The organism is Micrococcaceae bacterium Sec5.8 (assembly GCA_039636775.1).
Classification (GTDB): domain Bacteria; phylum Actinomycetota; class Actinomycetes; order Actinomycetales; family Micrococcaceae; genus Arthrobacter.
Window position 1 is genome coordinate 230,687 of the sequence record CP143429.1, and the last position, 226,364, is coordinate 457,050.

The window sequence follows — 226,364 nt, forward strand, 5'->3', positions numbered from 1 at the left end:
AGCCGGCAACGGCACCCACCGCCTCCACGCACTCCCTGCTCAAAGCTTCCCCGCTCTTCACACCTTCAGACTAAACCGGGGCACCGACAATCCTGATCCCACCCGCGGCGGCCTCGCATCCGGGAAGAGGCGTGGACACCTGGCCAGGATGCGGATTAGTGCAGAGCGTCAACATGCGCAATTTACCGGTCTAGGCTTCGAGGTCCCGGCGCCGCCAGCCAACATAGCCCAGCGCCGCAAGAGCGGCTGCGGCCACGGTGAGAACCATCAGCACCGCAGCATCGCCGGTGCCCACCGGGAGCAACGGGGAATGCCTGAACGGAGAGAGGTCCATCAGCCATTGCGGCGCATTCCACAGGACGCCGAACTCTCCGAGGGCGACGAAGGCCAGGAGGATACCCCAAACTGCCCCAGCCAACCGGGGTGCCCAGCCGAACACCACCAAAGCCAGGCTGGTCACCACCCACGCAGCCGGAACCTGGGCAAGAGCGGCCGTGGTGCTGCGCCCCACCGCATCAGGGTCGCTAACGGCGACGGCGGCGCCAACTCCGATCGAGACTCCCGCCAGCAGAAGCAACAGGGCGACCCCGCCCAAGGCGAGGGTGAAGTGGCTGCTGGCCCAGCGGATCCGCGTGGTGGCCGTGCCCAGCAACGCCTCCGTGTGTCCGGCCGTCTCTTCGCTACGCAAATGGTTGGCGGCGGACACCCCATAGCCCGCTGCCAGCAGCCCCATCACGCTGATCTCCGCAGCCAGGAAGGCGTCCCTCAGGGCCTGAGGTCCACCGAGCAGCTTGATCACGTCCTGGGCGTTCGGTGAACTCAGCAGCTCCGCTACGTTGCTGACCAGGGAACCGATCACGACGCCGAATACCAGGAACGCCACGGCCCACGCCACGAGCACCCGGTACTGCAGCCGCACCGCAAGGTCCCAGGCGCTCGAGAGGGAACCGATTGCCGGCCCGGGACGTTCGGCACGGAGACCGGACCCGAGATCGCGCCGGGCGCGAAGCGCGAACGCGGCCGGGATCAGCGCCAAGGACAAGCAGACAGGCAGCACGAGCACCCACCACTGATCTCCGGCAAACGCCCGGATCTGCTGGTTCCAGCCGATGGGCGACACCCACGAGAGCGCGGAGGGTCCAGGCTCAGCGAGGTCTCCGACGGCGCGCAGCGCGTAGGTGATGGCCACAAAGCCGATACTGATCCCCGTCGCCGCCCGCGCACTGGCCGTCAGCTGTGCTGCGAGACCGGCGACGGCACTGAAGGCCATTCCCGTGGCAGCCCATCCCAGGCCGAAAGCCACGGATCCGGCGGCCGGCAATCCGCCGGCGGCCAGCGCTGCTGCGCAGAGCAGCCCGAGCAGGACGTTGGCGGCGAGACCGATGGTGAGGGCGGCTGCCAGCGGCGCGTCACGGCCCAGCCGCCCGCCGCCGAGCAGTTCCAGGCGTCCGCTTTCCTCGTCGCCGCGGGTGTGCCGGATGACGAGGATGGCCATGAGGACGGCAAGGATCGCGGTCATGAAAGCGGTGTATTTGATCAGCGACAAGGCCCCGATCGAGGAGGGATCGTAGATTCGTCCGAACATGGCCACCATCGAGGCAGTCGCGTTGAGGGCGGTGGACGCCTCGACCCGGCTCGTTACATCCGGGTAGAGCTCGGTGCCGGCCAGCGCCGTCGAGTAGGTGACCAGGGCAAAGCCGACGATCCAGACCGGCAGCATCCAGCGGTCCCGCCGCAGTCCGAGCCGGATCAGGACGCCGGTTCCCGCGAAAGTCTCAGGCATGGCCGGCCCGCCGCCGGCCCGGCTCCCGGTCGGTGGTCCGGGACTCCGGCCCGCCGGAGGAAGCGCCGATGGCCGCAGCCGGAGTCCCGGCGGTGACATCTCCGTAGTGACGCAGGAAGAGGTCCTCGAGCGTCGGCGGCTGGCTGGTGAGCGAGGTCAGTCCCGCCGCTGCCAGTGCCTGCATCAGGTGGGTCAGCCCGGCGGGCTCCACCTGGGCGCTCACCCGGTGGTTGGAGACTACGACGTCGTGGACGCCGGGCAGGAGGTCCAGGCCCGCAGGCACCACGACGATGTCCGCGGTCACCGACGTACGGGTCAGATGCCGGAGCTGCTCCAACGGGCCGGTCTCCACGACCCGCCCGGCGCGGATGATGCTGACCCGGTCCGACAGCGCCTCGGCTTCACTGAGGATATGGCTGCTCAGGATCACTGTGCGGCCCTGCCCGCGCAGTTCGCGGATGCAGCCGCGGAACGCGTCCTCCATCAGCGGGTCCAGCCCGCTGGTTGGCTCGTCCAGCAGGAAGAGTTCGGCGTCGGTGGCCAGCGCGGCAACCAGGGCAACTTTCTGCCGGTTTCCCTTGGAATACGTGCGGGCCTTCTTCCTGGGATCCAGCTCGAACAACTCCAGGAGCCGCTCCCTGCGTGCGCGGTCCTGGCCGCCCTGCAGCCGGCCCAGCAGGTCGATCACTTCGCCGCCCGTCAGGTTGGGCCAAAGAGCCACATCGCCCGGGACGTAGGCCAGCCGGCGGTGCAGCCGCGCGACGTCGTGCCAAGGGTCCATCCCGAGTACCCGGATGCTACCCCCGTCGGAGCGCAGGAGCCCCAGAAGGAGCCGCAATGTGGTGGACTTGCCCGACCCGTTGGGGCCAAGGAAACCGTGCACCTCGCCGGCATTCACCTCGAAATCCAGTCCGTCCAAGGCCGTCACTGTTCCGAAGCGCTTCACGACGCCGGTCATTTCCACCACGCTGCCCATAGACAACAAGGTACGCCGGAAAGACGGACGCGGCCCCCTGCGGAAAGTCCCGATTCAGGGGCCGCCCATTCCGGTTAGCGGCCAATCGTTGGCTGTGATTGAGTTGTTCCATGCCATTTCGCTGGTCCGGCCGGGACACCCAGACGCTTTCCGCTGTGGCGATGAGCGCCCTTCTTCTCACCAGCGCCGCCAAGCACTTCGACGATCCGGCGTTCTTCGGCCCCGTTGTTCCGGAGTACCTGTGCCGGGATGACACCGCAGAACAAAACAACAGCCCCTTCGCCGTGCTCTCCCGGGAGGAATGGGTGGCGCTCAGCGGGCTGCTGGAGGCGGCCGCCGCCGTCGGCCTCTTGATTCCCGCCACCCGCCGGGCCACGGCAGGTGGCGTCACGGCGATGTTCGCCCTTTTTCTCGCCGGCCACCTCGATGCCCTGCGCAAGGCGTACGGGCCGGCGGGGACGCCCGGGCAGCGTCGCGTCCACACGCTGAGGCTCCCGCTGCAGGCCCCGCTCATCGCCTGGGCCTGGAGTCTGCGGCGTCCGACGCCGGCCCCGCCATTCCGGCGGAAATCCGCCCGGTAGTGCGGCTTCTGACGTCCCCGGCAGTGCGGGTGGGACTCTCCATCAGCATCGCCACGGGACTTTACGGTGTGTCCTTCGGTGCGCTGTCCGTCACCTCCGGGCTCGACTTCTGGCAGACCATGGCGCTGAGCCTGCTGCTGTTTAGTGGCGGATCGCAGTTCGCGTTCATTGGCGTGGTGGCCGGGGGCGGTTCCGGCATTGCGGCGATGGGGGCCGCCACTTTGCTTGGGATGCGCAACGGGATTTACGGAATGCAGATCAACGCCCTGCTGCAGCCCCGGGGCTGGCTGCGGTTCGCGGCCGCCCACGTCACCATTGACGAGTCAACGGCGACAAGCACCGGGCAGACGGATCCGCTTGAGCAGAAACGCGGCTTCTGGACCGCGGGCCTGGGCATCTTCATTCTGTGGAACTTGTTCACCGCTGTGGGTGCTCTGGCCGGAGAGGCCCTGGGGGACCCCAAGCAGTGGGGTCTCGACGGCGCCGCCGTGGCCGCGTTCCTGGGCTTGCTCTGGCCGCGGCTCAAGGGCCGCGAACCCGTGGCGATCGCGGTGGTCTGCGCCGTGGCTACCGTGCTGGCCGTGCCCTTCGTACCCGCCGGCGTGCCGATCCTGGTCGCCGCGGTGGTGGCGGCGGCAATCGGCTGGTTCAGCCGGGGCCGCAGCGACGAAGGATTGGAGCCGGACGTCGACCCGTACGCCGAACACCCCCACGCGCGTCCGGCCGGGGATGCGTCGTGAACCTCTGGATATGGCTGCTGCTCTCCTGCCTGCTGGCATACGCCTGGAAGCTGCTGGGCTACCTGGTCCCGGCCAGCGTGCTCCGGGACCCCCGGATGTCCCGGATCGCCGGGACCATGACCATTGGCTTGCTCGCGTCCCTGACGATCGTAAATACGGTGGCCTCGGGCCAGGTGCTTGCCCTGGATGCCCGGCTGGGGGCGCTGGCCGCGGCCGGCGTTGCCTTGGCGTTCCGGGCGCCGTTCCTTGTGGTGGTCCTCGCGGGAGCCGGCGCGGCAGCCGTCCTCAGGCTGCTCGGCTGGAGCTAGCGGCCCTGCCGCGGGCAGGCGGTTCCAGCCGGAGGGGCGGCTGTTCTAGCCCAGTACGGAGTCGAACGCTGTGCCCGGCAGGGGCGCCTGCGGAGGCAGGGGCCGGTGCGGACGCTCCGTGCGGATCGCATCCTCGACCAGAGCCACCGGGCGGCGCCAGGCATCCGAACCCGCTTCCATCGTGTCCACCACGCCGATCAGCATGGCCAGCAGGCGGATCAGGTCGGTCATGGAAATGTCGCTGCGCAGGGTCCCCTGACCCTGACCGCGACCCAGGAGGACGGCCACGGATTCGATTAAGTCACCCGTGATGCCGGTAAGCAGGCCGCGCCGGCCGGCGACGGCCCCCAAAAGATTGGCTTCCTCGCTGGCCACGCCCATCAAAGCGTCAATGACGAGGAAAAGTCCGTCTGCAGCATCGGGCCCGGCCAGCGCCTCTGCGATGACGGGATCAACCAGCAGCCCGAGCTGGCGGTGCAGTGCCGCGAGGACAAGTTCTTCCTTGTCGGCGAAGTTTCGAAACAACGTGGCGGGGCCGACTCCTGCCGTCTCCGCGATGGTCTGCAGCGGGACATCCGGCCCTCGCTCCCGGAAGCACAGACGGGCGGCGGTAATGATTTTGTCCACATTCCGCGCGGCATCGGCGCGGAGCGGCCTGCGGTCTGCTACCCGGTTCATTCGCTTAGGGTAGCAACGCTGAGGCAGGGTGGGGAGGTTACTTACGGGTAGTGATTAATGTGACAGATTCCAGGCCCCTTCCGGCGGCCTTCCGGAAGGGAGGCGGGAAGGTTCCGGGCCCGGTTCCCCGTTGCGGCGCCCGTCGCACGTGAAAGACTGGGGCCATGTTGCTAGCATTTTCAGTTGCCCCTTCCGGCCGGCCAACGCGCCCCACCGATGGCCCATCCGCCGAAGACGTATCTGCCGGCTCCGCCGCGATTCCGGCGGACGAGGCTTCCGTCCACGACGCTGTTGCCGAGGCAGTGCGGATCGTCCGGGAGTCCGGCCTGCCAAACCACACCGACTCCATGTTCACCACCATCGAGGGGGAGTGGGATGAAGTCTTCGCCGTAGTGAAGCGGGCAACTGAGGCTGTGGGCCGCTACGGCAGCAGGGTCTCATTGGTGATCAAAGCGGACATCCGGCCTGGTTTCGCCGGGGAACTTACCGGAAAGCTGGACCGGCTGGAACAGGCGCTCGGAAACCGCGCGGATCCGGCAACAGGCTAGGACCCCGCCGCCCGGACGTCCCACGCCCTACCGCCCGGATGGCCCAGGGGCTGCCCGACGGCGGCCGGAGATCCGGGTGGGGGCGGCGCTGGAGACCCTGCAGGCACTTGCTGCCGAAGATGCGGAGCCCTTCGACGTTGTCTTCATCGACGCGGATAAGGAAAACAACCCGTACTACCTCAAATGGGCCATCCGCCTCGGCAGGCCCGGCACCGCCGTTGTGATGGACAACGTGGTCCGGGAGGGCGCCGTCCTGGATCCGAGTATGGATTCCCTCAACGCCCCGGGCATCATCAGCGCGCTGCACATGCTCGGAGAGGACCCGAGGCTGGATGGCACCGTTATCCAGACCGTGGGGTCCAAGGGCTAGGACGGCTTCGCGCTGGCGCGGGTCCTGTAGCTCCGGCCGGCGCCGCTCCGCACCCGCCGCCCGGCCCCGTCGACAGCCGGAATGCTTCAGGTGCTAAGTGTGCTTTGATTTAGGGAACGGCCCGCACGTACTGCGCAGTAACCCAGCCCGCAGGGGTGGACGCCCGCAGGACCAAGACCCTTCGAAAAGAACAGGCCCCCATGAACCGGACCCCCGAGTCGCCACGGCCCGCCGCCGTGAGGATCAGTTCAGCGCCGGAACAACTGGCCGGCCTCACCCCCCTGCTGGAGACAGCCCGCGCCGCCGTCGGCGATGTACCGGCGTTGTTGGAGCTGGCCAAAACCGCGGCGGAGGAAGCGCCGAAGCCGGGTCAGGGCCGGACAGCTTATCTGTGGGAGATTCTGGCATCCGTGACGGCCGTCGATGTCGCTGCCGGCCGTGCCATCGAACCCCATCTTGACGCTGCAGCGATCCTCGCCCAGGCCGCCCAGGCCGCCCAGGCAGTGCCGAACGTCCCGGACCTCCCCACCTTTAACGGGCACACCTTCGCCGGAGCCTGGGGAGTGTTCGCAGCCGAAGCCGCGGGCCTTCGGCTCCACGCCACGACGGCGGACGGTTCGTTCCTGCTGCACGGCGCCAAGCCCTGGTGCTCCCTGGCACCCGAGCTGGACCACGCGGTGGTGACAGCCCATCTGGACGACGGCGGCCGGGCTGCCTTTGCCGTCGACCTCCACGCCCCCGGGGTCAGCTTCGACGACCCCCTGTGGACCAGCCACGGGATGCGGGAAATTCCCAGCGGTACGGTGCACTTCGACGCCGTGCCGGCCGTCCCGTTGGGCGACGCCGGCTGGTATTACCGCAGGCCCGGCTTCGCGTGGGGCGGCATGGGCGTGGCGGCCTGCTGGCTGGGCGGGGCGGTGGCTGTGGCCCGAGGATTCAAGGCTGCCCTGCTCACGGCTGCCGCCGGCGGCCGGGACCCGGACCAGCTCGCGCTGGCCTCCCTCGGCGAGATCGACCGCACTCTCACGGCCCTGGGCGGGTACCTGGCCTGGACCGCCGGCAGAATCGATGCCGGCGAACTTTCCGATACCGGCGCCTGGAGCGAGGCGCTCCGCATCCGCGGGAACGTGGCGTCCGCCGTCGAACGCATTCAGGCCCTGGTCAGCCAAAACCTCGGGCCGGCCCCGCTCGCTTTCGACCCCGTCTACGGGAAGCGCATGGCCGACCTGTCGCTGTACATCCGCCAGCACCATGGGATGCGCGACGACGCGCAGCTCGGTGCCCTTACGCTCAAGGGAGACCACCCGTGGTGAAGTTCACCCATCAGGACACGGGAACCGGTGAGGATGCCTGGGCAGCCAGCCCACTGGCCGCGCTTCCGGAGCTGCCGCTTGATCCGGGGGAGCTCGCCGGCCAGGCCTTCATCGTCCTGGCCGCGCATCCGGACGATGAATCCCTGGGAGCCGGCGGGCTGATGGCCCGGTTGCGGGGACTGGGCGCCCGGGTCACGGTGCTGTTGTGCACAGCCGGGGAGGCCTCCCACCCGGATTCACCCACCACAACGCCGGGACAGCTCGCCGGCGTGCGGCTCCAGGAATTTGACGGCGCACTCGGACACCTGCTGGCGGATCCGGGGTGGCGTTTCCTCTCCCTGCCGGACGGCAGACTCGCCGAACACCTGCCCGCGGTCCGCGACGCACTCCAGCACGCCCTCGCCGACGCGGCTGCCGGCTCCGGGCTTCCAGCGGAACGCATCACCCTCGTGGCCCCTTACCGGCACGACGGCCACACCGACCACGAGGCGCTGGGAGCCGCTGCCGCCGAGGCGGCCGCCGCCGGCGGCCACGGACTGCTCGAATATCCCATCTGGTACTGGCTCTGGGCGGACGCCGCGGACCCGGCCTGGCAGTCCTGGCTGCGGCTGCCGCTGGACCCGGCGGAACAGCGGGCCAAGGCAGCAGCGATGGCCGAACACACCTCCCAAGTCCGACCCCTGTCCGGGCAGCCGGGGGACGAAGTGCTGCTCCCACCAGATTTCCTGGCACATTTCGACCGGTCGTTTGAGACGTTCGCCTGGCAGCGACCCGCCGCTGGCGGCAGTTCCTACGCGGCCGCCGACGCGGAGCGCGTCTTCGACGCCGTCCACGCCGGAACCGACGACCCCTGGCAGTACACCACCAGCTGGTACGAGCAGCGCAAACGCACCTTGACCCTCGCGGCCCTGCCCCGCGAGAGCTACGCGGCAGGACTGGAGATCGGCTGCTCCATCGGGACGCTCAGCGCGGACCTCGCACCACGCTGCACCACTTTCCTGGCCGTCGATGCGAGCAGCGAGGCGCTGGCCCGCGCCGACCGGCGCCTCGAGCACCTGCCTGCCGCCCGGACACGCCACCTGACCGTGCCGCGGGACTGGCCGGACGGGCGTTTCGACCTGATTGTCATCTCCGAGGTGGGCTACTACCTTGCGCCAGATGAGCTCGCCGAACTGCTCGCAAGGGTTGAAGCCGCCCTCCTGCCCGGCGGGACCCTGGCACTGTGCCACTGGCGCCATCCCGTCACCGGGTGGGAGCTCGACGGCGACGCCGTGCACGCCGCCGCACGCCGCCAACTCGGCTGGGCCGACGCTGGACTGTACCGGGAACGCGACTTCATCCTCGAGATCCTGACGGCGCCGGAGTCCGTCAACCCTCGCCCGGGTGCGGGCGCTGTTCCGGTCCCGGGAAAGTAAGCGTATGTCCGCCGCCGTCCTGCCCCTGCCGCGCGGGCACGCCATCGAGCGGGTCGCCGTCGTCATGCCCGCCCACAACGAGGACGAGCACCTCGGCCGCGCCCTGCTGGCTGTCCAGCGCGCCGCCGACGCACTGCACCGGCCCCGCCCCGACGTGGAGGTCGAGGTGATCGTGGTCCTGGACAGCTGCACCGACGGATCCGCGGGCATCACGGCCGGCTACACAGCGGCGGACCGGCGCTTCAGGGCCCTCGAGGTGCGCTTCCGCAACGCCGGTGCCAGCCGCGCCGCCGGCATCCGGGCCGCAGGGATCGGAACGTCCCGGCGTCGGCCGCCCGGCAAACGGTGGACGCCGCCGCCGTGGGCAGGACGCACATGGCTGGCCAATACCGACGCCGATTCGCAGGTCCCGGACAACTGGCTTGTCCGCCAACTGGAATTTGCAGAGGCTGGAGCCGACGCCGTCCTGGGCTCGGTGGAACCGGACCCTGCCGGTATGGATCCGGAGCTGCTGCGGCGCTGGCTGGAACGCCACCCCTTTGAGGAGGACCACCCGCACATTTACGGCGCCAACTTCGGGGTCCGGGCCTCCGCTTACCTCGCCGCCGGGGGCTTCCCAAAACTTGCCTCGCACGAGGACCGGACCCTGGTGCAAAGCCTTCGAAGCCGGGCGTTCACCGTGACAGCCACCGACAGCGTGCGCGTGCTGACCTCGGGCCGGATCCAGGCCAGGGCACCGCACGGTTTCGGCTCCTACCTCCGGACGCTGGGACGGCACCCCCGCCCGCGGCCGACTGATGCAGATTCTCCTTGACGCCGGTGGTACTGCCCGCCACCAGCATCTACGAGTCCATGCCGACTCTAGGTCTCGCCCAGGCGACCGGGACGGTGCCCGTCGGGCCAGGAAACCGGCACGCGCGGGACCGGCTGTCAGGCCCGGGCTGACACGCGCCCAGATGACGCAGCGGCGTCCCCAGCCCGGCGTGACCTTTGGCCCTAACCACCCGGCACGGCAGGGGCGCACCCTCGATCCATGAGCTACCTGACCCGGGCTGGTCGGTCTACAGCAGTGCGCTTATCCGGCCCCGGGAAACCATGACGCCGGAGGCTCCGGCCGAAGGGGCCGGCGCCGGGACGTTGCCGGGCGTGGCCGGGCTGAGCTCCTCCGAGGCGGCCCGCAGACTCGCTCAGGCCGGGGCGAACAAGCTGCCGGAGGGTGGCGCAGTACCCGCCTGGCGGAGGCTGCTGGCGGAATTGACCCACTTCTTCGCCGTGCTGCTGTGGTGTGCCTCAGTGCTGGCCTACGTGGCCGGCATGCCGCAGTTGGCCGTCGCAATCGCCGTCGTAATCCTGGTGAACGGGGTGTTCGCCTACATCCAGCAGGAGCGGGCGCAGCATGCCGCCGCAAAACTCCGTGAGTTGCTCCCTGCGATGGTTTCGGTCCGCCGGGACGGCCGGATTCTCAAGGTCCACACCACCGAGCTGGTGCCGGGCGACGCCGTGGTTCTGGTTGCCGGCGACCGGGTCCCGGCGGATCTTCGGCTGGCGGTGGTAGCGGGTTGTTCGGTGGACGAATCGATGCTCACCGGCGAAAGCGAGGCGCTCGCCAAGGTGCCGGGGGACACTGTTTTTGGTGGGACCTTCCTGGTCAACGGCCAGGCGGAGGGCGTGGTCGCAAGCACAGGCGCGAACACCCGGCTCGCCGAAATTGCGGCCCTGACGGGAAAGGTCGAGGCGCCCCCGAGCCCGCTGGCCCGGGAACTGCAGCGAATCGTCCGCATCACCGCGGTGATGGCGTTGAGCATCGGCGCCCTGTTCTTTGTGCTTTCCCTACTGGTCGGGATCTCCTGGCGGGACGCCTTCCTGTTTGCCATCGGTGTCATGGTGGCGCTGGTGCCGGAGGGCCTGCTGCCCACAGTCACGCTGTCCCTGGCCGTCGGGGCGCAGCGCATGGCGCAGCGCAACGCGCTGGTCCGGAACCTGGAAGCGGTAGAAACACTGGGCTCCACCACGTTTATCTGCACGGACAAGACCGGCACGCTCACCCAGAACCGGATGAACGCCGTCGAGGTGTGGACTCCGGCTGGGGTGCTGAGCGTCATCGGGTCCGGGTACGGGCCGGAGGCCGAGGTCACCGGGACGGGCGCCGGGGAGGCGCGCCATCTCAGCATCGCCGCGCTGGCAGCGTCCGTGGGCCGCGCGGTGCTCCGCCACGGGCAGTGGGAGGCCGAGGGGGACCCAATGGAAGCCGCCATCGATGCTCTCGCCACCCGGCTGGCAGCCCCCGGGCCGCACCGCGATGAACCCGCGGTATCGCACCGCTTCGCCTTCGATCCCCGGCGGCTGCGGGAATCAGCGATCGTCGGGACCACGCTGTACGTCAAAGGCGCTCCGGAGTCAGTCATTCCACTGTGCGGAGACGGCGCCGGCCCCGCCTTGCGGATGGTCGATCAGATGGCCTCGCGCGGGCTCAGGGTTTTGGCTGTGGCACAGCGGGGCCTGCCCGGCCTGCCCGGCGCCAACTTCGAACTGGAAGAGGCGGAGCGCGGGTTGGCGCTGCTGGGGCTGATCGGCCTGCATGATCCGCCCCGCGCCGAGGTCCGCGTCGCGCTTGAGGCGGCCCGCGAAGCCGGCATCAAAGTGGCCATGGTCACCGGCGACCATGCCTTCACCGCTGCTGCCATCGCCCGGGAAACCGGGCTGATCGGAACGCCGGAGCTGGTCCTGGAAGGACACAACCTGCCCGAGGACGACGCCGTCCTGACCGCGTTGCTGGACCGCGACGGTGTGGTGGTCAGCCGGGTCACTCCGGAACAAAAACTGCGGGTGGCCCGTCTGCTCCAGCGCCGGGGCCACGTGGTGGCGATGACCGGCGACGGCGTCAACGACGGCCCCGCCCTCCAACAGGCCGACATCGGCGTTGCGATGGGGCGCAGCGGCACGGACGTGGCCCGCGAAGCGGCGGACCTGGTGCTGCTCGACGACGACTTCGCGACCATCATCGCCGCCGTGGAACAAGGCCGCGCCACCTACGCGAACATCCGGCGCTTCCTGACCTACCACCTGACGGACAACGTCGCCGAGCTCACCCCGTTCGTGATCTGGGCACTCTCCGGTGGCCGCTTCCCACTGGCACTGAGCGTGCTGCAGATTCTGGCCCTCGACATCGGCACCGATCTGCTCCCAGCCCTGGCACTCGGCAGCGAGGCGCCGAGCAAGGGAACACTCAAACGTCCGCCGGAGCGCAGGCACCTGATGGACCGGGCCCTGCTCTTGCGCGTGTTTGGCCTGCTGGGTCCGGTGGAGGCCGTGTTTGAGATGACGGCGTACACGGCCGTGCTGCTCGGCGCCGGCTGGGCGCCGGGCGCGGAGCTGCCGGCGGCTGATGTGTTGATGGCCGCCTCCGGTGCCGCGTTCACCACCGTGGTCCTGGCCCAGCTCGCCAACGCGTTCGCCTGCCGCAGTGCCACCACGCCGCCGTGGCGGCTTGGCTGGTTCAGCAACCGGCTGCTGATCTGGGCTGTGCTGGCAGAGCTGGGGCTTCTGGCGGTCTTCCTGTTCCTCGGACCGCTGGCCGCCCTGCTGGGCCACGCCCCGCCGTCGCCCGGTGGCTTGGCCGTGGCGCTCGCCGCCATACCGGGCGTGCTCCTGGCGGATTGGCTCTACAAAACTGTCCGCCAGTACCGGGCAGGAAAGGCCATCCCGGCCACCGGGGTCGAAAGCCTCTGACACCGGACCGGCCTGCCATCACACGATGGGTCCATGGCTGAATCCCCGGTGCTGTGGTTTGAAGAAATTGGTATGGACGATGTCCCTCAGGTGGGCGGCAAGAACGCCTCCCTCGGCGAACTCATCCAGTCGCTCAAAACCAAGGGTGTGCGCGTTCCGGACGGGTTCGCCACCACCGCTGATGCTTACCGAAGGTTCATCGACGCCAACGGGATCGAACCAGCGATGCGCGCCCGGATCCTGGCCTACCGCGACGGCGAAGCCTCCCTGCGGGCCACGGGGGAAGCCATCCGGGAACTGTTCCTGGACAGTGCGTTTCCCGAGGACATCGCTGAATCCATCCGCTCGCACTACCGGGATCTGGGCACGCGCGCCGGACTGGACCGGCTCTCCGTTGCGGTCCGCAGCAGCGCCACCGCCGAGGACCTGCCGGACGCAAGCTTCGCCGGGCAGCAGGAAACGTTCCTCAACATTGCCGGCGAACGGGAACTCCTGGACGCCTGCCGGCGGTGTTACGCCTCGCTGTTCACCGACCGGGCCATCAGCTACCGCGAGGTCAAAGGCTTTGACCACCTCGACGTTGCGCTCTCGATCGGCGTGCAGCGCATGGTGCGCTCCGACGTCGGCGCCTCCGGCGTGATGTTCTCCATCGACACGGATTCAGGCTTCCCGCGCGTGGCCGTAGTCAGCGCAGCCTGGGGGCTCGGCGAAACCGTGGTCCAGGGCACCATCAACCCGGACAAATACGTGGTGTTCAAACCTCTCCTGGCGGAGGCGGGGTTCGCTCCCATCATCGAAAAGACCCTCGGTTCCAAAGACCGGAAAATGGTCTACAGCCTGGGCGGCCACGCACGCACCAAAATGGTGGACACCTCGGACGCGGAACGCCGCGCATTCGTCCTGTCCGACGCCGAGATCCTCGCCCTGGCCCGCTGGGCCGTGACCGTTGAGGAACACTACGCCCGGCCCATGGACATGGAGTGGGCCCGGGACGGCGTTTCCGGCGAGCTGTTCATGGTCCAAGCGCGGCCGGAGACCGTCCAGTCGCAAAAGACCGGCTCCCGGTTCACCCTCCATCATCTCCTCGAAACGGGGACGGTACTGGCGCGTGGAGCCGCGATCGGCGACTCCATCGCCCAAGGTACGGCGTGCGTGATCCGGAGCGCCGCGGACATCGAAAAATTCCGCGACGGCGCCATCCTGGTCACCGAAATGACGGACCCCGACTGGGTACCGATCATGAAACGGGCGGCCGGCATCGTGACGGACCGCGGCGGACCGACGAGCCACGCCGCGATCGTGAGCCGCGAACTCGGCGTGCCCGCCGTCGTGGGCACCGGCAACGCAACCACCGTCCTGGCCGAAGACGTGCCCGTGACCATCTCCTGCGCCGAGGGCGACGAAGGCCGGGTGTACGCGGGCAGCCTCGCCTACAAAACCGAGGACGTGGACTTGGGGGAACTGCCGGAGACGCGCACCAAAGTCATGGTCAACATCGCCAGCCCCGCGGCCGCGTTCCAATGGTGGCGGCTGCCGGCCGACGGCGTCGGGCTGGCCCGGATGGAGTTCATCATCAGTGCCTTGATCCGGGTCCACCCGATGGCACTGGTTCATCCCGGGAAGGTCACCGACCCGCAGGAAGCGGCGCAAATCCGTGCCCTGACCAGCGGCTTCGAGGACCCGAAGGACTACTTCGTGGACGCGCTCGCCCTCGGCATCGCCAAGATCGCCGCGCCGCACCATCCTCGGCCCGTAATCGTCCGGCTCAGTGACTTCAAAACCAACGAGTACGCGCATCTGATCGGCGGTTCCGCCTTCGAAGAACCGGAGGAAAACCCCATGCTCGGCTTCCGCGGCGCGTCCCGCTACTACGACGAGCGGTACCGCGAGGGATTCGCGCTGGAGTGCGCGGCCCTCAAGCGCGTCCGGGAAAAGATCGGGTTTGGGAACATCATCGTGATGGTTCCGTTCTGCCGCACTCCCAAGGAGGCGGACAAAGTGCTGGCCGTCATGGCAGCAAACGGCCTGGTCCGGGGCCAGAACGGTCTGCAAATCTACATGATGTGTGAGATTCCCTCCAACGTGGTCCTCGCCGAAAAGTTTGCCACCCGCTTCGACGGCTTCTCGATCGGCTCCAACGACCTCACCCAGCTGGTCCTGGGCGTGGACCGGGATTCGGCGCAGCTGGCGGCGCTGTTCGACGAACGCGACGAGGCTGTCGAAGTGATGATCAGCGAAGCGATCTCCAAAGCCCACGCCGCCGGGATCAAGATCGGCATCTGCGGCCAGGGCCCCAGCAACCATCCGGAGTTCGCCGCGTTCCTGGTCAGCGAGGGCATCGATTCGATCTCCCTGAACCCGGACAGCTACCTCAGGACCGTTCCGCGGATCGCGGAAGCCGAGAAACTGGCGGCTTCCCCGTAGATCCGCCTGGTTCCTGCCCCGGTGCCGTGGGGGCGGAGCTGTACGTGCCGGCGCTGTTCCTGCCGGCGCTGAGCGCCCGCAGCGCATTGAGGATCGTGGCCAGGTCCACCAGCTCCTGGGACAGGGCGCCGGCGATGGCGGGGACGTAACCCGCCGCGGCCGCAACCATCAGCGCCACGCTCAGCGCGATGCCGATCCAGATGCTTTGCAGAGCAACCTTGATGGTGCGCTGGCCGATCCGCACGGCGGCAGCCACTTTGGACAAGTCATCGAGGATGATGACGACGTCGGCCGACTCGCCCGCCGCCGTCGAGCCGCGCGCGCCCATCGCAATGCCGACGTCGGCGACGGCCAGGACGGGGGCGTCGTTAACGCCGTCGCCGACCATCAGGACGGGACGGAGCGGCAGCGAACGGACAGCTTCGACCTTGTCAGCCGGCATGCACTCGGCACGGACATCGGTCAGCCCGGCTTCGGCCGCGATGTGCTCTGCAGTGGCAAGCGCGTCGCCCGTCAGCATGACCGTCTCGGTGACGCCAAGGTCCTGGAGTTCGGCCAAGGTGCGGCGGGTCTCCCTGCGGATGGGGTCGCTCATCACCAGGGCGCCGGCGAATTCCCCGGCCACGCCGACGTAGATGGCGAGTTCGCCGCTGGCAAGCTCCATCTCCACCACGCCGGGGGCTGATTCCGCCACGAAGTTGGGCTTGCCGACCACCACGTCGCGGCCATCGAAGCGCGCCCGGACGCCGTGGGTGGCGAACTCGGTGGCTTCCGTCGCAGCCTCGAAGACCAGCCCGCGGCTCCGCGCGGCGTCCATGACGGACGCGGCGAGCACATGGGAGGAATACTGCTCAGCTGAGGCTGCCAGCCCCAGCACACCGTCCTCGGTGAAGGACCCCGCCGTGCGGACGGCCACCAGGGCCGGGCGGCCATAGGTCAGGGTGCCGGTCTTGTCGAAGGCGGCGGTCTTGATCCGGCTCAGTTGCTCCAGGACGCCGGCATACTTGACGATGATGCCACCCCGCGCGGCGCGGCTCATGCCGCCCAGGAATGCCACCGGGGCGGCAATCAGCAGCGGGCACGGTGTGGCCACCACCAGCACTTCGGCGAACCGCGCCGGGCTGCCGCTGACGATCCAGCCGATCGCACCGAGGAGGTAGGCGAGGGCGGTGAACGGCACGGCATACCGGTCCGCGAGCCGCACCATGGGTGCCTTGCTGTCCGCCGCCTCCTTGACCAGGGCAACGATACGGCTGTACTGCGAATCCTCCATCCGGGCTGTGACCTGCATCCGGACTGCGGCTTCGCCGTTGAGGGAGCCGCTCATGAGCCCGTCGCCGGCCACCCGTTCCACCGGAAGGCTCTCGCCGGTGAGGGAGGACTCATCGAAGCTGCCCGCATTCGACAGCAGGATCCCGTCCAGCGGCACCACTTCACCGGGCCTGACCAACAGGATGTCACCAATCTGGACGTCAGTGGCGGCAACATCCTCGTGCTGGCCACCAGTGTGGTTGTCGCCGTCGGCGGTATCGGCTGGACTGGTTCCGGCTGCGGCGGTTCCGTTGCGCTCCCGGTGCGCCGTCTGTGGGACGCGCTCCAGCAGGGAAGTCAGTTCCTTCTTGGCGCGGCCGGCGGCGTAGTCCTCGAGGGCCGTGCCCCCGGCCAGCATCAGGACGATGATCATGGAGGCAATGAACTCGCCCACCAGAACAGTACTGACGATAGCGGTCACGGCCAGGATGTCGATGCCCCACTGGCCGCCCATCAGCCGGCGAACCATGCCCACCGCCAGATAGGCCGCCACAGCAAGGGCATAGATGCTGGCCGTTATCTGCGCAATCAGCGGCTGCCCGGACAGGAGCAGCAGGAGTACCGCGAGCAGGGCACCGACAGTGCCGGCAACAAGCGGATACCGGAGCAAAGTTTTCACGGGTGTCCTGCCTCAGTATTCGCGTTGGAATTAGGCGTCATCCTCTTTGCATCCTACTGCCCACCCCTCCGGCGAGGCGCTGTGCAGACCTAGATTACGCAGCGCCTGATTAGGCAGTGCCTAGATTACGCAGCGCCGGGAGCCGTCATCTGCCAAGGCATGAAAGGCTGGAGCGGGGCAAAGCCGTGACCACCCAACCGGCCCAGGGCGGACCAGGCCCCGCGCACCGGGAGCGCTCCGCGCAGCCGGACAGTACCAGGAGGAAATGCCATGAAAAGCAGTGCAGAGAACGTCGAGACCAGAACTGCCCTGGTGGTGGGAGCCAGCGGAATTGCCGGATCCGCCCTGGTTGAGAAGTTGGCGGACGCGGGTTGGGACGTGCTTGCGCTGTCCCGCAGCGGCGTCCGGCGCAGCGACGTCCGCCATGTGGGTGCCGACCTCAATTCCGTCGAGAGCCTGCGTTCAGCCCTGGCGGGCGAGCGGCCGAGCCACGTGTTCTACACCGCGTGGTCACGGATGAACACGGAACAGGAAAACATCGACACCAACGCGGCTATGCTGCGGAACCTGCTCGTCAGCCTCAGCGGCCATCCGGTGCGACACGTCGCCCTCATGACCGGGCTCAAGCACTACCTCGGCCCGTTCGAAGCCTATGCGGCAGGGGAGATGCCCGATACCCCTTTCCGGGAAAGCGAACCGAGGCTGCCGACGCCCAACTTCTATTACGCCCAGGAAGACGAGTTGTGGGCTGCCGCCGAGAAGCAGGGCTTCGGCTGGTCCGTGCACCGTGCACACACGGTGATCGGACATGCCGTTGGCAACGCCATGAATATGGGCCTCACACTCGCCGTCCAGGCATCCATTTGCCGGGAACTCGGTCAGCCGTTTATCTTCCCCGGCTCCGAGACGCAGTGGAACCGCCTGACGGACATGACCGACAGCGGGCTGCTGGCCGAACACATGATCTGGGCGGCCACCGCCGACGGAGTGGCCGGCCAGGCCTACAACATCGTCAACGGCGACGTTTTCCGCTGGCGGCGCATGTGGCCCGCGCTGGCCGCCTATTTTGGGGTGGAAGCCGTGGGATACGAAGGCCGGCCGCGCCCACTGGAACAGCAGATGCTCGGCAAGGAGGGCCTCTGGGCAGACCTCGCCGCCCGCCACGGGCTGACCGAACCCGATCTGGCGCGGGTGGCCTCCTGGTGGCACACGGACGGCGACCTTGGGCGGAACCTCGAAGTGGTCACGGACATGAGCAAGAGCCGCCTCGCGGGCTTCACCGGATACCGGCGGACGGAAGACGCCTTCCTGCGGTTGTTCGACCGTTTTCAGGCCGACCGCCTGATTCCGGCCGCACCCCAGGCCCCGCGGGCCCTTCAGCCCTAGCCTGGCGGCGGCGGGTGGTGCCACAGTGAAGCATGCGGTCCCTCTTCTCAAGCCGGCGCCGATGGCTGGCGGCCGCGATTGCCGTCCTGCTGCTGGCCGCCGCCGTGGTGCTGGCCGTCGTGCTGACGGCGGTGCCGCCGTCGGCCGTTCCTGCACCGTCACCATCATCTTCGGCCCCGTCCGGCGCGACGGCCAGCGCGACTCCCAGCCCGTCCGAGAGTCCGACGCCGGGTTCCACGCCATCGGACAGTACCGTCCCCAGCCCCAGCGCCACGGTTCCTGCCGTGCCGGCTCCCGTGCCCACTGTCCCGGCGCCTCAACCCCCGGCGCCTCAACCCCCGGCGCCTCAACCCCCGGCGCCGTTCCCCGCCGCGCTCGCCGGCCGTGACCTCGAGGTAATCCCGGGGGCAGGTCCGGTGGTGGCGCTGACGTTCGACGCCGGAGCCAATTCGGCGGGGTTGCCGAGCATCCTCCAAACCCTGGCGGCCGCTGGTGTCCGCGGCACGTTTTTCCTCACCGGCAACTGGGCCGTCGCCAACCCGGCAGGAGCGGCGGCCATCATGGCTGGCGGCCATCGGGTGGGGAACCACTCGATGACCCACCCGGGCTTCACCGGACTCTCCGACGCCGCCATCGGAGACCAACTGGCCCGGGCGCAGCAGGCCATTCAAGCCGGCGGAGTGGATCCTCGGCCCTTATTCCGCTTTCCCCTCGGCGACCGTGACGCCCGGACCATCGCCACGGTCAATGCCAACGGTTACCTGCCCGTCCGCTGGACCGTGGACACCCTCGGCTGGAAGGGCAGCAGTGGCGGGATCACGGCGCAAATCGTGGCAGACCGTGCGCTCGCCCGGCTCCAGCCAGGGGAGATCGTGCTGATGCATATCGGCTCCAACCCCGACGACGGGACCACCCTTGATGCCGATGCCCTGCCGGGGATGATCCAACGGATCCGCCAGGCCGGTTACGGCTTCACCACCCTCAACGCGCTGCTGCGCTGATGGCCGGCAGGGAAGTCCGGGACTAACCAGACATTGCGGTGGGCGGACACTGTCGCGGTGGCCGGATGCCTGATACGACTAAGGCATGACGGAGTCGCCCACCCTTGCCGCAGCCCTGGCACCTGTGGATGCCGTGATCTTTGACCTTGACGGCGTGGTCACGGACACGGTGGAGCTTCGCGCCGCGGCCTGGCAGCAGGTCTTCGACGAAGCCCTCCAGGACCCGAGGCTTCCCGCCGGGACCCGCCGGGAACCGTTCAGCACGGACGATTACCGGAACCTGGTTGCGGGCCGGACCTGGGAGGATGCGGTCACCACCTTTCTCGGCTCCCGCGGCGGAGCCATTCCCGTGGGCTCACCGGCGGACGGCTCCGGGGACTGGACCGCGTTCGGCCTCGCGGCCCGCCACAACGACGCGTTCGAAAAACTCCTGAGCAACAACCCGGTCCGGGCTTTTCCCGGCACCGCTGACCTCCTCGGCCGGCTGAAAGCAGGCGGGATACCGGTGGTTCTTGCCACTTCGGCCCGTAATGCCGGCGCACTGCTGTCCGCCGCGGGACTCGGGGACGCTTTCGACCACATCATCGACGGGCAGACGGCCCTGGACCGCAACGTCGCCGGAAAACCGGCCCCCGCCCTGCCGCTGGAAGCGGTGCGCCGGCTGGAGATCCCGCCGGCCCGGGCGATGGTCATCGAGGAATCGGTAACCGGCGTGCAGGCGGGCCGGCGAGGCGGCTTCGGGCTGGTCGTCGGAATTGACCGGGCCGGCCGCAGGGACCAGCTGGAAGGCGCGGGTGCCAGCATCATCGTCGAGGACGTCAGCCAGCTGGACATCGGGCTCGTCCTCACCCACCCGTGGCTGCTGGTCTATGAGGGCTTCGACCCGGCGCACGAGGGACACCGCGAGGCCCTCACCACCCTCGGCAACGGGTACCTCGCCACCCGCGGCGCCGCCCCCGAGCACCGCGCCGGGGCGGTGCATTACCCCGGCAGCTATCTCGCCGGGGTCTACAACAGCCTGCGCAGCGAGGTGGCCGGCCAGGAAACTGTCGACGAGCACATGGTCAACATCCCTGACTGGCTGCCCTTGGACCTCCGGATCGGTGATGGTGCGTGGTGGTCCGAGGGCGGGCTCACCTTGCGCAGCGAGCGGCGCACCCTCGACCTCAAATGCGCAGTGCTCACCCGCGAAGCGCTGCTGGAGGACGCCGTCGGCCGGCAACTCCGGCTGGTGCAGCGCCGCCTCGTGTCCATGGCCACGCCAAACCTCGCCGCACTGGAAACGGTCATCACAGCTGTCGGCTGGGAGGGCGGCGTCAGCGTCCGCAGCGGCTGCGACACTGACGTCACCAACTCCAATGTCCCCGAGGACGCGGCGCTGTCCAACCGGCACTTGGGATCCGTCAGGGTGGCCGCAGCCGGGCCCGGCCCCGGGACCGCCACCCTCACCGTGGAAGCCAGGACTGTAACCAGCGGAATCGGGATTGCCCTGGCGCTCCGGACCGACGTTTCCGGTGGCACCGGACCGGCCGGGGCCGCGGTCTCCGAAGAGCTGGGCGGGCTGCACACGCACCGCTTCGAGCTTTCCGTCGCTGCCGGGGAGCCGGTGACGATTCTTAAGACGGTGGCCGTGGCATCCTCCCGCGACCACGCCATCGCCGCGCCGCTGACCGCAGCCAGGGATATTCTTGCCCGCGCGCCGGAGGGTTTTGCCGCGATGCAGTCCGAGCACGAGGCCGCCTGGGCGGTCCTGCTCGCCCCCTTCGTCATCGAGCTCGACGACGGCTCGCAGGCGCAACTCATCCTGAACCTGCACGTATTTCATCTGCTGCAGACGCTCACCACGCACACCGCAGAATTGGATGCGGGCGTACCGGCCCGCGGATTGCACGGCGAGGGATACCGGGGACACGTTTTCTGGGACGAACTCTTCGTTCTCCCGCTGCTGAACTCCAGGCTGCCTTCCGTCGCGCGGGAGCTGGTCGACTACCGGTGGCGGCGGCTCGGCGCGGCGCGCGCGGCGGCCCGGGCCGTGGGCCTGAAAGGGGCGATGTTCCCATGGCAAAGCGGCAGCGACGGCACCGAACAGACGCCCGGGCTGCTGTTCAACAGTCGGTCCGGGCACTGGATGCAGGACCATTCCCGGCTCCAGCGGCATGTTGGACTGGCTGTCGCCTACAACGCGTGGCAGTACTTCGAGGCCACCCAGGACCGCGGGTGGTTGACCGAGCACGGTGCCGAAATCATTGTCGACGTCGCCCGGTTCTTCGCGTCGATGGCGGAGCTGGACCAGGCCGATGACCGTTTCCACCTCCGCGGCGTCATGGGCCCGGACGAGTACCACACCGGTGACCCGGGCGACCCTGGCGGCGGCCTGGACGACAACGCGTACACCAACGTGATGGCGGCCTGGGTGTTCGATCAGGCCGTGTGGATCATGCATTCCGTCCGGGGGTTCGACATGGACGAACTGCGTGTCCGGCTGCTGGTCACGGTCGATGAGATCAAGGTCTGGGAACACCTCAGCCGCCGCATGTACGTTCCCTTCCACGACGATGGCGTCATCAGCCAGTTCGAAGGTTACAGTGCGCTGCGGGAGCTTGACTGGAAGCACTACCGCCGCACCTACGGGCTTATCGAACGGCTGGATCTGATCTTGGAGGCGGAAGGGGACAGCACCAACCACTACCGGCTCGCCAAACAGGCTGACGTCCTGATGCTGCTGTACGTTTTGGGCGAGGACCAACTCATCGAATTCCTGGCCCGGATGGGCTACGCCGTCACGCCCGCCCAGATGGCCGCCACGGTGGATTTCTATCTGGCCAGGACAGCGCACGGCTCAACGCTCAGCCGGGTGGCGCACGCGTCGGTTCTGGCGCAGCGGGATCCCGAGCGGGCGTGGGCGGTGTTTCGTGAAGCCCTGGACGCGGATCTGGACGACACCCAGGGCGGAACCACCAGTGCCGGCATCCATTTGGGCGCCATGGCCGGGACAATCGACGTGGTCCAGCGCAGCTTTGCCGGGTTGCGGATTACCCGCGATGCCCTCGACTTCGCGCCACGGTTGCCCGTCGAACTCAGCCGCGTGCATTTCCAGGTCCGCTACCGGGATCAGATGCTCGCCGTCCATCTGGAACGCGACCGTCTGTCGGTATCGGCCGCGCCCGGCGACGCCGCCCCCGTCCTGGTGCGCGTTGGAACCAAGCGGGTGCTGCTCCGGGCCGGCGAAGACCACGTATTCCTGCGGGAGAACACCTGACTCCGGTGTGCCAAGCTGCAGCTACAGCGCCTCCATCCGGAGAACGGCTGCGCCGGTCACCCGGTCCTCTGCCAAGTCCACCAGGGCCTGGTCTGCGGCGGCGAACGGATAGGACACCGTGGTGGGATGCAACGGGATCTCCGCCGCGATGCGGAAAAACTCTTCGCCATCGGCCCGGGTGTTGGCGGTGACACTGCGCAGCTGGCGTTCCTGGAACAGCTCCGTAGCGTAGTTCAGCGGCGGGATCTCACTCAAGTGAATGCCGGCCACCGCCAGGATGCCGCCCCGGTCCAGGGCGCGCAAGGCGACGGGGACCAGGCCGCCGGCCGGAGCGAAGAGGATTGCCGAGTCCAGCGGGTCCGGCGGTGATTCCTCGGCGCCTCCGGCGAAAGTCGCTCCCAGCTCAAGGGCCAGGCGGCGTGCTTCCTCTGACCGGGTCATCACGTAGACGCGCGCACCCTGGAAAAGGGCCATCTGCGCCGCCAGGTGCGCGGAGCCGCCGAAGCCGTAGATGCCCAGCCGGCCGCCGATGGGCAGCCCGGCACGGCAGAGCGCCCGGTAGCCGATGATCCCCGCGCATAGCAGGGGTGCGGCTTCCTCGTCCGAGAAGCGGGTGGGGAGCCGGTAGGCGAAGGCCTCGGCCACGGTGACGAGTTCGGCATAGCCGCCGTCGCGGTCCCAGCCGGTGAACACGGGGGAGAGACAAAGGTTCTCCTCTCCCCGCAGGCAAAAGCGGCAGAGTCCGCAGGTCCCGCCGAGCCAGGCTACGCCGACCCGGTCGCCCGGGGAGAACCGCGTGGCGCGGTCCCCGCAGCGGAGAACTTCGCCCACGACTTCGTGGCCGGGAATCACTCCGGGGCGCCGCGGAGCGAGGTCGCCCTCCGCCAGGTGCAGGTCTGTGCGGCAGACTCCGCAGACCCGGACCCGAAGCAGTACCTCCGTGGGGCCGGGGAGGGGATCGGGACACTCGGCCGCCACCAGGGGGCCGCCTCTGATCGGCCCCGGCTGTTCTACCCGCCAGGCTCGCACGGGCGTCCTCCTCTGCTAGAACCTCCAGCTCCCCTCTGAAGGCGGTGTCGGGTGGAGCGCGGTCAGCGCGTAATCAGGACGTTGCAGCGCGCTTTGTTGAGGACGGCTGTGACCGTATTTCCTGGTCCGTCCTCTCGATGGTGGGTTCCGATCACCAGAACCTCCGCGTCGGCGGCGGCCGCCAGCAACTCCTTGGATGCCGAGTGGCCCGCCCGCAGGATGCCGGAGACCGGCAGCTCCGGCGCCAGGGCTTGAACCTCCTCCAGTGCGTGGTCCAGCAGTTCCTGTCCGTGCAATGGCGCATGCCGACCGTGCCTTGCCCGGGACGTCCCGCGGGTCTGATCAATGTGGATGAGCCGCAAAGGTCTTCCCAGCACTCCGGCGAGCCGGGCGGCACCGGCCAGTGCGGCCGGGGTCCGGGAAGTCCCGTCGATGCCGACGACCACCGGTGCCCCGGCGTCGCCGGAATTCCGCGGGCGGCGGATGACCATCAACGGGCACGGGGACGAGCCAGCCAGATCGAGGCAGACCGAACCCGCGAGCTGCCCTAGTACGCCGCCGATCCCACGGCTGCTGACCACCAGGAGACGGGCATCCCGGGCGGCTTCCCGCAGGACGGGAGCCGGAAGTCCTGCTTCCAGGACGCTCTCGACGCCGGGACCGCCCGAACCGCGGGCACTTGAATAGGAACGGCGGGCCAGGTCCACACCGTCCGCGAGGATTGCCTCGGCCGAGTGCCGCAGGCCGCTGCCCTCGACGCCTTTGACGGGGCCCAGGTTTTTGGTGAACACAGGCCACACCCAGGCGTGGACCACGCGGAGCCGGTACTGCGCGGCCACCGCGTACTCAGCGGCCCACTGGACGGCCTCGTGGGCTGCCTCAGACCCGTCGTATCCCACGGCGACCGTGGTGGGCGCGTGCCCTGCGGCGGGTGCCGTCATGCGTCCTCCCCGTCAGCCGTGTCCGCCCCGGGCGGTTGCTTCGCCCCAGTAGAACTCCATCGGCCGGGAACGGCTAGGGGCTTTGGTCCCGCGGGGTGGAACGGTCCGCCGCGTTCGCTGCGTCTGTGGTGGTGTGGTGTTCGCGGAGTTCGCGGCCTTGGGTGATGTCTTGTTCTTCTTTTTCCTGGAGTTTGTCGCTTTTTTTGGTGTCGCGGGGTGGGAGTTGGATGGTTTCTTCGGCTTTGATGCCGGCTTGGAGTTGGCGGCCGCGTTCGGTTTCGGCGTCGAATTCGGCGCCGAAGAGCAGTGACATGTTCAGGATCCAGAGCCAGAGCAGGGAGATGATGACTCCGCCGATCGCGCCGTAGGTCTGGTTGTAGCTGCTGAAGTTCCCGACGTAGAACCCGAAGGCCAGGGACGCGAGGAGGAAAATGCCGAGCGCGATCAGGGATCCCAGGCTCATCCAGCGGAACTTGGGTTGTTTAACGTTCGGGGTGGCGTAGTACAGGACCGCGATCGCGATGACGATCAGGGCGATCATGACCGGCCACTTCAGGATGTTCCAGCCCGTGAGGAACGCGGTGCCCAGCCCGATGGTGTTCCCGACCGATTCCGCGACGGGCCCGGTCAGGACCAGCATCGCGGCGAGGACCAGGACGATGAGCAGGTTCACCAGCGTCACGGCCAGGATCGTGCCGCGGAGTTTCACAAAGCCCCGGCCCTCATCGATTTCATAGACCCGGTTCATGGCCCGGGAGAACGCCCCGACATACCCGGACGCGGACCAGAGCGCGGTCAGCAGGCCCAGGACCAGGGTGAACCCGGCGGCCTGAGAGGAACTGAGTTGTTCGATCGGGCCCCGGAGCGCGGTGACCGTCTCACCGGGAGCGAAGCCCTGAACGATGTCCAGCAGCGCGGAGGTGGTCTTCGCGGAATCCCCCACGATGCCCAGCAGCGATACCAGGGCCAGCAGGGCCGGGAAAATTGAGAGGACCGCGTAGTACGTCAGGGCCGCGGCGAGGTCCGGGCACTGGTCCTTGGTGAACTCCCGCAGCGTTTTTCGCGCAATGAATTTCCACGAGGGTTTGGAGAGCTCCGCGGGGCTCTCCACTTTCCGGGAGTCCTCCGGTGCCGGGGCCTGCCGGGCCTTGGCGGTGCTGCTCTCCGGGGTTTCAGCGTCAGCGCCGGGCGCTGCGGGGGCGGGATTCTTAGCCATCGACAAAGTCCTTCTCTCAAAAATTCACGAACACCCCCCCGGGTGGTGTCAGGGGCCCGGCCCGGTCAGGGCCGGTCTTAAGTGCCGCCGGCCGGCTGCCCGGCGCGTCAGCGCAGGAGAACCGGCCGGAAACAACCAACGACAACACCCGGAACGCCTCAGCCGGAGCAACGAGTGACACAGGCACACCAGGTGGTGCCGGGGCGGGTCAGGGCTGGCGGACGGTGTCCTTGGCCTGGGCCGTGCGGTCCTTGACGTCCGCGACCGCGTCCTGGCCCTCGGCCTTGACGTTCCCGGCCGCGTCGGCCGCGGTGGCCTTAACGTTCTCCATCGCTTCCTGGGCCGGTTCCTTCAAGCCCTCCGCGACGTGCTTCGCGGCGTCGGTCAGTTCCGTCGTCAACGGCCCGGCCGCGGTCTTCAACGCATCAGCGGCTTCGCGTTCCTTCTCGCTCGCCGGGATCAGCGAGGACACCAACAACCCGGCGCCGAACGCGATCAGGCCCGCCGCCAACGGATTGCCCCGGGCCCTGGTCTTCAGCTGCGCGGGCGCGTCCCCGAGAGCGGACCCGGCCGTGCCCGACGCGGACCCGGCCGTGCCGGGTCCGTCCTCTGCTGCTCCCATGACTTTCTCCTTCACACCAAAAACCGCGTCCTTGACGCCTTCTTTGACCTTGTCCGTTTGCCGGGCAACGATATGGGACGGGGTGACCTTATCGGCCACAGCGTCCACGTTCGTGCCCAACCGGGCACGGGTAGCTTCAATATCTGCACGGATAGCATCCGGGTTTTCACTCATCGTGGAATTCCTCACAGGTCTTAGATAGTGGGTTTAAGCGTGGGCGGAATAGCCTGCAACGTCTCCGCGGTCTGGGGCAAACCCTTAACCGCGTTCAGCTCCTTGCGGCCCTTCGCAGCCAAAACCGCCGCGACAACACCCCACAGAACAGCAACAACAACACCGGACCAACCCAGGCCCATCAAATTCCCCAACGCCCACCAGAGCGCCAAGGACAAAAACAACAACACAAAATGACCCGCCACACCCGCACCGGCCAACATCCCGCCGCCCTTACCCGCACGGGAAACGGACTGCTTCAACTCAACCTTCGCGAGCTCAACTTCCTGCCGCATCAACATCGACATATCCCGGGTCACATCACCCAACAAATCACCCAACGACGACGACTCAGCCTTCGCCTGCGCCGGCGTCAACGGCAGTTCGCTGCTCATCGACGGCCGCCGTCAAAGGGATCGTTGCGGAGCGGATCCGTAAGCGGGTCGGTCACGACGGGCTCGGTGCCCCAGGCGCCCTGTCCGCTGCGTCCGGCCAACGGTTCGGTCTCGAGGGCGCTGGGCGGATAGGTGTCGGCGAAGCCCGCCGTCGTGGTTGCCGGGGCCGGCATCTGGACCGGCGGCGGCGGAACGGCCATGCCGGTGTCCTGAATCCTGATGCCTGTGCCTGTGCCTGTGCCTGTGCCTGTGCCTGTGCTGGCGTTGGCCGTGTCCGGCGCACCAGCGCTGAGGCTGCGGCTGAGCCGGCCAGCGAGAACACCGGCTCCGGCTGCGATCATCAAAAAGGTGCCGGGACGCTGACGGGCAAATGACTTGACCTCGGTCAGCAACGATCCGGGATCGCGGCCCTCGAGCCAGACGGCGACGGCGGACGACCGCTCGGCGACCTGGCGCACGAGGTCTGCGGCGACCCCGGGCTGCTCGGATGCGTCGGCCATGGTGTTCAGTTCCGTGGATACAGAGCGCAGGCCCTCGGCGACCTTCTGCTGCTGCGTGCCGGCCTGATCCGTCAGGTCCGACTTCGCCTGGTTCAGGAGATCCTTGGCGTTGGTCTTCACCTCGGTCGCGACGTTGGCGGCTTCGGTCTTTGCCGTCGAGGCCACTGACTGGGCTGAATCGGTGGCCTGGCGCTTGACGTCGGCAGCCTCGTCCTTGACGGCGTCAGTCCTGGACGTCCCGTCGGTGGTTGAGGTAGCTTCCGCGGTGTAGCCGCCGTTAGCTGCCGGCGGGAACGTGGTCTCCGCCCGAAGGGGATTCTGCTGCGTGGCGGTGGGGTTGCCGAAGCTACCGTCCTGGGGCCATTGGTTCTCTGTCATCTTCGCTCTCTTTTCAAGATCGGCTGCTGATCACGAACCAGCAATATCTGGAGAGACAATAGTAAGCATGATTACTAACAAATAGTAAGTACCCTTTCCTTTGTTTTTTGAAACGGCGGATTCGGGCTTCGCGCGCATGCGGCCGCAAGAAGGGTCCTCCCTGGGGAGCGTGGCTCTGCCCGGGGTCCGGCTGCCGCGGCGAAGCCCGTTCCGGCCGGTGAACTAGGCTGGAAACATGAGCGAAACGGTAGGCGACTAGTGGCCAAGCGGGGCAGGGCCGCCGGCCGTAACACCGCCGAGAGGATCGCCGGAGTGGTGGATTTGCCGAAGGGCGGTCGCCCCGAGGGCCCGGTGGAAGGTGTCTACTATATCGACACCGGTGACTGCGAACTGATCGCTGACCAGGACAACTCCACGGGCTGGCTGCTGCGGATCAATGGCGTCATGAGTTCCCACATCGACCTGGCCGATCCGCTGTTCCTCGACTTCGAGTACATGCGCTGGATCGCGGCCCTGGTGGAATCGCGGTGGCCACGGGAAGCCCGGACCAGGCTGCGGGCTCTGCATCTTGGCGGCGGGGCGTGCTCATTGGCGCGCTATTTTCACGCAGCCTATCCGGAAGCCCGCCAGGTGGTGGTGGAACTGGACGGGAAGCTCGCCGAGTTCGTCCGTGGCTGGTTCGACCTGCCGAAGGCGCCGCTGATGCGCCTGCGGGTGGGGGAGGCCCGCGAGGTCACTGAGAGCCTGACTCCACAAACCCGGGACCTGATCATCCGGGATGTCTTTGCCGGTTCAGTGACGCCGCGTCCGCTCACCACACGGGAATTCAACGAACACGCGCAGCGAATCCTGGCGCCCGGCGGGATCTACATAGTGAACTCCGGTGACGCGCCGGACCTCAGGAACGCCCGCGAAGACGCCGCGACCATCGCGGACACCTTCAAACACACCATGATCATCGCCGACCCGGCCATGCTCAAGGGCCGGCGTTACGGGAATATGATCATGGCCGGCAGTGACGTTCCGTTCGACGGCGACCCCGGACTGGCGCGGCGGCTGCTGGGCGGCGCGGTGCCCGCCCACATCTGGGACGACGCCAAGGTGAGGGCATTCGCCGCCGGCTCCCCGGTGCGGCGCGACCCCGACTCGGTGGGCCCGCCGTCGGCTGCTGTTTAGCCGCCGGTCAGCGGCCGGAGAATGCCTGCGGAGCGCGCTGCGTGTACTCAGCTAGGAGGCGGGGCCGCCCCGGCCGAGCAGTGCCTTCCGGTGCGCCTTCGTTTGTTCGCGCAGCGCGTGCACCACGGCGGCGACGGCGGGCCGGCGCATGGAGTCGGGCCGGAGCACCATCCAGTACGGCAGCAGTTCGGCAAACTCCTCCGGCAGCAGCCGGACCAGGTCCGGATGCAGGTCCGCCGCGAAACACGGCAGGAATCCGATCCCCGCGCCGGCGCGGGTCGCTTCGACATGAACGAATACGTTGGTGGAACTGAGGCCGTCGCGCATGGTGGGGACAAGCCGGCGCGGGGCATCAAGATCATCCACCTGAAGCATGGAATCCACGAAGTACACGAGAGAATGTTTGGTCACTTCCTCGACGGTGGTGGGGGTGCCGTACTCGGCGAGGTAGTCCCGGGAAGCGTACATGCCGAGCATGTACTCGCCGAGCCGGGCCGCCGCGGCCCGGTGGACCTGGGGTTCGCCCACCACCACTTCAATGTCCAGTCCTGAGCGCTGCTGGAGTGCCCGGCGGGTCACCGTGATGATCTCGACACTGAGGCCGGGATGGTCCCGGCGCAGCCTCGCCACCGCCGGCGCCGCAATGTAGGCGCTGAAGCCGTCCGTGGCAGTCATCCGGACCACGCCGGTGATCGGGTCCGGGACCCGGCCGGGCAGTTCGAGGGTCCGGATCGCAGCTTCCACGCGCTCCGCCACCTTCACGGCTTCTGCACCCAGATCCGTCAGCTCCCAGCCGCCGGAGGCACGCGAGAGCACCCGGCCGCCCAGAGCCTTCTCCAGCGCCGCGATCCGTCGCGACACTGTGGTGTGGTTCAGTCCCAGGGACTGCGCTGCCGTCGTGAACTTTGCGGAGCGGGATACTGCCAGGAGCACGAGCAGGTCATCGGGGTTCGCGTTCATATCTGCAATTTTGCACACAAGGGGTGCTGGTTTGACCATTGAATCACCCACTTTGTGCGGCAATACTCAGTAAAGCTGCTCAGCGCTGTGCGTTGCACCTCCTCTGGGCTGTGGAAGACCGCCGAGAAGAGGAGTGCAGACATGGAGAGCAGCTTGAACGGGCGCAAGGCCCTGGTGACCGGCGGAGCCGGCGGGATCGGCGCCGCAAGCGTCCGTGCCCTCGCCGCACGGGGTGCCAAGGTGGTCATCGCGGATGTCGATGAGGCCGCCGCAGCAGCCCTCGCCGATGAGGTCGGCGGCACCTCCTGGGCGGTTAACCTGCTGGACGTGGCAGCTCTTGAGACCCTGAGCCTGGACTGTGACATCCTGGTCAACAACGCGGGCATCCAGCGGATCAGTCCGATCGAGGACTTCGACCCCGCGGATTTCCGCCGCATCCATACCCTGATGCTGGAAGCACCATTTCTGCTCATCCGCGCCGCACTGCCGCACATGTATGCGAACAACTACGGCCGGATCGTGAACCTGTCCTCGGTGCACGGACTGCGTGCCTCGCCCTTCAAGAGTGCCTACGTCTCCGCCAAGCATGGCCTGGAGGGCCTGAGCAAGGTCACAGCCTTGGAAGGCGGAGCGCACGGCGTCACGTCAAACTGCATCAACCCGGGCTACGTCCGCACGCCGCTTGTCGAATCCCAGATTGCCGACCAGGCCAAGGTGCATGGGATCCCGGAGTCAGAAGTCCTCGCCAAGATCATGCTGACCGAGTCCGCCGTGAAGCGGCTCGTCGAGCCGGCGGAAGTCGCCTCGCTCGTGGCCTGGCTGGCATCCGACGACGCCGGCATGGTCACCGGCGCCAGCTACACGATGGACGGCGGCTGGTCGGCCCGGTAGCCGGCCGGTCCCGGACCGGATCTTCTCAGTCCGTTGTTTTCTCGTCCTCGTCCGGGATGGCGGGTTCGGTGGACCGGCGGATGTAGTCGTTGACGGCGTCCTCGGGAACCCGGAACGACCGGCCCACCCGGACTGCGGCGATGGCGTGGGCCTTCACCAGCCGGTATACGGTCATCTTGGAAACCCGCATGGCGGCCGCAACTTCCGCGATAGTCAGGAAATGCGAAGAGACGTTTGCTGAGCTCATTTCCTCTGGCCTGTCCACTAGTCGGGGTACCGGAGTTGCCGGAAGTCATAGAACACGACATCGCACGGCGCGCCGCCGGCGGTCCGCAGCCCGACATAGGGGGCATCGATAGCTACCACGGTGCCCAGGTGCCGGCCGTTAAATGGATCGTCGCCGATCACCACCTGGCCTGCCCGGAACGGCACCCGCGGTGTCCGTGCCCGGCCCACCCTTTCAGCCAGGAAACTGGCCATGCGGCCCCGTTCGCGCTGGACCTGCGGAGAAGCTGAAGACTCCATCGGAACCACTCCCTCGAAAGGCGGGCCCGCCGGATTTCCAGCGTGCCCGGGCCGGTTGCGAATTGGCCCCCCGCTGGCTCTCCAGCCGGTCCGCTCCGCCGTGAAGCAACTGTAGCTCCTAAGCGCTTGCGCCACACGAGTAACTTCCACCGCTTACGGACCGGCCACCACTTGGGCCGCAGAGGTAACTACTTGCTTCCACCTTCTCAGCCGTCGCTGCGCAGGGGCGATCCCCATGATGGCGGCGGTCGTGACCAAACCCGGTGCCGGACCGTCGAGCATTGTCCGGTATTCCAGACAGCGGGCCCGGCTCGGGACGGCTCGCCGCAGCCCTCAGGGCGCATGCTTAAGTACGGGATACCGGACACCGCGCAGCAGAAGAGGATCCATGCCAAGCATCAGCGTCACCCCGGGGACCACCGAGACGGGACCCCGGACCGCCCGGGCGAAGGTTGCCTCCAAGGTTCCGGCCGCCGAAAACACCCTGCGCATCCTTAAGCTTCTCGCCTCAAAACGGGGGCCGATGGCGGCATCGAACATTGCCACGGCGCTGGCGCTGCCGCGCTCCAGCGTCTATCACTTGCTGGGTGTGATGGAGGCCAACGGCTTCGTCCTGCATCTGCACGAGGAGCAGCGCTACGGGCTTGGGATCAGCGCCTTCGAGCTCAGTTCGGCGTATTCGCGGCAGGAGCCGTTGTCGCGCCTGGGCAGGCCGCTGCTGGCGGCTCTGGTGGACGTCATCGGCGAGAGCGCGCATCTCGCCGTGTTGCACGGCCGCGACGTTCTCTACATCGTCGAGGAGCGGGCTAAGAACCGCCCCTCGCTGGTGACCGACGTCGGTGTGCGGCTGCCGAGCCACCTCACCGCGAGCGGGCGGGCCATCCTCGCTGCCTTGCCGAAGTCGCAGGTCCGGGCCCTGTACCCCAACGCCGCAGCGTTCACAGCCCGGCACCAGAGCGAGTCGCCCATTCTGAAGTATTCGGCGCTGTCCACCCACCTGGACCAGGTCCGGCTGCGCGGCTACGCCACCGAACACGGGGAGGTCACGCCGGGCTTTGGTTCGATCGCAGCCGCCGTCACGGACCACGTGGGCTGGCCCACCGCCGCTGTTGCGGTGACCTTCCTCGAAGACAAGCTGCCGCCCGGGGAGTGGCCGGCCCTCGCCGCCCGGGTGCGGAAGGCCGCGGACGATCTCTCCGTCAGGATCCACGGCCGCCCCTCCGCTTGAGCCGTTGCGCTATCACTTACGGTTCCTATCCGCGTGTTTTAAGGACCGGGAGTGATAGCGCAACGTACGGTGGCGGCGGCCCGGCGTCGGGGTCTGGAATCCCGGACAGAGCCCGCCCGCACCCACTGTTTCCGGGGCTGGGCACAGGCTTTAGTTGATACAGAACCCCCTACCCCGAGAACTATCAAGACAACGAGGAGTCCTCATGGCACCCGCCGATTTCACAACCGGTGCCCGCCCGGTCAAAGCAGCCCGCGGCACCGAGCTCACCGCCAAGAGCTGGCAAACCGAAGCGCCGCTGCGCATGCTGATGAACAACCTCGACCCCGAGGTCGCCGAGCGACCCGATGACCTGGTGGTCTACGGCGGCACCGGCCGCGCCGTCCGGTCCTGGGCGGCGTTCGACGCGGTCACCCGCACCCTGGAAACCCTGGAAAAGGACGAGACCCTGCTGGTCCAGTCCGGCAAGCCCGTCGGAGTCTTCCGCACCAATGAGTGGGCCCCGCGCGTGTTGCTGGCCAACTCCAACCTCGTCGGGGACTGGGCGACGTGGCCTGAATTCCGCCGGCTCGAGGCCGAGGGCCTGATGATGTATGGCCAGATGACCGCCGGGTCCTGGATCTACATCGGCACCCAGGGCATCCTGCAGGGCACCTTCGAAACGTTCGCCGCGATTGCCCGCAAGCTCACCGGGGACGAGGACGGCACGCTCGCCGGCACGCTGACCCTCACCGGCGGCTGCGGCGGCATGGGCGGCGCCCAACCCCTCGCCGTGACGCTGAACGAGGGCGCCTGCCTGATTGTCGACGTCGACGAAAGCCATTTGCGCCGCCGGGCCGGCAAGCGCTACCTCGACGAGGTGGAAACCGACCTCGACGCCGCCATCGCCAAGGTCATGGCGGCCAAGGCCGAGCGCCGCGGCTGGTCCGTGGGCTACGTCGGCAACGCTGCCGAGGTCTTCCCGGAGCTCCTGCGCCGCCACAACGCCGGCGAGCTCACGGTCGACATCGTCACGGACCAGACGTCCGCGCACGACCCCCTGAGCTACCTCCCCGAAGGCATCACGGTTCAGGAGTGGCACCGCGAGGCTGCTGCTGACCCCGAGGGCTTCACCAAGAAGGCCCAGGCCTCCATGGCCAGGCACGTGGCGGCCATGGTCGAGTTCCAGGACGCCGGTGCTGAGGTGTTCGACTACGGCAACTCCATCCGCGACGAGGCCCGCAAGGGCGGCTATAACCGTGCCTTCGAGTTCCCCGGCTTCGTCCCGGCCTACATCCGCCCGCTGTTCTGCGAAGGCCTGGGCCCGTTCCGCTGGGTGGCACTCTCCGGCGACCCGGAGGACATTGCCGTCACGGACGCGGCCATTAAAGACCTCTTCCCGGAGAACAAGCACCTGCACCGCTGGATCGACGCGGCGCAGGAGCGGGTTGAGTTCGAAGGCCTCCCGGCCCGGATCTGCTGGCTGGGCTACGGCGACCGCGCCAAGGCCGGGCTGCTGTTCAATTCACTCGTCAAGGAGGGCAAGGTCAAGGCGCCGATCGTGATCGGCCGCGACCACCTCGACTCCGGCTCCGTGGCGTCCCCGTACCGCGAAACCGAAGCCATGGCCGACGGCTCCGACGCCGTCGCCGACTGGCCGCTGCTCAACGCCCTGCTCAACACCGCCTCCGGCGCCACCTGGGTCTCCATCCACCACGGCGGCGGCGTCGGCATCGGCCGCTCCATCCACGCCGGCCAGGTCTCGGTCGCCGACGGAACCGACCTCGCCGCGCAGAAGCTCGAACGCCTGCTCACCAATGACCCCGGCATGGGCGTCATCCGCCACGTCGACGCCGGCTACGACCGCGCCGTCGACGTCGCCAAGGAACGCGGCGTCCGCATCCCGATGCAAGAAAAGAACTAGGAACACCCCATGACTCTCACCACCCATGAATCACTCACCGTCACCCTCGGCTCCAGCGGCGTAACCGCGGAGGACGTCGTCGCCGTCGCCCGCCACGACGCCCGGGTGGCCATTTCGCCGGACGCGCTGGCGACCGTGGCCAAGGTCCGCGCCCACATCGACAGCCTTGCCTCCAGCGATGTGCCGGCCTACGGCATCTCCACCGGATTCGGGGCGCTGGCCAACCGGCACATTCCCAACGAGCTGCGCACCCAGCTGCAGAAGTCCCTGATCCGCAGCCATGCCGCGGGCATGGGCCCCGCCGTGGAGCGCGAGGTGGTCCGCGGCATCATGTTCCTGCGCGCCAAGACGCTCGCCTCCGGGCGGACCGGCGTCCGCCCCGTGGTGCTCCAGACCATGGTGGATGTGCTCAACGCCGGCATCACCCCGGTGGTCCGCGAATTCGGTTCCCTCGGCTGCTCGGGTGACCTCGCGCCGCTGTCCCACTGCGCCCTGGTCCTGATGGGCGAAGGCGAAGCCACCGGCCCGGACGGAGAAGAGTACGGCGCCAAGGGTGGGCGGCCGGTCGCTGAACTCCTCGCCGAGCACGGGATCGAGCCCGTGATCCTGGCCGAAAAAGAGGGCCTGGCCCTGGTCAACGGCACTGAGGGCATGCTGGGCATGCTGCTGATGGCCATTGCGGACCTCCGGCAGCTGCTCACGACGGCGGACATCACCGCCGCGCTCAGCGTCGAGGCGCTGCTCGGCACGGACCAGGTGTTCCTGCCCGAGCTGCACGCGGCCCTCCGGCCGCACCCGGGCCAGGCCGCCGCCGCGGACAACATGCTCCGCGTCCTGTCCAACTCCCCGATCGTGGCCTCGCATCGGATCAACGACACCAAGGTCCAGGACGCCTACTCGCTGCGTTGCGCACCCCAGGTGGCCGGCGCCGTCCGCGACACCGTGGACCACGCAGCCCTGGTCGCCTCCCGGGAGCTGGCCGCCGCGATCGACAACCCGGTGGTCCTGCCGGACGGCCGGGTCAGCTCCAACGGCAACTTCCACGGCGCCCCGGTGGCCTACGTGCTGGACTTCCTGGCCATCGCCGTCGCGGACCTAAGTTCCATTGCCGAGCGCCGGACCGACCGGATGCTGGATCCGGCCCGCTCGCATGGACTGCCGGCGTTCCTGGCCGCGGATCCCGGCGTCGACTCCGGGCTGATGATTGCCCAGTACACCCAGGCGGGGCTGGTCTCGGACAACAAGAGGCTGGCCGTCCCGGCGTCGGTGGATTCGATCCCGAGCTCCGCGATGCAGGAGGACCACGTGTCGATGGGCTGGCATGCGGCGCGCAAGCTCCGCCGCGGTGTGGAGAACCTGCGCCGGGTTCTTGCGATCGAACTCGTGACGGCGGCACGTGCACTGGACATCCGAACACAGCTTTCCGGTGGCGAACTCACGCCGGGACCAGCGGGGACCGCCGTGGTCGCCGCCCTGCGCGAGGTGGTCGAGGGCCCGGGCACGGACCGGTTCCTCTCTCCTGAGCTGGAAGCGGCGGACCTTCTGCTTGCCTCGGGCAAGGTGCGGGCGGCGGCCGAATCCGCCGTCGGAAATCTCGCCTGACGGAAAAGAATATGCGGCTGGAGCCACGATCTTTCGCTGCCACCGAAATAGTGCCCGCGCCGCAAGCAGGGTTCTGCGAACTGTAGTAGGAATGAAGAATCACACCAATGAAGTTGTGAGAAAGAACATATACAAAGGGGTAGAAGTTCATGAAAGCACGCGGGACGGTCCTGTCCAAGCGCACGGCGTCGGCCAACACCGTCTTCGACTGGCGGGGCCTCGTGGCCGGTGACCGGGTCGAAATCCTCAAGCACGCCCAGGTTTTGGCTGCCGGTTCGGTCGAGGAGGTCTCAATCAGCGGCAATGTTCTCTGGCTCGTCCCGACGGACCCGTCGGTTCCACCAGCACCCGCCGAGACCCGGCTGTTCCTGAAATCCGACGGGGTGGAGGTGCGGCGCAGCTAGCCGCAATCGGTATCGGCGCAGTACGCGCGTATCTTGGTGAGGGGGCGCCGTTCCACAGGGACGGCGCCCCTGTCATCCCCGGGCATCCGGGCCTAACCAGGAGGATTACGCCGTGTTTGAGGCCCCCAGCATCATCTTTACGGTGGCCGGCCTGGCCGTTTTTGCGGCCGCGCTTCTGCCCAAGCTGCTGAACAAAGCGCCGCTGTCCATGCCGATGGTGTTTCTGGGCGCCGGAATGTTGGCCTTCACGTTCATGCCGGACCTGCCGAACCCGGATCCCCTGCAGCACCGGGAGTTCACCGCCCATCTGACGGAAATCTGCGTCATCATCTCGCTGATGGGAGCCGGCCTCGCCCTGGACCGCCCCGTGAGCAAACGCGGCTGGTCCACCACCTGGCGGATGCTTGGCATTGCCATGCCGCTCTGCATTGTTGGCCTCACCCTGCTGGGACTCGGGGTGCTGGGCCTCGGGCTTGGAGCCGCGCTGCTGGTCGCGGCGGCGCTCGCGCCGACCGACCCTGTGCTGGCCTCGGAGGTCCAAGTGGGCGAACCCGCCGACGACGAGGATGAATCCGCCCGCGGCGAGGACGAAATCCGCTTCGGCCTCACCTCCGAGGCAGGCCTGAATGACGGACTGGCGTTCCCGTTTGTGTATCTGGCCATCGCCATCAGCCTGGTGGGCCCGTCGCCGTCTCAGTGGTTTGTTTCCTGGTTTGCCACCGACGTCCTCTGGCGGATCGGCATGGGGCTTTTCCTCGGCTGGCTCGCCGGAAAGGCGTTGAGCCTGCTGTTCTTCTCCGCCCGCGACAGCATCCGGCTGTCCAACCACTCCGAGGGCTTCGTGGCGCTCGCGGCGACCTTCCTGGCCTACGGCGTGACGGAAATGCTCTCAGGTTACGGATTCATCGCCGTCTTTATTTGTGCGGTGACCATCCGGGCCGCCGAACGGACGCATGGATTCCACCGCGTGATGCACTCCTACGTGGAACAGATCGAACGGCTGCTCACAGTGGTCATCCTGGTGCTTCTGGGCGGCGCGATAGCCCGGGGCCTGCTGGCCGGCATCGGTTGGGTAGAGATCCTGGTGGCGCTGGCGTTCCTGCTCGTGGTCCGTCCACTCGCCGGTTGGATCGGCCTGGCGCGGGGAAAGACGGGGCCGCGGGAACGGATCGCCATCGCCTTCTTCGGCATCCGCGGCATCGGCTCGCTCTATTACCTGGCCTACGCGCTGGGCAAGGGCGACTTCGACGCGCAGGCCCAGCAACTGTGGGCGTTCATCGGCCTGGTGGTGGCCATGTCCATCGTGCTGCACGGCGCCACCACGGCGCCGGTCATGAACCGGCTCGACCGGCTCCGTGAAAAGCGGGCCGTGCAGCAGCATGGCGACGACGGCAAGGCGCAGGTCACGCCCATCTGAACGGCCCTCCGGTTACCCCAGCAGCGTGGTGATCAATCGTGCGGCCACCTTGGCCGTACGGTTGTCCACGTCGAATTCGGGGTTCAGCTCGGCGACGTCCAGATGGAGGAGTTTCCCGCTGGCGGCCACCTGACGGCACACTGCGTTAATGACCGGCAGCGGCACTCCGTACGCTGCCGGCGCGCTCACGCCGGGCGCCACCGAGGCCGGCAGCACGTCCAGATCAATCGTCAGATACACGGCGTCCACCTGAGCCAGGAACGCCGCCACGAACACGTGCGTGGCCTCGGCTGAGCAGTCCTCATCCAGCAGGAAACCGACCCGCAACTCTTCCGCGGTCCGGAAAAGTGCCCTGGTGTTGTTCGGTTCGGAAATCCCGACGACGGCATACTTCAGTTCGCGGCCCGCGGCGGCTTCGGCCCGGGCCATTTGGAGGAACGGAGTGCCGGAACTCGGCACTGCCTCATCCCGGAGGTCGAAGTGGGCGTCCAAATTCAGGACACCCACGCGCTGTCCCTGCCGCACCGCCGCCGAGCGTGCCACGCCCAGGTAGCTCGCGAACGCGGTCTCGTGCCCGCCGCCCAACACCACGGGAAGCTGCCCGGCGTCGAGCAGGCCGGTGATGGCGAGTCCGGCCCGCGCCTGCCCCGCCTCCAGGGCATCGCCGGCCACGGTCACGTCGCCGGCGTCGTGCACCTCACGGCCCAAGTGGAAGGCAAGCGGCGCGAGTGCGGCGCGGATCGCGGCCGGGGCAGCGGCCGCACCGGTGCGGCCCTTATTCCGGCGGACCCCCGCATCGCTGCCGAAGCCCAGGAGCACCGCGGGGCGCGGCGCGGCGGCCGGGGCCGGATCGCGGTGCGGGGCGTACGGCGTGACGGCCTGCCACCAGCGGCAGTGCTGGGGGCCGTCGCCGTCGAACCGTCCGGTCCAGGGCTGCGGCGGGGCATCGACGGCGGGTGCAGGAGAAACCATGCCCCAAGCTCACCGCAGGCAGGGCGGGAAAACCAGCCGCGCCGCCGTCGTGCTGTCCGAAATCCCGGAACCTGCCGTTAAACGCCGCCGAGTTGGCCGTTCACGGCAATGTTTATCGAAAACAGTGCCGCGAAAGGCCAACTCGACGGAACGGGCGGGGAAAGCTGCGGAGTTAGTGCAGTCCCAGCGCGGCCTCGATCGGGCCGATCCCGAAGAACAGCAGGAAGGCGGCGGCCACGGCCCACATCAGCGGGTGGACCTCGCGGGCGCGGCCCTGGAAGGTGCGGATCAGGACGAAGGAGATGAAGCCCGCGCCGAGGCCGTTGGCGATCGAGTAGGTGAACGGCATCAGGGTGAAGGTCAGGAACGCCGGAATCGCGATGCCCCAGTCCTGCCAGTCGATCTTGCCCACCTGGGACACCATCATGAACCCGACGACCACCAGCGCCGGGGCCACGGCCTCGAACGGTACGAGGTTGATGAGCGGGGTGAAGAACATGGCGACGAGGAACAGCAGTCCGGTGACGATCGAGGCCAGGCCGGTCCGGGCACCTTCGCCGATGCCGGCGCCGGATTCAACGTAGATCTGGTTCGAGGAGACCGAGGCGCCGCCGCCGATGATCGCACCCAGCGCGTCCACCTGCAGGACCCGGTCCACGTTGGGGATGTTGCCGTCCTTGTCGATGGTGCCGGCCTCGGTGGCCAGGCCAACCATGGTGCCCATGGCATCGAAGAAGATGCTCAGCAGGATCACGAACGCCAGCAGAGTCGCCGCGACGAAGCCGAGGTGCTCAAAGGCGCCGAACGGGTTGGCCTTGCCGATCAGGGACAGGTCCGGCGCTGCCCATTCAGTGAACTTCGGCGCCACGAGGGACCAGCCCTGGGGGTTGGAGGTCTTGCCGTCGAAGCTGGGGCCGATGTGCAGGGTGAATTCCAGAATCACGGCCAGGATGGTTGAGGCGATGATTCCGATCAGGATCGCGCCTTTGACCTTGCGGACCACGAGGGCGATGGTGAGGATCAGGCCGAATACGAAGACCAGCGTGGGCCAGCCCAGCAGCTTGCCGTCAAAGCCCAGCCCCACCGGAACGGTGGTGCCGGCGACGTCCGGGATACGGCGCACGAAGCCGGCATTGACCAGGCCGATCAGGGCGATGAACAGGCCGATGCCCACCACAATGGCCGTCTTCAGGCCTTCCGGAACCGCCTTGAAGACTGCCGTCCGGAAACCGGTGAGGACCAGGATCAGCATGGTGACGCCGGAGAGCACCACCAGCCCCATCATGTCCGGCCACGTCAGTCCCGGGTTGGTGGCCACGGTGACGGCGACGAAGGCGTTGACGCCGAGGCCGGTCGCCAGCGCGAAGGGGTGCTTGGCCCACGCGCCCATCAGGATGGTCAGGATGCCGGCAGCGAAGGCCGTGACGGCCGCGACGGCGGGGAAACCGAGGGTTGCACCGGAGGAATCGGGGCCCGAGAGGATCAGCGGGTTCAGCACCACGATGTAGCTCATCGCGAAGAACGTGGCGAAGCCGCCACGGATCTCCCGCGAGAAGTCGGACCCCCGCTCGGATATCTTGAAGTACCGGTCGAGTGCAGAGCCCTGCTTAAGCATTAGTCCTCCGGGGGGTGGGGATGGTTACTTGAATCCTATTAGGCGTGCGAGCAGCGTCCGGCCGATTTCGCCTAGTCTGTAAGGAAGCCAACACTAGGAGCAGCCCTTCCATGCGCCTCATCCGTCTGCTCGTCAGTGCCCTGCTGGGCGCTGCGATCTTCTCCGCTGCCCTTCTGGGAGCCATTGCACCGGCTTCGGCCCACGACGCCGCCGAGTCCACCAGCCCGGCGTCGGGCGCCACGGTGGCCACGACGCCGGAGAAGGTCTCTGTCACCTTCAATAACAAGCCGCTCGGATTGGGTTCGCAGATTGCCGTGAACCACACGGACGGAGCCAACTGGGCCGACGGCGGCGTGGAGATCGTGGACAACGTCGCCTCGCAGAAGCTCAAGCCCGGCGCCCCTGCCGGGCTCTATACGGTCGCGTGGCGGGTGGCCAGCGCCGATGGCCACCCCATCGAAGGCACGTTCACGTTCACTGCCACCGCCGGAGCGGCAGGCACGACGGCGGCTGCCGCGGTTCCCACGATGGGCACCGCCCAGCCGGGAACGGCGCCGGCGCCGTCGACGCCGGCCAGCTCAGCGGAACCGTTCCCGTGGAGCATTGTAATCTTCGTCGGAACGGCGGTCGGCATCGTGGTCGCCCTGGGCCTGATGGCCAAGAGCCGGCTCAAGACGGATTCGGGCAAAGACGCCGACAGCTGACCGGAAGCAACGCGGGGCACGTGCGATCCGGGCGCCTTAGCCCCGAGCTGCCAGGGAGACGCCGGCTGGCCCTGCGGCGGGAACGCCGCCCGGGTGGACCTTGGCGGAGATCGCCTGGCCCACCACCTTCGCCTGGCGCAGCACTTCTTTCGGCGACGGCGTGATGAGCTCTCCCACTCCCACGAGGTACATCCCGAGCTCGTGCATGGCCGACATCAGGCTTTGCCCCGCGGCCACACCGAGCTCGGAGAGCATCCGGCGCAGCTGGCTGTGGGCGCAGCGCGTCAGCACGAGGTGGTCCGCGAGCAGGATGCCGCCGGGAGTGCGCACGGCCCACGGCTGGGTGTACCCGGTGGCGCCGGCGTCCACGTGATCCAGCTGCAGGGCGCGGATGTTGGTCCGGACGTCCAGCTGGTGGTTGGCGGCGTAATTCCGCAAGTGGCGGAGGATTTCGTTGCGTTCCTGCAGGCTCCCGGCGTCAGCCGCATCGCAGCGCTGCAGGGAGGAGGTGTTGGCCGGATGGCCGGCGCCCAGCAGATCCAGCCCGTCCACGATGATGGAGTCAACCCCGCGCCGTTGGAGCTCGCTGGCCACCGCAAGTCCGGACAGGCCGGTGCCAATGACGACGGCTGTGGTCCGTTCGATGTTCCCGGACATTGGCATGCTCAACACAGCAGGGTCCTTCCTCGAATGGTGCCACTTGCGGGAACAACGCCCCGGCGCGTTCCGCCGCCCGCCCGGAACGCCAGGACTTCAGCCGGCGTTCTGAAAGACGAGTCTCGGTTCAGCAACGCCTCGAACACTACCTAAGATTTGACGCCTTGGATAGGGCGGGCGAAACGACGGCCGGACCCCGAAATGTCCGTGGTTTTCGGGGCTGACCGGGCGGTCAGCTCAGGCAGAGGCACAAGGGATGGCCGGCCGGGTCAAGGAAGACCCGGAAGGTAGTACCGGGCTGGTGTCCGTGTTTCGTCGCGCCAAGTTCGAGCACGGCTGCCTCGGCGGCATCGAGGTCATCAACCACGACGTCGAGGTGCATCTGCTGCGGTACCTCCTGGCCGGGCCACTGCGGCGGCGTGAACGGCTCGACCTTCTGGAAGCTCAACGAATCCCCGTAATCGGCGCGCACGGAGCACCAGTCGTCGTCACTTTGCTCGACCTTCCAACCGAGCAGGGCGCCGTAGAACTCTGCCAGCGTCCTGGGGTCGGGACAATCGAGGACGACGACGGGGAAGCGTGCGATAGCCATGGCCACACTCTAGGACCATCTCCCGCGAACCGCACCCGTTCGGAGCCCTGAATCAGCCGCTTGCCAGTTGCCGGTTAACCGAGAATAGTGAGGAGAACCAGGGGTCCAGCCCGCAGAATCTTCGGGCGGACCGCCCTTGGACGCCGTACGCGGGCACGTCTGGCAGAATAGCCGCAACATCAGGCAAGAATCGCGAGGAGGCGGACCCCATGGGCCGAGAACAGGTGCATCCGGATCCGGCCGGGGATTCCCCCAAAGGGTCCGCGGCTTCCGGCGGGATCGTGGTGGGCGTCGACGGTTCGGACCACAGCAAGTGCGCGTTGGTGTGGGCGGCCCGTGAAGCAGAGCGCCGGAACCGCCCGCTCCACATCATCACCGCCTACTCCGTTCCGATCTTCGCCGCGTCGGGGCTCGACGGCGGATACGCCACGGTTGATGACTCGGTCATCCGCGAAGGTGCGGAGGCCATCCTTAAGCAGGCTGTCGACAAGGTGGCCGGCTACCTGATCGACGTCGACGCAACCGTCGAAAACGGCGACGCCTCCGGTGTCCTGCTGGAGATGTCCGAAACCGCCGAGCTCCTCGTCTTCGGCACCCGCGGCCGGGGCGGCTTTGTGGGCCGGCTGCTCGGCTCCGTGAGCAGCGCCCTCCCCGCGCACGCTAAATGTCCCACAGTCACTGTGCCCCTGATCTGCGCGGACCGTCTGGGCGAAATCACCGACGACAAGCGCATCCTCGCGGAACGGGCCAAATCCGGCCACGTCCCGGTCGAAAATGTTGTGGTGGTGGGCGTCGACGGCTCGGAACAGGCCCGCGTGGCCGTGCTGGAGGCGGCGGCGCAGGCCGAACGGCTGGCTGCCCCGCTGCGGGTGGTCTGCGCTGTCCCGCAGTACAACGGCTCGCTGGCGTGGGTGCCTGCGCCGATGGACCGTGAGGCGCTCTTCGCCGACATCAGGACCCAGCTCGACGCCGGGACTGCCTGGATCAGAAGCCACTTCCCCCACCTCACCGTAGAGAACCAGCTGGTGGACGGCTCGCCGGTGGAAATTCTTGTCGAGGCCAGCCGGCACGTGGAACTGGTGGTGGTTGGCACCCGCGGCCGCGGCGGTTTCGCCGGGATGCTGCTGGGGTCCACCTCCGACGGGATTCTGCATCATGCGAAAGGCCCGGTCATGGTGGTCCCGGACCGGGATGACCCCCGGCTTGCTGACCGGGTGAACTTCGGAGCTGTGCCCGGGAATTCGTAGCCCGGACCGGGCCCCTGGGCCCAGGCCGGGGACCTGGGTGCTCGCGTTCCTGCTCGGGGCAGTCGAGCTGACCCTCAATGTGCTCGCCTGGGGGAACCTCCGAGCCGGCGCCGCCGGACCAGCGCCGCAGCGCCCGGACCTTCACCGCCGCCAGCGGTGGCAATCGAACTAATCTGCCGGCAAAAGGTGAAGCGGGACACCCTGGGGCGTATTGTTAATCCATGAACTGCAAGGTTGGAGCGTTGTCGCTATGACGCGCAAGTGGCTGCGTTGGCTGCCCGCTGTTGCGGTGCCTGCCGCCATTGCCGCGGGCATCCTTTCCGGATCCGTGCCCGCGAATGCCGGAGACCCGCTGCCGGAGAAGACCCCGCAGCAGATTCTCCTCATGATCGCCCAGCACGGCGAAAAGTCTTTGTCCGGAACCCTGGAACAGAGCTCGGCGATCGGTCTGCCCGACCTGCCCAAGTCGGGGTCCGGCGCGGGATCGCCGGAGACGGCGTGGCTGGAGCTCCTGACAGGACCCCACACGGCCCGTGTCTACCTGGATGGACCCAGCAATGCCCGGGTCCAGGTCATGGACCCGATGGCGGAGCGGGATGCCGTACGGAACGGCAATGATCTATGGTTCTATAACTCCAAGGACAACACCGCCGCGCACGCCCAGCTTCCTGCCGATGCAGCCAGCCGGCACGCGGCAGGACCCGGCGCGGCGGCGACCCCGGAGGACCTGGCCGGCCGGCTGCTCGCCACAATGGATGCGACCACAAAGGTGTCCGTCGGCCCTGACGTCCAGGTGGCAGGCCGGGCGGCCTACAACCTGGTACTGACCCCGAAGTCCCAAGTCACGCTGGTGGATTCCATTGCCATAGCCGTCGACGGAGACACGGGACTCCCGCTCGGCGTCGAACTCAAGGCACGCGGGCAGGCGGAGCCGGCTTTTAGCGTTGCCTTCACCAGCCTTGCGCTTGAGGCGCCGGATTCCGCCATCTTCAACTTCACCCCTCCGGCCGGGGCAACCGTGAAGGAAATCCCGCTGCCAGCCCATAAATCCGGTGCCGCCACAGCGCCGCCGGACGCCGCCAAGCCGGACGCTGCAAAGCGGCCCACCGTATCCGGCACGGGCTGGGAATCCGTGCTTGAATTCCCGGCCGGGTCCGTGGCCTTGCCAGCCAGGAACCAGGCGCAGAACGGAACACCGGACTCCGGCACGGCGAATCCACTTCGCAACGGGACTTCCCCGGCTGCCGGATCCGGCGCGGCTGCCCTGTTCGAACAAGCTGCCGTGGCCGTCCCGGGCGGACGGCTCGTATCGACATCGCTGGTGAACGTTCTGATCCTCGACGACGGGCGGATCCTCGCCGGTTCCGTCCCGTTGGAGCGGCTGCAGGCCGCCGCGGCGTCCGGTAGATAACCCGGTGCGCGGCCCGGTGACCGAGGCGTGAGTGCCGCCGCGCCAGGGGCTGGCCTGAGCATCGAGACCACCGGTCTCAGCAAGCGTTTTGGCCGGCAGCTTGCTGTTGACAGCGTAAACCTGGCCGTACCCAAGGGCTCGGTCTTCGGCTTCCTCGGCCCCAACGGCTCCGGGAAGACCACCACCATCCGGCTGATGCTCGGACTCGCCTCCGCCACTTCCGGCTCGGTCCGGCTCCTGGGCCAGGAGATGCCGGGCCAGCAACACAGGGTGTTGCCCCGCGTGGGAGCCTTGGTGGAGGGGCCGGCGTTTTACCCGTTCCTCTCCGGCGCGGCCAACCTGCACCGCTTCGACGCCGCGGACCCGCGCGTTCCCGCCGCCACCCGCACAGCCCGCGTTCAGTCGGCGCTGGAGCGGGTGGGCCTGACGCACGCCGCGGATAAGAAGGTCCGGGCGTACTCGCTGGGCATGAAGCAGAGGCTCGGCATCGCCAATGCCCTGCTGGCTCCCCGTGAACTCCTGATTTTGGACGAACCGACCAACGGACTCGATCCGCAAGGCACCCGGGAGGTCCGCAGCTTGGTCCGCTCGCTGGCTGCCGACGGCGCCACAGTGTTTGTCTCCAGCCACCTTCTGGCCGAGGTGGAACAAATCTGCACCCACGCGGCCATCATGAGTGCGGGCCGGCTCGTGGCGCAGGGCACCCTTGCCGAACTGCGGGGCGGCGGCCAGGCCCGCATCCGGGTCCTGACGCCCGACACCGGGACTGCGGCCCGGGTGCTGACAGGGCTGGGCCTGGGCGCACCCGTCAGCGGTGCCGGTGATGTGATCTTCGCGCCGGTCCCTTCCCCCGCGGGGCCCGCGGCCGTGGCACCGGAGGCTGTGGTTGCCGCGCTGGTGGCTGCGGGCGTCCGGGTGCGGGGCTTCGCCACCGAACAGGTGAGCCTTGAGGAACGTTTCGTGGCGCTGACCGGGGAAGGGTTTGACGTTGCCCAGTAAGGAGCCCGGCGCCGCCACGCCTGCCCGGGGAAGCACCTGGGGCCGCGGGCTGCTGGCATCGGAGCTGGGCGTCCTATTCCGACGCCGCCGCACCTGGGCCATGCTGTGTGCGCTGGCCGCCATCCCCATCCTGATCGCCGTGGCGGTCCGGGTATCCTCCGCTGTCCCGGCCGGAAGGGGCCCGGCCTTTTTGGACCGGATCTCCCAGAACGGTCTGTTCGTCGGGGTGACCGCCATGCTCGTCTCGGTGCCGTTGTTCCTGCCCCTGACTGTAGGGGTGGTGGCAGGGGACACCGTAGCCGGTGAGGCCGGGCAAGGAACCTTGCGCTATTTGCTGGTGGCCCCCGCCGGCCGGGTCCGGTTGCTGCTGGTGAAATACGCGGGGGCGGTGGTGTTCGCCGTCGCGGCGCCGCTGGTGGTGGCGCTGGCGGGGGCCGCGATCGGCGCTGCGCTTTTTCCGGTGGGGCCGGTCACGCTGCTGTCCGGAACCACGATCGAACCGCCCGAGGCGCTGCTGCGGCTGGCGCTGATCGCCGGGTATCTTGCCGTCTCGCTCATGGGACTCTCGGCGATCGGGCTCTTTGTTTCGACGCTGACCGACGTGCCGGTCGGGGCGATGGCGTCCACCGTGGTGCTCTCGGTGGTTTCGCAGGTCCTGGATGCCCTGCCGCAGTTGGAGTGGCTGCACCCGTGGCTGTTCAGCCACTATTGGCTGGATTTCGCTGACCTGCTGCGCCAGCCTGTCGCCTGGGACTCTTTCCTGGCCAATGCGCTGTTGCAGGGCGGCTACGTCGCTGTGTTCGGCGCCCTGGCCTACGGCAGATTCGTGACCAAAGACGTGCTGTCTTAGACGTTCAGCACCCGGACGCTCAGTACCGGGCTGCGACAGGGTAAAGCTGCATGCCGGCCATGGAGGCGAGGTCCGTCACGGTGATTCCGGCGTCCTCGTTCAGCGCCTGGACAACGCGGCCGCCGCCCAGGTAGATCGCCACATGGTAGAAACCCGGGGCCGAGCCCCATACCAGCAAGTCCCCGGCCCTGGCCTGGGCCAGCGGAATATGCGCGGGGGCCTGGGCGAACTGCTGGGACGCGGTCCGGGGCAGGTACTTTCCGGCGGCGGCGAAGGCGTTCTGCACCAAGCCCGAGCAGTCGAATCCGTGCGACCCGGTTCCGCCGTACTGGTAGAAGTAGGGCGAGCCGACCTTGCCCAGCGCCACGGAGATGGCGGTCTGGTTGGATCCGCCCGGTGCCGGTGCCGGTGCCGGTGCCGGTGCCGGTGGGGGAGCGGGCGGGGCAGCGGGCCGGGGAACCGGGGCGGAACTGGCGCCGGCCGGCGGAGCGGGGGCCGGGAGAACCGGCGCCGGCCGGACGGGGCCCGCCGGAACTGCGGTTGCCGGCTGTGCCGGTGCGGGCTGTGCCGGTGCGGGCGGTGCGGGGGCCGGGGACTGTGGAGTCTGGTTTCCGCCGGCGGGAGCGGCCGAAGAGGCGTTTCCGGCGTCGGTCCGCGGCGCAGCGGCCTGGGCTGGAACCTGGTTCTGTGACGGGTCCTGGGCCGCGGCTGCGGTGACAGCCGCCAGTTGGTCCTCCCGTCGCTGCCGGTCCAGGGCATCGATGCGGGATGATTCCAGGGCCACGGTGGTGTTTTTGAGGGTGGCGAGCTGTTCGACAAGCAGTGTCCGCTGCGCCTTGGCTTCGGACACGGCCTGGCGCTGGGCGTCGTTGGCCTGCTCGGCGTCGCGCTTCCGCGATTCTGCTGTCCGTGCCGCCTCGTCGGCGGCCCGGTTGGCATCAGCGGCGGCGGCGGTCAGGGATTCGGCGGCCACTGCGGCGGTCTCGGCCGACTGGAAGGCGCGGGTCCGGCCGGCCGTGACGGCCTCCAGCGTGGCGGCCTGCTGCAGGGCGTTGCCGGTGCCGCTGACAAAGCTGCTCAAAGCCGGGTTCAGTCCGCCGTGGCGGTAAAGATCGCCGGCGAGCTGACCGATCTGCTGGCGCGTTTTCTGGTGCTCTGCTCCGGCGGCGGCAGCTTTGGCCGCGGCAACCTCGGCGGCGTCGCGCCGGCTTTGCAGTTCCACGAGCGCTTCGCCGTAGGCGTTGTTGGCCTGCAGGGAGGCGGAAAGACCGGCGTCCTGGGCCGCGGAAGCATCCGCCAGGAGCTGATCAATCGTGGTGACCTGGGCCGCCGTCGCGCCTTCGCTGGACTTGGCGGCGGCAATCTGGTCCGGTGATGGAAGGTCCGGCGCCGCGGGAACTCGTGCTGCCGGGACCTGGCGGGCCGGCGGGAGCGGAGCCGCGTTCGCCGGGACGGCCAGCGCTCCCAGAAGGAGAACGGCGGCGCCGAGCACAGCCGTTTTTCGGCCGGAACCGGTCCAAGTCATGGGCAAACCTCGCTGCAGGGTCGGGCTGGAGCGGGTGAACGTGGCTTCCGGCGCGGAGAAACTCCGCGGCTGAACCCCCAGCACGGTCGAGGCTACGTGTCAGATGTCACTTTGGCAACATAAGTCACATCAGTAACATAAACAACAACAGTGTCATTTGCGCACATTCCGTCGGGTGTGTCTGACTGGCCAGGGGCGTTCGTGCGGGGCTTTGGTGTTGCTGCCCGGGAACCGGGCTCAGGCGTGCTGGTGCGATTCGTGCTCGGCGTGCGAGGCAGGCTCCAGCTGGAAGGTGCAGTGCTCGGTGTCAAAGTGCGAGCCCAAGCAGGTGACCAGTGTGTCCAGGACCTGGTCCGCGCCGCGGGCGCCGAGAGCGGCGTCCTCCACCACCACGTGGGCGGAGAACACGGGGACGCCGGAGGTGATGGTCCAGATGTGGATATCGTGCACCGACACCACGCCCTCCACAGCCAGGATGTGCTCGCGGATGAGCTGGACGTCCACGCCCTTCGGAGTGGCTTCGAGCAGCACATCCACCACGTCCCGGAGCAGGTGCCAGGCACGGGGCAGGATCATCAGGGCAATGACGATCGAGGCGATGGTGTCCGCCGCCTGGTAGCCGGTGACCATGATCAGCACTGCGGCAGCAATCACGGCGAAGGAGCCGAGCAGGTCGCCGAGTACTTCTAGGTAGGCGCCGCGGACGTTGAGGCTTTCTTTCTGGGCGCCCCGGAGGATCAGGAGGGACACGAGGTTGGCTGTGGCGCCCAGAACCGCCGCGTAAAGCATGACGTCGGTCTGGACCTCCGTGGCGGTGCCGAACCGGCGGATGGCTTCCGTGAAGATGACTACCGAGATGACGATCAGCACCAGTGCGTTGGCCAGGGCGGCCAGCACCTCCGCACGCTGATAGCCATAGGTCCGCTGGTCGCTGGCCGGCCGCGCGCCGATCCACGCGGCGAGCAAAGCGATGAAGACACCCGCGGCGTCCGAAAGCATGTGGCCCGCGTCCGCCAGCAAGGCCAGGGAGCCGGATACCAGTGCGCCGGCGATCTGGATCAGGACGACGCCGAGGGTGATGCCCAGGACGGCAACCAGGCGTTTCCGATGCCTGGCAGTGCCGGTGAGGCCGTGTGTGTGGCTGTGGTCGTGTCCCATGCTTACAAGGCTAGCCCCAGCCCAGCTCATGCAGGCGATCGTCGCTGATGCCGAAGTGGTGCGCGATCTCGTGGACCACGGTGACCGTCACTTCCTCGATCACGTCCTCGCGCGTTTCGCAGATGTCCAGGATCGGCTGGCGGTAGATGGTGATGCGGTCCGGCAGCGAGCCGGCGTCCCACCAGGAGTCCCGTTCGGTCAGCGGCACGCCCTCGTAGAGCCCCAGCAGCACGGTGTCCGGATCGTCGCCGGGCTGGGGTGTGTAGGCGTCCTCGATGAAGATGGCCACGTTGTTCATGGTCTTGGCGAGGTCCGGCGGGATCCGGTCCAGGGCGTCGTTCACTGCGGCCTCGAAATCGGTCTCGGACATCGGGAACGGCGGGTGGTCCGGGCCGGCGCCGTTCCCGTCGTCGTCCGGGCCGTCCGGGCCGGTCGGAATGATCGGGAGGCCTGGCGGCAGGGAGGCGGGCATGGCTGAAACTCTAGCGCCGAATCAGCGGGACCTGCGCCGGGTCAGCCCTACCCCGACCAGGCAGATCGCGCCGCCCACCAGGCCCCAGACGGTGGGGATTTCGCCGAGCACCAGCCAGGAGATCAGGATCGTGGTGCCGGGCACCAGGTAGGTGGTGGCGGCGAGCCGGCCCGCGTCGATCAGCGACAGCGCGTAAGCCCAGGTGGTGAACGCGATCGCGGTGGGGAAGATGCCGAGGTAGACCAGTCCCAGTGTGGCGGGCAGCGGCGCTGCCTGCAGTTCGGCCACGAGCTGGCCGCTGAAGGGCAGGCAGCAGAAGGCGCCGACCAGGATGCCGAACCAGGTGGCCTGGGCGGCGGGGAACTTCCGGAGCACCGGCTTTTGCACGATGACGCTGACTGCGGCGAGAGCGGCCGCCAGCAGGCAGAGCAGCACGCCGGCGACATCGGCCGTCGAGCGCTGGCCGGAACCGAGGGCGATGACCGCCACGCCGCTAAACGCGACGAGGCTGCCGATGATCAGCCAGCGCGGGAAGCCTTCTTTCAGGATGATCCCGGCCATCACGGCGACCAGGATGGGGTTGACGTTGATCAGCAGGGCGGCCGTGCCGGCGTCGAGGAGATGCTCTGCGGCGTTCAGGGCGACGTTGTAGCCGCCGAACCACATTACGCCGTAGGCCAGGATGGGCCACCACTCGCGGCCTTGGGGGAGGGCCTTGCTCTTCCATAGTTGCGGCAGCACTACCAGACCAAGGACGAGGGCGGCAATGGCCAACCGTCCCAGGGTCAGCGGCCCGGGGGAGAAGCTGGGCCCGACGGCCCGGATGCCCACGAAGGCGGAGGCCCACAAGACCACGGTGACGATTACGGCGGCGATCCCGAGCCGGCTGATCTGTCCCGGCGGCAGAACCAGCCGGCCGGGCTGGGCGGGCAGGGCTGCCGAAGCCTGGGGCGGTACTGGGTCAGAGCTGTCCGGGTGGGTGCTGTCCCGCTGGGGTGGGCCCGACTGGGCGGTTCTTGCCATGAAGCCAATCTAGCCTGTACCGGGACCCGGGAACTGGCGGAAATCGGTCACGTCTAGTCGAGTTCCGGCCAGCCCGGCCTGCGTCCGCCGGCGCGGTCGCGGCAGCCCGCCGGATTTACCTCAGGCGCCGGGCTGCGGCCTGGATCGCCGCAGCGACCTCGTCGAGGGCGGCCGTTCCATACTTCCATTGCTGCCAGTGGAGGGCACGTCGACATGGGCCACCGGGTCCAGTGAGACCAGTGTCCGGTGCTTCAGCTTTTGGGAGACTTCCATTTCGGGAAGCAGCCCCCACCCCATTCCCCAGCAGATGGCTTCGCCGAATTCGTGGACGGCCGGGATGTAATGCCGCGGCGACTGGAGGGACCTGCTGCTGAGGCGTGGTTTGCTGCCGGCGCCGGCCTGGGCAGCATCGCGTGGTTCGCCGCACTTGGCGCCGGGGCCCGGTTTCTTGCGCCGGTGTTCGCCGGCCGGGCAGCTGGCGGGTGCTCGAGGGCGGCATCGCCCTGGTCATGGTCACTCTGGCGCTCGTGCTCGTAATCTGAATAGGTCAGCCGATTCGCGCGGCACCGCCGTCGCGCCGCTTTCCGCGTACCTCGCTCCGTGCACCGATGTAAGGAAGTCTCCATGTACGTCCCCTCGCACTTCGCCGCCGACCAAGACGCCATTAATGACCTCCTCTCGAATCACGGAGCCGCGAATCTGGTGACATCAACCCAGAATGGGCTGCTCGCAACGCTGCTGCCGTTTGTCTTTGACCCGCATGCGGGCAGCCACGGGGCGCTCCTGGGCCATGTGGCCCGCAACAACGAGCAGTGGCTGCTGCCGGCATCCGGAGAATCCCTGGTCATCATCCAGCGCCCTGACGCCTACATATCCCCGTCCTGGTACCCCTCCAAAGCCGAGCACGGACGGGTGGTGCCTACGTGGAACTACACCACCGCGCATGTCTACGGCCGGCTCGTTGTCCACGACGACCCCGCCTGGGTGGAAGACCTGGTCCGCCGGCTGACCACGCTGCACGAGGCGTCGTCGGCGGAACCCTGGACGGTGGACGACGCCCCCGCGCGATTCATTGCCGGCCAGCTCCGGGCGATTGTCGGCGTCGAACTTCTCATCACGCGGGTTAAAGCGAAACGGAAGCTCAGCCAGAACCGGACGGCAGCCGACGTCGACGGCGTCATCAAGGGGCTGCGGGCGAAAGGAGACCTGGCGGCGGCCAACGACGTCGAGCAGGCGCAGGCGAATCCGATCCCGCGCAGCTGATCCCGCGCACCCGGGCGCCCGAAACCGGGAAACGCCTATTTTGGATAAATCGGGGCTGTGCCCTTATAGTTTTATAGTCCAGTTCGGAGGAACCCGAAAGGACAAAAATGCACGGCTCCGGCCTTTGATTTTTGTTCTTTATTCGGCCGTTTCACCGGATGGCGTTCTGGCCCCCATCGTCTAGCGGCCTAGGACACCGCCCTTTCACGGCGGCGGCACGGGTTCGAATCCCGTTGGGGGTACGCAAGGAACTGGTCGGACCGGATGTCAAAGTCTGGTAGGCTAAAGGCCTTGAAAAATTGCAGTAGCGATACTGCAGGAAGCAAGAAAAACATCAAGGCCCTGTAGCGCAGTTGGTTAGCGCGCCGCCCTGTCACGGCGGAGGTCGCGGGTTCAAGTCCCGTCAGGGTCGCTCTGATTGCCAGAAGAAATTCCGGCTCTCATGGTGACATGTCACCTAGGCTCTGTAGCTCAGTTGGTAGAGCGTTCGACTGAAAATCGAAAGGTCACCGGATCGACGCCGGTCGGAGCCACCAGCTAGAACCCCGCAGTTCCCAGTGTTTACACGGGAACGGCGGGGTTTTTTCGTTATGCGGGGAAGCCGGCGATTCAGTCTGCATCAGGCCGAATCAGCCAAGATCGTGAACAAACCCCTGGTATCCCCTTGGTAGAACCCTCACTGTCGTGAGGCCACCCGCGCCGACACGCCAGGGGCTCCGGCCCATTACGTGCCAAGGCACGGGCCCCTCGACGGATCGCGGCCCAGGCTACGCATGCTAGGACAGCGGCTCTAGTCGCATATCACCCTTGATCGAAGCGTCCCCTGAAGACCGCGAAGGCGAACTGGACATGCGGGTGGTGGATTCCGTCAGGACTCCTGCGGGCGTGACCAAGGTCAGCGCGCGGCTGAGCTGCTGCCCAGCGTCCACTGGGAGAACTAGGCCGGCATCTGCGGCGACTCGGTGACACGGGAGCCGGACCGGGTACGGGGTGCCGCTAGATCGGCTTCTGCGACCCCGGGGGCCTCGGAACGCTGGAAACGCTCAATGTCGGATGTTGGCCCTAGTCTTACATCGGCTCTCAAATCTGTGTGCCGACGTGTGGCAAGAGTTCCGTCGCTCGTGACGTGACGAGGAGTACATGTGCTCAGGAGGACTGTCATGGCCGGTCAGCTTGTCGAGGTGGTGGAGAATCTCGATCTCAGCTGCCTCTTCGAGCTTGATCTGATAGCGGAACTACAGCTGCGGGCCCAGGCCCGGGCTCAACAAATGGGGGAATGAATGAAACGAGTGATCATAGCTGGAGCCGTCGCTGCATTGGGGCTTGCGCTAACCGGTTGTGGCGGGGCGGCGCAAGCTGAGCCGTCTCCGACTCCGACTGACACTAGGACCACGCTGCAGAAGGCGACGTCCGAGTGCATAAAGGGGGCAACCGTCGGGATGGAGCTGATGGACGCAGGCAAGTCGGTGGAGATGCGCACCGCGGGGGAGAAGTCGCCCTACCTGACGGGCCTCAAGCAGTCTGAAGTGGATTGCGTGCTCAAGGCAAGCGGGGCCTCATCGGCCGTCCTGGCCAAGATGGGCAAGACGCGCGCTCTCGACGGAACCCGGACGGATTCCTGGAGTAACTTCGAGGTTTCGTACAGCTACCACCCCAACAGCGGATTTGCCGTCATCCTAGAGGAAAAGTAGCCGGAATCACCCCGGTCGTTACCGTAGTCAAGTGCCCACGTGGAGCCCCGGCCCTGAAAAGCTGGGGTTTTCCATTCTGGCATTCACCTTGCCGGGGGCGGCGGAGAATCTGCACGTGATCACAAACTTGCCGCCTCGTTGGCGGCAGGGAGGACGTCCGCTCTGCGCGGCCAAGGTTTCGTTGCCATTGCTGCGGCTCGAATGCGTCCAGCCACCTTGGATTTGGGGCGATGACCGCGTGCTGCGGCTCGGCCGCAGAGTACGCATGATCCTCGATAATTCGGCGTAATTTGGGAGCGGCGTAACAGGTCAGCACGAGATCGCACCCGTGGTGCCGGTACCCTGCTTTAGACTGCAGCCATGACGCAAGAAACATGGCGAAGGCGCTCCGAGTGGCCGTTGGTAATCGCGGCCGTGCTGTTCCTCGCCGCCTATTCCGTCCAGGTCATTTCCAACACCGACTTCGCTGTTGTCGAATTCCTGATCTGGACGACGTGGCTAGCGTTCGCTGGGGATTACGTGATCAATCTTGTCCTAGCTCCTAATCGTGGGCGCTGGTTCGTCCGAAATCTCCACGAATTGGCAATTGTCGCGCTACCGGCGCTGCGGCCATTGCGGTTGCTGCGCCTGGTCAGCCTCCTGCGGGTCGTTCACCGCGTCGGAGGAAATGCCCTGCGCGGCAGGGTCCTGATCTTCGTACTGAGCTCCGCGGCGCTGTTAATCTACGCCGGTGCACTAGCGGTCCTCGACGCCGAAAAAAATGCTCCCGGTTCGAACCTGACCACCTTTGGGGATGCCGTTTGGTGGGCCATGACCACCATAACGACCGTGGGGTATGGGGACCATTACCCCGTGACGGTGCTCGGCCGGTGTGTTGCCGCCGGGCTCATGGTCGGCGGCGTCGCTGTCCTGGGCGTCGTCACGGCTTCGGTCGCGTCCTGGATGGTGCAGTCCGTCGCGGAGGAAACCGCAGCGGAGATCGACTCCGCAGAGGAGCCAATCCGAGAGGAACTCCGCCGGCTCTCAGCACAAGTTGAACACCTGACGACGCTCCTGCAGGCCGGCGCAGCCAATCTTCCGTCTGGTACCCCAAAGTGCCCGGGGTTGAACCAGCGGCGACCTTGAAGTAAATGCCGCGCTCCGCGGAATTTCGACCTCTGCCGGAGGTCGTTACGTATGCGCTGTTATCGGCGTTTGGGGTACTACTCCTGCATCCTTAAGCGATTCGCTCGTGCCCGCTATCGGCGCCCGGGCTATGCGTGTTGAGAAGGCTGATGCCATCGACGCCGGACTGGTTCAGCACATCGGTGCACAGCAGACGCAGGTCCGCCTGCAGATCGTCCACTCTCCCCGCACGGAGCAAACCCTCCACGGGCGTGAAGCGCCGAATGAGTTCGGGCTGTGATGCGTGCTGTCGCCTGTCATAGGACAGGTACGTCTCCAGCGGGAGTGTGCCCTCGGAGCCTGCCTCCCAGGTGATCCCGGTACGGACTTCGTACCCGCCGTCGTTGCGCAGCTGTTGCGCGACGGCTGACAAGAACGCTGCAAGCCCCGCGAGGGCGAATGGTTGGGCCCCCGTTAGCAGTCCAGCGTCTATGCGATAGCTGATTGGTTTTCTTGCGTCCAGGTTTCCCAGTAGCGCTTCGGCGTCATGCCGTCCAGGGATCCGAAATACTTGGCTTCGGCCATGCTGTCCATGATTTCTCCGGAGAGTTGTTCCCTTCTGAATTGGGCGTTGAAGGATTCGATGAAGCCGTTCTGCCAGGGTGACCCCGGGTCGATGAATGCAGTGTCGACCCCGGCGGTGTCGCACCAGCTGACCAGTGCCTCAGCAGTGAACTCGGGTTCGTTGTTGCACCGGACGTAGGCCGGGGCGGTGCCGGTTTCGGCGATGATGTTCTCCAGCACCGCGACCACGTCGGCGGCTTTGAATGACCGGCGGGGGATGATGGCCAGCGCGGTGCGGGTGTATTCGTCGATGACGAAAGAAGAACCGGATGTGCCGGCCGCAGGAGGTCACGTCGGACTGGAAGTCGAAGCTGACCACGTGCATCGGGTACTCGGCTGTGAGCCGTTTCTGCTCCCCGGCGCCGGGCCCGGTGCGGCGCTTCTTCCTCGCCCTGGGTTTACAGGTCAGCCCCTCGTCGCGCCAGAGCCGGCGCACCCGCTTCCTGTTCAGCGCCACGCCGTCCCACTCGGGCTGTGCCAGCAGGTGCCAGCGGGCCTTCCGCCAGCCCCACGCCGGATGCTTCACCGCCACGGCGCGCAGCTCCGTTCGGAGTTTCGCCTCCTCGAAGCCCATGTCGGGTTTCTTCTTGCGGAACGCTGACCGGTTCTGGCCCAGAAGCGCGCAGGCGAAGCGTTCGGATGCCCCGAACTTCTCCACCGCCATGCGCACGGCACGGCGGCGGGGTTCGGGGCTCAGAATTTTCCCCGCGCGACCTCGTTCAGGATGTCGATGGCGAGTTCCTTCTCCGCCAGCAGCCGCTTGAGCCGGGCGTTTTCCTTCTCCAGCTCCTTGGTCCGTTTGGATGACTCGGCGTTCTTCTCGGACCCGTACTGGTTCAGCCAGCGGTACCAGGTCGCCTCGGTGACCTGAAGTTCCTTGATGACCTCGACCATCGGGCGTCCGTCGTTGAGCATCTTCTGTCCCTGCCGGACCTTAGCGATGACCTGCTCGGGGGTGTGTCTGCGTGCCATGATTCGTGAATTTCCTCCTGTGTCCATTCTCGGACACGAAACTCACACAGACACTGGACTTCTATCTGGGGACCCAACCACGAACTCGATGGCCAGGCTCGTTGTTTGTGGCTTCCACTCGCTGGCGGCAGCACGACCCGCCTCGGACCCCGCATCAATGAACTTGCCGTCGATGTCGACGACCATGGCGACCGACCCATCCCTATGGAATTCCAACAGGTGGTTGCAGCCTGCTCCCTTAGCCCGCCACCGCCATCTGCGTAATCCGATCGATGGGGACAGATAGAAGTTGGTGAAGATAGAGGAATCTGAACGGATGAACTCCGATGAGCCCCGCAATGCAGAGTAGAAGACTTCCATCGCGCCCTCGACGTCCGCGGGGTAGCCGTCAGTCCCCCCGACCCCGGTTGGTGCAGCAACTGCGACAAGGCATGCTTTTCTACTTGGCATTGTGTGAGCCAACGTCTCGTCGTAGAACTCTGCGAGGTCCGCCTGGCGCCTACGTCTGCCCTCGAAGCGGGTGAGGTATGCCTGCTCAATCTGGCGCTCGTCCATCCAGCGAGTATCCGAACCATGCCGCACCGGCGCCAGGAATGCGTCCTTCTTCCAATACATGTGCGGTACATCGGCGCTCGGTTGCACAATCATCGCCAGCACGCCGCGCTCAGGGTGTTGTGGGTCTGTGACCTTGACCGGGCGTACGTCCATGAGCGGGGGATGCACCAAGTTGTAGGCGACCTGCGTCAGCTACCGCACATCGGCCTCTTTGACCTCTAGGTGCTCAATGCTCTTCGCGGTGCCATGGCCGCGCTCTTCGGCAACTCCGTAGAGCACAACGCCGCCTCCGGAGTTCGCCATTGCAGCGAAGTCCTTGGCTGCTTCGTCGCGCCACTCACCCTTGGGCAGGATCTGCTTGAAATCGAGGTCGGCCGTTTCTTCGGCCTGCTGCTCCACGAGCTGCTCGATCATCTGCCATGTCAGGGGGCCTGGGGCCGCGCCCAAGGACCGGTGGATTGAGGTGAACATCGTGCCATCCTACGGCCCTTGCATCGCCCGCGTCGTGGATGAGGGAAGCGCTGTTATCGGCGTTGTCGCTTCCTGTGCCTGGACGCCGTGTGGAGCTGATCAACTGCACCGAGCCCGGGCGGTGGCCGCCGTGAGAACCCACCTGGATAGCGGCCTGCCCGCTGGCTATAGCCACTCACGGACGTTCTGAGTCATCCGGGCCTTCCTCATGAGCCTTTCTTGTTCCCGTCGTTCTCGTGATGGCTGCGATCAATCACGTGACGAGCTGCCTCTCGGATTATCTTGGCCGGGTGTTGCATGGTCATTTTGGAGACTTCATTACGAACTTCGTCGCTGTAGTGAATCCACTCACCACTGGCGGCCATTCTTTGGAGGCCATGAAGCGTGAACAGTGGAACTCGAATGCCCCCGGACCGGAGTGAGTTTAGGAGTGCTGAATAGACGAGGGGAGAGATGCCCGTTTGTACTTTGCCTACGAGGGCGAGGCTGCGCGCTGCTTGAGAACGCACCGTAGGATCAATGTCTCGAGTCAGCTGAAGCAATAGTAGCTGCCCCCACTCCCACTCCTGATGCGATGAAGCTACATCCGGAAGGAGCTCTGCTGCCGAAATCCGCTCATCCGCGGAGTTGCTTCCCGCCATCTCAGTAGCCGCTGTGATGGCTTCATCTCTGGACAGAATGTGAAGAACAACTCCCGCCCGCAGCGCTTCGGCGAATTTGGAGGAAGGATCCGGCTCGAGGAAGACGCCGCGCAGCTCCGATTCGATTATGGAAGCCCAGTTCGAGCGCATGATGGAGGCAACCTCTTCAGGAACTGTGGACTGACCGTAGTCAGCGATCCGGATGAGCGATCTTGCTTTCATTTCCTGGGCAACTTTTGCATCGGTCAGGAAGAGGGCGACGGCGTGCCAAACCCTCGTGCTTTCGTAAAGTCGTGCGAATATAGTGGCCAACTCTCCGGAATCGGTGCCCCCGAACGACATTGAACCGTGGCTGGCGCTTTTCCGAATTTCCTCCAAAGCGGCGATGCAGGCTGATTCTGCGCGAGCGACCACACTGGGGGCGAGCTCAGGCAATTCGTCGTGGTGTGCGATCAAGTAGAGAGGAAGTCCACTCTCAGGCATGGAATCCAGGACCAGATCATGGCGGACGGGTGCTGCTACTTTTGATGCTCGCACTGCCAGTTGGGCATGATGTTGGTGGTCCTTGTTCAGCTCACCCCATGACCGCCATCCCAGTACCGTCGTTTGAGTGACCGCCTCCCAATTGAGCGTCTCAAGGAGCCGCAGAAGTTCGCCTTCGATCAGAACTGCGGAGAAATTTCCGTTGACTGCTTCTAGGGCTGCTTCCGCAACTTCTTGGTGCAGGTCGGTCTCCGGCAGAAGCTTAACAACCGCGTTCCAAATGGTGCGTTCGTCGAGGTGGCGCGTTCGGGCGGCGAGTCTAGGGGAGCGAATGAAGCCAAGGGCGCCTTCCAGAGACCGTTGCAACATGTCTAGGTTCAGGTAGGGCGCAGCAGAGGCCAGAACCATGAGATCAAGCTCAGAAATATCTGAGGGGAATCCTGAACGCCCCAAAATCATCGTGGCGTCTTCCAATAGCGCGGGGCCGGGTCCGCGCATGTAGACCCATTCGAGAGCGCGTTTCAAACTGTCCTTTGCTCTTGCCTGTCGAAGCAAGCGCAGGCCGTCTCTTACTTCCCAGGTATCTTCTTCATTGGTTGTCTCCGATTCGCGCAAGATGCGAACTTGGGCGAGGGCCTCACGTCCCTTCATGAACGCATTGACGTCTCCACACAACTCAGCAGTTAGAAGCGCCTCCAGGGCCGGGGAGATCACCGGGTCTTCGTTCCGAAATGTTCTGCCGCGTTTGCGAGGTCCTATGGTTGCCTCAAATAGATGCTCCACGTACTTGCGGTCTCGAGAGGCGGCAGACAGCTCGCCCCTGAGGTCCGGCCAAGTAGCTCGTGACTTAACAACTTGAACCCAAGTATTTCCTTCGAAACCTTCCACGCGCGCCCGCAGTTCGCGGCAATGGGAGGCGATGGCCTCTCGAATGTCGTCTTGAACAAGGTCTGAATCCCAGCCGATCCCCGGGGAGACTGTGAACGGATCCCAGCTCCCCTCCGCAGTTAGGAGAGCGTCAACCAAGCCGAGAGAAAGAAGTGCTCCTGCGTAGTCGAAGACTTCATACTTCCGAGCGGCGATTTGCTGATGTAAAAGTGCCGAGGCTAGTGAAGAGCTGGCTGAGGAAGGATCGCCTAAGCGCGCAGCAAGCGCGTCGAGACGCTGAATGGCGGAGGGGTATTCATCTAGCTCAATTTCGGCGACAGCGGCAAACATGGCCGCGGCGATGCGAGCACCCATGGGCAAATCACCACGTTCGGTGAATTTCCACAGGTCATCGGCACCCTGGCGGATACTGCCGATCAGTACTGACCGTTTGGAAGCATCAACGAGTTCTGAGGCCCATTCATCTGGATCTTCAGGAAGGAGCTCGGCGTATCTTTCCAGGTCGCTTGGGCGGCAGCGAGCTACGAGTGCCATGACGCTTGCGGCGCTGACTTCGCTTTGAGAAAAATTAGGGTGCGGTGCAATCGCCCAAGGAGCGGCAACAGCTGCCACCCATGCCCCGTCGTCTAGAGTCTCCAAGGACGCGCCTCGTTTCTGAGTAGGAAATACTGGATCGATTCGGCGCTCTGCCCCTCGGTGCTTTCAGAGGAAGAAAAGCCCAGATGCCGTACGGCAAGTCGAATGTGTTTTTCGGCAGCTTCTTGCAGGCTGGACGGTTCAAGCATTCGAATGGCGTACTTCTTGCCAATGGGATCCAGCTGCGAGTTGGCCAATTCGGTCACGGCTTCTTCATCCAGTGGGGGATACGACGGTTGGCAAGCGGCCAGCACGATGCGGGTAGAGGGCTGGGGATCGATCGTAGTCAGTGCGTTTGCTATGTGCTCTCCTGCAAGGATCAGATGATGAGCGCTTGCAGGGTAAAGCACAAAATGCAGTAGAGCGTCTTCGCCCGATTGCGTGCTCAGGTGCACGGGTGCGGGGTCAGATTGAACCGCGACGATTGCGTCTTCTAGCGATTCTTCCCAATCAACGCCGACGATTAGAAGCGATCGATAGTGCACCACGAGCTTCTCAGCCGTCATGGATTCCGTGCCGTCGCTATCAGGACTTTCGAGCGTTGAAAATAGAGAGTCCTCGTCTGGGCTGGAACCGGATCGCCACAGAGCTCCCCTGCGACTTCTACCGGCAGCAATGGCGAAGTTCCCGTAAGGTCTGCCGACGACACCGAACCTCTGATGTCGGCCAGGGCGCCCGGGCAGTCTCGGATCCCGGAGGGCTGTTCCAACATTTGGACGGAAACATTCAACCGCTCCGTAGGAAACATGATGCTGAGAGGAACCATCAGTAGGAGCAAGCCCAGTGCACCGAGGCCGAGGCCTTGACCCCATTTGGTTCGAGTCCTGATGGACCTGACCAGGTCCCTTGTCTGCCGGTCAAAAGCCTTCACGAAGTCCAGGACGGAGCGTGGACTGAATGTGTCATCCGAATCTTCAGAGTCTTTTAGGCTGTACAGCGAGGCACTCAAGAAAAAGCAAACGCTGACGGCGAGAATGCAGATACCGCCATATCCTGCGGCCTTTGTCGCAGTGGGAAAAGCTTGGCCTACGTTGGAGAACACCAAACCAGCGGCTAGTGCCCCTGACGCGGTGGCGAGCAACGTGGCAACGGAACGTGCGCGATCGCGATACCTGTCAACGTCCGTCCGATACGAAGCAACTATAGCTACGGCCTGCTCTTGCGTTATTTCCGTAGTCATCGGTCCATCTTATTCATTTCATGCCATCCAGGCTGTCAGCCGCGTTGTGAATCTGTGGTTCCCTCCGAGCTCCTCCGGAATTGAGTGGCCGAGTACCAAGGAGGTTCGGAGCCGGGCCGATGGCGTATTCGGGGAGGTTGCAAGGGCGTTACCCGTCATTCACGGGACTAGGCCGGCCCGGATCTGCATGCCAGTCCCTGAAACTTGGGTCTCACAAACGATCGATTACTGAGACGGTCGGGTCGTTTTCCAAGGGACGTAAGGAATGTCGAGGAACTTGGGGTGTGACTGTTGGTTCGGATTGGCGGCTTTTCGCAGTTCGGTTTGGCGGTTTTAGCTGATTCCGATGACGAGGGTCGAGCGTGCGGCTTCAATGACGTCGTCGGTGATGGTGCTGAGTTCATTGATTTTCATGACTCGTTCGACCTGGGTGAAGAGCCGGTCGATGAGGCGGAAGTTGCCTCGGGTAATCCGGGCAACGGCAGCGATGGCCTGGGCATCGGTGAAATCTGCTGGGTCCAGGGTCTGACCGAGTTTGTGCCATCGGCGCTCCAAGACGAAATTCAGTTCTTCCTGGGCCAGTGGGCGGTATTCGTGGGCGAAGCCGACCCTGCTGTAGAGCTGCGCGTAGCGGCTGAACCATTTTTCAATCCCGGGCATGCCGATCAGGATCAGGGCTATGTTGTCCCGGTCGTAGCGGTCACGCAGGAGTTCAAGTGCCGTGGCGTTGAGCCGCTCGGATTCGTCAATGATGAGCAGCTCCACATGCTTGCCGGTGCGGGTCGGTGGTCCTGTCTTCTTGCCGATCTTTTCCAGGTGCTGGTCAACGCAGATCGATACGCGGGTGCTGATGTGCTCGAGTTCGGCTTGGATCTGTTTGGGCGAGGTGAGCACGGCAGGGGTGTAGAAGACGGTGCGTGCCCGGGCCAGGGCTGCATAGATCTGGTAGTCAGAGTCGTCCCGGGGACCCCACTGTTCCAGGAGGTTTTCTGCCTTGTGCCAGTTTGCGTAGCGCCTGGCGGAGAGGGTCTTGCCGATTCCGGCCTGGCCGTAGCAGATGCCGATGGTGTGCTGGCGGCGTACCGCGTCCGCGAATTCAGCGAACCGGCGGTGCTCTTTCGTGGCGATGAAGCTCGGTGCAGTCATTGGCCGTCCTCCAGGTAGGTGCGTAGCTTTGGGCGCTTCTTGGGTTGCTCAACGGCGTCCGGGGCGGGGGTCGGTTTCGCTGATGCCAGGTCCGGCAGGTGCCGGGCCACGACGGCGATGCGCTGGTTGATTTGTCCGCGCAGTTCCCGGCGGCGGGCCGATCGCGCGGCCTGGATGTCTTTCAAAGTGAGAGTGGAGGTTTCGTGGTCAGGGTCCACGGCCCTGCAGATGAACTGGTTCTTGTGGAAGACGCGGATCTCGGTGATGTCCCGCGGGTCGTAGCGGACAATGACGGGTTCCCGGACGTAGGCGGCCAGGAGTGGCGAGACGTATCTGAGCCCCTGGAAGTGCACGCCGTCGCGGTGGACGATCCGGTGTTTGGCCACGGTCAGCAGCAATAGATTCAGTTCGTCCATGGTTGCCGGGAGCCTGGGCAGCCAGCCCTCGCCTACCCAGGCATGATGCGGGGTGTCTTTGATCTCGGGGTGCTCGCGTTGGTGGTAGTTCTCTGTGATGAAACGGCAGATGGCCGTGTCTAGCTCTTTGAGGGTCAGCACCGGTGCCGGGGGCGGGTGTCCGCGGGTCAGGTGTCCGGGCAGTTCGGTCAACAGCTCGGTATTAACGCTGCCGAAGAACCGTTCGATCTTGCCCCGCCCTTGGGGTCTGGCAATGGTTGAGTAGATGATTTCGAAGTGCAGGTCCTTCGCCGTCTGGGCCAGATGGTTGCTGGTGAAATCCGACCCGTGGTCGACGTAGAGGGTGTCGGGGATCCCGCACATGGGCCACTCTGCCCGGGCTTTGGGCCAGATGGCCTGTCGCAGTGCCAGTGCGGTGTTCATAGCTGACGGTGCTCCGAGGAAGAGCATGTAGCCGCAGACTGCGCGGGAGTAGTCGTCAAGGATCGTGGTGAGCCACGGGCGCCCGGGCTTCAGGTTTGCGTCCAGGACGAGGATGTCCAGTTCGGTGTGGTCTGCCTGCCAGGTGGCGTTGGGGAGCTTGGCCCGGTGCCTCCAGGCCAGTTCATAGGTGTCCCGGTAGGCGACCGCTCCCTGCTGCGCGAGTGTCTTCATGCCGGGGTCAAGGCCCGTGGCGATTGAACGGACCGTGCTGTATGAGAGCGGCGGCCAGTCGTGGTCGGCGGCGACGCGGTTGGCTTTGCGGGCGATGGTGGCCAGGGGCAGACGCGGTTTCAGCAGAGCCAGACCTTCGACAAGTGCGACCAGTTCGGGAGTGCTCCTGCGTTGGGTGGTCCCGCGGTTTGCTGTGGCGAGTCCGGCGATGCCGCCGCGTTTGTGGGCCGCGTGCCAGCGCTGCAGTGTCCTCAGTCCTATGCCTTCGTGTGCGGCGAGGGTCGTCAACGGCACGCCGTCTTCGATATGCCGGCACAGGATTTGCCAGCGCATCAATGCCGTTTGCTCAGGTGTGGAGGCAGCATCCCCCGTCGGGGTACTGCTGCCTCCGACAGTCACCGGACTGTGTTCTGTGTTGCGGGTGACCGCCGCCGCCGCGGCGCAGCAGGGACCGGCTCGCGCCGGAGTGCGCGGTAAACGGTGGCGCGGCTGACGCCGAGGACCTCACCGATCTTCTCAACCGTCATCTCCTGCTGCTCGTAAAGTCGCCGTGCAGTCCGGAGTTTGTCCTTGGTCAGCAGTGCGGGCCTGCCGCCGGAGCGCCCGCGTGCCCGTGCTGCCTGGAGGCCTGCGTTGGTCCGTTCACGGATCAGATCCCGTTCGAACTCTGCCAGGGCGGCGAATACGTGGAAGACGAGCCGCCCACCTGAAGACGTGGTATCGATTGCTTCCTGCAGGGAGCGGAATCCGATGCCGCGTTCCTGCAGGCCAGCCAACTGATCAATCAAGTGCCGGATGGACCGGCCGAGGCGATCCAGCCTCCATACGACCAGCGTGTCCCCGGGCCGGAGCTGGTCCAGGACCTTCGTCAGTTCCGGGCGGGATTCAAGGGAGCCGGACGCCGTGTCCGTGAAGATGCGGTAGCAGCCGGCCGCCTTCAACGCGTCCTGCTGGAGAGCCGCATCCTGGTCTGCGGTCGATACCCGGGCGTAGCCCAACAGATGTCCCATGCGCGCAAATGTACCAATACCCGTCAACCATCGGAAGAACCGCAACATAGAAACCGACACTGGGTTTCGCTACAAAATTTGGGAGTGTACCGAATCTTTTGAACGCGCCCGGTTGTTTGTAGCGGAAACGGTCATTTTCGACACGAGGTCCGGACCGTCACATGCAGTTTTCCGGAGCCATCTCCACAGAATGTCCACACTCGTCTGCACTTGCTCTGGAACGTCGCCATGGATCACATCAACGGACCGGCTTATGGAACGAGGGAAGGGCCGGCCGCAACGCCAAGCGATTCCGCTTCTCGTGGACGCGCGTCGGTATTGACGGTGGTGCAAGGATGATGAGATGTCCTTCTTTGATGATCTTCCGGCCCGGCCCGAGAGGCCACGCCAGCCGAAGCCCGTGCCACCCGTCTGGGCAGGCCCACCATCGGATGAACTCCCCGCCGTTGTCTCACTGGGGACGTTCTTTCACCGGTCCGCACGGATGGTCATGGCCGCAAAAAGTGTGGAAGTTTTCTCCACCGGTTGCTTGATTGAGGTCGTATGGTCTGTCCGTCGGGCGGATGAATCAGACAGCGACTGGAGCAGAGTAATTGACCAGTGTTTTAACCGTGGCCCCTACAGATTGGATTCGGACAACGGCCGCGGTGGCGCCCTTCGCTTCGGTGTTGCCTTTCCCGACGGACGGAAGGCGACGACGGCTCAGTTGCACCCGGGGATGTTCGAAGGAGAGGAACCAGTGACGGGGCCGGTATTGATGTCGGCGGGCGGTGGAGGCGGATCAAGCAATGACGACGAACTGTTCTGTTCAAATAAGTTCTGGCTTTGGCCGTTGCCGCTCGGCGGGGACACTCGAGTCGTGGCGCAATGGGATGACCTTGGCATGAAGGAGGAATCCGTTCTCGTCACCGGCGAGCAACTGGGAACGGCGGCCGCAAACGTTCAGAATTACTGGGTTGCCCCGCGTCCTGGGTAAGTACCTCGCTCGGCACGGACCTATCTGGATCGAGCGACCTCAAACGCTGTCCGGCCAAGGTTCCCCAGACGGAACTTCCCTAGCGAACGGTCAGTAGAGCTCTTCTCCGCGAAGAATTCTTTCCAGATCTGCACTGCTCAGGCCCGCTGCTTCCAGGATCCATCTTGTCCCGTAGCCTGCCTGGCTGGAGGTACGGACAGCGGCACCAAGATCGAGAGCTGCCCTCCTGCAGGTGTCCATCGCCTGGCGCAGTTCATTCGCCGCATGCCGTACCGGCAGGCTTACTTCATCGGGCGGCACGGTTAGGCGTGCACTCGCGTCGTCAATGTTGAAACTCCAGTCTGAGTCCATTTCTTCCTCATTCTTGGTCGCTCGGAACACGGACAGAATATGGGGAGAAGCTCATGCGCCGGGTACACAACTTCCTTGGCACGCGATGCTGAGATGACCATTAAAGGTTTTCCCCATCGGAACGGTATGCGGTGATGTAGTCAGATGGATCAGGCTTTTCCGCCGGCGTTGCAGCCGACTGCATGGATAGTCACACCGACACTTACTCCGAAGCTCAGGAACAGGGCCAGGAATCCGGCCGCGGCGGCGACATAGTAGCTTGCCGGATCAGGCACTGTATCGACTACTGGCTCCATGTAGAACCAGATGGTGGAACCAACGCTCACACCCAGTAATACGATTACGCCAGTCAGGACCCAGGCGCTTATAGCAAGAATGACCATCTTCATATCTCCCCCAAACGTTGGACCGGCTGTAACCCGTTGTGCCCCGATCCTAGCCGTGGGCATAATTCCGGCGGAGGTGTCCCGTAGTGGGTTCCCCCAAGCGGGCGTCAGGCCACTGACCGCTAACCACCTGAGACGAGAATGTTCTCGGTGACCTTGGTCCACCCTTCCGATTCCAGCCTGCGGGTGTCGGAGCCGTCTGTGATGAGCATGGTGGCCGATGCACTGCCCACGCTGGAGACCTCGACGATCCGGCCGGTCGTGTTCAGGGTGCTGCAGCCGGCCATCCAGCGGGGATCGACACCTGGCGGGACGACGACCACGCAGGCCACCGTGGCATCGTCATTTTCGGCGGCAAAGTACCTGACACCATCCCGGGTGGCGAGCAGGCGGGCGCTGTCCGCATTCACATCCTGTTGGAAGGTGACGCCTGGCGGCAGCTTGTCTTCCGGCGTCGCGGCACGATCCAAGGCCTTTAGCCCGGCTTGGCCGGAGCAGCCGCCCAGCAGCAGTGCTGCGCCGACCACGGCGGTAATAACCGGAAATGGATAACGTGTCATGTCGCTGCCCCCAAGCTATCGATTCCATGACGGTACACGAAGACCACGACCAAGGGACTTACGAGCACTGACGGGGTCCCCATTCGGAACGGCAAAACCGCCATTTCAAGCTGCGACTTAACCGCCGTTCCGAGCTAACAGTCACACTTGGGGTTCGACACGCCCCTCCAAAGTCTCAGAATGCCGTCCAACAACGGCAAATTGCTCGGCATTAAGAGAATACGGGGACGCCCATGGCTGTAATTGGGTACGCGAGGGTTTCCACGGCGGAGCAGAACCTGGATCTGCAGCTCACGGCGTTGAGGCTGCCGGCGCAGCCCGGACGTTTGCCGACAACGGCGTCAGCGGTCCCACGGTCGAGCGCCCTCAGTTATCCAGGGCCCTGGACCGGCTGGAGTCCGGCGACGTACTTACCGTATGGAAGCTGGACCGCCTGGGCCGCAACACCCGGCACGTCCTGGACCTCATCGAGAGCATTAGGGAGCGGGGAGCGGGTTTCCGGTCGCTGACCGAGGGGCTGGACACGACCGGGCCTATGGGCACGGCAATGCTGACGATCATGGCCGCGTTCGCGCAGTTGGAGCGGGACACGATGATCGAACGCACAAGGGCCGGCCTCGCTGCGGCGGCGGCCAACAACCGCCACGGCGGAAGGCCCCGCAAAATGGATGCCGCTGTCGCTGCCCGGGCCAGGGAACTCAAGGGTGAGCAGCGTGATTGGCTGCTTCGGTCGGTCGGTATCGTGCTCGAATGTGGGGACATGGATTTCCGGCCGCCGGTGTTCCACGATCTGAGGCACACCGCCGTCAGCCTGTATCTGACCGTGACCAAAAACGTGAAGCATGTGCAGCGTATTGCTGGTCATAAGGACGGTACGACGACTATCAATACCTAACCTACGGCGCACTTTTCGATGACGACTTTTTCCAGGCCGCGGCGGGACTGGATTCACTAGCCAATCGACGAAGACCGGAAGACCTCCTCTGGTAAACCTCTGGTAGACAGCCCCTTCACCATGCTGCTGTTGGGATGTAAGGCCACTCAGCGTTCGACTGAAAATCGAAAGGTCACCGGATCGACGCCGGTCGGAGCCACCACTGGGAAGCATCAGTTCTTCGGAACTGGTGCTTTTCTTCTTTAACGCCATCGGCTGCCCAGTACCTGCCCTTATGCCGAGGGGTTCAACCGGTCAGTGCGCCGGTTCAGGGCAACGGCGAACTTCGCAAGCTTCCTTGCGTCAGGCCGCGATCTTGTCGGCGCCAGGTACTAGGGTGGTTTCAAAGAGAAGGGGAGTGCCTGATGGAATACCAGAGTCCTCAACCGGCGGCGGGCCCCGTGGTGCCACGGCTGCCGGCCATCGCTCCGGTCCCCGGCGCCGGCCGCACGGTCATTTCCGAGGCCGCCGTCGCCAAGGTCGCAGGCATCGCCGCCCGCGCCGTTCCCGGCGTCTACTCCCTGGGATCCGGCGCGTCCCGCGCGCTGGGAGCTTTCCGCGACGCCGTGGGCAGCGCGGACCACGCGGCCGGCGTCCACGCCGAGGTTGGCGAAACCCAGGTGGCCGTCGATATTGCCCTGGTGGCACTCTATGGCACGCCGCTGCACGCCCTGGCCGACCACATCCGTGCCGCCGTCTACGCTGCCGTGGAGGAGCTCGTTGGACTCCAGGTGATCGAAGTCAACATCGAGATCAACGATGTCTACGTGCCCGGTCCGGTAAAGCCCGGTGTTCCGGCCGAGACAAGGCCTGCCAGGGAGGCAATCCAGTGAATCTGACCGTTGCAGGAATCGCGATCGGTGCTTTTGCCGCGTTCATGTCCTTCCAATTCGGCGTATGGGGCTTTCTGGGCGCGCTGCTGTTCATGGGAATCGGAGCCCTGCTGGGCCGCGCCGCGGAAGGGAAACTGGACCTGCGCAGCGTGCTTGACGCCCTCTCGGGCCGGCGTTCCTCTTCATGAGCGGCACGGCCAGCGCAGTCCAGCCCTCGGTGAGGGCAGGACATACCCGCGTCAGCACCCAGGCGCTCACCAGCGTGGCGAAGGCTGCCGCCGCGGAAGCTCTCGGGGTCGCGCCGCAGGACGTGCGTGCGGAGTGGACCGACGACGGGGGGCTGCTGGCCCTCTCCCTGGTTGCGCCCATCACGGTCCCGCCCTTGACGGCACTGGCCCGCGACCCCGGTCGGGTCGCGGGCTTCGGCGGCTCCATCTGGGACAGGGCAGTGGCCGCCAAGGCTGACATTCTGCGCCGGGTGACCGAACTGAGCGGCGCCCGGCTGAGCCGCGTGGACATCCGGATCAGCGGCGCCAGTGTGACCGAAGGAGGACGCGTTCAGTGAGCCTCGATGCTTACCCCAGTTCCAGCACCGGCGGCTCCGTGCCTCCCGTTCCGAGGGAAGCGCCTACGTCCGGCAGCCCCGCACCAGCGGAAATCGACGCCGCGGGCATGGACCGGATTTTACGACGCGAAACCCACTCCTCCCGGGCCTTCGCCTCCATCGCCGCCGCCGTCCTTGTCATCGCCCTGTGCGTTTACGCCCTCCTGGAAACTGCGGTCCGTGCCCTCGGGCAACCGCCCTGGCTCGTGGATCCGCAAACGGCTGCCGAGCAGGCGGCGGCGCTTCCGAACGGGGTTCCGCCGCTGCTGCTCGGCGTGCTCGGTGCGGTCCTGCTGATGGCGGGGTTGTTCTTTTTCCTGACCGCGATATTGCCGGGGCGGCGGGCGCGGCATCAGCTCCGCGACCGCCGTGCCGCCGTCGTGGTGGATGATGAAGTCATTGCCTCCGCCTTGGCGCGCCGGGCCAGAGTGGCCGGGAATGTGAGCCAGGAGCAGGTGATGGTTACCGTCTCCCGGCATCAGGTCCGGGTCAGCGTCCGTCCAACGTCGGGGGTCCCGCTGGACCAGGATGCCCTGCTCGCTGCCGTCCAGGACGAGCTTCGGGGCATGCGGCTTTCACCCACACCCGATGTTCAGATCATGGTGGCTCCGGCCGGGGTGGTGGGCGCATGAACGGAACCCCAAGAATTCTCAACCGGATCATCCTCGGACTCCTGGGGCTCGCCTTCTCCGGACTTGGGGTTCTGCTGATCCTGCTGGCAAGCGTGCCGGCAGTTGCGGTTTGGTGGCATGGCTGGGCCGCCGGGACGTGGAGCAACTGGCGCGACCTCTTTGAGCGCACGCGCATTCCCGGAGGAACGGGTAGCTGGCTCTGGACGGTGTTGGTTCTGGCGCTGCTCCTGGTAACTGCGGCCATGGTGGCTTGGGTTGCCCAGCAGGGCAAGGGCCGGGCCGGCCTCCTGGTGTCCGAAGAGGACCCTGGTGACGTGCCCGGGAATGTCAGGATCGGCAGCGGCGTCGCCGAACAGGCGCTGCGGGCCGCGTTGGCAGACCGTCCCGACCTGGCCGGCGCAACCGTCGGCACCTACGAGTTCCGCGGCGAACCGACCCTGAAAATCAGGGTCCAGCCCCGCCAGGGCGTAGCCCCGCACCGTCTCGCAGCCGAGGTCTCGGCCCTCGTGGAGGCGCTCGACGTCGCGCTGGGTAAACGCCCACCGGTCCTCATCCATATCGTCGCCGGAGCCCGGTCCAGGTTCGGCCGCGCGGAGCGGGTCCGCTGACGGGACAATGTCTCGTTTCCATAAAGGCGTGTGTAAACGCTTGCATCAGCATTGCCTCTTAACTAGTGTGACAGTCGACACATCAATGCATTGCCGAATTCTGACCGGTACTCAGCGAGGAGACCACCTATGAAAACCCCGAAGTTTCTACTTCCCGTGGCCACAGCCGGCGTTCTAGCCCTGACACTGTCCGCCTGCGGTGGCGGTGGCGGCGGCAGCACCCCGGCGGCCGGTGACGCGGAGCAGGGCCTCGACGGCCGCGGCCCCATCACCTACGTCCAGGGCAAGGACAACAGCAACGTGGTCCGTCCGCTGATCGAGAAGTGGAACGCCGCCCACCCCGATGAAAAGGTCACGTTCAAGGAACAGACGGACAGCGCCGACCAGCAGCACGATGACCTCGTCCAGAACTTCCAGGCCAAGAACCCCAACTACGACGTCGCCAGTGTGGACGTGGTCTGGACCGCGGAATTCGCGGCCAAGGGCTGGCTGCAGCCGCTCAAGGACAAGATGGCGCTGGATACCTCGAAGATGCTGAAGCCGACGGTGGAGTCCGCGTCCTACAAGGGCACCCTCTACGCAGCCCCCGAATCCTCCGACGGCGGCATCCTGTACTACCGCAAGGACCTGGTCCCGACGCCGCCGAAGACGTGGGACGAGTTGATGGGCATGTGTTCCATCGCCACGGCAAACAACATGGGCTGCTATTCAGGTCAGTTCGCCAAATACGAAGGCCTGACGGTCAATGCCTCCGAGGCCATCAACTCCTCTGGCGGCGCCGTGCTGGATAAGGACGGCAAGCCCAGCCTGAACACACCGGAAGCCAAGGCCGGGCTTGAAAACCTCGCCAAGGCCTACGCGGACGGCAGCATCCCCAAGGAAGCCATCACGTTCAAGGAAGAGGAATCCCGCCAGGCGTTCCAGGACGGGAAGCTGCTGTTCCTGCGCAACTGGCCGTACGTTTACAACCTGGCCACCACGGAAGGTTCCTCGAAGGTCAAAGACGTCCTCGGCATGGCGGCACTGCCCGGAAAGTCCGGCCCCGGTGCATCCTCCCTCGGCGGCCACAGCGCCGGCATGAGCGTCTACTCCAAGAACAAGGCCACCGCCCTGGACTTCCTGAAGTTCCTGACCACGGAAGAGACGCAGAAGTTCTTCGCGACCCAGGGATCCCTGGCGCCGGTCCTCGGCTCGCTGTATGAGGACCAGGAACTGATCGCCAAACTGCCGTACCTGCCGGTCCTGAAGACCTCGATCGAGAACGCAGTGCCCCGCCCGGTTACTCCGTTCTACCCGGCCGTCACCAAGGCCATCCAGGAAAATGCATACCCGGCCATCAAGGGCGAGAAGTCAGTGGAAGCCGCCCTGTCTGACATGCAGAAGTCCATCGAAACAGCGACCGCAGGAAAGTAGCCTAGCCATGGCAACTGAACTGGGCCCGACGCCGGTCAAGTCACCGGCGTCGGGCGGGACCCCGACTAACCGCGGCCCGAAGGGCGTAGGGGAAGATAACCGCATTGCCACGCAGGGCCGCTGGGCCTCGTGGCTGCTGGCCCCGACCATCGCCGCCCTGGCCATCGTGATCGTCTACCCGATCATCAGCGCGATCATCATGTCTTTCCAGGCCGACTCCGGCCTTGATCCGGTCACCGGACTCTTCACCGCCGGCGGGCCGGCCGGCTTCTCCAACTACGTCAACTGGCTGGCCCAGCAGTGCGCCGCTCCGGGCGGCGGGACCGTAGCCTGCCCGCCGGGGACCCTCGGCTCACAGTTCTGGTCGGCCACGGCCACCACTTTCTTCTTCACCATCGTGACAGTCTCCCTGGAAACCGTCCTTGGCTTCTGGATGGCCATGATCATGGCCCGGACCTTCAAGGGCCGCGGCCTGGTCCGCGCGGCGGTGTTGGTCCCGTGGGCTATTCCCACGGCTGTTACTGCCAAACTGTGGCTGTTCATCTTCGCGTTCGAGGGCATCGCCAACAAGATGTTCAACACCACGATCCTGTGGACCGGCAGCGAATGGCCGGCCAAGTGGGCAGTGATCATTGCCGACACCTGGAAGACCACGCCCTTCATGGCCCTGCTGATTCTGGCAGGCCTGCAGATGATTCCGGCCGAAGTCTATGAAGCCGCCAAGGTGGACGGCGCATCCGCGTGGCAGCGGTTCCGCATGATCACCCTGCCGCTGGTGAAACCGGCGCTGATGGTGGCGATCCTCTTCCGCACCCTGGACGCGCTGCGCATGTTCGACCTCCCGTACATCCTGACGGGCGGCTCGAACAACACCACCACGCTGTCCATTCTGGTGATCAACCAGATCAGGCAAGGGTTCAACGCCGCAGCGGCCTTGTCCACCATCACGTTCATCATCATTTTCCTGGTGGCCTTCATCTTCGTCAGGTTCCTGGGTGCGAACGTCGTCGAGCAGCAAACAGGCGCAACTAAGGGGAAGAAATGACCGCCGCGACAGAATTGCGGGCCCGCCAGGACCGTGGCCGCAAGGTAGCGCAAAACCGCGAGAAGTGGGCGCAGGGACGCACCTACATCAGTGCGGCCGTCATCCTCATCTGGTGCCTGGCGCCGGCGTACTGGATGGTGGTGACGGCGTTCCGGGATGTCGGGTTCACTTACGACACCTCCCTCCTGCCCTCCCACGTCACGCTGGACAATTTCAAGACCGCCTTCGACACCTCCTTTGGCAACCACTTCGGCCAGGCCCTGGCCAACAGTGTGTTCATCGGCGTCGTGGTGACTGCCATCTCGCTGGTTATCGGCGTTTTTGCGGCCTACGCCCTGGCGCGGTTGAACTTCCGGTTCAAGTACCTGGTGCTCGGTTTCATCCTGGGCGCCTCGATGTTCCCGGGCGTTGCCCTCATCACCCCGCTGTTCCAGCTCTTCACCAATATCGGCTGGATCGGCACCTACCAGGCGCTCATCATTCCGAACATCTCCTTCGTCCTCCCGTTGACGGTCTACACCATGACGTCGTTCTTCCGGGAAATGCCGTGGGAGCTTGAGGAATCGGCCCGGGTGGACGGCTGCACGCAGGGGCAGGCGTTCCGGAAGGTCATCATGCCTCTGGCGGCGCCGGCCATCTTCACGACGGCCATTCTGGCGTTCATTTCCTCCTGGAACGAATTCCTGATTGCCAGCCAGCTCTCGAGCGACAGGACGCAGCCGGTCACGGTGGCCATTGCCAGCTTTGCCGGCGCGCAGCCCAACCAGATCCCGTACACAGCGATCATGGCTGCAGGCACCATCGTGACCATCCCTCTGGTCATCCTGGTGCTGGTCTTCCAACGCAAGATCGTCGCCGGCCTGACCGCCGGCGCGGTCAAGTGAGGGACGTGCTGTGACGGCCAGCCAAAACCAGGGCCAGGTATCCGCACCCCGACGCAGGGTGCGGTCCGGGGAGGACTTCGACATCATCATCGGGTTCCTGGGTTTCTGGGCGGTGGTGCTGCTGGTGGTCACTGTCTGGATGGAAGTGACTGCCCAGCCGGCGCTCGGGTGGTCCCTCGGACTGCTGGCCACGCTGCTGGCAATCTATGGGATGATCCGGCTGCGCCGGAAGTTGCCCGAACGGACGGCGACCAGGCGCGGCTGAGGGTCAGTGCTGCTAGGGGCCGGAGCGGCGGCTTCGTTGCTGTTGAAGCGGCGAGCAGAAAACTCCGGCAACCGGCCATGCGTCGGCGGTAGAAAGTCGACAAAGGGGACACGGTGGCAAAGACGTCAGACAGGGCACAGCGCGGAGGGCACTCCGGGGTCAGCATCGAGGATGTGGCCGCTGCCGCCGGAGTGTCCACCGCCACCGTGTCCCGCGCCGTCCGCGGCCTGCCCAGGGTTTCGCCGGCCACCAGGGAAAAAATCCTGGTCATCGCCGACGACCTGGGCTACGTGGCGTCCTCGTCAGCGTCGGGCCTTGCCACCGGGCGCACCAAGACCATCGGCGTCCTGGCGCCGTTTGTCAGCCGCTGGTTTTTCTCCAAGGCGATCGAGGGCGCAGACCGCGAACTGCACGCCCGCCGGTACAACCTCTCACTTTTCAATCTGGGCGGTCACGGCAGCAACCGGGAACGGCTCTTCAGCAAAACCATGGTGTACAAACAAATCGATGCACTGCTGGTCCTGTGCATGGCGTTGACGCATGAGGAAATCGAGCACCTCCAGAAGATTGACATCCCGTTGGTCGTCGTCGGCGGCCACGTCGAAGAATGCCCGTATATCGGGATCGACGACTACGCGGCTGCGGCGACTGCCGTACGCCACCTGATCGGGCTCGGCCACCAGGACATCGCCTTGCTCCACGGTGATGACGAGACCGATCTGAACTTCGACGTCCCCAGGGTCCGGATTGAGGCCTTCAAGGACATCATGGCGGAATCCGGCCTGCGGGTCCGGGCGGAGTGGGACGAACTGGGCGACTTCACGGTCCGCAGCGGCCAGGAAGCGTTCCGCCGGCTGTGGAACAAGCCCGGACCCAAGCCCACCGCCATTTTCTGTGCCTCCGACGAAATGGCCATGGGGGTCATCTTAGAGGCCGCCCGGGCGGGGGTGCGGATTCCGGATGACCTCTCGGTGATCGGGATCGACGACCACGACTTTTCCGAGGCCATGGGCCTCACCACCGTCGGGCAGCGCCCTGATGAGCAAGCGGAACTGGGCACAAAAATGCTGCTGGATGAGCTCGACGGCATCGTCGGATCGGTGCGCTCCGTGGTCGCCCCGCACCACTTGATTTTCCGCAGCACGACGGCGCCGCCCCGCCTCGCGGGGGCGGCTGTCCGGGCGGCGTCGGCGAGTATCTGAGGCCCGGAGGGGCGCGGTCCGGGGAGGACCCGCGTCCTCGTTAAGACGCGCGGTTAAGACGCGCGCGCGAGTTGCCGGATCGGGATCCAGCGGGATGCCAGCCGCCGGTACGCGGCGGCTGCCCCGGTCATGTCCCCTTCAGCCAGGCACTCAATGCCCAGCCGCACATCCATGGGCGAATCGTCCGGATAGACCTTGTCCGCCACCGCCCCGTAATCCAGCTCCACCACCGCGCCGGGGTGGAAGAGTTCCAGCCAGGCGGTGAGCTGGGTGAGGTCCTCCAGCATGTCGAGCTCCGGCGCGGCGAGGGACAGGTGGGCCACCGCATACCGGACCCGTTCCAGGGCCTCGCCGATCGTCGCGCGGATCCGCACGGTGACGATCCGGCCGTCGGACTCCACCACGTCCGTAGGGTCCGACTCCATGAAGAGGCAGAACCAGCTGAAAGGGATGCCCCAGGTGGATGCGCGGGTATGGACGCGGCCCAGCCCGGATCGTGCCTGCACTTCATCGATGCGTTCCTGGTGCTTGTCCCGCTGCAGTTCCGGAATGAGCAATTCAGCCAGCGGCGCATGGATGCCCTCCATCAGGGCGTTGGCGGCCAGCCCGGCCCGGAGCACCAGCTGGCTGGGGCAGTACAGCAATGGCTCCGCTGATCCGGTGCCGGCGGATCCGGTCCCGGGTGCCGTCTCGCCGGGCGGAGCGGCGGCCGGGGAGATACCGCCGTTTCGGGGCACCGCAAGGACGCGGACCAGATCCGTCGCCCCGGTGGGAAAAGGGTCACCGCCGGGCCGGGTGATGCGGCCCAGGGACGCGAGCAGCTCGGCGTTTTCGACAACCGCCCGGGAACCGTTCTGCGCGCTGACCGCGCGCAAAGCCACCTGCTGCTCCGCAGGGAACGCCTCCAACGGCTCGTAGATCCGCAGCGAGGAGGAGAAGGGCAGCCCGGCCTGACCCCGGTAGAGGTTTCCCGTCATCGGAGGCTGTCCCTTTCCCTGGCTGCCGACATCAGCCGCCCAGCTCCACGATCACGGGGGCGTGGTCAGAGGCGCCCTTACCCTTGCGTTCCTCGCGGTCGATGGACGCGCCGGTGACCCGCGCGGCCAGTTCCGGAGAAGCCAGGACGAAGTCGATCCGCATGCCCTCCTTCTTGGGGAAGCGCAACTGCGTGTAGTCCCAGTAGGTATAGACGCCGGGGCCGGGAGCGTGCGGGCGGACCACGTCCTGGAAGCCCGCGTTTTCGAATGCGTGGAAGGCGGCGCGCTCCGGCTCGCTGACGTGCGTGAGGCCACCGGCGCGGAAGTAATCGATGTCCCAGACGTCCTCGTCCTGCGGGGCGATGTTCCAATCTCCCATCAGGGCGATCTGTGCCGCCGGATCCTCCCGGAGCCAGCCCTCGGCATGGGCCCGCAGGGCATCCAGCCAGCCGAGCTTGTACGGCATGTGTTCGTCGTCGAGGGCGCGGCCATTGGGGACGTAGAGGCTCCAGATTCTGACGCCGCCGCACGTGGCGCCGATGGCGCGGGCCTCCTGCACGGCGTCCTTGCCGTTTTTTCCGAAAACGGGCTGATCCAGGAAGGTGCGTTCGACGTCGTCGAGTCCCACCCGGGAGGCAATCGCCACGCCGTTCCACTGGCTCAGGCCGAAATGCGCTACCTCGTAGCCCATGTTTTCAAACAATTCCCAGGGGAAGTTCTCGTCCTTGCACTTGGTTTCCTGGATGGCCAGGACATCACAGTCGGTGCGCTGAAGCCAGGCTTCCACGCGATCGGCGCGGGCGCGGAGCGAGTTCACATTCCAGGTAGCTATCTTCACAGTTCCTAACTTACCGAACTTGGCAGCCGGAGGAGGCGGACGTCCGGCCGGGCCCTCTGGAATTTAGTAGGAAGTCCGAGTATATTCGGAAGGAGAGCATGGCGTGGATCACACACGGCCCGGCTGTTGGCGCGGGCATCCGCCTGCGCACGACGCAGTTTCACTCCGCAATCACACGGTGCAAAGGAGCATTCCCTCATGGTTCGCGAACTATCCCATTACATTGACGGACAGCATGTTGAAGGCACCTCGGGGCGCTTTAGCGATGTCTACGACCCCTGCACCGGCGAGGTCCAGGCCAGGGTGCCGCTGGCCAGCACCGAGGAAGTCCGCAACGTCGTGTCCAACGCGGAGAAGGGCCAGCTCGAATGGGCCGCCATGAACCCGCAGCGCCGCGGCCGGATCCTGCTCAAGTTTGTGGATCTCGTCAACCAGAACATGGATGAGCTCGCCACCTTGCTGTCCTCCGAACACGGCAAGACGTTCCTCGACGCCAAGGGCGATATCCAGCGCGGCATTGAAGTGGTGGAATTCGCCGCCGGCGCCCCGCACCTGCTTAAGGGCGAGTTCTCGGACAGCGCCGGCACGGGCATCGACGTCCACTCGATGCGCCAGCCGCTCGGCGTCGTCGCCGGGATCACGCCCTTCAACTTTCCGGCCATGATTCCGCTCTGGAAGTCAGGGCCGGCCCTGGCCGCCGGTAACTCCTTCATCCTTAAGCCGTCCGAACGGGACCCGTCGGTGCCGCTGCGCCTGGCGGAGCTTTTCACGGAGGCCGGTCTGCCGGACGGCGTCTTCAACGTTGTCAATGGCGACAAGGAAGCGGTGGATGCGCTGCTTGGGGACCCCCGGGTCCAGGCCATCGGCTTCGTGGGCTCCACACCGATCGCGCAGTACATCTACGCCACCGCGGCGGCGAACGGCAAACGCGCCCAGTGCTTCGGCGGCGCCAAAAACCACATGGTGATCATGCCGGACGCTGACCTGGACATGGCTGCGGATGCCCTCATGGGCGCCGGCTTTGGCTCCGCCGGCGAACGCTGCATGGCAATCTCCGTGGCCGTTCCGGTCGGCAAGGCCACCGGGGACGCGCTGGTCGCCAAGCTGGAGGAACGGATCGCTGACCTGAAGGTTGGCCACAGCCTCGCCGAGGACTCGGATTTCGGCCCCGTGGTGGCGGCCTCCGCCAAGGAACGGATCGAGGGCTACATCCAGGCGGGCGTCGACGAGGGCGCCACCCTGCTCACCGACGGCCGCGGCCTCAAAGTTGACGGCTACGACGGCGGCTTCTGGGTTGGCCCCACGCTCTTCGACAATGTCACGAAGGACATGACGATCTACAAGGAAGAGATCTTCGGTCCGGTCCTGAGTGTCCTCCGTGCCGAGGATTACGATGAGGCCCTGCGCCTGTGCAGCGAGCACGAGTTCGGCAACGGCGTGGCCATTTACACCCGTGACGGCGACGCCGCGCGCGACTTTGCCAGCCGGGTCCAGGTGGGCATGGTGGGCATCAACGTTCCCATTCCGGTACCGATCGCCTACTACACCTTCGGCGGCTGGAAGGCTTCGGGCTTCGGCGACCTCAACCAGCACGGTGCCGACGCTTTCCGGTTCTACACGAAGACCAAGACGGTCACCACCCGCTGGCCGTCCGGCATCCGCAGCGGTGCCAGCTTCGTGATGCCGGAAGGCAGCTGATGACGGGGGAGCGCCCGGGCGAGAGCCCGGCAGCTGAAGTGCTGTTCGAACGGCGCGGCCGGCTGGGCCTCGTCACACTTAACCGGCCGCAGGCCGTCAATGCGCTGACCGCGGGCATGGCCTCTGCCATGCTCGTCCAGCTCACGCTCTGGGCCGACGACGACGCCGTGGCCGCGGTGCTGGTCCGCGGCGCCGGCGAGCGGGGGCTGTGCGCCGGCGGCGACATCGTCGCCATTTACCGCGACATGCTCGAGGACGGCGACGCGACCGCCGGGTTCTGGGCCGAGGAATACCGGCTGAACTCCCTCATCTCGGGGTATCCGAAGCCGTATATCGCTTTCATGGACGGCCTGGTCCTTGGCGGCGGCGTGGGGATTTCTGCGCACGGCTCGGTCCGGATCGTCACCGAACGGACCCAGATGGGCATGCCGGAAACCACCATCGGGTTCGTGCCCGATGTCGGCGGAACCCTGCTGCTCTCCCGCTCGCCGGGGGAGACCGGCACCCACGCCGCCCTTACCGGCGCGCACCTGAACGGCGCCGATGCCCTGTTCCTGGGGCTCGCTGACCGCTATGTGCCCTCCGCCAGGCTGGCGGAACTCGCCGAAACCCTGGAGCGGGAGGCGCCGGACGCCGCCGTCGCGCACTTCGCGGAGCCGGCCGGGGACTCCGTCCTGGCGGCCCAGCAGGAATGGATTGACGCGTGTTATTCCGCCGACGACGCCGAGGAGATTGTCAGCCGGCTGCGCACAGTGGGCGGGGAAGCCGCCGACGTCGCCGAGACCATCGAGGCCAAGTCGCCGACTGCCGTGAAGGTTGCGCTGGAATCCCTGCGCCGGGTGCGGGGACTGAGCCTGGCCGAAGCACTGGAGCAGGAATACCGGGTGGGACTGCGGTTCCTCGCCGGACCCGATTTCCGGGAGGGAATCCGTGCCCAGGTGGTGGACAAGGACCGCGCCCCGCACTGGAAGCCGGCCACCTTGCCGGAAGTCAGCCGCGACGACGTCGCATCCTATTTTGCGCCGCTCGGCGAACGTGAACTGGAACTTTCGAAGGAGCGCCACAATGTCTGAAACACCGCTGCCCGGCGCGGCGCAGACCGGGCCCGTCGCCTTCCTGGGCCTTGGCCACATGGGCGGCCCCATGGCCGTCAACCTGGTCAAGGCCGGTTATTCCGTCGCCGGTTTCGACGTCGTCCCGGCCGCCCTGGAAACCGCCCGCGCGCACGGCATCGGCACGGCGGACACCGCCGCCGAGGCCGTGGCGGGGGCCGCCGTCGTGCTGACCATGCTGCCCAGCGGCAAGCACCTGCTGGATGCCTACCGCGGCGCCCCCGGCCGGCCCGGACTGCTGGACGTGGCGCCGCCGGGCACGCTCTTCTTGGACTGCTCCACGATCAACGTCGACGAGGCCCGCGAAGCCGCCGAACTCGCCGTCGCGGCCGGTCACCGGGCCGTGGACGCCCCGGTGTCCGGTGGCGTCGTCGGGGCCGAGGCGGGCACCCTGACGTTCATGGTTGGTGCCCTTCCGGACGATTTCGAGGCGGTCAAGCCGATGCTTGAGGTGATGGGCAAGCGCGTGGTCCACTGCGGGGAGCACGGCGCCGGGCAGGCCGCCAAGATCTGCAACAACATGATCCTAGGCGTCTCCATGATCGCGGTCAGCGAAGCTTTCGTGCTGGGCGAGAAGCTGGGTTTGACGCACCAGGCACTGTTCGACGTCGCGTCCGCGGCCTCGGGCCAGTGCTGGGCTCTGACTACCAACTGCCCCGTGCCGGGGCCGGTGCCGGCGAGCCCGGCGAACCGCGATTACCTGCCCGGATTCGCCGGAGCGCTCATGGCCAAGGACCTCAAGCTGGCACTCAACGCGCTGGAACGCACCGGCGTCGCCGCCCGGTTGGGGCCGCTCGCGTCCGAAATTTACGATACCTTTGCCGCGGAAGGCGGGGCTGGCCGGGACTTCTCCGGAATCATCACCGACATCCGGGACAAATCCGAACAGCAGCCAAGGGGACAAGCATGACGGAGCAATACGCAAACATTCTGGTGGAGCGGCGCGGGCGGGTGGGGCTGGTAACGCTCAACCGGCCGCAGGCTCTGAACGCCCTCAACAAGGCCACCATGGACGAGCTCGTCGCCGCCGTATCCGCGATGGACACCGATCCGAACGTCGGCGCCGTCGTGCTGACCGGGTCCGGCAAGGCCTTCGCGGCCGGCGCGGACATTAAGGAGATGCAGTCCAAGGGCTATATGGACATGTACGCGGCCGACTGGTTCCGGGGCTGGGAAGACTTCACCCGGCTGCGCATCCCCGTCGTTGCCGCCGTCTCCGGGTTTGCCCTCGGCGGCGGGTGCGAGCTGGCCATGATGTGCGATTTCATCATCGCCGGGGAGAACGCCAAGTTCGGCCAGCCGGAAATCAACCTTGGCGTGCTGCCCGGAATGGGCGGCTCGCAGCGCCTCACCCGCGCCGTGGGCAAGGCCAAAGCGATGGACATGATCCTCACCGGGCGGTTCATGGACGCCGAGGAAGCCGAACGCGCCGGACTGGTGTCCCGTGTGGTGCCCGCCGCGGACGTGGTTGAAGAGGCCCTCAAAGCCGCCGAGGTCATTGCGTCCAAGTCCAAGCCGGTGGCGATGGTGGCCAAGGAAGCCGTCAACACCGCTTTTGAGACCGGGCTGGCCCAGGGCGTGCTCTTCGAACGGCGCGTGTTCCACTCGCTGTTCGCCACCGAGGACCAGAAGGAAGGGATGGCGGCCTTCACCGAGAAGCGCCAGCCGGACTTCACGCACCGCTAAGCGGCGACGCTCCAGCGGAGCCGGGCAGGAACCGAATCAGAGGATCACATGACGCTGATGCCGAGCAGGCCGATGATCAAGGCCATCACCACAAAGGTCACGAGTTCGTGGGCGCAGTTCAGCACCGTCAAGCCGGCGGGGCGGCCCTCGAAGGCGTCGTGGGTGATGAACCGTGCCGCCGTGAATCCTGCCCAGAGGATCAGCGTGGTGACCACCGTGTTAATCAGGAAATTACCGCCGTAGAAGTGCTGCGCAATGGCGGCAGCCCCCGCCAGCACCGAGGCGCTGATGAAGCTGACCACCAGCGTGACCAGGATCGGCCTGACGGCGTCTTTTGCGTCCCCGCTGGGAGTCACGCCGGCGACGCGCATCCAGTAGTTGCCGAACACTTTCGGGGTGTACCAGAGAGAGCCGACCGCCATGCTGGACAGGGTCGCCAGCAGAACGGCCCAGATGTTGATTTCCGGAATCATCGTGCACTCCTCGGTCCAGGGTTGGTGCTCTCCGAAGTGTAAGTGATCGACACGGCGGGCATCGGCAGTTCGCGGCTACCTCTTTTAGGAGGTAGCTGGGCGTCCACCCTGCTGGCTACGGTGAGCTGAGTCACACAGCCGGGCGTTGGGGTTGACATCAAAGGAGATTGCCATGACCTCAGTTTCACCGACTTCGGCAGCCGGGTTGCAGGCGCCACCCAGCAGCAAAACCCTTCGCAAGGTCGCGTTTGCCAGCGCCGCCGGAACCACCATCGAGTTCTACGACTTCTTCATCTACGGCACGGCCGCCGCTCTGGTTTTCCCCGTGGTTTTCTTTCCGGCGCTCGGTGCCGCGGCCGGCACCATCGCTTCCTTCGGTACCTTCGCCGTTGCCTTCTTCGCCCGGCCGGTTGGTGCCATCATCTTCGGGCACTTCGGGGACCGGATCGGCCGGAAGAAGACCCTCATCACCACGCTGCTGATGATGGGCATCGCCACCGTGCTGATCGGCCTCATCCCGGACGCCAGCACCATTGGCGTGGCCGCCCCCATCCTGCTCGTGGTGCTCCGCTTCGTGCAGGGCCTCGCAGTCGGCGGCGAATGGGCCGGCGCCACCCTCCTCGTCGCGGAATACGCCCCGAAAGGAAAACGCGGGCTGTTCGGCTCTTTCCCGCAGCTGGGCCCGTCCGTTGCGTTTGCCCTGGCCAGCGGTACGTTTCTTATCACCAACCTGACCCTTGGGGACAAGTCGGAGGCTTTCATCACCATTGGCTGGCGGGTGCCGTTCATTCTCAGCGCTGTGCTGGTACTCGTCGGCCTGTGGGTGCGTCTGAGCATCGAGGAAACGCCGGTCTTCAAGAACGCCGCCACGGCCACCGGAACCAGCAGCAGGTTGCCGATCCTTGAATCCATCAAGCGCCAGCCGCGCGAAATCCTTCTCGCCGGCGGCTCCCTGACGCTCCTCTTTGCCTTTTTCTACCTTGGCACCGCGTACCTCACCAGCTATGCCACCAGTCCCACCGGCATGCACCTGAGCCGGGCAGAAGTGCTGAGCACCGGCATTATCGCCTCGTTGTTTGTCGCCGCTGCCACCCTGGCCTCCGGGATCGTCTCGGACCGCTTCGGCCGCAAGAAGGTCATTGCCGCCGCCTGCATCCTCGCCGTGCCGTGGTCGCTCGTGCTCTTCCCGATCCTCAGCGCGAACACCGTCTTCGCCTTCGGTCTCGGCCTCACCGTGACCCTGGTGATCTTCGCCATCGCCTACGGACCTGCCGGGGCGCTCCTGCCGGAGCTCTTCGAGACCCGCTACCGGTACACCGGGGCCGGCATGGGCTACAACCTGGCCGGCGTCGTCGGTGGAGGCATCGTTCCGCTCGTTGCGGCCCAGCTCGCCGGCACCTCCGGCGCCAATTCGGTCGGTTTCCTGCTCGCCGGAATTGGCGTCTTCAGCGTCCTGTGCACCCTGGCGCTGCCCAGCCACGAAAAGCGGGCTTTGGAAAGCGGACAGCACGACCCTGTGCCGGGCCGCGCCGACAGCACGGGACCTGCCGCGCCCGTCTCCCGGCGCTGAGGCTGCCGGGCCAGGGACCCACCGGAGCGGGGGATCCAGGCGCATCCCGGCTGGGGAGCGGGGTCTCCGGTGAGACCGGCGGCTCCGCTCCTAGGGGATCAGCCCCAGCCGGCGGGCGACCGACACGGCCTCGAGCCGGTTGTGCGCAGAAAGCTTGACCATGGCATTTTGCAGGTAACTCTTGACGGTGACCGCTTTCAGGCCCAGACGATCCGCGGTTTCCTGATACGAACAGCCGAGCGCCACCTGCGCCAGAACATCAAGCTCCCGGCGGGCCAGCCGGGCTGTCGGATGGACGCCGTCGGCGGGCGCGGGAGCCAGATGGGTGCCGATGATATCCAGCTGCCGGGCCAGGTGCGGGTCGGTTACCGTGCCGGCCAGGGACCTCAGCTCGGCGTGGGCTTCCCGGACGTGCTCCAGCCAGCTGCGGTCCAGGGCCAACGCAGGTGCAGCCCGCGCCGTGTCGATTATCGAAACCCGCCGGTCCACCTCGTCCCGGACCCGCAGCTCCTCGGCGATTTCTGCGGCTGCAGCTGCCGCCTCGCTCACAGCTTTTTCTCCGAGCGGCGTCCTGTCCCGGCTTGCGATATACAGCACCGCACGCGACCGGCCCCGGACCACCACGGGGACGGCCGCCATCGAGGTCAGCCGTTCCCGCCGGACGGCGAGATCGTATTCGTGGGTGATCCCTTCGGAGGCGATGTAGTCCTCGACAAGGAACGGGCGCCGCTGCGTGAGGACTCGGCCGCCGAGGCCCGCCCCGGGAACAACCACAACCTGGTGCAGGCTGGAGGTGGCGGTGCCGAGAAAGTCCGTCAGCTGGAGCAACTCCCCGCTGGCCAGCCCGGCAAACAGCACCGCGGGACGGAACCTCCCGGAGAGCTGGCGCAGCGAGGCGCGGAGCAGTTCCCGGTCATCGGGGCGGGAGTAGTCGTTCGGCTGCATGAGTCGTCTCCAGGTGCGCGGAACCGGTCACCGCATTGTGGCCGGCCGTCAATCGTGGTCAGGCAAGACAAGCCAGGGGTTAGTCGCTGAAATCGCCGGCGTTGCGTCGGAATGTGCCCAGGATCCGGATCAGCTGGTCCACGTCCTGCTCTGCGAAGCCGGACTGGGCGAACACCTCGGCGTTCAGGGCCGCCGTCGCCCGTTTTGCCAGCGTGCGCCCCTCCGGGGTGAGTTCAATCAGGGTGGTGCGCCCGTCGGTGGGATGCGGCGAGCGAAGTACCAGGGCTGCCCTTTCCAGCCGGTCCACGGCGTTCGTGACCGAGGTGGGATGGACCTGCAAGAGCGCGCTGGCTTTGTTCATGGGCAGCGCGCCGCTGCGGGCGAAGCTCAGCAGGGCGAGCAGTTCGTACCGGGCGAACGTCAGCCCGAACGGTTTCAGGATCCCCTCGATCCGGGCCAGCAGGATCTGCTGGGTCCGCATCACGGCGGTGATGGCGGCCATGGGTGCGGCGACATCGGACCAGCCGTGCCGCTCCCAATTCAACCGGGCGTCGGCAATCGGGTCACGCGGCAGCGGCGTTGCCACGGCACCCCCCACTGTTTGTCCTGACGTTCATGGTCCTCAGCCTAGCTTTTCGGCCGGGCTCTTCAGCCCGGGGAAGTCCGCTTCGGTGTATTCGGTGCCGAGGCCGGCCGGGACCGTTCCTCCGCCGTGGCGCAGTTCCTCGCTGTGCCGCAGCTCCACGCGGCGGATCTTGCCCGAGATGGTTTTGGGCAGTTCGGCGAACTCCAGCCGGCGGATCCGCTTGAACGGTGCCAGGTGGTCGCGGCAGTACCGCAGGATGTCCTCGGCCAGTTCCGGGCCCGGCTCGTGGCCGGCGGCGAGGACCACAAATGCCTTGGGGACTGAGAGCTTGAGCGGGTCGGGGGAGGGGACGACGGCGGCTTCGGCCACCGCCGGGTGCTCGATCAGGACACTTTCCAGTTCGAACGGGGAGAGTCGGTAATCCGAGGACTTGAAGACGTCGTCCCCGCGGCCCACATACGTGATGATGCCGCGTTCGTCCCGGCTTGCCATGTCCCCGGTGTGGTAGTAGCCGTCGCGAAACGCCTCCGCCGTCTTTTCCGGATCGCCGTAGTAGGCCTTCATCAGCCCGACGGGGCGGGGATCCAGGCGCAGGCAGAGCTCGCCGTCGTCGGACTCCCCGCCCGTTGCCGGGTCCACGAGGACGACGTCGTACCCGGGCAGCGGCTTGCCCATGGCGCCGATCTTAATTGGCTGGCCCGGCGTATTGGCGATCTGCACAGTGGATTCGGTCTGGCCGAAGCCGTCCCGGATGGTCTGGCCCCACGCGCGGTGGACCTGGTCGATCACTTCGGCGTTGAGCGGTTCCCCGGCGGACACCACCTTGGTGGGAGGGTTCTTGAGCAGGGTCAGGTCGGCCTGGATCAGCATGCGCCAGACCGTCGGCGGCGCACAGAAACTCGTCACCCGCTCGCGGTCCATTTGCGCCATAAGGGCCTTCGCGTCAAAGCGCTCGTAGTTGTAAATGAAGACGCAGGCCTCAGCGATCCAGGGCGTGAAGACGTTGGACCAGGCATGCTTGGCCCACCCCGGGGAGGCCACGTTCAGGTGCACATCTCCGGGTTCCATCCCGATCCAGAACATCGTGGACAGGTGGCCTACCGGATACGACGTGTGCGTGTGTTCCACGAGCTTGGCCTTGGACGTGGTGCCCGAGGTGAAGTAGAGCAGCAGGGTCTCATCGGCCAGGGTGGGCGCGTCCGGGGTGAAGTCCTCGCCCGCGCCGGCCGACTCGGAGTACTGCAGGGCGGCTGCGTCCGTGCCGGCGTCCCCGCCGATTTCAATCAGTGTGTACGCCCCTGGGACGTCGGCGAACTTGGCGATGTTTGCACTGCCGACGGCGGCCCAGTTGGCCCCGCCGCGCTCCACCCGGTCCGTGAGGTCCGCAGGGCCCATCAGGGTGGTGGTGGGGATCATGACGATGCCCAGCTTGATTCCGGCGAGCATCAGTTCCCAGAGTTCCACCTGGTTCCCGAGCATGATGATCATGCGGTCACCGCGCCGGACGCCCTGGCCGCGCAGCCAGTTTGCCACCTGGTCGGAGCGCCGGGACAGGTCAGCGAAGCTGCGCCGCGTGGCAGTGCCGTCCTGTTCGACGATCACAAGGGCGGGCCGGGCGGCCTTCGCCGGGTCGGCAGCGATCTGATCGAACCAGTCCAGGGCGAAGTTGAAGTGCTCGAAGCGGGGCCACTGGAATTCGCTGCGCGCCGCCTCGTAGTCCTCTCGAAGGTCCAGCATGCGGTCGCGGGCGGCGCGAAATTCCTCTGTGACGGTCATGGTGCACCTTTCGAAGTCTGGCGGCGCAGCAGTTCGGTCCCGGCGCCGTTGCCCGGGAATCACAGCCATCCTCGTGATCCCCGTCACTGTGCAATATACTAGGACATCCAAGGGTTTGGAAGAGCCGGCTTGCTTCATGAACCGGTCACTAGCGAAGGGATACATGCCCGTGCAGCCACAAGGACGTGCCAGCGGACAGAGGGTCATCGGGGACCACGCATCGCATGAAGCCGCGGCGCTGCCGCCCTTCCCTGACGCTGACCTGATGTACATCGTGGATTTGCTCCCCCCGGAGGAACGGGCCCGCTACCAGGAAATCCGGGACTTCCTGCAGTCCCGGATCCGTGCGGCCTCGATCGATTTCTGGAACCGTGAGGAATTCCCCTTCGGGTTGCTCGCCGAGCTTGGCAAGTACGGCCTCGGCGGGCTGCAGACGGACGGCACGTCCAAGCTGTTCAAGGGCCTGATGTACGTGGAGGTGGCCCGCGCCGACGTGTCCCTCTCAGCGCTCGTGGGGATCCACAACGAGCTGATCGTGGGCATGATTGACCAGCTCGGCTCCGAGGCGCAGAAGGCACGCTGGCTGCCCGGGCTTACTGCTTTCACGCAGATCGGCGCCTTCGCCCTGACCGAACCGGACCACGGCTCGGACATCGCCGGCGGACTGGCCACCACCGCGCGGCTGGAGGACGGGGAGTGGGTCATCGACGGCGCCAAGCGCTGGATCGGCGCCGGCACCATCGCCGACTTCGCCCTGGTCTGGGCGCGGGATGTCGCGGACCAGCAAATCAAGGGCTTCATCGTGGAAACGGACCGGCCCGGCTACACGGCGACGAAGATCGCCAACAAGATCGGGCTGCGGATCATGCAGAACGCGGACATCGTGCTCGACGGGGTCCGCATCCCGGAGTCCAACCTCCTGCCCGGGGCCACCGACTTCTCCAAGGCCAACGAGCTGCTGCGGGACTCCCGCGCGTGGGTGGGCTGGCAGGCTGCCGGCATCCAACTGGCCGCGTTCGACGTCGCGCGCTCCTATTCGCTGGAACGCAAACAGTTCGGCAAGGAACTGGCCCGGTTCCAGTTGATCCAGCAGCAGTTGGCCGAGATCCTGGGCAACGCGTCGGCGTCGCTGTCGCTGATGGCGCAGCTGGCCAGGATTCAGGAGGCCGGCAAGCTGGAGATGGTCCAGGCGGCGATGGCCAAATCCACCACCACCCGGCTGGCCCGGGCATCGGTGGCGATGGGGCGTTCGTTGATGGGCGGCAACGGGATCAGCAGCGACTATGAGATGGGCAAGCTCTTCGGCGACGCCGAAATCCTGTACACGTACGAGGGCAGTTACGAAATTAACTCGCTGATCGTGGCCAGGGCCGTGACCGGGAAGTCAGCGTTCGTTTAGTCCGGGGAAGCGCCGGCCGGAACGGTTCGAGCCGGCACTTCCACGTTTTTTGACCGGGACTTAGCGCTTAATCGATCGGCGTGACGTACGCTCCGGAGATTCCGCCGTCCACCAGGAACGTGGAGGCGGTGATGAAGGAAGCGTCATCGCTGGCCAGGAAAGCCACGGCGGCGGCCAGCTCCTCCGGCTCGGCGAAGCGCCCCAGCGGCACATGGATCAGCCGGCGGGCAGCCTTTTCCGGGTCCTTGGCGAAGAGCTCCTTCAGTAGTGGTGTGTTGACCGGTCCGGGGCAGAGGGCATTGATACGGATGCCCTGCCGGGCGAATTCGACGCCAAGCTCACGGCTCATGGACAGGACCCCGCCTTTGGAGGCGCTGTAGGAAATCTGTGAGGTAGCGGCGCCCATCACGGCAACAAATGAGGCTGTATTGATGATGGAGCCTTTCCCCTGCTCCTGCATGTAGGGGATGGCGTACTTGCAGCAGTAGTACACGGAGGTCAGGTTAACTTCCTGGACCTTCCGCCAGGCGTCAATGCCGGTGTCGAGGATGGAACCGTCGTTGGCAGGCGAGATTCCGGCGTTGTTGAAGGCGATATCAACGCTGCCGTACGTTTCCTTGGTCTGGGCATACAGGTTCTTGACGTCCTCTTCGCTCGTGACATCAACTTTGACGAACATCCCCCCGACCTCGGTCGCTGCGGCGAGGCCGGAGGTTGGCTCGATGTCGGCGATGACGACGTTGGCCCCTTCGGCGGCCATCCGGCGTGCCGTGGCCAGGCCAATGCCGCTGGCACCGCCGGTGATAACTGCGCTGCGACCGGCGAGGCGGTTCGAAACTACTGACTGCATGGGGAACTCCTTAGTGCGGGGGTAAAAAACCGGGGGGTGCGAGGAACGGCTCAGGTCAGGGCCGGGGTGGAGATAAAGACATTCTTGGTTTCGGTGAACGAGTCAAGGGCGTCCGGGCCCAATTCGCGGCCGAGTCCGGACTGCTTAAAGCCGCCGAACGGAGTGGAGTACCGGACCGAGGAGTGTGAGTTCACCGAGAGGTTTCCGGCCTCAACACCGCGCGCCACGCGAAGGGCCCGGTCAACGCCGGAGGTCCAGATCGAGCCGGACAGGCCATAGTCGGTGTTGTTGGCGATCCGGATCGCATCCGACTCGTCGGTGAACGGCACCACGGTGACCACCGGCCCGAAGATCTCCTCCGTGAACGACCTCGCGTCCAGGCCGGGAGTGAGCACGGTCGGCGGGAACCAAAAGCCCGGCCCGGAAGGGGCCTGTCCCTGGAAAGCGATCGGGGCGTTCTCCGGCACAAAACCCGCGACGTTCCGGCGCTGCGCGGCGGAAATCAGCGGCCCCATGGTGGTCCTTTCATCCGCGGGATCGCCGACGGTGATGGCCTTGACGGCGGATTCCAGCAGTTCCATAAAGCGGTCGTAGACATTGTGCTGGACGAGGATTCGGGACCGGGCGCAGCAATCCTGGCCCGCGTTGTCGAAGGCACCCCCGGGGGCCGCAGCGGCGGCCATCTCCAGGTCGGCATCGTCAAAGACGATGTTGGCGCTTTTGCCGCCGAGCTCAAGGGTCACTCGCTTGACCTGGTCTGCGCATCCGGCCATGATTTTCTTTCCCACTCCGGTGGAGCCGGTGAAGACCACCTTCCGGACCGACGGATGCGTCACAAACCGTTCGCCGACGACCGAGCCCTTGCCCGGAATGACTTGGAAGACATCGGGCGGGATGCCGGCCTCCCGGGCCAGCTCGGCCAAACGCAGCGCCGTCAGGGGTGTCATCTCCGCAGGCTTGAGCACCACGGTGTTGCCCGCGGCAAGCGCCGGGGCAAAACCCCAAGCCGCGATCGGCATGGGGAAATTCCAGGGCACGATGACACCCACAACGCCGAGCGGCTCGTGGAAGGTGATGTTCACTCCGCCGGCAACCGGAATCTGTTTGCCGAAGTGCCGTTCCGGCGCGGCCGAGTAGTAGTTCAGCACATCGCGGACGTTGCCGGCTTCCCAGCGGGCGTTGCCGATGGTGTGCCCGGCGTTGCGGACCTCGAGCCGGGCCAGGTTCTCCACGTCGGCGTCCACTGCGGCCGCGAAGCGCCGCAGCAGCAGCGAACGGTCCGCCGGAGCAACGGCACGCCAGGATTCGAAGGCTCCTGCTGCACGGGCGATGGCGTCGTCGACTTCGGCCAGGCCGGCCAGCGACACCGTTTCGAGCACTTCCTCGGTGGCAGGGTTTATAACGTCGAATGTTGTTGCGGTCATAGCGAAGACATCTCATTTCGATTGGCGCGATAGCTGCCCGCGGCCTGGACAAAGCCGCTGAAAAGCCGCAGGTCATTCGGGTTTTGCTCCGGGTGGAACTGCACTCCCAATACCCAGCCCGGGGCGTCGGCAGCTTCCAGGGCCTGGACGGTCCCATCGGTTGACGAGGCTGTGACGCGCAGGCCGTCAGGAACCACATCCATGGCCTGGTGGTGGTAGCACGGGGCCGCTGCAGCATCGCCGAGCAGTGATTGGATCAGGCTGCCCCGCGCTGTGGTGAACGCGGCTTCACCAAATACCCCCGGTGCGGGCTGGTAGTTGGCCGTCGGGTTGGTGTCCGGTAAGTGCTGGTTCAGACTGCCGTTCAGGGCCACGTTAAGGATCTGGGCTCCCCGGCAGATGGCAAACAGCGGCAGCCCGCGCTCAAGCGCTGCCCGCGTCAGGATGGTGTCGTGCTCATCGCGCAGTGGTTGGGCCACTGTCCGGGGGTGTGCGGGTGCGCCGTAGCGGACCGGGTCCACATCCGGGCCGCCCACCACAATCAGCCCGTCCACAAGGTCCAGGACGGTCTCGTCGGTGCCCAGCGGCGGCAGCAGCAGCGGCGTGCCGCCAGCTGCCACCACCGCCTCCACGTAGGTGCCCGGGATGATGGCAGCTGGGGCGTTCCAGACGCCCCAGGATGCGTCCTGGTAGTAGCTTGTCAGGGCAATCCGCGGTCGGTAGGTTTTAGAGCCGTTCGAAGCCACGGACGCGCTCCCAGTCTGTGACGGCGCTGTCAAAGGACCTCAGTTCGATGCCGGCTGCGTGGACGTAATGGTCCACCACGGCGTCGCCGAAGGCTTTCCGGGCCACGCTGGACTCGGCGAGCAGATCACGGGCGTCGCGGAGGTTCGTCGGCAGCCGGTCGGCGTCGGAGGCGTAGGCGCTGCCCTGAATTGCCGGACCCGGCGTCAGCCGGTTTTCCAGTCCGTGGATCACGGCGGCGATCAGTGCAGCGGCAGCCAAGTAAGGATTGAGGTCCCCGCCGCCCACGCGCATTTCGGTGCGGAGGCCGCGTCCGTGGCCAACCACCCGGAGGGCGCAGCTGCGGTTGTCCAGGCCCCAGGCAATGGCGGTGGGGGCAAAACTTCCCTCGACGAACCGCTTATAGGAATTGACATTGGGAGCCAGGAAGTAGGTGAGTTCCTTGAGCGCCTCCAGCTGTCCGGCCATAAAGTGCTCCATCACCGGGCTGAAGCCGTGCTCACCGTCGCCGGGCAGGACGGGGTTGCCGGCAAGGTCGGTCAGGCTGAAGTGGATGTGGCAGGAATTTCCCTCGCGCTGGTCGTACTTGGCCATAAAGCTGATACTTTTGCCCAGCTGGTCCGCGATTTCCTTCGCGCCGTTTTTGTAAAAGACGTGCTTGTCGCAAGCCTTTAGGGCTTCATCAAAGCGGAAGGTGATTTCCTGCTGCCCGAGGTTGCACTCGCCTTTGGAGGATTCGACAACGAGTCCAGCCGCTTCCATGTTGGTGCGGATAGACCGGATGACCGGCTCCAGGCGGGCCGTGGCGAGCAGCGAGTAGTCGACGTTGTACTGCGTGGAGGCATTGAGTCCGTGATAGTTCTTCTGCCAGGCCTCGCGGTATGAGTCGTCGAACAACAGGAATTCGAGCTCCGTGCCCATGTGGGCGCGGTAGCCGAGTTTCTCCAGCCGTTCCACCTGGGCGAGCAGGATCTGGCGCGGCGAGGCGACCACCGGTGACGTGTCCGCCCACATGATGTCGCATAGCACCATGGCCGTGCCCTGCTGCCAGGGAACCCGGCGCAGGGTGGAGACGTCCGGCAGCATCACCATGTCGCCGTAGCCGGTGTCCCATGAGGACATTGCGTACCCGTCGATGGTGTTCATCTCGACGTCGACTGCGAGCAGGTAGTTGCAGCCTTCCGCGCCGTGGTCCAGCACGTCCTCCAGGAAGGACCGGGCGCCGCAACGCTTGCCCTGCAACCGACCCAGGGAATCGGTGATCGCGACGATGACGGTGTCGACGGCTCCGGAGGCAACGTCGGCCCGCAATTCGTCGAGGGTGAGCTGGGCGTTTCTGCCGTGGTTTGTGGACGCTTCATTCATGGTTGCTCCGCAACGTTAGTTCTTGGCAAGGGGTGTGGTGATTGTGGGATTGCTACTTCAGTTCCGCCTCGGCGAGGGCCAGCTTGGCGAATTCCTCGTCCGGGGATCCGGTGACGATGCGGTGCCGGCTGTAGAACCAGTAGTAGGCAATGGCCGCGGCGAAGATCGTCGCGGTGATCGAGGCGGCGAAGACGTCCACAACGAAGGTGGCGGCGACGGCGACGGCGGATAGGACCAGTGCAACGGAAGTCGTGGCGATGCCCCCGGGAGTGCGGTAGCCGCGTTCCAGTTCCGGTTCCTTGATCCGCAGCACGATGTGGGAGAGGTTCAGTAGGACGTAAGAGACAGTGGCGCCGAAAACGGCGATGTTGATCAGCAGTGCGCCGTCCTGGGTGATGGCTGCCAGCAGGAAGCCGACGGTGCCGGGAACAATGAGTGCCCAGTACGGCGTCCGGCGCGCGCCGGTGAGGGACATCCACTTGGGGAGGTACCCGGCCCGGGAGAGGGCGAAGAGTTGGCGCGAGTAGGCGTAGATGATGGAGAAGAAGCTGGCGACGAGCCCGGCAAGTCCTGCGTAGTTGATGAAGTCGGCAAGCAGGGTGTCGCCGCCGTAGGCGAGGCGGAGGGCTTCGGGCAGGGGGTTGTCCGAGGTGCTCATGGCCTGGGAGCCGGCCGCCCCGGGGACCAGGACCAGCATCAGGGCGCCGAAGACGACGAGGATGATCACTGCAACGATGATGCCCTTTGGCATGTCCTTTTTCGGGTCTGCGGATTCCTCTGCGGCCAGCGGGACACCTTCGACGGCAAGGAAGAACCAGATGCCGTAGACAAGGGCGGCCAGGATGCCGCTGATGCCCATGGGCAGGAACGCGCTGGAGCCGGCGGACCCGTCCGGCACAATATCAAACAGTTTGGCCGGGTCGAACTTCGGCAGCAGGCCAAAGACGGCGGCGACGAGGGCGACGACGGCAATGGCGGTGATGCCGAACATGATCTTCAGCGCTTCGCCGACGCCGCGGAGGTGTATGCCGATAAAGATTACGTAGGTGAACAGATAGACCGGCCACGAGTTGGTCAGCCCGAACAAGCCGAGCGCTTCGATGTAGCCGCCGATGAAGGTGGCAATGGCTGCCGGCGCCACCGCGTACTCGATCAAAACCGCGATGCCGGTGGCGAACCCGCCCAGGGGGCCCAGGGCCCGGCGGGCGAAAGCGTAGCCGGCGCCTGCCGTGGGCAAGGTAGAGGAGAGCTCCGCGAGCCCGAACACCATACAGGTGTACATAATGCCCATCAGGACGAAGGCGATCAGCAGACCGCCCCACCCGCCCTGGGCGAGTCCGAGGTTCCAGCCGGCGAAATCACCGGAAATGACGTAGGCGACCCCCAGCCCGGCGAGGAGCACCCAGCCGGCGGCCCCGCGCTGGAGGGTCCGGTGTTTGAGGTAGTCGGCCTCGGTGCTTTTGCCTGCGCCGGCCGTACCGGCGTCGTGATCTGCTGATTTCATGCGTTTCCCTTTGAGAAGAGGAGTGTCGCCCGAAGTTCCAAAGGACTGTTATCAGTCCAAGCGCACGACTATTAGTGTGGAGGGATGCATCACATTCGTCAAGGTTTTCAAGGAAAAACGCTAGATGTCAGGCGCGAAATGGATCGGAAACTTAACTTTCGCGGCACCCAAATGTAGGCTCACGGTAGATATATGTGGTGTGGCAGAACGAGGGGTTGAGCTTGACCGATTTTTTGTTGCAGCGGCCGTACTCGATGCTGCGCCCGGTCCGGGGCGGGAACGCCTTCGAGGAAACGATTGAGCATATTCTCCAAACAATTAAGCTCGGCATCTTCGCGCCCGGCGACAAACTGCCTCCGGAGCGTGAACTGGCCGAGCAGCTGGGCGTTTCGCGGGCCACCCTGCGCGAAGCCTTGGGTGAACTGCAGTCTGCCGGCTACCTGACCGTCCGGCGCGGGCGGTACGGCGGGACGTACATCTCGGAAAATCCGGTCCTTGCGGAGCCGCATGGAAACCCGCGGCTGGACCCCGCCGATGTCCATGATGTGCTGGTCTTCCGAAGGGTCATCGAGCCGGCAGCGAGTGCACTGGCAGCCGAAGCTGACTTGTCGGCGGCGGCGAGGGGTCACCTGCGGCACTGCCTGGCGGAAGTGTCCGCCGCTCCGGAATCAAGCTACCGCCCGCGGGATGCCCGCTTCCATATTGCGATCGCCGAACTGACCGGGGCCCCCAGCCTCGTCGGCGCGGTGGCCGAGACGCGGTCCAGGCTCAATGATCTGCTGGACAGGATCCCGTTTTTGAGCACAAACCTGGAGCATTCCAACATCCAGCACGCAGAGATAGCGGACGCCATCCTGCGCGGCGATGCGGTGGCGGCGCAAGAGGCCACCGTGGAACACCTGGAAGGAACGGGAGCCCTACTGCGCGGCTTCCTGTCTTAAGGGGCCCGGTCAGCGCAGGGCGGTGACGCCGCTTCAGGCGCTTCGTTTGTCCTGTGCAGCCGCAGCCTCAGGGTCGGCCATCCCGGCGTCGTCCGCTGAAGGAGCGTGGTAACGCCGGCAGCGGTTCCGGCCGCCTTGCTTGGCGGCGTACAGCGCGCGGTCCGCGCCGGAGAGCAAGCTATGCGTGCCGGCCTCCTGCAGTTCGCATACTCCAGCGGAGACCGTGATGGACCCGACGCCGTCGAAAGGCCGGGACGCGATGGCCGCGCGGGCACGCTCCGCGGCCTCCAGTGCCCCGGCTGCGTCGCTGCCGGGCAACAGCCAGACGAACTCCTCGCCGCCGAACCTGGCGACGATCTCGCCCTGGCGGGCAACCCGGCGCAGTCGATCGGCGACCTCGGAAAGCACGGTGTCGCCGGTGAGGTGGCCAAAGGTGTCATTGACTCGCTTGAAGTGATCGATGTCCAGGACCACAGCGCTGAGCGGCGTTTCGCGGGTCCGGGCGAGCTCCACCTCCCTGTCGAGGTATTCCTCCAGGGCCCGCCGGTTCGGCAGCCCGCTGAGCATGTCGGTGCTTGCTTGCCGTTCCAGGCTCGCGCGGGCCTCGGCGTTGGCGATGGCAATCTCCACAAGCTCGGCAAATTGCGCGAGCCGGGCCAGTACCGACTCGGTGAGGGCCGTGGTGGACTTCGATGTCAAGGCGATGACGCCCCACAGCGAACCGTCGACCCGAATGGGTGCTGCAGCGGTGGACCGGAATCCGCCGGCAAGCATCTGCTCAGAGGTGCTGCCGCCATCGGGGCCGTAGGTGACGAGGGCGGGCTCGCCGGTGACAGCGACCCGGGCGGTGGCGGAGGCATCGGTGGCAGCGAAGATGTGTGTGCGGCTCAGGGTGGGCGGAAGCACGGGCGCCATCGCCACGACTTCAGCGGACGTGGGGCCGGTGATGCGCGCCACGGCGGCCGAATCGACGTCGAAAAGGGTCCGGACAATGGCGGCGACCTGGCCTGCGATGTCCGCCAGGGCCGGGCTCCGGGCCACCGCGGTGGCGATTTCATGCAGCGCCGCCCAGGTCTTTTCCTGCTGCCGGCGGGCCGTGACGTCCACGGCGACCACCATGCCGGCGGCATCGTCGTCGGAGACGACCGGGCGGGCCGTCAGAAGGTACTGGCGCTCGCCGATGGTCCGTTTCCAGGTGACTTCCTCGCCGGCAAGGGCGGCGCGGTACCGCGGCTCCAGTTCGTGAGCCAGCCCTGCGCTGACGGCGTCATGGAGGACTCGGCCCTCCATGGCTTCAGGGCTATAGCCAAATGCTTCCAGCTCCTGCCCCTCCGCCACCAAATAGCGCAAGTCCGCATCGAACAGAAGTACAAAGACCCCGGGAATGCTGCGGGCCAGTGTCCGGTACCGGTCCATGTCGCGCTGCTGGCGCCGCTCGGCCAGGACCCGCTCGGTGATGTCGGTGACGAGCACAAAAAAGCCCTGGACGCCGCCGTCCCTGAGATCCGGAACGTAGGATGCCTGGGCGTATCGGGTTGTGCCGGAGGCGTCCACCAGGGTCCGGTCAAAGAGCTGCGGTTCACCGGTGAGCACCTTTTCGATGTACTGCCGGTTCGCGGCGAAGAGCTCCTCGCCGAGCAGGTCCCTGAGATGGAGTCCGTGCATCTGCCGGGGATCGACCTTGAACCACTCACTGTAGGCGTCGTTGGCGAGGCAGTTGCGCAGATCCTTGTCCCAGTAGCCAATCATTGCGGGAATCCCGTTCAGAACTGCCTGGATCAGTTCCGGCAGTTCCTGCAGCGGCGCCGGGATTGCCTGATTCCGGTTGAGAGGACTGCGAGTAGTCATTTTCCTAGTATCCACGGCCTGGCCGCGCAGGGAACAACTGTCGCGGACATCGGAGGATCCAACCGGACCGTTCCAGGACGCGGGACCGGAGGCGTCCCGACAACAAACGCCCCTCCCGAGGAGTCCTCGAGCGGAGCGTTTGTGGTCTTGGGGAGAGCGTGGCGGCCGGCTGGCCGGTGCTGCTATCCGGAGTACTTAGAGCGGGCGGATGTTCTCAGCCTGCGGGCCCTTCGGACCCTGGGTGACGTCGAACTCGACCTTTTGGTTCTCGTCCAGCGAGCGGTAGCCGCTGCTGGCGATTGCCGAGTAGTGGGCGAAAACGTCGGCTGACCCGTCATCCGGGGCAATGAAGCCAAAACCCTTTTCGGCGTTGAACCATTTAACTGTGCCAGTAGCCATGCCATATCCTTCTGAAATGCTGATGATCTCCGGCGGCCCGGAGGCCAACGGCTGCGGAGACATTCGTCCGCTGTTGCCCAACCTACGGGGCGCGGGCCCGTGGTGCAAGGGCCCAACGGGGGCGTTTCCCCGTTCCCGGACTATAGTCGGTCCAACATGAGCACAATCTCGGTGGTTATCCCGGCCCGGAACGACGCTGACATGCTCGCCGTCTGCCTCGCCGCGCTCGCCGCACAGACCCGTCAGGCCGACGAAATCGTCGTCGTGGACAACTCCAGCACGGATAACACGGAGGCGGTCTGCGCCGCCGCGGGGGTCCGGCGGATCGCCGTCGATCTCCCGGGAATTGCCGCCTCGACGGCGCACGGTTTCGATGAAGCCCGGTGCGAGGTGCTTGCCAGGCTGGACGCGGACTCGATCCCGCCCACGGACTGGCTCGAACGGGTCGAGGCGATCCTGCAGCAGGCCGGTCCGCTGTCCGCCGTGTCCGGTCCGGGCGATTTCTATGGCGGAAGCCGCTTCGCCCGCTGGGTGGGCCGGAGCGTCTACATTGCCGGATATTTCTGGGCCATCGGCTGGCTGTTGGGGCATCCCCCGTTGTTCGGTTCGAACTTCGCCATGAGCTCGGACGTCTGGGCCCGCATCGGCGGTTCCGTTCACCGCGGCCTTCCCCTGGTCCACGACGACTTGGACATTTCCTACCAGATTCCGCCAGAAGTGACGGTGATCGCCGACCCATCGCTGCGGGTGCGGGTCTCCGCGCGGCCGCTGGCGGGCTGGGGCTCCGTGCGGCGCCGGCTGTCGATGGCATGGACCACCTTCGGTGTCGAGTTCAGGGCGGAGCCACCGTTCCGGCGTCGGCGGCGCCGCCGGCAATGGGGACAGCAATACCCGCGTCAGACGGCCGCGTAAAGCGCGATCAGATCACGGCTCATTTGATGCGGCGACGTTTCACTGGGGCTGTGCCCGCCCCGGTAGACCGCGATGCGCGCCCCGATCGACTGTGCGAACCGCCGGTGCAAGGCGAGCGGCCAGAGGTCATGCTCGCCGACGGCGACGAACTTCGGCAGCGAGGCGGCGGCCAGCGCCGCCCGGAGGTCGGGCGCGTGCTGCATCAGCCCGAAAATGTCAGTTACGGAGCTCCGGCGGGTGAAGCGGAACCGGTGTTTCACGAACCGTACCCGGCCGGGGGCGACGCGGATGATGTTAATGCGGATGCCCCAAATCATCAGCGCGGCCCCGACCCGCGGACTGGCCCACCGGCTGACGCGGCCGATGCGCTGGACCCCGCGGAAGCTCTGGCCCGGCTCAGGCGGGCAGCTGAGCAGCGTGAGGCTCCGGAACTTTTCCGGGCGCCGGGTGAAGGCCAGTTGCGCGACGATCGCGGCGAAGGAATAGCCGACGACGTGCGCGGGCCCTTCCTCGGCGTCGAGTACGGCGAGGAGGTCATTGCTGAACAGGGTGTAGTCATAGTGGGCGCGGGGCGGTGCGAGGTTTTCGGGGCCCGCCGCGGCGGAATCGTACTGGCCGGCAATGTCGAAGCTCAGGACGAAATACCCGGCGTCGGCGAGCTCAGGGAGTATCAGGACAAAGTCCTCTTTGGACCCGGTGGCGCCGGGCACCAAGATCACCCGGGGGTTTCCCGGTGTGCCCATGGAGAGGGTGGCGAGGGGTCCGCTGGGGGCCCTGAAGGTGCCCCGCACGGCGCCGTCGGGCAGGGCGGCCCAATCGACGTCGCCCAGGGCGGCATCCCGGCGGGCGGCTTCGTCAACGAGCGCCGAGCCGAAGCCTTCGGGCTCCTGATCGTTGCGTGCGTTGCTCTCAGCGGACGCCATGGACTAAACATAGCCCCGTGCGGGTGCGGCTGGGCCGGCGGCCCGCAATGGCGGCCGCTCAAGCCACGTTGCGCACGAAGGCATGGAGCCGCCGGTACACTTCCTGCGATTCCGGGTAGCGGAAGTTCTGCTGCCAGGTGTGTTCGGTGTTGGAGCTGGCCCAGCCGTAGATCAGGCTGTCCACGGGGATGGAATGTTCGCGCAGCCGGGCAATGAAGTTCATGTTGGCGGCGTAGAGGAAGTCCCGTTCCGAGGTGGTCACAAAGACCGGCGGGAAACGTGCATCCAGCCATTCGATGGGTGAGAGAAAGCCTGCAGCCTCACGGAGGGCCTCCAGCCGGCCGGCGCCCGAAAAGCTGCCGCGCTTCCTGCCGCCGGAGGGCAGGCCGGGCAGCAGCATGCGGATGAAGTTCAGGCTCAGCACGAATCCCTTGTCAAAGAAGACGGAGAAGTCCACCACACTGCAGTGCTGGACCAGGCCTTTGAAATCCGACGCCGGCACGGCCGGGGTGAGGCCGTGGTGCCGGGCCAGTTCCGGCCGGAAGCTGGCTGCGGTCAGGAGGGCCGCGATCTGGCCGCCGGCGGAGTCGCCGCCGAGTACGATCCGCGATCCGTCGCCGCCATACCCGGAGATGTTCGCCCGGACCCAGGCAAGTGCGGCGTTGGCGTCCGCCAGGACGTGGGCCATCTGGAATTGCGGGGCCTTCCGGTAGTTCACGTTGACCACCACCATGCCGCCCCGGGCCTGGCTCGCGCAGTACTTGGTCAGTGCGGATTTGTCCCCGGATGTCCAGCCGCCGCCGTGGAAATACACGTAAACGGTCAGCGGTGCTGCCGAACCGGCAGCGGTGGGTTCGGTGGGTTCGGAGGGGGGCGGGGTGATCACGTCGAGGCGGTGCGCCCGGATGCCGTCGCCCACGAAATCGATGTCGTGGAAGTATTCGACGCCGGTTATCGGGTCGACGTTGAAGCGGGAATTTTCACTGGCTTTCACCGAGTGCATCAGCACCCGCCAGGTCCACACCGGAACCCGGCGCAGGACGTTCCGTGCCTTGCGGGCCAGGGCGAAGGTGCTGCCGGAGTGTTGCGGCCGGTGCGGGTACAGCGTAAAAGACGGCTCGTGGTGCGGTGGCTGGTGGGCCGGGGTGGTCATGCTTTAGTCTATCTGGCACGGCTGTGCCATAGCTGTGAGGGAAGCCTGCCCTTGGCCCGGATCCCGCGGTCAGTCCGGCAGCTCGCGGATGGTGCCCGCTGCGCCGTCGACGGTGACCATCTGGCCGGTCCGCAGCCGTGTGGTGGCATCCGGGACGCCCACGACGGCCGGGATGCCGTACTCACGTGCCACCACGGCCCCGTGGGAGATGACGCCGCCCATTTCCATGACCAGAGCGCCGGCCGTGAGGAACAGCGGGGTCCAGCCGGGGTCAGTCGACGGGACCACCAGGATTTCGCCGGGTTGCAGCTCGGCCCCAACAGGGTCCAGGATCACCCGGACCCGTCCGGTGGCGGTGCCGGCCGATGCCGGCGTCCCGGTCAGGGCGCCGGACGCCGGGGACTTCACCATCAGGGCGGCCTCGACGTCAGTGCCGTCGGACAGCAGCAGCCGGGGGATACGCCGGCGTCGCAATTCAACGTTGTACAGACGACGGCGGTCCGCGACGATACCGTGCAGGTCCGCGCCGCGCAGGCCCACCCGGATCTCGTCGAAGTCCAGGAAGAACACGTCATCGGCGGCCGAGATGGTGCCGTCCGACACCAAATCCGCGCCGATCCGGGCAAGCTGACGATGCATTTCGCCGAGCACCAACACGATGCAGAACTTAGGCGATTCGCGCAGGCCCGCCAATTGACGGACGCGGCGCAGACAAAGCTGCAGCGCCCGGGCGCGCCAGGGGCTGCGGGCCCGCGCACGCTCCACCAGGCTGCGGATCCGGTCCTCCGCGTGCTCGGCGGCCCGGGCAAACTGCCGGTCGGGGGCCTGCTCGGGGTCCTCAACCCGGAGGAAATTGGAGATCATGCCGAGGATGTGGTCGGGCTGCTCGGACCAGCGGGGCATGCCGAGGTCGATTTCCGCCACGGCGCGGTGGCCATAGCGGGCCAGGAAGCCGCGCACCCCGGTCTGGGCCTGAGGCGGCAGCGTCCCGGCGAGATAGCGCGCGGATAGCTCTTCAGGACGCTGCGCCAGGAAGTCCCCGCGAGACACCGGGTCGTCGCCGATCGCGACGGCGAGCTGCCAGAGTTCCAGGTCCATTTCGGTCGTGACGTTGTGCGGCAGTCCGCGCAGCACAGCTTCCAGCTCCCGGGGCGGGGCGATTCCCCGCAGCAGCCTGCGGGCCACGGCCAGCATGATATAGCCCACGGACGGGCCCGGCAGGGTGGCCTCAATCAGTCCGTTCATGTTCCGGTCGAGGATCTGTCGGGTGTAATCGAGCCGCCCGACGGCGCTCGCAGGTTCGGCGAGAAAGAGACCTGATTCGAGCTGTTTCCTGTACTTCACCGCCCGGCGCAGCTCAGCGGCCGGGAAGAGGGCGGCCCGGACCATGGCCGGTAGGAGCCGGGCGATGAGGCGGAGGCTGGCTGTGCTCTCAGTGCCCCCCGTGCGCCGTGGCGGCCGGGGTAGTTTGCGCCCGGTCCTGCCGCCTCGCAGGGATTGCAGGAGCGGGCGCTGGACAATGCCGAACCTCGGATCTTCAAGCAGGGCCGGGAGCACGGCGCCGGACCGGCCGTCCGCCAGCGGGAGAATCCGCAGCAGATACGCGCGGCCGGTCCTGTTGCGGACCACGGCCGTGAGGTCCACGAACATCCGCAGCCCGGGATTGACGTACCGCCAAGGTCCTTTACGGTTCCGCATCACCCCGAGCACTGCCAGCCCCATCGGCGTGATCGGCCGGGTCAGGCCCTGGAACAGGGTGCCGCACAGGTACACCCGGGCCGGTGCCGCGGCGCCGGCCGCGGCGTCTCCGGGCGCGGGGCCGGGCAGTGGATACAGCGTGGTGATGGGGCGCGACTGGGTGAGCCAGGCCTTGCCGCCGGCGTCGATGACCCATTCGATGTCCTGCGGCGCCCCGAGAAGACGCTGGACGCTGCGTCCGAGAGCTGTGAGTTCCTGCAGTTGGGGATCGCTCAGCCCCGGGCTCCGTTCGGGGTCCGTCCCTCCCGGCGTCCGGGCCCGCACCGTGGCGGAAGCCGTCTCCAGCACGAACTGGTCCGGGTTGACAGCTCCCGAGACCACGGCCTGCCCCGAGCCCGGGGCCGCGTTGATGACCGTCTCCGTTCGGGTGCCGGTGACCGGGTTGGCCGTGAACAGCACCCCTGCCGTGGCGGCGTCGACCATGGATTGGACGACAACGGCGAGCCCCACCTCGCGGTTGCTGATCCCGTTGGCGGACCGGTACGCAACCGCCCGGTCGCTCCAGAGCGACGCCCAGCAGCGCCGGACCGCCCCGACCACGGCGTCGGCGCCGACAACGTCGAGGTAGGAGTCCTGCTGACCGGCGAAACTGGCGAACGGCAGGTCTTCCGCTGTGGCCGAGGAACGCACGGCCACGGGCAGGCTTGCGCCCATTTCCGCGTAGGCGCTGCGGACGGCGGCATCCACCGCTGGCGGGATGGGCGCTTCCTCGATCAGTGTCCTGGCCCGTCCGGCAACCCTGGCCAGGTCAGCCGGGTCCGTAGCTGCCGCCGGCCCTGCCCCGGATCCCAGCGCGTCGAGCTCGGCCGCGCGGGCGCCGAGTCCCGGCGGGGCAGCCAGACCGTATCCCACGGTGGTGAGACAGAACCCTCCCGGTACCGGCATCCCGGCCGCCACGAGTTTGCCCAGGTTCAGGGCTTTGCCGCCCACGAGCCGCAGGGACGCCGTCCCGGTCCCGCCAAGGTCCAGCACCAGCGGTCCGGGGGCGGAACTGCGGGCGGAGGGGGAGCCGGGCTCGAAATCCACGGCATGGCCCTAGGGGAGGTCCGTGGGGCTGCCGGTGTCCTCCCGCATCACGTCCAGGTTGCGGAACACCGGAGGCCCGTCACAGAGGGCCGCCATCCGTGCGGCGAAATCGGACGTTTCGGGCCGTGCGGAGTTCTCCATGGCTGACTCGTAGGAGTCGAATTCGACAACGGTGAGGTACGTGCCGGGCCGGTCGCGGTCCGCCGCGGCCAGGATCCGGCGGAAGGTGGGCGCGGTGCTTCCCTCAGGGCTGGCCGGCCGGCCCAGCGCTTCGATGTCCTCAACGCGGGAGGTCTGGAATTCGATGATCTGCACGAACCTGGCCATAACGGCTCCTCGACGGCGGTGGATGCTGATGCGTTTCACGCTAGACCCCGCCTGCCGGCACCACAAGAGCCAGGCCAACAGCCACGGCAAGGGATCCGGCTATTCGCCGGACGGCTGCCCTCGGGCCTTACGTCAGGGGGTCAGCAGGACCTTGATGGCGCGCCGTTCGTCCATCGCACGGTAGGCTTCCGCGGCGTTCTCCAGCGGCATCACAACGTCGAAGACCCGGCCCGGATTGATGGTGCCTGCGAGGACGTCCGCCAGGAGTTCCGGGATGTAGGTCCGTGCCGGTGCCATGCCGCCGCCGATGGAGATGTTCGTGTCGAAAAGGTACCGCAAGGGGACCTCACTGCCGCCGGTCGGAACGCCCACGAAGCCGAGGGCGCCGCCCGGGCGGACGCTGTGCAGCGCCTGTTCCATGGATTCCTTGGTGCCGACGCATTCCAGGACGGAATCGGCCAGTACCCCGCCGAGCAGCTCTCGGACCTTCGCTACGCCGTCCTCCCCGCGTTCGGAGACGATGTCAGTGGCGCCGAACTCGCGGGCGATGGCCTGGCGGTCGGCGTGCCGGGACATGGCGATGATGCGCTCCGCTCCCAGCCGTTTGGCGGCCAGGACGCCGCAGAGGCCCACGGCGCCGTCGCCCACCACGACGACGGTCCGGCCGGGGCCCGCCTGCGCCGCGAGGGCGGCGTGGTGGCCGGTGGCCATGACGTCCGAGAGGGTCAGCAGGCTGGCGCGCAGTGCGTCGTCGGGCTCGGTGATGCCGGGCACCCTGACGAGGGTCGCGTCAGCCAGCGGAACCCGGACGGCCTGGCCCTGGCCGCCGTCGATCGCCAGACCGGCGTCGTCCGTGCCGCCCCAGCCGGCCAGGAGGTCGCAAGCGACGGTGACACCGTTGAGGCACTGCGGGCACTTGCCGCAGCTGACCACGAACGGCGCGATCACCAGATCCCCCACGGCCAGATCCGTCACCGCGTTGCCGATGCTTTCCACCAAGCCGATGAATTCGTGACCGATCGCGGAAGGCTTGTGGGTCGGCTTCACCCCCCGGTAGGGCCACAGGTCGGAACCGCAGACACAGGCGGCGGTGACCTTCACGACGGCGTCGGTGGGCTGCTGGACGGTGGGGTAGTCGCGGTCTTCGACCCGGATGTCGCCGGGGCCGTGAATGATGGTGGCGCGCATGGAAACTCCTCGCCTGGTTCTGGATGGGGTGGAACCGAGTCTAGTCCTGAGCCTTGGCGGTGGTGGCGGCGGTGGTGGCATCGAGCAGCCGGTCGATCCGCTCCTGGACCCGCAGGTCCGGGGCGGATTCATGGTTGAACAGGATGCGGTAAATCACGGGGGCCACCACCGCATCCCCGCAGGACGTCTTCGATGCGCAGGCCCTGGTGGAAGCGGACCTGGGCCACCCGGGCTTCCAGGGCGAGCTCCGACGACGCGGGCACCACCCCGGATTTCACCGCGTGGATCGCCATGCGAAGATTCTGCTCAACGGAGGAACTGATGTCCGTTTCAGCCACGCCGCGGTAACCCGGCACCTCCTCGAGGCACCGCTGAACGCTGCTTGCTTTCAGGTACTGGAGGTCACGGAACAGCAGATCCGCAGCGTTTTCAATGCTGGAGTCAGGCATTTTCGGTCTCACCCCACACTTGTGTTCCGTCGGTCTTGTGGAGCATGGCGCGTTCGGCTGAATTCCAGTACCTGACCCAGAGGATGTTTCCATCCGGGGTCATGAGATCCACTGTTGCGACGGCCGGTGTATGGCCGGGCCGGCGCACCATAACGGGTACGCCGGCCGTCAGGCCAAGCCAGTTGGTGATCTGCACCATGTCCGCGCTCAGATGGCCTCGAGGACGCTGACGTAGTTGGCGATGCCGACGCCGCCCATGTTCTGCACCGCGGCCCGGCGGGCGGTGGCCAGCTGCATGTCACCGGCGGTGCCGGTGAGTTGCATCGCAGCGATGACGTGCTGCGACACACCGGTGGCGCCCACGGGGTGGCCCTTGGCCTTAAGGCCGCCCGAGACGTTGATGGGCAGCTTGCCGTCCTTGAAGACCCAGCCTTCCGCCACGGCGCGGGCCCCCTGGCCCGGCTCGGTCAGTCCCATGGCCTCGTACATCAGCAGTTCGGCGATGGTGAAGCAGTCGTGCACTTCCGCGAAGTCCAAATCCTCCAGCCCGACGCCGGCCATCGCCAGGGCGCGCTGCCAGGACACGCGGGTCGCGGCGAAAGCGGTAGGATCCCGGCGGTCGGCCGGGAAGAAATCATTTGCCTGGCCAAAGCCGGCCAGGCGCACCGGGGCGGTGGCGCCGCCGGTCGGGGCGACACTGAGCACGACGGCGGCGGCGCCGTCGGAGACGGGGGAGCAGTCGGTGCGGCGCAGCGGATCGGCGACCATCGGGTTCTTGTCCGAGACCGTCCGGCAGAACTCCTCGCCAAGATCCTTGCGGAGCTGTGCGTAGGGGTTGTCCACACCGTTGCGGTGGTTCTTCGCCGCGATCGTGCCCAGCACATCGGAGACCGGTCCGTAGCGCTTCTCGTAGTGCTTGGCCACCTCGGCGAAGAGCCCGGTGAAGCCGGTAGTGGAGGGCTTGCCGGCCATATCATAGTCCGCGCCGAGCAGGGCAGCCCCCACGACGTCCGCCCCGGCGTGGGTCATCTTCTCGGCGCCGATCACCAGGACGGTCTTTGCCGTACCGGCCAGCAGGGACTTGGTGCCCTGCTGGAATGCGGCCGATCCGGACGCGCAGGCGTTCTCGACCCGGGTGGACGGGACGTTGGCCAGCTGCTCCGAGACCTGCAGGGCCAGCGAGGACGGGAACGCGAGCGGCATCATGCCGGAGTTGAACTGGCCCAGGTAGATCTCGTCGAGCTGGCCCGGTTCGATGCCGGCGTTGCCGATCGCCTCGGCGGCGACCTGGACGATCAGCGACTCGAGGGTCTCGTCCGTGAGCTTGCCGAACCGGCTGTGGCCCCAGCCGGTGAGCAGGACATCTTTGCCGAACTGCTCTTTCAGGCTCATGCGGTGGCCCCTTCGAGGGTGGGGGTTGCGTCCAGGGAGGCATCGACGTCGAACGCCGCCCCGGTCTTTTCCCGGATCTCCTCCACAGTGACGCCGGGGGCGAGGCGGGTGAGCGTGAGCGTCCGGCCGCCGCCTGCTTCCGCGTCAGTCTTCTTCAGGTCAAACACCGCGAGGTCGCTGATGATCCGGTCCACGCAGCTCAGCCCGGTGAGGGGCAGGGTGCATTCCTTGACGATCTTGGCGGTGCCGTCCTTGGCGTTGTGCTCGGTGAGGACCACCACGCGCGGGGTACCGGCGACGAGGTCCATGGCGCCGCCCATGCCCTTGACCATCTTGCCGGGGATGGTCCAGTTGGCCAGATCGCCCGCGCCGGAGACCTGCATGGCGCCGAGGATGGCGACCTTGACGTGTCCGCCGCGGATCATGCCGAAGGAGGCGGCGGAGTCGAAGATGCTGCCGCCGGGCAGGACTGTGACGGTCTGTTTGCCGGCGTTGATCAGGTCCGCGTCCTCCTCGCCCTCGTAGGGGAACGGGCCCATGCCGAGCAGGCCGTTCTCGCTTTGGAGCACCACGCGGACGCCGTCGCGCAGGTTGTTGGCGACCAGCGTGGGGATGCCGATGCCGAGGTTGACGTAGTCTCCGTCGTTGAGCTCTTCGGCCGCGATGGCGGCCATTTCATTCCGGGTCCAAGCCATGATGATTCTCCTGAAAAAAGTAGGGGCGGCGCTCAGGCCGGAATGGATGCGGCGGCTGTGGTGGCTTCGGCGCGGGGGCGGACCGTGCGCTGTTCGATGTCCTTGACCCGGTCGCTGGCCTGGACCAGGCGCTGGACGAAAACGCCCGGCGTGATGATGTGGTTGGGGTCCAGCTGACCGGGCTCCACAATCACCTCGGCCTCCGCGACGGTCACGGCGCCGGCCGCCGCGACGACGGGGTTGAAATTCTGCGCGGTGTACCGGTAGATCAGGTTGCCGTCGGTGTCGGCGGTGTGGGCGTGCACCAGGGCGACGTCGGCCTTGATGGCTCGCTCCAAAACGAACGTCTCGCCGTCGAACTCCGCAAGCGGTTTGCCTTCAGCGACGAGGGTCCCGACGCCGGTCTTGGTGTAGAACGCCGGGATGCCGGCGCCGCCGGCGCGCAGGCGCTCCGCCAGGGTGCCCTGCGGGGTGAACTCGACCTCCAGCTTCCCGGCAAGGTACTGCTCGGCGAAGAGCTTGTTCTCGCCCACATAGGAGGCGATCACCTTGCGGACCTGCCCGGCCTCAATCAGCACGCCGAGACCTTTGCCGTCCACTCCCATGTTGTTGGACACCACGGTGAGGTCTTTGACGCCCGAGTCACGCACCGCCTCGATCAGGTCTGCCGGGATGCCGCTGAGGCCGAAGCCCCCGACGGCGATCGTCATGCCGTCCCGCAGTACGTCCTGCAACGCGGCGGCCGCTCCGGATTTCAGCTTTGACATCGAATCTCCTCATTGAGCTCTTGACGCAATCCACGTTGTGGACTGTTCCTCTGCTGATGGAGCCTACGGGGACAAAATGGGGACTGTCAATGAAGAATTCTGGCCCGCACCGGGGCATTTATACAGTATGGACGGTAGGCTGGAGACTGTCCACAATGTGGATGATTGAGGTCGATCACAATCCAGTTGCGAGGAAAAATGACGTCACCACCGGTCCAGGGCGCACAGGTCGTCAGCCGCGCCGCGTCGCTGCTGCGCATCGTCGGGCGGCAACCGGAAGGCTCCCCGCTCGTGGAACTCGTTCGGGAATCGGGCCTCACCCGCCCCACTGTGCACCGGCTGCTCTCCTCGTTGGCGTCCGAGGGGCTGCTGGACCAGGACCCGGCCAGCGGCAACTGGGTGCTGGGGCCGGAAATCCTGCTGATGGGCTCGGTGGCGTCGGCGCGCTTTCCGCTGGAGGACATCGCCCGCCCCAGTCTTCGCCGGCTCGCCGAAGAGACCGGCGAGAGTGCGTTCTTCTCCATCCGGCGCGGTGCCGAAACGGTGTGCCTGCTCCGGGAGGAAGGCAGCTTCCCGGTGCGGTCCTTCGTCTTGCACGAGGGTGTCCGGTTCCCGCTCGGGGTGGCCTCCGCCGGGACCGCCATTCTGGCTTTCCTGCCCGGGGCCGAGCAGGAGGAACTGCTCGCCGGCTGGGCCACACACGCGGGCGGGTTCGCGGCCGCGCACACCGAGGCCCTGGTCCGCGCCAACCTTGCCGCGACGCGGCAGGCCGGCTATTCGGTGAATCCGGGGCTCGTGCTGGAGGGCAGCTGGGGGATGGGTGCCGCAGTTTTCGACCCGCGCGGGCGCCCGGGCTGGGCACTGTCGCTGACGGGCATCGAGCCGCGCTTCAAAGGCGAACGGCAGGAGATGCTCGGCCGTCTCCTGATGGATGAGGCCCACCGGATCTCAGGCCTGGTGCAGGGTCGCTAAAGCAGCATGACCCGCCCCGGCGCCAGCAGTTCGGCGGCGGGCGTCGCCCCGTGAAGGGAAGTCCCGGCGTCGTGTTCACACTTGGCGGTCCGGCTGCTTCCACCAGGTGTCGAAGATGGTCACCGGAACCGTGCGTTTGTGCCGGGTCTGCAGGTATTTGCGTTCAATCAGCTCCGCTGCCGCCACGGGGATATCCCGGCCCTCAAGGTAGTCATCGATCGTGTCGTAGCTCAGGCCGAGTTCGTCTTCGTCGGTGCGGCCGGGCTGGCCGTCGAGGAGGTCCGCCGTCGGGACCTTTTCCCAGATCCTGGCCGGTGCACCGAGTTCGGCCAGGAGCGCCCGGTTCTGGCGCTTGTTCAGCCCAAACAGCGGCAGGATGTCCGCGCCGCCGTCGCCGTACTTGGTGAAGAAGCCGGTGACGGACTCCGCGCCATGATCTGTTCCGATGACCAGATAGTTGTGCTCACCGGCGAGGGCGTACTGCGCGATCATGCGGGTGCGGGCCTTGGTGTTGCCCTTGTGGAAGTCGGAAATGCCATTGCCGACCGTCTTCTCGAATTCGTCCTCGAAGCCGTCCACCGCCGCGGAGATATTAAACGTCCACTCGGTCTTGGCCTGGATGAAGTCCAGGGCGGCCTGGGCGTCGTCCTCGTCGTGCTGCACGCCGTAGGGCAGGCGGACGGCCACGAAGTTCGCGTCCACACCGTCGGCCGTCAACTCCTCGACGGCAAGCTGGGCCAGCCGCCCCGCCAGGGAGGAATCCAAACCGCCGGAGATGCCCAGCACAAAACCCTTCGTGTGGGTTGCCGTCAGGTAGTCCTTGAGGAACGTGACGCGTTTGCGCACCTCCCCGGCGGGGTCGATCCGGGGCTGCACGCCCATTTCTTCGATGATTGTCGCCTGGAGTTCACGCATGTGTTAAAGCCTAGCCAGCACTGTCAACCTTGCTCAACTGTTGAACCGGGACCGGCGCCGGCGCGGCGCCGGTGGATGAACGCACGGCCAGATGTGTGGGCATCACAGCGAGCTTGCGGTTTCCGCCGCCGTAAATGGGGTTCAGCTGGGACAGGAGCATCGAAACTGCCACTCCGGCGATTCTTCGGTGTCCACCCGCCGCGTGTAACTCGCCGCCTTCGGCTGTCTCTGCGTTCCCCGGATGATGTCGAGGAAAAACGGGTTGGTGATGTCAGGAACCAGAAGGGCGACGACGTTTGTCCGGCCGGAGCTCAGGCCCCTGGCCTGAGAGCTCGGCACGTAATTCAGCTCACTGCGTCTCTTGTGACGATGGCGAGCGGAGCGCTGCTGGGCAAGCCAGGTGCCAGGCTGTCAAGTTTTAGTGCAGTCGTGTTCAGGCCTGTCGCCGAATGCCCGGATTGCCGACGCTGCTGTCAAACCGGTCTATGCCAGATGTCTACTGGCCAGTCAGTTTCCGGACGGATGCTCAGCCATGGATTCGAAAACCCGCTCCGTTGCGTCTTCGAGAGGATCGATCTATACTGACTAGTCGGTACAAAAGTGCCGACGAGAGAGGAACGACGTGCAGACGACACTGGTAGCGGATGACCTGACCGTGAGTCACAAAAGAGGCGTGGTCTACGGCCCGGTGAGTTTCAGAGCCGACGATGGCCTAACAGTGATCTGCGGTCCGGCGGGCAGCGGTCGCACCAGCCTGCTGCTCACCCTTGCCGGCCGGATGAAGCCCAGTACCGGCACGCTTTCCGTGCTGGGCGAGGAGCTGCCACGGCACGCCCGCCGCATTCAGCGCAGCACCGGAATCTCTGGGTTCCACGGCATCGACACCCTCGAGGAGTCAGTCAGCGTGGGCGCTGCCATCCGCGAGCGCCACGCCTGGCTTGCACCGTGGTGGGCTTTCATCCGCGCTGTCGACGACGCCGAGGTCAACCGCGTCTGCGGCCCGATCTTCGGCGATATCCCGATTCCGGCCGCAAGCACCATGATCTGGGATCTCGACGAGGTCGAAATGGTGCTGTTGCGTGCCTCGCTGGCCATGATGAGCCAGCCCAGCATGCTTTTCTTCGACCAGGTGGAACAGGTGCACTCTGCCGACGCTCGCCGGCAGCTCTGGGAGCGGCTCGGCGCCATTGTGGCCGCCGGCACCCCCGTGGTGGCCTCGGCCATCGCACCCGACTTTGAAATGTGGGCGGACCTGGGTATCAACCCGTCTGTCCAGTACATGAACCAGGAGATCCGCTAGATGTTCGCCTTCCTCTCAACTGGCACGGAGCTGCGCCGCTTCGGTAAGGGCACGCTGCCCAAGATCGCGCTTGTCGTTTTGATGTTCATCCCCCTGATCTACGGCGCCCTCTATCTCTGGGCGTTCTGGGCACCCGACAAGGAGCTCAGCCACCTCCCCGTCGCCCTGGTCAACTCCGACACCGGCGCCATGCGCGACGGCAAAGCTGTAACCGCCGGCGATGACCTGGTCGACAAGCTCATCGACGGCAACGATCTGGGTTGGGTCGAAACCAGTGCGGCCGACGCCGCAACCGGGGTCAACAACGGAGACTATTACTTCTCCGTCACCATCCCCGCCGATTTCTCCACGGATGCTGTCTCTGCCGGCACCGACACCCCCAGCCCGGCTGAAGTGCAGGTCGACTACAACGACAGCAACAGCTTCCTGGCCTCCACCATGGGCAAGCAGGCCATGGTTCAGCTGCGTGACGCAGTATCGCTGAACATCGGCGACCAGACCGTCAACGCAATGCTCGTGGCTGTGAACGAAGCCGGTGACGGCATCCGCAGCGCCGCAGAGGGCGCGGGTACCCTTGCCGACGGCCTCACGACAGCCGAGACCGGCACCGGCAAGCTCGTCGACGGGCTGGGCGAGCTGTCCAGTGGCGCAGTGACTCTCGACAGCGGGGCGGCTAAGTTGGCGGACGGTTCGTCGACACTGGCCACCGGAATCGGAACGCTCTCCAACGGCGCCGGCACCCTCTCCAGCTCATCCGTTCAACTGGCAAATGGCGCTCAGCAAGTCTCCGGAGGCACCCGGCAGGTGTCAGATGGAATGGCCGCCGCCGCCGCAGGGGCAGCCACTCTTGCGGGCTCGTCAGATCAACTTGCTGCCGGGGCCGCCACCATTTCCTCCGGCACCGAACAGCTCGCCGCGGGAACGGCATCACTCTCGGGGGGCCTGAGCGATCTCGCGGCCGCCATGGCTGCTGCACCGGCCGGAACCCCGGCGTCCGCCTTCCTGCCCTCCGTGACGAAACTCTCCGAAGGCGCGCTCACGCTCGATACCAAGACCCAGGGTGCGGCAGGCCAGGTTGCCAGCTATGCCAAGTCAAGCGGCCAATTCGCTGCCGGCCTCACCACGCTCTCGGATTCACTCACGGCCGGTGCCCCGGGTGCCGCCAAGGTCGCCTCCGGTGCCTCCGATGTCGCCGCCGGAGCCAGCGCGCTCTCCGCCGGAGCGGGCCGACTCGCCAGCGGAGCAGCCGCGGCCGCAACCGGAGCGAACACCCTCGCGGACGGCACCTCGACCCTGTCCGCCGGGACCGGTTCGCTCGTTGAGGGCAGCAACCAACTCGTCGACGGCGGTACCGCCCTTCAGGACGGCACTGTGCGGCTCGCCGACGGCAGCCGCACTCTCGCCGATGCCCTCCGGGACGGTGCGGCAGCCGCACCGGACGACAGTGATGCGCAAATCGCTGCCAAGGCCTCGGTCATCTCGAACCCGGTCGACCTTAACCAGACCTGGGAGAATGCCTCCAGCAGCTTCGGTGAGGGCTTCGCTCCCTTCTTCCTCGCCCTGGCCACCTTCGTTGGTGCACTGATCACGTGGCTGATCCTTCGGGCTCTGCCCACCAGGGCACTGGCGAGCGCCGCCTCAGGTCTGCGTGCCACCATGACGGGTTTCCTTCCTGCCATGGCGATCGGCCTCAGCCAGGTCGTGATCATGGTTCTGGTGCTCGTTTACGGCATCGGCCTCACCCCGGCGCACTGGCTGGGTATGTCGGCGTTCATCTACCTCACGACTCTGGCGTTCCTGGCGCTGCAGCAGATGTTCATCATCCTGTTCGGCACCGCGGCAGGCCGCGTGGTCAGTCTGGTGCTGCTGATGCTGCAGTTGAGCTCCTCTGGCGGCACGTATCCTGTGGAGACGACCCCTGTCTTTTTCCAGGTCCTGCACCCGTGGATGCCCGCCTCATACGTGGTCTCCGGACTGCGGCAGCTCATCACGGGCGGGATCGACTCTAGACTGTTGCTTTCCGTGCTCGTGCTCGTGGGCATCCTGGTGGGCTCCATCGCGATCAGCGCCTGGAGCGCGTCCCGTCAGCGGATGTGGACCATCACCCGGCTGCACCCCGAGATGTCCATCTAGACCTTGAGCCCGTAGCAACACCGACGAAAGGACTGGCAATGCCCCGCGCGACAGGAACAAAACGGGCGATTCTGGATGCCGCGCTTGAGCTGGCCGCCACCCGGGGTATCACCGGAACCACGATGGACGACGTCGCCGAGCGCGCCGGTGTGGCCAAAGGCAGTCTGTATTACAACTTCAGCTCCAAGGACAAGCTCTTCGAGGCTCTGTTGCAGGAGGGGGTCGGCGCGCTCGCCGACTCCCTCCAGGCGGCGCGGACCGGCCTGCACGGCCGTGCCGCTCTGGAGGCATTGATCATCGTTCTGCTCGATCGCATCGAGGCCAATGCCGGTCTGGCCAAGCTCATGGCGGCCGAGATCTTCCGGACCGACCGGGCCTGGCAGAAGACCCTGTTCGCTCTCCGGCATGACGCCCTCGCGGTCTTCGCCGCGGCGATCGCCGAGTCCCGGCCGGCTACTTCGGCGGCCGGCACGAGCGGCCTGATGGCGTCGAGCGTCTTCGGGGCCGTGCTGATGGCGGGCCTGGAGTGGCTCGTCTTCGAGCCGGAGCGCCACCGCGACGAGGTGTCAGCCACCATTCTGGAGTCCCTCTCCGGTGGCCTGCTCGCCTAATCCCGTGGTTCGCCGGGGCCGCGACCGGTCGCAGCAGTATCGAGTGTGACCGGCGCAAGTCTCTTAGATCAGCCCGAGACCCTCCTGCCCGCGGAACCGGGGGTGACCCAGGCGCTCAGCCGATCCGCGACGCAGGATATTGCGCCCGTTGGGGGCCGCGCATCCCACGTCGTCGCTGGCCCGGTCGGCTCTGGCCGACCATGCGCGCAGTCAGGGTCACCTGCTCGAGGCGTACGCGTATACCCGTGTGGGTTACCACCGGGGCCTCGACGCGCCGCGCCAGCCCGAAACAGCCGCGAAAGCCCCTCCCGCCGTGAGCCCTTGCAGGCGTACCGTGAGGCCATGGAGACGACAGGGCCCATGGAGACGACAGGGTGCGTGGTGGTCGGCGGCGGGCCGGCGGGCATGATGCTGGGATTGTTGCTGGCGCGGGCCGGCGTCCAGGTCACCGTGCTGGAGAAGCACGCTGATTTCTTCCGGGACTTCCGTGGTGACACCGTCCACGCCTCCACCATCCGGTTGATCGACGAACTGGGTCTGGGTGAGGAGTTCCGCCGGCTGCCGCAGAGCCGGCTGACCAGCGTCGCCTTCCCGGTGCCCGGCGGCCCGCCCGTGACGGTGGGCAACTTCGATGCGCTGCCAGCCCCCTACAACTACGTGGCCATGATGCCCCAATGGGACTTCCTGAACTTCCTCGCTGCCGCCGCCGCCCAGGAACCCTCCTTTGAGCTGCGGATGAACCACACCGCCACGGCCCTCATGCGCAACGGCGGACGGGTCACCGGCGTGCACTACGTGAACGCGGACGGCACCGGGGGCGAACTCCGCGCGGACGTGGTGATTGCCACCGACGGGCGCCATTCCACCCTGCGCCGCGAGGCAGGGCTGGCCCCGAAGGAGTACACGGTGCCGTTCGACACCTGGTGGTTCCGGCTGCCGCGCCATGCGTCTGAGCAGGGAGCCGTGGCCGGCATCGTGCCGGCGTTCGGCCGCGGCGAGGCCCTCCTGGCGCTGTACCGAACCGATTACTTCCAGATGGGCTACCTGGCGCCGAAAGCCGCGGGCGCGCGGATCCGGGCCGAGGGCATCGAGGGATTCCGACGCCGGATAGCGGCACTCCGCCCGGATCTCGCGGACCGGGTGGACGCCATCGCCTCGCTGGAGGATCTTCACTGGCTGGACGTCCGGCTGGACCGGCTGCGCGAATGGCACATCAACGGGCTGCTCTGCATCGGGGACGCCGCGCACGCGATGTCCCCGGCCGGCGGGGTTGGAATCAACCTCGCCGTCCAGGACGCCGTCGCCGCCGCCGCGGGGCTGGCCCCGGCGCTGCTCCGGGGCCGGGTGCTTCGCGCCGAACTGGCGAAAGTCCAACGACGGCGGCTGCTGCCCACCGTCCTCGTACAGACCGCCCAGCGGATGATGCACAAGGTGCTGTTCGAGCCGATCATGACGGGGAAACGGTCCGGAGCGCCGTCGGCCCTGTTGTTCCTGGCGGGGCATATCCCGGCAGTCGGACGCTTGGTGCCGCGGTTCATCGCCTTTGGTCCACGTCCGGAACACGCGCCCGCCTTTGCCCGGCGTGCCCCGCAGGTTCCCTAGGGGCAGGACCCGCCTTATCCATGGGCCGCGAGATAGCCGATCAGTCCCTTGACCGTGGCCACCTCAGGGTAGTCCCGCTCCGGGATGTCGACACCGGTGGCGGTGTCGATGGTTTCGACCAGCCGGAGGAAGTCCAGCGAATCGAGGTCGAGGTCCTGCCGCAGCCGGGCGTCCCCGTCCACCTCGGCCAGGTCCACATCAGGTGCCACTTTGCCGATCGCGGACTGCACCGCGGCCCGGGCGTCCTGTTCATTCATGGTTCCTCCCTTTCACCTTCCCCGCCCGGTTCACAGATCTTCCGGGTTCTGCAGCAGTTCATCGATCCGGGCCAGGTAGCGGCCGCCGCGCAGCCCGTCGCTGACGCGGTGGTCAGCGGAGAGCGTGGCGACGACGGCGGGCCGGACGCCGAGCATTCCGTGCTGCGCCCACGGCTGTTCCAGCACCCGGCCGAAACCGACCATCGCGACCTGGGGTGGATAGATGACACCGAAGACGCTTTCCACACCGAGGTCCCCGAGGTTGGTCACGGTGATCGTGGGGTCGGCCATTTCAGCGCGCTGAAGCCGCCCGGCGCGGGCCCGGCTGACAAGGTCCCGGAGCTGCTCCATCAGCACGTCCACCGGCAGGGTGTCGGCATCGTGGATGGCCGGGGCCACCAGGCCGCCCTGTCGCAGGGCAACGGCGATGCCGAGGTGCACGGCCGCGCTTGGCCGGAACCCGCCGTCGTCGTAGAAGCCGTTGACTTCCGGGACCTCCTTGGCTGCGAGCGCGGCGGCCTTGAGCAGCAGAGCGGAGGGAACCAGCCGGGAGGCCACCGGCCGCTGTGCATTAACGGACTGCATCCAGCTGACGGCGGCGCGCAGGTCCAGGGTGGTGCTGAGGTAGTAGTGCGGAATGGTCTTCTTGGAGCGGGACATCAGTGCGCCGATGGCACGGCGCAGACTGGCCACGCGCTCGCGGGCCTCTGAGGGTTTTTCCGGAACCGGTTGCCCGGCCGGCTGCCCTGCGGCAGGGGCATCGGGCCCCGGAGCTTCAGGAGCTTCCTCCGGGGGACCAGCCTCCGGGGCGCCCGGCCCCGTTATCCGGGCCGCGGCGCGCTGCACGTCATCGACGGTCACGGCACCCTCCGGCCCGGTGCCGCTGACGGCGGAGAGCTCGACGCCGAGTTCGGCTGCCAGCCGACGGGCCCGCGGTGCGGACCGAACCCGGCCCGCGGCGGGCGGCGCGGCGGCTACAGCATGCTCCACATCCGCCCTCGTGATGGTGCCGCCCTTGCCGGTGCCGTGGATGCGGGCGGTGTCCACGCCCAGCCGGTGGGCCAGGTGCCGCACCGGCGGCGAGATCGGGGTGGCGGCCTTGGATACGGCCGGCGCCGCGGCACGGGGCGCGGGTGCCTCCTGATGTGGGGCCCCGACCTCGGCCGGGGTCTGCGTGATCCGGGCCATCGGAGTGCCCACCGGCACGGTTTCGCCGAGGTCCACCAGCAGCTCGGCGACCACCCCCTCCTGGAAGGACTCCACGTCCATCACGGTCTTGTCGGTATCCACCACGGCCACGAGGTCCCCGCGGCGCACGTAGTCGCCGGGTTTGACCAGCCATTCGACGATCTTGCCGTGCTCCATGTCAGCCCCGAGCGAGGGCATCAGGAAATCACCCACGTCCGGCGACCGCCTCCCGGGCTGCGGCCACAATCCGCTCGACGGACGGCAGGGCCGCCAGTTCCAGCTGCTTGGAATAGGGGATCGGCACTTCGGCGCTGCAGACCCGGCCTACCGGGGCGTCCAGGTCGTAGAACGCCTGCTCGGTGATCCGGGCGCTGATCTCGGCGGAGATGCTTCCGCTGCGCCACCCCTCATCGACCACCACGGCCCGGTGCGTCCGCCGCACGGAGGCGAGGATGGCGGCCCCGTCGAGCGGCCGCAGCGTGCGCAGGTCCAGCACCTCGGCGTCGATGCCGTCAGCGGCGAGCTGCCCGGCGGCGTCGAGCACGGCCGGAAGCGTTCCGCCATAGGTGATCAGCGACAGGTCGTTTCCGGGCCGCCGCACGGCGGCGGTGTCGATGTCCACCGGGCCGGCCTCGTCGTCGAGCTCCCCGGTGACGTTGTAGAGCGAGCCGTGCTCGAAGATCAGCACCGGATCGGGATCCTCCAGCGCGGTCCACAGCATGCCGCGGGCGTCGGCGAGCGTGGCGGGAGCGAGGATGCGCAGCCCGGGGATGTGCGCGTACCAGCCCTCGAGGCTGTGCGAATGCTGGGCACCGAGCTGGCGGCCGGCGCCCGTGGTCATCCGGATCACGAGAGGGACGTTGAATTGCCCGCCGGACATGTGCAGCAAGGAGGCGGCGTTGTTCACGATTTGGTCCAGCGCGAGGAGGCTGAAATTGACGGTCATGATCTCCACGATCGGCCGCATCCCGCCGAGCGCCGCCCCAATCCCTGCTCCGACAAAGCCCGACTCCGACAGCGGGGTATCCCGGATCCGCTCCGGCCCGAATTCCTCCAGCAGCCCCAGACTGACCGCGAAGGACCCGCCGTAGGCTCCTACGTCCTCGCCCATCAAGAACACCCGCTCGTCGCGGAGCATCGCGTCGCGGATGCCGGCCCGGAGCGCCTCGCGGTAGCTGGTTTTCATGGCTCACTCCGCCTGCCGGCACCGGTTTCCGGGACGGCGCCGCGCTCGCTGTAGACGAACCGGGTGAGGTCCCCGAGCGGTTCGGGGCTCCCGGCTTCGGCGAACTGGACCGCGGCGGCCACCTCCGCGGCGGCGTCCGCCTCCAGCTGCTCCCAGTCCTCCGCGGAGAGCTGGCCTGCGGCCTCCAGTGTGGCGCGGAGCAGGACGATGGGGTCACGGTCGAGCCAGCGGGCAACTTCTGCTTTGTCGCGGTACCGTTCCGGGTCGAACATCGAGTGCGCCCGGAACCGGTATGTGCGCAGCTCCAGGAAGTGCGGGCCGCCGCCGGAACGGACGGCGTCCACCGCGCGGCGGGCAGCCTCCTCGACGGCCAGGACGTCCATGCCGTCCACGGCCCACGCCGCTATCTCGTAACCGGCAGCCTTGAGGGCGATGTCCGGCTGCGATTCCGAGCGGCCTAGCGCCGTCCCCATGGCATAGAGGTTGTTCTCGCAGCAGAACAGCACCGGCAGCTGCCACAGGGCGGCGAGATTGAGGCTCTCATGGAATTCCCCTTCGGCGACGGCGCCCTCACCGAAGAAACACACGGTCACCCGGGAGCGTCCGGCCATCTTGTCCGCGAGCGCCAGTCCGACGGCGAGCGGCAGCCCCCCGGCAACGATCGCGTTGCCGCCAAAGAAGCGGGTCGCAGCGTCGAACAAGTGCATGGATCCGCCCCGGCCGCGGCAGCAGCCCTCCACGAAACCGTACATCTCCGCCAGGATGGCACCGGCGGGGACCCCGCGCAGGAGGGCGTGGCCGTGCTCGCGGTACGTGGCGACGACGGCGTCCTCCGGAGCCAGGGTGTTCAGCACCCCTGCGGCGACGGCCTCCTCGCCGATGTAGACGTGCAGGAAGCCGCGGATCTTCGCGGCGCTGTAGAGCTCGACGCATTTCTCTTCAAACCGGCGGACGCGGAGCATCTGCAGCAGCAGGTGCCGGCCGTGGGCCGGCTCCGGCCCGCTCGCCGGCCCGTCCAGGAACCCGGTCATTTCGGTGCCTCCGGCGCCCGGGCGCCGGGAGCGGAGTCGTCCGGCTCCGGCGCCCCGCCCGGTGTTTCGACAGTGGAGGTATCGCCCTCCGGCAGGCCCAGTTCCCGGGCCTTGAGCAGCCGCCGGAGGATCTTGCCGCTGCGGGTCCGGGGCAAGGCATCGGTGAAGTCCAGCAACCGGGGCGCCACCGCCGGGCCGAGCCTCTTCCGGGCGAATCCAATGATCTCCAGCTGCAGCTCTTCGGAGGGCTCCCAGCCGGGGCGCAGCTCCACGAACGCCTTCACCACCTCGCCCGCTACCGGATCGGGGACCCCGATCACGCCGGCCTCGGCCACAGCCGCGTGTTCCATCAGCAGGCTCTCCACCTCGAACGGCCCGATCAAGTGTCCCGAAGACTTGATGACGTCGTCGCCGCGGCCGACGAACCAGTAATACCCGTCGGCGTCGCGGCGGGCGAGGTCGCCGGTGAGGTACCAGCCGCCCACGAAGCAGCGCCGGTAGCGCTCCTCCTCATGCAGGTACCCGCGGAACATCGAGGGCCAGCCCGGCCGCAGGGCCAGTTCGCCGACGCCGTCCGGCGCCGTCACGAGGACCGCCTTGCCGTCGCGGACCACCGGCCGGTCCCGGGCATCCCGGGCTACGATGCCCGCCTCGACACCGGGCAGCGGCCGGCCCATCGAGCCGGGGCGGATTTCCGTGGCTGCGTAGTTGGAGATCATGATGCCGCCGGTCTCGGTCTGCCACCAGTTGTCGTGCACGGGCTGGCCGAACGCTTCCCGGCCCCAGAGGACCACCTCCGGATTAAGCGGTTCCCCGACGCTGGCGATGAAACGCAGCGCGGACAGGTCATGGCCCCGGGCGCGGTCCGCGCCGGCCTTCATCAGCATCCGCAGAGCCGTGGGGGCGGTGTACCAGACGGTGACGTGCTGCTCGGCGAGGATCCGGTACCAGCGGTCCGCGTCCATCTCCTCTTCATCCACGATCGTCGTCACCCCGTGGGTCAACGGCGCGATCACCCCGTAGGAGGTCCCGGTGACCCAGCCGGGGTCGGCCGTGCACCAGTAGATGTCCTCCGGGTGCAGGTCCAGCGCGGAGGTGCCGGTCGCGTGGTGGGCGGTGACGGCGTCGTGCACATGGATCGCGCCCTTGGGCGTTCCGGTGGTGCCGGAGGTGAAATGCAGCAGGGCCATGTCCTCGGCCTGCGTCGCCGCGATGGGGCCGTCCGGCGGGGCCTCGCGCATCAGGGCGGCGAGGTCCAGGGTCCCGGGCTCCGGGCGGCCGTCGGCGTCGGTCAGCAGGATATGCCGGAGCTCCGGCAGCGAGTCGCGGAGCTGGGCAATTTTCTTGCGGTAGAGGGCCCGGGTGGTGACCAGGGCCCGGCCGGAGCCCAGTTGCAGTCGCTGGCGGACAGGCTCCGGGCCGAATGCGGAGAACAACGGGCAGAAAACACTGGCGTTCTTCAAGGTGCCCAGCACCGCCACGTACAGCTCGGGCCCGCGGCCGGTGAGTGAAAAGACCCGCTCACCCCGCCCGATGCCCAGGCCGCGCAGCACACCGGCGAAGCGGTTCGTCTGTTCGGAAAGTTCAGCGAAGGTCAGGGAGTGGCTGCTGCCGTCGGCCCGGACAAACCGCAGCGCCTCGTGCCCGGCGTGTTCCCCGGCGGCATGCCGGTCCACTGCCTCGTACGCGATGTTGACGCCGCGGCCCCCCGGGAGCCCGGAGAGTTGATGGCGGGCTTGATCCCAGGAGAAAGCTGCACATGCTGCGTCGTAGTCCACCATGTTCGGCCGGACCCGGAGGCCGCCGACATCTTTGCTGATGATGGGCCAGCGGACCGAAGGTTCCGTTCCCGCCGTCATGGTTCCATCGCACTCCGGACCGGCGGCGGTTCCTAGAGGATAAAGACCCGGCGGCTCCGCCGCCGCGGAATCAGCAGGCCGCCCCGCTTGTGGCGGACCGGCTGGAAATCCGGTCACGGCGAACCACTAAACTGGGTCCCATGACTGCCACCAGTGCCCCCACAGCTGATACCGCTGCCGCCCGAGCCCGCCTTCTTGAACTCATCAAGGAACTGGCGGTTGTCCGCGGCAAGGTCATCCTGTCCAGCGGCGCCGAGGCGGACTATTACATCGACCTGCGCCGGATCACGCTGCACCACGAAGCCTCGAAGCTGGTGGGTGAGGTCATGCTCTCGCTGCTGGACGAGGCCGGCATCGACTTCGAGTGCGCGGGCGGGCTCACCATGGGCGCCGACCCGGTGGGAACCGCCGTGATGCACGCCGCCGTCGACGCCGGACGCCCGGTGGACGCCTTCGTGGTCCGCAAGGCGCAGAAGTCCTACGGCATGGGCCGGCAGGTGGAGGGGCCCTCCGTCGAAGGCCGCAAGGTGCTGGTGCTCGAGGACACCTCAACCACCGGAGGTTCGGCGCTGGCCGCCGTCGAGGGTGTCCGCAAAGCCGGCGGCAACGTCGTTGCCGTGGCGGTCATCGTGGACCGCGCCACGGGCGCCAAGGAAAAAATCGAGGACGAGGCCGGTGTCCCCTACCTGTTCGCATTCGGCAAGGCCGAACTCGGCCTGAGCTAGGCCGCGCGTTTCCAACGGACCCGGATGGACGGTGGATTGGCGGTCAATTATCATTTTCAAGTAACCACCAGACCGGAGACCCCGCGCCATGCTCCTTCCCGAAGCCAACCACGTTCCCGAAGACCATGGACGTGACCCCCTCAGCACCATCGACCAGATTCAGAACCTCATTCTGGAAAGCGCCGACTTCGAGGACTTCCTGAATGAGCTTGCCCGGTTCTCCGCACACCAGGTGGCAGGCGCCGGGGACGACGCCCTGTGCGGTATCACTCTGCTCCGGGACCGCAAGGCTGCGACCATCGGGTGGAGCAGCGACTCCGCCCGTGAAGTGGACGAAATCCAGTACCGGCTCTCGCAGGGTCCGTGCCTGACCGCGGCGCAGGAGGAACGCGAGGTTTACGTTCCGGACCTCTTTTCCGAGGACCGCTGGGGTCCCGCCTACGCCAGTGCCGTCGCCGCGCACGGCCTGCGTTCCGTGCTTTCCGTGCCGTTCCACCTGCAGGGCGAGGCCCAGGCTGCGCTGAACCTTTACTCCGACGTGCCGAACAAGTTCGACGGCGATGTCGCCGCGCGGGCGCGCGGCTACACCCGCCAGATTTCGGCTGCATTGCGGCTCGCGGTCCGCTTCTCCCTGCACACGGACAGTGCCACCAACCTCCGGGCCACCCTCGAATCCCGGACCGTTATTGACATGGCCGTCGGGATTGTCATGGCGCAGAACCGGTGCGACCAGGAGACGGCTGTCCGGATTCTCACGGACGCCTCCAGCAACGGCAACGTCAAATTGCGTGTCATCGCCACTTCGCTGGTCCAGTCCGTGGGCGGCGCCGCCTCCCGGACCCACTTTGAGGAGCCGGGCCAACGGGAAGCCGGCTGAGGCATCCCGTAATGATTTGTGCGGACCTCCGCCTGCCGATAATCTGGGAACGGTTGAGCCGTCGGCCATAGACACCCCTTTTTTGGAGTACCTATGGACACCTCCCTTAACGCCAACGCCCAGCTTGACATCGCCTCCGATGTCCTACGGATCGATGTCCGCGGGAGCCTTACGCAGGCCTCCCGCCCTGCCCTGATGCAGCAGATCCAGCGCATCCGCGGCATGGGAATCACATCTCACATCCGGGTGAACCTCAGCCGCGCAGCCTTCGTGGAGTCCTCGGCCTTGTCCGGGCTTCGCAACGACCTCAATGCCATCGACAGCGCTGCGACGCTGGTCGAGACGGCCGGCGTTCTGCGCAGCTCAGCCGGCGTCTCCCTTGAGTTGAACACCCCTGCCGAGAACGTTGCCGCTGTGGTGCCGTCCTTCGAGCTCCCAGCGGACGCAACGGCGTCCATGGACGCCTCGGGCACCCGGCCGCTGCACGTCTACTCCGATGATGAACTGCTCGCCGCGAGTGATTCGGTGTTCGGGTTGATGGACAACCCGGCTGACATGGCCCGCTCGCAGCTCCTGGCCACCTACGACGAGATTGGCCTCGAAATCGGCCGCCGCAAGGTCGTCCCCGGAACGGTCAGCCGCGAAGCCGTTTCCGCGGCAGCCCAGCCCGGAATTGTCCGTGCTAGCAGCCATTCCGAGGCTCGCAGCGAGCCTGACCCGGTCTAGGCAGGTCCCACCGCAGGACTGTGGCCGAGCTGTTATCAGCGCCGATTCTGAATCCCTTTCCGGGGTGGCTACGGTAGGTATGTGCTGCGGAAAGCGGAAGTTGGCGACACCGGCGGTGACGGCGATGCCGCCCGCGTGCTTCGCCATGCCGCCGGGCTGAAAAGGTATTCCCGGCGAAGCTTCCTGACCGGAACGGCTGCCGCCTCCGTTCTGGCAGCGGACATGCTGTTCACCCGGCGCGTGCAGGCCGAACGCCGCGTCCACAAGGTCCTGACCGTGCCGGATGAAACCGCGGAGAAGTACTTCCCGCACGCCAGCTGGTTCCTCTTTCCGGGTTACAAGACGAGCTGGGAGGAAGCCCGCTGGATCCTGAATGCGCTGCGGGGCGCTTTGAACAAGCGCGGCCAGCTTGCCGCCGTCGGCTACTCCAACGTGGGCCTCGACATTGACGAGATCGTGATCGCCGTGGTCGAACACGCGCGGGCCCATCAGCTGACCACGTTCTACTTCTACGGCCACAGCTTCGGCGGAATGGTGGCTACCCAGGTAGCGGCCCGGCTTCGGGAGCTCCACGGCATTGAGGTGGCGTTTATCCTTCTGGATTCCAGCCCGTGCAGCAAGTACGACGTGCTGGACCAGAGCTGGTTTGAGGGGGTGGTGTTCCTTTACGAGCGCGGCTTCCGATTCCCCACGGTGCTGCGGGGCGGCTACGAACTCGGCGAGCGGATGCTGCACAAGGATGAGCGCAGCTGGGGACAGATCCTGGACCAGACCATGGAACAGCTCTCACCCATTGCGCCGTCGAGTGTCCTGATCCAGTCCGAGTCTGCCTATATCTACCATTTTGACGCGACGCGCTTTGCAGGAAAGCTCGGCGGGACCCGCATGGTCTTTGTCGGCAACCCGCAGGACAAGACCGTGGACTACGAGACCGCCCGCGACTCCTGGTCCCTGATATTCAAAGACAACATTGTCTCGGATGACTTGAGGACCGACGGTGCCCGGCCCGCGCACGCCAGTCCGGGCTGGAATCCGTCCGTGTACCGGCCCATCATCGAGCAGTTGGAGGCCACTCTTTTTCCGCTTCCTTCCGGTGGAGGAAGAAAGACCGCCTTTTAACCCCCGGGCTTAGATCTGGTTCTTCAAATCCGCCACGGAGTTCAGGATCTGGTTGGGCCGGAACGGGTAGGCGGCGATGTCGTCCCGGTGCGTGATGCCGCTGAGCACCAGCACCGTGTGCAGCCCCGCCTCCATGCCCGCGATGATGTCCGTGTCCATCCGGTCACCGATCATGGCAGTGGTTTCCGAGTGCGCGTCGATCTGGTTCATCGCCGAGCGGAACATCATCGGGTTCGGTTTCCCCACAATGTAGGGTTCCCGGCCGGTCGCTTTGGTGATGAGCGCCGCGATGGCACCGGTGGCGGGCATGGGACCGTCCTTGGAAGGTCCGGTGGCGTCCGGGTTGGTGGCGATGAACCGCGCCCCGCCCAGAATGAGCCGGATGGCCATGGTGATGGCTTCAAAGGAGTAGGTGCGGGTCTCGCCGAGCACCACAAAGTCCGGGTCCTGGTCGGTGAGGATGAAGCCTGCCTCGTGCAGCGCCGTCGTGAGGCCCGCCTCGCCGATCGTGTAGGCGCGGTTGCCCGAATCCGAGCCGCGCACCTGATCCTTGAGGAACTGCGCCGTGGCCAGGGCCGAGGTCCAGATGTTCTCCTCAGGGATCTCCAGGCCCGAACTTTTCAGCCGGGCGGCCAGGTCCCGGGGCGTATAGATTGAGTTGTTTGTCAGGACGAGGAAACGCCGGGACGTGTCCACCCAGCGCTGGATGAGTTCCGCGGCGCCTGGAATGGGCTGGTTCTCATGCACGAGCACACCGTCCATGTCGGTGAGCCAGCACTCTATGTCCTGGCCGCTGCGGTACATCGACGCCGCCGCCGGTCCGTCCGCCGAATCGCTCTGCTGGTCATCGCGCTGCTCATCCATGGTGTCCTCCGCCGTAAGTGTGCCGCTACCTGGGTCCCAGTCTAATGTTGAGTCGTGACTGAACCCGAGATACCCAGCGAAACCCGTCCCGCAAACGCGCACGGAGCTGAGGAGGGGGAAGCGCCCAGGGCGGAGGTCGGCGTCGGGCCCTGGGACGGTGAACTGCCGGAGGGCGATCACTGGGACCCGGACCTGCTCGCGGACGGCGACCGCCGCAACGTGGTGGACAAATACCGCTACTGGAAACACGAGTCGATCGTGGCGGACCTGGACGCCAAACGGCACAATTTCCATATCGCGATCGAAAACTGGCAGCACGACATGAACATCGGCACCGTCGTTCGCACCGCCAACGCGTTCCTGGCCAAGGAAGTGCACATCATTGGCCGGCGCCGGTGGAACCGCCGCGGGGCCATGGTCACTGACCGGTACCAGCACGTCCGCCACCACCCCACCGTTGCGGACTTCGTGGCGTGGGCGCAGGGGGAGGGCCTCGCGATCATCGGGATCGACATCTTCCCGGACTCCGTTCCGCTGGAAACCTACGAACTGCCCAGGGACTGCGTACTGGTATTCGGGCAGGAGGGTCCCGGGCTGTCCCCCGAAGTCCATGAGGCGGCGGCGGACACCCTGTCGATCGAGCAGTTCGGGTCCACCCGCTCCATCAACGCCGCCTCGGCCGCGGCCATCGCGATGCACGCCTGGATCCGACGGCACGTCTTCGGCCAGCTCCCGGGCTAAGGCACCCCCCTGCCGGGGTCCGCGCCCGGGGCAGGCAAGTATTACAGGCCCGGGTGACCGGAAACACTGCCACCGGCGCAGTCATGACTAGGATGGACCGTAGCCGACGAGGTTCACTCCAGGGTCACCAGCCCGCAGACGAAATTCACTTTAGGAGTCAGCATGCCCATTGCAACCCCAGAGATCTACTCCGAGATGATCGACCGCGCTAAGACGGGCGGCTTTGCCTTTCCAGCCGTCAACGTCACCTCCTCCCAGACCCTGAATGCAGCCCTCCGCGGCTTCGCCGAGGCCGAGTCCGACGGCATCGTCCAGGTCTCCACCGGCGGCGCCGCTTACTGGTCAGGCGCCTCCACCAAGGACATGGTGGCCGGTTCCCTGGGCTTCGCCGCGTTTGCCCGCGAAGTGGCCAAGAACTACGGCGTCAACATCGCCCTGCACACGGACCATTGCCCCAAGGACAAGCTGGAAGGTTTCGTCCTGCCGTTGCTGGCCGCGTCGGAGGCCGAGGTCAAAGCCGGGCGCAACCCGCTCTTCAACTCGCACATGTGGGACGGCTCCGCTGAGACCCTGCAGGAAAACCTGCGGATTGCCCGCGAGCTGCTTGAGCGCACCGCTGCCGCGAAGATGATCCTCGAGGTCGAGATCGGCACCGTCGGCGGCGAGGAAGACGGCGTCGAGAACGCCATCAATGACAAGCTCTACACCACCGTCGAGGACGCCCTCGCCACGATCGACGCCCTCGGTGCCGGCGAGAACGGCCGCTACATCACGGCGCTGACCTTCGGCAACGTGCACGGCGTGTACAAGCCCGGCGGCGTGAAGCTGCGCCCGGAAATCCTCAAGGATATCCAGGAGCAGGTGGGCGCCAAGATCGGCAAACCGAACCCGTTCGACCTCGTCTTCCACGGCGGATCCGGCTCGTCCGAGAAGGAAATCGCGGACGCCGTTTCCTACGGTGTCATCAAGATGAACATCGACACCGACACCCAGTACGCCTTCACGCGCCCGGTCGCGGACCACATGCTGCGCAACTACGACGGCGTGCTGAAGGTCGACGGTGAGGTGGGCAACAAGAAGCTGTACGATCCGCGCGTCTGGGGCGCCTCCGCCGAGGCCGGCCTGGCTGCCCGCGTCGTGGAGGCTGCCCAGCAGCTCGGCTCCACCGGCAAGACGTTCTAGGCATGTCGGATGAATTCCGCCGGAACCTGATGGGTCCGGAGCCGACGCACCTGCCCGCCGAAACCGAAGTCTACGCGGCGCTGGACGCCGGCCAGGAAGCCCTGGACCTGGTGGAAAAGCACCCGACGTCCTCGCTGCTCTGGGCCGTGCTGGCTGAGGAAGCGTGGAGTGAAGGCCGGACCATCGACTCCTACGCCTATTCCCGCGTGGGCTACCACCGGGGACTGGATTCGCTGCGCCGCAACGGCTGGCGCGGCGTCGGGCCCATCCCCTGGGACCACGAACCGAACCGCGGTTTCCTGCGCGCCCTGTACTCGCTGGGCCGCGCCTCCGCCGCGATCGGCGAGGCCGAGGAACCGGAGCGGATCGAGAAATTCCTCAAGGACTCCGATCCCACCGCCAAGGCAGCGATCGAAGTCGAAAAGCGCTAACCGCACAGCACCCTGTGTTGCAGTTAAACGAATGACGGCGGGCGTCCACCAGAAGGTGGGCGCCCGCCGTCATTCGTTGCGGGTGGGATCAGCTGGTCTTCGCCAGTCCTGTGCGGGCCATGGCGTCGGCGTAGACGGTGCCCATTTCCTCAAGGTACTGCTCCTGCCGGGCAGGTGTGCCGGCGAAGGCACGGCCGCTGAGCGAGCGGACCTTGTACGTCTTGAGGCCACGGCGCCAGATCATCGGCACCTCGGTCTTCAGGAGCAGGTTCGCGAGGCGGTTGGCTTCGGTGCCGTGGGCCACGATCACCGAGGCGCGGGGCACCACGGCAAGGAATTTCAGCAGCGGCTTCAGACCGGCGGAGATCTGGTCCGGCGTGAACTTGCCGTTCGGCTCGCCCGGGACGTACCAGGGGTGAACGTTCCACGGCATCACATACTCAGGACGCAGGCCCAGCTTCCAGTGGACGCCCAGCAGGCGGGTGGCCGCTTCCTCGTCGCCGGCCGTGATGAAACCCGACTCGTCCTCGGTTCCGATGTTGGAGAAGAGGCTGATGATGCGGCACTCGTCGACGTCGTGGATCGGGTCCACGTAGGAGACGTTCATGCCAGCTTTGGTGGCCTGCAGCGTGTCGCACAGCTCGTTTACGGCTGCGACGCTAGGTTCGTAGCGGCGGCTCAAAAGCTGCTCGCGGGAATTTTCAGTGGCCAAGGCTGTCATATATTGCTGAGTCTCCTGCAGGTTTGGTGAAGCTCCCAGACCGTACGCGGGCACGCCAATTACGGTGTGGTTTGAAAATGTGGTGTGGACCGATTCCTGGTCGATCCTTATTAGTCTATCAAGCCCTGCGAAATGACGGACCGGCCGCGGGGCCGGCTACCAGAGCCGGGTGGTGGCCCGGCGGGCCCCCTCGCCCAGGGATTCCAGCTTGGCAAAGGCGATTTGCGGATGCACGCGGCCGCCGAGACCGCAGTCTGTGGAGGCAATCACATTTTCCCGGCCCACCAATTCGGCGAAACGGACGATCCGGTCAGCCACCAGGTCCGGGTGCTCGACGACGTTGGTGGCGTGGGAAACGACGCCAGGAATAATGACTTTTCCGTCGGGCAGTTTGGTGTCCTCCCAGACCCGCCATTCGTGTTCGTGGCGGACGTTGGCGGCCTCGAAGGAGTAAGCCCCCGCGTTGACCTGCATGACGGAGCCGATGATGTCGGCGAAGGCAATGTCGGTGGTGTGCGGTCCGTGCCAGGAGCCCCAGCACACGTGCAGGCGGATCTGGTCCTGGGGAAGATCGCGCAGTGCCCAGTTGGTGGCCTCAACCCTGAGCTGGATGAACTTCAGATAGTCGGCCAGGCCCGGTTCCGGGTTGATCTGGTCCCAGCTTTCGGCCAGCGACGGGTCATCGAGCTGGACTGTGAGCCCGGCATCGATGATGGCCTTGTACTCCTCGCGCATGGCGTCGGCGCAGGCGTAGAGAAGTTCCTCATCGGAGGTGTAATACTCATTGGCGACGCGGGCGCAGGAGCCGGGGGAGAGGGAGGCGACGAAGCCCTCGGACAGCCCGGCTGCGGCCAGGCCGGTCTTGAGGTTGGCGATGTCCGAGCCCACCAGGGCCTGGCCGGTGTAGCTCAGCGGGCCGGCGATCTTCGGCTGCGTGACGGACCGGCGGTGCGCCAGGATCCCGGAGGACGGATCGTTGTAGGCATCGTTGAATTTTTGCCGGTCGCGCCGGTCCGGGAAGGAGGTCAGCACGATGTGGCCGGGGCTGGAGCGGTGCACGGCGGCGTCCGCCCAGCGGTCCACATCCGTCGGTTCCAGGCCGCCCAGCCGGCTGAAGGAGTAATTCCACCACGCACCGTAATCCACCGCGCTGGACATGGTGTGCCCGTATTCGCCGTCGTTGGGGATGTCGATGCCGAGATCCTTTTGGCGCTGCACAATGTCCACCACGGAGGCTTCCAGCAGGTCCAGGAACTCGGGAGTGATGCCGTCTGACTCTTTGGCCTCGTTCGCGGCAATGAGCTCGGGCGTGCGGGGCAACGAGCCTGCATGGGTGGCGCGGATATGATCGGTGTTCTGCGGCATGGGAGCGCTTCCTTTCCATCGGTCCTGGCGGTAGCACCTTTGCCGTCACAGTGGTGTGCGCGGGCAGGGTTGCTGCGGCGTCAATGGTCCAGGTCCCTCGGCCGCTCGGGATGGTCACCTCCCACCTAATTCGAACCGGCCGCCCCGCGCAAGCCTGTCGCGCGAAGTTCCGCAAGCTGGACACCGGGCCGGTGCAGCGGAGGAGGCCGGCGGCCCGGCGGAAGTCCAGTGGCTGGGCAAATGGGCTGCTGTCACCGCCATCGGCTAAACTTGGGTGGTAAGAGCCCCGGAAACTGGCGTTGATCGAAAGAGCACAGCGATAGATTCGGGGCATTCTCATGAACGGCGCTAAGCTGCGGGACACCTGCGGTCTGGCCCGAACGAATGGGGGAGGATCCCATGCCAGCAATCGTGATCGTCGGAGCCCAATGGGGCGACGAAGGCAAAGGCAAGGCCACTGACCTGCTTGGTGGCCGAGTCGACTACGTCGTCAAGCCCAACGGCGGCAACAATGCCGGCCACACCGTCGTCGTAGGCGGTGAGAAGTACGAGCTCAAGCTCCTTCCGGCCGGCATCCTGAGCCCCAACGCTGTCCCGATTATCGGCAACGGCTGCGTGGTGAACCTTGAAGCGCTGTTCCAGGAAGTCGACGGCCTTGAAGCCCGCGGCGCCGACACCTCCAAGCTGCGTATCTCCGCCAACGCCCACCTCGTGGCGCCGTACCACCAGGTGCTGGACAAGGTCACCGAGCGTTTCCTGGGCAGCCGCGCCATCGGCACTACGGGCCGGGGCATCGGACCGGCCTACATGGACAAGGTGGCCCGCCTCGGCATCCGCGTCCAGGACGTCTTTGACGCCTCCATTCTGCGCCAGAAGGTCGAAGGCTCGCTGCGCCAGAAGAATGAACTTTTGGTCAAGGTCTACAACCGCCGCGACATTGAGGTGGACGAGATCGTGGAGTACTTCCTGTCCTTCGCCGAGCGTCTGCGCCCGCTGGTCATTGACAGCACCTATGTGCTGAACACCGCCCTGGACGAGGGCAAGGTGGTCCTCATGGAGGGCGGCCAGGCCACGTTCCTGGACGTCGACCACGGCACCTACCCGTTTGTGACCTCCTCGAACCCGACGGCCGGCGGCGCCTCCGTGGGCTCGGGCATCGGCCCCACCCGGATCTCGCGTTCCATCGGCATCATTAAGGCGTACACCACCCGCGTGGGCGCCGGTCCGTTCCCCACCGAACTGTTCGATGAGATGGGCATGTACCTGCAGAAGACGGGCGGTGAGTTTGGTGTCAACACCGGCCGGCCGCGCCGCTGCGGCTGGTACGACGCCGTGCTGGCGCGCCACGCCTCGCGCGTTAACGGCTTCACTGACTACTTCGTCACCAAACTCGACGTCCTCACCGGCATCGAACAGATCCCGGTCTGCGTGGCCTACGACGTCGATGGCGTCCGGCACGAGGAAATGCCGATGACGCAGACCGATTTCCACCACGCCAAGCCGATTTTCGAGTACTTCGAGGGCTGGACAGAGGACATCACCGGCGCCCGCACCCTGGAGGACCTTCCGGAGAACGCCAAAAACTACGTGCTGGCCCTGGAAAAGCTCTCCGGCACGCGCTTCTCGGCGATCGGCGTCGGTCCTGACCGCGACCAGACCATCGTGATCAACGATTTGATCAACGACTGACCGCTCAAGCTGACGCACGACGGCGGCGGGTCACCTGAAAAGGTGGCCCGCCGCCGTCGTGTGGCCGTGTGCCGCGAGTGCGGTGGCCCGGCGCGCGCCGTTAGGCCAGGACCTGCCGTTTGGACGAAATAACGCCGGTGTCGAAGCCGGCCAGATGCAGTCCGCCGTGGAACCGGGCATGCTCAATTTTCACGCAACGGTCCATCACGACGTCGAGCCCGGCCGCCTCGGCTTCCTTCGCCACATCCTCGTGCCACGAGCCCAGCTGCAGCCAAAGCGTTTTGGCGCCGGCGGCGACGGCCTCGTCCAGGACCCCCGGCAGGTCATCGTGCTTGCGGAACACGTCCACGATGTCCGGGCTTTCCGGCAGGTCCGCGAGCGAGGCGTACGTTCGCTGGCCCAGGATTTCCTTCACCACCGGATTTACGAAATACACCGTGTAGCGCGTGGAGGACTGCAGGTAGGTGGCAACGAAGTAGCTCGCCCGGGACGGTTTGTCCGAGGCGCCCACGATCGCGATCGACGTTGCCTGCCGCAGCAGGGCCAGCCGCTCCGGGGCGGACGGCCCGGTCCAGGTACGTTCGTCTTCGGTGCTCACGCGTTTACTCCGATCGTGCAGGCGTCAGCCTCTGGTGTGTCTGCGCCGCGGGCGGGTGCATCAGGGGCTGCCACCGTTGCAGTGTCCAGGGCCTGGTCAATGTCCCAGAGGATGTCCTCGAGGTCTTCCAGCCCGATGGAGATCCGGACCAGGTCCTCCGGGATGCCGGCCGACTCGAGCTGTTCCGGGCTGAGCTGCTGGTGGGTGGTGGACCCGGGATGGATGACGAGGGTCCGGGAATCGCCGACGTTGGCCAGGTGTGAGGCCAACTGCAGGGACTCGATGAACCTCTGCCCCGCCGCGCGGCCGCCGTTCACGCCGAAGGAGAAGACCGAGCCCGGTCCGAGCGGAAGGTATTTCCGGGCCCGCTCGAAGTGCGGGTGCGAGGGCAGGCCCGAGTAGTTCACGTAGGCCACGCGTTCGTCCGCTTCGAGCCACTCCGCGACGGCCTGGGCGTTCTTCAGGTGTTCGTCCAGGCGCTGCGGAAGGGTCTCCACGCCCTGCAGGAGCTGGAACGCGGACATCGGCGACAGCGCCGGTCCGATGTCGCGCAGCTGCTCGCAGCGGAGCTTCGTGAGGAAGCCGTACTCGCCGAAGTTGCCCCACCAGGAGACGTTGCCGTAGGAGGCCACCGGCTCGGTCATCGTCGGGAACTTCCCGTTGCCCCAGTTGAAGCGGCCGCTTTCGACGATGACGCCGCCGAGGGTGGTGCCGTGGCCGCCAAGGAACTTGGTGGCGGAATGGATGACGATGTCCGCGCCGTGTTCGATCGGCCGCACCAGGTACGGCGTGCTCAAGGTGGCGTCGACGACGAGCGGTATGCCGGCGTCGTGCGCTGCCTTGGCCAGCCCCTCGAGGTCCTGGACTTCGGAGGAGGGGTTGGCCACCACCTCGACGAAGATCGCCTTGGTGTTCTCCCGGATGGCTGCGGCGTAGTCCGCCGGATCGGTGCCGGGGACGAACGTGGTGTCGACGCCGAAGCGGCGCAGTGTGACATCCAGCTGGGTGACCGTGCCACCGTACAGCTGGGAGGCTGCCACGATGTGGTCGCCGGCCTGGGTGAGCGCAGCGAAAGTGATGAACTCCGCGGCCATCCCCGAGGACGTCGCCACCGCACCGATGCCGCCCTCCAGGGACGCGATGCGCTCCTCGAACGCGGCCACCGTGGGGTTGCCGATCCGGGAGTAAATGTTGCCGTACTTCTGCAGCGCAAAGAGGTTGGCGGCGTCCTGGGTGTCCTTGAACACGAAAGACGTGCTCTGGTAGATCGGCACGGCCCGGGCGCCGTGCTCGGCGTCGGGGGTGCCGCCGGCGTGCAGGGCGCGGGTACGGAACCCGAACTTACGGTCAGCCATTATGCGTCCACCTTAATCGTCGTGGCCGGAATCCCGGACAGGTCCAGTTCCGTGCCGTGCTTGCGGGCCAGACCGGCTTCGAGTTCGCGGACGATCGGCAAAACGTCCTGGCCGAACGCCGCGACCTCCTCCTGGAAATGCAGGTAGGCGGTGAGGAACAGGTTCACGCCGATTTTCTTATACTCCACGATCCGTTCGGCGATTTGCTCCGGCGTGCCGATCAGCTGGGTTTTAAACCCGTCGTTGTACTGGATCAGATCCTCGAAGCTTGAGTCGGCCCACATGCCCTTGCCGTCCTTCGTGGACGCCCCGGCTTCCTGGACCGCGGCGCGGAACCCCTCGACGGCGGGCTTGTGCGCCTTCGCGACGATCTCGCGGAGGGTGTCGCGGGCTTCCTTTTCGGAATCGCGGGCGATCACGAAGCCGTTCAGGCCAAACCTCGGAGCGGATAAAGGGGCAGCGAGGGCGCTTTCGGTGCCGCGCCTGGTCTCTGCGGCAGCGGCGACAACGCCGGCGATGTTCTCCTTGAAACCCTCCAGGTCCTTGCCGTTGGAGAAGTACCAGTCCGCCACCCGGCCGGCGGTGGCCTGCGCGGCGGTGGAGTTGCCGCCGAAGAAGATTTCCGGGTGCGCCCGGCCCGGCACGTCCACCGGTGCCGGCTGCAGGGTGAAATCGGCGATGTTGTAGTACTTGCCGGCCTGGCTGTAGTCCTGCTCGGTCCACAGCCCGCGGAGGACCCGAATGAACTCCTCGGTGCGGACGTAGCGTTCGTCGTGCTCGAGCCACTCGAGGCCGAAGTTCTCGAATTCTGCTTTGAGCCAGCCGGAGACGATGTTCACGGCGGCGCGGCCGTTGGAAATGTGGTCCGCGGTGATGATGAATTTCGCCAGCACACCGGGGTGCCACATGCCCGGGTGGACGGCGGAGATCACCTTGAGCCGCTCCGTGGCGGCGAGCAGCGCGAGGCTGAACGAGGTGGCCTCGTGCTGCTTGTCGGCGCCGTAGGAGGCGGCGTACCGGGTCTGGGTCAAGGCGTACTCGAAGCCGGAGTTCTCCGCGATCCGCGCCAGTTTCTTGTTGTAGTCGAAGTCCCAACCGGTGCGCTGTTCGATGGTGGAGACCACCAGGCCGCCGGAGACATTCGGGACCCAGTAGGCGAACTTGAGCGGTTCGGAAAGACGGGCGACGTTGCTGATGTCTGTCATAGGAGTTCCTTACTTCCGGGGTGTATCGGGTGTGTCACTGCGCTCACGCAGGACGGTCTGGATGCCGGCGATCGACGGTTCGTTCTGCAGCGAGGTGGTGTCCCCAAGCGTGGTTCCTTCGAACAGCTGGGTCAGCAGCCGGCGCATGATCTTGCCGCTGCGGGTCTTCGGGACATCAGGAACGACGACGACGTCGCGCGGCTTCGCGATCGGGCCGATCGCCTTGGCGACGTGGTTGCGGAGTTCCTCGGCCAGCGAGTTTGGGCCCACGCCCGCAGGGTTCCCTGCCCGTGGGGCCACGCCGGTGGGGACTTGCGAGGGGAGGGGGCGGGTGGGGACGACGAACGCGACGATCGCGTGGCCGGTCTTCGGGTCCGCGACAGGGCAGACGCCGGCCTCCACCACGTCCGGGTGCGAGACGAGAGCCGATTCAATCTCGATCGTGGAGAGCAGGTGCCCGGAGACGTTGAGGGTGTCATCCACCCGCCCGAGAATCCAGATGTCGCCGTCGGCGTCGTACTTTGCGCCGTCGCCGGCGAGGAACCAGCCCCGTTCCGCGTATTGCCGCCAGTAGGAGTCGAAATAGCGTTGCGGGTTGCCCCACACGGTCCGGGCGATGGCGGGACCGGCCGCGTCCACCACGAGAAAGCCCTGGACGCCGGGCGGGACGGTATTGCCGGCGTCGTCCACGATCCGGGCGCTGACGCCGGGCAGCGGCCGGGCCGCGCAGCCGGGCTTGAACTCGGTGTTCGTCGGCGCGGGGGAGAGGATGGTGGCGCCGGTCTCGGACTGCCACCAGGTGTCCACCACGGGCACGGTGCCGGCCCCGAGGTGCTTCCGGAACCAGTGCCATGCCTCCGGGTTGACGGCCTCACCCACGGTGCCGAGCAGGCGGATGGAGGACAGGTCGTAGCTGTCCGGGATGCCGTCCGGGAACCAGCCCATCAGCGAGCGGACCAGAGTGGGCGCGGTGTAGTACTGGGTGACGCCGTAGCGTTCGATGATTTCGAAGTGCCGGCCAGGGTGCGGGGTGTTGGGGGTGCCCTCGAAGATCACCTGGGTGGCGCCGTTGGAGAGCGGGCCGTACAGCTCGTAGGTGTGGGCGGTGACCCAGGCGAGGTCCGCCGTGCACCAGTGGACATCCTGGTCGCGGAGGGCCGGGTCCGGGTTGCTGAAGAGGTGCTCGAAGCTCCAGGACGCCTGCGTGAGGTAGCCGCCGGAGGTGTGGACCAGGCCCTTTGGCTTTCCCGTGGTGCCGGAGGTGTACATGATGAACAGCGGGGTCTCGGCGTCGAACGCTTCCGGCGCGTGGACGTCCGAGGCCTGCCCGACGGCGTCATGCCACCATACGTCGCGGCCCGCGGTCATCGGGACGGTGTCCATGTTTTCCCGTGCGGTGGTGCGGTTGACCACCAGGACATGCTCGATTGCGTTGTTCCCGGCGACGGCCGCGTCCGCGTTGTCCTTGACCGGCACGGCAACGCCGCGGCGGAACTGGCCGTCGGTGGTGACGAGCAGCTTGGCGCCCGTATCCTCCACCCGGAACTTAAGCGCCTCCGCAGAGAAGCCGCCGAAGACGAGGGAGTGGATGGCACCAATCCGGGCCACGGCCAGGGTGACGATCACCGTTTCCGGAATCACCGGAAGGTAGATGACCACCCGGTCGCCTTGGGTGACGCCGAGGCCCAGGAGGGCGTTGGCCGCCCGGGAGACCTCACGCTGCAGGTCCGCGTAGGTGATGCTCCGGCGGTCACCGGGCTCGCCCTCGAAGTGCAGGGCCACCCTGTCCCCGCGTCCCGCCGCTACATGGCGGTCGACGCAGTTGTACGCGACGTTGAGCCTGCCGCCCTCGAACCAGGTGATGTCCGGGCCGATCCCGGCGTCGACGTCGGCCGGGACGCGGCGGTGCGTGGTGTGCCACGGCTTGTCCTGCCCCGGGGAGTCTGCCCAGTCGAGCCGGAGAGCCGCAGCTTCCCAGAAGGCGATGCGCCCGGCCTCAGTGACCGGGAGATTGGCCGGGGCCGTTTCAGTGGTTACGCCCACCGTTTCACCGCCCATTTCTCGGCGAGGCCCAGCAGGGCATCGGTGGTCTTGCCAATCACAGCCAGCAGCACGATCGCGAGCAGGAGCCGGTCCGTGCGTCCGTTGTTTTGGGAATCCGTGAGCAGGAAGCCGAGTCCCATGGAGGAGGCGATGAGTTCCGCGGCCACCAGGAACAGCCAGGCCTGGGCCAGCGCCAGCCGGAGCCCGGAGAAGACGGCCGGAACCACGGCCGGAAGCTGGACCGTGGTCAGCAGCTTCACACCCTTGAGCCCAAACGCACGCGCCGCTTCCACCAGGTTCCGGTCCACGTGCCGCAACGCCAGGGAGACGGTGGTGAACACGGGGAAGAAGGCGCCGATCAGGATCAGCGTGATCTTGGAATCCTCGCCAATCTTCATCCAGAGGATGAGCAGCGGTACCCACGCGAGCGACGGGACGGCGCGGAGGGCGCCGATGGTCGGGGCGAGGAGGGCATCCGCAAATTTCGACAGTCCCACCAGCGATCCGAACACCAGTCCCAGGGCAGCGCCGGCAGCGAAGCCGATCAGCACGCGCTGGGTGGAGATCGCGATGTGCTGGCCGAGCTGCCCGCGCTGGAGCAGGTCAAGTCCGGCCTCCAGAACCATCGCCGGCGCCGGGAGCTGGACGACGCTGAACACCCCGGCCGCCGTGGAGAGCTGCCAGGCGGCCAGCATCGCAGCGGGAATAATCAATCCAAGGAGCAGACGTGCCCAGCCGTTGGCCAGGATCCCGGCGGGGGACCATCCGTTCGCCGGGGAGCCACCTCCCACCGTAGCGGGGGAGTCCGGCCGGGCGGCGTCTGCCGGAGTTGCGGGGACGGCTGCAGCGCGCCCGTCCGCAACAGTGGTGCCGGTGAGGGCGGGATTTCCGATGTGGCTCATCAGGAATCCTTGATGGCGGACGCGTCCGCCTTCTTCACCAGCGAGTCATCAAGAATCGAGGCGACGGCGTCGTCGATCTGCTTCTGGCTGGCGACGTCCCCGGTCTCCACGAACGTGGGGCCGATCTTCGCCAAGACCGTGCGCTGGGCTTCTCCCGGTGCCGGGTCCACATCCAGGTTGCTGCGCTCCAGCACCACGGTCTTCGCGACGGCGAGGTCGAGGCCAGCGACCTCGGCGAGGATTTGTGCCGTCTCGTCCGGGTTGGCCGCGGCCCAGGCGCGGGCTTTCTCGTAGGCGTTGACGACGGCCTGGGCCTGCTTCGGCTTGTTCTTCAGGAACGATTCCGTGGCGTTCAGGAAGCCGTAGGTGTTGAAGGAAAGGTTCCGGTAGAAGAGCTTGGCGCCTTTCTGCTCCGCGCCGGCCATGATCGGGTCGAGACCGGACCAGGCATCCACCGAACCGTTTTCCAGCGCGGCCCGGCCGTCCGCATGCTGCAGGTTCTGCACCGTGACGTCCTTGGCGGAGATCCCGGCCTCCGAGAGGGATTGCAGCAGGAAGAAGTAGGGGTCGGTGCCCTTGGTTGCGGCCACGGACTTGCCCTTGAGATCAGCCACGGTGGTGATGCCCGAGGAGGACTTCGCCACGAGGGCCGCCCATTCCGGCTGGGAGTAGATATCGATCGTCTTGATCGGGGAACCGTTGGCGCGGGCCAGCAGCGCCGCGGATCCCGCCGTCGAGCCCACGTCGATCGCGCCGGAGCGCAGTGCCTCATTGGCCTTGTTGGACCCGGCGGACTGGACCCAGTTGACGGTGACGCCCTGGTCCTTGAGGGACGCCTCAAGCCAGCCCTTCTTCTTGATGACCAGGCTCAGCGGGTTGTACGTGGCGAAGTCAATGTTCAGCGTCCCGGTCTCGACGGCGGCGTTCGCCGCGGGGGACCCGCCGGAACCTTCGCCTGCGACGCAGCCCGTGAGGACGAGCGCGGCGGAGGCGGCGACGGCGCCTATCACGGAACGGCGGGTGGTTTTGCGGGCGAATGACATAGGGATCCTCTGGGAGACGAAGTGACGCGGAAAGAAGGGCAGGCGGGCAGATAAGAGGGTGGTGCAGGAGTGCAGGAGTGCAGGAGCGGCTGCGGGGTTCCCGGCAGGGGTGTTTCGCGGGAATCCCGGCCGGCGTTGCGGCTAGTGGCCGTCGACGCCGAGGGTGGCCAGGAGGGAGGCGCGCAGTCGGGCCAGTTCCACGGACCCGCGGTCGCGGGGGCGCCCGCCGGGGACGGCGACGGTACGCACGATGGTGGCGCCGGGTGCTGCGGAAGGTGATCCCGCGACGCCGTTGTTTCCCGTGCCGAGGATGATGATGCGGTCGGCTAGCTGGAGGGCCTCGTCGACGTCGTGGGTTACCAACAGCACCGTGGTGGGTTCGGCGCGGTGAATGTCCAACAGGAGGTCCTGCATGTTGATTCGGGTGAGCGCGTCGAGCGCACCGAACGGTTCATCGAGGAGCAGGACGCCGGGGTTGCGCGCCAGGGCGCGGGCCAACGAGGCACGCTGGGCCATGCCGCCGGAAATTTCGCGGGGGCGGTGCTTGGCGAACTCCGTCAGCCCGACAAGCTCGAGCAGCCGGGACACCTTGGCTTTGCCGTCCCGGGCGCTGATACCGGGAGGCAGGCCGATGGCGATGTTGGCCTGCAAGGTGTGCCACGGCAGGAGGCGCGGTTCCTGGAAGGCGAAGGCGCAACGCGCGTCAATGCCCTGGACGGGTGTGCCGTCGATATCAACCCTGCCGGTGGTGGGGGAGTCGAGCCCGGCGGCCGCCCGGAGCAGCGTGGATTTGCCGCAGCCGGAGGTACCAAGGATGGCCAGCACTTCGCCGGCGTGGATGTCGAAGTCAATGTCGCGGAGCACCGTGTGCGCATCGGCGCCGGTGCCGAAGGTGCGGCGCAGCGAGCGGAAAGCGACCGGCAGGGCCGGGGTGTGGGGGGTGGCTCCGGCGCCGTCGAGTAACGTCTCGGGCGCGGAGGAGGACAGGAAAGTTGTCATAGTGGCACTCCATCGGTCCTGGCAGTAGCACCCTACGGAAAGAGCCTTTGAGCCGGGTAGTCAGTCCGGCTGTTCCCGCGGCTCTTGCCTTGCTATCGCCGGAGTCCAGGGCAGGATTCCAACGACCAGGGTTGCTGCGGCTTCATCGATCCAGGTCTCTCGGCCGCTCGGGATGGTCGCTCTCAACTAAAACGGATGTCGAGCTTTTTCTCAAATATGGACCGTTTTTTGGCGTAATATTCGATTCGGCGCGGATCTTTGTCCTTGTTGCCGGTCACTTGTTCGGGCATGCGGCTGGTCCGGTTTCGAGGGCTCACGCCTGGTCCGCGGCAAACTTGCCGGCGTGTCGGCCGGTGCGGTTAGGCTGTGCACATGGCCCACGTCAACGATCCGACAGTCCTCGAAAAGCTCATGCGCACCAGGGCGCGGTGGGCCATTGTGGGTTTGTCGACGAATGAATGGCGGGCCGCCTACGACACCTCCCTTTTCATCCGTGACCGGCTTGGGATGGAGATCATCCCGGTGAACCTGCCGGGCGATGCGGTGCATGGGGAGACCGGCTACGCCACTCTGGCCGCCATTCCGGCCGAGAAGCAGCCGGTCGACGTCGTGGACTGCTTCGTGAACTCCGGGCGGGTGGGGGCCGTGGTGGATGAGGCGATAGCTGTTGGCGCTAAAGCGGTCTGGATGCAGCTGGGAGTCATTGACGAAGCCGCGGCGGCGCGGGCAAAAGCAGCCGGTCTCGACGTCATCATGAACGCCTGCCCCGCGCAGGAGGCCAGGCGTTTCGGTCTCTAAACCGCTGCCGGGGCAGTCTTCACGCCCGGCACCGGCCCCTGCAAAATGTCCGGGCCGGCCGGTAGGCTCGAAGCATGGATGCAGCAGAACTGCGGCGGATCTGCCTGGGCTTTCCCGGCGCCTTCGAGGACTTCCCCTTCGGCCCGGAGACCTCGGTCTTCAAGGTGCGGGCCGCAGTGTCCGGCGGCGGCCGGCACGAGGCGAAGATGTTTGCGCTCTCCACCCTGCAGGAGACCGACTTCTCGGTAAGTCTGAAGTGCGAACCGGCCCTGGCTGAGCAGTTGCGCGCGGCGCACCCGGAAATTGCTGGAGCGTGGCATCTGAACAAAAGACACTGGAATGGCGTCCGCCTGGATGGTGCCCTGCCCGATTCGATGGTGCGCGACATGGTTGAGGATTCCTACGACCTGGTGGTGGCGTCGCTGAGCCGGCTCCAGCAGGAGCAGCTTGGCTGGGCGCGGCTGACCGGGGGGCGGGCGTGAGCGCCCGGATCGCGGCGGGTCAGCTGAACTACGTGGGGATCGGTTCCACGGAGCATGGCCAGTTGCCCGCTGGGGCCCAAAGCGTGGTCACTCGCGCTGACGTTGGCGAAGGGATGCCCGCGTACCGGCGGGTGGCCGAGGGCATCTTGGGCTGGCAGCTGCAGAAAGGGGCAGGGCTGCGGGTTCGGGCAGAATCCGACGCCGTGGTCCCCGGCACGCGCGTGGTGAGCGGCTTCGGCGTCGGGCCGTTCCGGATCAACGCGCCGTGCGAGGTGGTCTGGGTCCGCCCCCCGGTGCAGGGGGACGGGCCCCAGTCCGCCGGTTTCGGCTATGGCACACTCCCTGGGCATCCCGTCCGGGGTGAGGAAGCATTTGAGGTTTCGATCGATGGGCAGGGCAGGGTCCTGGTCCACATCACCGCCTTTGGCGTGCCGTCCAACTGGTTTTACGCAGCCGGCGGCGCCCTGACAAAGCTGGCACGGGACCACATCACGTCCCGTTACATTAGGACTGCGCAACGACTGGCACGGGAGCCCGCCCCGGCCCCCTGACTTCCCTGTAACAATGAAACCCCGATCCCCCTCCCCGAAAGGCAGCTTTCCGTGATCTTCATCGTCGTCAAATTCAAGGTCAAGCCCGATTGGTCCGAGCGTTGGCTCGGCCTCGTGGAGGACTTTACCCGGGCCACCCGCCAGGAGCCGGGCAATCTCTGGTTCGATTGGTCCCGCAGCGTGGAGGACCCGAACGAGTTCGTCCTGGTGGAAGCGTTCAAGGACGACGCCGCCGGGGACCACGTCAACAGCGCACACTTTCAGCAGGCCATGGCTGACATGCCGCAGGCCCTGGCGGAAACGCCCCGGATCATCAGCCGTCAGTTCGACGGTGACGGCTGGGACCGGATGGGCGAACTGACCATCGGCTGACGCCGCCGGGAACTGCACGCGATGTGGATTGGCTGGATTGAATTCGACCTCCTCCTCGGCGACGTCCACAGCCTGAAGGAGAAGCGCTCCGTAGTGCGGCCCGTGCAGGCGGAACTGAAGCGGCGCTTCGATGTTTCCGTCGCCGAGACAGACTTCCACGACCAGCACCGGCGCGCCTTGATCGGCGTCGGACTGGTCGCGGCTGACCGCGCCCACCTGGTGGAGGTGCTGGCCGCCGTTGAGCGCTTCATGGCCGCCCGCCCCGAGGTGGAACTGCTCAGTGCCCGGCAGCGGGAGCTCCGCAGCGACGACTGACGTCAGGAGCGCCCGGACGGCGTCCTGTCTGCGCCCGCGGTGGGAGCATCTGGCGCACCGCCGGTGGCGGTGACCGGGAACGTGGCCCGGACCGTCCACAGCCCGCCCTCCACGCCGGTGGACAGGTGGCCGCCGAGGCGTTCCACGCGTTCGCGCATGAAGCCCAGGCCGAAACCACCCCGGGGGGTCCGTCCGGCGGGGCCGCCGTTGGCGGACACTTCGTTGGACACGTTCAGGACGAGGCTCTGAGGACCGGACTCAAGGGTGAACCGGACGTGTGAGCCCGGGGCGGCGTGAACGATGACGTTGGTGCTGCATTCGCGCAGGATGGGCCGGACCCCGAGAACAACCCTGGCGGGAAGAGTGTCAGGATCGCCGGTCACCTCTACCTCCGTGGGATATCCAAGCCGCCGCAGATGCCCCACGATGTCAGCTATGGAGCGGGTAAGGGAGGGCTCCGCGGGGGGCCCGTCGCCGCCCATGGCTGGTGAAAGAACCCGCATCATCGATCGAAGATCGGTCAGTGCCCGGTGCGCCGCGTCGGAGATCGCTTCAAGGCTCTGGTGACGAAACGACGGATCAGATCCGGACAGCGCGGCATCCGCCTGCAGGGCAATGACAGTGACATCGTGGGCGATGACGTCGTGCAAGTCCCGGGTGATCTGCCGGCGTCCGGACGCGAGGGCTTCGGCGTGATCGAGTCGCGCCTGTTCCTGTTCCGCGCTGCTGCGCTCGAACAGTTCCCGGGAGTGGATCCCCGCCCGGGAAATCCCATATAACAGGCAGATGCTGACGGCCACGGCGATGTTGACGAACAGATAGTCGAAGGGAACCAGGGCGGCATTGGCCGTCATCCAAAGAAGCACCAGTGCGAGTACCCCGCCGCTTACCCTCTTGGTCCCGGTGAAGGTGCAGATGAGCACCGCGAGGCTGAGGAACAGCAGGGCATGCGAGGCGGGGTTGTCGAGTTCCGGCACCGCGCCGGCAAGGGTCACCGCCGCTCCGGCCCAGCAGCGCACCGTGGCCAGCAGCGGGCCCAGAGCCAGGAAAGCGAGGCTGATGAGAGGCAACACTGAAGCCTGGCCGGAGCCCGCCGGTTCGGTCAGGAGCCCCGGTACGTCCGTCATTAATGACCAGATCGCCAGAACAGCTACGGCGGCCTGCCACCAGGGCGACAACGGCCGGGAACTGTACGTCGACGGATTGCGCAGCCACTGCCGCGCTTCCGAACGGATCGCGTCGGCGGCGCTCGTCTTCATGCGCTCCACCCTACCGAACGGGCCGCTGAGACGGGTCCGGTCCGCAGTGCACGGCTGGTCGCCGGAGGTGCAACCGGCCTGGTCACCCACCGGCCTGGTCATCCGCCGGCCTGGTCACCCGCAGATCAGCAACGGAAGAAGAGGCACCGGAGCCTGGCGAACTCGTCCCGGATTCCGTCGGTGGAGACCGCCCCGGACTTGCCCGCTGCGGGCGTCACAGCTGGATTCAGGACGATTGGGGAGGCGTTGGGAGGAAGCGTGGTGGCAGCCGTAGCAGGGAGGGCAGCGGATGTGAGCACGGCCGTCAGGACTACGGCCGCGGTGCGCGCAAGGACATTCTTCAAGATATTTCCCCCATTGAATGGATAAACATTGGTCCTGACAGTATTTCGATTGCGCCCGGCCCGCGGTAGCTACGAAGGTTGACATTCGTCGTCGCCTATAGTCGAGGGGTGGAGGGGGACATCGTGGATGACATCCGTGTTTTGGTAGTCGAAGATCAAGCGCTCATGAGCCAAGCTCTGAAAGTGTTTATCGATGCCGCGCCAGGCATGGCGTGCGTCGGAATAGCGGAGGACGGCAGGTCCGCCGTGTCCATGACCGCCCGGCTGCGGCCCGACGTCGTTCTGATGGACATGCAATTGCCGCTCATGGACGGGGCCGAGGCAACTGCGCGCATCCTGGCATCCGATCATTGCCCGGCGATCCTGGCGGTGACCACTTTTGCGACCGACGAATATCTGGTCCCGGCGTTCCGGGCCGGAGTCCAGGGATTTCTTGTCAAAGACTCCCGGCCGGCAGAGATCGCAGCTGCCGTGCAGCAGGCCCATGCCGGTGCCACGGTGGTCAGTCCCCAGGTCACGGCGGCGCTGGTCAAGGCGCTGGTGGCCGAACCGCTGAGAACCTGCCACGCAGCGGCCCCGCTGCGCGAACCACTCACGGGGCGGGAGTCCGAGGTTCTTGCCCTGATCGGCCAGGGTCTGAGCAACCGGGATGTGGCCAACGCCCTGTTCGTCACCGAGGCCACGGTGAAGGCACATGCTGGCCGGCTGATGGCCAAGTTTGGCGTCGAAAACCGCGTTCAGCTCGTTGTTTGCGCCCTCAAACTCGGCGTGCTCACACTTTGACGTGCCGGTACCCGGGTCCGGCGCGGTCCTTGGGAGATAGACCAAAGTAGCGCGCAGGGCGCCACAGTGTGAACTTTCGGGGGACGCGCCACGGCTGCGTCGCTTCGTAGGGTGGGGTGACCGGCACACGCCGGTATCACTCGGCTCGATGAGGGCTTCTCACTCTAAGGAAGTAACCATGAACAGCTTGGCAAAACGGGCGACGACGGTCTCACTGGCCGCTGCCATCGCGGCGGTCGGCCTCGTCATTGGCGGTGTGGCCATCGCATGGGTGGCGGGGTCTCTTGGCATCTCGACGGCGGCCGCAAGCCAGATCGTCACCGCCGTCCAAGTGGGCGGACTGGCGCTGACACTTGTGGCAGCTGCCTTTGGCTTTGGAGTCGGCGGCGCACTCGTGGCAACGATTCGCTGGTACATCCTCCGCAAGGGCAAAGCGATCGCGATCGCGTAGGGCCCGACCGTCATGAGCAGCCTCGTCCGCAGCGCTATCACCCCCACCAGGGTCGACGCCAAAGTGCTCGCAGTGTCCCTTACCTTGAGCGCGGTCCTGTTCGCGGCGGGGCTGCTCATCGGTTATTTCAGTCTTCCGTCCTTTCAATCCCTCGGCGACGACGCCCCTGCCGCCCAAAGCTGGAACTTCGGCACGCTCGTGCTGCGCAACATGGGAGCAGCGTGCCTGCTCTATGTGGGGGCCGTCACCGGGGGTTCGGCCACGCTGATTACGCTTCCGCTGGTCGGGCTGTATGTCGGGGCCACCGCCAAAATCGGGGTGGTTACTGCCGGGGGCGCGGCGTTGCTGACCTCCGTTGCCTGGTACGTCCCCTTCGAATTCCTCGGTTGCCTGGCCGCCGCGGCCGGGGGACTGTACCCGCTGGTCGCCACGCTCCGGCGCCGGCGGACCGGCGCCCGGACCTGGCCGACGTACACCTCTGCGCTCGCAGGGTCGTTGCTCCTGTTCGCGGCCGGGACGGTCCTGATCCTTTGTGGCGCCGCCATCGAGGCATTTATCATTACGCAATTCGAAAGGTGAGGGTCATGTCCGTTTTGCCGCAGGCGCCACGTCTCGAGGCGCCGCATGCTCTCCGCCGCGGCACCCACCGGGGCGTCCGCTGGCTGATATTCCTGGGTCTCATGGGCATTCTGCTGTTGCGGGTTCCGCAGACCCAGGCCATGCTGCAGGAAAAACTTCCTCTCGAAGCGCCGGCGGATATGGAGCCGGAGCTGCTGCAGCTCTCGGTCTCCGTGGCCCTTCTCCTGGGAATCATCGCCTTTGGGATTGTCCTGGCCCTCTATTTGGGCCTGGCCGGAGTCTTGGAACAGAACCTTTTCGGCGGCACTCGGCACCTGGGCCGGCGCGTACATATTGGATTGTTTACCGCAATCGTGGTCGCGACACTCGTGCCACTGCAGCTATGGTCGTTCTTCAGCGGGTCCATGCCCGGAACCGCGGTGAAGGCGCTGCCGGTGCTGGTGCTCTGCGCCGCGGTTCTCCTGCTGTACCGTCGGTCCCTGGCAAAAGTTGGGCTTCGCCGGGCAGTCCTGGTGAGTGCAGTCGCCGTCGCGCTGGGTGCGGCCGTTTCCATCGTCTAGACAACGCAAACAGAAAGCGGGCAGAGACACATGACCTTGAAGACGACGCACGTAAGAATCGTTCTTGCAGTCATTGCCCTGTGCGGGGCGGGCATGCTGACGATGCTCCTTCTTGACGGCTCCCTCATGGGCCGCACTGAGCTGGGCGGCCTGTCCTCGGCGCTCATGATGGTGCTGGCTCTCGGGGCAGTGGCACTGCCCATCCTGGGCATGCTGGGATCCCTGGCCGATCCGGGCCGCGTCCGCAGCGTGCTGTTCCTGGTGGTCCCGCTGCTATCCCTTGCGGTCTTCCTCGACGACCGTTTCAACGTTTTTCCCGTGCGCATCCTGTGCCTCGTAGGTCTGGTTCTGGCCTTCATCGGAACCATTGCCGTCCTTTTCAATGCGATGGAAGAAAAAGGGTCGCGGAAACCCAGTACTCCGGGCCGGTTTCAATGAGCACGCGGGCGGCGGTATCCGTCCAGGCGACGCAGCAACCCCGCCCAACCCCGCTCCGGCCGCAACCGTTGGCCCGGCCGCCAGGACCGTGGTCGCGAATCCAGCTGTTGATCGATCTCCGTTGCGCGGAACTGGCGAATGCCCTCGGACTGACCTGGCGCCTCACCAGCCTCCGGCGAATCCTGACCGTGGCCGTGGTGGCCCTGTGCGCAGCCGTACCTGCGGCGGGATACGCCTTTGCCCGGATTTTCGCCCTGCTGTCCGTGGATGTCCCCGCACCCGCGCTTCTCCTGCCGCTGATGACTTCGCTGGCTTTTATGTCGGGCCTCGGTTTGTTCTTCGCCGAAGCGCTGGGGCGTTACCGCAACGCCGTGTCCGGTCATCCCAATCGTGCCTACTTCCGGGCACTTGATATTCCCGCAGCCCTCGTCCACACCGTGTACGTCGTTCCCAGGCTTGTCGGCGCCGCTGGATTCTGGGTGCTGCTGGGGGCAGGCGCGATCGCGGGACTCGTCTCCGTCCAGGATCATTCGGACTGGCTGCCCGTCGCCTTGGCCGGCATGATCCTGCAGCCCATGCTCTGGATGACGGGTACGCTGCTGATCAGTCTGCGGCTGGCCGGGAACTCCGTTGATGTGGGTGCTAGGTTCAGCACAGGCGTCGCATGTGCTGCGCTGGCCGGAACCTGCGCCGGCCTGGTGGTGTCCTGGATAATAATTCCCCGGCTGCCTCGAGGCGGGACCATCCCGTCCGCTTCCGCCGACGTGCCTGGCCAGGACCTCGGCGCCACGCCGGCCGTGCTGCTGGCGATCCTGATACTTGTCCTGGCCCTCCTCTGCGGGAACGAGATGCGCCGGCTGCGCTCACGGTCCTTCCGGCTCGACGGCGCGGACGCAACGCACAGGTCGCTGCGGCTTGGACGGTCCGCCGGGTGGTACTGGTTCCGGCTGATGCTGCGTCAGCGGCGCCGCAGCTGGCGGAAACGCGTCGAGGACCGGCTCGGCTGGGCGTTAACCGGCGCCGCGTGCGCCCTGGGTGCGGGCCGCCTGAGCGGCGCCGTCGAACGGTCCGGACTGGACTTCCTCCCTCCCGCTGCAGCCGCACACATCATGTTGGCGGCCGGCTTTGGCGGTGCCCTGCTGGGACTCGCCTGCGCCGAGACGACCCTGGGTGATCTGGGTCGACAAGTCCATGGAAAAACCCTGCGGGCGGCGTTGGAGCTTGGGGCACCCCTGCGGGTTGCCGTTACCGTCCACGTCACGGCCCTGTTGGCCCCCACCGTCCTCCTGGGGTTGCTGGCTTCGGCCGTAGCGTCACTCCTGCTGGGCCGCGTCGAACCAGTCCCGCTGGTGGTTGCGGTGGGTGCCTGCGCCGGCAGCATCATTGCCGAACGGCTGTTTCCTCCCCCGCGCACGGTTGACGGGGGAGCAGGGGAAAGCCTGGTCACAGCCATGGCTGCACTGATCCTCGGCAGCCTCCCGGTGGTGTGGCTGGCCGTCGCGCCGGCGCTGGCAGTTTGGTTTACGCCGTTCTTTGCAGCGGCCCTACTGGGAGGAGCACTCTGGTGCGCTCACCGAAATCTTACCGTTTTGTAGAACTGGACGCCGTCGCGGCCGGCTATGGCCGCGGTCCTGCAGTGGTGAACATCAGCCAGTTGATTCTGGACAAACCAGGCATTGTCCACCTGCACGGCCCCAACGGCTCCGGGAAATCAACCCTGGTGGAGGTCCTCAGCGGCTACTTGCGGACCACCAGCGGACGGGTCCTGGTGAACGGGATGGCTGCAGCCGCATCCGAAGCGCATGAACGACGGCGGATATGCCGCACCGAACCGGCGCTCTACCCCATGATGAATGTCCGGGACCACCTGATCTTTGCCAGCCGCTGGTGTGGTGCTGATCCCGGCCGCGCGCTGGCCCGTGCCGCTGACTACGGGCTGGGACCGTGGCTCGAGGCGCCGGCGGAAACCCTGTCCACGGGCAACCGCCGACGCTTGTGGATCATTCAATGCACCGTCGGTGACTTCGACACCCTTGTCCTCGACGAACCATTCAACGGCCTGGACGGGGAATCTACCGCTGTACTCATCGGCGAGCTCGAGGGCTGGGCAGCATCGCGGTGCATCGTCCTGATCGCCCACCAGCCGCCGGAGCGGCTCCGGATTGACCAGGCGGTGGCGTGGGAAGAACTTACGCGGGGCCACGCAGCGCCCACCCCGTAGGGATTATGGGCGCTGCCTGACCCCGCGCAGCCAGGGGAAACGCTAGCCGAAGTACTTCGGCAAGGTGGCCTCATGGGCTTCACGGAGTGCATCCAGGCTCATGGTGTCGACGCCGTTGATTTCCAGGGTGCCGCCCTCGGCGTCCACAACGCCGATCCGGACGTGCGCGAAGCCGCGTGCGGTGCACATGTCCTTGAACCGGATCTCCTCGGAGCGGGGCACCGCCACGATGGCACGGCCCTGTGTCTCGGAGAACAGCGCGGTGAACAGGTCCACGCCGTCCCGGTCCAGGACATCCTGCAGCGCGATGCGGGCGCCCACGCCATAGCGAAGCGAGGACTCCACGAGGGCTGCCGCGAGGCCGCCTTCGGAGAGGTCGTGCGCGGCGTCCACCATGCCGTCGCGGGAAGCGTTGATCAGAATTTCGCCCAGTGCGCGCTCCGCCGCAAGGTCAACCTTGGGCGGCAGGCCACCGAGGTGCCCGCGCATATTGGACCATTCCGAACCATCCAGCTCCGCCGCCGTCGTGCCGAGCAGGTAAACCGCCTGCCCGTCTTCCTTCCAGCCCGACGGCGTGCGGCGCGCGACGTCGTCGAACCTGCCCAGTACAGCCACCACGGGGGAGGGGTGGATCGGGGTGGTGCCGGTCTGGTTGTACAGCGACACGTTGCCGCCCGTGACCGGAATGCCCAGCACCATGCAGGCATCTGACAGGCCGCGGATGGACTCGGCCAGCTGCCACATGACGTCCGGGTCCTCGGGGGAGCCGAAGTTCAGGCAATCGCTGACGGCCATCGGCACGGCGCCGGAGGTGGCGACGTTGCGATAGGCCTCGGCGAGGGCCAGCTGGGCGCCGTGGTAGGGGTCGAGGTAGGTGTAGCGGCCGTTGGCGTCGGTCGCCAGGGCCACGCCCAGACCCGTTTCCTCGTCCACCCGCACCACACCGGCATCGTCCGGGAACGCCATGGCGGTGTTGCCGCCCACGTAGCGGTCGTACTGGTCGGTGATCCAGGACTTGCTGCACATATTCGGTGAGGCGACGAGCTCGGCGATGGCGGCGGCCAGGTCCGCAGGGGCGGACGGGCGGCCGGTATCCTGCGCCGACCCGGTGAAGGCGTCGGCCTGCACGGCATCCTGCCACGCGGGGCGGGCGTACGGGCGGTCGTAGACCGGTCCGTCGTGGGCCACGGTGCGCGGGTCGACGTCGACAATGACCTCGCCTTCCCACGTGATGATGAGCCGGCCGGTGTCTGTCACCTCACCCAGCCAGGAGTACTCCACGGCCCACTTGTCCATGACCGCCTCGAATGCGGCGATATTCTCGGGGGTGACCACGGCCATCATGCGTTCCTGCGACTCGGACATCAGGATTTCGCCCGGGGTCAGGGTCGGGTCGCGGAGCAGGACCGAGGTCAGCTCGACTTCCATGCCGCCGTCGCCGTTGGAGGCGAGCTCGGACGTGGCGCAGGAAATGCCGGCGGCGCCGAGGTCCTGGATGCCCTCAACGAGGGAGCCCTTGAACAGCTCCAGGCAGCATTCGATCAGGACTTTCTCGGCGAACGGGTCGCCCACCTGGACCGCGGGGCGTTTGGACGGCTTGGTATCGTCGAAGGACTCCGAGGCCAGCACGGAGGCGCCGCCGATGCCGTCGCCGCCGGTGCGGGCGCCGAAGAGCACCACCTTGTTGCCCTTCCCGGAGGCGTTGGCGAGGCGGATGTCCTCGTGCCGCATGACACCGACGGCCAGGGCGTTGACCAGCGGGTTGCCCTGGTACACGGAATCGAAGACCATTTCGCCGCCGATGTTCGGCAGGCCCAGGGAGTTTCCGTAGCCGCCGATGCCGGCCACGGCGCCGTGCATGACGCGGGCCGTGTCCGGGTGGTCGATAGCGCCGAAGCGCAGCGGATCCATCACGGCCACGGGGCGGGCGCCCATGGAGATGATGTCCCGGACAATGCCGCCGATGCCGGTCGCGGCACCCTGGTAGGGCTCCACGAACGAGGGCGAATTGTGGGACTCGATCTTGAACGTCACGGCCCAGCCGTCGCCCAGGTTGGTGACACCGGCGTTTTCGCCGATGCCCACCAGCATGTCCTTTTTCATTTCATCCGTGACCTTTTCGCCGAACTGGCGCAGGTGGTTCTTGGATGATTTGTAGGAGCAGTGCTCGCTCCACATCACGGAGTACATCGCGAGCTCGGCGCCGGTCGGACGGCGGCCCAGGACCTTGACCACCTCGTCGAACTCGTTCTGTTTCAGGCCCAGCTCGGCCCAGGGGAGTTCGACATCCGGGGTCGTGGCGGCGTTCTCAACGGTGTCGATGTTGAACTTCTTGGTCTCGGCGGCGGTGCCGGCCGTCCGGCCAGCCGACGTTTCCGTCATTTGTTGTCTCCCACGATCTTGTTCAGGACTGAGGTGAAGAAGCCGAGGCCCTCGGTGCCGGAGCCGGTTTCGGGTCCGAAGCCGGTCTCCACCGCGTGTTCGGGGTGCGGCATAAGGCCGACAACGTTGCCGGCAGCGTTGGAGATACCGGCAATGCCCCGGCGGGAACCGTTCGGGTTCCAGCCAACGTAGCGGAACACCACGCGGCCCTCAGCCTCCAGGGCATCCAGGGTGTGCTCGTCCGCGATGTACTGGCCGTCCTGGTTCTTCAACGGCACGGTGATTTCCTGGCCGGCGGCGTAGTCCAGGGTCCAGGCTGTGGTGTTGCTCTCCACCCGCAGGACCTGATCGCGGCACAGGAACTTCAGATGGTCGTTCTTGATCATCGAGCCGGGCAGCAGGTGCGACTCCGTGAGGATCTGGAACCCGTTGCAGATGCCCAGGACCGGCAGTTTGGCTTCGGAGTTGGCGGCGTCGATGATCTTGGCCATGAGCGGCGCGAACCGGGAAATGGCGCCGGCGCGGAGGTAGTCGCCGTAGGAGAATCCGCCGGGAATCACGACGGCGTCGACATCACCCAGGGTGGTGTCCGCGTGCCAGAGCGGCACTGGAGTGGCGCCGGACAGGCGGACCGCGCGGACGGCATCCCGGTCATCGAGAGTTCCCGGGAAGGTGACGACGCCGATCCTGGCGCCGGCGAGCTGCGGGTGGGCGGCGACGGCGACCGCCTCACCGATCAGGGGAAGTTCAGTCATGTCAGGCCTCGACGACCTCGACGTTGACGACGTCCTCGATGACCGGGTTGGAGAGCAGGGTCTCGGCGGCGTTCCGGGCCTGGGCCAGGATCTCCTCGGTCACCTCGCCATCCACGGTGAGTTCAAAGCGCTTGCCTTGCCGGACAGAACTAAAGGCGGTGAAACCCAGCCGGGGGAGTGCACCGACAATAGCCTTCCCCTGCGGGTCGAGAATCTCGGGCTTGGGCATGACGTCGACAACGATCCGGGGCATCCGGCAACTCCTGTGCGTGAGCGTTGGGTAAGGGCGCAGCGGAGTGGTGCCGTCTCACGCCGATCCGCTGTGTGGTGAGAACAGCGTGACAGGGCGCTCCGCGAGCTTGCATGCCTATTCTACCGGCCGCAGAGCGTCCGGCTGCATTCGGGCCGGGAGTGTGAACGGTGCGCGGCAGCCCGAAGGGAGCCGCCGCATGATGGCGGGCGCTCATGCCGGCGTGGCAGCGCCCGCTCTGGCTACTGCTGTGTGCCCTCAGTAGGATGTGCGCATGTCTGAGAAGCCGAAATCCATGGTCCTGCCCGTCGTTGCCGTCGCTGTTTTCGCGGGCCTGGGCCGGATGGTCCTGCAGAAAATTAGGGCCGACCGAAAGGCCCGGGAAAGCAACGTCGCCGGGCCGCTTGATGAGAAGACGAGGGCCTGGATCAGCGAAGTCGTCCGTACGCCCCGCCAGTAGGGTGCCGGGGCCGCGTTTTATGCCGGGCTCCTGACGCCTCGGGCGTGACGATTCGTCCCTGCTCCCTGCTCCCTGCACCCTGCACCCTCGCTGCTGTCGCCCTGTCGATATGTGTGACAAATCCTGATTTCCTTTGTGTGCTCTATGTCATATTTGGCTCTCAGTCTGTACTGTTTGAAACGGCTGGTATCCGTCGGTGCCGTGAGATGTGTTCTTTCTCCCAGGCCCGCCAGCCGATGACCCGGCAGCTAGGCCGGGCCGTTCCTTATGAAAGGTTCAACCACACGTGAAATCACCAGGAAAGAGCTTCCTTCGAAGCGGGGGACTCCGGAGGGCCGTGGCACTGACCCTGGGCTTGCCGGTTCTCTTGTCCACCGCCGCGCTCCAGCCCGCCATCGCGGCTCCGGCGGGTTCCGCTGTCGCCGGTGTGGCCCAGAAGAAACTGGATCCCAACACCTTCAAGGACGGCCGCTACATCGTGGTCCTCGCCGAAAAGCCGGCAGCCACGTACGACGGCGGCACGCCCGGACTGGCAGCCACCAAGCCGGAAGCGGGCAAGAAGCTCGACACCAAGAAGGCTGAAGTCAAGAAGTATGAGACGCACCTTGAGCAGAAGCAGGCTGAGGTTGCCGGGCAGCAACAAGTTCAGATGAAGCGGCAGTTCACTGCGGCCGTTAACGGCTTCAGTGCGAACCTGACAGCGGACCAGGCCATCAAACTGGCCAAGGACCCCGGCGTGCTGGTGGTTGCCCCCGACACCGAAAACGCCCCCGATTACTCCAGCACCGATTTCCTGAAACTCAGCGGCCCCAACGGGACCTGGAACACCAAGTTCGGTGGCCAGGACGCGGCCGGCAAGGGCGTGGTTGTCGGCGTCATCGACACCGGTTACACGCCCTCCAGCCCCTTCTTCGCCGGTGATCAGGTCAAGCCGCTCGTCGGCAACCCTGTCGTGGGCGTGCCGTACCGCACAGATGACGGCAAGATCGCAATGCTCAAGTCCGACGGCGACACCTTCATTGGTGAGTGCCAGACCGGCCAGGATTTTGACGGGTCCGCCTGCAACTCCAAGGTCCTCTCCGCGCACTATTTCGCGGACGATTACCTGCGATACGTTCCGGAGGGCAGCCGGTCCCCGATCGAGAAGATCTCCCCGGTCGACGTCGCGAGCCACGGCACCCACACGGGCAGCACCGCCGTTGGAAACGCCAACGTCGAAACCTTCGTTGACGGCCGCAGCTTCGGACTCACAAGCGGCATCGCTCCCGCCGCCAAGCTCTCCGTATACAAGGTCTGCTGGGAAGACACGGACCCGAACACCGGCGGCTGCTACAGCTCCTCGTCGGTGGCCGCTGTTGACCAGGCGATCTACGACGGCGTCGACGTCCTGAACTACTCGATCTCCGGTTCCACCACCACCACCACGGACCCCGTTTCCATGGCGTTCCTCTCCGCGGCCTCGGCCGGTATCTTCGTCGCAGCCTCGGCCGGCAACTCCGGCCCTACGGCCAGTACCGTCAACCACGGCGCACCGTGGGTTACCACCGTGGCCGCCAGCAGCTTCTCCCAGGAACTCCAGGGCACCGTGGAGTTCTCCGATGGCAGCAAGTTCCGCGGCGCCAGCATCATGAACAGCGAAGTCAAGGGCGCCGGCGTCACCCTGGCGGCCAGTGCGGCCATCACGGCCGGCAACGCCAACGCTGCTCTCTGCGGCCCGGACACGCTTGATCCCGCGAAGGTCGCCGGCAAAGTCGTTGTCTGTGACCGTGGCGTTTTCGACCGCGTGGCCAAGAGCGCCGAGGTCAAGCGTGGCGGAGGTGTTGGCATGATCCTGGTCAACCTCAGCAACTCCTCGCTGGATACGGACAAGCACGCCGTCCCGACCGTTCACGTGAACCCGCCGGCCACCGAGGCCATTAAGGCCAAGGTCACGGCCAACCCGGCAATCACTGTGTCCCTTCTCAACAAGGACACCACCGGGCTTCCCCTCGAGGCCCAGCCGCAGATCGCAGGCTTCTCGTCGCGCGGTCCGCTGCTGGCCACTGATTCGGACCTGCTGAAGCCGGACGTCACTGCTCCCGGCGTCGCAGTCCTGGCCGGCGTCTCGCCGATCGGGATGGGCGGAGACATGTTCGGTTTCATGTCCGGTACGTCCATGGCCGCCCCGCACGTGGCCGGCTTTGGCGCGCTGGTTCTGGGCAAGAACCCGAAATGGTCACCGGCGACTGTCAAGTCCGCCATGATGACCACCGCAGGTGATGTCAAGAACGCCGACGGCAGCAAAAACACCGACGTTCTCGCCACCGGTGCAGGCCAGGTGGACCCGGCCCGTGTGCTGGACCCGGGCCTGGTCTACGACGCCAACGAGGATGACTACCTGAAGTTCATCCAGGGCACCGGAACCGACCTCGGCATTCCCGGGCTGGGCAGCACCAAGGCCCGCGACATGAACGTCCCCTCGTTCTCGCTCGGTAACCTGGCCGGAAAGATCGAAGTCACCCGCACGCTGACTGCGCTCACTCCGGGCACCTACCGGGTCAAGACCGATGTTCCCGGAGTCAAGGTCACCGTGACACCCTCCGTTCTGACTTTCGGCGCTGCAGGCGAGAAGAAGACCTTCAAGGTGTCCTTCGAAAACCAGAATGCCGCGCTCGGCAAGTTCGCCATGGGCTCGCTCACCTGGCAGGGCGCAAACAAGAACGTCGCGTCCCCGATCGCGGTCCGTCCGCAGCCGGTCATCGCCGCCAAGGATGTGGCCTTCACCTCCGAAGGCGGTACCGGCACCGGTGCGATCAACGTCATCTCCGGCACCAACAACCCGATCGCCATGACCCTTGACGGGCTGTCCAAGGCGGACTCCTCCGCCGTTGAACTGGTTCCCGGTGCCTTCACCGGCGTCACGGATGCCTCGAACTTCGTCAAGGACGTGGTGGTTCCGGCGGGAAGTCCGCTTGCCAAGTTCTCGGTGCTTTCCTCGGACGAGAATGCTGACTTCGACATGTATGTCATGACGCCCGAGGGGCCCCTCACCGTGGCCACGTCCTCGGCGAGCGAGTCAGTGTCCATTCCCAACCCGACCGCCGGAACCTACACGGTCTTCGCGAACCTTTACGCAAGCCCGAACGGGCGCGCCACCAAGGCCAGCGTGGATGCCTCGGTCCTGGTACCGAACGTGGGCAACGCGACCCTGACGCCGAACCCGCTGCGGCTGGGCAACGGCAAGTCCGGGGTCGTGAACCTGAACTGGAAGAACCTCGCCGTGGGGTCCTACATCGGTCGCGTGACGTTCGCCGGAGCCAGCGATCCGACGTTCGTCAGCGTGCTGGTGACCCCGGCCGGCACGGTCGTGGTGCCCCCGACGTCAGAGGACCAGGACAGCAACAACGGTCCCGGTGACAGCGGAAATGGCGGCAGCCACGACGGCAAGGACAAGAAGGACAAGAAAGACAAAGGACAGAAAGTGAAGAAGGAGAAGGGCAAGTTCCAGAACCAGGAACTGGCCGGTCCCAATAACGCCATCTAAGCGCAGTACCAGCAGCACCAGTCCACCTAGGTGAAGGCAATGGCCGGCGGTTTCCACCGCCGGCCATTGCCTTAATGCGTTGGCGCCCGTGCCAGCTCCCCGGGCCGGCTCCCCGTGCCGGCTCCCCGTCCGGGGACCCGGCTCAGCTGGCCCCGGTGGAGCCCGCCACTCCGCCGAGCAGCGGCGCCATGGCACGCCAGCGGGAGATCTCGCAGCCGTCGGTGCGGCTGAACCGGCTGTGGACTTCCCGGCCGAAGAACCAGCCGGTCACCACGGCGACCTGTGGTCCGCCGTACTGCTGGGTGCACATCTTCGGGGGGCCTGGTTTGGGGAAGAATATCTCCTCACCGTGTTCCGCGACGGCCGCGAGGGCGGCCGCGGAGTCCGGCAGCGTGCACCCGCCGGCGAGGGTGCCGCCGCTTGCCGCGAGCTGAAAAAGGTACTCGGTGGCGCCCGGTGCCTCGGTCAGGCGGATGGTGAGATCGATGTCGTCACTGCTGCGACGTTCGTGGGTGGCAGTCATGGCTGTCCTTCCGTGCGTTCTGGGGCAGAGCCGGAACATACCGGCTGGAGGAGGGGCGTGAGCTCTTGCAACAACCGCTGCCGAAGCCCCTGTGACGCGGCCGAAAATTCCCGCTGGTAGTGAACGTATTCCGCCTTGCCCGCCGGCGTTTCGATCAGGATGGCCGGATAGCCCCACTCCGACAGGTCATAGGGGGACGCCTGCATGTCCATGGCCCTGATCCGCCAGGAGAGTTCAAAGCAGTCCATCACCAGCTCGCTGGGCAGGAGCGGGGCGAGTTTGTAGGCCCACTTGTACAGGTCCATGTTGGCGTGCAGGCACCCGGGTTGTTCCATGGCCCGCTGGTTCTCCCGGCTGGGCACCAGGCTGTTCAAGGGCACCGCATCGGGGGTGTAGAAGCGGAAGGCGTCGAAGTGCGAGCACCGGATGCGGTTTTCTTCCACCACCTCATCGGTCCGTTCCGGGCCAAGCCGAAGCCGGAGATACTCGTGCCGGAGTTCGAATTTGTCCTGCCGGTAGACCATGGCCCATTCGTGCAGCCCGAAGCAGCCGTACTGGGCTGGACGCGCCGCTGTCCCGGCCAGGATGATCCCGGCAAACTGCAGGGCCTCCTGCCGGTCCCGGACGAACGTGCCGACGTCCACCGTAACGGCCGTTGAGTCCGACGGCAGGCCGGCGGCAGCGAGCTCACCGCCGTCGGGAATGCGGTAGTACTTCCAGCCGGCGCGCTCGGCGGCGGCGGGACCGGTGAGCACCACGCCGGCCCCGGGGTGCCAGCGCTGCAGCTGCCCGGGTTTCTGGGTGTAGTACGTGAAGAGGAAGTCTTCCACCGGATGCTTGGTGCCCGCGGACCGCCGGGCAAGGTACGGGTCGGCGTAACGCCGGACGCGCGCCTGATGCGCGGCTTGGCGGGGGAGCCAGTCTTCCTGCTTGACGGCGTGCAGCTCAGACAGCTCCGCCGGTGGAGCCAAGGACGTCCTTGGCGGCATTCCAAGCGGCGATCTCGCAGCCGTCGCGCAGGCTGAAGGTCGCTTCAACCGGCCGGCCGTCCACGGCACCGGTGACCGTCGCCTCCTGCGAACCGCCGTACTGCTGGGTGCAGGCCTGGTCGGTTGCCCGCGGTTGGGGGCTAAGGAGCGCTGCGTTGTTCTTCACGGCGGTGCAGGCGGCGGCGGCGGCGGGATGCTGGCTCTCTGCTGACGGGACGCCGTCCACGCAGACCAGGGTGAAGTTCGCAGGCGTGCCGGTTGCGGACGGTTTGACCGTAATGGCGAGTTCGGCGTTGCCCTGTCCGGGTCCCGAGGGAACGGGCGTTGCAGACGGCGAGGGAGCCGGAGTTTTCGTTTCAGTATCTGCTGAGGGGGTGCCGGTCGCGGACGCGCTGGCGCTGCCCGTGGCGTCAGAGGCCGAGGTCGACGGCGACGGCGTAGTCCCCGCCGAGCAGGCGGCCAGTCCGGCCACCGCCATCAGCACGAGCGCGGCGTGGGTAAGTTGCTTGCGCATCAGCAATCCTCCTGTTTTTTGCCAGTCTACCGCCGGGGCGTGCTGTCCGAGGGGGTCTTTGTGGCCGCAATCAGGTCCATCATGGTGGCATGCAGCTGGCCGACCTGTTCGCGGGTCAGGCCCAGCCGCTCCATCATGGTGCCGGGCACGGCCGTGGCCTGTTGCCGGAGCGCGGCGCCGAGAGGCGTCAGGTCCACGGCCAGGGTCCGTTCGTCCCCAGCCACACGCCGGCGCGTGATGAAACCGGCCGTCTCCAGGCGGCGCAGCAGAGGCGAGATTGTCGCCGGCTCCTGGGCGAGGGCCCCGCTGATGTCGCGGACGGAACGGGGGCTCGCCTCCCAGAGGCACAGCATCACTAGATATTGGGGGTGCGTCAGGCCGAGCTTGTCCAGGACCGGCTTGTACGCACCGACCACACTGCGGGACGCCACCGTGAGCGCGAAGCAGAGCTGGTGCTCGAGCAAGAGGTCCTCCCGGGCTTCGTTGGTCACATCAGTCACATGGGCCTCCACAAATAGTTAGTGCGCTAATCATTAGCGTACACTGAGGGCATCGTCTAGTTCCTAGGAGTGGATTGGGATGGCCAAGAACAGCGCCGAGAACGGCTCGCAGAGGTTCATGCGGGCGACGGGCAAACTCCGGATGATTTTCGGGCCGGCCAACCGCAGTGCCCTCGGGCATGAGATGACGGAGCAGAATCGGCAGCTTCTGGCCCAGCGTGAAGCTGAAACCCAGCAGTGGGAGACCGTCCACCGCGCGGATGGCAGCACCTACGTTGTGCCCCGGAACCCCGGCGACAAATCGCTGCGCTGAACCGCCTCCAGCGTTGTCTGTGCACAAACGCTCACGTTTTGGCGGACGCCCGCCATGCCTTTTCCCGCCGCCGGGCGTAAAATGAGGGCACTGGGACCAGCTGCTTAGCGGCGAAGGTCCTGCCTGGCCCGGACGCCGGAAAGGGGGTGGGAATAGTGGCACTTGCACCGAGGAGATTCGCACTCAGGCAACACCTGCACCCGGCGACGTGGCCCCGCTTCGTCTTCGGCCCTGCTTCGCGGGGAGACACCGCAGCACCGGTCGTTCACAAAAACGACGAGTATGAGCATGCCTCCGAGATTGACCTCGCCGGATTTGAAGTTGAAACCGATGCGCACGGACATCACTACGCTGTGCGGAAGGAAGACCTGCCCAAAGAGCAAGTCTGAGCACGCCCGGCATAGGACAGGAGAATCCAGCGGCATATGGAATAGGAGCGGCAGATGCCGCTCCTATTCCCGTTAGGCCCCGGTGTGGGCCGCCGGTTCCCGTCAGCGGCCGGTGCCGCCGTACACCGTCGCTTCGTCCTCGCTATCAAGGCCGAAAGCCTTGTGGATGGCGCGCACGGCGTCATCGAGCAGGTTGGCGTGGGTGACGACGGAGATCCGGATCTCCGATGTTGAGATCATGTTGATGTTGATGCCCGCCTCGGAGAGCGCCGCGAAGAACCGCGCGGAAACCCCCGGGTGCGATCGCATGCCGGCGCCGATCAGTGACAGTTTGCCGATTTTCTCGTTGTACTCGATGCTTTCGAAACCAATCCGGTCCTGCGCGGCGTGCAGGGCGGCCAGCGCGTCGGCACCCTCAACGATCGGCAGGGTGAAGGAAATATCGGTCCGGCCCGTGCCATGGGTGGAAACGTTCTGGACGATCATGTCGATGTTCGAGTGGGCATCGGCGATGACCTGGAAGATTGCCGCGGCCTTGCCAGGGATATCGGGTACCCCGACCACCGTGACCTTGGCTTCCGAACGGTCGTGTGCAACACCGGAGATGATTGGCTGCTCCAAGGCAACTCCCTCTTGGGTTGTGATCTTGTCGTCGGCGCTGGGCAGGACCCAGGTGCCTTCGTTTTGGCTGAATGAAGATCGCACGTGCAGCGGCATTCCGAAGCGGCGGGCGTATTCGACGCAGCGAAGGTGCAGGATCTTGGCGCCGGACGCCGCCAGTTCAAGCATCTCCTCGCTGGAGATCCGGTCGATTTTCCGGGCGGACGGTACGACGCGCGGATCGGCGGTGTAGATTCCGTCGACGTCGGTGAAGATCTCGCACACATCCGCGTCGAGGGCGGCTGCCAGTGCCACCGCGGTGGTGTCCGAACCGCCGCGGCCCAGGGTGGTGACCTCGTTGGTGGTTCGGCTCATACCCTGGAAGCCCGCGACGATCGCAATGTGCCCCTTGTCCAGGGCGGTACGGATGCGGTGCGGGTCGACGTCGATAATCCGGGCCTTACCGTGGATGCCGTCCGTGATCATGCCGGCCTGGGATCCGGTGAAGGACTGGGCCGAAGCGCCGAACTTGTTGATTGCCATGGCAAGCAGGGCCATCGAAATGCGTTCGCCGGCGGAGAGGAGCATGTCCATCTCCCGGGCCGGAGCCGAGTCGGTCACCTGAGCGGCAAGGTCAAGGAGTTCGTCGGTGGTGTCACCCATGGCCGACACCACCACCACCACTTCGTCGCCGGCGTTCTGGGCGTCCACGATCCGCCGGGCTACACGCCGAATGCCCTCGGCATCGGACACAGAGGACCCGCCAAACTTCTTCACGACGAGGTGTTTCGTTGCGGTGCCAGAGACGGGCAGCTCCTGTGGCTGCTGTCCGGGATGGACTTCTGTAGTGGGCAAACTCATGCGCGCACCCTTACTGGATCATCGGGGTTCTGGGCCAAGCAACCAAACGGCGCGACGGCGTACTTCTTAGCCCAGTTTATCGCCGTGTGCCCCGGTTCCTGAATTGTGACCGCATGCCAGACACCCGGCCTTGCTTCGCGGGACATGCTCTGTGGTGGTGGCGAGGGTTGGGCATGTCGGGTGCTTCGCGGGACATGCTCGGTGGTGGTGGCGAGGATTGGACATATTGGCACTATGTCCAACCGTACGAGCCAGCGATGAGCATGTCCGCTCCAAGAAAGTGCGACGGCGGCGGCCGCCGCGTGGGCTCAGCTCAGGGCGTTGCGGCGACCCTCGAAGGCGCGGCCCAGGGTAACCTCGTCGGCGTATTCGAGGTCACCTCCCACCGGCAGGCCCGATGCCAGCCGGGTGACGGCGATGCCGATGGACTTGAGCATGCGCGCCAAATACGTCGCGGTGGCTTCGCCCTCCAGATTGGGGTCGGTCGCGATAATGATTTCCTGGATGGCACCGTCGTTGAGCCGGGTAAGGAGCTCGCGGATCCGGAGCTGTTCGGGGCCGATGCCGGCAATGGGATTGATGGCCCCGCCCAACACGTGATACCGCCCGCGGAACGAGCGGGTGCGTTCAACGGCGAGAACATCCTTGGATTCTTCGACGACACAGATGATCGAGGGGTCGCGGCGCGGATCCCGGCAGATACTGCACAGTTCCTGCTCAGTGACGTTCCCGCACACTGTGCAGAATTTGACCCGTTCCTTGACCGTGATGATGGCATCCGCCAGCCGTTTCATGTCCTGCGGGTCGGCCTCAAGGATATGGAACGCCAGCCGCTGGGCCGACTTGGGCCCGACGCCGGGAAGGCGTCCGAGCTCGTCAATCAGCTCTTGAACTGCACCTTCGTACACTGTGTCCTCGTTCGTTGGGGATGGCGACGGGCGGAGGGCCCGGCGGGGCGGTCAGAAGCGCGGCGGCAGCGGACCTCCGTCCAGGGACCGCTCTTCCACCAGTTTTCCGCCGAGGATCCGTTCGACGGCGGCGCGCCCGAATACCCCCGATTCCTCGATGGTTTCATCATCCGCGCTGGGGATGTCCTGGACATAGGTGGTGGTGGCAGCCGCGCGGGCCGGGGCCTTGGCGCGCCCGGCTTCGGCTTCCGGGCTGTTTGAGAGCCGCTGATACAGGCTTTGCCGGCTCGTTACTTCCGGAGGAACCGTTGCCTGGGCCGCTGCCGGCGCGGGGGTGGCAACCGGTGCCGAGGACCGCGTAACGGGCGCGGCGGTGCCCGGGGCAGGAACGGAGCGGGCACCAGCAGGTACCACCACCGCGGCCTCGCCCCGCCCGTCGGACGCAGCGACCTCATACTCCGCGGAGGCCGGAACTGTAGCGGCGTACTGCGGGATCTGGGCCGCTGCAGGTTCGTAGTGCGGGGGTTCCGGCTCGGGGGAGGCGGCAGCGGCGGCAGGTGCCTCGGGCGGGTAGTTGCCGATGTTGGAGTCCGGGCCAATTGTCCAGACGCCGGGAGCCTGCTCAAGGGCACGGGACCACGGGTCATCGACCGTCTCCGCCGCCTGGGGCGCCGGGATTCTGGGTTCCGGAGTCTTCGCTTCCGGTCGGGAACGCGGCGGCGCAGGGGACTCCGTGCGGGAAGCTGCGGTAGCGGGGGGCTGCTGAACAGCACGTGCCGCAACTGGAGCTGACGGGTCCCAGTCCATGGGCGGTTCCTCGTCCAGCGGCGGGGCGTCTTCATCGCGGGGCGGGCCCCAGTCATCGTCAGGGTAGGCGTAGGAACCGGCAACGTCCGGCACGGTTGCCTGCGGCTCAGCCGAGGCTGCTGCACTGGCCGGCGGCGACTCCTGGCCGGCGGCTGGCTTTGCTGGATCAGGTTCCGGCGACGGTACGGGTTTAGTGGGTTTAGAGTCCGGCCGGGCCGAAGCGGCGGGAACAGCTGCCGGACCGTGCGCCGCCTGCACCGGTTGCGTTGGTGCCGGTTGCGCATGGGCTAATCCGGTGCGCGCTGCTTCGGCCTGCGCTGGTTGCATCTGGGTAGGGGGCAGGCCCCAGTCAGCATCGGTGGACGCAGCCGGGACGTCCCGGCTAGCGGGTGCTTTTGGGTTTGGCTCAGAGCTCGCTGGGCTGTTGGTTCCACTGGCGACCGCGTGGATCTGGCAATCGATGCCGATGGTCTTGTGGATGGCCTGCCGCAGGTTCTCGGAATGATCCGCGCGGCCAAATGCGCCAGCCAGACCCGAGGTGGTGAACGCAAGTGTCAGGACGTGGTCCTCGAAGTGGCCTACTTGGGCGTTGGGCTCAACCAGGGCCCAGGTGCTGCGTTTTATCTTGGTCAGCGTCTGTAGGATCTCAGGCCAAGCGCGGCGGAGGACCTCGACATCGGGCCCGGTTCCGGCAGCATGCGCTGTGGCGGGCACCGCCGACGGAGCGGGGGAGGCCGAAGGATTTTGGGGTCGCGGAGCCGGTGCCGGGGGGACTGAGCCGGAGGGACCCGGACCGGATGATGCGGGCACCGGTGACGCCGTAGCCGCCGGTGCAGGCCGCGCCGGCGTGATCTCTTGGGGTGCCGGTTCCTGCCCGTTAGTCCCATTAGTGACGGGTGCAGACTCGTCGACAGGCCAGTCGCCGGTGCTGACGCGGGGGGGAGTGAGGCTCTCCCGTGCCGGTGCCGCCGGTACCGCGGGTGCGGAAACAACGGGTCCGGAAACAACGGGTGTGGAATCAACGGGTGCGGGAACAACAGGAGCGGCTGCGGCTGGGTTGGCTGGCGGGTTGGCGGCTTGGACGGCCGGAGCGGGAACCGCGGAAGCATTCACAGGCGGGTTCCCGGCCGTGGCCGCGGCTGAAACAGGGACTGGAGCGCCGACGTCATTGCCGGCGTAGTTCAGCCGCCGCTCCACCCGGTCGATCCGGGCAGCGATGCCGCGCTCGGTCTGCTCCGAAGACGGCAGCAGAATGCGGGCGCACAGCAGTTCCAGATGCAGCCGCGGGGAAGTGGCGCCGGTCATCTCGGTCAGGGCGGTGTTGGTGACGTCCGCGGCCCGGGACAGCTCGGCCGCACCCAGGTTGTGTGCCTGGATCTGCAGTCTCGCGATCTGGTCAGTCGGCATGCCGCGGAGAATGGACTGGGCGCTCTCCGGCAGCGCTTGGACGATGATCAGGTCCCGGAAACGCTCAAGCAGGTCCTCCACGAAGCGCCGCGGGTCATGCCCCGTTTGGATGACCCGGTCCACGGCGCGGAAGACGGTGGCGGCGTCGGCGGCGGCAACGGCCTCGACGACGTCGTCCAGCAGGGAGGCATGCGTGTAGCCCAGCAGGGCCACAGCGAGTTCATAGTCCAACCCGTTCGGGCCGGCCCCGGCCATGAGTTGGTCCAGGACGGAGAGGGAATCCCGCACCGAACCACCGCCGGCGCGGATCACGAGGGACAGCACGCCGGGCGCCACCGCGACGTTCTCCTGCGTGCAGAGCAACTCGAGGTAGGCCATGAGCGGCTCGGGCGGCACCAGTCGGAACGGGTAGTGGTGTGTGCGGGAGCGGATGGTGCCGATGACCTTGTCCGGCTCCGTGGTGGCGAAGATGAACTTGATGTGTTCCGGCGGCTCTTCGACGATCTTGAGCAGGGCGTTGAAGCCGGCGGACGTGACCATGTGGGCCTCGTCAATGATGAAGATTTTGTAGCGGTCGCGGACGGGGGCGTACGTGGCGCGCTCCCGCAGGTCGCGGGCATCGTCCACACCGCCGTGGCTGGCGGCGTCAATTTCGATGACGTCCAGGGAGCCGGAGCCGCCGCGGGCAAGTTCAACGCAGCTGGGGCACTTGCCGCAGGGCGTATCCGTGGGGCCTTCGGCGCAGTTCAGGCAGCGGGCCAGGATGCGGGCGGAGGTGGTTTTACCGCAGCCCCGGGGGCCCGAGAACAGGTAGGCGTGGTTGACGCGGTTCTTGCGCAGGGCCGTCATCAGCGGCTCGGTGACGTGCTCCTGGCCAATAACGTCCGCGAACGAATCGGGGCGGTATCTCCGGTAAAGGGCGGTAGTAACAGTCACAGCTAAACCCTACCAATCGGCACAGACATAAAAGACCCCTCATGCACCCGCCAGAGCCCATTTACCCTTGCTACCTTCCGGTCCTGGGGGAGTTCAACAGGATGACGCCACATGAGGGGCCGTCAGCAAGTTTACCCGACATTTGAGTGTGCCCCGAATCGTCTGCGTCTGGACCAGCGGACCCGACGGGACATGCCCATTTTTCGCGCCCGCGGATGGGCATGATGGGCCTATGTCCCGTGGTGTGGACGGGGAGCGGGCATGCCCCGCCGGGTGGGGCCGGAACCCAATTGGGCTATGCCGGGAAGTTCAGGTATTCTAGTATCTGCTTTTGATTCAAAAGCTACTGGAGAATTCGCCTAGCGGCCTATGGCGCACGCCTGGAACGCGTGTTGGGTTAACGCCCTCGGGGGTTCAAATCCCCCATTCTCCGCGTTTGGCCCCGGTCCCATGGACCGGGGCCTTTTTGCGTCCGCTTTCAGCCAACCCTGCCGCCCCGCGACCCACACATCGGGGTGCCGGTCCGGGCACCCGGTCCGTCAGGCTTGAAATCCCAGCCGGCGGAGCCGGCGCCGGGCCGCCTGTTCGCTGGGCCCCACCCGGCCGAGAGCAACATGAACGATGCCGAGCGTAACCTTCGTGGCCAGCCGTACCGGAAGGGGAACGGGCCCCAGACGTGCAGTCCGGAGGCCTAACAAGTCGCGGTACTTTGGCTCGAGGCTGGCCACTGCCGCAGCGAAGAGCACCCGGTAGCCTGGCCGGAGCACGGGGTGAAGCGGCGGGTTGCGGATGAAGGCCACCGTCTCGGCCACCTTCTCATCGGAACGGAGTTCTCCGGCGTCGTACCAGTCGTCCAGTTGCCGGCGCATGGCCTCCTCGGTGAGCGGCGGGGACGCCACCCCCATCAGCTCACCAGCCTGCGCCCATTCCCGCACATACGCGTCGGCGCCGCCGGGAATGGGCCTGCCCCAAATTTGGTGCGCAGAAAGGAAAGCGTCGGTAAAGGCGATATGCACCCAGCGGAGCAGCTCAGGATCATTCGCCGCATAGCGTCTGCTGATCCCGTGAGCGTCCACGTACTCACCACGCACCGATTCATGGAGTTGCTTCACCCAGTCAGAGGCTCCGCGGGCCGCGGCGGTTGAACCGAAGGTGACCGTAAAGATCCAGCGGATGGTGCCGGCCAGCCGCCCGAGAGGATCCTCGCGGAACCGGGAGTGGTCGTGGACGCCGGCCAGTGCGCCGGGATGAAGCGCCTGCATCAACAACGCCCGGATTCCCGCCACGATGGTGGGCATGTCCCCATGGACGGCCCAGACCGCGGAGCCCGGCAGGTGGTAGCCAGGGTCGTCGCCGTCCGCCAGGCGCGGCACCCACTCCGGAACCTCGTCCCGGGTCCCGGTGAACGTCTGTTTAAGCTCGGACTGCCATTCCCTGAGGAGGTTGCGCATACCTCATTCTCGCTTATGGCCGCGCAACCCGGTACTTGCCCCGAAAGCCAGTACTACTGGCCTTCCACTCGACTTTGCAAAGGGAGTGGTTTGTACCGTTCACAGGCTTCCGCCGGTGTGGTGCCATGAGACAGTGGGTCCGCGAAATTTGGGACCGATGAACAGGATGCGGAGTCACATCGTGGGAAAGCACTGGGGAAACTCGACGAGTGAAAAGGCTGCAAGGGCCAGGATCATCGCTGCGCGATGTCTGTCCGGCGGCTTTTGCCTCTCGTTGGCGGTGCTGACATTCTCAGCCCAAGGATTGTCCGGCCCGGGAGCCACCGTGGCACCCTCCAGGGCGGCAGTGGCTGCCGCAATGGGTCCGGAGATGCTGGCTCCGGCCGCGCGTGCCGTTGCCACTGCCACCGCCAGCGCCTCTGATGTTCCGGTCGCGACGCCGTTCACCGCGGATGCCCGGGCGCTGGTGGCCTACGCCCGATCCAATGTCCAGACAACCTCCAAGAACGGTGTGCCCGGAGAACTCAATGTGGCCTCTGCCGGATTGAAACGGCCTGCCGCTGGTTTCCTTATGGAGCCCCTTGAGTCCCTTCAGGAATCCTCACCCTTCGGACTGCGGACCAGCCCCATCTCGGGGTCGGCCGGTGAATTCCACTGGGGCCAGGATTACGGCGCCGCATGCGGCACCCGTGTCTACGCCGCCGACGCCGGAGTGGTGCGTGCCGTCGGCTGGCACCCGTGGGGCGGCGGAAACCGAGTGGAAATCGACCATGGCAACGGACTGATCACCACCTATAACCACCTTGAGGCGATCGCGGTCAAGAAGGGCGATTCGGTGCGGGTGGGCGAAGTCATCGCCCGGGTGGGAACCACCGGATCGTCCACCGGTTGCCACCTGCATTTTGAAACCATCCTCAACGGCGCCCACAAGAACCCGCACGACTGGATCCTGCTTCCGATCGCGCAGACGGATCCGCTGGGCACCATCGAGATGACCAGCTACGCACCCGAGGCAGGCCTGCCAGCCAACGCCCGCCTCGGCTGGGCCATCCCCGTATCGGACGACAGAAGGCATGAAGTCGCTGGCGGTGCCGAGGAAGTGCCCATTGCGGCGACGCCCCGGACGTCCTCCGGCTCGTCCGCTGCTCCGACACCAACCCCGTCGGTCTGGGACGGGCTGTCCCCGACGAGAACGAGCCCGGCCAAGCCAACCGTCGAAACCAGCCGGCCGCCGGCTGGATCCTCGAACGGGACCACCGCGCCGGTGGGCTCGCAGCCGCCAAGCGACACGCCGACTGCTACGACGCCGCCGGGGACTGGGACGCCGCCGCCGTCTTCGACGCCGCCGGGGACTGGGACGCCGCCGCCGTCTTCGACGCCGCCGGGGACTGGGACGCCGCCGCCGTCTTCGACGCCGCCGGGGACTGGGACGCCGCCGCCGTCTTCGACGCCGCCGGGGACTGGGACGCCGCCGGGGACTGGGACGCCGCCGGGGACTGGGACGCCGCCGCCGTCTTCGACGCCGCCGGTTGTGGCACCCGTTCCGCCGCCTGTTGTCGCGCCGCCGCCGGTTGTGGCACCCGTTCCGCCGCCTGTTGTCGCGCCGCCGCCGGTTGTGGCACCCGTTCCGCCGCCTGTTGTCGCGCCGCCGCCGGTTGTGGCACCCGTTCCGCCGCCTGTTGTCGCGCCGCCGCCGGTTGTGGCACCCGTTCCGCCGCCTGTTGTCGCGCCGCCACCGGTGCAGCCCACTAGGACACCCGCCCCGCCAACCGTCGGCGCTCCGCCCTCCCGGCCTCCCGCCGTCGCTCCGTCGGTGACGCCGGACCCGTCAGTGCCTCCTACGCCGTAGCAGGCACCAACCCATACCCGCGTTCGTTGGTGTCGAAGAACAGTCGTGACCACTTCCGGAAAAACCGATCCGGGCACGAACTTCAATACCGACTTCGCGAGGAACCCTGCCATGACCCCTCTCCACAGCATTCCGCTCACCCTCAATGACGGCACCAACACCGATTTCGGCCGATTCAAGGGGGAGGTGGTGCTGGTGGTGAACGTCGCCTCGCAGTGCGGCTTCACGCCGCAGTATGCGGGGCTCGAGGCACTTCACAACGAATTCCGGGAGCAGGGCTTCCAGGTGCTCGGCGTCCCCTGCAACCAGTTCGCGGGACAGGAACCTGCCGGGGACTCCGAGATCGCAGAGTTCTGCGAACGGAACTTCGGCGTGACATTCCCGCTGACCACGAAGTCAGACGTCCGCGGCAAGAACCAGCACCCGCTGTACTCCGAGCTCACCAAGTTCAAAAACAGCTTCCTGCCGGGACTGGTGAAATGGAACTTCGAGAAATTCCTGGTGAACCGCGACGGCGTCGTGGTTGCCCGCTTCGCCCCCACCGTTGAACCCGACTCACCGGAGGTCATTGAGGCCGTCCAGGCCGCCCTGAGCTGAGAGTCGGCTCCCGGAGCACAAGGGGACAAGGGCCTCTATTTCTAAGCATGCTTACGGCCTAGACTGGCCGAACCTTCCAAATAATCCAGGCACGGCCGCGGCTTGACGCGCAATGAGGCGTGGGCTGCCGGACTGAGATCTGCCTGGCGGGCGGTGCATCAACAAGCTTCGTGAATTCCAACTGGACCCAGCCAGTGTGGTCCGTGAACCAGGAGGAAAGTGATGACAGGAAACAAAGCCGTTGCCTACAAGGGGCCAGGAAAAGTCGAACTGATCGACATTGACTACCCCACCTTCGAACTTAAGGACGGCCCCGGGGTTAATCCCGCCAACGTGGGCCGGGCTGTGCGCCATGGCGTGATCCTCAAGACCGTTGCCACGAACATCTGCGGCTCGGACCAGCACATGGTCCGCGGACGTACCACCGCCCCCGCAGACCTGGTGCTCGGCCACGAAATCACCGGCGAGGTCGTGGAGGTAGGCCCGGATGTTGAGTTCATCAAGGTGGGCGACATCTGTTCCGTCCCCTTTAATATCGCCTGCGGACGGTGCCGGAACTGCAAGGAGCGCAAAACCGGTATCTGCCTGAACGTCAATCCCGCCCGGCCGGGCGCCGCTTACGGCTACGTGGACATGGGTGGATGGGTCGGCGGCCAGGCGAACTATGTCCTCGTCCCGTATGCGGACTGGAACCTGCTGAAGTTCCCGGACAGGGACCAGGCCCTCGAAAAGATGATGGACCTGACCATGCTCTCGGACATCTTCCCCACCGGCTTCCACGGTGCCGTCACCGCCGGCGTGGGTGTCGGCTCTACCGTCTACATCGCCGGTGCCGGGCCCGTAGGCCTCGCGGCGGCCACCAGTGCGCAGTTGTTGGGTGCCGCGGTGGTGATTGTGGGGGACATGAACGCGGACCGGCTGAAGCAGGCACGCAGCTTCGGCTGCGAAACCGTTGACCTGTCCCAGGGCGGACCGGCAGAGCAGATCGAGCAGCTGCTCGGCGTGCCTGAAGTGGATTGCGGCGTCGACGCCGTCGGGTTCGAGGCGAAGGGGCACGGCCACGACGCCAAGGAAGCACCGGCGACTGTGTTGAACTCCCTCATGGAGATCACCACAGCCGGCGGCGCTCTTGGCATTCCGGGACTCTACGTCACCGGTGACCCGGGCGGCATCGACGAGGCCGCTAAGAAGGGCGCACTCTCGCTCAGCCTCGGCACCGGCTGGGCCAAGTCGCTGAGCTTCACCACCGGACAGTGCCCGGTGATGAAGTACAACCGCCAGCTGATGATGGCGATCTTGCATGACAAGGTCCACATCGCGAAGAACGTCAACGCTAAAGCAATTTCGCTGGAGGACGCTCCGAGGGGCTACGCGGAGTTCGACGCCGGTGCAGCGACGAAGTACGTGCTGAACCCGAACGGCTACCTGAGCTAGGCGCCGGACACCTGAGTAACCCTGGTCCGGCGGGCACACACCAAAACAGGTATGTGTCCGCCGGACTACTGAATGTCTTCGTTTTTTCAAACATGCCTACTGGAGTTTGCACATTGTTGGCCGAATGTCTGGTTGGATAGACATTACTGAGAGGGAAGCTGGTGGCTACAGCCGCCACCCAACCAGGAAGGTAGCAATGGAGCCCATCGAGGCCGAACATCCCCGGCCGCGTCATTTTCTACTCCATCTGAGTGACCCCCACCTGCTGGGAGGTTCCACACCACTGCATGGTGTGGTGGACAGCGACTCCCGGCTCAGACAACTCTTCGATGAAGTCCGCGCGTCCGGCGCGCGTCCGGAGGCCGTGATTTTCACCGGCGATCTCGCTGACCGGGGCGAAGCCGAGGCCTACGCGAAGCTGCGGGCCATCGTAGAACCGGCCTGCAAGGCAATGGGCGCGAAAGTCATCTGGGCGATGGGGAACCATGACAATCGCGCCAATTTCCGGACCGGCCTGCTGGACCAGCCCGCCGGTGACGCCCCGGTGGATCACACATATTTCATCAACGGGCTGCGCATCATTACCCTCGACACCTCAGTTCCGGGCTTCCATCACGGCGAACTGAGCCCCGGACAGCTGGAGTGGCTCGAAACCGAACTCGCCACCCCCGCACCGGACGGAACCATCCTGGCCCTGCATCATCCCCCGGTGCCCTCGGTCCTGGACCTTGCCGTGCTCGTGGAATTGCGGGATCAGGCGGCGCTGGCCGGAATTTTGCGGAATTCCGACGTCCGGGCCATTCTGGGCGGCCACCTGCACTATTCGACGACGGCCACGTTCGCCGGGATTCCGGTCTCCGTGGCGTCGGCCACCTGTTACACGCAGGACCTCAACGTTCCGGTCGGCGGGACCCGCGGGCGCGACGGCGGTCAGGCGTTCAACCTCGTGCACGTCTACGAGCACACGATTGTGCACTCCGTGGTTCTGCTCGGCGACACCCCCGCCGTCGGAGAGCTTGTCTCGGCGGAGGAAACCCAGCGGCGGATTGCGGCCGCCGGGATCCGCATTCCGGACAAGGCAAAGCTGGAGGATCCGGCCAGGATTCCCGGCAACCGCCGGCTGACCGCCCGCAACTAGGACGGGCCGCACCGCCCGGCCGCTACTTCTCCCAGGGCGCCTTGATCGGGTAGTACTTTTCCAGGAAGTCCGTCACCAGATCGGCCCGCTCTTCAGCCGGCACTTCCGGGAAGCTGCCGTCGTTCAGGCAGAAGAAATCCATGTTCCGCTTCGCGAGCAACTTGGGAAGGTAGTTCAGCCCCGCCCGGGCGGTGGTGTCGACGTAACGCACCTTGGCCGCCGTCTGGGTCACTGCCCGGCCGGTGAGCAGCGCGTAGTAGTGGTAGAACGAGTTGGTGACCGAAATGTTGTCGGCTGCGCGGAAGGTGCTCGCCGCCGTCGTGGCGAACTCCGCCGGGAACTCCTGCTCCATGGTGGCCACGACGCTGCGCCGCAGGGGCGCAGCCGTGTGCTCCAGGTGCCGGGTGGTGATCCGGCCGAAGCGGTCCCACAGCAGCTTCCGGTTCACCCGGGCGGCGTTTTCGAAGCCGCTGCGCTCGGCGTCGTTGTCCCCGAGCCCGATCCGGGTCTCCGCCTCAATGAACTTCGTGATGCCGCCCGGCGTAAAGAACATGTCCGGTCCGACGGAGCGGCCGAAGAACATGTCGTCATTCGAGTACAGAAAGTGCTCCGACAGGCCCTCTATGTGGTGAAGCTGGCACTCCACCGCCTGCGAGTTGTGGGTGGGCAGCACAGACGGGTCCGCGAAGAACTCCTCGCTGCGCACAATCGTCACACCCGGGTGGTCCGCCAGCCATGCGGGAGTGGGGGAGTCGGTGGCGATGAAGATCCGGCGGATCCAGGGCGCGAACATGTACACCGAGCGCAGCGCGTACTTCAGTTCGTCGATCTGGCGGAAGCGGGCTTCGTGGTCGTCGCCTTCGCCCACCACCACGCCGGCCATCCGGGCGCGCCGGGCTGCGATGTACTCCGGGGAGCTGCCGTCCACCCAGGAGAATACGAGGTCCACGTCGAAGCTGATGTCACTGGCGTGGTCCGCGAACATGTTCTCGATGGTGGGCCAGGTGTGCCCGTACCGCTCCACGGTGCCGCGGACCGCGTCCTGGGCGAGCAGGGTCCGCCGGGTCAGCGAGTTCTCGATCGGAAGTATCAGCTGGTCGCCTTCGAAACTCCACAGTTCCAGCTGCACCCCTGCCGAGGCGCCGAACTCGAATCCGCCCTCGGGTTCAACCCGGGGACGGTAGAGCCGAAAGATCCGGGCCTGCCGGTTGGGGGAGAGCTCGCCGTCGGCCACCAGCACTGAGGATTTCTTCTTGGCATCGACAGTCATTGAGTAGAACGGCTCATCATGGCAGGCCTCCACGAGGGCAGCGCGGAGCTCCCTTCGGTCCTTCCAGTCAACGGCGATGACGGGCCTGTCGTTGTTGCCGCGGACCAGGAGGTAGTCGAGTCCGGCGCCGTCCAGCACAGAGCGCACGAACATCAAGTCCTCCACCATGGCCTGGTACGGCGTGCGGTTTTCGTTGATCAGCCCGTACCGGCCCCGCCGTCGTACAACACCCGGGCGGCTCCGGAACCGCGCGACGGCAGCCGCGGACGTTACTTCATCATGTGCGTCAACGGAGGCCTGGCTGCCGTAGTAAATCTCGTCCTGGACCAATGCGTCTGTAATTTCGATTCTCCGTGATTCTTTGCGTAAAGGTGTGCCTACTTGCATGATATCGCCCACCCCAAAATTGCCCGGTCAATCGGCGGCGGAAACGCCGCCAGCGGGGCCAGTGGCCCCTCGTCCGCCCCGGATCGCGGGGTGGTTGCGCCCGGTGCTCAGCCCAGGAGGGCCAGGCGCCAGCTACTGAGGAAGGCCGCGCCGGCGTCGTCGTGGATGACGTCCCGCCCCAGCCCAAGGTCCGCCGCGGTGAGCACCTCATACGGTTTCACCGGCACGCCGTCAGCGGGCCGGACGTCGATGTGTTTGACCGGGTGGTCGTTGTGGTGCAGCCAGTCGGCCATGGCGTAATCGGTGCGGGAATCACCCACCGTGCGCCAGGCCTGCGGGGTGATGCCCTGCGCCGCCAGCAGCTCCACGGCCCGGCTGGCACCGAGGTCCTTGCCGAGCCGGACGGACTCGATGTCGGTGGAGATGATGGTCGGATCCACGCGGTAGTCGACCCGGTCATCGGAGTCCGGGGCGTGGTGGTCCAGCCGCACCACGCCGAGGCCGTGCCGGGCCATCAGGTCCATGGCGTCGGCGTCGAACAGCTGCTGCTCGGCCCGGTAGTCGGAGTTATCCGCGTCGATGTGCTGCTCAACGGAAACCATGGCCAGTTTGGTTTCGTCGAAGAACATGTGTGCGGCGTAGTCCTCGGCCACGAGCCGGCGGATGTCGTCGCCGAAGGCCTGCGGCACGGCCAGGCCGGAATCGAGGTGGACGGCCCCGGGGCCCGCCGCGGTGTAGCTGAACCAGACGGCGCCCTTCTCGCACACCGCATGGATGAGGGTGCCGGCCGGCATTCCCGCGGCCATCATCGGCTCCATCACCTGCTCGCGGATGAAAGCAGCTGAGCGTCCGGTGTTGAAAACCACCGGGATCCCGGCTGCGGCCAGCGCCAGCAGGTCCGCGATGATGGCCGGCTGCACTGTGCGGGTGACGGGACTCGCCACCGGGCCGTCGACGTCCAGCAGCAGGGCCAGCGGAGGAGCCGACGGCGGGAAGGGAGCTGGGGTCTCGGCAGGTGTCATGGTTTTATTCTCCCAGCCGGCACGTATCTTTGCATGTGCTGTGGAGTGCGCCGCCGTCAACGTCTTGACCGTGACAGGGCAACGCGGGAGGTGTGAGAAATGGTTACCGTTTGGCTACAACCTCCCGGCGGCGGGAGTCGTGGATTCCCTTGACCGTCCAAGTTCCTTAGGCTTGCATGGTGATATTCAAAGCCGTGGGCGAGGGCCGCCCGTATCCCGACCATGGTTACAGCACGCCCAAGGACTGGGCGGCGCTGCCGCCGCGACCGGTGCGGCTGGATGATCTGGTGACCACCAAGCGCACCCTGGACCTTGAGGCGCTGTTGGCGGAGGACTCCACGTTCTTCGGTGATTTGTTTCCGCACGTCGTGGAGTACCGCGGCGTCCTCTATCTGGAGGACGGCCTGCACCGCGCTGTCCGGACCGCGCTGCATCAACGCACGGCGATCCACGCCCGTGTTCTGGTCATAAGTGGCTAGAAAGCCGAAGGACGTCACCGTCCTGCACGGGCACCAGGTCATCACCGGATCGGATCTCCGGGCCACTTTCGTGGAGGATGACGGGCTGCAGGACAACCCCGTCCGGATGCGCCGCCGCATCCTGCACGGCGTGGTGCTGGTGCTGCTGGTCGGGCTGCTTACCGCGGCGATTGTGGTGGCCCTCGCCATCATGAACGGGCAGCTCAACGTTCCGACGCCGGAGCGCAGCACGGCCGCCGCGTCCGTCTGCCCGGAGGCGCGCTTTGACTATGCGCCGCCGGAGACGGTCAACCTTAACGTTTTCAACTCCACGTCCCGCCCGGGCCTGGCCCGCACCGTGGCCGATGAGTTTGCGGCCCGGAAGTTCATGGTCGGCACCGTCGCCAACACGACGTCGAGCTACCGCGGCGCGGCGCTGGTGGTCTCCGGCGCCGCGGGCCAGTCTGCGGCGTTCAGTGTGCAGCGCAACCTGCCGGGCTCGGATTACTTTCAAGATGCCCGGACGGACCCCAGCGTGGACATCATCCTCACCGGGGACTTCCAGGCCCTCGCGAGAGCGGAGCTGGTGGACCAGACACCGGGCCGGCTCAGCTGTCCCCGTGAGGACCGGCGGATTGTGGAGGATCCGGGGACCGTTACCCCCACGGCAGCGCCCGCCCCGGCCAACTAGGGCCGCCGCCGCGCCGCCCTCTGTCCCGGCTGCCGGATGTCAGGAGTGCAGGCGGAGGGGCCGGCCGGCGCCGTCCAGCCGCGCACCGGCACCGAGCTGGACGAAACGCACCGTCCGGGCCAGCTGCGCACCGGCACCGGCATCCTGGCCGGAGCCGTCACCGCGCGCGGCGCTGGAAGACAGGGTGCCGTGAATGAGCTGCGCGAGCTGGGCGATGTCCGCCTCGGGGAGGTAGCCCTGGGCGACGCCGTCGCGCAGGATGCCCTGCAAGAGCACGCTGAGCTCCCCGACGTGGCCGGCGAGTTTCGCGAACGAGGCGGGGGAGAGCACGGCCCCCATCGTGGGGCCCGGCGGCAGATGGCGCCGGCTGAGGTCCTCGACCTGGGCGCGGACGTACACAGCCAGGCGGTCCACCGGGTTCTCCAGCGTGGCCAGGGATTCCCGCAGCTCCGCCAGGAACCTTTCAGTCTCGTCCAGTGCGTAGGCAATGAGCAGCTCTTCGATGTCCGCGAAGTAGTTGTACGCCGCGGTGCGGCCGATCCGGGCATGCCGGGCGACGTCGGTCATGGTCAGCCCCGGCAGTCCATGGGTAAACAGCAGCTCGCCGAAAGCGGTCAGGATCCGGCGTTGGGTCTCGGCGCGTTGGGCGGCGTTGCTCGCGGCCGAGATCCTGGGCATACGGACACTTTAGCGCCATCCGTCAGCAAGACGCCCGGCTGTCAGATGGCGCAGCCGTCCGGGCCGCAGGCCGGTGCGGTCCCGTCTTTGTCCCCGCCGCCGGCTGCGGTGACCATTTCCAGCGGGCGGCTGTCCTGCCAGGCCTGCTCGAGGGCCTCGGTGAACGTCTCGGCGGGCTGCGCTCCGGAGAGCCCGAATTTGCGGTCGATCACGAAGAAGGGAACGCCGGTGATGCCCAGCGCACGGCCTTCCTCGAAGTCCATCCGGACGTCGTCGGCGTACTTGTCGGTGGTGAACAACTCGTCCAGTTCGGCGGCGCCGATCCCCAGCTCCAGCCCCAGCGAGGTCAGGTAGGTGCGGCTGCCAATGTCCTGGCCGTGTTCGAAGTGGGCGCTGAGCAGGCGTTCCTTCGCGGTGTCCTGCACCCCGTGCGCTGCCGCGAGGTGGATCAGCCGGTGGGCGGTGAAGCTGTTGGCGACCACGACGTCGTCGAACCTGTAGTCAAGACCTTCACCCCTGGCCTGCTCTGCCACGTGCGCGAACATGCCGGCAACCTGGGCCGCGGCCATGCCCTTGCTGGTGCTCAGATAATCCAGTTCCGTGCCGTCGTAGTGCTCCGGTAATGCCGGATCCAACTGGTAGCTGCGCCACTGCACGTGCACCTCCGCACGGTGCGGAAACGCTGCGAGGGCGGTTTCAAAGCGGCGCTTGCCGATGTAGCACCAGGGGCATGCGACGTCAGACCAGATCTCAATCTTCATGTCCGGCACAACCCTGGGGGCAGCGGCGCCATTCCCTGGCGGGCTGTCGGCTTGGTCACGGTGCGAGCGGGCGTTCCATCACAAAATCGTGTTCCACCGTGGAGCCGAGCTTGAACGACTTTGTGCCGACTTTGCGGAAGCCGGATTTCTCGTAGAACCGGATGGCGCGGCCATTCTGGCTGTTCACCCCAAGCCAGAGACCGCGGGCGCCGTGCGCCGCCGCCTCAGCCACGCTGGCGTGCATGAGTTCGGCGGCAGCACCGAGACCGTGGTGGTCCGGATGCACATAGCATTTGCTGAGCTCGGTGCAGGGCAGGCCCGTCAGGACCGCAGCCACGTCCGGGTCCTCGGTGGGGCGGGCCACGAGCAGGCTGTAGCCCCGGAGCCCGCCGCCGACGTCGATCACGAGGACGGTGACGTCGGGGTCGGCGAGGTAGCCGCGGAAGTTTGCCTCGCTGAGTGTGTTCGCGAGGTGGGCCGCGATATCTTCCGGGTCAGAACCGGGCGGGCATGCCAGCGGAAAGGTGACGGCCGCGAGCCAGGCCAGCGGGCCGGCGTCGTCCGCGGTTGCCGTTCGGATTACGTGCCTCATGCCCAGAACCCTAGTCCGTGGAGGGGGCGGGCCGCGCTCCGTGAAGCGTTGTTGCGGCCCCGTGGGGGTGGGGCGGGCGTCTCACACCGGGGATCAGCGGAAAGGGTAGGCAACATAGGCGAACCGGCTGGAATCCGGTGACCAGCTGTTAACGTTTAAGGTTCCCTGGCCGCCGGCTAAGGCCCAGGTGTGCAGCGGGGTGGCCCAGTCGTCCAGCGCAACGGCAACGACGTCGACCGGCAGGTCAGCCGGGTGACCCAGGGTGCCGGCCGGGAACCTGAGATAGCTGGCGCGGAGCCCGTCCGGGGACAGGTGCGGGAACCAGTCCACCGTGTCGCTGCTGACCAGGCGCTCCAGAGCTGACCCGTCACGGCGCACACGGGCGATCTGGGCGTGCCCCGGCCGGCTGCTGAACGCCTCCGTGTTGAGGTAGATCCAGGCGCCGTCCGGTGAGTATTCCGGTCCGTCCCAATGCCCGCCCCCGGTGCAGATGGTTGCCGGGTGCCCGCCGGCCGCGGGTATTCTCATCAGGCGTCCCGGGCCGGTGAAGTCGCCTCCTTCCACCCCCACGCAAGCGAGTTCCTCCCCGTCCGGGCTCACCCCATGCAGGAAGTACGAGAACCCCTCCGGCGCCGTGATCCGGTCCGCCGCCCCTCCCCGGGTGGCGGCCCGGTACAGGTGGCCGTCATCGGCGGAGAGGTAGATCTGGTCTCCGCCGGGGGCGAGCACATGGTCATTGTTGAGCCCGGGGACGCCGGTGAGGGGGATCAGCTCCGGTGAGCGGGAGGACAGGTCCAGCCGCCACAGGGAACCGCCGCCGTTGAGGATGAGAGCGGTATCGTCCGGCGTCCAGTTGGGTGCCTCCAGCAGCAGGTCGTTGCTGGCGAAGATCAGCTCCCGGGCCCCCGTGGTGACGGATGCGATCCACACTTCACAGCGCTGCCCCGGCCTCAGCGCCCGGCTCATCCCGGACGCCCGGGGGTGCTGCCCGCCACGATCCCGCCGAACTACTGCGTGAAGGCGGCGTCGAAGGAGGTGGTGGACGCCGGGAAATCGAATTTCTTCAGCGCGGCGAGGGCCTCGGGCGCCCCGTGGAGGCGGTCCATGCCGGCGTCCTCCCACTCGATGGAGATGGGGCCGGTGTAGCCGATGGCGGTCAAGGCGCGGAAGGATGATTCCCAGGGGACGTCGCCGCGGCCCGCGGAGACGAAGTCCCAGCCGCGGCGGGGATCGCCCCAGGGCAGGTGCGAGCCCATCACGGTGTTCCGGCCGGTGGGGCGCAGCTTCGTGTCCTTGCAATCGACGTGGTAGATCCGGTCCTTGAAATCCCAGATGAAGGAGACCGGATCGATGCCCTGCCACATGAAGTGGGACGGGTCCCAGTTCAACCCGAAGGCCTCGCGGTGCCCGATGGCTTCGAGGGTGCGCACGGTGGTCCAGTAGTCGTAGGCAATCTCGGAAGGGTGGACCTCATGGGCGAAGCGGACCCCGCATTCATCGAACACGTCCAGGATGGGGTTCCAGCGGTCGGCGAAGTCCTGGTAGCCGGCGTCGATGACCTTTTCCGGGACGGGTGGGAACATCGCCACATACTGCCAGATCGAGGAGCCGGTGAACCCCACCACGGTGTCCACACCGAGGGCTTTGGCGAGGCGGGCGGTGTGTTTCATTTCCTCGGCGGCGCGCTGCCGGACGCCTTCAGGGTCCCCGTCACCCCAGACCTTGGCCCCGACGATGGCCTCGTGCCGGAAATCGATCGGGTCATCGCAGACCGCCTGGCCCTTGAGGTGGTTGGAGATCGCCCAGACCTTGAGGTTGTACTTCTTCAGCACGGCGAGTTTGGCCTCGACGTAGCCGGGTTCGTCCCAGCGCCAGGCGTCCAGGTGGTCGCCGGAGACGGCGATTTCCAGGCCGTCGTAGCCCCACCCGGACGCCAGGCGTGCGACGTCCTCGAAAGGCAGGTCGGCCCATTGGCCGGTGAACAGGGTGTACGGGCGGGCCATGTCAGGCTCCTTCGGGGACGGAGGTCGGTGCGGGGGAGGCTGCGGGGAGGCCGGCCAGCTGGATGATGGAGCTCTTGGCCGCTGCGCTTTCTTCCACTGCGGCCAGAATGCGCTGGACGATCAGACCGTCCTCGAACCCCGGCGAGGGCGGGGCCCCCGTGCTGATCGCGACCAGGAAGTCGCGGATTTCGTGCGTGAAGGTGTGTTCCCATCCGATCACGTGCCCCTGCGGCCACCAGGCCCCGGCGTAAGGGTGAACGGGTTCGTTGACCAGGATGCGCCGGAAGCCCTGCTCCCTGACCGGAGCCGTCGCGTCCAGGAAGCCCAGTTCGTTCAGGTTTTCCAAATCAAACAGGATGGACCCTTTCTCTCCATAGATCTCCAGCTGGAGTGAGTTTTTCCGGCCGGTGGCCACCCGGGACACCTCCACGGAGGCGACGGCCCCCGAGGCCATCGAGAGCGTAGCCCAGGCGGCGTCGTCGACCGTAACCTCCTCCGGTCCGTCCGCGCCGGGCCGCTGCGAAGTGAAGGTGTGCAACCGGCCGGAGACCTCGGTGACCTCCTCTCCCAGCAGGAACAGCACCTGGTCGATGGCGTGGGAGGCGATGTCGCCCAACGCTCCGGACCCCGCGGTGTCCCGGTTCAGCCGCCAGGTCATGGGAGCTTCCGGGTCCACCAGCCAGTCCTGAAGGTAGGCTGCCCGGATGTGCCGGACGGCACCCAGCCTGCCCTCGCTGATCAGTTCCCGGGCCAGGGCCAACGCCGGGATGCGCCGGTAGTTGAACCCAACCATGGACTGGATGCCCTGGCTGCGGGCAGACTTCGCCGCCGCCGTCATCGCTTCCGCCTCGGCCAGGGTATTGGCGAGCGGCTTCTCCACCAGTACGTGCTTGCCGGCGGCGAGCGCGGCGACGGCGATCTCCGCGTGCATGAACCCCGGGGCGCAAATGTCCACGATGTCGATGTCATCCCGGGCAATGACCGAGCGCCAGTCCGTAGCGGACTCCGCCCAGCCGTACCTGGCGGCGGCCTCGGCGACGCCGGCGGCATCCCGACCAACCAGGACGCGCTGTTCAAACGCCGGGACGTCGAAGAAGCTGGCAACGTTGCGCCAGGCATTCGAGTGGGCCTTGCCCATGAACGCATATCCGATCATGGCAACGCCCAGGCGCCGGGCGGCTTTGGAATCCAGCATTGGGCTGTCCTAGAGAGTAGCGGCGGTGGGGTCCCAGTCGGCGGGCAGCGGGGGAGCCGCCGACGCAGTACTGGCAAGGTCGATGAAGGTCCCGGTCTCGATGGATTCGGCGATGGAAACCATGGCGTCAAGCACGTGGTACGCCATCTGCCCCTGGGCGCGGTGGGGAACGCCGGCCCGGATGGCCCGGGCCATTTCCAGGACGCCGGTGCCGCGGGAGGACTTCGAACCGACGGCGGCGATGACCTCCGGAGCTTCCGCGCCGCGGCGCGTCAGCAGGATGTCGCCGTCGAACATGTTCGGATCGGGAAAAGCAATGGTCGCTTCGGTCCCGTTCACCTCCACGAAACCGGCCCGCTGCAGGTTGGAGTCGAAACTGAAGATGCTCTGGGACGACTCGCCTCCCGCGAACTGGGCGATCGCGCTGACGTGGCTCGGCACAGTCACCTCGAATTCCTCGCCGGCCTTGGGACCGGAACCAATGACCCGCTTCTGCCGCGAGGTGGATCCGAAGGCTGCCACCTTGGAGATCGGTCCGAACGTCTGGATGAGTGTTGTCAGGTAGTACGGACCGATGTCGAAGAGCGGCCCTGCGCCTTCCTGGAACAGGAACGCCGGATTCGGGTGCCAGGACTCCGGGCCCGGGGACTGCATCAGCGTCAACGCGGTCAGCGGAACGCCGATGCCGCCTTCGGCGATGATCCGCAGGGCTGTCTGCAGGCCCGCGCCCAGGAACGTATCCGGCGCGCAGCCCAAGCGGACACCCGCGGCTTCGGCGGCTTTGAGCAGCGCCAGCCCGCTTTCCCGGTCCAGCGAGAACGGCTTTTCGCTCCAGACGTGCTTCCCGGCGTTGACGGCGGCGGTGGCGACTTCCACGTGGGCGGCCGGCGTGGTCAGGTTGACCACGATTTCCACGTCCGGGTGCGTCAGGGCAGCCTCGACGCCGCCGGATGCCGGGATCCCGAATTCTGCTGCCCGTGCCGCGGCGGCGTCCTCGAACATATCGGCCACGACGTGCACTTTGACGTCGGGGAAACCGGTGAGGTTTCCCAGGTACTCCTTGCTGATGACTCCGGCGCCGATGATGGCGACGCCGACGGGACCGGTGCGGGGGGAGCTGGACGTTGTCATTACTTACCTTCCTTCAGATACGCCAGGGATTCGCCGACGGCGTCGAAAATATCGCCGTTGAAGTCATCAAGTTCCACCACACCCGCTTCGAGGTTCCTGGCGGCAGCGATGACCTCCCGTATCGGCATCCGGCCGGCACCGACGGCCACCTGGTCTTTGTCCACCTTGGTCAGCGGGCCGTCCTTGATGTGGATGAAGCGGACTCGGTCGCCGAGCCGTTCCAGCAGTGCGACCGGGTCCTCGCCGCCGACGGCGGCCCAATAGGTGTCCACCTCAAGCACCACCTGGGGGTCCAGGTTCTCTGCGAGCGCTTCCAGGGCGGACCGGCCGTTGATCCGGTTTTCGAGCTCGAACTCGTGGTTGTGGTACCCGACGGCGATCCCGTAGGCAGCGCCCTTGGCGGCCGCCGCGTTCAGCGCCTTCGCCGTTTCCACGATGTCCGCCTCTGTGGTCCACCGGGCGCTGTCCACGTGCGGGTCGATGACCGTACCGATGCCAAGCTTCTGCGCGGCCTGGAAGATTTCGTCCTGGTCGGCGCTAAGCAGCGGAGCATGGCCGGAGGGGGCGGTGAGCCCGTTCGCGGTCAGGGCAGCGGCCAAGGCGTCGGCATTGGCCACGAAGTTGTACGGTTCCACCGCTGTGTAGCCCAGTTCGGCCACGCGTTTGACCGTGCCTTCCAGGTCCTCTTCCAAGGGGCCGCGGACGGTGTAGAGCTGAAGGGAGTAAGTCACAGATTCTCCTGGCGTAGATACTTTCGGCCCGGGGCCGATCCCGGCAGTTGCTGGCCGGTGCACAGCGACCTGGTGTTGAAGGCGGCCGCATCAGTAAAGCTAGAACAGCTTTTGACGGCAGTCAAGCAAAAGTTGGGCGGCAAATGTCGCAGAAGGGAATTGTGACGAACATAAGCCCGCCGTGCTTACATTGATTCATGTCAAGTCCGACCCTCTCCGAGCTGCAGTCCACCCGCATTCCCGCGTCTGCCACGCCGGTGGTCGGCCAGGCGCGCACAGGGGAGCTGTTTCAACTCCTCCGCGACGGCCGGGCGCGCACGCGCGCCGAAATTGCCGAGCTGACCGGTCTGGCACGGTCGACCATCGCCGCCCGCGTTGAAGCGCTGACGTCGCTGGGCCTCATTGGTCCCGCCGGCGAGGCGTTCTCCTCCGGCGGGAGGCCGCCGTCGCGCTTCGCCTTCCAGCCCTCCGCACGGATTGTCATGGCGGTGGACGTCGGCGCCACCCACATTCTGGTGGCGGCCACCGACCTGAGCGGCCGTGTCCTCACCGAGTCCAGGATGGACATTGAAATCTCCGCCGGACCGCAGGCAGTGCTGGACCTCGTCGTGAAGCTCTGCCGCACACTGCTGGCCAGGACCGGCCGGGATGCCCGCGAGCTGGCCGGAATCGGGATCGGACTGCCGGGGCCGGTGGAGCACTCCAGCGGCAAACCGGCCAATCCCCCCATCATGCCGGGGTGGGACGGGTTCGATGTGCCCCGCTACATTCAGCGCAGCTTCGACACCCACGTCGCCGTCGACAACGACGTGAACATCATGGCCCTGGGCGAACGGGCGTTCTTCTGGCCCGACGTCGAGAGCCTGCTCTTCATCAAAGTCGCCACCGGCATCGGCGCCGGGATCATCAGCGGCGGCTTGCTGCAGCGCGGCGCCGACGGAACTGCCGGGGACATCGGCCACGTCCGCGTCCCCCGCGGGGACGGCCTCCTTTGCCGGTGCGGCAATTACGGATGCCTGGAAGCACTGGCCTCCGGACCGGCAGTGGCTGCCGCCCTCACCGCCCAGGGCGTGCCCGCCGAAACCGGCGAGGACGTGCTCGAACTGGCGCGACGCGGCGATGTCAAAGCCGTCCAGGCCATGCGCCAGGCCGGGCGGGACGTGGGGGACGTGCTGGCAACATGCGTGAACCTGCTCAACCCGTCCGTGATTGTCATCGGCGGCGGGCTGGCTGCAGGGGGCGAATACCTCCTGGCCGGCGTCCGTGAGGTGGTGTACCAGCGCTCCCTGCCGCTGGCGACTGCCCGGCTGCGCATTGTCCAATCGATGGCAGCAGACCAGGCCGGCGTCCTGGGTGCCAGCCGGATGGTCGTGGACGACATTCTTTCCCCGGCCAGTATTGAAGCCCTCCTGGATAAGGCCTAAGGAACATAGCCCTGCCGGGGCGCGGCCGGATTGAGGCCGCGCCCCGGTACGCCTGGGCGCGTTCTTCCGGCGGAAGGCCCCGCGTGGCGGCCGGCCGGCTGCGTCGAAACCACGGGCCGCGCGGATTATTCGGCGGCGCAACAAGGGTCACCAAAAAATTCACCGACTCATTCCAAACTTTTGATTGACGATCAACATAAGTTCCACTAGCTTTGTGGAAAGTCCGGAGGCCGGACTCTCGGTGTACCTCGCGAATCTCAGACAAGGAAGTCAGAAGTGAAAATTCGTACCCTTGCCGCTACCGCCGCTATCGCGGCGCTGGCGCTGACAACAACCGCCTGCAGTGGCAGCAGCTCTTCGTCCTCCTCCTCGTCGGGGTCGGATGCGTCCGGCTCGGGCGCAACGCTCACCTACTGGGCCAGCAACCAGGGCACCAGCCTCGACAACGACAAGCAGGTCCTGACGCCGCAGCTGGAGAACTTCACCAAACAGACCGGGATCAAGGTCAACCTGGAAGTCATCGGCTGGAACGACCTGCAGACCCGCATCCAGACCGCCGTCACCTCCGGCCAGGCGCCCGACGTCGTCAACATCGGCAACACGTGGGCGGCATCCCTGCAGTCCACCGGGGCGTTCATGCCCTTCGACGATGCCGCATTCAAAGCCATCGGCGGCAAGGACAAGTTCGTCAAGACCGCCATGGACACCGGCGGGGTCGCCGGCCAGGATCCGACGTCGGTTCCCGTCTATGGACTGGCCTACGGGCTGTACTACAACAAGGCCATGTTCGCGGAGGCCGGCCTGACGCCCCCCAATAACTGGGAGGACCTGGTCACGGACGCCCAGAAGCTCACCAGCGGGGACAAATACGGTCTCGCGCTGGCTGCCGGCAGCTACACCGAGAGTGCCCACTTCGCCTTCATCAATGCGGCCCAGAACGGCGCGGACCTCTTTGATAACGAAGGCAAACCGACCTTCTCCTCCGACGGCGTGGTCAAGGGAATCGAGCGGTATCTCGACCTGATGCAGAAGGACAAGGTCGTCAACGTCGCCAACGCCCAGTACGACAACGGAACCAAGGCAGTCAACGACTTTGCCACCGGCAAGGTGGCCATGATCCTGAACCAGAACAATGCCGACAACTCGATCGTCGCCAACGGCATGACCAGTGACAAATACGGCGTTGTTCCGTTCCCGGCACCCGCGGACGCCAAGTCCCAGATCGCCAGCCACGTCGCCGGCATCAACCTGTCCATCTTCAAGAACACGAAGAACAAGGACGCCGCCTTGAAGTTCGTGAACTTCATGACCAGCCCGGAGACGCAGACCGCCCTCGACAAGCCGTTCTCGGCCCTGCCGGTACTCCAGGACGCCACCCCGAACTTCACCGACAACGCCGAAGAAGCGAAGATCTTCTCGGACATCTACGCCAACAAGTCCAAGCCGCTTCCCCTGGTGCCTGCCGAGGACCAGTTCGAAAGCACCGTGGGCAAGGCGATGAACCAGATGTTCGCCAAGATTGCCTCCGGTGGAAACGTCAGCACTGACGACATCCGCACCGCGATGAAGACGGCTGAGCAGCAGGTCGCAGCCGCCGGCTAACCACCCCGGGTGGTGCCGGCACGCCCGGCACCACCTTCCCGGCCGCCCGCACCCAAAGAAAGGTCAGTCCCGTGGCTGCTGCAACGGCACCCCCCCTCGCCACCGAAGCCCCGCCGAAGTCCGAGCCCAAACAGCGCAAGCCCCGCCCGTCCGGCTGGTGGCTTCCCTACGCCCTGCTGGCGCCGGCCATAGTCTTCGAACTGGTCATCCACGTCATCCCCATGGTGACGGGCATCTGGATGAGTTTCCTGAAATTGACCAAGGCCTATATCTCCAATTGGGGCAACGCCCCCGTCACCGGATTAAAGAACTACCAGGTCGCCCTGGACTTCAATGGCGCCGTCGGAGCGGCCCTGCTCCAGTCCTTCCTGGTCACCTGTGCCTTCACTGTCCTGGTGGTGGGCATCTCCTGGACCCTCGGCATGGCGGCCGCCGTCGCCCTGCAAGGCAAATTCCGTGGCCAGGGCTTGTTCCGCACACTCTTCCTGGTTCCCTACGCCCTGCCCATGTACGCCGGCATCATCGCCTGGAAGTTCATGCTGCAAAAGGACACCGGGGCGGTCAACCACTTCCTCTTCGACAACCTCCATCTCTCCGGGGATAAGCCGTTCTGGCTGATCGGCGACAACTCCTTCGTCGCCGTCGTCGTGGTCGCCATCTGGCGGCTCTGGCCCTTCGCCTTCCTGATGCTGATGGCCGGACTCCAGTCCATTCCCACCGACGTTTACGAAGCGTCCGCCGTAGACGGGGCCAAGCCTTTCCGGCAGTGGCGCTCCATCACGCTGCCGATGGTCCGGCCGGTGAACATGGTGCTGCTCCTGGTCATGTTCCTGTGGACGTTCAACGACTTCAACACACCCTTCGTGCTCTTCGGCAACGCCCAGCCGCCGGCCGGGGACCTGATCTCCTTCCACATCTACAACGCCTCGTTCCTCACTTGGAACTTCGGCTCAGGCGCTGCCATGTCCGTGCTGCTGCTGCTTTTCCTGCTGTTGGTCAGCGGCATCTACCTGCTTGTTTTGAACCGGAGGTCCCAGCGTGCGTGAAACCAACGGATCCAAGGTTTTCCGGGCCATCGTCGTTTCACTGCTGACCGTGTTCACGGTGGTCCCCGTCTACGTCATGGTTACCTCAGCGATGAAACCACTCTCCGATGTCCAGGGCGCCTTCACGTGGTGGCCGACCACGGTGACGATGGCTCCCTTCATCGACATGTGGAAAACCGTGCCGCTGGCGTCCTACTTCGTCAACAGCGTGATCGTGGCCGGCGCCGCGACCGTCCTGAGCCTGATCATCGCTGTCTTCGCCGCCTACGCGATCTCCCGCTACCGTTTCCGGGGCCGGTCCATCTTCTCCACCACGGTGCTGTCAACGCAGATGTTCCCCGGTGTGCTCTTCCTCCTGCCGCTGTTCCTGATCTTCGTGAACATCAACTCCACCCTCGGCATCCAGCTTGTCGGCACCCGCGCCGGCCTGGTCATCACGTACCTGACGTTCTCCCTGCCGTTTTCCATCTGGATGCTGGCCGGTTACTTGGACGGCATCCCGCGGGACCTGGACGAGGCCGCCAAAGTGGACGGGTGCGGACCGATGGGAGCTCTCTGGCGGGTGGTGCTTCCAGCCGCCCGGCCCGGGCTGGTGGCCGTCGCGATCTACAGCTTCATGACCTCCTGGGGCGAAGTGCTCTTCGCTTCCGTCATGACCACGGATGCCAACCGGACGTTGGCGGTGGGCCTGCAGCTGTACTCCACCCAGACCAACGTCTACTGGAACCAGATCATGGCCGCCTCGCTCGTGGTCAGCGTTCCGGTGGTCGTCGGCTTCCTGCTGCTGCAGCGCAACTTCGTCGCCGGTCTCACCGCCGGCGCCGTCAAATAGGGGCCGTCAGGCAGCGCGTGGCTCCGGCCGGAGACGCCCGGTCCCGAACCCCTGGGCGCCTCCGGGCGGAGCCGCTTATGATGTCACCTTCCTGCGGTGGCGGCGGGCCCGTGATAGCAATAGAACTGATGAATTCCTATTTCTGCCTGACGGCCGGGCCGCGGCACCCATGAGTTCAAATGTCCTCGCCAAGGTGCCGCGCAGCTGGATCCTTCTGGCCGCCATCGGCTTGATCGCCCTGAACATGCGTGGCCCGTTCGTGGCTGTGGCCCCGGTGGTGGGCCTCATGCAGCAGGAACTTGGCTTTTCGCCGGTGGAGTTGGGTCTCCTGACCGGGATCCCGGTGCTCTGCTTTGCCCTCGCCTCACCGCTGGCCTCGCTGACTGGACGCAAACTCGGCGCGGAAGTCGCGATCAGCCTCACGCTGCTGGGTGTCCTGCTGGGCGTGGTGGTGCGGTCGGCGGGCAACGGCGCCGTGGTGATGCTCGGCACGGTGATGCTCGGCGTCGCCATCACCATCGGCAATATCGCCGTACCGCTGATCATCCGGCGAGACTTCGCCCCGGCGCGGCAGGGCACAGCCATGGGCATCTACACCGCAGCCCTGAACGTCGGGTCCTTTATTACCGCCATGGTGATGGCTCCGTTGGCCGCGCTGCTCGGGTGGCGGCTTGCCCTGGCTTCCTGCGGTCTCTTCGCCGTCGCGGCCCTGCTGGCCTGCGCGCTCGCGTTCGGCGGCCGCGCGTTCCGCCCAGACCCCGTCCCGGCACCGGAGCCCGCACCTGCGGGGGTCAAACCGGCGTCGCGGTGGATCACCGTGGGGCTGACCGCAGGCTTCGCCGGCCAGGCGTTCTCTTACTACGGCGTCACGGCATGGCTGCCCAGCATCCTCGCGGACACGCTCGGCATGACGGCTGCGGGGGCGGGCGCCGGGTCCTCGCTGTTTCAGATCTTCGCCATCGTGGGCGGGCTGGGCGTTCCCCTCGCGGCCCGGTTCGCCAGCACGACGGCGGTCGGGCTCACCTTGGGGCTCCTGTGGGTAACCGTGCCGGCAGGCCTGCTCCTGGCGCCCGGGCTGTGGTGGCTGTGGTCCGCGCTGGGCGGCGTTGCCCAGGGCGGTGGCATCACCTTGATTTTCATCGCCATCATCCGGCTGGCCCGCGACCAGGCCTCGGCCGGCCGGATGTCCGCCGTCGTGCAGGGTGTCGGCTACTCCTTCGGCGCCCTGGCGCCGACCCTGCTGGGTTATGTGAACGGGACCTCAGGATCCTGGACGGGGCCGTTGCTGATGGTGCTCGGCTCGGTGGCGATGTTCATCCTCGGCACCGCACTGTCCCTCCGGCACGTTCCCAAACCGCACTGATCTGTCTCTTCGTCCGCGCCGGGGGAACAGCTGAGGCCCATGTTCACTGCGAACATGGGCCTTAGCTGATACCTCGACGCCGTTGTCGAGTCCCCGAGGGGTCTTCCGTCGCTGGACCGCCGCCCCGGATCTCGGGGGTGCCTGTTGCGAAGGGCGTGGCGGCCCAGCAGACGGAAATCTGCGCCTTCCGGTGGTCCCGGCAGGCCCTAGGCGGTGATGAGCTTCGGATCCTCGGTGGGGAGGTCGCCGTCGCGCGCTTCATGCAGGAACCGGTCGTAAGCCGGAAGCGTCAGGAAGTCCGGGAACGCCGGGGTGAGCGTCACTTCCTCGAAGATGTCCCGGGCATCGGCAAAGCGGTCGCCTTCGAAACGCTCGAGCTTCGCGAACTCCTCGTCCAGCATGTCCTCGACCCCTTCGCGGGTGACGACGTCGCCGGCATCCGTGACCGCGCGGGAGAAGATCCACTGCCACAGCTGCGAGCGGGAGATTTCCGCGGTGGCGGCGTCCTCCATCAGGTTATGGATGGCGACGGCGCCGTTGCCGCGCAGCCAGGACTCGATGTAGCGGATGCCGACCTCGATGTTGTTCCGGATGCCCTGCTCTGTGATGGTGCCGGTGGTGGCGGCGATGTCGAGCAGTGCGCGGTCATCCGGGGTGACGTCCTCGCGGAGCCGGTCCAGTTGGTTGGGACGGTCGCCGAGGACGCCGTCGAACACTTCCCGGCATACGGGCACCAGGTCCGGGTGGGCCACCCACGAGCCGTCGAAACCGTCGCCGGCCTCGCGGGTCTTGTCGGCGCGGACCTTCTCGATGGCGATCGCGTTGGCTTCGGCGTCCTTGCGGTTGGGGACGGCGGCTGCCATGCCGCCGATCGCCATGGCTCCGCGATTATGGCAGGCCCGGACCAGCTGTTCGGTGTAGGCGCGCATGAACGGCTGGGTCATGGTCACCTGGCTGCGGTCCGGCAGGACGAAGCGGGGACCGCGGGTGCGGAAGTTCTTGATCAGCGAGAAGATGTAGTCCCAGCGGCCGGCGTTCAGGCCCGCGGCGTGGTCCTTGAGTTCGAAGAGGATCTCCTCCATCTCGAACGCGGCCGTGATGGTCTCGATCAGCACCGTGGCGCGGATGGTGCCCTGCGGAATGCCCAGCAGGTCCTGGGCGAGGACGAAGATGTCATTCCACAGGCGCGCCTCGAGGTGGTTCTCGATCTTCGGCAGGTAGAAGTACGGTCCCTTGCCCTGGGAGATCAGGCGGCGGGCGTTGTGGAAGAAGTACAAGCCGAAGTCCACGATGCCGCCGGCGACGGGGGTGCCGTCGATGAGCATGTGCTTTTCGGGCAGGTGCCAGCCACGGGGCCGGACCACCATGGTGGGCAGGTCCTCGGCGGCGCGGAGCTTGTACTCCTTGCCTTCCGGGGACGTGAAGTCGATCCGGCGTTCCAGCGCGTCGCTGAGATTGAGCTGGCCCTGGATGACGTTGCGCCACGACGGAGTGGAGGAGTCCTCCATGTCCGCGAGCCACACCTTGGCGCCGGAGTTCAGCGCGTTGATGGTCATTTTCTTGTCCACCGGGCCGGTGATCTCGACGCGGCGGTCTTCCAGCCCCGGTGCCGGCGGAGCGACGCGCCAGGCCGGATCATTGCGGACGGACTCGGTTTCGCGGAGAAACCGCGGGTCCTGGCCCTTGGCGATCTGCTGGCGGCGTTCCTGCCGGGCCTGCAGCAGCTCCAGCCGACGGGCCGCCGTCGCCTTGTGCAGTTTGGCCACAAACGCGAGTGCGTCGGGGGTCAAGACTTCGCTCTGCCGGCAGATCGGCTGGGCGGTCATCGTGACCCCGTTGATGGTGAAGTTGTCAGTGAAGCTGTTCATGGGAGTTGCTCCTTGAATGTCCGCCGTTGCCCTATCACTTTTAGTCTCCAACGAAGGTCGAGGGGGACCAAAAGTGATAGGGCAACGGGCGGGAAAAGCTGGGGATTAGTGGAACTGGCCTTCTTCGGTGGATCCCACCAGAGCCAGGGTGGATGCGTTCGGGTTGAGCGCAGTTGCGATTGCGTCAAAGTAGCCGGTGCCGACTTCGCGCTGGTGCTTAGTCGCGGTGTAGCCGCGGGACTCGGAGGCGAATTCCTTCTCCTGGAGCTCGACGTAGGCGCTCATCCCTTCACGGGCGTAGCCGTGGGCGAGGTCGAACATCGAGTAGTTCAGGGCGTGGAAGCCGGCCAGGGTGATGAACTGGAAGGTGAAGCCCATGGCGCCGAGTTCGCGCTGGAACTTGGCGATCGTGGCGTCGTCGAGGTGCTTCTTCCAGTTGAACGACGGGGAGCAGTTGTAGGAGAGCATCTGGTCCGGGAAGTCGGCCTTGACGGCTTCGGCGAACTTGCGGGCCAGCTCCAGGTCCGGGGTGCCCGTCTCCATCCAGATGAGGTCCGAATACGGTGCGTAGGCCTTGGCACGGGCGATGCAGGGTTCGATCCCGTTGCGGACCTTGTAGAAGCCCTCCGGGGTGCGGACCGGCTGTCCGCCTTCGCGGAGGATGAATTCCTGGTCGCGGGGATCGACGTCGGACGTGATGAGGGTGGCAGCCTCGGCGTCGGTGCGGGCGATGATGACGGACGGAGTGCCCGCGACGTCGGCAGCCAGACGGGCGGCGTTCAGGGTGCGGACGTGCTGCTGGCTGGGAATCAGAACCTTGCCGCCGAGGTGGCCGCATTTTTTCTCCGAGGCGAGCTGGTCCTCCCAGTGCACGCCCGAGGCGCCGGCCTGGATCATGGATTTCATGAGCTCGTACGCGTTGAGCGGGCCACCGAAGCCGGCCTCGGCGTCGGCGACGATCGGGACCATCCAGTCCTCGACGGTCTGGACGCCTTCGGAGAACTCGATCTGGTCCGCGCGGAGCAGGGCGTTGTTGATGCGGCGGACCACGGTCGGGACCGAGTTGGCCGGGTACAGGGACTGGTCCGGGTAGGTGTGTCCGGAGTTGTTGGCGTCGGCGGCAACCTGCCAGCCGGAGAGGTAGATGGCGCGGAGCCCGGCTTTGACCTGCTGCACGGCCTGGTTGCCGGTCAGCGCGCCCAGGGCGTTGGTGTACGTGCCCTCCTTATGCTCGCCGGTCAGCTGCTCCCACAGCTTCTCGGAGCCACGGCGGGCCAGGGTGTGCTCCTCGGAGACGCGGCCGCGGAGGCGGATGACGTCGGAGGCCGTGTAGTCCCGGGTGACACCTTCCCAGCGCGGGTTGGCAGTCCACTCGAGCTCCAGGGCTGTGGCCTGCTGTTCGGGCGTCTGCTGGGTGGGCTCAAATGCTGCAGTCATCTTTGTCTCCTTGGTGGGGTCCGGGGCCGGCTGGCTGCTTCCTCGCAGTGGTGCTGGCTGGTCCGGAGCGGTGTAACTTTTCCGTAAGACCTACTTTTCTGTACTTTCAAGCAGCTTTCTAGACCAAAAGTCTGGAAAGAAATGCACTTCTTCGCGTATTCTGAAGAAATGCATCCCGCCAGCTGGAACCGCCCCGCGTCCGCCACCTCCTCGCCCGCGGTTCCGGAGGTGGACGTCATTAGCATGGGCCGCCGGGTCCGCCACCTCCGCAAGGCCGCCGGGCTCACGCTCGATGACTTAAGCGCCACGGTGGGTACCGCCCCCAGCCAGCTGAGCCTGATCGAGAACGGCAAACGCGAGCCCAAGCTCGGGCTGCTCCAGCAGCTCGCGGCGGCGCTCGGCGTCAGCATCGACGAGTTGCTCGGCGCGGAACCGCCCAACCGGCGCGCGGCCCTGGAGATTGAGCTGGAACGCTACCAGCGCAGTCCCATCTACGAGTCCTTGAAGCTCCCCACGATCCGCATCAGCTCACGGCTGCCGATGGATGTGCTGGAGTCGATGGTGGGGTTGCAGCACGAGCTGGAGCGCCGGCTCAACGAGCAGGTGGCGACGCCGGAAGAAGCCCGCCGTGCAAACGGCGAATTGCGCGCCATGATGCGGCAGCGCAATAACTACTTCCCGGAATATGAGGCGGAGGCGCAAAAGGTCCTCGCGTCGGTGGGCCACACCAGCGGTCCGCTGTCCCACCACGTCATTGCGGACATCGCCGGGCACCTCGGATTCAGCCTGCACCACGTGGGTGACCTGCCGCATTCCACCCGCTCGGTGACGGATCTGAAGAACCGCCGTATTTATCTCACCCAGAACGCGCGCAGCGACCACGACCCGCGGTCCGTGCTTCTGCAGGCGCTGGGCCACTACGTTTTGGGCCACCAGACTCCCACGAACTACGGGGATTTCCTGATGCAGCGGGTGGCTACGAATTACTTCGCGGCAGCGCTCTTGTTGCCGGAGCACGCCACCGTGGAGTTCCTGCAAAAGGCAAAACAAGCCAAGGAAATCGCGGTGGAGGATATCCGGGACGCCTTCGCCGTGTCGTACGAGACCGCAGCGCACCGCTTTACCAACCTCGCCACGGAGCACTTGGATATCCGCACGCACTTCCAGAAGACGCACAAGAGCGGCATCATTTACAAGGCCTACGAGAATGACGGCGTGACATTCCCGCAGGATCACACCGGCGCCATTGAGGGACAGCCGTCGTGCAAGAACTGGACCTCCCGCATGGTGTTCGACGTGCCGGACAAGTTCAGTGCCTACAACCAGTACACCGACACGCCGGCCGGGACCTTCTGGTGCACGGCCCGGACGGAGCGCTCCGCGAACGGGGAGTTTTCCCTGTCCGTTGGCGTCCCCTACGCCCAGGTGAAATGGTTCCGGGGCCGTGACACAACGGAGCGGTCCAAGTCCACCTGCCCGGACGAGAGCTGTTGCAGGCGACCGCCCGCAGCCCTGACATCCGAGTGGGCCGGCAACGCCTGGCCTTCGGCCCGGGCCCACTCCCACCTTCTCGCCGCGATGCCGCCGGGCGCTTTCCCCGGCGTGGACGAGACCGAGGTCTATTCGTTCCTGCAGGCACACTCGGGGAGCTGATTTGGGCGCGCGGTGCCACCCGGCTCCGTAGGCCGGGCAAGTCAGCTGCACCGGACCGGACCAGCCGGGTCGGGGTGGATGCCAATGACTCGCAGAGTGCCTACATGGCAGCAACATGGTCCGCGGCCGACTATGGCTTCACCGAGCCGGCAGCCGGCACATAAACCTCTGGCTCTCACGGCCTGGGCGCTGTCACAACATGGCCGTGGACGGGGTGCGGCCGGAACTGGAAGCGCCGGCCGGCGGGCAGACTATATATTGGCCAGTGACAGCTCATCGATCCACCCCGCGGGAGCGTGCACTATGGCCAAGGAACTAGCCACCCAACTCGTCGAACAACTCCAGGCTGCCGGTGTGCAGCGGATCTACGGCATTGTCGGGGACAGTCTCAACCCGATTGTCGACGCCGTCCGGAAAACCGGCGGTGCCGCGAAAGGCGGGATCGACTGGATCCATGTCCGGCACGAGGAGGCTGCGGCCTTCGCTGCCGCGGCCGAGGCGCAACTCACCGGCCGTCTGGCGGTCTGCGCAGGTTCTTGTGGGCCGGGCAACCTTCACCTCATCAACGGCCTGTACGACGCCAACCGCTCCGGCGCACCGGTGCTGGCCATCGCCTCGCATATCCCCAGCAAACAGATCGGCAGCAGCTTCTTCCAGGAGACGCATCCGGACCGCCTGTTTAACGAGTGCTCGGTGTATTCCGAGCTGATCAGCACCGCCGAGCAGGCGCCCCGCGTGATGCACAGCGCCATCCAGCACGCCGTCGCGCTCCGCGGCGTCGCCGTCGTCACCCTCCCCGGTGACATCGCCGGACTGCAGGCGACGGTGGAAAGCCCCGCGCCGGCAGCGTTCCGGCCTGCCGTGCTGGTGCCGGACCCCGCCAGTGTGCGGGAGTTGGCCGACGCCATTAACGCCGCCGGCAAAGTGGCGATCTTTGCAGGCGCCGGCGTCGAAGGCGCCCACGATGAGGTCATTGCCCTGGCCGAGGCCATCAACGCGCCGATCGGACACTCACTGCGGGGCAAGGACTTCATGCAGTACGAGAACCCCTACGACATCGGCATGACAGGGCTGCTGGGTTACGGTGCTGCGGCGGAGGGGATCGAGGACGCGGACCTGCTGATTTTGCTGGGCACCGACTTCCCGTACGACCAGTTCCTGCCCGGAACGCGGACGGCGCAGGTGGACCGGGCCGCGCAGAACCTCGGCCGGCGGACCGACGTCGACGTCGCTGTGCATGGGGACGTGCTGCCCACGCTCGCTGCGCTGATGCCATTGCTGAAGCCGAAGAAGAGCACCCGCTTCCTCGATGCCATGCTCAAGAAGCACGACCGGCTGATGAACAAGGCCGTCGGCGCCTATACGCGCAAGGTTGAGAAGACCGAGCCGATCCACCCGGAATATGCGGCCTCGCTGCTGGACCAGGTGGCGGCGGAGGACGCTGTCTTCACCGCGGACACGGGAATGTGCAACGTTTGGACAGCCCGGTACATCAACCCGCTGGGCACCCGCCGCCTGATCGGTTCGTATCTGCACGGTTCCATGGCGAACGCGCTGCCGCACGCGATCGGCGCCCAGTTGGCTTACCCCGGGCGCCAGGTGGTCTCGGTCTCCGGCGACGGCGGCCTGTCGATGCTGCTGGGGGAACTGATCACTGTGGCCGCGCACCGGCTTCCGGTGAACGTGGTGGTGTTCAACAACTCCACCCTGGGCATGGTCAAGCTGGAAATGCTGGTGGACGGGCTGCCTGACTTCGGCGTGGACGTGCCGGACGCCAACTACGCGGAGGTGGCCAAAGCACTGGGCTTCCACGCCGTCCGGGTCACAGATCCGTCCCGGATCGAGGCCGCGTACCGGGAGGCATTCGCCCATCCGGGGCCTTCCCTGGTGGAGTTGATCACCGATCCGCAGGCGCTGTCCCTCCCGCCGAAAATCAAGGGCGCCCAGATCCTCGGGTTCGCCACCGCCATGTCCAAGGTGGTCCTGAACCGGGGCGCCGGCGAAGCCGTGAGCATGGCCCGGAGCAACCTTCGGAACATTCCGCGGCGCTGACTATGGCGGCGTCCCAGGCCTGCCCCCAATTCCGCCTCCACCCCCGTTTCGACGGTTCCGTGCAGGTTCGACACCGGAGCGGTATATATCAAGCTGTTGGTGACAGCTGGGTGGCTTCTTTGTAGTTGATGCCGGCGCGGCCGGGGTCGCCGGAGGCTGTGGCCCGAGATGCTGCTAGCGCGGTCCGCCCTGCCAGAGCGCGTCGAAGGGGGCGCCCGAGGCCACCCGGTTGTGAATGCCGGCGGTTACGAAGGCTTTAGCGGTGCGGGCGGCCTCCAGCGGCGTCGCACCCTTGGCCAGTTCCGCCGTCACCGCGGCCGCCAGCGAGCAGCCGGCGCCGGAGACAGCCACTTCGCCCACTTTCGGGGCGGACAGGACCTCCAGCGTCTGGCCGTCGTAATAGACGTCGACGGCGTCCGGCCCGCTCAGGCGCACGCCGCCCTTGGCGAGCACCGTGGCGCCGCTGAGTTCGTGAATGCGGACGGCCGCAGCCTTGAGTGATTCCAGGTCTGTGATTGCGAGCCCGGAGAGCGACTCGGCTTCGAAGTGGTTCGGTGTGACGAACGTGGCCAGCGGCAGGATTTGCGCCTTGAGGGCCTCGTCAGTGTCCAGTGCATGCCCCGGCTCCTGGCCTTTGCAGATCAGGACCGGATCCAGCACCACGTTTTTGAAGGCGGCAGCGGTCAACGCCGACGCCACGGTGGAAATGGTTGCGGGACTGCCGAGCATGCCGATCTTGACGGTATCCAGCACCGCCGGTGCGCCGGACGCGGCACCGTAGGCCGCCGTCGTCGCCTCCAACTGGTCCGCGATGACCTGCTGGTCCACCGGAACGAAACGGTGATTCCAGTTGTCCTTCGGGTCGAAGGAGACGATGCAGGTCAGGTTCGCGATGCCGAAAACGCCGAGCTCCTGGAAGGTCTTTAGGTCAGCCTGCGCGCCGGCGCCGCCGGTCGCTTCCGACCCTGCGATGGTGAGGGCGACGGCGGGGGAGGTGGCGGCGCCGGGAGTCACGGCCGCGGGAAAGTCAACTGCAGAAGTCATGGCCCCATCCTGCCAGCCCCAGGCGATGCCCGCATTATGCACATGACCAATATGAACAAAACCGAAGTGTTCCCGATCACCACTACTAAGGTGGCGGACGGTGTTGCTTTCTTGCAGCGCCGGATCCAGGAAGGTTCATTGATGAGCACCCAACTGTCCGAATCGGCGCAGACGAGAAAAGCCGTGAGCAACATCCTCAAGGGATCTGCCGGCAACCTTGTGGAGTGGTACGACGTTTACGTTTACACCGCGTTCGCAGCATATTTCCAGTCGCACTTCTTCAACTCCACCGATGATCTGCAGGCCGGCCTCGAGGCCATGGCTGTTTTCTCGACCTCGTTCCTGATGCGGCCGGTGGGGGCCTGGTTCTTCGGCGGTTATGCCGACCGCAAGGGACGCAAGGCTGCGCTGACGCTCAGTGTGACCATGATGTCCGCGGGATCCTTCGCGATCGCCATCCTGCCCACGCAGCAGCAGATCGGCATCTGGGCCATGATCCTGCTGGTTCTCGTGCGGCTTATCCAGGGCTTCTCTGTCGGCGGTGAATACGGAACCAGCGCCACCTACATGTCCGAGGCCGCCACCTCCAAGCGCCGGGGCTTTTTCTCCAGCTTCCAGTACGTCACACTGATTGGCGGCCAGATGCTGGCGCTGCTGGTCCTCGTAATCCTGCAGAACGTCATGCCCAAGGGCGAGTTGACCGAGTGGGGCTGGCGTATCCCGTTCGCGATTGGCGGCGTGGCCGCGCTCGTGGTCCTGTGGCTGCGGCGCTCCATGGAAGAGACTGTCTCGGCCGAGCAGGTGGAGGCCGCCAAGGCTCCCGCCGCGGCCGGTGCGGCCCGGCCGGGCACCATGAAACTGTTGTTCAGCAGCTATTGGAAACCGTTGCTGATCTGCATCGGTGTCACCCTCGGCGGCACGGTGGCCTTCTACACGTACACCAACTTCCTCCTGAAGTTCATGAACGATACGTCCGGCATCGCCAAGACCGACACGTCGGTGATCAACTTCTGGGCGCTCTTCATCTTCATGCTGCTCCAGCCTGTCTACGGGATCATCTCGGACAAAGTCGGACGCAAGCCCCTGCTGCTCTGGTTCGGCATCACCGGCGTGCTGTTCACCTGGCCGCTGCTTTCGACGCTGGCAGGCACCAAGGACCCTTTCATTGCCTTCCTGCTGATGATGGGCGGCCTGCTGATCGTGGGCGGCTACACCTCCATCAACGCCCTCGTGAAAGCCGAACTGTTCCCGGCCTCAATCCGTGCCCTGGGCGTGGGCCTGGGCTATGCGATCGCCAACTCGCTCTTCGGCGGCACCGTGCCGCTGATCGGTGCTGCCTTGCAGAAGTCCGACCAGGTGGAGCTGTTCTTCACCTACGTCACCGTGGCCATCGGCCTCTCCTTGCTGGTGTACATCTTCGCGCTGAAGAATAAGAAATCCACGCACCTCGACCATGAGCAGGGGCACGCTTGGGAACCGGCTGCGGTCGGCACCGGCACGGGTGCCGCGGGTCCGAAGGATGACGACAAGGACCTGGTCGACGCCTCGCGCCGCTGAGGTGCGGTGGTCCGTTTCGACAGTTCCGTGCCCACGCGATGAGGCGGCCCCGAGGATGCCGACGCGGTCCGCCAAGTGGGCGGCTTCAGCGGGGATATGGCTGGACATGAAAACGGTGACGCCGTGCTCGTCGGCGAGCGAACGGCGCAGCCCGCGGATCCCGACGATTCCGGCCGGATCGAGCCCGTTGGCGGGCTCGTCAAGCGCGGGTGGAAACGGCGGTGTCAGGCACTGTCCTGCTCCATAGCCCCATCCTGCCACCACGTGAGGACCGTTCACAGCGTGGCAGGAAGGGTTGGGCGGGACGAAGTTTACTGGCGCCAACTGGTGAGAGAATGGAATCCGGTCCGGCGGCCAACCCGCCGGACCTCCAGTGCTAATACAGCTCGCCGCCCCACCTCCGCCTGCGTGCGGACCCGGGCGCCGGGCGAACCACTACGAATGGATTCCCCGTGACTTCCGCCAAGACCCTGCCGGTTACCGCCTCGCCCAGATTCGCCACGATTGGTTCGCCGTACTTCGGCATCATGCTCGCCGTCATGGCCGTGGTTTTGATCCTGTCCAACATCGGAGCCTCCAAGGGTGTGGCAATCGGGCCGGTCATCACCGACGGCGGATTCTTCCTCTTTCCCCTGGCTTACATCCTGGGCGACGTTATCAGCGAGGTCTACGGTTTCAAGGTGGCCCGCAAGGCCATCGTCACCAGCTTCGCGCTCTCGGTCTTCGCGTCCCTCTGTTACTGGATCATCATCGCGTTGCCCGGCTTCAGCGATGACTTCGGAATGGCCAAGCAGGCCGCGCTGGAGAGTGCCCTGGGGCCGGTCCCACAGATCGTCCTGGCATCACTCCTGGCGTTTTTTGCGGGCCAAACGATCAACTCCTGGATCCTGGTGAAGATGAAGGCCCGGTCCGGGGAGAAGTCGCTGTGGGCCCGCCTGATGGGTTCCTCGGGGGTCGGCGAATTCGTGGACACCCTGATCTTCTGCAGCATCGCCGCCTCCGTGATTGGAATCACCGACGCCGGGGCGTTTGTCAATTACGTTCTGGTGGGCTTTGTTTATAAGACGCTGGTGGAGTTCGCCTTCGTGCCGCTGACCGCGCTCGCCATCGGCTGGGTAAAGAAACGCGAACCAAGCTACGGCGCGTAACCGGCCCGCTCACCGCGGCCCTTCGCACTCCGGCCGTGCAGGCTGGCACCCGAGATGTGGCTGTCGACGAACCCTCCCGACGAGGTTGTCAGCGTTCCCAGCGCGTGGGCGGAGATTAGCTGCCGTCGCTGGGCGGTGCTGCTCAACTGCCGCCACCATTCTCCGCGGGCGTAGCAGCCGCGGCGCACCCGGACGGGCTCTGCCGCCTCCGCCAGTGGGGCGATGGAGCGGGAATTCAAGCCACAGGCGAGGAGCTGATCCGTGCGCCAGAGGTCCGCGGCGGCGGTGCGGGTCTGCCGTTTGTTAGACCTTGAGCGTTCCGTCCAGCAGGCCGCGGAGTTCGCGGAAGTGCCGCTCGGTGGCCTCCGGGTGGAAGGCCGAGGTGTCCGCCATGGAATAGCCATGCGGAGCCCCGGCGTAGATCTCGTTGGCGGCTTTCAGGCCGGCCGCGTCCAGCGCCTGGCCGAGCCGCGCAACCGCGTCCTGGTCCATGCTCCGGTCATGGTCGGCGTGGCCGAAGACGCACCGGGCCCGGGCGTTGCCCAGCCCGAGATGGGGGCTGTCCGGGGCGTCGGTCGCAAGTCCGCCGCCGTGGAAACCGCCGCAGGCCGCAACGACGTCCGGGTGTGCTGTCGCCGTGCGCACAGCAAGCCGTGCGCCCATGCAGTAGCCGACGACGCCGATCGGGCCGGGCGCGACTCCGTCGAGCAGGCCCAGCGCTTCCACCCAGGCTGTGATGTCCGGCTGCGCTTTGGCCGTGGTGAGGCGTCCGACCCGCGGGAACGCGGCCCCGCCGGCAGCCTCGCGGCCCTCCGGCGTGGTCATGTCCAGGTCCGGTGCCAGTTCGGCCGCCGTGCCTTCCCGGTAGAAGACGTTGGGTGCCAGCACGATGTAGCCCCAGTCGGCGATGCGTTGGGCCATGTCCTGGATGCGGGGGCGCAGGCCGAAGGCGTCCATGTAGAGGATGACACCAGGGAACGGGCCCGAGCCGGTGGAGGGGCGGGCCACGAGAGCCTCGGCGGTGCCGTCTGCGGCAGGAATCTCGATGAACATCCGGTCAGGATATCCGAACCGGCCCCGTCACCAACTATCAGCGGAGGACGTCGACGGCGGGTGCACGCGAACGCCTAGGAGTAGTACCGGCCCAGGGTCTCGGCCTTGAACTCGAAGAACGTCCCGTCCTCGATGGCGAGGCGGGCGTCGTCGACCATTTTCACCACGAAGCGCTCGTTGTGGATGGAGATCAGGGTGGCCGAGACCATCTCCTTGGCCTTGAACAGGTGGTGGATGTAAGCCCGCGAATAGTTCAGGCAGGCGTAGCAGTCGCAGCCTTTCTGCAGCGGGCCGAAGTCACGCTTGTACATGGCGCCGGAGAGGTTGTACCGGCCGGTGGGGTGGTAGAACGCCGAGTTGCGGGCCACCCGGGTGGGGGAGACGCAATCGAAGGTGTCCGCGCCGTTCTCGATGGCGGTGAAGATGTCATCCGGCTCGGAGATGCCGAGCAGGTGCCGGGGCTTGTTCTCCGGCAGCTCCTCGTTGCACCAGCGCACGATCGTGCCCAGGTTCTCTTTCTCCAGGGCCCCGCCGATGCCGAATCCATCGAAGTTCATGGCACCGAGATCCCGGCAGGCCTTACGGCGCAGATCCTCGTACTGGGCGCCCTGGATCACGCCGAACAGCGCCTGGTAGGGCTTCCCCGCCCGCTCGTCCGTCAGGCGGAAGTGCTCGGTAATGCAGCGTTCAGCCCACCGCCGGGTGCGCTCCAGGGACTCCTCCTGGTACCCGCGGGAATTCTGCAGGGTGGTCAGCTCGTCAAAGGCGAACATGATGTCCGCACCGATCTGGTGTTGGACATTCATGGAGATCTCGGGGCTGAAGCGGTGCCGGTCGCCGTTGAGGTGGCTCTTGAACCACACGCCCTCCTCGTCCACGTGGGCGAGACGTTCCTTGCCGGGAGCTACGGCGTCGTCGGGGACGGCGGTGTCCGCAACAGGCGCAGTCTTCATGTCGATGACCTTCTTGAATCCTGAGCCCAGGCTCATCACCTGGAACCCGCCGGAGTCGGTGAAGGTGGGCCCGCGCCAGTTCATGAAGGCTCCCAGCCCGCCGGCCTCATCCAGGATGTCGGCTCCGGGCTGCAGATAAAGATGGTAGGCGTTGGCCAGCACGGCCTGGGCGCCCAGCTCTGCGACGGACTCCGGGAGGACCGCTTTGACCGTGGCCTTGGTGCCAACGGCGATGAAAGCCGGGGTTTGGATCTCACCATGGGGGGTGCTGATGGTTCCGGTGCGGCCGAGGAATTCACCGCCGTTGGAGCTGACTTGGGCCTCCGACGGCGAGCAGCTTTCGCTCAGGCGTTTGCCCACGCGGAAGGAAAACTCGGACTGCTGGGCCGGGTGGAGCGATGACACGGGAACTTCAGGATTGGCGGGCACCGTTCAAGTGTGCCAGCTAACAGCCCCCAACTCTTAGTGCAACGGATCGGATGTGGGGTAGTTCTCAGCCCGCCACTTGTCCCAGTAATTGCGGATGGACTCCAGCTGGTGCGCCCCGAGGTCGTACATGGAGACGATGGCCAGGGAGCCTCCCTCCGGCCGGAGATCCTTGATGGCCGGCTGGTCCGCCACAATGACCAGGCCCTCACCGTGTTCCGCATAGTGGTGGACCGTGAGGCCCACCTGGTGGTTGCTGCGGAACCAGACCTTTCCCGAGACTTCCTCGCCGGTGGCCAGGGTGAGCGAGTACGGCTCTCCCGGCTGCGGAACGCCGGATAAACCCAGCAGCTCAATGGCGGACCCTTTGTTCCCTGGAACGGAGAAGAAAAAAGTCCGCCGTTTGCCGTGCGGATGCCGTTCCAGGGCGAAGCGGAGCTGCTGGAGGAAGGTCAGCCATCCCTGGGTGATGTCCTCGTCCCAGGCTGCCCACTCGGAATTGTGGTCCACCGCGGCCCGCGTAACGCTGAGCTCGGTGCCGGACGGAACCGGTTGCAAGGTGAACACATCCCCGCCGTCGACCACCAGGGACGTGTGGTCCGCGCCTTCGATCACCTTGGGGCTGAAATAGATCTCATTGATCTCGGCCGCCTGGTCATCGGCGTCCCAGCCATGCCACTGGGCCACCTTGGCGGGTTCGCGCAGCATCGTCCAAACCTGCTGCGCGTCGGAATTGATAACCACGCTCAGATTGTTCGTCATGGGCCGAACTTACAACGCCCGGCCATGAAGAGGGTAGGGGCTTAACGCCTCAGGAACGCACGGACTCGAGTTCGTTGCCGATCCGGCGCTCCAGCTCCACCCCGCCGATGGTCTCCGAACCCCCGTGGGCGCGCAGGAACAGCAGCGCCTCGAGCCGCAGGAGCCGCCATTCACGTTCGGCATCCGGGTTCGAGTTGTCGATCGCACGGAAAATCTCCTTGTCGTACAGATTGGGCTCGTTGAGCGAGCGCTGCCGGACCTTGGCGTTGATCCGGGACTTGAACGGATCCGTCTCCATGGAATCGGGGGCGCGGAGGAACTTCTCGTAGACAGCGGCGCGTTCCTCCTGGCCGAGCTGGCGGCAGACGTAGCTGGAGAGGGCCAACGCAGCCTCCACCGACGCCCACCGGCCCCGGTTGCCGTCGAAGGGAAGCACATTGAGTACATCGGCGACCGCGAGGGCGCCTTCCGCGTCCTTGAGCACGATGAAAAGTTCCTGCGCGAGGTCGCTGAGGTCCTTGAGGCAACTTCCCGACTTGGTGTTGATGCCCTTCGCGAGACGTTCGCTGAGCAGCAGCACCCCTCCGGAGTCCGGGTGCGCCCCGGCGGCAGCCTCCACGACGGACTCAGGCGTTCCCTCCGGCGTTGGGATCAGCGCGAGATCCTCGTCGCTGAGACCGTTCGCCGCGGGTGGTGCGGGCGGCAGGGGCGGTACCACGACGGCGGGAGCGGCGCCTCCGCCGGCCGCCGCGTCCCGGTCCCCGGCAGAGTCACCACCACCGGTGTTTTTTTGTTCCGCGGCGCCGGCCTGCCCGCTGGCGGCATCCGCGTCCGGTTCCAGGGGCTGCCCGGGCGTGCCGGCGTGTCCGGGCGGTGCATCCGGGCCGTGATGGGCGGTCAGGATCAGCACGGTCGATGCGGCAGCGATGCGGAGTCCACCGCCGCCGGTGAGGGTTGCAAGGACCACGGCCGGCGTACCGAAGTCATCGGTTTCGACTTCCACGCGCTGGATTTCGGCAGAGCGGTTGCCGTCGGGCAGCAGCAGCCGATCGCCGCTCTGCAGTGATCCAGCCTGCTGTTCGATGTAGTTCTGGGCGGCCGGGGGGTGGGTCATCTGGAGTCCTTAAATTCTTTTGCGGTCCGCCCACCAGTCTACAAAGGCGCGCATGCGAAGTTGGGGACCCAGCGTCCGGCGGTCAGTTCCCGACGCCGGCGAACGCCAATGCCTGGCGGATCAGGGCGCCGCGGCCGCCGCTGAATTCGAGCTGGACATCCGAGCTCATGACTTCCTGCGGGGTCATCCACGTCAGTTCCAGGGCGTCCTGCCGCGGGGAGCATTCGCCGGTGACAGGGATGACATACGCCAGAGCCACGGCGTGCTGGCGGTCATCGGTAAAACCGGTGTGGGACGGGGACGGGAAGTATTCGGCCACTGTGAACGGCACAGGGCTGATGGGCAGCTGCGGAAAAGCCAGCGGACCAAGATCTTTCTCCATGTGGCGCAGCAGGGCCGCGCGGATGGTCTCGCGGTACAGCACCCGGCCGGAGACCAGCGAACGGACCATCGTCCCGTCCTCCTCGGCCTGCAGCAAAGTGCCGACCTCGTTCACGAACCCGAGCGGATCGAGCCGGACCGGGACGGCCTCGACGTAGACCATGGGCAACCGGCCGCGGGCCTCAAACAAATCATCTTCGGAGAGCCAGCCGGGGTTCGGGTCAGGAGTGCGAACATTCATGGTTAAGTTCTACCCCATCCCTGCGGCCGGGACGTGCTCCCACTCACCCTGCGGGCGGCGCCCTCACCCTGCGGGCGGCGCCGCGGAGATCCAGACCGGCGGCCGCGCGGCCTGCCCGCCTGCGTCGGGGTTCGCGACATGCAGGTTGGGGATGGCCGTCCCACCGGCTGCTGCCGCCTCGAGTCCGGCCGCGGCGAGACGCCCGCGGAGGGCGGCAAAGTCGCCGGCATATTCGAAGCCGAAACCGGCCCGCCCGGCCCCGGCGCCTGTGCCGACCATCAGGACGCCGCCGTTCTTGGCAGTGAACGTCTCGGACTCCGCCGTGTTGGTGTCCCCGCCGCCACTGCCGCCGCCAGGGGCCCGGACCGGGCGGGGGCGGGCACCGATGTTGCGCAGGGTCTGCGCCGCCGCCACGGCGTCGCCGGCGAACCAGACCTGGACAACGGTGATGCCCGGGTCGGCGGCCGCTGTCCCTCCCCAGCTGCCATCGGCGGCGCGTGCGGCCGGGTCGGCAAGGAACGTGCTTCCGTCCGGGGCGCTGACGCGGCAGGACGGACCGTGGTCCGCGTCGATGAGTTCCGCGCTGGTACCGCCCCCTGCCGCCCCCGCCTCTGCGGTCCGCCGGGCAAATTCCGGTAAATCGCCGACTTCGACGCCGAAGGACGTGGTGCCGTCCTCGGGGGCGCCCGCCTCGACCAAGTGCAGGGCGAGGCGGCCGGAACCGGCGTCGAACTCCCGCCAGGTAGGCTCGTCGACCGTCTTGACCAGGCCCAGCCCGGTAAGCAACCGCTCCCATTGATCCAGGCGGGAGGTGAAATGGATCGGGCGGACACGCAGCATGGTCGCTCCTTGGGTTTGGACGGTTTCTTGGCTCTTAGGGACATCGTCCCACCAAGGGGTGCCACCAGGCAGTGCCGTTGGTCCATGGCCCGTTGGTCAGCGGGCCAGTGGTCCGCCATCAGGCCGTGCCGAATAAACCACGCGGGGGCACAATGGTGCCATGGCCGTTGAACTGGAAGAACTGCTCGTCAAGGATGCTGCCCAGTGGCGGGATTGGCTGCAGCAACACCATGCGCACAGCCCCGGCGTATGGCTGGTGCTGCACAAGAAGGGCGGCTCGGTGACGGAGCTCGACTACGAGGCCGCCGTGCAGGAAGCTCTCTGTTTTGGTTGGATCGACGGCCAGGGTCGGCGGCGGGACGAGCACAGCTCCTTCCAGCGGATGACCCGCCGGGGACCGAAAAGCATGTGGTCCGCCCGGAACGTGGCACGGATCGGCCGCCTGGAGGCGGCGGGCAGGATGACCCCGGCGGGCCGTGCCGCGGTGGACAGCGCCAAGGCTGATGGCCGGTGGGAAGCAGCCTACTCCGGCCCCGCGACGGCGGAAGTCCCCGCGGACCTCGCCGCGGCCATCGCCGCCGAGCCCCGGGCGCAGGCCATGTTTGAGGTCCTGACCTCCGTCAACCGGTATGCCCTGATCTACCGGACCAACGCGGTCAAGCTGGCCGCCACCAGGGAACAAAAAATCGCGGGGTTCGTCGCGATGCTCGCCCGGTACGAAACGCCGTACCCGCAGGCCAAACGGCCGCCCGCCCCCTGACGCCCGCCTAACGCTCGGCGTCGCCTAAAACCCGACGCCCAGGGCCTGGGCGAGAACCACTGCCGAGGCTGAAGACCACGCCTGGGGATGGCACGACGCCGGATACGGCACAGCGCGGCCGGCCTCGCCGGCGCCGATCCCGGCGAAGAGTTCCGGCAGGCGGTGCCCGAACGAGGCGGAGGCGGACAGCAGGCCTTCGGCAATGGTCCGGGCCTCGGCGAGGAATCCCTCGGCGAGCAGCCCGCGGACCGCGATCGCGGTGTCGTGGCTCCACACCGAACCGCAGTGATAGCTGAAGGGCCAGAATCCGGCCGCCCGGCGCGAGATCGTGTGCACGCCGTAGCCGGAAAACAGTTCCGGGCTCAGCAGACGGTCCGCCACGAACCGGGCCTCGGAAGCATCCAGGATCCCGGTGCCGAGCAGATGGCCCATGTTGGAACCGGGGATGTCCAGCGCATCACCGTGCCCGTCCAAGGCCATGGCGGGGAAGGGACCGTCGTCGTCCTCGACCCAGAAGCGTTCGCGGAAGTCGTGTTTAAGCGCGTCCGCGAAGTCCCGCAGCGCCTGCCCGCCGGGTTCGCCGTAGGCGTCGAAGAGTTCAGCGGTGTCCACGGCGGCCTGATAGGCGTAGCCCTGGACTTCGGAGAGCGCAATCGGCCCGTCGGCCAGCCGGCCGTCCCGGAACTGCATGGCATCCCGGGAGTCCTTCCAGCCCTGGTTGCTCAGCCCGTGGCCGGAAACGTCCAAGTAGCTGAGGAAGCCGCTGTTCGCGCTTCCAGTCGCGCCGCCGGCGGCCAGCAGCCATTCGACGGCTCGGGCGGCGTTGGGCAGCAGTGAACGGACCGCGGCGTCGTCGAGCCCGGCGCGGCCAAGCTCGGCCAGCAGGCACAGCCACAGCGGGGTCGAATCCACGGCGCCGTAGTACACCGGGGGCAGACGCAGGCCCTGGCTTTCCAGCACCAGTTCCTTGGACCGGAGTTCGTGCAGGATCTTGCCGGGCTCCTCGGCGGCGGCGGGATCGTGGCGTACGCCCTGGAACTGGGCCAGCGCCCGCAGCGTTCCGGCAGCGAGCCCGCCGTCGAGCGGCAGGAGCAGCCGTGCTGCCCACAACGAGTCGCGTCCGAAGAGGGTGAAATACCAGGGTGCGCCAGCGGCGGCGAACGGCGCGTCGGGCAGCTTGCGGGTAGCCAGGCGGAGCCCGGCAAGTTCATCGAGCGAGTTGTCCAACAGCGCGCCCAGGGCGCCGGATGGTTCGGCCCGGATCCGGCGCGGGCCTGCCGGCCGGGCCGCGACCACGGCATCCTCGGTGTCAGCCAGCACCGCCTGCCACTCCGCCTCAAACGCTTGGCCCCGGCGGGCCGTGCCGCGCCAGCGGAGCCGTTCACCCGCGGCCACGCTGCCGGGGGCGGCGACGGTCAGGGACCGCCCGCCGTCGCGCCAGCGCAGCGTGGAATCGTCCGCGGAGAACGGGGCACAGGGATCCCGGAAGCGGCTGAGTCGGATGGCCGCCATGTCCGTGAAGTCCGCGGCGAGCTGGATTTCAAGGTCCACATCAAGGGACTCAAGGGAGGTGGACACGGTCAGTGAGTGCCGCACCACCCCGGGGGTGACCGTCCAGGTCTGGAGAAGTTCGACGGCCGGGTCCTCGGTGGGTCCCGGGATGCCGCGGACCAGTCCGCGCACGCGCAGCACTCCGCCGGCCTCGGTTTCCACCGTGGCGGGTTCCGGTTCGAGACCGTTCAGCCGGACCTCCGCCCGGTACAGCATCCGCGTGTCCCCGTGCAGCAGGCCGGTAAACCAGCCGCCGCCCCCGTCCCCGGAGGAACCGGACACCCCCGTGCCGCCGCTGCCGCCCAGCCGCCCGTCCGCGTCGAGCCACACCTGGGTGGGAGCGGCCACGGAACAGTGCTGGCGGTGGAGTGCTGGCTGAATGCTCATGCGCACCACCCTATGCGGGGAGGCAACCCGGCTCAACGTCACCCAGCGGGCCCGCTGCCCCTAGGCCGACGGCCGGTCACCCATCGGGAAGGCCACGGCCTCGCCGACGACGCGCAGGCACAGCTCCGTGCCGGGGCGGGCGATCGAGGCGTTCCAGTGCCGGATGGTGATGATTTCACCGCCGCCGGGGTAGCGGTGGTCGGCGACGGCACCGGCCGCCAGGACGGGCGGGACGGCGAGCTTAAGCCGCACCGTGGTTTCCGGACCGAAGTAATCGGTGTCCACGACAACGCCCCGGATGGGCCCGTCCTCGGCGATCCGGATCTGCTCCGGCCGGAGCATGAGCTGGACCCGGCCCTGCGCCGGAGGCCGCCGGACGGGGATGCCGCCCAGCGAGCAGGTGGCCAGCGAACCTTCCATCCAGGCGTCCAGGATGACGGCATCGCCCAGGAATTCTGCGGTGGCCCGGTCCGCGGGGCGGGTGTAGACGATGAACGGGTTCCCGATCTGGGCCAACCGTCCGCCGCGCATCACCGCGACCTGGTCCGCGAACGACAGCGCCTCGCCCTGGTCATGGGTGACCAGGATGGTGGTGACGCCGGCGTCCTGGAGCACCTTGCCCACGGCGCGGCGGGTTGCAACGCGCAGGCCGGCGTCCAGGGCGGAGAACGGTTCGTCCAGGAGCATCAGTTCCGGTTCGCGGGCGAGGGCCCGGGCCAGGGCCACGCGCTGCTGCTGCCCGCCGGAGAGCTGGTGCGGGCGCCGTTTGGCCATGGCAGGGTCCAGCGAAACCATGGACAGCAGTTCGGCCACCCGGTCCCGGACGCCGCGGTGGCCGCCGGGGAGCTTGGCGGCGTCCAGCCCGAATGAGATGTTCTGCCCGACGTTCAGGTGCGGAAACAGGGCACCGTCCTGCGCCACGTAGCCCACGTGGCGTTTGTGTGCCGGGACCCAGACGCCGTCGCCGGCCACCTTGGCGCCGTTGAGCGAGATGCTGCCGGTGTCCGGGTGCTCAAAACCGGCGATCAGCCGCAGCAACGTGGTTTTGCCGGAGCCGGAAGGCCCCACGATCGCCGTCGTGCCGCCTCTGGCTACGGAGAGGTTCACGCCCTTGAGGACAGCCTGGGGGCCGAAGGTCTTGGTGACAGCGTCGATCTGCAGATGGCTGTTGGTGCTGGTGGCCACGGACGCGGCGACCCGCGGTTCCGGGAGCCGGGAAGGGCTGGAATCGGTCACTGTCCCGCTGCTTTCTTGGACTGCTGGAAGAGGAGGTAGGTCATCGGCGCCGAAATCAGGATCATCAGCAGAGCGTAGGGCGCGGCGCCGGCGTAGTCGATTTCGCTGCTTTTGCTCCAGAACTCGGTGGCAAGCGTCCGGGTGCCGTTGGGCGAAAGCAGGAGCGTTGCCGTCAGCTCGTTCACGATCGCCAGGAACACCAGTGCGGCGCCACCCGCCGCGGCGGGGGCGGTGAGCCGCAGCGTCACCCGGAGGAAGGCCAGCAGCGGCGGCTTGCCGAGCGCTTGCGCGGCCTCGTCCAGTTGTTTCGGCGCCTGCGCCAGGCCGGAACGGAGGTTTACCAGCGCGCGCGGCAGGAACAAGAGCACATAGGCCGCGACGAGCAGCGCCGAGGTCTGGTAGAGATTGGGCGCGGTCTTGATGCTGACCGTCACGAAGGCCAGGCCCACCACGATCCCGGGCATGGAACTGGTGATGTAGTTGGACAGCTCGAGGGCCTTGCTGAACCAGCTGGGGTGGCGCACGGCGAGATAGGCCATCGGGAACGCGACGACGGTGGTGGCCAGGGCCCCGGACGCGCCGTACATCAGGGTCTGCAGCAGGGCCGGCACGAACTCGTCCGCAGTCCAGATGTCCGCGCCGCCGGCAACGATCCAGCGCAGGACGAAAGTCAGTGGAAGGCCGAAGGCCAGTCCGGTGAGGGCGATCAGGAGCAGCTGGGACGGGAGCTGGTAGGCACGCAGTTGCAGGCGGAGGGCCCGGGCCTGGGCGCCGGAACCCACCCTGGCATACCGGGCGCTGCCGCGGCTGCGCACTTCACCGAGCAGCAGGAGCAGGCAGAGGAACACCAGAACGCTGGCCAGCATGTTCCCCGCGGTGCCGTTGAACGTGGACTGGTACTGCACCATGATCGCGGTGGTGAAGGTGTCGAAGCGGATCATCGCGAACGCCCCGTACTCGGCCAGCAGGTGCAGGGCCACCAGCAGCGCCCCGCCGGTCATTGCGATGCGCAGCTGCGGCAGCACGACGCGGAAGAAGGTTCGCCAGGCGCCCAGGCCAAGGGACGCGGCGGACTGCTCAATGGCCGGATCCAGCCGGCCCAGCGTGGCCGCGGCCGGAATGTAGACCAGCGGAAAATAAGACAGGGTGGCGATCAGCACGCCGGACCACAGGCCCTCGAGCGAGGGGACGGCGGAGACCCAGGCGTAACTGTTGACGAACGCCGGAATGGCCAGGGGGGCTGCGAGCAGCACGGCCCACCATGTGTGCCCCACCAGGTGGGTGCGCTCCACCAGCCACGCGCCGCCCACACCCAGGATGAGGCACAGCGGGACGGTGATCAGCATCAGCAGCACCGTGTTCAGCAGAAGCATGCCGACGCGTTCCCGGAAAATCAGTTCCACGGCCGTTTCCCATCCCGTGGCCACGGTCATGACAATGACATAGCCCAGGGGAATCAGCGCGAAGAGGGCGATCAGGACCGCCAGGACTGAGATAACAGAAACGCCGAAAGGCGGGCGGGGACCTTTGCCCCTGCCCGCCGTCGTCGTGCCCCCGGATGGTGCGGGAGCCGCCAGCTTGGTACTCACTTGGGTTACAGCAGTCCCGCCCTGGTCATCAGCTCGGTGACCTTTGCGGAGTTGAGCTTGGCCGGGTCCACCGTGGGTGCCTGCAGTTCCGGAAGCGGGACAAGCTTCTCGTTGGCCGGAACATCGGAGGCGATGGCGTATTCGAAGGACGTGCCGTTCTTGAGGACTTCCTGGCCCTTCTTTCCGGTGATGAACTTGATGAAGGCCTGGGCCGCCGCGGCATTCTTGGAAGACTTCAACACACCGCCGCCTGAGACGGACAGGAAGGCGCCCGGATCCTGGTTCTTGAAGTAGTGCGGGGAGACGTTCTGGGAGTTCTCGCCGGTCTTGGCCTGGTCACCGTAGTAGTAGTAGTGGTAGATCAGTGCCGCGTCGACTTCGCCGGCATTGACCGCCTTCATGGCGGTGCTGTTGCCCTTGTAGGCTTTGGAATTTTCCTTCATGCCCTGGAGCCATTCCTCGGTGGCGGCTTCGCCTTTGAGTTCGAGCAGCGCGGAGACGATGGCCTGGAAGTCGGCGCCGGAGGGCGACGCCGCCCACTTGCCCTTCCACTCCGGCTTGGCCAGGTCCAGCATGGAGGCCGGCAGCTGGTCTTCGGTCAGCTTGGCCTTGTCATAGACCAGCACGGTGGAGCGGGCCGCAATGCCGGTCCATTTGTTGGTCGACGGGCGGAATTCGGCGGGCACCTGGTCGACGGTGGCTTTATCGATGTCGGCGAAGAGTCCGGCGTTTTCGACCTGGGCCATGGCCGGGGAGTTTTCGGTGAGGAAGACATCGGCCGGGGAGGCCTGGCCTTCCTGGATGATCTGGTTGGACATCTCGGTGTCCGAGCCCTGCCGCATGGTGACCTTGACGCCGGTTTCCGCGGTGAAGGCATCCACCCATTCCTTGGTCAGGGACTCGTGCTGGGCGTTGTAGACCGTGATTTCACCGGCGGGTTTGCCGTCAGCGGCGGCGCTGCCGCCGGAAGTCGTGGAGGCGCCGGAGCCGCAGGCGGCCAGGCCGAGCGCGGCGGTGGCGGCAAGTGCGATACCTGCCAGCGCGTTGGTGCGGATCTTCATGGGGCTGCTTTCTGGAGGAAGGTCTTGGGAACCCTAACCCCTTGTGAGCGGGGAAGTTAGGGCATGCTCACTACAAAAAACTGTAGGTTAGCCAAACCTAAGCAACCAAGCTGAGCGGCCCATTAGTGATGAGGATCACATCAATTACGAAACTATTGCATGACCTAATTGGTAGCGGATCCGGTGGGCGGTTCCGGCAGCTTCGCCTGCATCCCGGCCGCCGGGCCCCTGCTCCGGCCGGCAATGGCGGCAGCGGCCTCCAGGATCATCCATGCCTGCAGCTGGGTGGATAGTTCGACGGCGGCGCCCGCCGGGTAGCTGCGCCTCGCCGGCACTTCGGGGCGGTTGGAAAACACCAGCCGGTTTCCCCTGCGGGCCAGGGGCTCCTGTGCCGACAGCGCCCGGCGGCCGGCCCAGAGGGCGGCGGCCGTGTCGTTCACGAGGGCCGCAGCGCTCGCCCGGGTCTCCGCCGGAAGCCGCCCATCGACGGCGGCGAGGGCCAGGTAACGGCCCAGGATGCCGGTGAACAAACCGCCGTCTCCGGTGCCCTCGCAGCGCAGCACCTGGACGTGGCGGCCCAGGACCGACGCCGGGAGGGTAAGCGTGCGCGCTACGGACGCCACGAGTGCCGCGGCCCTGGCCAGGTTGGCGGCGCCGCCGAGCTCCAGCAGCGCACCCAGCACCGGGCCCTGGTTGTAGGTGTAGATGGCACTCTCCAGCACCACTTCGCCGCCGGGAGCGATCCGGAGGCCGTCCCGGTAGAGGCCCTGTCGGGGGTCGAGCAGGCGTGCGTCCAGCCAGTCCTGCAGGGCCTGCGCCCTGGCCGCCTCGCCGGTCCGGGCGTAGTACAACGCCACCGGCGCCGTGGCTGGAGTGTTCTTGAAATCGCGCTTCTTGCTCCAAAAGATGCCCCCGCCGAGGTCGTCAGTGGAGGCCGACGCGAATTCCAGCGTGAGGCTCCGCAGGACCCTGGCGTTGCGGCGGCGGCCGGCTTTCTTGCGGCTGTCCCTGGCGAGGTCCTCCAGGCGCAGCGTGGACAACGCCAGCCAGGCCATGTCGTCGTAATAGCCGTTGACGACGGTGAGGAGATTCCGGAGCCGGATACCGGTGACCAGCCGGGAGGCGAGCCGGCCGGCACTGGGCCGGTGCGCGCCGTCGAATCGCGTTCCGGGGCTGCCTGCCTGGCCCAGTTCGCGGCGTCCGGTGTCCACGAGGCAATCCACGTAGTGCGCCTGCCACCAGTAGTGCCAGGGCCGGCCCAGGTTCCTGACCCGGCCGGAAGGTCGTTCGATTGCGGCGATATGGGTGCCCGGCAGGAAGAAGAGCCGCTGCCCGAACAATCTGGTCACCGACCGGGCCGCCTCGTCGGCCCGGAAGGACCAGTCGGGGACGGCGGGCAGGTTGGCGGGGATCATGGGTCCAGCCTAGTAGCGGCCATGCGTCGCGGGGCAAAGGTGCTTAATGCTGCCATTCCAGTTAACATTCACTAACTAACGTTCCCCGTCGGTTCATGACGCTGCCTGCAGTGTCGTGGCGGGTTCCGGTGCCACATCAAGGAGGATGCATGGACATCAAAGGTACAGTTGCGCTGATTACGGGCGGGGCCTCGGGCCTGGGGGCAGCGACGGCGCGTCGGCTGTTCGCTGCCGGCGCATCGGTGGTGCTGGTGGACCTGCCAGGCTCCGCCGGCGATGCGCTCGCCGCGGAGCTGAATGCCGGGCCCGCCGCTGACGCGAACGCCGGCGGCAGTAAGCAGGAGTCCCCCCGGGACGGCAGCCCGGAACTGACGGTCCGCCGGGCGGTCTTCGTACCCGCCGACGTCACCCGCGAAGCCGAGGTCCAGGCCGCCGTCGACGCCGCCGCCGCCCTCGGCCCGCTGCGGATCGTGGTCAATTGCGCCGGGATCGCGACGCCCGGCAAGGTCCTGGGCCGTGACGGCGTGCTGCCGCTGGAAACCTTCAACCGGGTCATCCAAATTAACGTGGTGGGGACTTTCAACGTCATCCGCCTGGCGGCCGCCGCGATGGCCGCCACCGAACCGGCCGTGACCGGACTGGGCGGTCCGGAGCGCGGCGTCATCATCAACACCGCGTCCGTTGCCGCCTTTGACGGCCAGATCGGCCAGCCGGCCTACGCCGCCTCCAAAGGCGCAGTGCACGCCATGACGCTGCCGATCGCCCGGGAACTCGCACGGTCGCTCATCCGGGTGGTGACGATCGCCCCGGGTATTTTCGAGACGCCCATGATGGCCGGGCTGCCGCAGGAGGCGCAGGATTCCCTGGGGCGCCAGGTGCCGCACCCGTCCCGGCTGGGCCGGCCCGCCGAATACGCGAACCTGGCCGCCCACATCGTTGATAACGCGATGCTCAACGGCGAGACCATCCGCCTTGACGGTGCCATCCGGATGGGGCCGAAGTGATGCAGGCCGGGCTCGGTGACCCGCCGGTTGCCGCTGATCCGGTTGCGGGGCTGCCCACTGCGGACTTCTTTGGCTTCGAGTCGATGCTCAACGCCACGGAGCAGGCAAAGCTGGCCGAGCTGCGCGGGTTCCTGGCCCGCGAGGTGGCGCCGTTCGCCGCGGACTGGTGGAACAAGGCCGAGTTCCCTGCGCACATCCTGCCCAAACTGGCGGCCCTGGAGCTCAGCGCGCCGGCACAACGCGGCTACAGCAACCTGTTCGCCGGGCTGGTGATCGCGGAGATCACCCGCGTGGACACGTCGCTGGCAACTTTCTTCCTGGTCCATCACGATCTCTTCGTCGAGTCGCTCTACGGATTCGGCTCCGAGGAGCAGAAGGCGCGCCTGCTGGCGGACGCCGCGAACCTGCGGACCACCGGGGCGTTTGCGCTGACCGAGCCGGAGCATGGGTCCGACGTCGCCGGCGGCATGGAGACCACTGCCCGCCGCGTTCCCGGCGGAGCGGCCGACGGCGGTGACGCCTGGCTGCTCAACGGCGCCAAGCGGTGGATTGGGAACGGTACGTTCTGCGACTACATGCTCGTCTGGGCCCGCGACGAGGCCGGCGGCGGGATCCGCGGTTTCATTGTCGACGCCACCCTGCCGGGGGTCAGCAGGAGCCGGATCGAGAATAAGATCGCGCTGCGCACGGTACAGAACGCCGACATCGTCTTCCACAACGTCCAGGTGGCCGAGGCGGACCGTTTTGCCGGGATCAACAGCTTCGAGGACACCAACGAACTGCTGCGGGGTTCACGCATCATGGTGGCCTGGCAGGGCGTGGGGCAGCAGCTGGCGGCGTTCGACGTCGCCCGGCAGTACGCCGTCGAGCGCCGGCAGTTCGGGCGGCCGCTGGCGAAGTTCCAGCTGGTCCAGCAGCAGCTGGTAACGATGCTCGGCAACGCGGTGGCGAGCATGGGGATGATGGTCCGGATCGCGCAGCTGCAGGATGCCGGCGCCGCGGACATGCCGCAGGTGGCGCTGGCGAAGTCCTATGTGAGCGCCAGGATGCGCGAGACGGTGGCGATGGGCCGGTCGCTGCTGGGCGGCAACGGGATCGTCACCGATTACCGCATGGCCAAGATCTTCGCCGACGCCGAGGCGATCTACACCTACGAGGGTTCATATGAGATCAACACACTGATCGTGGGCCGGGCGGTGACCGGGGTGTCCGCGATCGTCTAGCCGCGGACTAGAAAGACGCCGGTTCCTTTTCCCCGGCTTCGATCCGGCAGTCCAGGCTGTTGTTCTTCACCGGCATGGGGCAGGTCCCGTAGGGGGTGAAGGCGCTGGGGTAATTGATGGCCCGGTTGAAGTCCAGGACCACCGTAAGATTTCCCTCGTCATCGACGCGCGGCCGGGTGGTGGTGACCTTCCGCCATTCGGCCGTTGCCGTGTGGGGCGGCCCGGCGCCGTTGGTCTCGTCGTGGAACGTTACCGTCAGGGCGCCGAGCTTCTCTTCCTCGGCCTGCAGCCGGAACTCGTGGTCCTTGCCCGGCAGCCGGAATACCAGCTCGCCCACCGAGCGGTGCACCCCGTCCACCAGCGGGTTGGCGGTGGCGATGGGCATGTCCACCGGCTCCGGGTTGGGGTGGAAGCGCGCCTCAACAACGAGGTCGGGCCGGTAGTCGAAGGTGGGGACGCCGTCGAACCCGGTGAACACCGGCGACTGCGAATCCCGGGTCCGGAGCGCGTAACGGCCGGCCCGCATGGCGAGCTCCACCACAACCTGCCGGCCGTCCGGCCCGCCGAACTGCACCCACATCAGGGACTCCTCGTCGGACAGCCCCGCGCTGATGGTGCCGTCCACCGCGTCGCCGGTGTCCACGAGCGTCAGCCCGTCGGCGGCGGCGGCGGTGAGGAACGCGGTGGTGCCGTCCGTGGACCACACGCCGGGCACAAGGTCGACGGCGGCCGGACTTTCCGTCAACCACGAAAACGACGTCAGGGTGAGCCACCCGTACTCACTGGCCAGGGCCTCGTTGCGGTTCTTGCGAAAACGCTGCCAGCGGGCGAAGCGGGAGTCAGGGCCGGTGGGTGCGCTGGTCACGGGTTCCTTCCAGGCTTGCGGCTACGAGCTGCTCTGCCGTGTCGCGGGCGGCGGCCGCAGCCGCCGGGTCGGCGTCGAGGACGCCGCCGGCCAGTCCGCCGTCGAGCAGCAGGGTCAGGCCGCGTGCCAACCGGTCCGGATCTGCGGCACCGGCCTGATCTGCCAGGTCCCGGATCCATGCCAGGACCTGCTGTTTGTGGGCCACTGTCCGTGCGTGCACCCGCGTGCCGGCGGCCGATTCGGCGGCGGCATTGATGAAGGCGCAGCCCCGGTAACCGTCCCGGCGGCAGGCGGTGGACAGCGCGTCGAAGAGGCCCACCAGCTTCCCCGCAGGGTCCGGGCCCGCGGCCTCGGCGGCGGCATGCAACTGCCCGGTCCAGACGCCGTCCACCTGCTCGAGGTAAGCGAGGATCAGGTCGTCCTTGGCTGGGAAGTATTTGTAGAAGGTGGCCTTGGCCACCCCGGATTCAGCGATGATTGTGTCGATGCCGGCTGCCCGGAGGCCGTGGGCATAGAAGAGCCGGAAGGCTGTCGCCAGGATCCTGTCCCTGGCCTGCCCGGCCGGGGTCCGCGCGGCCGGGGTCTGCCCGGCGGGGGATCCGGCGGCCGGGAGGGCTGTGGCTGCTGCGGGCGTCATGGCTTCATGGTACACAGACCAGTCTGTCCACGGTTCCCGCGGCGGCCGGTACGGCCTGCAGAAGCCGTTGCCGTAGACAGATCCGTCTGGTAGCGTCGGCGCCAGGGGTAGACAGACTTGTCTATCCACGCCACAGCAGTAAACGTCTCCCTGAATGAGGACCCATGAAAATTGCAGTATTCGGCACCGGCACGGTCGGACCCGCTCTCGCCGGCGCGCTGGCCAAGCTCGGCCACGACGTCGTCATCGGTACCCGCGATCCGCAGGCCACACTCGCCCGGACCGGGCCGGGACCCATGGGTGGCGTCCCGTTTGCCCAGTGGCTGGCAGAGCACGGCACCATCACGGTCACCACCTTTGCCGAGGCTGCGGCCGGCAGCGAAGTGATTGTCAACGCCACGAACGGCACGGGGTCCCTGGACGCCCTGGCGGCCGCAGGCTCCGCGAACCTGGCCGGCAAGGTCATTGTGGACATCGCCAACCCGCTCGATTTTTCCCAGGGGTTCCCGCCGTCGCTGAACCCGGTCAACACGGACAGCCTCGGCGAGCAGATCCAGCGGACGTTCCCGGACGCGCGGGTGGTCAAGACGCTCAACACCATGAACGCCACTGTCATGGTGGACCCCGCCAGCGTGGCCGGCGGTGACCACTCGGTATTTGTCTCCGGCAACGACGCTGGCGCCAAGACGGTGACAGCCGGACTGCTGGCGGACCTCGGCCACCGGGACATCATCGACCTGGGCGATATCACCACCGCCCGTGGCACGGAGATGCTGCTGCCGGTCTGGCTGCGGCTCTGGGGGGCGTTCGGCAACGCGGACTTCAACTTCAAAGTTGCCCGGTGAGCTCCTGAGCCTTGATCCCGCCGCGGGCGGGTGGAACACTGTGTCCATCTGCCGTCCCGGCAGCGCATCCTTCCCACCGTGACATCTCCGATGGACAACCGGTTGCACCCCGTTCTGCGCAGTCCTATCCCAGCCCCAAGGCACAGGAGCCGTTATGAACCCGCTGGATTCCCTTATCGCTTCCATTGAGCGCTTTGACCGGTTGGACGGGTTTGCGGCCGCCGTGTCCGGGGCCGTCGGCACAGCGGTGCAGCCCCGCGCTGTGCGGAACATTCTCAGCGGGACCATCATCGGCCATCCGGTCCACCCCCTCCTCACCGACATTCCCATCGGCGCCTGGAGCATGGCGGCCATCCTGGACACGGTGGGCGGCAAGGCGTCGGAGCCTGCCGCCGACCTCCTCGTGTCGGTGGGCATCGCTGCCGCTGTTCCCACGGCGGCAGCCGGCCTCAACGACTGGTCCGATACCCAGGGAAAGCCGCGCCGGGTGGGCCTGGTGCACGCCGCGGCCAACACCGCAGCGCTCGGACTGTATGCCGCTTCTGCGGTGGCGCGCGTGGCGGGACACCGCGGGCTCGGCAAATCTTTCGGCCTGGCAGGGTTTGGCATCCTGATGTTTGGCGGGTTCCTCGGCGGCCACCTCAGTTACGCCAACGCGGTGAACGTGAACAAGACGGCTGACAGGAACGGACCGTCGCAGTGGACGCCGGTGCTTGACGACGGCGACCTGCCCGACGGCGGCCACCGCAAGGTTGAGGTGGGCAAAGTTTCGGTGCTCCTGTACCGGTCCGGTTCCGCTATCAAGGCCCTGGACAGTATGTGCAGCCACATGGGCGGCCCCCTGGACAAGGGGGAGATTGCTGACGGCTGCGTCACGTGCCCCTGGCATGGAAGCATGTTCCGGCTGAACGACGGAAGCGTCGTCCGTGGCCCGGCCACCCGCCCGCAGCCCGCCTATGAGATCCGGATCAGCGAGGGCCGGATCGAGCTCCGCCGGATGCCCGGCTAGCAGGGGCGGATTCCCCGTGGGGCCGGAGGCCGGGTAGCATCCATGGGTACAAGTAACCCGGCTCACAGTATCCAGCGCAGTGTACGAGCCAAGTCCAACCCTGAGGGATTGTTTCCATGGCCGACACTGCAACGAATTCCGCCGCCGATCTTGCCGCCGAACTGCGCGCCGATGTCCGCCGGGTCTCCACTCTTCTCGGCGAATCCCTGGTCCGCCAGCACGGCCCGGAACTTCTTGACCTGGTGGAGCAGGTGCGCTTGCTGACAAAGGAATCCAAGGAAGCGGCCCGCGGCGGGGCAGATGCGACCGGCCCGTGGAGTTCCTATGATGTCGTCGCCCAGGTCCGCGAACTGCTCGGGTCCCTGCCGCTGGACCAGGCCACCGACCTGGTCCGCGCGTTTGCGTTCTACTTCCACCTGGCCAACGCAGCCGAGCAGGTACACCGGGTCCGTGGCCTGCGCACCCGGCAGGAAAAGGACGGCTGGCTGGCCAAAGCCGTCGCCGACGTCGCCGGCCAAGCCGGCCCGGCGGTCCTGCAGGAGGTTGTGAACGAACTCGATGTCCGGCCGGTCTTCACCGCGCACCCCACCGAGGCGTCCCGCCGGTCCGTCCTTGACAAGGTCCGCAGGCTCTCGGACATCCTCGCCGAGAGCACGGCGGAGGGCACCGCCGCACGACGCCGGCAGGACCGCCACCTGGCGGAAGTGATCGACCAGATGTGGCAGACGGATGAACTCCGCCAGGTCCGGCCCACTCCGGTGGACGAGGCCCGGAACGCGGTCTATTACCTCACCGGCATCCTGGGCGACGCCCTGCCGGAGATGCTCTCGGACTTCTCCGATCTGCTCGGCGAACACGGCGTCAGCCTTCCCTCAGAACGGGCGCCCATCCGTTTCGGTTCGTGGATCGGCGGTGACCGGGATGGCAACCCCAACGTCACCGCGGCGGTCACCCGGGACATTCTGCAGATCCAGAACCAGCATGCCGTCCGGATCAGTATCGGCCTCATTGACGGACTGATTTCCATCCTGTCCAACTCAACGGCGCTCGCCGGCGCGGACCAGGAGTTGCTGGACTCGATCGACGTCGACCTCGGGAATCTTCCGGGCCTGGACCGCAGGGTCCTGGAGCTCAACGCCCAGGAGCCGTACCGGCTCAAGCTCACCTGCATCAAGGCCAAGCTGCTGAATACCGCCCGGCGCGTCGCGGCCGGGTCTGCGCACGAGCCCGGCCGCGATTACGCCGCCACCGCGGAGCTCCTCACCGAGCTGGGCCTGCTGGAGCGCTCGCTCCGCAACCACCACGCCGCGCTCGCCGCCGACGGCGCCCTGGCCCGGGCCCGCCGCGCCATCGCCTCCTTCGGGCTGCACCTGGCCACCCTGGACATCCGCGAGCACGCGGATTACCACCACGACGCCGTAGGGCAGCTGATGGACCGCCTCGGCGGGCCCGGCCTCCGGTACGCCGAGCTGAGCCGGGCCGAGCGGCTCGGGGTGCTGGGAGCAGAGCTCGCCTCCCGCCGCCCGCTCTCCGGCCACCCGATCAAGCTCGACGGCGCGGCCGACGGCACCTACGACGTCTTCCGCGAGATCCGGCGGGCGCTGCGCACCTACGGCCCGGACGTGATCGAAACCTACATCATCTCGATGACCCGCGGCGCCGACGATGTCCTGGCCGCCGCCGTGCTGGCCCGCGAGGCCGGGCTGGTCAATCTCTTCGGCGCTGACCCGTATGCCAGGATCGGCTTCGCTCCGCTGCTGGAAACCGTGGAGGAGCTGCGGGCCTCGGCCGAGATCGTGGACGAGCTGCTCTCCGATCCCTCCTACCGCGAGCTGGTGCGGCTGCGGGGTGACGTCCAGGAAATCATGCTGGGCTACTCGGACTCCAACAAGGAATCCGGCGTGATGACCAGCCAGTGGGAAATCCACAAGACCCAGCGCAAACTCCGGGACATCGCTGCGAAACACGGCGTCCGTGTGCGCCTGTTCCACGGCCGCGGCGGTTCCGTGGGCCGGGGCGGCGGGCCCACCTATGACGCCATCATGGCCCAGCCGAACGGGGTGCTGGAAGGCGAGATCAAGTTCACCGAACAGGGTGAGGTCATCTCGGACAAGTACTCTTTGCCCGAGCTGGCCCGCGAGAACCTGGAGCTATCGCTGGCGGCGGTACTGCAGGGCTCTGCGTTGCACCGCACCCCGCGCACCTCGGAGGATCAGCGCGAACGCTACGGGTACGTCATGGAGACCATTTCCGATGCTGCCTTCGACCGGTACCGGACGCTGATTGATGACCCCGATTTGCCGGCCTACTTCGTGGCATCCACCCCGGTGGAACAGTTGGGGTCCCTCAATATCGGATCCCGGCCATCCAAGCGGCCCGATTCGGGGGCCGGGCTCAAAGGCCTGCGGGCCATCCCGTGGGTGTTCGGCTGGACCCAGTCCCGTCAGATCGTGCCGGGCTGGTTCGGTGTGGGCTCCGGGCTGAGGGCCGCCCGCGAGGCAGGTAACGCCGCCCAGTTGGTGGAGATGATGGACGGCTGGCACTTCTTCCGCTCCGTGGTCTCGAACGTTGAGATGACACTGGCGAAGACGGACATGGATATTGCCGGCTACTACGTGTCCACCCTGGTGCCGGCGGAACTGCACCACCTCTTCTCCGCCATCCGGGCCGAGTACGAGTTGACTGTCAGCGAGATCCAGAACCTGACCGGCGAGAACCTGCTGCTCGATGCGCAGCCCACCCTGAAGCGTTCACTTGAGATCCGCGACCAATACCTCGATCCGATCAGCTACCTCCAGGTGGAGCTCCTGCGCCGGGTGCGTGCCGAGTCCGCCGGGGGGGACATGCCCAACGGTGAGATCGACGAACGCCTCCAGCGCGCCATGCTCATCACGGTCAACGGCGTGGCGGCGGGCCTGCGCAACACCGGCTAGGCCCGGCAGGGTCCTGCGGCACGTCCCGATAGGGTAGGTGTATGCCGTCGTTCCAGACCAGACTGAAGATCACCGGGCTCAAGCCGGGCACTCCGCCCGAGGCCGTCATGGCCGCGGCCGTCGAAGCCCTGCAGACGCGGCACCATGTCGAGGCGAACCAGCTGGACCTGGCCGGCGGTGTTCCGCAGTTGAACCTGCGCTTCCTCGTGGAGCCCACCTCGCACAGCGGTGAGAACAGCCAGGCGCTGGAATCGGCAGCCATGATGCGCGACGCCGTCGAACGCGTTGCGGTGACCGGAAACCTGCTGGTCCTCCGGCGCAACCGTGGCCGTTGGGCGCCCGTCTAAGAGCCGGTCGCCGGACTCAGAAGTCCAGCTCCTCGTCGGGGCCGTCGACCACGGGGGAGCGGTTGCCGCGCTTGCGCGTGACAATGACGCCCACGACGGCGCCGATCACGACGCCGACGCCGACTCCGATCAGTGAGCTCGCCCAGAACGGCAACCCGGTGGCCGCACCGGTCGCGTAGCCGAGGCCAACGGACCAGCTGGCCCAGAGCAGGCCGCCCAGGGCCGCGCAGAGGCTGAACCCGCGGGTGGAGACGTTGGCGATCCCGGCGGCGGCAGTCGTGGCGAGCCGTCCGCCCGGGATGAAGCGGATACCGATGATGGCCCCGTACGTGGTGGACCGGCCCGCCTTGCCAAGAGCCGAATGGACGGCCTGATGGAAAGCCCGGCCCCACCGCCAGCGGTCCAGGACATGGCTGAGGCGCCGTTTGAAGAGCTGGAACACCAGGATGTCCCCGAACCAGGACGCTCCGGCTGCGAGGAGCACCACCAGGAACGGGTTGGCCCGGCCAATGGCGGACAGCGCACCGCCGGTGATGACCACCATCTCGGACGGGATGGGCGGGAAGAGGGCATCGCCCATGACAACCGGGATGATCCAGAAATAGATCGCGTCCCCCCAGCTGTCAGCGTTGCCGAAGTCCATGGGCACAAGGTACCGCACTTCCGGCTCCGCTCTGGTCCATGCCGGACTTTGCCGGCCCGGGTCAGATTTGCGGCGGCCTCAGCCGGCCTCGCTCAGTTCCAGTCCGCTGCGGTACTCCACCGGCCTCCCGGTGATGGGGTCCACGAACCGGATCCCGCGGGCCAGGAGCTGCAGCGGCTTCGAGTAATCATCCGGAGCCTTGTCCAGCAGCTCCGGGTAGAAGGCGTCATTGACGATTCCCAGCCCCAGCGAGGCCATGTGCACCCGGAGCTGGTGGGTTTTGCCTGAGTGCGGCTCCAACCGGTACACCGCACGGCGGGCGGCGCCGCCGTCGGGTGCTTCCGGGGCGGGTCCGTCGAAGGTCCGCAGCTGCTCAATCCTCGTCTCAGTGTTGGGCTCGCCGTCGATCACCTCAGCGAGCAGGTAGCTGCGGGACTTGGTCATCCGGTTCCGGACCACCAGGGGGAAGTCGACGGCGGGGTGTCCGGGCTCGGGGTGGGCCGCGGCCACGCACTCGTATTCCTTTTGGACCTGGCGCTTCTCGAAAAGCACCTGGTAGTTTCCCCGGGTCTCGGGATTGGTGGACAACAGCAGGATTCCGGCCGTCATACGGTCCAGCCGGTGCATGGGGATGAGGTCCGGCAGCCCCAGCTGGTTCCGGAGCCGGACCAGCGCGGACTCCTGGATGTAGGTGCCGCCGGGGGTGGTGGGCAGGAAATGCGGCTTGTCCACCACCAGAAGGTTCTCGTCCTGGTGCAGGATGCTCAGTTCCACCGGGATGCGGGTCTCCGGCGGCAGCGTGCGGTAGTACCAGATGAACGTGTGGTGCCGGAGCGGGGTGCTGCGGTCCAGCGGGATGCCGGCCGCGCCCACGATCTCGCCGGCATCGAAGCGGTCCTCGATGCCCTGCGGGTCAATGTGCCCCCAGCGGTGCATCATGTAGTCCAGAGCGGTGTCCCAGGGACCCTCGTCCGGAAGGCGGAGGCGGGTCGCGTTGACGCCGTCGCGCACGGGCAGAGGGGATTGCATCACCGGTCCATTCTACTTTGCCGTACCCACCCACACCGTTTCCTGCGCCGCTTCGACGGTTCCCTGCGCACTCGATGGTTCGCGTCTCAGCGTCGGGTGGGCAGGGAACCGTCGAAAGGGGCAGGGTCAGGGGCGGGTGGGGTCCGGGGGCAGGGTCAGGGGCGGGTGGGGTCCGGGGGCAGGGTCAGGGGCGGGTGGGGTCCGGGGTCAGGCGATGGCTGTCGCCGGCGTAGGTCCTGTGCTGCTGCGCAGTTGCGGGGAAGCCTCCACCCGGTCCTGGGCTGCCCGCAGCGCCTCCACCGCGGTGTGAAGCTGGTTCGGGGGCAACGTGAAGGGCACCCGGAGAAAGTGCTCGAAGGCGCCGCCGGTGCCGAACCTGGGGCCGGCCGCCAGCCGGATGCCAAAGTCCGGGGCCGCCACCGCCAGGGCAGTGCTGATGGGGGCCGGCAGCCGGCACCACACGGACAGCCCACCGTCGGGCCGTTCACTCTGCCAGCCCGGCAAGCGTTCCGCGATCAGGTCCAGCAGCGCGTCCCGGTTCTCCCGCAGGGTGGCCAGCCGGGCCGGGAGCGGCTCGGACAAAGCGTTAACCAGGTGGGCCGCGGCGAGCTGTTCCACCACCGGGCCACCAAGGTCCATGGTGGTGCGCGCTGCGGCGAAGCGCTGGATCAGGGGCTCCTCGGACCGGATCCATCCGGTCCGCAAGCCGGCCCAGTGCGACTTGCTGAGCGAGCCGATGGAAACGACGGCGGGGCTGAAGGCGGCCAGCGGTGTGGACTCGGCGCCGTCAAGGTTCAACGCCCGGAGGGTTTCATCCGCTACCAGGATGGTGCCGGCTGTGGCCGCGGCGCGCACCAGCCGGCGGCGCTGGGGATCGGACATCAGCCGCCCGGTGGGGTTGTGAAAGTCGGGGACCACGTAGGCCATCGCCGGCCGCTGTTGCAAGAGTGCGGTTTCGATCGCCGCCACGTCCCAGCCCGGGCGGCCGCCCGAAGACGGATCGGACCGGGTCCCGCCGCTCGCGGCCGGCATGGCCACCGGGACTAGCCGGCAGCCCGCGGCCCGGATGGCGTCAAGCGCATTGGGGTAGCTGGGATGCTCCACCAGGACCTTGTCAGCCCGTCCGGCCAGTGTACGCAACACGATGTTCAGGGCGTGCTGCGCACCGGAGGTGACGAGGATCTGCTGCGCGGTGGTGGGTACACCGGCCGCCGCATAATGCCGTGCGATGGCGTCCCTGAGCGGACGGACCCCGAGTGCGTCGTAACCAAAGCCGGGCAGGAGCGCCGGAAGCTCGGTCAGGGCGGAGGCGAAGGCCCGGTGGACCACCTCGCCGCTGGCGGGCAACGAGGCGTAGGCGAGGTCGAGTATCCCGTCGGGAACGGCCAGACCCGGGGCGCCGCTAAGGTGTGCCCCGCCGCCGTTGCCACCACCCGGAGGAGTGACCTGCGGGATGCATGTCCGGCCGCGGCTGCCCTGCCCGCTGCTGAGGAAACCCTGCTCGCGCAGCAGGGTGTAGGCGGCGGTGACGGTTGTCCGGCTGGTGCCGAGTGTTTCGGCCAGGGCCCGTTCGCTGGGCAGCGCGACGTCCAGCGGCACGCGGCCATCGAGGACCAGCAAGCGGATGACGTCGGCGAGTTCCCGGTAGGCGGGGCCCGTGCCGCGGTTCCACCGGCCGAGCAGCCGGTCCAGCGAACGGGGACTGAGCGATCCTGGCATAGAGCCAGTATTTCAAACTGGCTATGGATTACAAGGCCAGTTTTCGGAGAGGATGGGTGGCATGATGACCCGCAGGCTCTTTCAGCTCTTTATCGGCCTCGCCATGTACGGCATATCCCTGGCCATGTTCATCCGTGCCGGACTCGGCCTGGACCCGTGGGATGTGTTCCATCAGGGCCTCGCGGTCAAAACCGGGCTGAGCATCGGCACCGTGGTGGTGATCGTCAGCTTTCTGGTGCTTCTCCTGTGGATTCCCCTGCGCCAGTGGCCTGGTGTGGGCACATTGTGCAACGCCGTGCTGGTGGGCGTCTTTGCCGACGTCGGGCTCGCCGCGATTCCCGGGATCTCCCACCTCGGTGGGCAGGCCGGAATGCTTGCCGGGGCCATTGTGCTGAACGGCATCGCTTCTGCCTGTTACATCGGTGCCCGGTTGGGGCCCGGTGCACGGGACGGCCTGATGACCGGACTCGCCCGCCGGACGGGCTGGTCCGTGCGGACATCCCGGACCGGCATTGAAATCGTGGTTCTCGCGGCGGGGTGGCTGCTCGGCGGTTCGGTCGGCATCGGAACCGTGCTCTACGCCCTGGCGATCGGGCCGCTGGTGCAATTGCTGTTGCCTCGGTTCACCGTGCCGGAGCCGGAGAAGGCGGTGCTCGCCGGGGTGGCAGCCGATCCGGCAACCGCCGTCTCCTGAGCCGTCCGCTAAGCCCCGGCCTGAGCCCCGGCCGGAGTCCGTCTGTGGGACGACGCCGGGTCCTGGCCAAATGCACCAGGCCTAAGGTCCGCGACCCTGCACGAAT

At 66.6% G+C, this 226,364-nt stretch carries 214 protein-coding genes, 4 tRNA genes, 1 other RNA gene, 5 pseudogenes and 1 riboswitch; of the genes and pseudogenes, 105 read left to right on the forward strand and 119 right to left on the reverse strand.

The window, feature by feature from the left end; translation table 11 throughout:
• Window positions 1-190: 190 nt before the first annotated feature.
• Window positions 191-1,783: an ABC transporter permease gene (locus VUN84_01085; protein XAS64314.1), complete on the reverse strand. Its 1,593-nt coding sequence runs from the start codon at window positions 1,781-1,783 to the stop codon at window positions 191-193.
• Window positions 1,776-2,759, reverse strand: coding sequence for an ABC transporter ATP-binding protein (locus VUN84_01090; GenBank protein ID XAS64315.1), 984 nt, complete (start codon window positions 2,757-2,759; stop codon window positions 1,776-1,778). Before VUN84_01090 ends, VUN84_01085 begins: the two co-directional genes overlap by 8 nt.
• A gap of 110 nt (window positions 2,760-2,869) precedes the next feature.
• On the opposite strand from VUN84_01090, the gene VUN84_01095 reads away from it, so the two are divergent.
• The 3 genes from VUN84_01095 to VUN84_01105 are packed head-to-tail and all read left to right on the forward strand — an operon-like array spanning window position 2,870 to window position 4,388.
• Window positions 2,870-3,340, forward strand: a complete 471-nt coding sequence (locus tag VUN84_01095; GenBank protein ID XAS64316.1) for a hypothetical protein — start codon at window positions 2,870-2,872, stop codon at window positions 3,338-3,340.
• The gene (locus VUN84_01100; GenBank protein ID XAS64317.1) at window positions 3,340-4,080 is read left to right on the forward strand and encodes an AzlC family ABC transporter permease; all 741 of its coding nucleotides are present in this window, start codon (window positions 3,340-3,342) and stop codon (window positions 4,078-4,080) included. The genes VUN84_01095 and VUN84_01100 overlap by 1 nt, the downstream gene beginning before the upstream one ends.
• Window positions 4,077-4,388: an AzlD domain-containing protein gene (locus VUN84_01105; GenBank protein XAS64318.1), complete on the forward strand. Its 312-nt coding sequence runs from the start codon at window positions 4,077-4,079 to the stop codon at window positions 4,386-4,388. The genes VUN84_01100 and VUN84_01105 overlap by 4 nt, the downstream gene beginning before the upstream one ends.
• A 45-nt stretch (window positions 4,389-4,433) precedes the next feature.
• Here VUN84_01105 and VUN84_01110 read toward each other — a convergent pair whose 3' ends face one another.
• The gene (locus tag VUN84_01110; protein XAS64319.1) at window positions 4,434-5,066 is read right to left on the reverse strand and encodes a helix-turn-helix domain-containing protein; all 633 of its coding nucleotides are present in this window, start codon (window positions 5,064-5,066) and stop codon (window positions 4,434-4,436) included.
• Between the two features lie 164 nt (window positions 5,067-5,230).
• On the opposite strand from VUN84_01110, the gene VUN84_01115 reads away from it, so the two are divergent.
• The 7 genes and pseudogenes from VUN84_01115 (at window position 5,231) to ppsA (ending at window position 14,865) form a co-directional block, all read left to right on the forward strand.
• A complete protein-coding gene (locus tag VUN84_01115; GenBank protein ID XAS64320.1) occupies window positions 5,231-5,614 on the forward strand; it encodes a thiamine-binding protein in 384 nt (127 codons plus the stop codon).
• Window positions 5,615-5,675: 61 nt separating this feature from the next.
• A pseudogene (locus VUN84_01120) lies at window positions 5,676-5,984 on the forward strand (O-methyltransferase).
• Window positions 5,985-6,184: 200 nt separating this feature from the next.
• Window positions 6,185-7,297 (forward strand): acyl-CoA dehydrogenase family protein, encoded by a 1,113-nt coding sequence (locus VUN84_01125; protein ID XAS64321.1) that lies wholly within the window; start codon window positions 6,185-6,187, stop codon window positions 7,295-7,297.
• Entirely contained in the window at window positions 7,291-8,712 is a 1,422-nt protein-coding gene (locus tag VUN84_01130) for a bifunctional PIG-L family deacetylase/class I SAM-dependent methyltransferase (GenBank protein XAS64322.1), read from the forward strand. The genes VUN84_01125 and VUN84_01130 overlap by 7 nt, the downstream gene beginning before the upstream one ends.
• A 4-nt stretch (window positions 8,713-8,716) precedes the next feature.
• The gene (locus tag VUN84_01135) at window positions 8,717-9,526 is read left to right on the forward strand and encodes a glycosyltransferase (GenBank protein ID XAS64323.1); all 810 of its coding nucleotides are present in this window, start codon (window positions 8,717-8,719) and stop codon (window positions 9,524-9,526) included.
• Window positions 9,527-9,807: 281 nt separating this feature from the next.
• Window positions 9,808-12,441, forward strand: coding sequence for a cation-transporting P-type ATPase (locus VUN84_01140; protein XAS64324.1), 2,634 nt, complete (start codon window positions 9,808-9,810; stop codon window positions 12,439-12,441).
• 33 nt (window positions 12,442-12,474) lie between these two features.
• A complete protein-coding gene (ppsA, locus tag VUN84_01145; protein XAS64325.1) occupies window positions 12,475-14,865 on the forward strand; it encodes a phosphoenolpyruvate synthase in 2,391 nt (796 codons plus the stop codon).
• Here the strand turns inward: ppsA and VUN84_01150 are convergent.
• Window positions 14,813-16,795 (reverse strand): heavy metal translocating P-type ATPase, encoded by a 1,983-nt coding sequence (locus tag VUN84_01150; protein ID XAS64326.1) that lies wholly within the window; start codon window positions 16,793-16,795, stop codon window positions 14,813-14,815. The two genes, ppsA and VUN84_01150, sit on opposite strands and share 53 nt — an antisense overlap.
• Before the next feature lie 270 nt (window positions 16,796-17,065).
• Here VUN84_01150 and VUN84_01155 point away from each other — a divergent pair, with 270 nt between their 5' ends.
• The 3 genes from VUN84_01155 to VUN84_01165 all read left to right on the forward strand — a co-directional run bounded on the left by VUN84_01155 (window position 17,066) and on the right by VUN84_01165 (window position 22,441).
• On the forward strand, window positions 17,066-18,181 hold the full coding sequence (locus VUN84_01155) for an SDR family oxidoreductase (protein ID XAS64327.1): 1,116 nt from the start codon (window positions 17,066-17,068) through the stop codon (window positions 18,179-18,181).
• 32 nt (window positions 18,182-18,213) lie between these two features.
• A complete protein-coding gene (locus VUN84_01160; protein XAS64328.1) occupies window positions 18,214-19,182 on the forward strand; it encodes a polysaccharide deacetylase family protein in 969 nt (322 codons plus the stop codon).
• Window positions 19,183-19,267: 85 nt separating this feature from the next.
• Window positions 19,268-22,441, forward strand: coding sequence for an HAD family hydrolase (locus VUN84_01165; protein ID XAS64329.1), 3,174 nt, complete (start codon window positions 19,268-19,270; stop codon window positions 22,439-22,441).
• Between the two features lie 21 nt (window positions 22,442-22,462).
• Here VUN84_01165 and VUN84_01170 read toward each other — a convergent pair whose 3' ends face one another.
• The 6 genes from VUN84_01170 to VUN84_01195 all read right to left on the reverse strand — a co-directional run bounded on the left by VUN84_01170 (window position 22,463) and on the right by VUN84_01195 (window position 27,735).
• Window positions 22,463-23,470: a zinc-dependent alcohol dehydrogenase family protein gene (locus VUN84_01170; protein ID XAS64330.1), complete on the reverse strand. Its 1,008-nt coding sequence runs from the start codon at window positions 23,468-23,470 to the stop codon at window positions 22,463-22,465.
• A gap of 62 nt (window positions 23,471-23,532) precedes the next feature.
• Window positions 23,533-24,411 (reverse strand): universal stress protein, encoded by an 879-nt coding sequence (locus VUN84_01175; protein ID XAS64331.1) that lies wholly within the window; start codon window positions 24,409-24,411, stop codon window positions 23,533-23,535.
• 73 nt (window positions 24,412-24,484) lie between these two features.
• On the reverse strand, window positions 24,485-25,627 hold the full coding sequence (locus VUN84_01180; GenBank protein XAS64332.1) for a YihY/virulence factor BrkB family protein: 1,143 nt from the start codon (window positions 25,625-25,627) through the stop codon (window positions 24,485-24,487).
• 208 nt (window positions 25,628-25,835) lie between these two features.
• Window positions 25,836-26,423, reverse strand: coding sequence for a DUF3618 domain-containing protein (locus VUN84_01185; GenBank protein ID XAS64333.1), 588 nt, complete (start codon window positions 26,421-26,423; stop codon window positions 25,836-25,838).
• Between the two features lie 20 nt (window positions 26,424-26,443).
• Entirely contained in the window at window positions 26,444-26,857 is a 414-nt protein-coding gene (locus VUN84_01190) for a phage holin family protein (GenBank protein XAS64334.1), read from the reverse strand.
• Window positions 26,854-27,735 carry a hypothetical protein gene (locus VUN84_01195; protein ID XAS64335.1) on the reverse strand — a complete coding sequence of 294 codons (882 nt, stop codon included), beginning with the start codon at window positions 27,733-27,735 and terminating at the stop codon, window positions 26,854-26,856. Before VUN84_01195 ends, VUN84_01190 begins: the two co-directional genes overlap by 4 nt.
• Before the next feature lie 258 nt (window positions 27,736-27,993).
• Between VUN84_01195 and VUN84_01200 the strand changes: the two genes are divergently transcribed.
• Complete coding sequence (locus VUN84_01200; GenBank protein XAS64336.1) at window positions 27,994-28,911, forward strand: fused MFS/spermidine synthase; 918 nt, start codon at window positions 27,994-27,996, stop codon at window positions 28,909-28,911.
• 51 nt (window positions 28,912-28,962) lie between these two features.
• Here the strand turns inward: VUN84_01200 and VUN84_01205 are convergent, their stop codons facing one another.
• On the reverse strand, window positions 28,963-29,871 hold the full coding sequence (locus VUN84_01205; protein ID XAS64337.1) for a LysR family transcriptional regulator: 909 nt from the start codon (window positions 29,869-29,871) through the stop codon (window positions 28,963-28,965).
• A 141-nt stretch (window positions 29,872-30,012) separates the two neighbouring features.
• On the opposite strand from VUN84_01205, the gene VUN84_01210 reads away from it, so the two are divergent.
• The gene (locus VUN84_01210; protein XAS64338.1) at window positions 30,013-30,762 is read left to right on the forward strand and encodes a 3-hydroxybutyrate dehydrogenase; all 750 of its coding nucleotides are present in this window, start codon (window positions 30,013-30,015) and stop codon (window positions 30,760-30,762) included.
• Between the two features lie 25 nt (window positions 30,763-30,787).
• On the opposite strand, the gene VUN84_01215 is transcribed toward VUN84_01210, so the two are convergent.
• Complete coding sequence (locus VUN84_01215; GenBank protein ID XAS64339.1) at window positions 30,788-31,009, reverse strand: helix-turn-helix domain-containing protein; 222 nt, start codon at window positions 31,007-31,009, stop codon at window positions 30,788-30,790.
• Window positions 31,010-31,026: 17 nt separating this feature from the next.
• Entirely contained in the window at window positions 31,027-31,287 is a 261-nt protein-coding gene (locus tag VUN84_01220) for a hypothetical protein (protein XAS64340.1), read from the reverse strand.
• Between the two features lie 388 nt (window positions 31,288-31,675).
• Here VUN84_01220 and VUN84_01225 point away from each other — a divergent pair, with 388 nt between their 5' ends.
• From VUN84_01225 to VUN84_01245, 5 genes are all read left to right on the forward strand, one after another.
• On the forward strand, window positions 31,676-32,515 hold the full coding sequence (locus tag VUN84_01225) for an IclR family transcriptional regulator (protein XAS64341.1): 840 nt from the start codon (window positions 31,676-31,678) through the stop codon (window positions 32,513-32,515).
• A 205-nt stretch (window positions 32,516-32,720) separates the two neighbouring features.
• On the forward strand, window positions 32,721-34,418 hold the full coding sequence (hutU, locus tag VUN84_01230; GenBank protein XAS64342.1) for a urocanate hydratase: 1,698 nt from the start codon (window positions 32,721-32,723) through the stop codon (window positions 34,416-34,418).
• A 9-nt stretch (window positions 34,419-34,427) separates the two neighbouring features.
• Complete coding sequence (gene hutH / locus VUN84_01235) at window positions 34,428-36,020, forward strand: histidine ammonia-lyase (GenBank protein XAS64343.1); 1,593 nt, start codon at window positions 34,428-34,430, stop codon at window positions 36,018-36,020.
• Window positions 36,021-36,169: 149 nt separating this feature from the next.
• Window positions 36,170-36,424, forward strand: a complete 255-nt coding sequence (locus VUN84_01240; GenBank protein ID XAS64344.1) for a hypothetical protein — start codon at window positions 36,170-36,172, stop codon at window positions 36,422-36,424.
• A 112-nt stretch (window positions 36,425-36,536) separates the two neighbouring features.
• A complete protein-coding gene (locus VUN84_01245) occupies window positions 36,537-37,841 on the forward strand; it encodes a cation:proton antiporter (GenBank protein ID XAS64345.1) in 1,305 nt (434 codons plus the stop codon).
• A gap of 12 nt (window positions 37,842-37,853) precedes the next feature.
• Here the strand turns inward: VUN84_01245 and hutG are convergent, their stop codons facing one another.
• Entirely contained in the window at window positions 37,854-38,813 is a 960-nt protein-coding gene (hutG, locus tag VUN84_01250) for a formimidoylglutamase (GenBank protein ID XAS64346.1), read from the reverse strand.
• 172 nt (window positions 38,814-38,985) lie between these two features.
• A complete protein-coding gene (locus VUN84_01255; protein ID XAS64347.1) occupies window positions 38,986-40,428 on the reverse strand; it encodes an NCS2 family permease in 1,443 nt (480 codons plus the stop codon).
• 110 nt (window positions 40,429-40,538) lie between these two features.
• Here VUN84_01255 and VUN84_01260 point away from each other — a divergent pair, with 110 nt between their 5' ends.
• The gene (locus VUN84_01260; GenBank protein ID XAS64348.1) at window positions 40,539-41,132 is read left to right on the forward strand and encodes a copper resistance CopC family protein; all 594 of its coding nucleotides are present in this window, start codon (window positions 40,539-40,541) and stop codon (window positions 41,130-41,132) included.
• A 36-nt stretch (window positions 41,133-41,168) separates the two neighbouring features.
• Here the strand turns inward: VUN84_01260 and VUN84_01265 are convergent, their stop codons facing one another.
• Both VUN84_01265 and VUN84_01270 read right to left on the reverse strand, forming a co-directional pair.
• Window positions 41,169-41,795: an FAD-binding protein gene (locus VUN84_01265; GenBank protein ID XAS65912.1), complete on the reverse strand. Its 627-nt coding sequence runs from the start codon at window positions 41,793-41,795 to the stop codon at window positions 41,169-41,171.
• A 226-nt stretch (window positions 41,796-42,021) separates the two neighbouring features.
• The gene (locus VUN84_01270; protein XAS64349.1) at window positions 42,022-42,381 is read right to left on the reverse strand and encodes a VOC family protein; all 360 of its coding nucleotides are present in this window, start codon (window positions 42,379-42,381) and stop codon (window positions 42,022-42,024) included.
• Between the two features lie 209 nt (window positions 42,382-42,590).
• Here VUN84_01270 and VUN84_01275 point away from each other — a divergent pair, with 209 nt between their 5' ends.
• The 4 genes from VUN84_01275 (at window position 42,591) to VUN84_01290 (ending at window position 46,888) form a co-directional block, all read left to right on the forward strand.
• Window positions 42,591-43,628 carry a universal stress protein gene (locus VUN84_01275; GenBank protein XAS64350.1) on the forward strand — a complete coding sequence of 346 codons (1,038 nt, stop codon included), beginning with the start codon at window positions 42,591-42,593 and terminating at the stop codon, window positions 43,626-43,628.
• Window positions 43,629-43,878: 250 nt separating this feature from the next.
• Window positions 43,879-45,039: a hypothetical protein gene (locus VUN84_01280; protein ID XAS64351.1), complete on the forward strand. Its 1,161-nt coding sequence runs from the start codon at window positions 43,879-43,881 to the stop codon at window positions 45,037-45,039.
• A gap of 27 nt (window positions 45,040-45,066) precedes the next feature.
• The gene (locus tag VUN84_01285; protein XAS64352.1) at window positions 45,067-46,038 is read left to right on the forward strand and encodes an ATP-binding cassette domain-containing protein; all 972 of its coding nucleotides are present in this window, start codon (window positions 45,067-45,069) and stop codon (window positions 46,036-46,038) included.
• Window positions 46,028-46,888 (forward strand): ABC transporter permease, encoded by an 861-nt coding sequence (locus tag VUN84_01290; GenBank protein XAS64353.1) that lies wholly within the window; start codon window positions 46,028-46,030, stop codon window positions 46,886-46,888. Before VUN84_01285 ends, VUN84_01290 begins: the two co-directional genes overlap by 11 nt.
• Before the next feature lie 19 nt (window positions 46,889-46,907).
• On the opposite strand, the gene VUN84_01295 is transcribed toward VUN84_01290, so the two are convergent.
• The 4 genes from VUN84_01295 to VUN84_01310 all read right to left on the reverse strand — a co-directional run bounded on the left by VUN84_01295 (window position 46,908) and on the right by VUN84_01310 (window position 51,066).
• The gene (locus VUN84_01295; GenBank protein XAS64354.1) at window positions 46,908-48,413 is read right to left on the reverse strand and encodes a C40 family peptidase; all 1,506 of its coding nucleotides are present in this window, start codon (window positions 48,411-48,413) and stop codon (window positions 46,908-46,910) included.
• A gap of 237 nt (window positions 48,414-48,650) precedes the next feature.
• Window positions 48,651-49,571 (reverse strand): cation diffusion facilitator family transporter, encoded by a 921-nt coding sequence (locus VUN84_01300; protein ID XAS64355.1) that lies wholly within the window; start codon window positions 49,569-49,571, stop codon window positions 48,651-48,653.
• A 10-nt stretch (window positions 49,572-49,581) separates the two neighbouring features.
• Window positions 49,582-50,043, reverse strand: coding sequence for a metallopeptidase family protein (locus tag VUN84_01305; protein ID XAS64356.1), 462 nt, complete (start codon window positions 50,041-50,043; stop codon window positions 49,582-49,584).
• A 21-nt stretch (window positions 50,044-50,064) separates the two neighbouring features.
• Window positions 50,065-51,066, reverse strand: coding sequence for a DMT family transporter (locus tag VUN84_01310; GenBank protein XAS64357.1), 1,002 nt, complete (start codon window positions 51,064-51,066; stop codon window positions 50,065-50,067).
• 624 nt (window positions 51,067-51,690) lie between these two features.
• On the opposite strand from VUN84_01310, the gene VUN84_01315 reads away from it, so the two are divergent.
• The 6 genes from VUN84_01315 (at window position 51,691) to VUN84_01340 (ending at window position 55,145) form a co-directional block, all read left to right on the forward strand.
• Window positions 51,691-52,329 (forward strand): FMN-binding negative transcriptional regulator, encoded by a 639-nt coding sequence (locus VUN84_01315; protein XAS64358.1) that lies wholly within the window; start codon window positions 51,691-51,693, stop codon window positions 52,327-52,329.
• 169 nt (window positions 52,330-52,498) lie between these two features.
• Window positions 52,499-52,571, forward strand: a tRNA-Glu gene (locus tag VUN84_01320).
• A 96-nt stretch (window positions 52,572-52,667) separates the two neighbouring features.
• Window positions 52,668-52,741 (forward strand) — tRNA-Asp (locus VUN84_01325).
• Between the two features lie 48 nt (window positions 52,742-52,789).
• Window positions 52,790-52,865: transfer RNA gene (locus VUN84_01330), tRNA-Phe, on the forward strand.
• A gap of 912 nt (window positions 52,866-53,777) precedes the next feature.
• Window positions 53,778-54,020 (forward strand): hypothetical protein, encoded by a 243-nt coding sequence (locus VUN84_01335; GenBank protein ID XAS64359.1) that lies wholly within the window; start codon window positions 53,778-53,780, stop codon window positions 54,018-54,020.
• Between the two features lie 360 nt (window positions 54,021-54,380).
• Entirely contained in the window at window positions 54,381-55,145 is a 765-nt protein-coding gene (locus tag VUN84_01340) for an ion channel (GenBank protein XAS64360.1), read from the forward strand.
• A 91-nt stretch (window positions 55,146-55,236) separates the two neighbouring features.
• Here the strand turns inward: VUN84_01340 and VUN84_01345 are convergent, their stop codons facing one another.
• The 9 genes and pseudogenes from VUN84_01345 to VUN84_01385 all read right to left on the reverse strand — a co-directional run bounded on the left by VUN84_01345 (window position 55,237) and on the right by VUN84_01385 (window position 64,800).
• On the reverse strand, window positions 55,237-55,557 hold the full coding sequence (locus tag VUN84_01345) for a hypothetical protein (GenBank protein ID XAS64361.1): 321 nt from the start codon (window positions 55,555-55,557) through the stop codon (window positions 55,237-55,239).
• A gap of 56 nt (window positions 55,558-55,613) precedes the next feature.
• Window positions 55,614-56,720: pseudogene (locus VUN84_01350) on the reverse strand (IS3 family transposase).
• Window positions 56,721-56,762: 42 nt separating this feature from the next.
• Window positions 56,763-57,275: a hypothetical protein gene (locus VUN84_01355; protein XAS64362.1), complete on the reverse strand. Its 513-nt coding sequence runs from the start codon at window positions 57,273-57,275 to the stop codon at window positions 56,763-56,765.
• Window positions 57,276-57,467: 192 nt separating this feature from the next.
• A complete protein-coding gene (locus VUN84_01360; GenBank protein ID XAS64363.1) occupies window positions 57,468-57,746 on the reverse strand; it encodes an ATP-binding protein in 279 nt (92 codons plus the stop codon).
• A gap of 206 nt (window positions 57,747-57,952) precedes the next feature.
• Entirely contained in the window at window positions 57,953-60,397 is a 2,445-nt protein-coding gene (locus tag VUN84_01365) for a hypothetical protein (protein ID XAS64364.1), read from the reverse strand.
• Window positions 60,385-60,900: a hypothetical protein gene (locus tag VUN84_01370; protein ID XAS64365.1), complete on the reverse strand. Its 516-nt coding sequence runs from the start codon at window positions 60,898-60,900 to the stop codon at window positions 60,385-60,387. Before VUN84_01370 ends, VUN84_01365 begins: the two co-directional genes overlap by 13 nt.
• Before the next feature lie 1,007 nt (window positions 60,901-61,907).
• Complete coding sequence (locus VUN84_01375) at window positions 61,908-62,720, reverse strand: AAA family ATPase (protein XAS64366.1); 813 nt, start codon at window positions 62,718-62,720, stop codon at window positions 61,908-61,910.
• Window positions 62,717-64,123, reverse strand: a complete 1,407-nt coding sequence (locus VUN84_01380; GenBank protein XAS64367.1) for a Mu transposase C-terminal domain-containing protein — start codon at window positions 64,121-64,123, stop codon at window positions 62,717-62,719. The genes VUN84_01375 and VUN84_01380 overlap by 4 nt, the downstream gene beginning before the upstream one ends.
• A 62-nt stretch (window positions 64,124-64,185) precedes the next feature.
• Window positions 64,186-64,800: a recombinase family protein gene (locus VUN84_01385; protein XAS64368.1), complete on the reverse strand. Its 615-nt coding sequence runs from the start codon at window positions 64,798-64,800 to the stop codon at window positions 64,186-64,188.
• 343 nt (window positions 64,801-65,143) lie between these two features.
• Between VUN84_01385 and VUN84_01390 the strand changes: the two genes are divergently transcribed.
• The gene (locus tag VUN84_01390) at window positions 65,144-65,776 is read left to right on the forward strand and encodes a hypothetical protein (protein ID XAS64369.1); all 633 of its coding nucleotides are present in this window, start codon (window positions 65,144-65,146) and stop codon (window positions 65,774-65,776) included.
• Between the two features lie 90 nt (window positions 65,777-65,866).
• On the opposite strand, the gene VUN84_01395 is transcribed toward VUN84_01390, so the two are convergent.
• The 3 genes from VUN84_01395 to VUN84_01405 form a co-directional block, all read right to left on the reverse strand.
• Window positions 65,867-66,127, reverse strand: a complete 261-nt coding sequence (locus tag VUN84_01395) for a hypothetical protein (protein ID XAS64370.1) — start codon at window positions 66,125-66,127, stop codon at window positions 65,867-65,869.
• 149 nt (window positions 66,128-66,276) lie between these two features.
• Window positions 66,277-66,516 (reverse strand): hypothetical protein, encoded by a 240-nt coding sequence (locus tag VUN84_01400; GenBank protein ID XAS64371.1) that lies wholly within the window; start codon window positions 66,514-66,516, stop codon window positions 66,277-66,279.
• Between the two features lie 119 nt (window positions 66,517-66,635).
• Window positions 66,636-67,073 (reverse strand): hypothetical protein, encoded by a 438-nt coding sequence (locus VUN84_01405; protein ID XAS64372.1) that lies wholly within the window; start codon window positions 67,071-67,073, stop codon window positions 66,636-66,638.
• 373 nt (window positions 67,074-67,446) lie between these two features.
• Between VUN84_01405 and VUN84_01410 the strand changes: the two are divergent.
• The 11 genes and pseudogenes from VUN84_01410 (at window position 67,447) to VUN84_01460 (ending at window position 75,493) form a co-directional block, all read left to right on the forward strand.
• Window positions 67,447-67,968: pseudogene (locus VUN84_01410) on the forward strand (recombinase family protein).
• Window positions 67,969-68,372: 404 nt separating this feature from the next.
• Window positions 68,373-68,840 carry an Asp23/Gls24 family envelope stress response protein gene (locus tag VUN84_01415; protein XAS64373.1) on the forward strand — a complete coding sequence of 156 codons (468 nt, stop codon included), beginning with the start codon at window positions 68,373-68,375 and terminating at the stop codon, window positions 68,838-68,840.
• A complete protein-coding gene (locus VUN84_01420) occupies window positions 68,837-69,028 on the forward strand; it encodes a hypothetical protein (protein ID XAS64374.1) in 192 nt (63 codons plus the stop codon). The genes VUN84_01415 and VUN84_01420 overlap by 4 nt, the downstream gene beginning before the upstream one ends.
• Window positions 69,025-69,405: a hypothetical protein gene (locus VUN84_01425; protein ID XAS64375.1), complete on the forward strand. Its 381-nt coding sequence runs from the start codon at window positions 69,025-69,027 to the stop codon at window positions 69,403-69,405. The genes VUN84_01420 and VUN84_01425 overlap by 4 nt, the downstream gene beginning before the upstream one ends.
• A gap of 107 nt (window positions 69,406-69,512) precedes the next feature.
• Window positions 69,513-70,076, forward strand: coding sequence for a DUF6286 domain-containing protein (locus VUN84_01430; protein ID XAS65913.1), 564 nt, complete (start codon window positions 69,513-69,515; stop codon window positions 70,074-70,076).
• A complete protein-coding gene (locus VUN84_01435; protein ID XAS64376.1) occupies window positions 70,073-70,684 on the forward strand; it encodes a hypothetical protein in 612 nt (203 codons plus the stop codon). The genes VUN84_01430 and VUN84_01435 overlap by 4 nt, the downstream gene beginning before the upstream one ends.
• Window positions 70,685-70,813: 129 nt before the next feature.
• Window positions 70,814-72,097, forward strand: a complete 1,284-nt coding sequence (locus VUN84_01440) for an ABC transporter substrate-binding protein (protein ID XAS64377.1) — start codon at window positions 70,814-70,816, stop codon at window positions 72,095-72,097.
• Between the two features lie 7 nt (window positions 72,098-72,104).
• Complete coding sequence (locus VUN84_01445) at window positions 72,105-73,142, forward strand: sugar ABC transporter permease (protein XAS64378.1); 1,038 nt, start codon at window positions 72,105-72,107, stop codon at window positions 73,140-73,142.
• Window positions 73,139-74,026 (forward strand): carbohydrate ABC transporter permease, encoded by an 888-nt coding sequence (locus tag VUN84_01450; protein XAS64379.1) that lies wholly within the window; start codon window positions 73,139-73,141, stop codon window positions 74,024-74,026. Before VUN84_01445 ends, VUN84_01450 begins: the two co-directional genes overlap by 4 nt.
• A gap of 10 nt (window positions 74,027-74,036) precedes the next feature.
• On the forward strand, window positions 74,037-74,291 hold the full coding sequence (locus tag VUN84_01455; GenBank protein XAS64380.1) for a hypothetical protein: 255 nt from the start codon (window positions 74,037-74,039) through the stop codon (window positions 74,289-74,291).
• 113 nt (window positions 74,292-74,404) lie between these two features.
• Entirely contained in the window at window positions 74,405-75,493 is a 1,089-nt protein-coding gene (locus tag VUN84_01460) for a LacI family DNA-binding transcriptional regulator (GenBank protein XAS64381.1), read from the forward strand.
• A gap of 53 nt (window positions 75,494-75,546) precedes the next feature.
• Here VUN84_01460 and VUN84_01465 read toward each other — a convergent pair whose 3' ends face one another.
• Window positions 75,547-76,470 (reverse strand): hypothetical protein, encoded by a 924-nt coding sequence (locus tag VUN84_01465; protein XAS64382.1) that lies wholly within the window; start codon window positions 76,468-76,470, stop codon window positions 75,547-75,549.
• Between the two features lie 31 nt (window positions 76,471-76,501).
• On the reverse strand, window positions 76,502-77,308 hold the full coding sequence (locus VUN84_01470; GenBank protein ID XAS64383.1) for an exodeoxyribonuclease III: 807 nt from the start codon (window positions 77,306-77,308) through the stop codon (window positions 76,502-76,504).
• 198 nt (window positions 77,309-77,506) lie between these two features.
• On the opposite strand from VUN84_01470, the gene VUN84_01475 reads away from it, so the two are divergent.
• Genes VUN84_01475 through VUN84_01490 form a run of 4 tightly spaced genes read left to right on the forward strand, consistent with a single transcriptional unit; the run spans window position 77,507 to window position 81,804 of the window.
• A complete protein-coding gene (locus VUN84_01475) occupies window positions 77,507-79,006 on the forward strand; it encodes a CoA-acylating methylmalonate-semialdehyde dehydrogenase (GenBank protein ID XAS64384.1) in 1,500 nt (499 codons plus the stop codon).
• Window positions 79,006-80,079, forward strand: a complete 1,074-nt coding sequence (locus VUN84_01480; protein ID XAS64385.1) for an enoyl-CoA hydratase/isomerase family protein — start codon at window positions 79,006-79,008, stop codon at window positions 80,077-80,079. The genes VUN84_01475 and VUN84_01480 overlap by 1 nt, the downstream gene beginning before the upstream one ends.
• Window positions 80,072-81,028: a 3-hydroxyisobutyrate dehydrogenase gene (gene mmsB / locus VUN84_01485; GenBank protein XAS64386.1), complete on the forward strand. Its 957-nt coding sequence runs from the start codon at window positions 80,072-80,074 to the stop codon at window positions 81,026-81,028. Before VUN84_01480 ends, mmsB begins: the two co-directional genes overlap by 8 nt.
• Window positions 81,025-81,804, forward strand: a complete 780-nt coding sequence (locus VUN84_01490) for an enoyl-CoA hydratase (GenBank protein ID XAS64387.1) — start codon at window positions 81,025-81,027, stop codon at window positions 81,802-81,804. The genes mmsB and VUN84_01490 overlap by 4 nt, the downstream gene beginning before the upstream one ends.
• A gap of 44 nt (window positions 81,805-81,848) precedes the next feature.
• On the opposite strand, the gene VUN84_01495 is transcribed toward VUN84_01490, so the two are convergent.
• Window positions 81,849-82,277, reverse strand: coding sequence for a DUF1761 domain-containing protein (locus VUN84_01495; protein ID XAS64388.1), 429 nt, complete (start codon window positions 82,275-82,277; stop codon window positions 81,849-81,851).
• Between the two features lie 172 nt (window positions 82,278-82,449).
• Here VUN84_01495 and VUN84_01500 point away from each other — a divergent pair, with 172 nt between their 5' ends.
• Window positions 82,450-83,847 (forward strand): MFS transporter, encoded by a 1,398-nt coding sequence (locus tag VUN84_01500; GenBank protein ID XAS64389.1) that lies wholly within the window; start codon window positions 82,450-82,452, stop codon window positions 83,845-83,847.
• A gap of 90 nt (window positions 83,848-83,937) precedes the next feature.
• On the opposite strand, the gene VUN84_01505 is transcribed toward VUN84_01500, so the two are convergent.
• From VUN84_01505 to VUN84_01515, 3 genes are all read right to left on the reverse strand, one after another.
• The gene (locus tag VUN84_01505; protein ID XAS64390.1) at window positions 83,938-84,792 is read right to left on the reverse strand and encodes a LuxR C-terminal-related transcriptional regulator; all 855 of its coding nucleotides are present in this window, start codon (window positions 84,790-84,792) and stop codon (window positions 83,938-83,940) included.
• A gap of 79 nt (window positions 84,793-84,871) precedes the next feature.
• Window positions 84,872-85,378 carry a MarR family transcriptional regulator gene (locus VUN84_01510; GenBank protein XAS64391.1) on the reverse strand — a complete coding sequence of 169 codons (507 nt, stop codon included), beginning with the start codon at window positions 85,376-85,378 and terminating at the stop codon, window positions 84,872-84,874.
• A gap of 36 nt (window positions 85,379-85,414) precedes the next feature.
• Complete coding sequence (locus VUN84_01515) at window positions 85,415-87,154, reverse strand: AMP-binding protein (GenBank protein ID XAS64392.1); 1,740 nt, start codon at window positions 87,152-87,154, stop codon at window positions 85,415-85,417.
• Window positions 87,155-87,419: 265 nt separating this feature from the next.
• Here VUN84_01515 and VUN84_01520 point away from each other — a divergent pair, with 265 nt between their 5' ends.
• Window positions 87,420-88,553, forward strand: a complete 1,134-nt coding sequence (locus tag VUN84_01520; protein XAS65914.1) for an acyl-CoA dehydrogenase family protein — start codon at window positions 87,420-87,422, stop codon at window positions 88,551-88,553.
• A gap of 67 nt (window positions 88,554-88,620) precedes the next feature.
• Here the strand turns inward: VUN84_01520 and VUN84_01525 are convergent, their stop codons facing one another.
• From VUN84_01525 to eat, 5 genes are read right to left on the reverse strand one after another with little or no spacing between them, the layout of a single operon-like run.
• Entirely contained in the window at window positions 88,621-89,403 is a 783-nt protein-coding gene (locus tag VUN84_01525; protein ID XAS64393.1) for a 3-oxoacyl-ACP reductase, read from the reverse strand.
• 50 nt (window positions 89,404-89,453) lie between these two features.
• Window positions 89,454-90,827 (reverse strand): aldehyde dehydrogenase family protein, encoded by a 1,374-nt coding sequence (locus VUN84_01530; GenBank protein ID XAS64394.1) that lies wholly within the window; start codon window positions 90,825-90,827, stop codon window positions 89,454-89,456.
• On the reverse strand, window positions 90,824-91,573 hold the full coding sequence (locus tag VUN84_01535) for a gamma-glutamyl-gamma-aminobutyrate hydrolase family protein (protein ID XAS64395.1): 750 nt from the start codon (window positions 91,571-91,573) through the stop codon (window positions 90,824-90,826). The genes VUN84_01530 and VUN84_01535 overlap by 4 nt, the downstream gene beginning before the upstream one ends.
• Window positions 91,554-92,936, reverse strand: coding sequence for a glutamine synthetase family protein (locus tag VUN84_01540; protein XAS64396.1), 1,383 nt, complete (start codon window positions 92,934-92,936; stop codon window positions 91,554-91,556). The genes VUN84_01535 and VUN84_01540 overlap by 20 nt, the downstream gene beginning before the upstream one ends.
• Window positions 92,937-92,988: 52 nt before the next feature.
• The gene (gene eat / locus VUN84_01545; protein XAS64397.1) at window positions 92,989-94,440 is read right to left on the reverse strand and encodes an ethanolamine permease; all 1,452 of its coding nucleotides are present in this window, start codon (window positions 94,438-94,440) and stop codon (window positions 92,989-92,991) included.
• 221 nt (window positions 94,441-94,661) lie between these two features.
• Between eat and VUN84_01550 the strand changes: the two genes are divergently transcribed.
• Entirely contained in the window at window positions 94,662-95,381 is a 720-nt protein-coding gene (locus VUN84_01550; GenBank protein ID XAS64398.1) for a GntR family transcriptional regulator, read from the forward strand.
• A gap of 33 nt (window positions 95,382-95,414) precedes the next feature.
• On the opposite strand, the gene VUN84_01555 is transcribed toward VUN84_01550, so the two are convergent.
• Both VUN84_01555 and VUN84_01560 read right to left on the reverse strand, forming a co-directional pair.
• A complete protein-coding gene (locus tag VUN84_01555) occupies window positions 95,415-97,229 on the reverse strand; it encodes a diguanylate cyclase (protein XAS64399.1) in 1,815 nt (604 codons plus the stop codon).
• Between the two features lie 195 nt (window positions 97,230-97,424).
• A complete protein-coding gene (locus tag VUN84_01560; GenBank protein XAS64400.1) occupies window positions 97,425-97,628 on the reverse strand; it encodes a cold-shock protein in 204 nt (67 codons plus the stop codon).
• Window positions 97,629-97,784: 156 nt separating this feature from the next.
• On the opposite strand from VUN84_01560, the gene VUN84_01565 reads away from it, so the two are divergent.
• Entirely contained in the window at window positions 97,785-98,540 is a 756-nt protein-coding gene (locus tag VUN84_01565; protein ID XAS64401.1) for a glycosyltransferase family A protein, read from the forward strand.
• Here VUN84_01565 and VUN84_01570 read toward each other — a convergent pair.
• The 10 genes from VUN84_01570 to VUN84_01615 form a co-directional block, all read right to left on the reverse strand.
• Window positions 98,525-99,463 carry an alpha/beta hydrolase gene (locus VUN84_01570; GenBank protein XAS64402.1) on the reverse strand — a complete coding sequence of 313 codons (939 nt, stop codon included), beginning with the start codon at window positions 99,461-99,463 and terminating at the stop codon, window positions 98,525-98,527. The two genes, VUN84_01565 and VUN84_01570, sit on opposite strands and share 16 nt — an antisense overlap.
• A gap of 58 nt (window positions 99,464-99,521) precedes the next feature.
• Window positions 99,522-100,616 (reverse strand): alpha/beta hydrolase, encoded by a 1,095-nt coding sequence (locus tag VUN84_01575; protein XAS64403.1) that lies wholly within the window; start codon window positions 100,614-100,616, stop codon window positions 99,522-99,524.
• A 69-nt stretch (window positions 100,617-100,685) separates the two neighbouring features.
• Entirely contained in the window at window positions 100,686-103,400 is a 2,715-nt protein-coding gene (locus VUN84_01580; protein XAS64404.1) for a PEP/pyruvate-binding domain-containing protein, read from the reverse strand.
• A 9-nt stretch (window positions 103,401-103,409) separates the two neighbouring features.
• Entirely contained in the window at window positions 103,410-103,727 is a 318-nt protein-coding gene (locus tag VUN84_01585) for a hypothetical protein (GenBank protein XAS64405.1), read from the reverse strand.
• Between the two features lie 132 nt (window positions 103,728-103,859).
• Complete coding sequence (locus tag VUN84_01590; GenBank protein XAS64406.1) at window positions 103,860-104,915, reverse strand: zinc-dependent alcohol dehydrogenase family protein; 1,056 nt, start codon at window positions 104,913-104,915, stop codon at window positions 103,860-103,862.
• Window positions 104,916-105,043: 128 nt separating this feature from the next.
• Window positions 105,044-105,364 carry a hypothetical protein gene (locus tag VUN84_01595; GenBank protein ID XAS64407.1) on the reverse strand — a complete coding sequence of 107 codons (321 nt, stop codon included), beginning with the start codon at window positions 105,362-105,364 and terminating at the stop codon, window positions 105,044-105,046.
• Complete coding sequence (locus tag VUN84_01600; protein XAS64408.1) at window positions 105,357-105,563, reverse strand: hypothetical protein; 207 nt, start codon at window positions 105,561-105,563, stop codon at window positions 105,357-105,359. Before VUN84_01600 ends, VUN84_01595 begins: the two co-directional genes overlap by 8 nt.
• Before the next feature lie 8 nt (window positions 105,564-105,571).
• Window positions 105,572-106,756 (reverse strand): acetyl-CoA acetyltransferase, encoded by a 1,185-nt coding sequence (locus VUN84_01605; protein XAS64409.1) that lies wholly within the window; start codon window positions 106,754-106,756, stop codon window positions 105,572-105,574.
• Window positions 106,753-107,451, reverse strand: a complete 699-nt coding sequence (locus tag VUN84_01610; protein ID XAS64410.1) for a 3-oxoacid CoA-transferase subunit B — start codon at window positions 107,449-107,451, stop codon at window positions 106,753-106,755. Before VUN84_01610 ends, VUN84_01605 begins: the two co-directional genes overlap by 4 nt.
• 32 nt (window positions 107,452-107,483) lie before the next feature.
• Window positions 107,484-108,218, reverse strand: a complete 735-nt coding sequence (locus tag VUN84_01615; protein XAS64411.1) for a CoA transferase subunit A — start codon at window positions 108,216-108,218, stop codon at window positions 107,484-107,486.
• A gap of 198 nt (window positions 108,219-108,416) precedes the next feature.
• On the opposite strand from VUN84_01615, the gene VUN84_01620 reads away from it, so the two are divergent.
• On the forward strand, window positions 108,417-109,190 hold the full coding sequence (locus tag VUN84_01620; GenBank protein ID XAS64412.1) for an IclR family transcriptional regulator: 774 nt from the start codon (window positions 108,417-108,419) through the stop codon (window positions 109,188-109,190).
• Window positions 109,191-109,265: 75 nt separating this feature from the next.
• Here VUN84_01620 and nadE read toward each other — a convergent pair whose 3' ends face one another.
• From nadE to VUN84_01635, 3 genes and pseudogenes are all read right to left on the reverse strand, one after another.
• Window positions 109,266-110,105 (reverse strand): ammonia-dependent NAD(+) synthetase, encoded by an 840-nt coding sequence (nadE, locus tag VUN84_01625; GenBank protein ID XAS64413.1) that lies wholly within the window; start codon window positions 110,103-110,105, stop codon window positions 109,266-109,268.
• A 10-nt stretch (window positions 110,106-110,115) separates the two neighbouring features.
• Complete coding sequence (locus tag VUN84_01630) at window positions 110,116-110,277, reverse strand: hypothetical protein (protein XAS64414.1); 162 nt, start codon at window positions 110,275-110,277, stop codon at window positions 110,116-110,118.
• A pseudogene (locus VUN84_01635) lies at window positions 110,271-110,459 on the reverse strand (LacI family transcriptional regulator). The gene VUN84_01630 and the pseudogene VUN84_01635 overlap by 7 nt, the downstream one beginning before the upstream one ends.
• 268 nt (window positions 110,460-110,727) lie before the next feature.
• Between VUN84_01635 and VUN84_01640 the strand changes: the two are divergent.
• The 5 genes from VUN84_01640 to VUN84_01660 all read left to right on the forward strand — a co-directional run bounded on the left by VUN84_01640 (window position 110,728) and on the right by VUN84_01660 (window position 115,751).
• Window positions 110,728-111,405 (forward strand): ATP-binding cassette domain-containing protein, encoded by a 678-nt coding sequence (locus VUN84_01640; GenBank protein XAS64415.1) that lies wholly within the window; start codon window positions 110,728-110,730, stop codon window positions 111,403-111,405.
• Window positions 111,406-113,538 (forward strand): YhgE/Pip domain-containing protein, encoded by a 2,133-nt coding sequence (locus VUN84_01645; GenBank protein XAS64416.1) that lies wholly within the window; start codon window positions 111,406-111,408, stop codon window positions 113,536-113,538. It begins immediately after the preceding gene.
• 38 nt (window positions 113,539-113,576) lie between these two features.
• On the forward strand, window positions 113,577-114,149 hold the full coding sequence (locus VUN84_01650) for a helix-turn-helix domain-containing protein (GenBank protein ID XAS64417.1): 573 nt from the start codon (window positions 113,577-113,579) through the stop codon (window positions 114,147-114,149).
• A 148-nt stretch (window positions 114,150-114,297) separates the two neighbouring features.
• A complete protein-coding gene (locus VUN84_01655) occupies window positions 114,298-114,558 on the forward strand; it encodes a DUF3151 family protein (protein ID XAS64418.1) in 261 nt (86 codons plus the stop codon).
• Window positions 114,492-115,751, forward strand: coding sequence for an FAD-dependent oxidoreductase (locus VUN84_01660; protein ID XAS64419.1), 1,260 nt, complete (start codon window positions 114,492-114,494; stop codon window positions 115,749-115,751). Before VUN84_01655 ends, VUN84_01660 begins: the two co-directional genes overlap by 67 nt.
• 14 nt (window positions 115,752-115,765) lie before the next feature.
• Here VUN84_01660 and VUN84_01665 read toward each other — a convergent pair whose 3' ends face one another.
• Genes VUN84_01665 through acsA form a run of 5 tightly spaced genes read right to left on the reverse strand, consistent with a single transcriptional unit; the run spans window position 115,766 to window position 121,272 of the window.
• The gene (locus VUN84_01665; GenBank protein ID XAS64420.1) at window positions 115,766-116,008 is read right to left on the reverse strand and encodes a phosphopantetheine-binding protein; all 243 of its coding nucleotides are present in this window, start codon (window positions 116,006-116,008) and stop codon (window positions 115,766-115,768) included.
• A gap of 30 nt (window positions 116,009-116,038) precedes the next feature.
• On the reverse strand, window positions 116,039-117,409 hold the full coding sequence (locus tag VUN84_01670) for a dihydrolipoamide acetyltransferase family protein (GenBank protein XAS64421.1): 1,371 nt from the start codon (window positions 117,407-117,409) through the stop codon (window positions 116,039-116,041).
• Complete coding sequence (locus tag VUN84_01675; protein XAS64422.1) at window positions 117,402-118,382, reverse strand: alpha-ketoacid dehydrogenase subunit beta; 981 nt, start codon at window positions 118,380-118,382, stop codon at window positions 117,402-117,404. The genes VUN84_01670 and VUN84_01675 overlap by 8 nt, the downstream gene beginning before the upstream one ends.
• On the reverse strand, window positions 118,379-119,413 hold the full coding sequence (gene pdhA, locus VUN84_01680; GenBank protein ID XAS64423.1) for a pyruvate dehydrogenase (acetyl-transferring) E1 component subunit alpha: 1,035 nt from the start codon (window positions 119,411-119,413) through the stop codon (window positions 118,379-118,381). Before pdhA ends, VUN84_01675 begins: the two co-directional genes overlap by 4 nt.
• Entirely contained in the window at window positions 119,410-121,272 is a 1,863-nt protein-coding gene (acsA, locus tag VUN84_01685) for an acetate--CoA ligase (protein ID XAS64424.1), read from the reverse strand. The genes pdhA and acsA overlap by 4 nt, the downstream gene beginning before the upstream one ends.
• A gap of 140 nt (window positions 121,273-121,412) precedes the next feature.
• On the opposite strand from acsA, the gene pyrE reads away from it, so the two are divergent.
• From pyrE to VUN84_01705, 4 genes are all read left to right on the forward strand, one after another.
• Complete coding sequence (pyrE, locus tag VUN84_01690) at window positions 121,413-121,997, forward strand: orotate phosphoribosyltransferase (GenBank protein XAS64425.1); 585 nt, start codon at window positions 121,413-121,415, stop codon at window positions 121,995-121,997.
• 88 nt (window positions 121,998-122,085) lie between these two features.
• The gene (locus VUN84_01695) at window positions 122,086-122,874 is read left to right on the forward strand and encodes a GAF and ANTAR domain-containing protein (protein ID XAS64426.1); all 789 of its coding nucleotides are present in this window, start codon (window positions 122,086-122,088) and stop codon (window positions 122,872-122,874) included.
• Window positions 122,875-122,967: 93 nt separating this feature from the next.
• Window positions 122,968-123,600: a hypothetical protein gene (locus VUN84_01700; GenBank protein XAS64427.1), complete on the forward strand. Its 633-nt coding sequence runs from the start codon at window positions 122,968-122,970 to the stop codon at window positions 123,598-123,600.
• 81 nt (window positions 123,601-123,681) lie between these two features.
• Window positions 123,682-124,719, forward strand: coding sequence for a thioesterase domain-containing protein (locus tag VUN84_01705; GenBank protein ID XAS64428.1), 1,038 nt, complete (start codon window positions 123,682-123,684; stop codon window positions 124,717-124,719).
• Between the two features lie 9 nt (window positions 124,720-124,728).
• Here the strand turns inward: VUN84_01705 and VUN84_01710 are convergent, their stop codons facing one another.
• The gene (locus tag VUN84_01710; protein ID XAS64429.1) at window positions 124,729-125,583 is read right to left on the reverse strand and encodes an HAD-IIA family hydrolase; all 855 of its coding nucleotides are present in this window, start codon (window positions 125,581-125,583) and stop codon (window positions 124,729-124,731) included.
• 69 nt (window positions 125,584-125,652) lie between these two features.
• On the opposite strand from VUN84_01710, the gene VUN84_01715 reads away from it, so the two are divergent.
• The 3 genes from VUN84_01715 to VUN84_01725 all read left to right on the forward strand — a co-directional run bounded on the left by VUN84_01715 (window position 125,653) and on the right by VUN84_01725 (window position 127,937).
• Window positions 125,653-126,324 (forward strand): TrmH family RNA methyltransferase, encoded by a 672-nt coding sequence (locus VUN84_01715; GenBank protein XAS65915.1) that lies wholly within the window; start codon window positions 125,653-125,655, stop codon window positions 126,322-126,324.
• 162 nt (window positions 126,325-126,486) lie between these two features.
• Entirely contained in the window at window positions 126,487-127,506 is a 1,020-nt protein-coding gene (fbaA, locus tag VUN84_01720; protein XAS64430.1) for a class II fructose-bisphosphate aldolase, read from the forward strand.
• Window positions 127,507-127,508: 2 nt separating this feature from the next.
• Window positions 127,509-127,937: a DUF3151 domain-containing protein gene (locus VUN84_01725; GenBank protein XAS64431.1), complete on the forward strand. Its 429-nt coding sequence runs from the start codon at window positions 127,509-127,511 to the stop codon at window positions 127,935-127,937.
• A gap of 88 nt (window positions 127,938-128,025) precedes the next feature.
• Here the strand turns inward: VUN84_01725 and VUN84_01730 are convergent, their stop codons facing one another.
• Window positions 128,026-128,658, reverse strand: coding sequence for a uracil-DNA glycosylase (locus VUN84_01730; protein ID XAS64432.1), 633 nt, complete (start codon window positions 128,656-128,658; stop codon window positions 128,026-128,028).
• 156 nt (window positions 128,659-128,814) lie between these two features.
• Window positions 128,815-130,023 (reverse strand): cobalamin-independent methionine synthase II family protein, encoded by a 1,209-nt coding sequence (locus VUN84_01735; GenBank protein XAS64433.1) that lies wholly within the window; start codon window positions 130,021-130,023, stop codon window positions 128,815-128,817.
• Window positions 130,024-130,035: 12 nt separating this feature from the next.
• Window positions 130,036-130,140: riboswitch (SAM riboswitch) on the reverse strand.
• Window positions 130,141-130,422: 282 nt separating this feature from the next.
• Here VUN84_01735 and VUN84_01740 point away from each other — a divergent pair.
• Entirely contained in the window at window positions 130,423-131,712 is a 1,290-nt protein-coding gene (locus VUN84_01740) for an adenylosuccinate synthase (GenBank protein ID XAS64434.1), read from the forward strand.
• Window positions 131,713-131,812: 100 nt separating this feature from the next.
• Here the strand turns inward: VUN84_01740 and VUN84_01745 are convergent, their stop codons facing one another.
• The 7 genes from VUN84_01745 to VUN84_01775 form a co-directional block, all read right to left on the reverse strand.
• A complete protein-coding gene (locus VUN84_01745; protein XAS64435.1) occupies window positions 131,813-132,310 on the reverse strand; it encodes a CoA-binding protein in 498 nt (165 codons plus the stop codon).
• On the reverse strand, window positions 132,307-133,665 hold the full coding sequence (locus tag VUN84_01750) for an O-acetylhomoserine aminocarboxypropyltransferase/cysteine synthase family protein (GenBank protein ID XAS64436.1): 1,359 nt from the start codon (window positions 133,663-133,665) through the stop codon (window positions 132,307-132,309). The genes VUN84_01745 and VUN84_01750 overlap by 4 nt, the downstream gene beginning before the upstream one ends.
• On the reverse strand, window positions 133,665-134,870 hold the full coding sequence (gene sfnG, locus VUN84_01755; GenBank protein XAS64437.1) for a dimethyl sulfone monooxygenase SfnG: 1,206 nt from the start codon (window positions 134,868-134,870) through the stop codon (window positions 133,665-133,667). The genes VUN84_01750 and sfnG overlap by 1 nt, the downstream gene beginning before the upstream one ends.
• Window positions 134,871-134,879: 9 nt before the next feature.
• Window positions 134,880-136,928 carry an acetate--CoA ligase gene (gene acs, locus VUN84_01760; GenBank protein ID XAS64438.1) on the reverse strand — a complete coding sequence of 683 codons (2,049 nt, stop codon included), beginning with the start codon at window positions 136,926-136,928 and terminating at the stop codon, window positions 134,880-134,882.
• Window positions 136,904-137,815 (reverse strand): ABC transporter permease, encoded by a 912-nt coding sequence (locus VUN84_01765; protein XAS64439.1) that lies wholly within the window; start codon window positions 137,813-137,815, stop codon window positions 136,904-136,906. Before VUN84_01765 ends, acs begins: the two co-directional genes overlap by 25 nt.
• Window positions 137,815-138,858, reverse strand: a complete 1,044-nt coding sequence (locus VUN84_01770; protein XAS64440.1) for an aliphatic sulfonate ABC transporter substrate-binding protein — start codon at window positions 138,856-138,858, stop codon at window positions 137,815-137,817. Before VUN84_01770 ends, VUN84_01765 begins: the two co-directional genes overlap by 1 nt.
• Before the next feature lie 141 nt (window positions 138,859-138,999).
• Window positions 139,000-139,857 carry an ABC transporter ATP-binding protein gene (locus VUN84_01775; GenBank protein XAS64441.1) on the reverse strand — a complete coding sequence of 286 codons (858 nt, stop codon included), beginning with the start codon at window positions 139,855-139,857 and terminating at the stop codon, window positions 139,000-139,002.
• 372 nt (window positions 139,858-140,229) lie between these two features.
• On the opposite strand from VUN84_01775, the gene VUN84_01780 reads away from it, so the two are divergent.
• The 5 genes from VUN84_01780 (at window position 140,230) to VUN84_01800 (ending at window position 142,375) form a co-directional block, all read left to right on the forward strand.
• Window positions 140,230-140,655: a CoA-binding protein gene (locus tag VUN84_01780; GenBank protein XAS64442.1), complete on the forward strand. Its 426-nt coding sequence runs from the start codon at window positions 140,230-140,232 to the stop codon at window positions 140,653-140,655.
• A 74-nt stretch (window positions 140,656-140,729) separates the two neighbouring features.
• Window positions 140,730-141,137, forward strand: a complete 408-nt coding sequence (locus VUN84_01785) for an MmcQ/YjbR family DNA-binding protein (GenBank protein XAS64443.1) — start codon at window positions 140,730-140,732, stop codon at window positions 141,135-141,137.
• On the forward strand, window positions 141,134-141,688 hold the full coding sequence (locus VUN84_01790; protein XAS64444.1) for a DUF1990 domain-containing protein: 555 nt from the start codon (window positions 141,134-141,136) through the stop codon (window positions 141,686-141,688). Before VUN84_01785 ends, VUN84_01790 begins: the two co-directional genes overlap by 4 nt.
• Window positions 141,689-141,739: 51 nt before the next feature.
• The gene (locus VUN84_01795) at window positions 141,740-142,060 is read left to right on the forward strand and encodes a putative quinol monooxygenase (protein ID XAS64445.1); all 321 of its coding nucleotides are present in this window, start codon (window positions 141,740-141,742) and stop codon (window positions 142,058-142,060) included.
• Window positions 142,061-142,081: 21 nt separating this feature from the next.
• Entirely contained in the window at window positions 142,082-142,375 is a 294-nt protein-coding gene (locus tag VUN84_01800) for a DUF503 domain-containing protein (GenBank protein ID XAS64446.1), read from the forward strand.
• Window positions 142,376-142,377: 2 nt separating this feature from the next.
• On the opposite strand, the gene VUN84_01805 is transcribed toward VUN84_01800, so the two are convergent.
• Together VUN84_01805 and VUN84_01810 are read right to left on the reverse strand one after the other, a co-directional pair.
• Window positions 142,378-143,634, reverse strand: a complete 1,257-nt coding sequence (locus tag VUN84_01805) for a histidine kinase (GenBank protein ID XAS64447.1) — start codon at window positions 143,632-143,634, stop codon at window positions 142,378-142,380.
• Window positions 143,635-143,759: 125 nt separating this feature from the next.
• The gene (locus VUN84_01810) at window positions 143,760-143,978 is read right to left on the reverse strand and encodes a hypothetical protein (GenBank protein XAS64448.1); all 219 of its coding nucleotides are present in this window, start codon (window positions 143,976-143,978) and stop codon (window positions 143,760-143,762) included.
• Between the two features lie 123 nt (window positions 143,979-144,101).
• Here VUN84_01810 and VUN84_01815 point away from each other — a divergent pair, with 123 nt between their 5' ends.
• The 7 genes from VUN84_01815 to VUN84_01845 all read left to right on the forward strand — a co-directional run bounded on the left by VUN84_01815 (window position 144,102) and on the right by VUN84_01845 (window position 149,010).
• Entirely contained in the window at window positions 144,102-144,761 is a 660-nt protein-coding gene (locus VUN84_01815; GenBank protein ID XAS64449.1) for a response regulator transcription factor, read from the forward strand.
• Window positions 144,762-144,939: 178 nt separating this feature from the next.
• A complete protein-coding gene (locus VUN84_01820; protein ID XAS64450.1) occupies window positions 144,940-145,212 on the forward strand; it encodes a hypothetical protein in 273 nt (90 codons plus the stop codon).
• A gap of 12 nt (window positions 145,213-145,224) precedes the next feature.
• The gene (locus VUN84_01825) at window positions 145,225-145,791 is read left to right on the forward strand and encodes a stage II sporulation protein M (GenBank protein ID XAS64451.1); all 567 of its coding nucleotides are present in this window, start codon (window positions 145,225-145,227) and stop codon (window positions 145,789-145,791) included.
• A 5-nt stretch (window positions 145,792-145,796) separates the two neighbouring features.
• A complete protein-coding gene (locus tag VUN84_01830; GenBank protein XAS64452.1) occupies window positions 145,797-146,351 on the forward strand; it encodes a hypothetical protein in 555 nt (184 codons plus the stop codon).
• A 30-nt stretch (window positions 146,352-146,381) separates the two neighbouring features.
• A complete protein-coding gene (locus VUN84_01835) occupies window positions 146,382-146,789 on the forward strand; it encodes a hypothetical protein (GenBank protein XAS64453.1) in 408 nt (135 codons plus the stop codon).
• Window positions 146,790-146,896: 107 nt separating this feature from the next.
• On the forward strand, window positions 146,897-148,384 hold the full coding sequence (locus VUN84_01840; protein XAS64454.1) for a hypothetical protein: 1,488 nt from the start codon (window positions 146,897-146,899) through the stop codon (window positions 148,382-148,384).
• On the forward strand, window positions 148,354-149,010 hold the full coding sequence (locus VUN84_01845; protein XAS64455.1) for an ATP-binding cassette domain-containing protein: 657 nt from the start codon (window positions 148,354-148,356) through the stop codon (window positions 149,008-149,010). Before VUN84_01840 ends, VUN84_01845 begins: the two co-directional genes overlap by 31 nt.
• A gap of 42 nt (window positions 149,011-149,052) precedes the next feature.
• Here the strand turns inward: VUN84_01845 and purL are convergent, their stop codons facing one another.
• The 3 genes from purL to purS are packed head-to-tail and all read right to left on the reverse strand — an operon-like array spanning window position 149,053 to window position 152,400.
• Complete coding sequence (gene purL / locus VUN84_01850; GenBank protein XAS64456.1) at window positions 149,053-151,392, reverse strand: phosphoribosylformylglycinamidine synthase subunit PurL; 2,340 nt, start codon at window positions 151,390-151,392, stop codon at window positions 149,053-149,055.
• The gene (gene purQ / locus VUN84_01855) at window positions 151,389-152,147 is read right to left on the reverse strand and encodes a phosphoribosylformylglycinamidine synthase subunit PurQ (protein ID XAS64457.1); all 759 of its coding nucleotides are present in this window, start codon (window positions 152,145-152,147) and stop codon (window positions 151,389-151,391) included. The genes purL and purQ overlap by 4 nt, the downstream gene beginning before the upstream one ends.
• A 1-nt stretch (window position 152,148) precedes the next feature.
• Window positions 152,149-152,400 (reverse strand): phosphoribosylformylglycinamidine synthase subunit PurS, encoded by a 252-nt coding sequence (purS, locus tag VUN84_01860; GenBank protein XAS64458.1) that lies wholly within the window; start codon window positions 152,398-152,400, stop codon window positions 152,149-152,151.
• 271 nt (window positions 152,401-152,671) lie between these two features.
• Here purS and VUN84_01865 point away from each other — a divergent pair, with 271 nt between their 5' ends.
• Together VUN84_01865 and VUN84_01870 are read left to right on the forward strand one after the other, a co-directional pair.
• Entirely contained in the window at window positions 152,672-152,857 is a 186-nt protein-coding gene (locus VUN84_01865) for a hypothetical protein (protein ID XAS64459.1), read from the forward strand.
• 286 nt (window positions 152,858-153,143) lie between these two features.
• A complete protein-coding gene (locus VUN84_01870) occupies window positions 153,144-156,380 on the forward strand; it encodes a S8 family peptidase (GenBank protein ID XAS64460.1) in 3,237 nt (1,078 codons plus the stop codon).
• Window positions 156,381-156,522: 142 nt separating this feature from the next.
• Here VUN84_01870 and VUN84_01875 read toward each other — a convergent pair whose 3' ends face one another.
• From VUN84_01875 to VUN84_01890, 4 genes are read right to left on the reverse strand one after another with little or no spacing between them, the layout of a single operon-like run.
• Complete coding sequence (locus VUN84_01875) at window positions 156,523-156,903, reverse strand: serine protease inhibitor (GenBank protein XAS64461.1); 381 nt, start codon at window positions 156,901-156,903, stop codon at window positions 156,523-156,525.
• Window positions 156,900-157,892 (reverse strand): 3-methyladenine DNA glycosylase, encoded by a 993-nt coding sequence (locus VUN84_01880; GenBank protein ID XAS64462.1) that lies wholly within the window; start codon window positions 157,890-157,892, stop codon window positions 156,900-156,902. The genes VUN84_01875 and VUN84_01880 overlap by 4 nt, the downstream gene beginning before the upstream one ends.
• Entirely contained in the window at window positions 157,849-158,406 is a 558-nt protein-coding gene (locus VUN84_01885) for an SSI family serine proteinase inhibitor (GenBank protein XAS64463.1), read from the reverse strand. Before VUN84_01885 ends, VUN84_01880 begins: the two co-directional genes overlap by 44 nt.
• A 26-nt stretch (window positions 158,407-158,432) precedes the next feature.
• Window positions 158,433-158,906 carry a MarR family transcriptional regulator gene (locus VUN84_01890; protein XAS64464.1) on the reverse strand — a complete coding sequence of 158 codons (474 nt, stop codon included), beginning with the start codon at window positions 158,904-158,906 and terminating at the stop codon, window positions 158,433-158,435.
• Between the two features lie 79 nt (window positions 158,907-158,985).
• On the opposite strand from VUN84_01890, the gene VUN84_01895 reads away from it, so the two are divergent.
• The gene (locus tag VUN84_01895) at window positions 158,986-159,219 is read left to right on the forward strand and encodes a hypothetical protein (protein XAS64465.1); all 234 of its coding nucleotides are present in this window, start codon (window positions 158,986-158,988) and stop codon (window positions 159,217-159,219) included.
• A gap of 155 nt (window positions 159,220-159,374) precedes the next feature.
• Window positions 159,375-159,608, forward strand: a complete 234-nt coding sequence (locus VUN84_01900; protein ID XAS64466.1) for a hypothetical protein — start codon at window positions 159,375-159,377, stop codon at window positions 159,606-159,608.
• 102 nt (window positions 159,609-159,710) lie between these two features.
• Here the strand turns inward: VUN84_01900 and VUN84_01905 are convergent, their stop codons facing one another.
• From VUN84_01905 to ffs, 4 genes are all read right to left on the reverse strand, one after another.
• Window positions 159,711-161,069: an aspartate kinase gene (locus VUN84_01905; GenBank protein ID XAS64467.1), complete on the reverse strand. Its 1,359-nt coding sequence runs from the start codon at window positions 161,067-161,069 to the stop codon at window positions 159,711-159,713.
• Between the two features lie 308 nt (window positions 161,070-161,377).
• Window positions 161,378-161,977, reverse strand: a complete 600-nt coding sequence (gene recR / locus VUN84_01910; GenBank protein ID XAS64468.1) for a recombination mediator RecR — start codon at window positions 161,975-161,977, stop codon at window positions 161,378-161,380.
• 51 nt (window positions 161,978-162,028) lie between these two features.
• Complete coding sequence (locus VUN84_01915) at window positions 162,029-165,127, reverse strand: DNA polymerase III subunit gamma and tau (protein XAS64469.1); 3,099 nt, start codon at window positions 165,125-165,127, stop codon at window positions 162,029-162,031.
• Between the two features lie 27 nt (window positions 165,128-165,154).
• Window positions 165,155-165,251, reverse strand: an RNA gene (gene ffs, locus VUN84_01920) — signal recognition particle sRNA small type.
• A 224-nt stretch (window positions 165,252-165,475) separates the two neighbouring features.
• Here ffs and VUN84_01925 point away from each other — a divergent pair.
• Window positions 165,476-165,560 (forward strand) — tRNA-Ser (locus tag VUN84_01925).
• Window positions 165,561-165,666: 106 nt separating this feature from the next.
• Here the strand turns inward: VUN84_01925 and VUN84_01930 are convergent.
• A complete protein-coding gene (locus tag VUN84_01930; protein ID XAS64470.1) occupies window positions 165,667-166,578 on the reverse strand; it encodes an oxygenase MpaB family protein in 912 nt (303 codons plus the stop codon).
• A 571-nt stretch (window positions 166,579-167,149) separates the two neighbouring features.
• Here VUN84_01930 and VUN84_01935 point away from each other — a divergent pair.
• Window positions 167,150-167,503 (forward strand): annotated as a pseudogene (locus tag VUN84_01935) (M23 family metallopeptidase).
• A 74-nt stretch (window positions 167,504-167,577) separates the two neighbouring features.
• Here VUN84_01935 and VUN84_01940 read toward each other — a convergent pair.
• Window positions 167,578-168,540, reverse strand: coding sequence for a hypothetical protein (locus VUN84_01940; protein XAS65917.1), 963 nt, complete (start codon window positions 168,538-168,540; stop codon window positions 167,578-167,580).
• Between VUN84_01940 and VUN84_01945 the strand changes: the two genes are divergently transcribed.
• The 3 genes from VUN84_01945 to VUN84_01955 all read left to right on the forward strand — a co-directional run bounded on the left by VUN84_01945 (window position 168,539) and on the right by VUN84_01955 (window position 171,596).
• The gene (locus VUN84_01945) at window positions 168,539-169,024 is read left to right on the forward strand and encodes a glutathione peroxidase (protein ID XAS64471.1); all 486 of its coding nucleotides are present in this window, start codon (window positions 168,539-168,541) and stop codon (window positions 169,022-169,024) included. The two genes, VUN84_01940 and VUN84_01945, sit on opposite strands and share 2 nt — an antisense overlap.
• A 222-nt stretch (window positions 169,025-169,246) precedes the next feature.
• Window positions 169,247-170,458, forward strand: coding sequence for a formaldehyde dehydrogenase, glutathione-independent (gene fdhA / locus VUN84_01950; protein XAS64472.1), 1,212 nt, complete (start codon window positions 169,247-169,249; stop codon window positions 170,456-170,458).
• A 196-nt stretch (window positions 170,459-170,654) separates the two neighbouring features.
• Entirely contained in the window at window positions 170,655-171,596 is a 942-nt protein-coding gene (locus VUN84_01955; GenBank protein XAS64473.1) for a phosphodiesterase, read from the forward strand.
• Between the two features lie 22 nt (window positions 171,597-171,618).
• Here the strand turns inward: VUN84_01955 and VUN84_01960 are convergent, their stop codons facing one another.
• Complete coding sequence (locus tag VUN84_01960) at window positions 171,619-173,253, reverse strand: stealth family protein (GenBank protein XAS64474.1); 1,635 nt, start codon at window positions 173,251-173,253, stop codon at window positions 171,619-171,621.
• Window positions 173,254-173,360: 107 nt separating this feature from the next.
• Complete coding sequence (locus tag VUN84_01965; protein ID XAS64475.1) at window positions 173,361-174,275, reverse strand: hypothetical protein; 915 nt, start codon at window positions 174,273-174,275, stop codon at window positions 173,361-173,363.
• Between the two features lie 179 nt (window positions 174,276-174,454).
• Here VUN84_01965 and VUN84_01970 point away from each other — a divergent pair, with 179 nt between their 5' ends.
• Together VUN84_01970 and VUN84_01975 are read left to right on the forward strand one after the other, a co-directional pair.
• Complete coding sequence (locus VUN84_01970) at window positions 174,455-174,754, forward strand: type II toxin-antitoxin system VapB family antitoxin (protein XAS65731.1); 300 nt, start codon at window positions 174,455-174,457, stop codon at window positions 174,752-174,754.
• A complete protein-coding gene (locus VUN84_01975) occupies window positions 174,747-175,424 on the forward strand; it encodes a LytR C-terminal domain-containing protein (protein ID XAS64476.1) in 678 nt (225 codons plus the stop codon). Before VUN84_01970 ends, VUN84_01975 begins: the two co-directional genes overlap by 8 nt.
• Before the next feature lie 39 nt (window positions 175,425-175,463).
• Here VUN84_01975 and VUN84_01980 read toward each other — a convergent pair whose 3' ends face one another.
• The 8 genes from VUN84_01980 to VUN84_02015 all read right to left on the reverse strand — a co-directional run bounded on the left by VUN84_01980 (window position 175,464) and on the right by VUN84_02015 (window position 182,515).
• Complete coding sequence (locus tag VUN84_01980; protein ID XAS64477.1) at window positions 175,464-176,102, reverse strand: TetR/AcrR family transcriptional regulator; 639 nt, start codon at window positions 176,100-176,102, stop codon at window positions 175,464-175,466.
• A 41-nt stretch (window positions 176,103-176,143) separates the two neighbouring features.
• On the reverse strand, window positions 176,144-176,863 hold the full coding sequence (locus tag VUN84_01985) for a DsbA family oxidoreductase (protein XAS64478.1): 720 nt from the start codon (window positions 176,861-176,863) through the stop codon (window positions 176,144-176,146).
• Between the two features lie 55 nt (window positions 176,864-176,918).
• Window positions 176,919-177,455, reverse strand: coding sequence for a GNAT family N-acetyltransferase (locus tag VUN84_01990; GenBank protein ID XAS64479.1), 537 nt, complete (start codon window positions 177,453-177,455; stop codon window positions 176,919-176,921).
• 93 nt (window positions 177,456-177,548) lie between these two features.
• Window positions 177,549-178,385, reverse strand: coding sequence for a biopolymer transporter Tol (locus VUN84_01995; protein ID XAS64480.1), 837 nt, complete (start codon window positions 178,383-178,385; stop codon window positions 177,549-177,551).
• Between the two features lie 77 nt (window positions 178,386-178,462).
• Window positions 178,463-179,458 (reverse strand): sugar phosphate isomerase/epimerase family protein, encoded by a 996-nt coding sequence (locus VUN84_02000; protein XAS64481.1) that lies wholly within the window; start codon window positions 179,456-179,458, stop codon window positions 178,463-178,465.
• Between the two features lies 1 nt (window position 179,459).
• Complete coding sequence (locus VUN84_02005) at window positions 179,460-180,653, reverse strand: Gfo/Idh/MocA family oxidoreductase (GenBank protein XAS64482.1); 1,194 nt, start codon at window positions 180,651-180,653, stop codon at window positions 179,460-179,462.
• A gap of 9 nt (window positions 180,654-180,662) precedes the next feature.
• Window positions 180,663-181,784, reverse strand: a complete 1,122-nt coding sequence (locus VUN84_02010; protein XAS64483.1) for a Gfo/Idh/MocA family oxidoreductase — start codon at window positions 181,782-181,784, stop codon at window positions 180,663-180,665.
• A complete protein-coding gene (locus VUN84_02015; protein XAS64484.1) occupies window positions 181,784-182,515 on the reverse strand; it encodes a sugar phosphate isomerase/epimerase in 732 nt (243 codons plus the stop codon). Before VUN84_02015 ends, VUN84_02010 begins: the two co-directional genes overlap by 1 nt.
• A 197-nt stretch (window positions 182,516-182,712) precedes the next feature.
• Between VUN84_02015 and VUN84_02020 the strand changes: the two genes are divergently transcribed.
• From VUN84_02020 to VUN84_02040, 5 genes are all read left to right on the forward strand, one after another.
• The gene (locus VUN84_02020; protein ID XAS64485.1) at window positions 182,713-183,939 is read left to right on the forward strand and encodes an ROK family transcriptional regulator; all 1,227 of its coding nucleotides are present in this window, start codon (window positions 182,713-182,715) and stop codon (window positions 183,937-183,939) included.
• 276 nt (window positions 183,940-184,215) lie between these two features.
• Complete coding sequence (locus VUN84_02025; protein XAS64486.1) at window positions 184,216-185,541, forward strand: sugar ABC transporter substrate-binding protein; 1,326 nt, start codon at window positions 184,216-184,218, stop codon at window positions 185,539-185,541.
• 71 nt (window positions 185,542-185,612) lie between these two features.
• Window positions 185,613-186,587 (forward strand): sugar ABC transporter permease, encoded by a 975-nt coding sequence (locus tag VUN84_02030; GenBank protein ID XAS64487.1) that lies wholly within the window; start codon window positions 185,613-185,615, stop codon window positions 186,585-186,587.
• On the forward strand, window positions 186,580-187,419 hold the full coding sequence (locus VUN84_02035; GenBank protein ID XAS64488.1) for a carbohydrate ABC transporter permease: 840 nt from the start codon (window positions 186,580-186,582) through the stop codon (window positions 187,417-187,419). The genes VUN84_02030 and VUN84_02035 overlap by 8 nt, the downstream gene beginning before the upstream one ends.
• Window positions 187,420-187,588: 169 nt before the next feature.
• Entirely contained in the window at window positions 187,589-188,782 is a 1,194-nt protein-coding gene (locus tag VUN84_02040; protein ID XAS64489.1) for an MFS transporter, read from the forward strand.
• A 206-nt stretch (window positions 188,783-188,988) separates the two neighbouring features.
• On the opposite strand, the gene aceB is transcribed toward VUN84_02040, so the two are convergent.
• On the reverse strand, window positions 188,989-190,650 hold the full coding sequence (gene aceB, locus VUN84_02045) for a malate synthase A (protein ID XAS64490.1): 1,662 nt from the start codon (window positions 190,648-190,650) through the stop codon (window positions 188,989-188,991).
• Window positions 190,651-190,755: 105 nt separating this feature from the next.
• Window positions 190,756-192,087 (reverse strand): isocitrate lyase, encoded by a 1,332-nt coding sequence (gene aceA / locus VUN84_02050; GenBank protein ID XAS64491.1) that lies wholly within the window; start codon window positions 192,085-192,087, stop codon window positions 190,756-190,758.
• 141 nt (window positions 192,088-192,228) lie between these two features.
• Here aceA and VUN84_02055 point away from each other — a divergent pair, with 141 nt between their 5' ends.
• Complete coding sequence (locus VUN84_02055; GenBank protein XAS64492.1) at window positions 192,229-193,740, forward strand: helix-turn-helix domain-containing protein; 1,512 nt, start codon at window positions 192,229-192,231, stop codon at window positions 193,738-193,740.
• A gap of 303 nt (window positions 193,741-194,043) precedes the next feature.
• Complete coding sequence (locus tag VUN84_02060; GenBank protein ID XAS64493.1) at window positions 194,044-195,792, forward strand: pyruvate dehydrogenase; 1,749 nt, start codon at window positions 194,044-194,046, stop codon at window positions 195,790-195,792.
• A gap of 174 nt (window positions 195,793-195,966) precedes the next feature.
• On the opposite strand, the gene VUN84_02065 is transcribed toward VUN84_02060, so the two are convergent.
• On the reverse strand, window positions 195,967-196,836 hold the full coding sequence (locus VUN84_02065) for a hydroxymethylpyrimidine/phosphomethylpyrimidine kinase (GenBank protein ID XAS64494.1): 870 nt from the start codon (window positions 196,834-196,836) through the stop codon (window positions 195,967-195,969).
• A gap of 141 nt (window positions 196,837-196,977) precedes the next feature.
• Between VUN84_02065 and VUN84_02070 the strand changes: the two genes are divergently transcribed.
• Window positions 196,978-198,393, forward strand: coding sequence for an MFS transporter (locus VUN84_02070; protein XAS64495.1), 1,416 nt, complete (start codon window positions 196,978-196,980; stop codon window positions 198,391-198,393).
• A gap of 452 nt (window positions 198,394-198,845) precedes the next feature.
• On the forward strand, window positions 198,846-199,541 hold the full coding sequence (locus VUN84_02075) for a queuosine precursor transporter (GenBank protein XAS64496.1): 696 nt from the start codon (window positions 198,846-198,848) through the stop codon (window positions 199,539-199,541).
• On the opposite strand, the gene VUN84_02080 is transcribed toward VUN84_02075, so the two are convergent.
• The 7 genes from VUN84_02080 to VUN84_02110 form a co-directional block, all read right to left on the reverse strand.
• Entirely contained in the window at window positions 199,529-199,780 is a 252-nt protein-coding gene (locus VUN84_02080; GenBank protein XAS64497.1) for a hypothetical protein, read from the reverse strand. The two genes, VUN84_02075 and VUN84_02080, sit on opposite strands and share 13 nt — an antisense overlap.
• Window positions 199,781-199,844: 64 nt before the next feature.
• On the reverse strand, window positions 199,845-200,594 hold the full coding sequence (locus VUN84_02085) for a dienelactone hydrolase family protein (GenBank protein XAS64498.1): 750 nt from the start codon (window positions 200,592-200,594) through the stop codon (window positions 199,845-199,847).
• A 74-nt stretch (window positions 200,595-200,668) separates the two neighbouring features.
• Window positions 200,669-201,976 carry a tRNA guanosine(34) transglycosylase Tgt gene (tgt, locus tag VUN84_02090; protein ID XAS64499.1) on the reverse strand — a complete coding sequence of 436 codons (1,308 nt, stop codon included), beginning with the start codon at window positions 201,974-201,976 and terminating at the stop codon, window positions 200,669-200,671.
• A 33-nt stretch (window positions 201,977-202,009) separates the two neighbouring features.
• Window positions 202,010-202,735: an SRPBCC domain-containing protein gene (locus tag VUN84_02095; GenBank protein XAS64500.1), complete on the reverse strand. Its 726-nt coding sequence runs from the start codon at window positions 202,733-202,735 to the stop codon at window positions 202,010-202,012.
• A gap of 49 nt (window positions 202,736-202,784) precedes the next feature.
• Complete coding sequence (locus VUN84_02100; GenBank protein XAS64501.1) at window positions 202,785-203,849, reverse strand: DUF6707 family protein; 1,065 nt, start codon at window positions 203,847-203,849, stop codon at window positions 202,785-202,787.
• 82 nt (window positions 203,850-203,931) lie between these two features.
• Entirely contained in the window at window positions 203,932-204,471 is a 540-nt protein-coding gene (locus tag VUN84_02105; protein ID XAS64502.1) for an NUDIX hydrolase family protein, read from the reverse strand.
• A 63-nt stretch (window positions 204,472-204,534) separates the two neighbouring features.
• Window positions 204,535-205,311: a VOC family protein gene (locus tag VUN84_02110; protein XAS64503.1), complete on the reverse strand. Its 777-nt coding sequence runs from the start codon at window positions 205,309-205,311 to the stop codon at window positions 204,535-204,537.
• Window positions 205,312-205,471: 160 nt separating this feature from the next.
• On the opposite strand from VUN84_02110, the gene VUN84_02115 reads away from it, so the two are divergent.
• Entirely contained in the window at window positions 205,472-206,071 is a 600-nt protein-coding gene (locus VUN84_02115; GenBank protein ID XAS64504.1) for a YdeI/OmpD-associated family protein, read from the forward strand.
• A 24-nt stretch (window positions 206,072-206,095) separates the two neighbouring features.
• On the opposite strand, the gene VUN84_02120 is transcribed toward VUN84_02115, so the two are convergent.
• The 5 genes from VUN84_02120 to VUN84_02140 all read right to left on the reverse strand — a co-directional run bounded on the left by VUN84_02120 (window position 206,096) and on the right by VUN84_02140 (window position 213,310).
• A complete protein-coding gene (locus VUN84_02120) occupies window positions 206,096-208,009 on the reverse strand; it encodes a glycogen debranching N-terminal domain-containing protein (protein ID XAS64505.1) in 1,914 nt (637 codons plus the stop codon).
• 60 nt (window positions 208,010-208,069) lie between these two features.
• Window positions 208,070-209,245 (reverse strand): ABC transporter ATP-binding protein, encoded by a 1,176-nt coding sequence (locus tag VUN84_02125; GenBank protein XAS64506.1) that lies wholly within the window; start codon window positions 209,243-209,245, stop codon window positions 208,070-208,072.
• The gene (locus VUN84_02130) at window positions 209,242-210,834 is read right to left on the reverse strand and encodes an iron ABC transporter permease (GenBank protein ID XAS64507.1); all 1,593 of its coding nucleotides are present in this window, start codon (window positions 210,832-210,834) and stop codon (window positions 209,242-209,244) included. Before VUN84_02130 ends, VUN84_02125 begins: the two co-directional genes overlap by 4 nt.
• Window positions 210,835-210,839: 5 nt before the next feature.
• Complete coding sequence (locus tag VUN84_02135) at window positions 210,840-211,895, reverse strand: iron ABC transporter substrate-binding protein (GenBank protein XAS64508.1); 1,056 nt, start codon at window positions 211,893-211,895, stop codon at window positions 210,840-210,842.
• A gap of 164 nt (window positions 211,896-212,059) precedes the next feature.
• A complete protein-coding gene (locus tag VUN84_02140; GenBank protein XAS64509.1) occupies window positions 212,060-213,310 on the reverse strand; it encodes a glycoside hydrolase family 76 protein in 1,251 nt (416 codons plus the stop codon).
• Between the two features lie 149 nt (window positions 213,311-213,459).
• Between VUN84_02140 and VUN84_02145 the strand changes: the two genes are divergently transcribed.
• Together VUN84_02145 and VUN84_02150 are read left to right on the forward strand one after the other, a co-directional pair.
• Window positions 213,460-214,314, forward strand: a complete 855-nt coding sequence (locus VUN84_02145) for an SDR family NAD(P)-dependent oxidoreductase (GenBank protein ID XAS64510.1) — start codon at window positions 213,460-213,462, stop codon at window positions 214,312-214,314.
• Entirely contained in the window at window positions 214,314-215,537 is a 1,224-nt protein-coding gene (locus VUN84_02150; protein ID XAS65732.1) for an acyl-CoA dehydrogenase family protein, read from the forward strand. Before VUN84_02145 ends, VUN84_02150 begins: the two co-directional genes overlap by 1 nt.
• A gap of 7 nt (window positions 215,538-215,544) precedes the next feature.
• Here VUN84_02150 and VUN84_02155 read toward each other — a convergent pair whose 3' ends face one another.
• Both VUN84_02155 and VUN84_02160 read right to left on the reverse strand, forming a co-directional pair.
• A complete protein-coding gene (locus tag VUN84_02155) occupies window positions 215,545-216,402 on the reverse strand; it encodes a DUF1684 domain-containing protein (GenBank protein ID XAS64511.1) in 858 nt (285 codons plus the stop codon).
• The gene (locus VUN84_02160; GenBank protein XAS64512.1) at window positions 216,377-217,039 is read right to left on the reverse strand and encodes a TetR/AcrR family transcriptional regulator; all 663 of its coding nucleotides are present in this window, start codon (window positions 217,037-217,039) and stop codon (window positions 216,377-216,379) included. The genes VUN84_02155 and VUN84_02160 overlap by 26 nt, the downstream gene beginning before the upstream one ends.
• 164 nt (window positions 217,040-217,203) lie before the next feature.
• Between VUN84_02160 and VUN84_02165 the strand changes: the two genes are divergently transcribed.
• The 4 genes from VUN84_02165 to VUN84_02180 all read left to right on the forward strand — a co-directional run bounded on the left by VUN84_02165 (window position 217,204) and on the right by VUN84_02180 (window position 222,173).
• Window positions 217,204-217,884: an NAD(P)-binding domain-containing protein gene (locus VUN84_02165; protein ID XAS64513.1), complete on the forward strand. Its 681-nt coding sequence runs from the start codon at window positions 217,204-217,206 to the stop codon at window positions 217,882-217,884.
• Between the two features lie 154 nt (window positions 217,885-218,038).
• Window positions 218,039-218,893 carry a Rieske (2Fe-2S) protein gene (locus VUN84_02170; GenBank protein ID XAS64514.1) on the forward strand — a complete coding sequence of 285 codons (855 nt, stop codon included), beginning with the start codon at window positions 218,039-218,041 and terminating at the stop codon, window positions 218,891-218,893.
• 116 nt (window positions 218,894-219,009) lie between these two features.
• On the forward strand, window positions 219,010-221,826 hold the full coding sequence (ppc, locus tag VUN84_02175; GenBank protein ID XAS64515.1) for a phosphoenolpyruvate carboxylase: 2,817 nt from the start codon (window positions 219,010-219,012) through the stop codon (window positions 221,824-221,826).
• 41 nt (window positions 221,827-221,867) lie between these two features.
• Window positions 221,868-222,173 (forward strand): hypothetical protein, encoded by a 306-nt coding sequence (locus VUN84_02180; GenBank protein ID XAS64516.1) that lies wholly within the window; start codon window positions 221,868-221,870, stop codon window positions 222,171-222,173.
• Between the two features lie 16 nt (window positions 222,174-222,189).
• Here VUN84_02180 and VUN84_02185 read toward each other — a convergent pair whose 3' ends face one another.
• From VUN84_02185 to VUN84_02195, 3 genes are all read right to left on the reverse strand, one after another.
• Window positions 222,190-222,816 (reverse strand): VTT domain-containing protein, encoded by a 627-nt coding sequence (locus tag VUN84_02185; protein ID XAS64517.1) that lies wholly within the window; start codon window positions 222,814-222,816, stop codon window positions 222,190-222,192.
• 78 nt (window positions 222,817-222,894) lie between these two features.
• Window positions 222,895-223,845, reverse strand: coding sequence for an RluA family pseudouridine synthase (locus tag VUN84_02190; protein ID XAS65733.1), 951 nt, complete (start codon window positions 223,843-223,845; stop codon window positions 222,895-222,897).
• A 207-nt stretch (window positions 223,846-224,052) separates the two neighbouring features.
• A complete protein-coding gene (locus VUN84_02195) occupies window positions 224,053-225,564 on the reverse strand; it encodes a PLP-dependent aminotransferase family protein (GenBank protein ID XAS64518.1) in 1,512 nt (503 codons plus the stop codon).
• 61 nt (window positions 225,565-225,625) lie between these two features.
• Here VUN84_02195 and VUN84_02200 point away from each other — a divergent pair, with 61 nt between their 5' ends.
• Window positions 225,626-226,258 carry a hypothetical protein gene (locus VUN84_02200; protein XAS64519.1) on the forward strand — a complete coding sequence of 211 codons (633 nt, stop codon included), beginning with the start codon at window positions 225,626-225,628 and terminating at the stop codon, window positions 226,256-226,258.
• Window positions 226,259-226,364: the final 106 nt, after the last annotated feature.

Coding starts and splice junctions, on each gene's coding strand:
- VUN84_01085 (XAS64314.1), bottom strand. CDS start 1,783: ATGCCTGAGACTTTCGCGGGAACCGGCGTCCTGATCCGGCTCGGACTG.
- VUN84_01090 (XAS64315.1), bottom strand. CDS start 2,759: ATGGGCAGCGTGGTGGAAATGACCGGCGTCGTGAAGCGCTTCGGAACA.
- VUN84_01095 (XAS64316.1), top strand. CDS start 2,870: ATGCCATTTCGCTGGTCCGGCCGGGACACCCAGACGCTTTCCGCTGTG.
- VUN84_01110 (XAS64319.1), bottom strand. CDS start 5,066: ATGAACCGGGTAGCAGACCGCAGGCCGCTCCGCGCCGATGCCGCGCGG.
- VUN84_01115 (XAS64320.1), top strand. CDS start 5,231: ATGTTGCTAGCATTTTCAGTTGCCCCTTCCGGCCGGCCAACGCGCCCC.
- VUN84_01125 (XAS64321.1), top strand. CDS start 6,185: ATGAACCGGACCCCCGAGTCGCCACGGCCCGCCGCCGTGAGGATCAGT.
- VUN84_01135 (XAS64323.1), top strand. CDS start 8,717: ATGTCCGCCGCCGTCCTGCCCCTGCCGCGCGGGCACGCCATCGAGCGG.
- VUN84_01140 (XAS64324.1), top strand. CDS start 9,808: ATGACGCCGGAGGCTCCGGCCGAAGGGGCCGGCGCCGGGACGTTGCCG.
- ppsA (XAS64325.1), top strand. CDS start 12,475: ATGGCTGAATCCCCGGTGCTGTGGTTTGAAGAAATTGGTATGGACGAT.
- VUN84_01155 (XAS64327.1), top strand. CDS start 17,066: ATGAAAAGCAGTGCAGAGAACGTCGAGACCAGAACTGCCCTGGTGGTG.
- VUN84_01160 (XAS64328.1), top strand. CDS start 18,214: ATGCGGTCCCTCTTCTCAAGCCGGCGCCGATGGCTGGCGGCCGCGATT.
- VUN84_01165 (XAS64329.1), top strand. CDS start 19,268: ATGACGGAGTCGCCCACCCTTGCCGCAGCCCTGGCACCTGTGGATGCC.
- VUN84_01175 (XAS64331.1), bottom strand. CDS start 24,411: ATGACGGCACCCGCCGCAGGGCACGCGCCCACCACGGTCGCCGTGGGA.
- VUN84_01180 (XAS64332.1), bottom strand. CDS start 25,627: ATGGCTAAGAATCCCGCCCCCGCAGCGCCCGGCGCTGACGCTGAAACC.
- VUN84_01185 (XAS64333.1), bottom strand. CDS start 26,423: ATGAGTGAAAACCCGGATGCTATCCGTGCAGATATTGAAGCTACCCGT.
- VUN84_01190 (XAS64334.1), bottom strand. CDS start 26,857: ATGAGCAGCGAACTGCCGTTGACGCCGGCGCAGGCGAAGGCTGAGTCG.
- VUN84_01195 (XAS64335.1), bottom strand. CDS start 27,735: ATGACAGAGAACCAATGGCCCCAGGACGGTAGCTTCGGCAACCCCACC.
- VUN84_01205 (XAS64337.1), bottom strand. CDS start 29,871: ATGAACGCGAACCCCGATGACCTGCTCGTGCTCCTGGCAGTATCCCGC.
- VUN84_01210 (XAS64338.1), top strand. CDS start 30,013: ATGGAGAGCAGCTTGAACGGGCGCAAGGCCCTGGTGACCGGCGGAGCC.
- VUN84_01215 (XAS64339.1), bottom strand. CDS start 31,009: ATGAGCTCAGCAAACGTCTCTTCGCATTTCCTGACTATCGCGGAAGTT.
- VUN84_01220 (XAS64340.1), bottom strand. CDS start 31,287: ATGGAGTCTTCAGCTTCTCCGCAGGTCCAGCGCGAACGGGGCCGCATG.
- VUN84_01225 (XAS64341.1), top strand. CDS start 31,676: ATGCCAAGCATCAGCGTCACCCCGGGGACCACCGAGACGGGACCCCGG.
- hutU (XAS64342.1), top strand. CDS start 32,721: ATGGCACCCGCCGATTTCACAACCGGTGCCCGCCCGGTCAAAGCAGCC.
- hutH (XAS64343.1), top strand. CDS start 34,428: ATGACTCTCACCACCCATGAATCACTCACCGTCACCCTCGGCTCCAGC.
- VUN84_01240 (XAS64344.1), top strand. CDS start 36,170: ATGAAAGCACGCGGGACGGTCCTGTCCAAGCGCACGGCGTCGGCCAAC.
- hutG (XAS64346.1), bottom strand. CDS start 38,813: ATGGTTTCTCCTGCACCCGCCGTCGATGCCCCGCCGCAGCCCTGGACC.
- VUN84_01255 (XAS64347.1), bottom strand. CDS start 40,428: ATGCTTAAGCAGGGCTCTGCACTCGACCGGTACTTCAAGATATCCGAG.
- VUN84_01260 (XAS64348.1), top strand. CDS start 40,539: ATGCGCCTCATCCGTCTGCTCGTCAGTGCCCTGCTGGGCGCTGCGATC.
- VUN84_01265 (XAS65912.1), bottom strand. CDS start 41,795: ATGCCAATGTCCGGGAACATCGAACGGACCACAGCCGTCGTCATTGGC.
- VUN84_01270 (XAS64349.1), bottom strand. CDS start 42,381: ATGGCTATCGCACGCTTCCCCGTCGTCGTCCTCGATTGTCCCGACCCC.
- VUN84_01275 (XAS64350.1), top strand. CDS start 42,591: ATGGGCCGAGAACAGGTGCATCCGGATCCGGCCGGGGATTCCCCCAAA.
- VUN84_01280 (XAS64351.1), top strand. CDS start 43,879: ATGACGCGCAAGTGGCTGCGTTGGCTGCCCGCTGTTGCGGTGCCTGCC.
- VUN84_01295 (XAS64354.1), bottom strand. CDS start 48,413: ATGACTTGGACCGGTTCCGGCCGAAAAACGGCTGTGCTCGGCGCCGCC.
- VUN84_01300 (XAS64355.1), bottom strand. CDS start 49,571: ATGGGACACGACCACAGCCACACACACGGCCTCACCGGCACTGCCAGG.
- VUN84_01305 (XAS64356.1), bottom strand. CDS start 50,043: ATGCCCGCCTCCCTGCCGCCAGGCCTCCCGATCATTCCGACCGGCCCG.
- VUN84_01310 (XAS64357.1), bottom strand. CDS start 51,066: ATGGCAAGAACCGCCCAGTCGGGCCCACCCCAGCGGGACAGCACCCAC.
- VUN84_01315 (XAS64358.1), top strand. CDS start 51,691: ATGTACGTCCCCTCGCACTTCGCCGCCGACCAAGACGCCATTAATGAC.
- VUN84_01335 (XAS64359.1), top strand. CDS start 53,778: ATGGACGCAGGCAAGTCGGTGGAGATGCGCACCGCGGGGGAGAAGTCG.
- VUN84_01340 (XAS64360.1), top strand. CDS start 54,381: ATGACGCAAGAAACATGGCGAAGGCGCTCCGAGTGGCCGTTGGTAATC.
- VUN84_01355 (XAS64362.1), bottom strand. CDS start 57,275: ATGGACGAGCGCCAGATTGAGCAGGCATACCTCACCCGCTTCGAGGGC.
- VUN84_01360 (XAS64363.1), bottom strand. CDS start 57,746: ATGTTCACCTCAATCCACCGGTCCTTGGGCGCGGCCCCAGGCCCCCTG.
- VUN84_01370 (XAS64365.1), bottom strand. CDS start 60,900: ATGACGGCTGAGAAGCTCGTGGTGCACTATCGATCGCTTCTAATCGTC.
- VUN84_01375 (XAS64366.1), bottom strand. CDS start 62,720: ATGACTGCACCGAGCTTCATCGCCACGAAAGAGCACCGCCGGTTCGCT.
- VUN84_01380 (XAS64367.1), bottom strand. CDS start 64,123: ATGCGCTGGCAAATCCTGTGCCGGCATATCGAAGACGGCGTGCCGTTG.
- VUN84_01385 (XAS64368.1), bottom strand. CDS start 64,800: ATGGGACATCTGTTGGGCTACGCCCGGGTATCGACCGCAGACCAGGAT.
- VUN84_01390 (XAS64369.1), top strand. CDS start 65,144: ATGTCCTTCTTTGATGATCTTCCGGCCCGGCCCGAGAGGCCACGCCAG.
- VUN84_01395 (XAS64370.1), bottom strand. CDS start 66,127: ATGGACTCAGACTGGAGTTTCAACATTGACGACGCGAGTGCACGCCTA.
- VUN84_01400 (XAS64371.1), bottom strand. CDS start 66,516: ATGAAGATGGTCATTCTTGCTATAAGCGCCTGGGTCCTGACTGGCGTA.
- VUN84_01405 (XAS64372.1), bottom strand. CDS start 67,073: ATGACACGTTATCCATTTCCGGTTATTACCGCCGTGGTCGGCGCAGCA.
- VUN84_01415 (XAS64373.1), top strand. CDS start 68,373: ATGGAATACCAGAGTCCTCAACCGGCGGCGGGCCCCGTGGTGCCACGG.
- VUN84_01425 (XAS64375.1), top strand. CDS start 69,025: ATGAGCGGCACGGCCAGCGCAGTCCAGCCCTCGGTGAGGGCAGGACAT.
- VUN84_01430 (XAS65913.1), top strand. CDS start 69,513: ATGGACCGGATTTTACGACGCGAAACCCACTCCTCCCGGGCCTTCGCC.
- VUN84_01435 (XAS64376.1), top strand. CDS start 70,073: ATGAACGGAACCCCAAGAATTCTCAACCGGATCATCCTCGGACTCCTG.
- VUN84_01440 (XAS64377.1), top strand. CDS start 70,814: ATGAAAACCCCGAAGTTTCTACTTCCCGTGGCCACAGCCGGCGTTCTA.
- VUN84_01445 (XAS64378.1), top strand. CDS start 72,105: ATGGCAACTGAACTGGGCCCGACGCCGGTCAAGTCACCGGCGTCGGGC.
- VUN84_01450 (XAS64379.1), top strand. CDS start 73,139: ATGACCGCCGCGACAGAATTGCGGGCCCGCCAGGACCGTGGCCGCAAG.
- VUN84_01465 (XAS64382.1), bottom strand. CDS start 76,470: ATGACGGGAAACCTCTACCGGGGTCAGGCCGGGCTGCCCTTCTCCTCC.
- VUN84_01475 (XAS64384.1), top strand. CDS start 77,507: ATGGTTCGCGAACTATCCCATTACATTGACGGACAGCATGTTGAAGGC.
- VUN84_01480 (XAS64385.1), top strand. CDS start 79,006: ATGACGGGGGAGCGCCCGGGCGAGAGCCCGGCAGCTGAAGTGCTGTTC.
- mmsB (XAS64386.1), top strand. CDS start 80,072: ATGTCTGAAACACCGCTGCCCGGCGCGGCGCAGACCGGGCCCGTCGCC.
- VUN84_01490 (XAS64387.1), top strand. CDS start 81,025: ATGACGGAGCAATACGCAAACATTCTGGTGGAGCGGCGCGGGCGGGTG.
- VUN84_01495 (XAS64388.1), bottom strand. CDS start 82,277: ATGATTCCGGAAATCAACATCTGGGCCGTTCTGCTGGCGACCCTGTCC.
- VUN84_01500 (XAS64389.1), top strand. CDS start 82,450: ATGACCTCAGTTTCACCGACTTCGGCAGCCGGGTTGCAGGCGCCACCC.
- VUN84_01505 (XAS64390.1), bottom strand. CDS start 84,792: ATGCAGCCGAACGACTACTCCCGCCCCGATGACCGGGAACTGCTCCGC.
- VUN84_01515 (XAS64392.1), bottom strand. CDS start 87,154: ATGACCGTCACAGAGGAATTTCGCGCCGCCCGCGACCGCATGCTGGAC.
- VUN84_01520 (XAS65914.1), top strand. CDS start 87,420: ATGTACATCGTGGATTTGCTCCCCCCGGAGGAACGGGCCCGCTACCAG.
- VUN84_01525 (XAS64393.1), bottom strand. CDS start 89,403: ATGCAGTCAGTAGTTTCGAACCGCCTCGCCGGTCGCAGCGCAGTTATC.
- VUN84_01530 (XAS64394.1), bottom strand. CDS start 90,827: ATGACCGCAACAACATTCGACGTTATAAACCCTGCCACCGAGGAAGTG.
- VUN84_01540 (XAS64396.1), bottom strand. CDS start 92,936: ATGAATGAAGCGTCCACAAACCACGGCAGAAACGCCCAGCTCACCCTC.
- eat (XAS64397.1), bottom strand. CDS start 94,440: ATGAAATCAGCAGATCACGACGCCGGTACGGCCGGCGCAGGCAAAAGC.
- VUN84_01555 (XAS64399.1), bottom strand. CDS start 97,229: ATGACTACTCGCAGTCCTCTCAACCGGAATCAGGCAATCCCGGCGCCG.
- VUN84_01560 (XAS64400.1), bottom strand. CDS start 97,628: ATGGCTACTGGCACAGTTAAATGGTTCAACGCCGAAAAGGGTTTTGGC.
- VUN84_01565 (XAS64401.1), top strand. CDS start 97,785: ATGAGCACAATCTCGGTGGTTATCCCGGCCCGGAACGACGCTGACATG.
- VUN84_01570 (XAS64402.1), bottom strand. CDS start 99,463: ATGGCGTCCGCTGAGAGCAACGCACGCAACGATCAGGAGCCCGAAGGC.
- VUN84_01575 (XAS64403.1), bottom strand. CDS start 100,616: ATGACCACCCCGGCCCACCAGCCACCGCACCACGAGCCGTCTTTTACG.
- VUN84_01585 (XAS64405.1), bottom strand. CDS start 103,727: ATGGCCAGGTTCGTGCAGATCATCGAATTCCAGACCTCCCGCGTTGAG.
- VUN84_01590 (XAS64406.1), bottom strand. CDS start 104,915: ATGCGCGCCACCATCATTCACGGCCCCGGCGACATCCGGGTCGAAGAC.
- VUN84_01595 (XAS64407.1), bottom strand. CDS start 105,364: ATGCCTGACTCCAGCATTGAAAACGCTGCGGATCTGCTGTTCCGTGAC.
- VUN84_01600 (XAS64408.1), bottom strand. CDS start 105,563: ATGGTGCAGATCACCAACTGGCTTGGCCTGACGGCCGGCGTACCCGTT.
- VUN84_01605 (XAS64409.1), bottom strand. CDS start 106,756: ATGAGCCTGAAAGAGCAGTTCGGCAAAGATGTCCTGCTCACCGGCTGG.
- VUN84_01610 (XAS64410.1), bottom strand. CDS start 107,451: ATGGCTTGGACCCGGAATGAAATGGCCGCCATCGCGGCCGAAGAGCTC.
- VUN84_01615 (XAS64411.1), bottom strand. CDS start 108,218: ATGTCAAAGCTGAAATCCGGAGCGGCCGCCGCGTTGCAGGACGTACTG.
- VUN84_01620 (XAS64412.1), top strand. CDS start 108,417: ATGACGTCACCACCGGTCCAGGGCGCACAGGTCGTCAGCCGCGCCGCG.
- nadE (XAS64413.1), bottom strand. CDS start 110,105: ATGCGTGAACTCCAGGCGACAATCATCGAAGAAATGGGCGTGCAGCCC.
- VUN84_01645 (XAS64416.1), top strand. CDS start 111,406: ATGTTCGCCTTCCTCTCAACTGGCACGGAGCTGCGCCGCTTCGGTAAG.
- VUN84_01650 (XAS64417.1), top strand. CDS start 113,577: ATGCCCCGCGCGACAGGAACAAAACGGGCGATTCTGGATGCCGCGCTT.
- VUN84_01660 (XAS64419.1), top strand. CDS start 114,492: ATGGAGACGACAGGGCCCATGGAGACGACAGGGTGCGTGGTGGTCGGC.
- VUN84_01665 (XAS64420.1), bottom strand. CDS start 116,008: ATGAATGAACAGGACGCCCGGGCCGCGGTGCAGTCCGCGATCGGCAAA.
- VUN84_01675 (XAS64422.1), bottom strand. CDS start 118,382: ATGAAAACCAGCTACCGCGAGGCGCTCCGGGCCGGCATCCGCGACGCG.
- pdhA (XAS64423.1), bottom strand. CDS start 119,413: ATGACCGGGTTCCTGGACGGGCCGGCGAGCGGGCCGGAGCCGGCCCAC.
- acsA (XAS64424.1), bottom strand. CDS start 121,272: ATGACGGCGGGAACGGAACCTTCGGTCCGCTGGCCCATCATCAGCAAA.
- pyrE (XAS64425.1), top strand. CDS start 121,413: ATGACTGCCACCAGTGCCCCCACAGCTGATACCGCTGCCGCCCGAGCC.
- VUN84_01695 (XAS64426.1), top strand. CDS start 122,086: ATGCTCCTTCCCGAAGCCAACCACGTTCCCGAAGACCATGGACGTGAC.
- VUN84_01700 (XAS64427.1), top strand. CDS start 122,968: ATGGACACCTCCCTTAACGCCAACGCCCAGCTTGACATCGCCTCCGAT.
- VUN84_01710 (XAS64429.1), bottom strand. CDS start 125,583: ATGGATGAGCAGCGCGATGACCAGCAGAGCGATTCGGCGGACGGACCG.
- fbaA (XAS64430.1), top strand. CDS start 126,487: ATGCCCATTGCAACCCCAGAGATCTACTCCGAGATGATCGACCGCGCT.
- VUN84_01725 (XAS64431.1), top strand. CDS start 127,509: ATGTCGGATGAATTCCGCCGGAACCTGATGGGTCCGGAGCCGACGCAC.
- VUN84_01730 (XAS64432.1), bottom strand. CDS start 128,658: ATGACAGCCTTGGCCACTGAAAATTCCCGCGAGCAGCTTTTGAGCCGC.
- VUN84_01735 (XAS64433.1), bottom strand. CDS start 130,023: ATGCCGCAGAACACCGATCATATCCGCGCCACCCATGCAGGCTCGTTG.
- VUN84_01740 (XAS64434.1), top strand. CDS start 130,423: ATGCCAGCAATCGTGATCGTCGGAGCCCAATGGGGCGACGAAGGCAAA.
- VUN84_01750 (XAS64436.1), bottom strand. CDS start 133,665: ATGGCTGACCGTAAGTTCGGGTTCCGTACCCGCGCCCTGCACGCCGGC.
- sfnG (XAS64437.1), bottom strand. CDS start 134,870: ATGACAGACATCAGCAACGTCGCCCGTCTTTCCGAACCGCTCAAGTTC.
- acs (XAS64438.1), bottom strand. CDS start 136,928: ATGGGCGGTGAAACGGTGGGCGTAACCACTGAAACGGCCCCGGCCAAT.
- VUN84_01765 (XAS64439.1), bottom strand. CDS start 137,815: ATGAGCCACATCGGAAATCCCGCCCTCACCGGCACCACTGTTGCGGAC.
- VUN84_01770 (XAS64440.1), bottom strand. CDS start 138,858: ATGTCATTCGCCCGCAAAACCACCCGCCGTTCCGTGATAGGCGCCGTC.
- VUN84_01775 (XAS64441.1), bottom strand. CDS start 139,857: ATGACAACTTTCCTGTCCTCCTCCGCGCCCGAGACGTTACTCGACGGC.
- VUN84_01780 (XAS64442.1), top strand. CDS start 140,230: ATGGCCCACGTCAACGATCCGACAGTCCTCGAAAAGCTCATGCGCACC.
- VUN84_01785 (XAS64443.1), top strand. CDS start 140,730: ATGGATGCAGCAGAACTGCGGCGGATCTGCCTGGGCTTTCCCGGCGCC.
- VUN84_01800 (XAS64446.1), top strand. CDS start 142,082: ATGTGGATTGGCTGGATTGAATTCGACCTCCTCCTCGGCGACGTCCAC.
- VUN84_01805 (XAS64447.1), bottom strand. CDS start 143,634: ATGAAGACGAGCGCCGCCGACGCGATCCGTTCGGAAGCGCGGCAGTGG.
- VUN84_01820 (XAS64450.1), top strand. CDS start 144,940: ATGAACAGCTTGGCAAAACGGGCGACGACGGTCTCACTGGCCGCTGCC.
- VUN84_01825 (XAS64451.1), top strand. CDS start 145,225: ATGAGCAGCCTCGTCCGCAGCGCTATCACCCCCACCAGGGTCGACGCC.
- VUN84_01830 (XAS64452.1), top strand. CDS start 145,797: ATGTCCGTTTTGCCGCAGGCGCCACGTCTCGAGGCGCCGCATGCTCTC.
- VUN84_01835 (XAS64453.1), top strand. CDS start 146,382: ATGACCTTGAAGACGACGCACGTAAGAATCGTTCTTGCAGTCATTGCC.
- purL (XAS64456.1), bottom strand. CDS start 151,392: ATGACGGAAACGTCGGCTGGCCGGACGGCCGGCACCGCCGCCGAGACC.
- purQ (XAS64457.1), bottom strand. CDS start 152,147: ATGACTGAACTTCCCCTGATCGGTGAGGCGGTCGCCGTCGCCGCCCAC.
- purS (XAS64458.1), bottom strand. CDS start 152,400: ATGCCCCGGATCGTTGTCGACGTCATGCCCAAGCCCGAGATTCTCGAC.
- VUN84_01865 (XAS64459.1), top strand. CDS start 152,672: ATGTCTGAGAAGCCGAAATCCATGGTCCTGCCCGTCGTTGCCGTCGCT.
- VUN84_01875 (XAS64461.1), bottom strand. CDS start 156,903: ATGACTGCCACCCACGAACGTCGCAGCAGTGACGACATCGATCTCACC.
- VUN84_01880 (XAS64462.1), bottom strand. CDS start 157,892: ATGCCGCCAAGGACGTCCTTGGCTCCACCGGCGGAGCTGTCTGAGCTG.
- VUN84_01885 (XAS64463.1), bottom strand. CDS start 158,406: ATGCGCAAGCAACTTACCCACGCCGCGCTCGTGCTGATGGCGGTGGCC.
- VUN84_01895 (XAS64465.1), top strand. CDS start 158,986: ATGGCCAAGAACAGCGCCGAGAACGGCTCGCAGAGGTTCATGCGGGCG.
- VUN84_01905 (XAS64467.1), bottom strand. CDS start 161,069: ATGAGTTTGCCCACTACAGAAGTCCATCCCGGACAGCAGCCACAGGAG.
- VUN84_01930 (XAS64470.1), bottom strand. CDS start 166,578: ATGCGCAACCTCCTCAGGGAATGGCAGTCCGAGCTTAAACAGACGTTC.
- VUN84_01945 (XAS64471.1), top strand. CDS start 168,539: ATGACCCCTCTCCACAGCATTCCGCTCACCCTCAATGACGGCACCAAC.
- VUN84_01940 (XAS65917.1), bottom strand. CDS start 168,540: ATGGCAGGGTTCCTCGCGAAGTCGGTATTGAAGTTCGTGCCCGGATCG.
- fdhA (XAS64472.1), top strand. CDS start 169,247: ATGACAGGAAACAAAGCCGTTGCCTACAAGGGGCCAGGAAAAGTCGAA.
- VUN84_01955 (XAS64473.1), top strand. CDS start 170,655: ATGGAGCCCATCGAGGCCGAACATCCCCGGCCGCGTCATTTTCTACTC.
- VUN84_01960 (XAS64474.1), bottom strand. CDS start 173,253: ATGCAAGTAGGCACACCTTTACGCAAAGAATCACGGAGAATCGAAATT.
- VUN84_01965 (XAS64475.1), bottom strand. CDS start 174,275: ATGACACCTGCCGAGACCCCAGCTCCCTTCCCGCCGTCGGCTCCTCCG.
- VUN84_01980 (XAS64477.1), bottom strand. CDS start 176,102: ATGCCCAGGATCTCGGCCGCGAGCAACGCCGCCCAACGCGCCGAGACC.
- VUN84_01985 (XAS64478.1), bottom strand. CDS start 176,863: ATGAAGATTGAGATCTGGTCTGACGTCGCATGCCCCTGGTGCTACATC.
- VUN84_01990 (XAS64479.1), bottom strand. CDS start 177,455: ATGAGGCACGTAATCCGAACGGCAACCGCGGACGACGCCGGCCCGCTG.
- VUN84_02000 (XAS64481.1), bottom strand. CDS start 179,458: ATGGCCCGCCCGTACACCCTGTTCACCGGCCAATGGGCCGACCTGCCT.
- VUN84_02005 (XAS64482.1), bottom strand. CDS start 180,653: ATGCTGGATTCCAAAGCCGCCCGGCGCCTGGGCGTTGCCATGATCGGA.
- VUN84_02010 (XAS64483.1), bottom strand. CDS start 181,784: ATGACAACGTCCAGCTCCCCCCGCACCGGTCCCGTCGGCGTCGCCATC.
- VUN84_02020 (XAS64485.1), top strand. CDS start 182,713: ATGTCAAGTCCGACCCTCTCCGAGCTGCAGTCCACCCGCATTCCCGCG.
- VUN84_02040 (XAS64489.1), top strand. CDS start 187,589: ATGAGTTCAAATGTCCTCGCCAAGGTGCCGCGCAGCTGGATCCTTCTG.
- aceB (XAS64490.1), bottom strand. CDS start 190,650: ATGAACAGCTTCACTGACAACTTCACCATCAACGGGGTCACGATGACC.
- aceA (XAS64491.1), bottom strand. CDS start 192,087: ATGACTGCAGCATTTGAGCCCACCCAGCAGACGCCCGAACAGCAGGCC.
- VUN84_02055 (XAS64492.1), top strand. CDS start 192,229: ATGCACTTCTTCGCGTATTCTGAAGAAATGCATCCCGCCAGCTGGAAC.
- VUN84_02060 (XAS64493.1), top strand. CDS start 194,044: ATGGCCAAGGAACTAGCCACCCAACTCGTCGAACAACTCCAGGCTGCC.
- VUN84_02065 (XAS64494.1), bottom strand. CDS start 196,836: ATGACTTCTGCAGTTGACTTTCCCGCGGCCGTGACTCCCGGCGCCGCC.
- VUN84_02070 (XAS64495.1), top strand. CDS start 196,978: ATGAGCACCCAACTGTCCGAATCGGCGCAGACGAGAAAAGCCGTGAGC.
- VUN84_02085 (XAS64498.1), bottom strand. CDS start 200,594: ATGTTCATCGAGATTCCTGCCGCAGACGGCACCGCCGAGGCTCTCGTG.
- VUN84_02095 (XAS64500.1), bottom strand. CDS start 202,735: ATGACGAACAATCTGAGCGTGGTTATCAATTCCGACGCGCAGCAGGTT.
- VUN84_02100 (XAS64501.1), bottom strand. CDS start 203,849: ATGACCCACCCCCCGGCCGCCCAGAACTACATCGAACAGCAGGCTGGA.
- VUN84_02105 (XAS64502.1), bottom strand. CDS start 204,471: ATGAATGTTCGCACTCCTGACCCGAACCCCGGCTGGCTCTCCGAAGAT.
- VUN84_02110 (XAS64503.1), bottom strand. CDS start 205,311: ATGCTGCGTGTCCGCCCGATCCATTTCACCTCCCGCCTGGATCAATGG.
- VUN84_02115 (XAS64504.1), top strand. CDS start 205,472: ATGGCCGTTGAACTGGAAGAACTGCTCGTCAAGGATGCTGCCCAGTGG.
- VUN84_02120 (XAS64505.1), bottom strand. CDS start 208,009: ATGAGCATTCAGCCAGCACTCCACCGCCAGCACTGTTCCGTGGCCGCT.
- VUN84_02135 (XAS64508.1), bottom strand. CDS start 211,895: ATGAAGATCCGCACCAACGCGCTGGCAGGTATCGCACTTGCCGCCACC.
- VUN84_02140 (XAS64509.1), bottom strand. CDS start 213,310: ATGATCCCCGCCAACCTGCCCGCCGTCCCCGACTGGTCCTTCCGGGCC.
- VUN84_02145 (XAS64510.1), top strand. CDS start 213,460: ATGGACATCAAAGGTACAGTTGCGCTGATTACGGGCGGGGCCTCGGGC.
- VUN84_02150 (XAS65732.1), top strand. CDS start 214,314: ATGCAGGCCGGGCTCGGTGACCCGCCGGTTGCCGCTGATCCGGTTGCG.
- VUN84_02160 (XAS64512.1), bottom strand. CDS start 217,039: ATGACGCCCGCAGCAGCCACAGCCCTCCCGGCCGCCGGATCCCCCGCC.
- VUN84_02165 (XAS64513.1), top strand. CDS start 217,204: ATGAAAATTGCAGTATTCGGCACCGGCACGGTCGGACCCGCTCTCGCC.
- VUN84_02170 (XAS64514.1), top strand. CDS start 218,039: ATGAACCCGCTGGATTCCCTTATCGCTTCCATTGAGCGCTTTGACCGG.
- ppc (XAS64515.1), top strand. CDS start 219,010: ATGGCCGACACTGCAACGAATTCCGCCGCCGATCTTGCCGCCGAACTG.
- VUN84_02180 (XAS64516.1), top strand. CDS start 221,868: ATGCCGTCGTTCCAGACCAGACTGAAGATCACCGGGCTCAAGCCGGGC.
- VUN84_02185 (XAS64517.1), bottom strand. CDS start 222,816: ATGGACTTCGGCAACGCTGACAGCTGGGGGGACGCGATCTATTTCTGG.
- VUN84_02190 (XAS65733.1), bottom strand. CDS start 223,845: ATGCAATCCCCTCTGCCCGTGCGCGACGGCGTCAACGCGACCCGCCTC.
- VUN84_02195 (XAS64518.1), bottom strand. CDS start 225,564: ATGCCAGGATCGCTCAGTCCCCGTTCGCTGGACCGGCTGCTCGGCCGG.
- VUN84_02200 (XAS64519.1), top strand. CDS start 225,626: ATGATGACCCGCAGGCTCTTTCAGCTCTTTATCGGCCTCGCCATGTAC.